210 protein-coding genes, 4 tRNA genes, 4 pseudogenes and 1 riboswitch (2 of these 219 only partly in view) are annotated in these 227,617 nt (G+C 67.7%); of the genes and pseudogenes, 120 read left to right on the forward strand and 98 right to left on the reverse strand.

The window, feature by feature from the left end; all coding sequences use genetic code 11:
• Positions 1–248, forward strand: partial view of a catalase family protein gene (locus tag M673_RS00500; RefSeq protein WP_061972773.1) — the final stretch only. 823 nt of this gene lie to the left of the window's left edge; 248 of the gene's 1,071 nt are visible here — the last part of the coding sequence; the start codon falls outside the window, past its left edge; its stop codon occupies positions 246–248.
• Positions 249–320: 72 nt separating this feature from the next.
• Here M673_RS00500 and M673_RS00505 read toward each other — a convergent pair whose 3' ends face one another.
• On the reverse strand, positions 321–836 hold the full coding sequence (locus tag M673_RS00505) for a GNAT family N-acetyltransferase (protein WP_061972776.1): 516 nt from the start codon (positions 834–836) through the stop codon (positions 321–323).
• A gap of 336 nt (positions 837–1,172) precedes the next feature.
• Between M673_RS00505 and M673_RS00510 the strand changes: the two genes are divergently transcribed.
• The 14 genes from M673_RS00510 to M673_RS00575 all read left to right on the forward strand — a co-directional run bounded on the left by M673_RS00510 (position 1,173) and on the right by M673_RS00575 (position 17,527).
• The gene (locus M673_RS00510; protein WP_061972778.1) at positions 1,173–2,432 is read left to right on the forward strand and encodes an Hsp70 family protein; all 1,260 of its coding nucleotides are present in this window, start codon (positions 1,173–1,175) and stop codon (positions 2,430–2,432) included.
• A gap of 296 nt (positions 2,433–2,728) precedes the next feature.
• The gene (locus M673_RS00515) at positions 2,729–2,983 is read left to right on the forward strand and encodes a DUF2798 domain-containing protein (protein ID WP_061972780.1); all 255 of its coding nucleotides are present in this window, start codon (positions 2,729–2,731) and stop codon (positions 2,981–2,983) included.
• A 114-nt stretch (positions 2,984–3,097) separates the two neighbouring features.
• Complete coding sequence (locus tag M673_RS00520) at positions 3,098–3,526, forward strand: GlcG/HbpS family heme-binding protein (RefSeq protein WP_061972782.1); 429 nt, start codon at positions 3,098–3,100, stop codon at positions 3,524–3,526.
• 235 nt (positions 3,527–3,761) lie between these two features.
• A complete protein-coding gene (locus M673_RS00525; protein ID WP_061972783.1) occupies positions 3,762–4,364 on the forward strand; it encodes an ANTAR domain-containing response regulator in 603 nt (200 codons plus the stop codon).
• Positions 4,361–5,578: a CmpA/NrtA family ABC transporter substrate-binding protein gene (locus M673_RS00530; protein ID WP_061972785.1), complete on the forward strand. Its 1,218-nt coding sequence runs from the start codon at positions 4,361–4,363 to the stop codon at positions 5,576–5,578. The genes M673_RS00525 and M673_RS00530 overlap by 4 nt, the downstream gene beginning before the upstream one ends.
• 492 nt (positions 5,579–6,070) lie before the next feature.
• Positions 6,071–7,381, forward strand: coding sequence for a CmpA/NrtA family ABC transporter substrate-binding protein (locus tag M673_RS00535; protein ID WP_061972786.1), 1,311 nt, complete (start codon positions 6,071–6,073; stop codon positions 7,379–7,381).
• 38 nt (positions 7,382–7,419) lie between these two features.
• On the forward strand, positions 7,420–8,334 hold the full coding sequence (gene ntrB / locus M673_RS00540) for a nitrate ABC transporter permease (RefSeq protein ID WP_082639094.1): 915 nt from the start codon (positions 7,420–7,422) through the stop codon (positions 8,332–8,334).
• A gap of 33 nt (positions 8,335–8,367) precedes the next feature.
• A complete protein-coding gene (locus M673_RS00545; RefSeq protein ID WP_061972788.1) occupies positions 8,368–9,168 on the forward strand; it encodes an ABC transporter ATP-binding protein in 801 nt (266 codons plus the stop codon).
• 62 nt (positions 9,169–9,230) lie between these two features.
• Positions 9,231–11,687 carry a nitrite reductase large subunit NirB gene (gene nirB / locus M673_RS00550; RefSeq protein WP_061972790.1) on the forward strand — a complete coding sequence of 819 codons (2,457 nt, stop codon included), beginning with the start codon at positions 9,231–9,233 and terminating at the stop codon, positions 11,685–11,687.
• On the forward strand, positions 11,684–12,037 hold the full coding sequence (gene nirD, locus M673_RS00555; protein ID WP_061972791.1) for a nitrite reductase small subunit NirD: 354 nt from the start codon (positions 11,684–11,686) through the stop codon (positions 12,035–12,037). The genes nirB and nirD overlap by 4 nt, the downstream gene beginning before the upstream one ends.
• Before the next feature lie 11 nt (positions 12,038–12,048).
• Positions 12,049–12,492, forward strand: a complete 444-nt coding sequence (gene cynS, locus M673_RS00560; RefSeq protein WP_061972793.1) for a cyanase — start codon at positions 12,049–12,051, stop codon at positions 12,490–12,492.
• A 1-nt stretch (position 12,493) separates the two neighbouring features.
• Positions 12,494–15,166, forward strand: a complete 2,673-nt coding sequence (locus tag M673_RS00565; RefSeq protein WP_061972794.1) for a nitrate reductase — start codon at positions 12,494–12,496, stop codon at positions 15,164–15,166.
• Positions 15,167–15,206: 40 nt separating this feature from the next.
• On the forward strand, positions 15,207–16,673 hold the full coding sequence (cysG, locus tag M673_RS00570; RefSeq protein WP_244493203.1) for a siroheme synthase CysG: 1,467 nt from the start codon (positions 15,207–15,209) through the stop codon (positions 16,671–16,673).
• 209 nt (positions 16,674–16,882) lie between these two features.
• Positions 16,883–17,527, forward strand: coding sequence for a nucleoside triphosphate hydrolase (locus M673_RS00575; protein ID WP_061972798.1), 645 nt, complete (start codon positions 16,883–16,885; stop codon positions 17,525–17,527).
• Between the two features lie 7 nt (positions 17,528–17,534).
• Here M673_RS00575 and M673_RS00580 read toward each other — a convergent pair whose 3' ends face one another.
• The gene (locus M673_RS00580; protein ID WP_061972799.1) at positions 17,535–18,464 is read right to left on the reverse strand and encodes an AEC family transporter; all 930 of its coding nucleotides are present in this window, start codon (positions 18,462–18,464) and stop codon (positions 17,535–17,537) included.
• A 680-nt stretch (positions 18,465–19,144) separates the two neighbouring features.
• A complete protein-coding gene (locus M673_RS00585) occupies positions 19,145–20,641 on the reverse strand; it encodes a CoA-acylating methylmalonate-semialdehyde dehydrogenase (RefSeq protein ID WP_061972801.1) in 1,497 nt (498 codons plus the stop codon).
• Between the two features lie 109 nt (positions 20,642–20,750).
• Here M673_RS00585 and M673_RS00590 point away from each other — a divergent pair, with 109 nt between their 5' ends.
• Positions 20,751–21,632 carry a LysR family transcriptional regulator gene (locus tag M673_RS00590; protein ID WP_061972802.1) on the forward strand — a complete coding sequence of 294 codons (882 nt, stop codon included), beginning with the start codon at positions 20,751–20,753 and terminating at the stop codon, positions 21,630–21,632.
• Between the two features lie 200 nt (positions 21,633–21,832).
• Here M673_RS00590 and M673_RS00595 read toward each other — a convergent pair whose 3' ends face one another.
• The 8 genes from M673_RS00595 to M673_RS00630 all read right to left on the reverse strand — a co-directional run bounded on the left by M673_RS00595 (position 21,833) and on the right by M673_RS00630 (position 29,490).
• Positions 21,833–23,635 carry a hypothetical protein gene (locus tag M673_RS00595; RefSeq protein WP_061972804.1) on the reverse strand — a complete coding sequence of 601 codons (1,803 nt, stop codon included), beginning with the start codon at positions 23,633–23,635 and terminating at the stop codon, positions 21,833–21,835.
• Between the two features lie 5 nt (positions 23,636–23,640).
• On the reverse strand, positions 23,641–24,753 hold the full coding sequence (locus tag M673_RS00600; protein WP_061972805.1) for a protein-glutamate methylesterase/protein-glutamine glutaminase: 1,113 nt from the start codon (positions 24,751–24,753) through the stop codon (positions 23,641–23,643).
• A 5-nt stretch (positions 24,754–24,758) separates the two neighbouring features.
• Entirely contained in the window at positions 24,759–25,655 is an 897-nt protein-coding gene (locus M673_RS00605; RefSeq protein ID WP_061972807.1) for a CheR family methyltransferase, read from the reverse strand.
• Between the two features lie 4 nt (positions 25,656–25,659).
• Positions 25,660–26,181 (reverse strand): chemotaxis protein CheW, encoded by a 522-nt coding sequence (locus tag M673_RS00610; RefSeq protein ID WP_061972809.1) that lies wholly within the window; start codon positions 26,179–26,181, stop codon positions 25,660–25,662.
• A gap of 72 nt (positions 26,182–26,253) precedes the next feature.
• The gene (locus tag M673_RS00615) at positions 26,254–26,718 is read right to left on the reverse strand and encodes a chemotaxis protein CheW (RefSeq protein WP_061972810.1); all 465 of its coding nucleotides are present in this window, start codon (positions 26,716–26,718) and stop codon (positions 26,254–26,256) included.
• Between the two features lie 11 nt (positions 26,719–26,729).
• Positions 26,730–28,775 (reverse strand): chemotaxis protein CheA, encoded by a 2,046-nt coding sequence (locus M673_RS00620; protein ID WP_061972812.1) that lies wholly within the window; start codon positions 28,773–28,775, stop codon positions 26,730–26,732.
• A 5-nt stretch (positions 28,776–28,780) separates the two neighbouring features.
• The gene (locus M673_RS00625; RefSeq protein WP_061972814.1) at positions 28,781–29,149 is read right to left on the reverse strand and encodes a response regulator; all 369 of its coding nucleotides are present in this window, start codon (positions 29,147–29,149) and stop codon (positions 28,781–28,783) included.
• Between the two features lie 62 nt (positions 29,150–29,211).
• On the reverse strand, positions 29,212–29,490 hold the full coding sequence (locus M673_RS00630) for an STAS domain-containing protein (protein ID WP_061972815.1): 279 nt from the start codon (positions 29,488–29,490) through the stop codon (positions 29,212–29,214).
• Positions 29,491–29,959: 469 nt separating this feature from the next.
• Between M673_RS00630 and M673_RS00635 the strand changes: the two genes are divergently transcribed.
• The 12 genes from M673_RS00635 (at position 29,960) to cysQ (ending at position 41,618) form a co-directional block, all read left to right on the forward strand.
• Positions 29,960–31,939 (forward strand): methyl-accepting chemotaxis protein, encoded by a 1,980-nt coding sequence (locus M673_RS00635; protein ID WP_061972817.1) that lies wholly within the window; start codon positions 29,960–29,962, stop codon positions 31,937–31,939.
• Positions 31,939–32,784 (forward strand): STAS domain-containing protein, encoded by an 846-nt coding sequence (locus M673_RS24810; RefSeq protein WP_244493198.1) that lies wholly within the window; start codon positions 31,939–31,941, stop codon positions 32,782–32,784. Before M673_RS00635 ends, M673_RS24810 begins: the two co-directional genes overlap by 1 nt.
• Positions 32,784–33,149 (forward strand): response regulator, encoded by a 366-nt coding sequence (locus M673_RS00645; protein WP_061972819.1) that lies wholly within the window; start codon positions 32,784–32,786, stop codon positions 33,147–33,149. The genes M673_RS24810 and M673_RS00645 overlap by 1 nt, the downstream gene beginning before the upstream one ends.
• Before the next feature lie 12 nt (positions 33,150–33,161).
• Positions 33,162–35,441, forward strand: a complete 2,280-nt coding sequence (locus M673_RS00650; RefSeq protein WP_061972821.1) for a chemotaxis protein CheA — start codon at positions 33,162–33,164, stop codon at positions 35,439–35,441.
• A gap of 6 nt (positions 35,442–35,447) precedes the next feature.
• Positions 35,448–35,912: a chemotaxis protein CheW gene (locus M673_RS00655; RefSeq protein WP_061972822.1), complete on the forward strand. Its 465-nt coding sequence runs from the start codon at positions 35,448–35,450 to the stop codon at positions 35,910–35,912.
• Between the two features lie 2 nt (positions 35,913–35,914).
• Entirely contained in the window at positions 35,915–36,817 is a 903-nt protein-coding gene (locus tag M673_RS00660) for a CheR family methyltransferase (protein WP_082639096.1), read from the forward strand.
• Positions 36,814–37,878, forward strand: coding sequence for a protein-glutamate methylesterase/protein-glutamine glutaminase (locus tag M673_RS00665; RefSeq protein WP_274534665.1), 1,065 nt, complete (start codon positions 36,814–36,816; stop codon positions 37,876–37,878). The genes M673_RS00660 and M673_RS00665 overlap by 4 nt, the downstream gene beginning before the upstream one ends.
• An 18-nt stretch (positions 37,879–37,896) precedes the next feature.
• Entirely contained in the window at positions 37,897–38,289 is a 393-nt protein-coding gene (locus tag M673_RS00670) for a response regulator (RefSeq protein ID WP_061972823.1), read from the forward strand.
• 1 nt (position 38,290) lies between these two features.
• The gene (locus tag M673_RS00675; RefSeq protein ID WP_061972825.1) at positions 38,291–38,815 is read left to right on the forward strand and encodes a chemotaxis protein CheD; all 525 of its coding nucleotides are present in this window, start codon (positions 38,291–38,293) and stop codon (positions 38,813–38,815) included.
• Positions 38,816–39,002: 187 nt separating this feature from the next.
• Positions 39,003–39,335, forward strand: coding sequence for a hypothetical protein (locus tag M673_RS00680; RefSeq protein WP_061972827.1), 333 nt, complete (start codon positions 39,003–39,005; stop codon positions 39,333–39,335).
• 726 nt (positions 39,336–40,061) lie between these two features.
• A complete protein-coding gene (locus M673_RS00685; RefSeq protein WP_244493197.1) occupies positions 40,062–40,691 on the forward strand; it encodes a sugar transferase in 630 nt (209 codons plus the stop codon).
• A 126-nt stretch (positions 40,692–40,817) separates the two neighbouring features.
• A complete protein-coding gene (gene cysQ / locus M673_RS00690; protein WP_061977501.1) occupies positions 40,818–41,618 on the forward strand; it encodes a 3'(2'),5'-bisphosphate nucleotidase CysQ in 801 nt (266 codons plus the stop codon).
• Between the two features lie 7 nt (positions 41,619–41,625).
• Here the strand turns inward: cysQ and M673_RS24465 are convergent, their stop codons facing one another.
• Entirely contained in the window at positions 41,626–41,787 is a 162-nt protein-coding gene (locus M673_RS24465) for a hypothetical protein (protein ID WP_156421124.1), read from the reverse strand.
• A gap of 310 nt (positions 41,788–42,097) precedes the next feature.
• On the opposite strand from M673_RS24465, the gene M673_RS00695 reads away from it, so the two are divergent.
• From M673_RS00695 to M673_RS00730, 8 genes are all read left to right on the forward strand, one after another.
• Positions 42,098–43,468 (forward strand): UDP-glucose dehydrogenase family protein, encoded by a 1,371-nt coding sequence (locus M673_RS00695; RefSeq protein WP_274534666.1) that lies wholly within the window; start codon positions 42,098–42,100, stop codon positions 43,466–43,468.
• Between the two features lie 438 nt (positions 43,469–43,906).
• Positions 43,907–44,008, forward strand: a riboswitch (TPP riboswitch).
• 138 nt (positions 44,009–44,146) lie between these two features.
• Positions 44,147–44,932: an ABC transporter permease gene (locus tag M673_RS00700; RefSeq protein WP_061972828.1), complete on the forward strand. Its 786-nt coding sequence runs from the start codon at positions 44,147–44,149 to the stop codon at positions 44,930–44,932.
• Positions 44,932–45,873, forward strand: coding sequence for an ABC transporter substrate-binding protein (locus M673_RS00705; RefSeq protein ID WP_061972830.1), 942 nt, complete (start codon positions 44,932–44,934; stop codon positions 45,871–45,873). The genes M673_RS00700 and M673_RS00705 overlap by 1 nt, the downstream gene beginning before the upstream one ends.
• Positions 45,870–46,688, forward strand: a complete 819-nt coding sequence (thiD, locus tag M673_RS00710; protein ID WP_061972832.1) for a bifunctional hydroxymethylpyrimidine kinase/phosphomethylpyrimidine kinase — start codon at positions 45,870–45,872, stop codon at positions 46,686–46,688. Before M673_RS00705 ends, thiD begins: the two co-directional genes overlap by 4 nt.
• Positions 46,685–47,335, forward strand: coding sequence for a TenA family protein (locus M673_RS00715; protein WP_061972834.1), 651 nt, complete (start codon positions 46,685–46,687; stop codon positions 47,333–47,335). The genes thiD and M673_RS00715 overlap by 4 nt, the downstream gene beginning before the upstream one ends.
• Entirely contained in the window at positions 47,332–48,006 is a 675-nt protein-coding gene (gene tenA / locus M673_RS00720) for a thiaminase II (protein WP_061972835.1), read from the forward strand. Before M673_RS00715 ends, tenA begins: the two co-directional genes overlap by 4 nt.
• Positions 48,007–48,375: 369 nt before the next feature.
• The gene (locus tag M673_RS00725; RefSeq protein ID WP_061972837.1) at positions 48,376–48,909 is read left to right on the forward strand and encodes a MucR family transcriptional regulator; all 534 of its coding nucleotides are present in this window, start codon (positions 48,376–48,378) and stop codon (positions 48,907–48,909) included.
• 273 nt (positions 48,910–49,182) lie between these two features.
• Complete coding sequence (locus M673_RS00730; protein WP_061972839.1) at positions 49,183–50,616, forward strand: HD-GYP domain-containing protein; 1,434 nt, start codon at positions 49,183–49,185, stop codon at positions 50,614–50,616.
• Between the two features lie 133 nt (positions 50,617–50,749).
• Here M673_RS00730 and M673_RS00735 read toward each other — a convergent pair whose 3' ends face one another.
• The 4 genes from M673_RS00735 to M673_RS00750 form a co-directional block, all read right to left on the reverse strand.
• Positions 50,750–51,142 (reverse strand): septal ring lytic transglycosylase RlpA family protein, encoded by a 393-nt coding sequence (locus M673_RS00735; protein ID WP_061972840.1) that lies wholly within the window; start codon positions 51,140–51,142, stop codon positions 50,750–50,752.
• Between the two features lie 192 nt (positions 51,143–51,334).
• Positions 51,335–52,228, reverse strand: a complete 894-nt coding sequence (locus M673_RS00740; RefSeq protein ID WP_061972842.1) for an SDR family oxidoreductase — start codon at positions 52,226–52,228, stop codon at positions 51,335–51,337.
• On the reverse strand, positions 52,228–53,439 hold the full coding sequence (gene queG / locus M673_RS00745) for a tRNA epoxyqueuosine(34) reductase QueG (RefSeq protein ID WP_061972843.1): 1,212 nt from the start codon (positions 53,437–53,439) through the stop codon (positions 52,228–52,230). Before queG ends, M673_RS00740 begins: the two co-directional genes overlap by 1 nt.
• A gap of 106 nt (positions 53,440–53,545) precedes the next feature.
• Entirely contained in the window at positions 53,546–54,238 is a 693-nt protein-coding gene (locus tag M673_RS00750) for a glutathione S-transferase family protein (protein ID WP_061972845.1), read from the reverse strand.
• A 270-nt stretch (positions 54,239–54,508) separates the two neighbouring features.
• On the opposite strand from M673_RS00750, the gene M673_RS00755 reads away from it, so the two are divergent.
• Positions 54,509–55,315, forward strand: coding sequence for an undecaprenyl-diphosphate phosphatase (locus M673_RS00755; protein WP_061972846.1), 807 nt, complete (start codon positions 54,509–54,511; stop codon positions 55,313–55,315).
• A gap of 241 nt (positions 55,316–55,556) precedes the next feature.
• On the opposite strand, the gene M673_RS00760 is transcribed toward M673_RS00755, so the two are convergent.
• Positions 55,557–56,582: a complex I NDUFA9 subunit family protein gene (locus tag M673_RS00760; RefSeq protein WP_061972848.1), complete on the reverse strand. Its 1,026-nt coding sequence runs from the start codon at positions 56,580–56,582 to the stop codon at positions 55,557–55,559.
• A gap of 368 nt (positions 56,583–56,950) precedes the next feature.
• On the opposite strand from M673_RS00760, the gene M673_RS00765 reads away from it, so the two are divergent.
• From M673_RS00765 to M673_RS00775, 3 genes are all read left to right on the forward strand, one after another.
• Positions 56,951–57,035: transfer RNA gene (locus M673_RS00765), tRNA-Leu, on the forward strand.
• Positions 57,036–57,165: 130 nt separating this feature from the next.
• Positions 57,166–57,429, forward strand: coding sequence for a DUF6538 domain-containing protein (locus tag M673_RS00770; RefSeq protein ID WP_082639097.1), 264 nt, complete (start codon positions 57,166–57,168; stop codon positions 57,427–57,429).
• Positions 57,430–57,576: 147 nt separating this feature from the next.
• Positions 57,577–58,752: a tyrosine-type recombinase/integrase gene (locus M673_RS00775; RefSeq protein ID WP_061972850.1), complete on the forward strand. Its 1,176-nt coding sequence runs from the start codon at positions 57,577–57,579 to the stop codon at positions 58,750–58,752.
• Positions 58,753–58,838: 86 nt separating this feature from the next.
• On the opposite strand, the gene M673_RS00780 is transcribed toward M673_RS00775, so the two are convergent.
• Complete coding sequence (locus M673_RS00780) at positions 58,839–59,855, reverse strand: YeiH family protein (protein WP_061972851.1); 1,017 nt, start codon at positions 59,853–59,855, stop codon at positions 58,839–58,841.
• 133 nt (positions 59,856–59,988) lie between these two features.
• Between M673_RS00780 and M673_RS00785 the strand changes: the two genes are divergently transcribed.
• Complete coding sequence (locus M673_RS00785) at positions 59,989–60,867, forward strand: LysR family transcriptional regulator (RefSeq protein ID WP_061972852.1); 879 nt, start codon at positions 59,989–59,991, stop codon at positions 60,865–60,867.
• Positions 60,868–60,882: 15 nt separating this feature from the next.
• Here the strand turns inward: M673_RS00785 and M673_RS00790 are convergent, their stop codons facing one another.
• Complete coding sequence (locus M673_RS00790) at positions 60,883–61,797, reverse strand: LysR family transcriptional regulator (protein ID WP_061972854.1); 915 nt, start codon at positions 61,795–61,797, stop codon at positions 60,883–60,885.
• Positions 61,798–61,914: 117 nt separating this feature from the next.
• On the opposite strand from M673_RS00790, the gene M673_RS00795 reads away from it, so the two are divergent.
• The 11 genes from M673_RS00795 (at position 61,915) to M673_RS00845 (ending at position 74,308) form a co-directional block, all read left to right on the forward strand.
• The gene (locus M673_RS00795; protein WP_061972855.1) at positions 61,915–62,937 is read left to right on the forward strand and encodes a D-cysteine desulfhydrase; all 1,023 of its coding nucleotides are present in this window, start codon (positions 61,915–61,917) and stop codon (positions 62,935–62,937) included.
• A 9-nt stretch (positions 62,938–62,946) separates the two neighbouring features.
• On the forward strand, positions 62,947–63,684 hold the full coding sequence (locus M673_RS00800; RefSeq protein WP_061972857.1) for an aspartate/glutamate racemase family protein: 738 nt from the start codon (positions 62,947–62,949) through the stop codon (positions 63,682–63,684).
• Positions 63,681–64,598 (forward strand): polysaccharide deacetylase family protein, encoded by a 918-nt coding sequence (locus M673_RS00805; protein WP_061972859.1) that lies wholly within the window; start codon positions 63,681–63,683, stop codon positions 64,596–64,598. Before M673_RS00800 ends, M673_RS00805 begins: the two co-directional genes overlap by 4 nt.
• A gap of 89 nt (positions 64,599–64,687) precedes the next feature.
• Positions 64,688–66,181, forward strand: a complete 1,494-nt coding sequence (locus tag M673_RS00810; protein WP_061977505.1) for an ABC transporter substrate-binding protein — start codon at positions 64,688–64,690, stop codon at positions 66,179–66,181.
• A 17-nt stretch (positions 66,182–66,198) separates the two neighbouring features.
• Positions 66,199–67,119 (forward strand): ABC transporter permease, encoded by a 921-nt coding sequence (locus M673_RS00815; protein WP_061972860.1) that lies wholly within the window; start codon positions 66,199–66,201, stop codon positions 67,117–67,119.
• 9 nt (positions 67,120–67,128) lie between these two features.
• Entirely contained in the window at positions 67,129–67,992 is an 864-nt protein-coding gene (locus M673_RS00820; RefSeq protein WP_061972862.1) for an ABC transporter permease, read from the forward strand.
• 12 nt (positions 67,993–68,004) lie between these two features.
• On the forward strand, positions 68,005–68,787 hold the full coding sequence (locus M673_RS00825) for an SDR family NAD(P)-dependent oxidoreductase (RefSeq protein ID WP_148639937.1): 783 nt from the start codon (positions 68,005–68,007) through the stop codon (positions 68,785–68,787).
• The gene (locus M673_RS00830; RefSeq protein ID WP_061972866.1) at positions 68,787–69,794 is read left to right on the forward strand and encodes an ABC transporter ATP-binding protein; all 1,008 of its coding nucleotides are present in this window, start codon (positions 68,787–68,789) and stop codon (positions 69,792–69,794) included. Before M673_RS00825 ends, M673_RS00830 begins: the two co-directional genes overlap by 1 nt.
• Positions 69,791–70,768, forward strand: a complete 978-nt coding sequence (locus M673_RS00835) for an ABC transporter ATP-binding protein (RefSeq protein ID WP_061972868.1) — start codon at positions 69,791–69,793, stop codon at positions 70,766–70,768. Before M673_RS00830 ends, M673_RS00835 begins: the two co-directional genes overlap by 4 nt.
• Before the next feature lie 10 nt (positions 70,769–70,778).
• Positions 70,779–73,139 carry a penicillin acylase family protein gene (locus M673_RS00840; protein WP_244493196.1) on the forward strand — a complete coding sequence of 787 codons (2,361 nt, stop codon included), beginning with the start codon at positions 70,779–70,781 and terminating at the stop codon, positions 73,137–73,139.
• A complete protein-coding gene (locus M673_RS00845) occupies positions 73,136–74,308 on the forward strand; it encodes a M20 family metallopeptidase (RefSeq protein WP_061972870.1) in 1,173 nt (390 codons plus the stop codon). Before M673_RS00840 ends, M673_RS00845 begins: the two co-directional genes overlap by 4 nt.
• 113 nt (positions 74,309–74,421) lie before the next feature.
• Here the strand turns inward: M673_RS00845 and M673_RS00850 are convergent, their stop codons facing one another.
• On the reverse strand, positions 74,422–75,618 hold the full coding sequence (locus M673_RS00850; RefSeq protein WP_061972873.1) for a mandelate racemase/muconate lactonizing enzyme family protein: 1,197 nt from the start codon (positions 75,616–75,618) through the stop codon (positions 74,422–74,424).
• Positions 75,615–76,418 carry an IclR family transcriptional regulator gene (locus M673_RS00855; RefSeq protein WP_061972875.1) on the reverse strand — a complete coding sequence of 268 codons (804 nt, stop codon included), beginning with the start codon at positions 76,416–76,418 and terminating at the stop codon, positions 75,615–75,617. Before M673_RS00855 ends, M673_RS00850 begins: the two co-directional genes overlap by 4 nt.
• A 124-nt stretch (positions 76,419–76,542) precedes the next feature.
• Here M673_RS00855 and M673_RS00860 point away from each other — a divergent pair, with 124 nt between their 5' ends.
• From M673_RS00860 to M673_RS00925, 16 genes and pseudogenes are all read left to right on the forward strand, one after another.
• Positions 76,543–76,974 (forward strand): VOC family protein, encoded by a 432-nt coding sequence (locus tag M673_RS00860; protein WP_061972876.1) that lies wholly within the window; start codon positions 76,543–76,545, stop codon positions 76,972–76,974.
• Between the two features lie 5 nt (positions 76,975–76,979).
• Complete coding sequence (locus M673_RS00865; RefSeq protein WP_061972878.1) at positions 76,980–78,116, forward strand: iron-containing alcohol dehydrogenase; 1,137 nt, start codon at positions 76,980–76,982, stop codon at positions 78,114–78,116.
• Positions 78,113–79,273 (forward strand): mandelate racemase/muconate lactonizing enzyme family protein, encoded by a 1,161-nt coding sequence (locus M673_RS00870; protein ID WP_061972880.1) that lies wholly within the window; start codon positions 78,113–78,115, stop codon positions 79,271–79,273. The genes M673_RS00865 and M673_RS00870 overlap by 4 nt, the downstream gene beginning before the upstream one ends.
• A gap of 25 nt (positions 79,274–79,298) precedes the next feature.
• Complete coding sequence (locus M673_RS00875; protein WP_061972881.1) at positions 79,299–79,571, forward strand: hypothetical protein; 273 nt, start codon at positions 79,299–79,301, stop codon at positions 79,569–79,571.
• 84 nt (positions 79,572–79,655) lie between these two features.
• A complete protein-coding gene (locus M673_RS00880; RefSeq protein ID WP_148639938.1) occupies positions 79,656–80,480 on the forward strand; it encodes an amidohydrolase family protein in 825 nt (274 codons plus the stop codon).
• 258 nt (positions 80,481–80,738) lie between these two features.
• Positions 80,739–81,950, forward strand: a complete 1,212-nt coding sequence (locus tag M673_RS00885; RefSeq protein WP_061972884.1) for an ABC transporter substrate-binding protein — start codon at positions 80,739–80,741, stop codon at positions 81,948–81,950.
• Positions 81,951–82,033: 83 nt separating this feature from the next.
• Positions 82,034–82,888 carry a carbohydrate ABC transporter permease gene (locus tag M673_RS00890; RefSeq protein WP_061972886.1) on the forward strand — a complete coding sequence of 285 codons (855 nt, stop codon included), beginning with the start codon at positions 82,034–82,036 and terminating at the stop codon, positions 82,886–82,888.
• On the forward strand, positions 82,885–83,733 hold the full coding sequence (locus tag M673_RS00895) for a carbohydrate ABC transporter permease (RefSeq protein ID WP_061972887.1): 849 nt from the start codon (positions 82,885–82,887) through the stop codon (positions 83,731–83,733). The genes M673_RS00890 and M673_RS00895 overlap by 4 nt, the downstream gene beginning before the upstream one ends.
• A gap of 29 nt (positions 83,734–83,762) precedes the next feature.
• Entirely contained in the window at positions 83,763–84,572 is an 810-nt protein-coding gene (locus M673_RS00900; protein ID WP_061972889.1) for an aldo/keto reductase, read from the forward strand.
• A 16-nt stretch (positions 84,573–84,588) separates the two neighbouring features.
• Complete coding sequence (locus M673_RS00905) at positions 84,589–85,656, forward strand: ABC transporter ATP-binding protein (RefSeq protein ID WP_061972891.1); 1,068 nt, start codon at positions 84,589–84,591, stop codon at positions 85,654–85,656.
• 2 nt (positions 85,657–85,658) lie between these two features.
• Entirely contained in the window at positions 85,659–86,417 is a 759-nt protein-coding gene (locus M673_RS00910; protein ID WP_061972892.1) for an SDR family NAD(P)-dependent oxidoreductase, read from the forward strand.
• Positions 86,418–86,455: 38 nt separating this feature from the next.
• Positions 86,456–87,202: a dimethylmenaquinone methyltransferase gene (locus tag M673_RS00915; protein WP_061972894.1), complete on the forward strand. Its 747-nt coding sequence runs from the start codon at positions 86,456–86,458 to the stop codon at positions 87,200–87,202.
• A 40-nt stretch (positions 87,203–87,242) separates the two neighbouring features.
• Positions 87,243–87,741: pseudogene (locus tag M673_RS00920) on the forward strand (2,4'-dihydroxyacetophenone dioxygenase family protein).
• A gap of 167 nt (positions 87,742–87,908) precedes the next feature.
• Positions 87,909–88,022 (forward strand): annotated as a pseudogene (locus M673_RS25140) (2-deoxy-D-gluconate 3-dehydrogenase); the annotation flags it as partial.
• A 68-nt stretch (positions 88,023–88,090) separates the two neighbouring features.
• Entirely contained in the window at positions 88,091–88,216 is a 126-nt protein-coding gene (locus M673_RS25145) for an SDR family oxidoreductase (RefSeq protein ID WP_338013598.1), read from the forward strand.
• A gap of 27 nt (positions 88,217–88,243) precedes the next feature.
• A complete protein-coding gene (locus M673_RS00925) occupies positions 88,244–88,732 on the forward strand; it encodes a heme-degrading domain-containing protein (protein WP_082639099.1) in 489 nt (162 codons plus the stop codon).
• An 811-nt stretch (positions 88,733–89,543) separates the two neighbouring features.
• Here the strand turns inward: M673_RS00925 and M673_RS24470 are convergent.
• Complete coding sequence (locus M673_RS24470) at positions 89,544–89,717, reverse strand: hypothetical protein (RefSeq protein ID WP_156421123.1); 174 nt, start codon at positions 89,715–89,717, stop codon at positions 89,544–89,546.
• A 344-nt stretch (positions 89,718–90,061) separates the two neighbouring features.
• On the opposite strand from M673_RS24470, the gene M673_RS00940 reads away from it, so the two are divergent.
• Positions 90,062–92,533, forward strand: coding sequence for an AMP-binding protein (locus M673_RS00940; RefSeq protein WP_082639100.1), 2,472 nt, complete (start codon positions 90,062–90,064; stop codon positions 92,531–92,533).
• A 487-nt stretch (positions 92,534–93,020) separates the two neighbouring features.
• Here M673_RS00940 and M673_RS00945 read toward each other — a convergent pair whose 3' ends face one another.
• Positions 93,021–93,413, reverse strand: coding sequence for a hypothetical protein (locus tag M673_RS00945; RefSeq protein WP_061972902.1), 393 nt, complete (start codon positions 93,411–93,413; stop codon positions 93,021–93,023).
• A 3-nt stretch (positions 93,414–93,416) separates the two neighbouring features.
• Positions 93,417–96,710 carry a GAF domain-containing protein gene (locus M673_RS00950; protein WP_244493195.1) on the reverse strand — a complete coding sequence of 1,098 codons (3,294 nt, stop codon included), beginning with the start codon at positions 96,708–96,710 and terminating at the stop codon, positions 93,417–93,419.
• 201 nt (positions 96,711–96,911) lie between these two features.
• Here M673_RS00950 and M673_RS00955 point away from each other — a divergent pair, with 201 nt between their 5' ends.
• Complete coding sequence (locus M673_RS00955) at positions 96,912–97,586, forward strand: HAD family hydrolase (protein ID WP_061972905.1); 675 nt, start codon at positions 96,912–96,914, stop codon at positions 97,584–97,586.
• A 149-nt stretch (positions 97,587–97,735) separates the two neighbouring features.
• On the opposite strand, the gene M673_RS00960 is transcribed toward M673_RS00955, so the two are convergent.
• The 20 genes and pseudogenes from M673_RS00960 to M673_RS01050 form a co-directional block, all read right to left on the reverse strand.
• Positions 97,736–98,674: an alpha/beta hydrolase gene (locus M673_RS00960; protein WP_061972907.1), complete on the reverse strand. Its 939-nt coding sequence runs from the start codon at positions 98,672–98,674 to the stop codon at positions 97,736–97,738.
• 98 nt (positions 98,675–98,772) lie between these two features.
• Positions 98,773–99,756 (reverse strand): tRNA pseudouridine(55) synthase TruB, encoded by a 984-nt coding sequence (gene truB / locus M673_RS00965; RefSeq protein WP_061972908.1) that lies wholly within the window; start codon positions 99,754–99,756, stop codon positions 98,773–98,775.
• On the reverse strand, positions 99,756–100,184 hold the full coding sequence (gene rbfA, locus M673_RS00970) for a 30S ribosome-binding factor RbfA (protein WP_061972911.1): 429 nt from the start codon (positions 100,182–100,184) through the stop codon (positions 99,756–99,758). The genes truB and rbfA overlap by 1 nt, the downstream gene beginning before the upstream one ends.
• A 330-nt stretch (positions 100,185–100,514) precedes the next feature.
• Positions 100,515–103,220: pseudogene (gene infB, locus M673_RS00975) on the reverse strand (translation initiation factor IF-2).
• A 453-nt stretch (positions 103,221–103,673) separates the two neighbouring features.
• Positions 103,674–103,820: pseudogene (locus M673_RS25180) on the reverse strand (translation initiation factor IF-2 associated domain-containing protein); the annotation flags it as partial.
• Positions 103,821–103,919: 99 nt separating this feature from the next.
• Positions 103,920–104,558, reverse strand: coding sequence for an RNA-binding protein (locus M673_RS00980; protein ID WP_061977509.1), 639 nt, complete (start codon positions 104,556–104,558; stop codon positions 103,920–103,922).
• A gap of 50 nt (positions 104,559–104,608) precedes the next feature.
• Positions 104,609–106,210 carry a transcription termination factor NusA gene (gene nusA, locus M673_RS00985; RefSeq protein WP_061972914.1) on the reverse strand — a complete coding sequence of 534 codons (1,602 nt, stop codon included), beginning with the start codon at positions 106,208–106,210 and terminating at the stop codon, positions 104,609–104,611.
• A gap of 139 nt (positions 106,211–106,349) precedes the next feature.
• Positions 106,350–106,946, reverse strand: coding sequence for a ribosome maturation factor RimP (rimP, locus tag M673_RS00990; RefSeq protein WP_082639102.1), 597 nt, complete (start codon positions 106,944–106,946; stop codon positions 106,350–106,352).
• 201 nt (positions 106,947–107,147) lie between these two features.
• Positions 107,148–107,861 carry a tRNA (guanine(46)-N(7))-methyltransferase TrmB gene (gene trmB / locus M673_RS00995; protein ID WP_061972917.1) on the reverse strand — a complete coding sequence of 238 codons (714 nt, stop codon included), beginning with the start codon at positions 107,859–107,861 and terminating at the stop codon, positions 107,148–107,150.
• On the reverse strand, positions 107,851–109,062 hold the full coding sequence (metK, locus tag M673_RS01000; RefSeq protein ID WP_061972918.1) for a methionine adenosyltransferase: 1,212 nt from the start codon (positions 109,060–109,062) through the stop codon (positions 107,851–107,853). Before metK ends, trmB begins: the two co-directional genes overlap by 11 nt.
• Positions 109,063–109,215: 153 nt before the next feature.
• Complete coding sequence (locus M673_RS01005; RefSeq protein ID WP_061972920.1) at positions 109,216–109,638, reverse strand: helix-turn-helix domain-containing protein; 423 nt, start codon at positions 109,636–109,638, stop codon at positions 109,216–109,218.
• A 132-nt stretch (positions 109,639–109,770) separates the two neighbouring features.
• On the reverse strand, positions 109,771–111,417 hold the full coding sequence (gene lnt / locus M673_RS01010) for an apolipoprotein N-acyltransferase (protein WP_061972922.1): 1,647 nt from the start codon (positions 111,415–111,417) through the stop codon (positions 109,771–109,773).
• Positions 111,418–111,521: 104 nt separating this feature from the next.
• The gene (locus M673_RS01015) at positions 111,522–112,550 is read right to left on the reverse strand and encodes a hemolysin family protein (protein ID WP_061972923.1); all 1,029 of its coding nucleotides are present in this window, start codon (positions 112,548–112,550) and stop codon (positions 111,522–111,524) included.
• On the reverse strand, positions 112,547–113,095 hold the full coding sequence (gene ybeY, locus M673_RS01020; RefSeq protein ID WP_082639103.1) for an rRNA maturation RNase YbeY: 549 nt from the start codon (positions 113,093–113,095) through the stop codon (positions 112,547–112,549). Before ybeY ends, M673_RS01015 begins: the two co-directional genes overlap by 4 nt.
• Complete coding sequence (locus M673_RS01025; RefSeq protein ID WP_061972925.1) at positions 113,092–114,132, reverse strand: PhoH family protein; 1,041 nt, start codon at positions 114,130–114,132, stop codon at positions 113,092–113,094. Before M673_RS01025 ends, ybeY begins: the two co-directional genes overlap by 4 nt.
• On the reverse strand, positions 114,129–115,559 hold the full coding sequence (gene miaB / locus M673_RS01030; protein ID WP_061972927.1) for a tRNA (N6-isopentenyl adenosine(37)-C2)-methylthiotransferase MiaB: 1,431 nt from the start codon (positions 115,557–115,559) through the stop codon (positions 114,129–114,131). The genes M673_RS01025 and miaB overlap by 4 nt, the downstream gene beginning before the upstream one ends.
• Positions 115,560–115,787: 228 nt before the next feature.
• Positions 115,788–116,543 (reverse strand): lysophospholipid acyltransferase family protein, encoded by a 756-nt coding sequence (locus M673_RS01035; protein ID WP_061977513.1) that lies wholly within the window; start codon positions 116,541–116,543, stop codon positions 115,788–115,790.
• Between the two features lie 103 nt (positions 116,544–116,646).
• The gene (gene rimI, locus M673_RS01040) at positions 116,647–117,093 is read right to left on the reverse strand and encodes a ribosomal protein S18-alanine N-acetyltransferase (protein ID WP_374755562.1); all 447 of its coding nucleotides are present in this window, start codon (positions 117,091–117,093) and stop codon (positions 116,647–116,649) included.
• A 203-nt stretch (positions 117,094–117,296) separates the two neighbouring features.
• Entirely contained in the window at positions 117,297–117,986 is a 690-nt protein-coding gene (gene tsaB / locus M673_RS01045) for a tRNA (adenosine(37)-N6)-threonylcarbamoyltransferase complex dimerization subunit type 1 TsaB (RefSeq protein ID WP_061972930.1), read from the reverse strand.
• A 14-nt stretch (positions 117,987–118,000) separates the two neighbouring features.
• Positions 118,001–118,582 (reverse strand): NifU family protein, encoded by a 582-nt coding sequence (locus tag M673_RS01050; RefSeq protein WP_061972931.1) that lies wholly within the window; start codon positions 118,580–118,582, stop codon positions 118,001–118,003.
• Between the two features lie 212 nt (positions 118,583–118,794).
• On the opposite strand from M673_RS01050, the gene M673_RS01055 reads away from it, so the two are divergent.
• Positions 118,795–119,775 (forward strand): cation diffusion facilitator family transporter, encoded by a 981-nt coding sequence (locus M673_RS01055; RefSeq protein ID WP_061972933.1) that lies wholly within the window; start codon positions 118,795–118,797, stop codon positions 119,773–119,775.
• Between the two features lie 31 nt (positions 119,776–119,806).
• Here the strand turns inward: M673_RS01055 and M673_RS01060 are convergent, their stop codons facing one another.
• Both M673_RS01060 and trpS read right to left on the reverse strand, forming a co-directional pair.
• Complete coding sequence (locus tag M673_RS01060) at positions 119,807–120,298, reverse strand: universal stress protein (protein WP_061972934.1); 492 nt, start codon at positions 120,296–120,298, stop codon at positions 119,807–119,809.
• 258 nt (positions 120,299–120,556) lie between these two features.
• Positions 120,557–121,621, reverse strand: a complete 1,065-nt coding sequence (trpS, locus tag M673_RS01065; protein ID WP_061972936.1) for a tryptophan--tRNA ligase — start codon at positions 121,619–121,621, stop codon at positions 120,557–120,559.
• Between the two features lie 410 nt (positions 121,622–122,031).
• Here trpS and M673_RS01070 point away from each other — a divergent pair, with 410 nt between their 5' ends.
• Positions 122,032–122,541, forward strand: a complete 510-nt coding sequence (locus M673_RS01070) for a DUF3597 domain-containing protein (protein ID WP_061972938.1) — start codon at positions 122,032–122,034, stop codon at positions 122,539–122,541.
• Between the two features lie 24 nt (positions 122,542–122,565).
• Here the strand turns inward: M673_RS01070 and murJ are convergent, their stop codons facing one another.
• From murJ to mutS, 4 genes are all read right to left on the reverse strand, one after another.
• Entirely contained in the window at positions 122,566–124,179 is a 1,614-nt protein-coding gene (gene murJ / locus M673_RS01075; protein ID WP_061972939.1) for a murein biosynthesis integral membrane protein MurJ, read from the reverse strand.
• Positions 124,176–127,064: a [protein-PII] uridylyltransferase gene (locus M673_RS01080; protein WP_061972941.1), complete on the reverse strand. Its 2,889-nt coding sequence runs from the start codon at positions 127,062–127,064 to the stop codon at positions 124,176–124,178. Before M673_RS01080 ends, murJ begins: the two co-directional genes overlap by 4 nt.
• A gap of 111 nt (positions 127,065–127,175) precedes the next feature.
• On the reverse strand, positions 127,176–128,021 hold the full coding sequence (locus M673_RS01085) for an SDR family oxidoreductase (protein WP_061977516.1): 846 nt from the start codon (positions 128,019–128,021) through the stop codon (positions 127,176–127,178).
• 134 nt (positions 128,022–128,155) lie between these two features.
• The gene (gene mutS, locus M673_RS01090; protein ID WP_374755561.1) at positions 128,156–130,918 is read right to left on the reverse strand and encodes a DNA mismatch repair protein MutS; all 2,763 of its coding nucleotides are present in this window, start codon (positions 130,916–130,918) and stop codon (positions 128,156–128,158) included.
• Positions 130,919–131,177: 259 nt separating this feature from the next.
• Between mutS and M673_RS01095 the strand changes: the two genes are divergently transcribed.
• A complete protein-coding gene (locus M673_RS01095; RefSeq protein WP_061972943.1) occupies positions 131,178–131,474 on the forward strand; it encodes a DUF1236 domain-containing protein in 297 nt (98 codons plus the stop codon).
• 78 nt (positions 131,475–131,552) lie between these two features.
• On the opposite strand, the gene M673_RS01100 is transcribed toward M673_RS01095, so the two are convergent.
• The 6 genes from M673_RS01100 to M673_RS01125 form a co-directional block, all read right to left on the reverse strand.
• A complete protein-coding gene (locus M673_RS01100) occupies positions 131,553–132,206 on the reverse strand; it encodes an outer membrane protein (RefSeq protein ID WP_061977519.1) in 654 nt (217 codons plus the stop codon).
• Between the two features lie 347 nt (positions 132,207–132,553).
• Complete coding sequence (locus M673_RS01105) at positions 132,554–133,453, reverse strand: GNAT family N-acetyltransferase (RefSeq protein WP_061972945.1); 900 nt, start codon at positions 133,451–133,453, stop codon at positions 132,554–132,556.
• Between the two features lie 119 nt (positions 133,454–133,572).
• Entirely contained in the window at positions 133,573–134,592 is a 1,020-nt protein-coding gene (gene acuI, locus M673_RS01110) for an acrylyl-CoA reductase (NADPH) (protein ID WP_061972947.1), read from the reverse strand.
• 22 nt (positions 134,593–134,614) lie between these two features.
• Complete coding sequence (lspA, locus tag M673_RS01115; protein WP_061972948.1) at positions 134,615–135,115, reverse strand: signal peptidase II; 501 nt, start codon at positions 135,113–135,115, stop codon at positions 134,615–134,617.
• Complete coding sequence (locus M673_RS01120; protein WP_082639577.1) at positions 135,112–135,987, reverse strand: TrmH family RNA methyltransferase; 876 nt, start codon at positions 135,985–135,987, stop codon at positions 135,112–135,114. Before M673_RS01120 ends, lspA begins: the two co-directional genes overlap by 4 nt.
• A complete protein-coding gene (locus M673_RS01125; protein WP_061972950.1) occupies positions 135,984–137,276 on the reverse strand; it encodes a class I SAM-dependent methyltransferase in 1,293 nt (430 codons plus the stop codon). The genes M673_RS01120 and M673_RS01125 overlap by 4 nt, the downstream gene beginning before the upstream one ends.
• A 147-nt stretch (positions 137,277–137,423) precedes the next feature.
• Between M673_RS01125 and M673_RS01130 the strand changes: the two genes are divergently transcribed.
• Entirely contained in the window at positions 137,424–137,900 is a 477-nt protein-coding gene (locus M673_RS01130) for a CoxG family protein (protein WP_061977524.1), read from the forward strand.
• A 66-nt stretch (positions 137,901–137,966) separates the two neighbouring features.
• Here M673_RS01130 and M673_RS01135 read toward each other — a convergent pair whose 3' ends face one another.
• From M673_RS01135 to sppA, 3 genes are all read right to left on the reverse strand, one after another.
• Complete coding sequence (locus tag M673_RS01135; RefSeq protein WP_061972951.1) at positions 137,967–138,389, reverse strand: lipopolysaccharide assembly protein LapA domain-containing protein; 423 nt, start codon at positions 138,387–138,389, stop codon at positions 137,967–137,969.
• A 199-nt stretch (positions 138,390–138,588) separates the two neighbouring features.
• Positions 138,589–138,867 (reverse strand): integration host factor subunit beta, encoded by a 279-nt coding sequence (locus M673_RS01140; protein WP_061972953.1) that lies wholly within the window; start codon positions 138,865–138,867, stop codon positions 138,589–138,591.
• Between the two features lie 105 nt (positions 138,868–138,972).
• Positions 138,973–139,935: a signal peptide peptidase SppA gene (gene sppA / locus M673_RS01145; RefSeq protein WP_061972955.1), complete on the reverse strand. Its 963-nt coding sequence runs from the start codon at positions 139,933–139,935 to the stop codon at positions 138,973–138,975.
• Between the two features lie 271 nt (positions 139,936–140,206).
• On the opposite strand from sppA, the gene lptC reads away from it, so the two are divergent.
• From lptC to ptsN, 6 genes are all read left to right on the forward strand, one after another.
• Entirely contained in the window at positions 140,207–140,947 is a 741-nt protein-coding gene (lptC, locus tag M673_RS01150; RefSeq protein ID WP_061972956.1) for an LPS export ABC transporter periplasmic protein LptC, read from the forward strand.
• Positions 140,944–141,600, forward strand: a complete 657-nt coding sequence (locus M673_RS01155; RefSeq protein ID WP_061972958.1) for an LptA/OstA family protein — start codon at positions 140,944–140,946, stop codon at positions 141,598–141,600. Before lptC ends, M673_RS01155 begins: the two co-directional genes overlap by 4 nt.
• 107 nt (positions 141,601–141,707) lie before the next feature.
• Entirely contained in the window at positions 141,708–142,481 is a 774-nt protein-coding gene (gene lptB / locus M673_RS01160; protein ID WP_061972959.1) for an LPS export ABC transporter ATP-binding protein, read from the forward strand.
• 131 nt (positions 142,482–142,612) lie between these two features.
• Positions 142,613–144,109 (forward strand): RNA polymerase factor sigma-54, encoded by a 1,497-nt coding sequence (rpoN, locus tag M673_RS01165; RefSeq protein WP_061977526.1) that lies wholly within the window; start codon positions 142,613–142,615, stop codon positions 144,107–144,109.
• Positions 144,110–144,401: 292 nt separating this feature from the next.
• Complete coding sequence (gene hpf / locus M673_RS01170; RefSeq protein WP_061972961.1) at positions 144,402–144,977, forward strand: ribosome hibernation-promoting factor, HPF/YfiA family; 576 nt, start codon at positions 144,402–144,404, stop codon at positions 144,975–144,977.
• Positions 144,978–145,115: 138 nt separating this feature from the next.
• Positions 145,116–145,574 (forward strand): PTS IIA-like nitrogen regulatory protein PtsN, encoded by a 459-nt coding sequence (ptsN, locus tag M673_RS01175; RefSeq protein WP_061972962.1) that lies wholly within the window; start codon positions 145,116–145,118, stop codon positions 145,572–145,574.
• Between the two features lie 112 nt (positions 145,575–145,686).
• Here the strand turns inward: ptsN and M673_RS01180 are convergent, their stop codons facing one another.
• The 6 genes from M673_RS01180 to M673_RS01205 form a co-directional block, all read right to left on the reverse strand.
• Positions 145,687–145,947 (reverse strand): DUF1150 family protein, encoded by a 261-nt coding sequence (locus M673_RS01180; RefSeq protein ID WP_061977528.1) that lies wholly within the window; start codon positions 145,945–145,947, stop codon positions 145,687–145,689.
• Between the two features lie 44 nt (positions 145,948–145,991).
• Positions 145,992–146,429: an Hsp20 family protein gene (locus M673_RS01185; protein ID WP_061972964.1), complete on the reverse strand. Its 438-nt coding sequence runs from the start codon at positions 146,427–146,429 to the stop codon at positions 145,992–145,994.
• A gap of 167 nt (positions 146,430–146,596) precedes the next feature.
• The gene (gene msrB / locus M673_RS01190; protein ID WP_061977530.1) at positions 146,597–147,091 is read right to left on the reverse strand and encodes a peptide-methionine (R)-S-oxide reductase MsrB; all 495 of its coding nucleotides are present in this window, start codon (positions 147,089–147,091) and stop codon (positions 146,597–146,599) included.
• Between the two features lie 123 nt (positions 147,092–147,214).
• Entirely contained in the window at positions 147,215–147,778 is a 564-nt protein-coding gene (locus tag M673_RS01195) for a fasciclin domain-containing protein (protein ID WP_148639940.1), read from the reverse strand.
• Positions 147,779–147,993: 215 nt separating this feature from the next.
• A complete protein-coding gene (gene arfB, locus M673_RS01200) occupies positions 147,994–148,440 on the reverse strand; it encodes an alternative ribosome rescue aminoacyl-tRNA hydrolase ArfB (RefSeq protein WP_061972965.1) in 447 nt (148 codons plus the stop codon).
• A 331-nt stretch (positions 148,441–148,771) separates the two neighbouring features.
• A complete protein-coding gene (locus M673_RS01205; protein WP_061977534.1) occupies positions 148,772–150,385 on the reverse strand; it encodes a phosphoenolpyruvate carboxykinase in 1,614 nt (537 codons plus the stop codon).
• Between the two features lie 306 nt (positions 150,386–150,691).
• Here M673_RS01205 and M673_RS01210 point away from each other — a divergent pair, with 306 nt between their 5' ends.
• The 4 genes from M673_RS01210 to M673_RS01225 all read left to right on the forward strand — a co-directional run bounded on the left by M673_RS01210 (position 150,692) and on the right by M673_RS01225 (position 154,515).
• The gene (locus M673_RS01210; RefSeq protein ID WP_061972967.1) at positions 150,692–151,171 is read left to right on the forward strand and encodes a pyridoxamine 5'-phosphate oxidase family protein; all 480 of its coding nucleotides are present in this window, start codon (positions 150,692–150,694) and stop codon (positions 151,169–151,171) included.
• A gap of 343 nt (positions 151,172–151,514) precedes the next feature.
• Positions 151,515–152,225 (forward strand): response regulator transcription factor, encoded by a 711-nt coding sequence (locus tag M673_RS01215; RefSeq protein WP_061972968.1) that lies wholly within the window; start codon positions 151,515–151,517, stop codon positions 152,223–152,225.
• Between the two features lie 38 nt (positions 152,226–152,263).
• Positions 152,264–154,060, forward strand: a complete 1,797-nt coding sequence (locus M673_RS01220) for a sensor histidine kinase (protein WP_148639941.1) — start codon at positions 152,264–152,266, stop codon at positions 154,058–154,060.
• Positions 154,057–154,515: an HPr kinase/phosphorylase gene (locus M673_RS01225; RefSeq protein ID WP_061972972.1), complete on the forward strand. Its 459-nt coding sequence runs from the start codon at positions 154,057–154,059 to the stop codon at positions 154,513–154,515. The genes M673_RS01220 and M673_RS01225 overlap by 4 nt, the downstream gene beginning before the upstream one ends.
• 85 nt (positions 154,516–154,600) lie before the next feature.
• On the opposite strand, the gene M673_RS01230 is transcribed toward M673_RS01225, so the two are convergent.
• Both M673_RS01230 and M673_RS01235 read right to left on the reverse strand, forming a co-directional pair.
• Positions 154,601–155,104 carry a YciE/YciF ferroxidase family protein gene (locus M673_RS01230; protein WP_061972973.1) on the reverse strand — a complete coding sequence of 168 codons (504 nt, stop codon included), beginning with the start codon at positions 155,102–155,104 and terminating at the stop codon, positions 154,601–154,603.
• A gap of 301 nt (positions 155,105–155,405) precedes the next feature.
• Positions 155,406–156,671 carry a glycerate kinase type-2 family protein gene (locus M673_RS01235; protein ID WP_061972975.1) on the reverse strand — a complete coding sequence of 422 codons (1,266 nt, stop codon included), beginning with the start codon at positions 156,669–156,671 and terminating at the stop codon, positions 155,406–155,408.
• A 106-nt stretch (positions 156,672–156,777) separates the two neighbouring features.
• Between M673_RS01235 and M673_RS01240 the strand changes: the two genes are divergently transcribed.
• The 5 genes from M673_RS01240 to lepA all read left to right on the forward strand — a co-directional run bounded on the left by M673_RS01240 (position 156,778) and on the right by lepA (position 162,583).
• The gene (locus tag M673_RS01240; protein WP_061972977.1) at positions 156,778–157,251 is read left to right on the forward strand and encodes a CYTH domain-containing protein; all 474 of its coding nucleotides are present in this window, start codon (positions 156,778–156,780) and stop codon (positions 157,249–157,251) included.
• Between the two features lie 22 nt (positions 157,252–157,273).
• On the forward strand, positions 157,274–158,236 hold the full coding sequence (locus tag M673_RS01245) for a CHAD domain-containing protein (protein ID WP_061972978.1): 963 nt from the start codon (positions 157,274–157,276) through the stop codon (positions 158,234–158,236).
• Between the two features lie 80 nt (positions 158,237–158,316).
• Entirely contained in the window at positions 158,317–159,108 is a 792-nt protein-coding gene (locus M673_RS01250; protein WP_082639109.1) for a pseudouridine synthase, read from the forward strand.
• Between the two features lie 358 nt (positions 159,109–159,466).
• Positions 159,467–160,654, forward strand: coding sequence for a YeeE/YedE family protein (locus M673_RS01255; protein ID WP_061972980.1), 1,188 nt, complete (start codon positions 159,467–159,469; stop codon positions 160,652–160,654).
• 114 nt (positions 160,655–160,768) lie between these two features.
• The gene (gene lepA / locus M673_RS01260; protein ID WP_061972982.1) at positions 160,769–162,583 is read left to right on the forward strand and encodes a translation elongation factor 4; all 1,815 of its coding nucleotides are present in this window, start codon (positions 160,769–160,771) and stop codon (positions 162,581–162,583) included.
• Positions 162,584–162,782: 199 nt separating this feature from the next.
• On the opposite strand, the gene M673_RS01265 is transcribed toward lepA, so the two are convergent.
• On the reverse strand, positions 162,783–163,940 hold the full coding sequence (locus M673_RS01265) for a calcium-binding protein (RefSeq protein WP_061972983.1): 1,158 nt from the start codon (positions 163,938–163,940) through the stop codon (positions 162,783–162,785).
• Between the two features lie 669 nt (positions 163,941–164,609).
• On the opposite strand from M673_RS01265, the gene M673_RS01270 reads away from it, so the two are divergent.
• The 17 genes from M673_RS01270 to M673_RS01350 all read left to right on the forward strand — a co-directional run bounded on the left by M673_RS01270 (position 164,610) and on the right by M673_RS01350 (position 179,762).
• Complete coding sequence (locus M673_RS01270; RefSeq protein WP_061972985.1) at positions 164,610–165,899, forward strand: O-antigen ligase family protein; 1,290 nt, start codon at positions 164,610–164,612, stop codon at positions 165,897–165,899.
• Position 165,900: 1 nt separating this feature from the next.
• Positions 165,901–166,563: a methylated-DNA--[protein]-cysteine S-methyltransferase gene (locus M673_RS01275; protein WP_061972987.1), complete on the forward strand. Its 663-nt coding sequence runs from the start codon at positions 165,901–165,903 to the stop codon at positions 166,561–166,563.
• Positions 166,564–166,696: 133 nt separating this feature from the next.
• A complete protein-coding gene (rplU, locus tag M673_RS01280) occupies positions 166,697–167,092 on the forward strand; it encodes a 50S ribosomal protein L21 (RefSeq protein WP_061972988.1) in 396 nt (131 codons plus the stop codon).
• A 131-nt stretch (positions 167,093–167,223) separates the two neighbouring features.
• Positions 167,224–167,493 carry a 50S ribosomal protein L27 gene (gene rpmA, locus M673_RS01285; RefSeq protein ID WP_061972990.1) on the forward strand — a complete coding sequence of 90 codons (270 nt, stop codon included), beginning with the start codon at positions 167,224–167,226 and terminating at the stop codon, positions 167,491–167,493.
• A 125-nt stretch (positions 167,494–167,618) separates the two neighbouring features.
• The gene (locus M673_RS01290; protein ID WP_061977538.1) at positions 167,619–168,203 is read left to right on the forward strand and encodes a GNAT family N-acetyltransferase; all 585 of its coding nucleotides are present in this window, start codon (positions 167,619–167,621) and stop codon (positions 168,201–168,203) included.
• Complete coding sequence (locus M673_RS01295) at positions 168,200–168,784, forward strand: DUF3833 family protein (RefSeq protein ID WP_187301284.1); 585 nt, start codon at positions 168,200–168,202, stop codon at positions 168,782–168,784. Before M673_RS01290 ends, M673_RS01295 begins: the two co-directional genes overlap by 4 nt.
• Positions 168,785–169,031: 247 nt before the next feature.
• Positions 169,032–170,102, forward strand: coding sequence for a GTPase ObgE (gene obgE, locus M673_RS01300; protein WP_061972993.1), 1,071 nt, complete (start codon positions 169,032–169,034; stop codon positions 170,100–170,102).
• Entirely contained in the window at positions 170,099–171,256 is a 1,158-nt protein-coding gene (gene proB / locus M673_RS01305) for a glutamate 5-kinase (RefSeq protein WP_061972994.1), read from the forward strand. The genes obgE and proB overlap by 4 nt, the downstream gene beginning before the upstream one ends.
• Positions 171,246–172,532 (forward strand): glutamate-5-semialdehyde dehydrogenase, encoded by a 1,287-nt coding sequence (locus M673_RS01310; RefSeq protein WP_061972996.1) that lies wholly within the window; start codon positions 171,246–171,248, stop codon positions 172,530–172,532. Before proB ends, M673_RS01310 begins: the two co-directional genes overlap by 11 nt.
• Positions 172,529–173,167 (forward strand): nicotinate-nucleotide adenylyltransferase, encoded by a 639-nt coding sequence (locus M673_RS01315; RefSeq protein ID WP_082639112.1) that lies wholly within the window; start codon positions 172,529–172,531, stop codon positions 173,165–173,167. The genes M673_RS01310 and M673_RS01315 overlap by 4 nt, the downstream gene beginning before the upstream one ends.
• Positions 173,168–173,363: 196 nt before the next feature.
• On the forward strand, positions 173,364–173,693 hold the full coding sequence (rsfS, locus tag M673_RS01320; RefSeq protein ID WP_061972998.1) for a ribosome silencing factor: 330 nt from the start codon (positions 173,364–173,366) through the stop codon (positions 173,691–173,693).
• Between the two features lie 49 nt (positions 173,694–173,742).
• Positions 173,743–174,225: a 23S rRNA (pseudouridine(1915)-N(3))-methyltransferase RlmH gene (gene rlmH, locus M673_RS01325; protein ID WP_061972999.1), complete on the forward strand. Its 483-nt coding sequence runs from the start codon at positions 173,743–173,745 to the stop codon at positions 174,223–174,225.
• Positions 174,226–174,454: 229 nt separating this feature from the next.
• Positions 174,455–175,975, forward strand: a complete 1,521-nt coding sequence (locus M673_RS01330) for a murein hydrolase activator EnvC family protein (protein ID WP_061973001.1) — start codon at positions 174,455–174,457, stop codon at positions 175,973–175,975.
• The gene (locus M673_RS01335) at positions 175,965–177,311 is read left to right on the forward strand and encodes a S41 family peptidase (RefSeq protein WP_061973002.1); all 1,347 of its coding nucleotides are present in this window, start codon (positions 175,965–175,967) and stop codon (positions 177,309–177,311) included. Before M673_RS01330 ends, M673_RS01335 begins: the two co-directional genes overlap by 11 nt.
• A gap of 111 nt (positions 177,312–177,422) precedes the next feature.
• Positions 177,423–178,598, forward strand: coding sequence for a divergent polysaccharide deacetylase family protein (locus M673_RS01340; RefSeq protein ID WP_061973004.1), 1,176 nt, complete (start codon positions 177,423–177,425; stop codon positions 178,596–178,598).
• Positions 178,599–178,728: 130 nt separating this feature from the next.
• Positions 178,729–179,244: an RNA pyrophosphohydrolase gene (locus M673_RS01345; RefSeq protein ID WP_148639942.1), complete on the forward strand. Its 516-nt coding sequence runs from the start codon at positions 178,729–178,731 to the stop codon at positions 179,242–179,244.
• Entirely contained in the window at positions 179,244–179,762 is a 519-nt protein-coding gene (locus tag M673_RS01350) for a GNAT family N-acetyltransferase (RefSeq protein WP_061973007.1), read from the forward strand. The genes M673_RS01345 and M673_RS01350 overlap by 1 nt, the downstream gene beginning before the upstream one ends.
• 236 nt (positions 179,763–179,998) lie before the next feature.
• On the opposite strand, the gene M673_RS01355 is transcribed toward M673_RS01350, so the two are convergent.
• The 18 genes from M673_RS01355 to M673_RS01440 all read right to left on the reverse strand — a co-directional run bounded on the left by M673_RS01355 (position 179,999) and on the right by M673_RS01440 (position 197,027).
• Positions 179,999–180,397 carry a F0F1 ATP synthase subunit epsilon gene (locus tag M673_RS01355; RefSeq protein WP_061973008.1) on the reverse strand — a complete coding sequence of 133 codons (399 nt, stop codon included), beginning with the start codon at positions 180,395–180,397 and terminating at the stop codon, positions 179,999–180,001.
• A gap of 148 nt (positions 180,398–180,545) precedes the next feature.
• Positions 180,546–181,997 carry a F0F1 ATP synthase subunit beta gene (gene atpD / locus M673_RS01360; RefSeq protein ID WP_061973010.1) on the reverse strand — a complete coding sequence of 484 codons (1,452 nt, stop codon included), beginning with the start codon at positions 181,995–181,997 and terminating at the stop codon, positions 180,546–180,548.
• Positions 181,998–182,106: 109 nt separating this feature from the next.
• Positions 182,107–183,000 (reverse strand): F0F1 ATP synthase subunit gamma, encoded by an 894-nt coding sequence (locus tag M673_RS01365; RefSeq protein ID WP_061973012.1) that lies wholly within the window; start codon positions 182,998–183,000, stop codon positions 182,107–182,109.
• A gap of 36 nt (positions 183,001–183,036) precedes the next feature.
• A complete protein-coding gene (gene atpA, locus M673_RS01370) occupies positions 183,037–184,566 on the reverse strand; it encodes a F0F1 ATP synthase subunit alpha (protein ID WP_061973013.1) in 1,530 nt (509 codons plus the stop codon).
• Positions 184,566–185,126: a F0F1 ATP synthase subunit delta gene (locus M673_RS01375; protein WP_061973015.1), complete on the reverse strand. Its 561-nt coding sequence runs from the start codon at positions 185,124–185,126 to the stop codon at positions 184,566–184,568. Before M673_RS01375 ends, atpA begins: the two co-directional genes overlap by 1 nt.
• 210 nt (positions 185,127–185,336) lie before the next feature.
• Positions 185,337–185,735: an AGROH133_08824 family phage infection protein gene (locus M673_RS01380; RefSeq protein ID WP_061973017.1), complete on the reverse strand. Its 399-nt coding sequence runs from the start codon at positions 185,733–185,735 to the stop codon at positions 185,337–185,339.
• A 101-nt stretch (positions 185,736–185,836) separates the two neighbouring features.
• A complete protein-coding gene (locus M673_RS01385) occupies positions 185,837–186,406 on the reverse strand; it encodes a hypothetical protein (protein WP_148639943.1) in 570 nt (189 codons plus the stop codon).
• Between the two features lie 32 nt (positions 186,407–186,438).
• Positions 186,439–188,628 (reverse strand): primosomal protein N', encoded by a 2,190-nt coding sequence (locus M673_RS01390; RefSeq protein WP_061973020.1) that lies wholly within the window; start codon positions 188,626–188,628, stop codon positions 186,439–186,441.
• A gap of 469 nt (positions 188,629–189,097) precedes the next feature.
• Entirely contained in the window at positions 189,098–189,562 is a 465-nt protein-coding gene (locus M673_RS01395) for a GFA family protein (RefSeq protein WP_061973022.1), read from the reverse strand.
• 134 nt (positions 189,563–189,696) lie between these two features.
• Complete coding sequence (gene dps / locus M673_RS01400) at positions 189,697–190,200, reverse strand: DNA starvation/stationary phase protection protein Dps (RefSeq protein WP_061977542.1); 504 nt, start codon at positions 190,198–190,200, stop codon at positions 189,697–189,699.
• Positions 190,201–190,344: 144 nt separating this feature from the next.
• On the reverse strand, positions 190,345–190,968 hold the full coding sequence (gene msrA, locus M673_RS01405; RefSeq protein WP_148639944.1) for a peptide-methionine (S)-S-oxide reductase MsrA: 624 nt from the start codon (positions 190,966–190,968) through the stop codon (positions 190,345–190,347).
• A 111-nt stretch (positions 190,969–191,079) separates the two neighbouring features.
• On the reverse strand, positions 191,080–191,859 hold the full coding sequence (locus tag M673_RS01410) for a succinate dehydrogenase iron-sulfur subunit (protein ID WP_061973024.1): 780 nt from the start codon (positions 191,857–191,859) through the stop codon (positions 191,080–191,082).
• Between the two features lie 157 nt (positions 191,860–192,016).
• Positions 192,017–193,183 carry an App1 family protein gene (locus tag M673_RS01415; protein WP_061973025.1) on the reverse strand — a complete coding sequence of 389 codons (1,167 nt, stop codon included), beginning with the start codon at positions 193,181–193,183 and terminating at the stop codon, positions 192,017–192,019.
• Between the two features lie 115 nt (positions 193,184–193,298).
• Positions 193,299–193,607 carry a virulence factor gene (locus tag M673_RS01420; RefSeq protein ID WP_061973027.1) on the reverse strand — a complete coding sequence of 103 codons (309 nt, stop codon included), beginning with the start codon at positions 193,605–193,607 and terminating at the stop codon, positions 193,299–193,301.
• Between the two features lie 84 nt (positions 193,608–193,691).
• Positions 193,692–195,530 carry a succinate dehydrogenase flavoprotein subunit gene (gene sdhA, locus M673_RS01425; RefSeq protein ID WP_061973029.1) on the reverse strand — a complete coding sequence of 613 codons (1,839 nt, stop codon included), beginning with the start codon at positions 195,528–195,530 and terminating at the stop codon, positions 193,692–193,694.
• Positions 195,531–195,535: 5 nt separating this feature from the next.
• A complete protein-coding gene (gene sdhD / locus M673_RS01430; RefSeq protein ID WP_061973030.1) occupies positions 195,536–195,913 on the reverse strand; it encodes a succinate dehydrogenase, hydrophobic membrane anchor protein in 378 nt (125 codons plus the stop codon).
• Positions 195,914–195,925: 12 nt separating this feature from the next.
• Positions 195,926–196,315, reverse strand: a complete 390-nt coding sequence (gene sdhC / locus M673_RS01435) for a succinate dehydrogenase, cytochrome b556 subunit (protein ID WP_061973032.1) — start codon at positions 196,313–196,315, stop codon at positions 195,926–195,928.
• Between the two features lie 241 nt (positions 196,316–196,556).
• Positions 196,557–197,027, reverse strand: coding sequence for a GNAT family N-acetyltransferase (locus M673_RS01440; RefSeq protein ID WP_061973033.1), 471 nt, complete (start codon positions 197,025–197,027; stop codon positions 196,557–196,559).
• 250 nt (positions 197,028–197,277) lie between these two features.
• On the opposite strand from M673_RS01440, the gene M673_RS01445 reads away from it, so the two are divergent.
• The gene (locus tag M673_RS01445; RefSeq protein WP_061973035.1) at positions 197,278–198,462 is read left to right on the forward strand and encodes a GGDEF domain-containing protein; all 1,185 of its coding nucleotides are present in this window, start codon (positions 197,278–197,280) and stop codon (positions 198,460–198,462) included.
• 92 nt (positions 198,463–198,554) lie between these two features.
• Here M673_RS01445 and leuC read toward each other — a convergent pair whose 3' ends face one another.
• The 5 genes from leuC to rplS form a co-directional block, all read right to left on the reverse strand.
• Positions 198,555–199,970 carry a 3-isopropylmalate dehydratase large subunit gene (gene leuC, locus M673_RS01450; RefSeq protein ID WP_061973036.1) on the reverse strand — a complete coding sequence of 472 codons (1,416 nt, stop codon included), beginning with the start codon at positions 199,968–199,970 and terminating at the stop codon, positions 198,555–198,557.
• A 446-nt stretch (positions 199,971–200,416) separates the two neighbouring features.
• Positions 200,417–201,502 (reverse strand): type I restriction endonuclease, encoded by a 1,086-nt coding sequence (locus M673_RS01455; RefSeq protein ID WP_061973038.1) that lies wholly within the window; start codon positions 201,500–201,502, stop codon positions 200,417–200,419.
• A gap of 177 nt (positions 201,503–201,679) precedes the next feature.
• The gene (locus tag M673_RS01460) at positions 201,680–202,738 is read right to left on the reverse strand and encodes a bile acid:sodium symporter family protein (protein WP_061973040.1); all 1,059 of its coding nucleotides are present in this window, start codon (positions 202,736–202,738) and stop codon (positions 201,680–201,682) included.
• 171 nt (positions 202,739–202,909) lie between these two features.
• Positions 202,910–203,728 (reverse strand): class I SAM-dependent methyltransferase, encoded by an 819-nt coding sequence (locus M673_RS01465; protein WP_061973041.1) that lies wholly within the window; start codon positions 203,726–203,728, stop codon positions 202,910–202,912.
• A gap of 83 nt (positions 203,729–203,811) precedes the next feature.
• Positions 203,812–204,270, reverse strand: a complete 459-nt coding sequence (rplS, locus tag M673_RS01470) for a 50S ribosomal protein L19 (RefSeq protein WP_061973043.1) — start codon at positions 204,268–204,270, stop codon at positions 203,812–203,814.
• A 400-nt stretch (positions 204,271–204,670) separates the two neighbouring features.
• Here rplS and M673_RS01475 point away from each other — a divergent pair, with 400 nt between their 5' ends.
• The 8 genes from M673_RS01475 to M673_RS01510 all read left to right on the forward strand — a co-directional run bounded on the left by M673_RS01475 (position 204,671) and on the right by M673_RS01510 (position 211,969).
• Entirely contained in the window at positions 204,671–205,432 is a 762-nt protein-coding gene (locus tag M673_RS01475) for a sulfite exporter TauE/SafE family protein (protein WP_061973045.1), read from the forward strand.
• Between the two features lie 94 nt (positions 205,433–205,526).
• Entirely contained in the window at positions 205,527–205,901 is a 375-nt protein-coding gene (locus tag M673_RS01480; RefSeq protein ID WP_061973046.1) for a VOC family protein, read from the forward strand.
• Between the two features lie 122 nt (positions 205,902–206,023).
• A complete protein-coding gene (gene dapF, locus M673_RS01485; RefSeq protein ID WP_061973048.1) occupies positions 206,024–206,914 on the forward strand; it encodes a diaminopimelate epimerase in 891 nt (296 codons plus the stop codon).
• Positions 206,911–208,239, forward strand: a complete 1,329-nt coding sequence (gene mtaB / locus M673_RS01490; RefSeq protein ID WP_061973049.1) for a tRNA (N(6)-L-threonylcarbamoyladenosine(37)-C(2))-methylthiotransferase MtaB — start codon at positions 206,911–206,913, stop codon at positions 208,237–208,239. Before dapF ends, mtaB begins: the two co-directional genes overlap by 4 nt.
• Before the next feature lie 22 nt (positions 208,240–208,261).
• On the forward strand, positions 208,262–208,540 hold the full coding sequence (locus M673_RS01495; RefSeq protein WP_061973051.1) for a hypothetical protein: 279 nt from the start codon (positions 208,262–208,264) through the stop codon (positions 208,538–208,540).
• An 86-nt stretch (positions 208,541–208,626) separates the two neighbouring features.
• The gene (gene ftsY, locus M673_RS24815) at positions 208,627–210,291 is read left to right on the forward strand and encodes a signal recognition particle-docking protein FtsY (protein ID WP_082639114.1); all 1,665 of its coding nucleotides are present in this window, start codon (positions 208,627–208,629) and stop codon (positions 210,289–210,291) included.
• A gap of 48 nt (positions 210,292–210,339) precedes the next feature.
• Entirely contained in the window at positions 210,340–211,023 is a 684-nt protein-coding gene (locus M673_RS01505; protein ID WP_061973052.1) for a septation protein A, read from the forward strand.
• Positions 211,024–211,105: 82 nt separating this feature from the next.
• Positions 211,106–211,969, forward strand: coding sequence for a tellurite resistance TerB family protein (locus tag M673_RS01510; RefSeq protein ID WP_061973054.1), 864 nt, complete (start codon positions 211,106–211,108; stop codon positions 211,967–211,969).
• A 358-nt stretch (positions 211,970–212,327) separates the two neighbouring features.
• Here the strand turns inward: M673_RS01510 and M673_RS01515 are convergent, their stop codons facing one another.
• From M673_RS01515 to M673_RS01525, 3 genes are all read right to left on the reverse strand, one after another.
• The gene (locus M673_RS01515) at positions 212,328–212,933 is read right to left on the reverse strand and encodes an NUDIX hydrolase (protein ID WP_244493187.1); all 606 of its coding nucleotides are present in this window, start codon (positions 212,931–212,933) and stop codon (positions 212,328–212,330) included.
• A gap of 807 nt (positions 212,934–213,740) precedes the next feature.
• On the reverse strand, positions 213,741–214,754 hold the full coding sequence (gene trxA / locus M673_RS01520) for a thioredoxin (RefSeq protein WP_187301285.1): 1,014 nt from the start codon (positions 214,752–214,754) through the stop codon (positions 213,741–213,743).
• Entirely contained in the window at positions 214,751–215,347 is a 597-nt protein-coding gene (locus M673_RS01525; RefSeq protein ID WP_082639115.1) for a prolyl-tRNA synthetase associated domain-containing protein, read from the reverse strand. Before M673_RS01525 ends, trxA begins: the two co-directional genes overlap by 4 nt.
• 338 nt (positions 215,348–215,685) lie before the next feature.
• Here M673_RS01525 and M673_RS01530 point away from each other — a divergent pair.
• Positions 215,686–215,760 (forward strand) — tRNA-Gly (locus M673_RS01530).
• 404 nt (positions 215,761–216,164) lie between these two features.
• Here the strand turns inward: M673_RS01530 and M673_RS01535 are convergent.
• The 3 genes from M673_RS01535 to M673_RS01545 form a co-directional block, all read right to left on the reverse strand.
• Positions 216,165–216,241: transfer RNA gene (locus tag M673_RS01535), tRNA-Met, on the reverse strand.
• 44 nt (positions 216,242–216,285) lie between these two features.
• Positions 216,286–216,362 (reverse strand) — tRNA-Met (locus M673_RS01540).
• 255 nt (positions 216,363–216,617) lie between these two features.
• A complete protein-coding gene (locus tag M673_RS01545; RefSeq protein WP_061973056.1) occupies positions 216,618–217,874 on the reverse strand; it encodes an MFS transporter in 1,257 nt (418 codons plus the stop codon).
• A 262-nt stretch (positions 217,875–218,136) separates the two neighbouring features.
• Here M673_RS01545 and M673_RS01550 point away from each other — a divergent pair, with 262 nt between their 5' ends.
• Complete coding sequence (locus tag M673_RS01550) at positions 218,137–219,042, forward strand: LysR family transcriptional regulator (RefSeq protein WP_061973058.1); 906 nt, start codon at positions 218,137–218,139, stop codon at positions 219,040–219,042.
• 6 nt (positions 219,043–219,048) lie between these two features.
• Here the strand turns inward: M673_RS01550 and M673_RS01555 are convergent, their stop codons facing one another.
• Positions 219,049–224,310: a DUF4011 domain-containing protein gene (locus tag M673_RS01555; protein WP_061973060.1), complete on the reverse strand. Its 5,262-nt coding sequence runs from the start codon at positions 224,308–224,310 to the stop codon at positions 219,049–219,051.
• Between the two features lie 497 nt (positions 224,311–224,807).
• On the opposite strand from M673_RS01555, the gene M673_RS01560 reads away from it, so the two are divergent.
• From M673_RS01560 to M673_RS01570, 3 genes are all read left to right on the forward strand, one after another.
• Positions 224,808–225,698, forward strand: coding sequence for a dihydrodipicolinate synthase family protein (locus tag M673_RS01560; RefSeq protein ID WP_061973062.1), 891 nt, complete (start codon positions 224,808–224,810; stop codon positions 225,696–225,698).
• Positions 225,699–225,712: 14 nt separating this feature from the next.
• Positions 225,713–226,426 (forward strand): GntR family transcriptional regulator, encoded by a 714-nt coding sequence (locus tag M673_RS01565; RefSeq protein WP_082639116.1) that lies wholly within the window; start codon positions 225,713–225,715, stop codon positions 226,424–226,426.
• Positions 226,427–226,496: 70 nt separating this feature from the next.
• Positions 226,497–227,617, forward strand: the 5' portion of a protein-coding gene (locus M673_RS01570) for an extracellular solute-binding protein (RefSeq protein WP_061973063.1). It continues 214 nt past the right edge of the window; the window shows 1,121 of its 1,335 coding nt (coding positions 1–1,121); its start codon is at positions 226,497–226,499; its stop codon lies beyond the right edge, outside the window.

The raw sequence follows: 227,617 nt of genomic DNA on the forward strand, positions 1-227,617 counted from the left end.
CGACCGTCGAGTGGAAGGAGGACGAGGCGCCCTTCCAGACCGTCGCGACCATCACCGCCGAGCCGCAGGATAGCTGGGACGCCACGCGCGTTCAGGCCGTGGACGAGGAAATGCGCTTCAGCATCTGGACCGGCCTTGCCGCCCACCAGCCGCTCGGCAACATCAACCGCGCGCGCCGCTCGGCCTACCAGCACTCCTCCGAGTTCCGCGCCCGCTTCAACCGCTGCCCGATCCACGAGCCGGCCTGAGCCAGGGCGCGTCGCTCTTTTAGAAACTTCGACACAAGGGGCGGGGACGCGAGGCTCCCCGCCCACCCGATCTCAGTGCAGGCGCGCCATCATGACCGCATCGGCATAGGCTCCCGCACGAAACGCGAAGTCCTTCAACACGCCCTCCGGTTCGAACCCGAATTTCTCGTAGAGGCGGATAGCGGGCCGGTTGTCGCTGAAGACCGTCAACTCGATGCGCCTCAGACCCAACCAATTGTCGGCCGAGTCCAGCAGCGCACCGATGAGGGCCGAGCCGATTCCCTGATTCACATGCGCATCGTGAACGCCCATGCCGAGCACGGCCGCATGACGCCGGCGCCCTGACATCGCGTTGAGACCCGCGCTTCCGACCAGAGTGCCGCCGCGCAACGCCACGATATGCAGCTTGCCCTCTCCGGGGTTCTCCAGCCAGCGCCGCGTTTCCGACACGCTCTGATAGGGCAGGCGCATCGTGCCGTGGCGGTAGCCGGGAAGATTGGAAAGGTCCGTCAGGGCTTCGGCATCCTCCGGCCGGCCGGCACGCAGGATCAAACCTTCGAGGTGGTGGGGAAGATCGGGTGGATTCATAGCCTCTGTCCTTGAGAGCCGGACGGAGGTTCGCGTGGCAGAACCCAACCGTCGCGGCCGGGTCTGCGGGTGATGATCGCGAGCTAGCTGCGCGCAGGCACCCCGTCCCCGGAAAGGGGCATGGTGGTGGTCAGAGCGGGGGCGGAGCGTACGATCATGGCGCGAGGATCGGCCGAGGCGTTTGGCAAGTCAAGCCGGGCTTGAGCCCCGCCGCCGCCGGCTTCGCTCACGCCCGCCCTTTCCTTGTGCGCCGCAATGGGATAGACGGGCCGCCCTGCTGCCCGAGCCCCGGCGCGCCGTTTTGCGGCCTCGGGGCTTCTGTTTTGCGAGCCGCCCATGTCCCGCTTCTTTCCCGGCCTCGACTTCGGCACCACCAATTCCACCCTGTCGCTCTGCGCGCCGGGCGGGGCGCCGCGGCTTCTGCCGGTGGAAGGCGAGAACCTGACGATCCCCTCCGCCCTGTTCTTCAGCCTGGAGGACGGGCACACCTATTTCGGGCGCCAGGCCGTGTTCGAATATGTCGACGGGGCCGAGGGGCGTTTCATGCGCGCGCTGAAAAGCATTCTCGGCTCTTCCTTGATGAAGGAGACGACGCAGGTCGGGCGCGAGCGCATGACCTTCGAGGACCTGATCGGGCGGTTCCTCCGGCATCTGCGCCAGAGGCTGGAGCAGGAGACCGGCGGCGAGGCCGACAGCATCGTGCTCGGCCGCCCCGTGCGCTTCGTGGACGAGAGCGACGAGGCCGACGCGACCGCGCAGGGCCAGCTCGAGGCGGCGGCGCGCGCGCAGGGCTTTCGCCATATCGAGTTCCAGTTCGAGCCGGTCGCCGCCGCGCTCTATTTCGAGAGCACGATCAATGCCGAGCAGTTGGCGCTGGTGGTGGATATCGGCGGCGGCACGTCGGACTTCTCGCTCCTGCGCCTGTCGCCCGAGCGCGCCCGCTCGACGGAGCGGGCCGACGACATTCTCGGCACGACCGGCGTCCATGTCGGCGGCACGGATTTCGACCGGCTCCTGAACACCGCCAAGATGCAGCCGCTACTGGGCCTCGGCTCCTCGACGGCGGACGGCAAGCGCCTCATGCCGGTCTGGTATTTCAACGACATGGCGACCTGGCACCGGATCAACACGCTTTATACGCCCAAGATCCTGTCCGACATCCGCGCGCTGCGCAAGGAAGCGGGCGAACCGGAGAAGCTCGCCCGCATGGAGCACATGCTGACGCATCGCTCCGGCCATCGCCTCGCCGGCGCGGTGGAGCGCGCCAAGATCGCCCTCAGCGACGCGGACTCGACACGGATCAGCTTCAAGGAGCCGGGCCTCTCGCTGGAGACCGAGGCGACGCGGGGCGAGTTCGAGGCGGCGACCGCCGAGCTCGTCGCCAAGATCGAGCGCTCCATCACGGAAGCGCTCAAACTTGGCGGCGTCGGGTCGGAAGCGGTGGACACGGTGATCCTGACAGGGGGTGGCGCGCAGGTGCCCGCCGTGCAGCGGGCGGCCACGCAGCGCTTTCCCGGCGCCCGCATCGCCCATTCCGACGCTTTCGGCTCAGTCGGCCTCGGGCTCGGCATCGACGCGGCGCGCCGCTTCGGCTGAGACGACCTGACAAACCCTTTGGCCGGCGGATGGTCGCGGGGTTTCGGTCGGGGCGAGGAGCGATGCGCGGGCGCAGGGCTAGGCCTTCGCGACGAAGTCCACGGCGAAGTGAAACGGCACTCCCTGGCCGCGAGATTTCGGTAGGCGTTCCAAGATCCAGCCGGACGCCTGAGGCTTGACGCTCTGGAACGGGCCGTGAGAAAAAGCCGGCGTGCCTCTGTCGCTCCGTAAGCGTTAACGTCAGTCAACGCGCATCTGGGCCGCCCCTTGCCGGGGTCGCCTAACGGAGTGTTGTCATGCCTGCTTTTCGCAAGCTTCCGCCGCGCTATGGCGCGTTCGTGGTCCCCTTTCTTCTGTCGCTGATGATGTGCGGGGTGGTGTCGGCCATCTCCACCGCGCGGGCGCCCGGCCTGTCCGGCGAATTGCCGGCGCAATGGTTGAAGGGCTGGGGCCTGTCCTGGCTCGTCGCCTTTCCGACGCTGCTCGTCGTGATGCCGCTGGTGCGGCGCCTCGCCGGCCTTCTGGTGGAAATGCCGGCGCCGCGCGGCTGACACGAACGGGAGCGCCCCGCGCGCTCCCGTTCGCCCTCGGGCAAGCGGGCGGTTTGCGGTCGAAGAGCCCGCGCGCTAGGACGAGGCTCCCCATCGCAAGGAGACGCCTGTTCCATGACGACGCTGACCCTCGACACCGCCCGCACCATCATCGCCGCCGCGCTTGCCAAGGGCGCCGAGCTGAAGCTGAAGCCGCTGACCGTCGCGGTGCTCGACGCCGGCGGCGCGCTGGTCGCGCTGGAGCGGCAGGACGGCGCCGCGCGCATGCGCCCCGAGATCGCCATCGGCAAGGCCAATGGCGCGGTGCAGATGGGCATGGGCTCGCGCGCCCTGTGGAAGCGCGCCGAGGAGCAGCCCTATTTCATCCAGTCGATGAACGCGCTCGCCGGCGGCTCGCTCGTGCCGGTGCCGGGCGGCGTTCTGATCCGCCGCGATGGCGCGGTGATCGGCGCGGTCGGCATCACCGGCGACACGTCCGACAATGACGAGACGGCGGCCGTCGCCGGAATCGAGGCCGCAGGCCTCACCGCCGACAAGGGCTGACGTTTCTCCACTGGGAACGTGGGACGAACCGGCCGGGGTCGGCTGGCCGATGCTTTTGTCCGCCCCGTCGTCGCGAACGCTGGAGCCATGCGCGCTCGTACCCTTCACGCTTCGCGCCTTGGGAACGGGCAGAGTTCCCTGCCCCTACCCCGACTCTAAATGGGCGCGGCGATTTCGCCGCGCCGCAGCATTTCGGCCCTTGCCTCATTCCTCGGCTTGCTGTGAAGATGGGCATATGGAGCCCAGCGCCCTTGCCGTTCTGATCGTCGACGAAAACCGGGCGCGGGCTGCCATCATCGAGGATGGGCTGCGCGAGGCTGGCCATGCCCGCGTGCATGTGGTCACCGCCATGAACGGTCTGGTGCGCGAGATCGAGCAGTTCCGGCCCGACGTGATCGTGGTGGATCTCGAAAACCCCAATCGCGACCGGCTGGAGCAGTTCTTCCAGGTCTCCCGCACGGTGCAGCGGCCGATCGCCATGTTCGTGGACCGCTCCGACGCGGAGTCCATGGAGGCGGCGATCTCGGCCGGCGTTTCGGCCTATGTCGTGGACGGGCTGAAGAAGGAGCGCGTAAAGGCCATTCTCGACATGGCCGTCCTGCGCTTCCACGCCTATTCCCGCCTGGAGCGCGAGTTGCACGACGCCCGCTCGGAGCTTGCCGACCGTAAGGTGGTGGAAAAGGCCAAGGGCATTCTCATGCAGCGGCGCGGCATGAGCGAGGACGAGAGCTACAGGCTGCTGCGCCAGACGGCGATGAACGAGAAGAAGAAACTGGTGGAGATCGCTCGCAGCATCGTGACGGCGGCCGATCTTCTGGGCGGCGAGGTGAAGCGATGAGTTCGGCCCTTCCCTCTTCTTCCGCCTCTTCGTCCTCGCTTGCGAAAGTGCGCCTCGGCTTCATTCCGCTGGTGGACGCCGCCGTGCCGATCGCCGCCGCGGCCCTTGGGCTCGACCGGGCGGAAGGCGTGGAACTGGCGCTGGTGCGCGAAGTCTCCTGGTCCAACATCCGGGACCGGCTCGCCTTTCGCCAGTTCGACGCGGCCCATATGCTGGGGCCGATGGCGGTGGCCTCGCAGCTGGGCCTTGGGTCCAATCCCTATCCCGTGATCGCGCCCTTCTCGCTCGGGCTCGGCGGCAATGCGGTGACCCTGTCGCTGCCCCTGTTCGAGGCGATGCGGGAGGCGGCGGGCGAGACCTATCGCGACGAGCCAGCCGCCCACGGGCAGGCGCTGGCCCGGCTGGTGCGCCAGCGTGCGAAGGAGGGTCTTTCGCCGCTCGTCTTCGCGATGACCTATCCCTTTTCCTCGCACAATTACGAGTTCCGCTTCTGGATGGCCGAGGCCGGTATCGACCCCGACCGCGATGTGACCATGACCGTCGTCCCGCCGCCGCTGACGGTGGACGCGCTGCGCTCGGGCGCGATCGACGGGTTCTGCGTCAACGCGCCGTGGAACGTTGCGGCGGTGGAAGCGGGCGTCGGGCGCATCGTCGCCGTGAAGGCCGACATCTCCCCCTCCTCGCCCGAAAAGGTGCTGGGCGTGCGGCCCGACTGGTGGACCGAAAACCTAGAAACGGGCGCTGCCCTCCTGCGCGCGCTGGAGCGCGCGGCGCTCTGGTGCGACGCGCCGGAGAACCGGGCGGAGCTGGCCGCGATCCTGGCGCGGCCGGAGCATTTGGGCGCAGAGGCCGGCTCGCTGGAAGCGATCCTGTCTGGCGACCTCGCGGTCAGCCCGGACGGCACGCGCCGCGCCATTCCCGACTATCTCACCTTCCACGGCCCGGCCGCCAACCGGCCGCGCCAGGGCCAAGCGCTCTGGGTCTACAGCCAGATGGTGCGCTGGGCGCAGGTACCGCTGGGCGAGCCTCTCGCCCGCCGCGCCGCCGAAGCCTTCCGGCCCGACCTGTTCGACGCCGTGTTCGGCCCCGCCGCCGACGCGCAAGCGCCCGGTGCCGAGCCGGCGCTGACGCCCGATGCGATCGGCCCCTATGTCGAAAGCTTTGCCGTGCGCCGGCCGGGCGTCACAACCGACGGCGCACCGACCAGCGAATAACCGGCGTCAGCAGCGTCGAGGCGCGAGCGAGCAGGTCCGGCTTCGCCAGCAATCCTCCCGGTCCGCCGGACATCGGCCGCCAAGGGACTGTGTCGCCTTGGCTTGCGCCACCATGTCCCACGCCCCGGCACGCCGCGCTCACACTCCTGCCTGCAATTGACGCATCTCGCCCAAACCGCACGCAACCGGCGGAGCAGTTTAAAACGCTTGTAAACTCGGGCTTTCCTCAGCATTTGCCCGTTTTTTGCACATGCTGCATTGCCGCACATTTGGCCTTTCCAAAGCGCTGATTATTCGCTTCAATACAAACCGTGCCCGCCAAGGACGACGGGCCGCCTGACACTTCCCCAGCGAAGTATCCGCGAAGACATCGACGTCGCGCGTTCTAAAGCCTCCTTCCGACTAACCTCGGAAGCGCTTTCAGGACGGCGGCGTTTTTTCGTTTTTCCGCTCCCCGTTTCCCGACGCCCGCCCGACGACAAGAGGAACCGCATGTCCGATATTTCGAAGATTGGTCTCAGCCGGCGTCGCTTCCTGCAAGGCACGATGGCCAGCGCGGGCACGGCGGCGCTCTTTTCGGCCATCGGTGCGAGCTTTCCGGCGGGCGCCTTCGCGCAGAGCGCCGGCCCCGAGACTCCCAAGGCGATCCTCGGCTTCATCGCGCTGACCGACGCCGCGCCGCTGATCGTCGCCAAGGAAAAGGGCCTGTTCGACAAGCACGGCATGACCGGCGTCGAGGTGGTGAAACAATCCTCCTGGGGCACGACGCGCGACAATCTCGTGCTCGGTTCGGCGGGCTCGGGCATCGACGGCGCCCATATCCTGACGCCCATGCCCTATCTCATGAGCGCGGGAAAGATCACGCAAGGCGCGCCGCTACCGATGCAGATCCTGGCGCGGCTCAATCTCGACGCGCAGGGCATTTCCATCGCCAACGCCTTTGCCGACCTGAAGGTCGGGCTCGACGCTGGCGTGCTGCGCGAGACCTTCGCCAAGAAGAAGGCCGCCGGCACCCCCTCCAAGGTCGCCGTCACCTTTCCCGGCGGCACGCACGACCTCTGGATGCGCTACTGGCTGGCGAGCGCCGGCATCGACCCGAACAGCGACGTCGAGACCATCGTCGTGCCGCCGCCGCAGATGGTGGCGAACCTCAAGGTCAACACGATGGACGCCTTCTGCGTTGGCGAGCCCTGGCACGAGCAGATGGTCGGCCAGAAGATCGGCTACACCGCGCTCAACACGGGCGAGCTCTGGGCCAACCATCCCGAGAAGTCGCTGGCCATGCGCGCCGACTGGATCGCCGCCAACCCGAACAGCGCCAAGGCGCTGACCATGGCCGTGCTGGAAGCCCAGCAATGGTGCGACAAGATGGAGAACAAGAAGGAGCTCGCCGAGATCGTCGCCAAGCGCGCCTGGTTCAACGTGCCGGCCAAGGACATCGTGAAGCGCCTGTCGGGCGAATACGACTATGGCAACGGTCGCCCGGTGGTCGAGAATTCGCCCCATATCATGAAGTTCTGGCGCGACCACGCCTCCTACCCGTTCAAGAGCCACGACCTCTGGTTCCTGACCGAGGACCAGCGCTGGGGCTATCTCTCCATGGGTGCCGACACCAAGGCCATGGTCGAGGCGGTGAACCGCGAGGACATCTGGCGCGCCGCCGCCCGGGAACTCGGCGTCGCCGCCGCCGACATGCCGGAAGGCACCTCGCGCGGCGTCGAGACCTTCTTCGACGGCAAGAGCTTCGATCCGGCCAACCCGTCCGCCTATCTCGACAGCCTTTCGATCAAGCGCGTCGCCTGAGCGATCCCGTCTTCTCTTCTCTCCGGCGTGAGGCTTCCATGTTCCAGACCGTTTCCAAGCTCCCGGCCGCGAAGGTCGCGCCCTCCGCCGCTGTCGCGCCAGTTGCCGCCCCGGCCCAGATCGTGGCCTTGCCGCGCCGGCGCGCGCCCTTCACCGCCGCGATCGGCGAGCGCCTGCGGGACTTTGCCGCCGCGACGCTGCCCTTTCTGGTGACGCTGGCCGTGCTGCTCGGGCTCTGGGAACTCGCCTGCTCCGGCCCCGGCGCGGCGCTGCCGCCGCCGAGCCAGGTGCTCTCCACCAGCTGGGAGCTGATCGTCCATCCGTTCTACGTCAATGGCGGAACCGATGTCGGCCTCGGCTGGCAGATCTGGGCGAGCCTGCAGCGCGTCGCCATGGGCTATGCCATCGCTGTCGTGGTCGGCATCTCGCTCGGCGTGCTGGTCGGCCAGTCGACGCTCGCCATGCGCGGCCTCGACCCGATTTTCCAGGTGCTGCGCACCGTGCCGCCGCTCGCCTGGCTGCCGCTCTCGCTCGCCGCCTTCCAGAACGGCCAGCCCGCCGCGATCTTCGTGATCTTCATCACCGCCGTCTGGCCGATCATCATCAACACGGCCGTCGGCATCCGCAACATTCCGGCCGACTATCGCAACGTCGCCGCCGTGCTTCGGCTGAACGGCTTCGAGTTCTTCGCCAAGATCATGCTGCCGGCCGCCGCCCCCTATATCTTCACCGGGCTTCGCATCGGCGTCGGCCTGTCCTGGCTCGCCATCGTGGCGGCCGAGATGCTGATCGGCGGCGTCGGCATCGGCTTCTTCATCTGGGACGCTTGGAACTCCTCGCTGATCTCCGACATCATCGTCGCGCTCGCCTATGTCGGCGTGGTCGGCTTCGTGCTCGACCGGATCGTGGCCCTTGTCGGCCGCCTCGTCACCCGCGGCACCTCCGCCGCCTGACGCCCTTCCCTAAAGATTCGGAGCGAACCCGCCATGACCACAAAACCGTTCCTGTCCATCGAAGGCGTCGACATGACCTTCAAGCGGGGCCATGCGACGACCCAAGTCCTCAAGGGTATCGATCTCAGCGTCACTAAAGGCGAATACATCTCGATCATCGGCCATTCCGGCTGCGGCAAGTCCACGCTTCTGAACATCGTGGCGGGCCTCACCCAGGCAACCACCGGCGTCGTCCTTCTGGAGGACAAGGTGGTGGACCAGCCGGGGCCGGACCGGGGCGTCGTCTTCCAGAACCACTCGCTCTTGCCCTGGCTCACCGTCTACGAGAACGTGGCGCTCGCCGTGGACAAGGTCTTCTCGCGCACGAAGTCGGCGGCCGAGCGCCGCGAATGGGTCATGCGCAATCTGGAGCTGGTCCATATGGGCCACGCCAAGGACAAGCGTCCGTCCGAAATCTCGGGCGGCATGAAGCAGCGGGTCGGCATTGCCCGCGCGCTCGCCATGGAGCCCAAGATCCTGCTTCTGGACGAGCCCTTCGGCGCGCTCGACGCCCTCACCCGCGCCCACCTGCAGGACCAGGTCATGCAGATCCAGACCGACCTCGCCACCACGGTGATGATGATCACCCATGACGTGGACGAGGCCGTGCTTCTCTCGGACCGGATCGTGATGCTGACCAACGGACCCTCGGCGCGGATCGGCGAGATCCTCGACGTGCCGCTTGCCCGGCCGCGCGACCGCATCAAGCTCGCCACCGACCCGGTCTATCTCAAGTGCCGCCAGGCGGTTCTGAAATTCCTCTACGAGCGCAACCGCTTCGTCGAAGCCGCCTGACGCTTCGTGGAAGCTGCCTGACGCCTCTCGACGCGCTTAGCCCACTCCCAAGGACCCACCCGATGCCCCAGAAACTCGTCGTCGTCGGCAATGGCATGGCGCCCGGCCGGATGCTGGAACACCTGTTCGAGGCCGCTCCCGGCGCCTACGAGGTGACGATCTTCAACGCCGAGCCGCGCGTCAATTACGACCGCATCATGCTCTCGCCGGTTCTTTCGGGCGAGAAGCAGTTCGAGGACATCGTGATCCATGGCGACGGCTGGTACATCCAGCACGGCGTCACGCTCTACAAGGGCCACCGCATCGTCGCCATCGACCGCGCGGCGAAGACCGTCACCTCCGACCACGGCGTGACCGAGACTTACGACCATCTCGTCATCGCCACCGGCTCGACGCCCTTCATCCCGCCGGTGCCGGGCCACGATCTGCCGGGGGTGCTGGCCTATCGCGATCTCGACGATGTGGAAGCGATGATCCTCGCGGCGCAATCGCGCGCCAAGGCCGTGGTGATCGGCGGCGGCCTGCTCGGCCTGGAAGCTGCGGCGGGCCTGCGGGCGCAGGGGCTGGAGGTCACGGTTCTCCATCTCATGCCGACGCTGATGGAGCGACAGCTCGACCCGGCCGCCGGCTTCCTCCTCCAGCGCGCGCTGGAAAAGCGCGGCATCGAGGTCATCACCTCGGCCAACACCGATTCCATTCTGGGTGACGGCAAAGTGGAGGGCGTGAAGCTCAAGGACGGCCGCGTCATTCCCGCGACGCTGGTGGTCATGGCGGTCGGCATCCGCCCCTCCGCTCAGCTGGCCAAGGACGCGGGCCTCGCGGTCGGACGCGGCATCCATGTGGACGACCAGCTGCTCACCTCCGACGAGAGCATCTCGGCGCTCGGCGAATGCGTCGAGCTGGACGGGCGCGTCTACGGCCTCGTCGCTCCGCTCTACCAGATGGCCGAGATCGCCGCGCGCCGGCTCTCCGGCCAGCCCGCCCAGGGCTTCCGACATTCCGACACGCCGACCAAGCTAAAGGTCACCGGCATCAATCTCTATTCGGTCGGCGACTTCGCGGATGCGCCGGACCGCGAGGAGATTGTGCTGCGCGACGCCTCGGCCGGCGTCTACAAGCGCCTCGTCCTGCAGGACAACAAGATCCTCGGCGCCGTGCTCTATGGCGAGACGGCGGACGGCGGCTGGTTCGCGGACCTCATGAAGAAGGGCTCCGACATCACGCAGATGCGCGACACGCTCATCTTCGGCCAGAGCTATGGCGGAGGGTCCCCGCTGGACCCTATGGCGGCCGTTGCAGCCTTGGGCGATGACGCAGAGATCTGCGGCTGCAACGGCGTCTGCAAGGGCAAGATCACGTCAGCCATCACCGCCAAGGGCCTGACCAGCCTCGACGACGTGCGCGCCCACACCAAGGCCTCGGCCTCCTGCGGCAGTTGCACCGGCCTCGTCGAGCAGCTGATGAGCCTGACGCTCGGGAGCGCGTTCAACGCCAAGGCGGTCAAGCCCATGTGCGGCTGCACCGATCTCGGCCATGGCGAGGTTCGCCGGCTTATCAAAGCCAAGAGCCTTAAGAGCATCCCGGCCGTGATGCAGGAGCTGGAGTGGAAGACCTCCTGCGGCTGCGCCAAGTGCCGCCCCGCCCTGAACTACTATCTCCTAGCCGACTGGCCGGGCGAGTATCAGGACGACAAGCAAAGCCGCTTCATCAACGAGCGCGTCCACGCCAACATCCAGAAGGACGGCACCTATTCCGTCGTGCCGCGCATGTGGGGCGGCATGACCTCGGCGGCCGAGCTGCGCGCTATCGCCGAAGTCGTGGACAAGTTCGCCATTCCGGCCGTGAAATGCACCGGCGGGCAGCGCATCGACATGCTGGGCGTCAAGAAGGAGGACCTGCCCGCCGTCTGGGCCGACCTCAACGCCGCCGGCATGGTCTCCGGCGCGGCCTATGCCAAGGGCCTGCGCACTGTGAAGACCTGCGTCGGCTCCGACTGGTGTCGCTTCGGCACGCAGGATTCCACCGGGCTCGGCATCCGGTTGGAGAAGTTCATGTGGGGCTCCTGGACCCCGGCCAAGCTGAAGCTCGCCGTTTCCGGCTGCCCGCGCAACTGCGCGGAGGCGACCTGCAAGGACATCGGCGTCATCTGCGTGGATTCGGGGTTCGACATCCATTTCGCCGGCGCCGCCGGGCTCGATATCCACGGCACGCAGGTTCTCTGCCATGTCGATACCGAGGACGAGGCGGTGGTGGTGATCGCCGCCCTTACCCAGCTCTATCGCGAGCAGGGCCACTATCTCGAGCGCATCTACAAGTGGCTGAAGCGCGTCGGCATGGAGTCGATCAAGGCTGCGATCGTGGACGATCTCGACAAGCGCCAGGCCTATTTCGAGCGCTTCGTTTTCTCGCAGCAGTTTTCGCAGGTCGACCCCTGGGCCGACCGTGCGAGCAAGGGCGTCGCCGCTCACGAGTTCAAGCCCATGGCCGACATCACTCCCTTCCGCGAGGCCGCAGAATGAGCCCTGTTTCGCAATGGGTGGCGATCGGCCGCCTGGACGACATTCCTCGGCGCGGCGCGCGCTGCGTCACCTCTCCGCTGGGGCGCATCGCCGTGTTCCGCACGATGGACGACCGCGTCTTCGCCACCGAGGACCGCTGCCCGCACAAAGGCGGGCCGCTCAGCCAGGGCATCGTTCATGGCGGCGCCGTGACCTGCCCGCTGCACAACCAGGTGATCGCGCTCGACACCGGGCTCGTGCAAGGGCCGGACGAAGGGCGCGTGCGCACCTTTCCGGTGCGGGTGGACGGCGCGACGGGCGCGCTGGAGCTTCTGATCGAGACGGCAATCTTCGCGCAGGCGGCGGAATAGGAGGCGGGCTCATGCTCTCGAAAAGCGACGTCACGGAGATGATCTACGAGAAGAAGCGCGGCGCCGGCCTCACCTGGGCCGAGATCGCCGAGGGCATCGGCATGAGCGAGGTCTTCGTCACCTCGGCCTGCCTCGGCATGAACGCCCTGCCGCGCGACAAGGCCGATCTCCTGACCCGCCATCTCGGCCTGCCGCAGGAAGCGGCGGTGGTGCTGGCGGAATATCCGACCAAGGTCTGGGACCGCAGCGTCCCGACCGACCCCTGCATCTACCGCCTCTACGAGATCGTCGGCGTCTATGGCGACACGCTGAAGGAGCTGATCCAGGAGAAGTGCGGCAACGGCATTATGAGCGCCATCGACTTCTCCATGGAGGTCGAGAAGGTGCCCAACCCCAAGGGCGACCGGATCGAGATCCGCATGAGCGGGAAGTATCTCGGCTACAACGCGTGGTGAGATGAACACGCTGCCCGAGACGGGTTCGACCCGCACCACCTGCCCCTATTGCGGCGTCGGCTGCGGCGTCCTCGCCACTCCCCGGCCGGACGGCACGGTGGGCATCGCGGGCGATCCGGAGCATCCTGCCAATTACGGTCGCCTCTGCTCCAAAGGTTCGGCGCTGGCCGAGACGCTCCTGCCCGACCATCGGCTTCTCCATCCCGAGATCGCAGGCGAGCGGGCGAGCTGGGACACGGCGCTCAGTCATGTCGCGGCGCGCTTCACTGAGGCCATCGCGCGCAAGGGGCCGGACTCGGTCGCCTTCTACGTCTCCGGCCAGATCCTGACGGAGGATTATTACGTCGCCAACAAGCTGATGAAGGGCTTTATCGGCTCGGCCAATATCGACACCAATTCTCGTCTCTGCATGGCCTCGTCGGTGGCCGGCCATGCCCGGGCCTTCGGCTCCGACACGGTGCCGAACACCTATGAGGACCTGGAGAAGGCGGATCTTCTCGTTCTCGTCGGCTCCAACCTCGCCTGGTGCCATCCCGTCCTGTTCCAGCGCATCATGGCGGCCCGCGCCGCGCGCCCCTCGCTGCGCCTCGTGGTGATCGACCCGCGCCGCACGGTGACGGCGGCGGAAAGCGATCTGCATCTGCCGATCCGGGCCGATGGCGACACGGCGCTGTTTCTCGGCCTGCTCGCACATCTGGAAGAGGCCGGCGCTGTGGATCGCGCCTTTGTCGAGGCGCACACGGAAGGGTTTGCGGCCGCGCTGGACGCCGCCCGCCCCTATCTCGACCTCGCCCGCCTCGCGGCCGAGACTGGCTGCGACGCCGAAACCCTCCGGCGCTTCTTCACGCTGTTCGCGGAGACGGAGCGCACCGTCACCGTGTACAGCCAGGGCGTCAACCAATCGGCCGGCGGCACCGACAAGGTGAACGCCATCCTGAACTGCCACTTGGCGACGGGCCGGATCGGGCGCGAGGGCGCCGGTCCCTTTTCCGTCACCGGCCAGCCCAACGCCATGGGCGGGCGCGAGGTCGGCGGGCTCGCCAACCAGCTCGCCGCCCATATGCAGATCGGCCAGAGCGCGCATGAAGACATCGTGCGCCGCTTCTGGAACGCGCCCGCTTTGCCGGCAAAGTCCGGCCTCAAGGCGGTCGATCTCTTCCGGGCCGTGCACGAAGGCCGCGTCGAAGCGCTCTGGATCATGGGCACCAATCCGGTGGATTCGCTGCCCGAGGCGGACATGGTGCGCGAGGCGCTGGCCCGCTGCCCCTTCGTGGTGGTCTCCGACGTGGTGCGCGACACCGACACCGTGCCCTATGCCCATGTCCTCCTGCCGGCCAGCGCCTGGGGCGAGAAGTCGGGCACGGTGACCAATTCCGAGCGCCGCATCTCGCGCCAGCGCGCCTTTCTCCCGTCGCCCGGCGAAGCGCGGCCGGACTGGTGGCAACTGGCCGAAGTCGGCCGTCGCATGGGCCATAGCGAGGCCTTCCGCTATGACGGTCCGGCCGCGATCTTTCGCGAACACGCCGCGCTCTCCGCCTTTGAAAACGAGGGGACCCGGGACTTCGACCTCGCCGGCCTGCAAGGGCTGGACGAAGCCGGCTACGAGGCGCTCGCCCCTGTGCAATGGCCGGTCGCCACTGATGGCACCTCCCGCCCGCGCTTCTTCGCCGATGGGGGCTTCTTCACGGCCAATGGTAAGGCGCGCTTCCTCACTGTTGCCCCCGCCGCAGCGCCGGAAACCTGCGAGCGCCGCCCCTTCGTGCTCAACACCGGCCGCATCCGCGACCAGTGGCACACGATGACGCGCACCGGGCGCTCGGCGCGGCTTTCGGCGCATCTGGCCGAGCCCTTCTGCGAGATCCACCCCGAAGACGCCCGGCATCTCGGCGTGGCGGAAGCCGAACTCGTCCGGGTCGAGACCGACCATGGTGCGGCGATCCTGCGAGCGCTCGTCACAGACCGGGTGCCAAGCGGCACATTGTTCGCGCCCATGCACTGGACCGGGCAGTTCTCCGGCGCCGCGCGCATCAACACGCTGATCCCCGGCCGCACCGACCCCGTTTCCGGCCAACCTGCCTCCAAGGCCGCCCCCGCCGCGCTCTCGAAATTCGGCGCCGCCTGGTATGGATTCGCCGTGTCCACGGCCGAGCCTGACCCCGCCTCCAGCGCCTATTGGGCCTTGGCGCGCGCCCATGGCGGCTGGCGGTTGGAACTCGCCGGCACCGAAGCGGTCAACGACCCCGAAGCTTTCGCGCGGCAGGTTCTCGCCCTTTCTCCCGAGGCCGAGCTGCTTCACTATGCCGACCGGGCGGGGCATCATCGCTTCGCTTGCTTTCAGGGCACCCGCTTTCTCGGCGCGCTCTGGCTCTCGCCCGAGCCCGTCGCCGTGTCGCGCGCCTATGCCGTGTCCTGCCTCGACGGCGCGCCGATGGAATCGGCGACGCGCTTCCGGCTTCTCGCCGGCCGGCCGGGCTCCGACCGGCCCGACCCCGGCGCCCTGGTCTGCTCTTGTTTCGGCGTCGGCGTGAACGACATCAAAAGAGCCATCCTCGAAAAGGGCTGCACCAGCGTCGCCGCCATCGGCCGGGACTTGAAGGCCGGGACGAATTGTGGCTCCTGCCGAACGGAACTTCAGGGATTGATCGATGCCGAGCGCGTTCTCGAACTCCGCTGACGAAGCCAGCTCCCAGGCCGCCCGCACGCGCCCGCAGCGCATGGGCGAGCTTGCGACGCTGCCGGTCTTCTTCGACCTGAAGGAGAAGCGCGTCGCCATGGCCGGCGGCTCGGAGGGTGCGGCCTGGAAGGCCGAGCTTCTGGCCGCGGCCGGCGCCCATGTCGATCTCTACTGCGAGGCGGACGACATCTCCGACGAGATGCGCACCGTTCTCGCCCTCCGCTTCGCGGACGGCGCGATCCGGCATCACGACCGGCCCTGGGCGCTGGATGTCTTCGAGGGCGCGGCGCTTGCGGTGGCCGATTGCGAGACGGAGGCTCAGGCGCAAAGCTTCTATTGCGCGGCGAGGCAGGCCGGCGTTCCCGTCAACGTCATCGACAAGCCTGATTTTTGCCAGTTCCGCTTCGGCACGATCGTCAACCGCTCGCCGGTCGTGGTCGGCATCTCGACCGACGGCGCGGCGCCCATTCTCGGCCAGGCCATCCGCCGCCGCATCGAGACGCTGCTGCCGGCGACGCTCACCGGCTGGGCAAGGCTCGCCGCCAAGGTGCGCGCCGAGGTGATGGACCGGCTCCAGCCCGGCCCGGCGCGCCGCGCCTTCTGGGAGCGCTTTTCTGACGAGGCCTTCACCCGCCGCGCGCCGGACGAGGTGGCCGAGGCAGACGCGCGCCGCTTCGTGCGCGACCTCGCCAACCGCCCGCAGGCGGGCGGGCGCGTCACGCTGGTCGGCGCCGGCCCCGGCGAGGCGGAACTCTTGACGCTGAAAGCCGTGCGCGCCCTGCAGGCGGCCGACGTCATCCTGTTCGACGATCTCGTGTCCGACGACATTCTGGAGCTGGCCCGCCGCGAGGCCAAGCGCATGCTGGTCGGTAAGCGGGCGAGCCGCGATTCCTGCCGCCAAGAAGACATCAACCGGATGATGGTGCAGTTCGCCAAGGCCGGAAAGCATGTCGTGCGCCTGAAGTCGGGCGACGTCTCGGTCTTCGGTCGCTCGGGCGAGGAGATCGCGGAACTCAAACGCGAAGGCATCCCCGTCGCCATCGTGCCGGGCATCACGGCGGCCTCGGCGCTCGCCGCCGGCTTCGGCGTCTCGCTGACGCACCGGGACCGCGCCCAGCAGGTGCGCTTCGTCACCGGCCATTCGCAGAAAGGTGGGCTGCCGGACGATCTCGACTGGCAGGCCCTGGCCGACGACCATGCCACGACGATCTTCTACATGGGCGGGCGCATGGCGCCGCGCATCGCGGAGCAGCTGATCGCCCATGGGCTTCCGGCCGAGACGCCCGTCGCCGTCGCCGCCTCGATCTCGCGGCCGGAGGAAACGCGCCTCGTCGGCACGCTGGCGACGCTCGCCGACATCGTCGGGCGCATCGGCGTCGAACGGCCGATCCTGATCGGCGTCGGCCGCGTCTTCGCCGATTGCGAGCCGGAAAGCCTGACCGGCTTCGAGCCGGAGCGCGACCGGGGGGCTGGCGAAACCTCCCGCCTTCAGGCAAAGGCGTTCTGAGAGACTGTTTGATAACACGGTCGGGTCGGCCCGCCGGTGCTTTTCCGCCGTCGCTTCGTTGCCAATCCTCGCCGATGCCGCAGGCATCGACTGCGTTTGGCGCCTCGCGAACGGCGAAAAATCCCTCGGCGGCCCTCCGCCGGCGAGTTGTCAAACAGTCTCGGACGCGGGAAGCGGAGTGCCTTCCCGAACCGGGGAGACAGGATGCCATGACCGAACGCTCGACGCTCGCAGCCCTGACCGACGCGCTTCTCAGCGAAGAGGGCGAGCGCCGGCGCATCGTCGCCATCGCCGGCTCGCCCGGCTCGGGCAAGTCCACCACGGCGGAATCACTGAAGGAGCGGCTGAACGCGCGCCGCGCGGGCGTCGCCGACATTCTACCGATGGACGGCTACCATTTCGACGACATGGTTCTGAACGCGCGCGGCGACCGGCCGCGCAAGGGCGCGCCGCACACGTTCGACCTCGACGGGTTCCGCGCCATGCTGGAGCGCCTGAAGCGCGACGAGGGCCGCGAAGTCGCCGTGCCGGTCTTCGACCGCTCCATCGAGATCGCCCGCGCGGGTGCGCGCATCATCGCGCCCGACGTGCGCATCATCCTGGCGGAGGGCAACTATCTCCTCCTGGACGAGCCGGGCTGGCGCGATCTCGGCGCCTTGTTCGACCTCACGGTGATGATCGAGGCCCGCGAGGAGGTGCTGATCGAGCGCCTGACCGAGCGCTGGCTCGGCTTCAACTACGGGCCGGAAGCCCTGATCGAGAAGCTGGAAGGCAACGACCTGCCCAACATGCGCCGCGTCCTGTCGAACAGCCTGCCGGCGGACATCGCCATCCGCAGCGACGGCGGCGCCTGAACTTCGATCAGGCGCCTCCCCCCAGCCAGAGCGCCAGCACGATCCAGAACGGCAGCGTGACGACCGAGAGCGCGGAGGAGGCGACGAGGACGCCGCCGGCCTCCGCCCCGCCCTCGCGATAGACCGAGGTGAGGATCGTTCCGACGAAGCCGGAGGGGATCGCCATGGCGACGATGGCGCGCGTTTCCAGCGTGCCGGGCAGATGGATGAGCGTGCAGGCGAGCAGCGCGACGGCGGGCTGCACGATATTGGTGGCAAGGACGCCCCACATCACCGCGCGGGTCGGGCGAAGCTGCTGCGTCGACAGGATGACGCCGGTCAGGAACAGGCCGGCGCCGGCGGTGGACTGCGCGAGCGGACGCAGCGCCGAGACGAAAAGATCGGGAAAGGGCAGATCCAGAAAGGCCACGACGAAGCCGAGCGTCGGGATGATCGTCATGGGCTTCAGAAGCGCGGCCGAGACGGCGCGCAGCGGATGGCCGCCGCGCTGCATCTCCAGCCGGACGAAACAGGCCAGGATCACGGTGAGCGTGCCGACGAGATTGGCGACCGCCAGCGACACGGCGGCGTCCGGCCCCTCCAGCGATTGGAACAGGGCGAGCCCGATGCCGCCGAGATTGGGCATGCCGACGGTCAGCGAATAAAGCGCGGCGGTGACGGGCGTGAAACCGGCGCGCTTGGCGTACCAGAGGCCGATCGCGAAGCCCGACAGGAGCGAGGCGCCGTAGACGACCGTCGGCACCAGCTCGGGCGCGAGCAGCTGGCGCGGCGCGGTGACGATGGCCAGAGCCAGCGAAACCGGCAGCGCGAACTTGGCGATATAGGCGCCGAGCATCTCGGTCGCATGCGGGTTCACCCAATGCCTTCGCCCGGCCACGAAGCCGAGCCCCAGCATGAAGAAGACCGGCGTCAGCACGAAAACGAGCGTCTGGATCATGGGGCGGCGGTTCGCTTGGAATGAGGATTCGAGACTAAGAGCACCTAACAGAACGTCATGGGGTTGGCTGGCCTTAGTCTTTCCGCCATGGACTTCGTCACGAATGCTTGGCCCTGCGCCCTCGCATCGACTGCGCGTCGCTCCGTGCCCCCGACGAAAATCCCTCGACCATCCTCCGCCCAGAGGTTTTGTTAGGCGCTCCAAAAGGCTGTTTGACAACTCGGCGGTAGAAAGCCGCCGAGTGATTTTGCAACGTTCGCGAGGCGCCCAACTTGAATGACGCGAGGCGGGCATCGGCGAGGATTGGCAACCAAGCGGCGGCGGACCGACCCGACCGAATTGTCAAACAGCCTCTACGACCTTCGGGCTCGGCCGGCCGGTTCCCTTTTCCGCTGATGTCGCCACGAACGGCGACGCTCCGCCGCCGGCATCGCGTCCGCCTCGCATCTCGCCAACGGACAAGTTTCCTCGCCCCGCCTCCCCGCCCGCCTTTGTCGTTCCGCGGTTTGGAACAGCAAAGGCCGGCGGGGTTGCCGCCGGCCTTTGGCAGGTTTGGGGAGGGATGGGAAGCCGGAAGCCCGCAGCAGGGAACGGGCCGGCGCGATGGTCCACCCGCTTTACCCTCGCGGAGGTTCGGCCGCACGAGCGCGCCGGGCGCGCCTCCCCTCGCCGGACGAGCTCTATCGCATGACCGGCATGGAGAATTCCGCGCCCGACTTGATGCCCGACGGCCAGCGGCTGGTGACGGTCTTGGTGCGGGTCCAGAACTTGATGGAATCGGGCCCGTGCTGGTTGAGATCTCCGAAAGAGGAGCGCTTCCAGCCGCCGAAGGAATGGTAGGCAAGCGGGGTCGGGATCGGCACGTTGATGCCGATCATGCCGATCGGCACGCGCGAAGCGAAGTCGCGGGCGGCATCGCCGTCGCGGGTGAAGATGGCGACGCCGTTGCCGTATTCGTGCTGGGTCGGCAGCGCGAGCGCTTCCTCATAGTCCTTGGCGCGGACCACGGTGAGAACCGGGCCGAAGATTTCCTGGGTGTAGATGTCCATCTCCGGGCGGACATGGTCGAACAGGCAGGCGCCGACGAAGAACCCGTCCTCGTAGCCCTGCATCTTGAAGCCGCGCCCGTCCACCGCGAGCGTGGCGCCTTCCGCGACGCCCTTCTCGACCAGGGAGAGGATCTTCTCCTTGGCGGCCTTGGTGACGACCGGACCGAAATCGGCGGTGCTGTCGGTGGCCGGGCCGATTTTCAGCGCCTCGACCTTGGGCACCAGCTTCTCGATCAGCGCGTTGGCGGTCGCCTCGCCCACCGGCACGGCGACGGAGATCGCCATGCAGCGCTCGCCGGCCGAGCCGTAGCCAGCGCCGATCAGCGCGTCCGCCGCCTGATCGAGATCGGCGTCGGGCATGATGATCATGTGGTTCTTGGCGCCGCCGAAGCACTGGGCGCGTTTGCCGCGCTTGGTGGCCTCGGCATAGACGTAAGAGGCGATCGGCGTCGAGCCGACGAAGGACACGGCCCCGATTTCGGGATGGGTGAGAATGCCGTCCACCGCCGCCTTGTCGCCGTTCACGACCTGCAGCACGCCCTTGGGCAGGCCGGCCTCGATCATGAGTTCGGCAAGGCGCATCGGCACGGAGGGATCGCGCTCGGAGGGCTTGAGGATAAAGGCGTTGCCGCAGGCGATCGCGGGCGCGAACATCCACATCGGGATCATGGCCGGGAAGTTGAAGGGCGTGATGCCCGCGCCGATGCCGACCGGCTGGCGGATCGAATACATGTCGATCCCCGGGCCGGCGCCTTCCGTGAACTCGCCCTTGATGAGGTGCGGAATGCCGATCACGAACTCGCAGACTTCCAGCCCGCGCACGATGTCGCCCTTGGAATCCTCGACCGTCTTGCCGTGCTCGGCCGACAGAAGCTCGGCCAGTTCCTGCATATGGGTGTTGAGGAGTTCGACGAACTTGATGAAGACGCGGGCGCGGCGCTGCGGGTTGACGGCCGACCACTTGAGCTGGGCGGCTCGGGCGGCGTCCACCGCGCTTTGAAGCTCGGCCTCGCTGGCCAGCGCGACGCGGGCGCTCACCTGCCCCGTGGCGGGGTTGAACACATCCGCCGTGCGGCCCGACGTGCCCGCGACATGCGCGCCGTCGATGAAGTGCCCGATCTCTTTCATGGCCGTTCTCCCATTTTCGTTAGGCGCCAGAGAGCCGCAGCGCGGACTTGAAATCAAGCAAAACTCCTGCGCATCCGTTGTGCGTGGATTGAAGCGCTGGAGATGAGCGGTGAATTGGGACGATGTGCGCGTGTTCCTGGCCGTGGCGCGGGCCGGGCAGATTCTGGCAGCCTCCCGCCGGCTGGGGCTGAACCATGCGACCGTCGGCCGGCGGCTCGACGCGCTGGAGGCGGCGCTCGGCGCCAAGCTCTTCGACCGGCGGCCGAACGGCTGCGAGACGACGCGCGAGGGCGCCGACTTCCTCGCCGCCGCCGAGCGGATGGAGGCGGAGATGCTGACGGCGCGCGCAAGCTTGGGTCGCAGCGAGGCGCAGCTTTCCGGCACCGTGCGGATCGGCGCGCCGGACGGGTTCGGCACCGCCTTTCTGGCGCCGCGCCTTGGGACCCTGACGGAGCGCCATCCCGGCCTGACGATCCAGCTCGTGCCGGTGCCGCGCGCCTTTTCCATCTCGCGGCGCGAGGCCGACATCGCGATCACGGTGGAGCGGCCGGCGCAGGGGCGGCTGGTGGCGCGCCGGCTCGTTACCTACGCGCTCGGCCTCTACGCCGCGAGCCTCTATCTCGACCGGTTCGGCCGGCCCGAAACGGCGGCGGACCTCCGGCAGCACCGGCTGGTCGGCCATGTCGAGGATCTCGTCTACAGCCCGTCGCTGCACTATGCCGGCGAGATCCTGGCCGACTGGCAGAGCCGCTTCGAGATTTCCTCCGCACTGGGGCAGACCGAGGCCGTGGCGGCGGGCGCGGGAATCGGCATTCTCCACGCCTTCATGGCGGCGGGGCGGCCGGGACTGGAGCGGGTTCTGCCCGAGCGGGAGATCCGGCGCGAATACTGGCTGACCACGCACGAGACGGCGCGAGACCTCGCCCGCATCCGCACCGTGGCCGACTTCATCGCCGAGCTGGTTCAGGCCGAGCGGGCGTTGTTCGGCTGAGACAGGCAGGACATCAGGGGAGACGAGGCCGCATCGGCAGGCCGCAAGTGGCTGAGCAAAATCTTGGGTCGCGTGAACGAAGACCGCAGGAGACCGGCCCGACATCGATCTCGGACAGGCTCCAAGACCCTCTCAAGACAAAGGCCGGGCGGGCATTCCTGCCCGTCCGGCCTCTCAAGTCGTTCGATCGAACCCGTCTGTTAGAACAGGAGATCGTCGATATCGTCGCTCGCCGGCGCGGCGGCTGCGGCCTGGACGGCGGGGGGCAGGCCGACGCCGCGGAACGAGGCTTCGAAGATCGCCCGCTCCTCGGCCATCGTGTACTGGCCGGCCAGAAGACTGTGCAGGCGCAGCGCGTCTTCCGGCGTGATCGCTTCGTCCGGCAGTCCGTCGCGGATCACCCGCAGCTGGTCGATCGTCTGGCGCATCAGGGCGCAGCCTTCGACATGCGGCGTCATCAGGCTGGCGATGGTGCGGATGCGCTCGTCGAGGCCGCGCGCGTTGGTGGCGGCGTCGCGCAGCTTGTCGAGGCAGGCCGCCTCGATGCGCGACAGGATGTCGGTCGCGGTGTTGAAGCGCTCGGCGATCCAGGTCTCGGACGTGGCGATCTGCGGCAGGATCGTGCCTTCCAGCTCGCGCGTCGCCGACACGGCCATCTCGATGCCTTCGCGCACGAGGTCGGCCTGTGACTTCGCGACGGTGGCCTGCTCGCGGATCTCGCGGGCGATGTAGCCGATCGTCTCGTCACCCGAGTCGACATGGGCGGCGCGCACGGCGGCGTTGAAGCCGGCAAGGCGCAGCGTGTGCTCGAGCGAGGCCAACTCGTCCGTCATGGCGATCAGCGGGCCGGCGGCCTCGACGCACTCGTGAAGCGAGGCAGCGATCTGGCGGCGGTCGTCCTCGCCGCGCTCGAAGCGATGGCGCACCTTGGTGGCCTCCGCTTCCAGAACCGCGATGGCGCTCTTGCCGCCATTGCCGGCGTCGTCGGAGAAGAGCGAGGACAGAAGACGGCTGCTTTCCACGATCTCGACGGCCAGGACATCGAGATTGGCGTGAACCTCGCCCATCTTGGTCTCGTAGAGCTCGGTCAGGCTGGTCAGCTGCGCGATCTCGAGTTCAACGATCCGGCGGATCGTCAGGAGCCGCGACTTGCCCTCGAAGGGGGCGCCGTCATGCGTGAGACGGCCGGTCTCGGCCAGAAGGAACAGGCGCTCCAGATTGGTCAGCGTGTGTTCCAGGCGCTGGCGGGCGATGTCGTGGAACTGAAGGCCCATGACGACGCCGCCGACGGCGTCGCGGATCACCGAGAAGGAGCGATGGGCCGCCTCGCGCGTGGTCGACGCCGCGTCGCGCTCCTGCGCCAGGCGCCGGTTGAGCGAGCGGAACTGGAAGGCGAGACTCGCCTCCCCCACCAGCGCCCGGCCGCCGACGCGCGCGTCGATGGCGCGGCTTTCGGCGATGTGGCCCTGAACGGTGCGCACGCGCGCGTCGAGCGCCCGGGCGACGGTCTGGCCGGAGCCGACGAGTTCGTGGACATGCTCGGTGAAGGGCACGAGCACGTCGCGCGCCTGCGTCATGCCCTCGACATGGGTGCGCGCGACGAGCACGACATAGTCGAGAAGGCGAAACACGAGCGCCACGGCCGAGGCGCCTTCGGACGCGGTCACGACGCCTTCCGACAGGACGCGCAGGATGCGCGAGCGCTCGCCGGCCAGCGTTTCGAGCTGCGTGGCGGTGGACGCCGCCTCGGACAGGAGCGTCTCCACCTGATCGCCCTCGGTGGAGGCGACGGCCTCCGTCGACTGGCGGATGGAGTCGCGCACCGTGCCGATGCGCCGGTGCAGCGTCTGGAGATCGTTGCCGGCGCCGAGATACACGGCCTCGGACGAAACGTTCCACTGGTGGACGAGCGTCAGAACCTCGCGCAGCGGCGCTGTGTGCGCGTCGCTGAGAGCGGAGTCGATGATCTCGATGGTCTGGGCGGGAGCGGTTGAACTGGCCATCGGGATTACCGTGCGGTGGCGGCGCGGGCCGCGGAACGAAGGGGCTGGTCGTGGCCGAAGCGGACGATTTCGGCCGGGATGCGCTCGAGGGGCAGTTCCTGCTCCACCGCGCCCGCCTTCATGGCTTCCTTGGGCATGCCGTAGACGATGCAGGTGGCCTCGTCCTGGCCGATCGTGTGGGCGCCGGTCTGGCGCAGCTCCAAAAGGCCCTTGGCGCCGTCGTCGCCCATGCCGGTCATGATGATGCCGAGCGCGTTGGCGCCGGCCGAGCGCGCCGCCGAGCGGAACAGGACGTCCACGGACGGGCGGTGACGCGTCACCAGCGGCCCGTCGCGCACCTCGACATGGTACTGCGCGCCCGAGCGCTGGAGAAGGAGATGCTGGTTGCCAGGCGCGATCAGCGCCAGGCCCGGCATCAGCCGATCACCCGTCACCGCCTCGCGCACCTCGATCTGGCACAGGCCGTCGAGACGCTTGGCGAAGGCCGAGGTGAAGCCGGCGGGCATGTGCTGGACGATGGCGATGCCCGGCGCGTCGGCGGGCAGCGTTTCCAGAAGGCGCCGCAGCGCCTCGGTTCCGCCCGTGGAGGCGCCGATCACCACGACCTTGTCGGTGGTGCGGTCGATCGGGCGGCCGGTGGAGGGCGGCAGCACGGCGTCGGCCGTCAGCTTGGCCTGCGGCGCGATCGGCGCGGCCGGAGCTCTGCGGGCGCGCACGGTGGCGTGCGAGGCGGCGCGCACGGCGTCGGCGATGCGGGTGCGCGATTCCAGCAGGAACTGCGGCGTGCCCATCTTGGGCTTGGCGATGATTTCCACCGCGCCCGCTTCCAGCGCCTGCAGCGCCATCTTGGAGCCGGTCTCGGCCAGCGAGGAGCAGATCACGACCGGGATCGGACGCTGGCTCATCAGCTTCTGGACGAAGGTGATACCGTCCATGCGCGGCATCTCGATGTCGCAGATGATGACGTCGGGCACTTCGTCCCGCATCCGCTCGGCGGCGAAATACGGGTTGGAGGCCGTTCCCATGACCACCATGTCGGCTTCCGCCGACACGATCTCCGACAGGACCTGACGGACGCTGGCGCTGTCGTCGACGATGAGGACGCGAATAGGCTTCATGGCGATCAGTCCTCCAGACGCTGATAGATGTTGCCGCGAACGAGCCGCAGCGGCAGCGAGCCGGAGCGCGTCGTGTCGGAATGGCCGAGAAACAGGAGACCGCCGGGGCGAAGATGGCGGCACAGCTTGGCCACTACCGCTTCCTGGGTCTTGGGCTCGAAGTAGATGAGCACGTTGCGAAGGAAGATGATGTCCATCTTCGACTTCACATGATACTCGCTGTGCATCAGGTTCAGCTGGCCGAACTGGACGCGCTGGCGCAGTTCGGGCGCCATGCGCACCGCCTCGCTCTTGGGGTCCTTGGCGCGCAGCACGTAGCGGTCGCGCATCGGCTGGGGCACGTTGGCCACGTCCTCGGCGCGGTAGATCGCCTCGCGCGCGGCCGTCAGCACCTTCACCGAGATGTCGGTCGCCAGGATGTTCCAGTCCCAGCGCGCGGCGCCCTCGGACGCGGCGTCCAGCACCATGGCGAGCGTGTAGACCTCCTGCCCGGACGAGCAGGCCGCGCTCCAGGCGCGCAGCTGGCGCGAGCCGGAATTGGCGAGCAGCCGGTCGAGTTCGGCCGCGTCGAGATAGTCGAAATGCGTGCGCTCGCGGAAGAACGAGGTCTCGTTGGTGACGACGGTGTCGACGAAGTTCTGCAACTCCTGCGCCCGCTCCGTGGGGGAGCGCAGAAGCGCGACGTAGTCGTCGAAATTGTCCAGACCATTGGCGTGGAGGCGGCGGCGAAGCCGCGTCTCCAGCATGGTCTTCTTAACGGACGAAAGCGTGATGCCGCAATGTTCGTGGACGAGGCGGACAAGGCTTTCGAAGGCCTTGTCGCCGAGTTCCACGCGGGTCCATTGAGGGATCGCCTCGGGCGCCGGATCGATGAAAGTCTGGGAACGAGCGGCGCCTGGCATGATCTCAGGCCGCCTTTGCTGCGAGAAGCGCGCGATCGGTGGCGCCGAACAGCTTCTCCACCTTGAGGAGCGTCAGGAAGGATTCGCCGCGCCGGCCGAGGCCCTGCACGAAGTCGTTGCTCCAGGCCTCGCCGACATGGGGCGGGGCTTCCAGCGTCTGGTCGGACAGATCGGCCACCTCGTGCACGGCGTCCGCGATCACGGCCAGCGTGTGGAGATGTTCGTCCAACTCGAACTCGAGGACGACGATGCGCGTCTCGGGCCCGATCTCGCGATGCTCGCTGACCGGCATGGCGAGGCGACGCTTGAGATCCACCACCGGGACGCCGACGCCGCGCACGTCGATCATGCCGAGCAGGCTTTCGGGCGCGTTGGCCATACGCTGGATCGGCTTGTGATCGAGAACCTCGCGCACCTGGCGCACGTTCACCGCGAAGGCGGCCGAGCCCAGCTGAAAGGTCAGCATCTCGTTGTTGCTGTCGTCGTCCTCGTCGTCGGCGCGGGAGGATTGGAAGGGCGTGTTCATGCTCTCATCCTGTGAAATCGGCTCGGCGGCAGCGCATAGGAATGAAGGGTGAGGGTGGACGGCGGGGCCGGCTCAAGCGTCTTCCAGGAGCCGCTCGACATCGAGCAGCACCACGAAGCGTCCGTCCTGGCGCACCACGCCGTCGAGATAGCGGCTCGGCCAGCGCGTGCCGTATTCCGGCATGGCCTCGACCTCGGCGGCGCGAACGTGGATGACCTCGAACACGGCATCGGTCTTGATGCCGACATGGAAGGTCTCGCCGGCGGCGGCGACCTCGGACACGATGAGCCGGGTCGACTCGGTGTCCGTGGTCGGCTCCATGCCGAAGCGGTTGCGAAGGTCGATGAGCGGCAGGACATTGCCGCGCACGTTGACGAGACCGGGGGCGAAGGCCGGCGCGTTGGGAACGCGGGTCATCGCGGGCGGGTCGAGAACCTCGTGGACCAGGGCGACCTTGATCCCGAAGAGGTCGTCCCCGAGGGCGACGGTCAGATAGTCCTGCAGCGAGGGATCGTTGGTCTCGGTGATCTGCGACATGGGGCGCTCCGTCAGGCTGCGATGCGTTCGGCGCGGGGCTGGCCCACGAACCGCGCGAGGGGGTTCACGTCGAGAATGAGCGCCACGGCGCCGTCGCCCAGGATCGTCGCGCCGACAAGGCCGGGCGTCTTGGCATGGAGCGGCGACAGCGGCTTGATGACCGTCTGGTGCTGGCCCACGACCTGGTCCACCACGACGCCGAGCTTGCCGGCCTCGCTTTCGGTGACCACCACGATCGCGCCGCGATCATTGGTGCCGAAGACCTCGTTCATCCACAGGAGCGGCACGAGCGTGCCGCGAATGTCGACGAAGTTGCGACCGCCCGAAGCCCGCGATTCCACCGCGGCCAGCTCGACGCATTCCTCGACGCTGGTGAGCGGCAGGATGCACTGCGCATCGCCGATCGCCACCTGAAGGCCGTCGATGATGGCGAGCGTCAGCGGCAGGCGCAGCATGAAGCGCGTGCCCTCGCCGGGGCGCGTTTCGATCTCGATCGTGCCGTGCAGCTCGTTGATCGTGCGCTTCACCACGTCCATGCCGACGCCGCGGCCCGACAGGTTGGACACCGAGGCCGCAGTCGACAGGCCGGGATGGAAGATCAGCTCGTCGATCTCGCGGTCAGGCGGCGTCACGCCCTCCGGCACGATGCCGGCGGCCTGGGCCTTTTCCAAGATACGGGCGCGGTTGAGGCCGGCGCCGTCGTCCTCGATCGTGATGACCACTTCCGTGCCGGCCTGGCGGGCCGACAGGCGCAGGAGGCCGCGCTTCGACTTGCCGGCGGCCTCGCGGCGCTCGGCCGATTCGATGCCGTGGTCGCACGAGTTGCGGATGATGTGGACCATGGGATCGCCGAGGCGATCGAGCACGGTCTTGTCGAGCTCGGTCTCCTCGCCGGAGAACTGGAGGTCGATATCCTTGCCGAGATCCGAGGAAATGTCGCGCACGACGCGGCGATAGCGGCCGAACAGCGTCTCGATCGGCACCATGCGCATGCCCATGGCGGAGTCGCGCAGGTCCGACGACAGACGCTCGATCTCCTCGGCCACGGTGGTGAGCACCGGGTCGTGCCGGTTGCGGGCGAGCGCGGACAGGCGGGCCTGGGCGATCACCAGCTCGCCGACCTGGTCGAGCAGCATGTCGAGGCGCGAGGCGGACACGCGCACATTGGCTTCCTGCGCCGCGGCCTTGCCCTCGCTCGGGCCATCGGCCTTGGCGGGCTTGGGGGCGGGAGCGGGCGTCGGCGCGGCGGCCTTGGCCACAGGCGCGGCGGGCGCGGCGGAAACGGGCGCGGCGACAACCGGAGCCGGAGCAGCCGGCGCGGCAGCGGCGGGGGCCCGAGCTTCCTCGTCGGCGAGCTCGTCGATGCGGACCGCGTCGGGGCCGTCCACGAAAATGAACACGTCCTCGATCGCCGAGCGGCCCTTGGAGGTGGAAAGCTCCATGTCCCAGCCGAGATAGAGCTCGGTCGGAACCAGCTCTTCCAAGCCCGGCAGAGCGGAAAGATCGGCGGCGACGTTCAAGGGCCCGAGCTCGCGCAGCTCGTCCAGCAACGCCAGAGGATTGGTGCCGAAGGAAAGCGCGTTACGCTCGAGCCGCAGACGGATGCGGAAGCGCTGCAGCCCTTCGCCGGCGGAAGCCGCGACCGGCGCTGCCGCTGCGGCAGCGGCCGCCGGAGCGGAAATGCCGGCCCCGTCGACCTCGGCCAGAAGCGCGTCGGCCAGCCGGCGGCTTTCGGCGGAATGGTCGCCGTCGCTTTCGAACAGGAGCTTGCGGATCTGGTCGGCCGCCTGGAGAAGAAGGCTGACAAGCGCGGGCGTGACCGCGGCCTTGTCCTGACGCACCTTCTCGAAGGCGTTTTCCAGTTCGTGAGCGAAGGCCGCCATGGCCGGAGGACCGAACATGCCGCCCGAACCCTTCAGCGTATGAAGGGCGCGGAAGGTGGTGTTGATCAACTCGCGGTCGGTCGGCCTCTTTTCCAAGTCGAGCAGCGCTGCTTCGAGTTGTTCCAGAAGATCACGCGCTTCGTTGAGGAAGACTTCGAGCATATCGCCGCCCATGGAAATCAGGCTCCGATCAGCTTGTTGACGACGGCGACCAGCTTGGTCTGGTCGAAAGGCTTGACGATCCAGCCCGTGGCGCCGGCGGCCTTGCCTTCCTGCTTCTTGCCCTCGTCCGACTCGGTCGTCAGCATGACGATCGGGATGCCCGCGTGCTGGGGCATTTCGCGGACCTTCTTGATCATGCCGATCCCGTCGAGATTGGGCATGTTCAGATCGGTGATGATGAGCTGGTACTTGTTCTGGTCCAGCTTGGTCAGGGCATCGGCGCCGTCCACGGCCGTGTCGGGCGCGTAGCCGGCGCTTTCGAGCGTGAACGACACCATCTGACGAATGCTGGCGGAGTCATCGACGCAAAGTACGGACTTTGTCACGGACTGCACCTTTCTGGGTACGGGATTGAACGTTCGGGAGGAGGAAGGAAGGAAGGCCGCGATCAGCGACCGGGCACGGGAACGCCGGCACGTTGGAACAGGGTCTCGACGGCGCCGGACAGGGCGAGCGTCAGCTCGCGTCCCTTGGCCGAGAGCGAGGCGCCAAAACTCGCCAGAAGCTGGACGAGGCCGACATCGGCGCGATCCACGGCTTCGAGGTCGAGATGAACCGGCCCTTCGGGATTTTGTCCCGAAAACTCGAGCAGTTCCGTGCGCAACTCGGCGAGACGGGACAGCTCGTAGGAGCCGGACAGGGCGATTGTGTTGGTTGAAGAAGACATCGCGACTTGGCCTCGCTTTCGGACCTCGTCAAAATGTCTGAAACAGATTGCGTAGCCGTTAAATCCGAGAGCCGCCCGATACTTCGTCCGCTCAGAGTCAACGGAAGCTTTTCTTCGCCTCCGGCCTCACTTAATGAATCCTTCCCGAAGGAAAGTTCGCATGCAAAGATCGCGCGAGGCGTGCCAAGCAGTATGCAGGCCGACGTGCCTATTTGGAAAGCAGCAAACTTAACGAATGCTTCCCTGAATCCAGCGAGTGCCACTCAACACAATTTTATAGGTTGGTTGTTACAACGAGACTCGAAGACGATCGAATCCAAATCGGATGCGGTCGGCGAACAGGCCGGCCCTGGACGCTCGGCTCCGTCGCCCCTCAAGGCGACGTGCCGCCGATCCCGTTCCGCGTCGGACGCTCGTTCAACCCGTTTCGCCAATCGCGGTCGCCGCACGCGCCTGCTCCGGAGACGCCATGCTCGCGTTCAAGAACATCCCCACATCGCGCAAGCTCCTTCTCGCCTTCGCTGTGACGGCGGCAGGCTTCGGCATGGGCGGCGCCGCGATCCACCAGAGCGTCGCCGCGTCCAACGCGGCCACCGCCTCCTATCAGGATCTTCTGGAACGGGCCCGGGCGACGGATGCCTTGGAGCGGGCCGTCGCGGCGCGCGGCAACGCGGCGCTCGCCCTGATCCATCAGCCCAACGATTCGGCCGAGGCCCGCTTCAAGAGTGCCGGCCAGGACATGGCCTCCGCCGCCGCCTCGCTTCAGAACCGCTTCGAGAACGGCACGGACGCCGCCCGTCTGGAGCGCTTGAAGAGCCTCGATGCCGACTTCCGCCTCGACGTCGAGCGCCTCGTGGCCAGCGCGCCGCAGGCGCCCCTCTCCGCCAAGACCCGCGCGGACGCGACCATTTCCGCAGCCGACAGCGCCGATGCCGGCCCGATGCTGGCGCTGGTGCGCTCGCTTCGCGAAAGCGACGATCTGGCGCTCGCCGGCGCCGCCGCGCGCCAGGCCGAGCTTCGCTCCGCCTACGGTACCACGCTGCCGCTGGCCCTCGGTTTCCCGATGGTTCTGGCCGGCCTGTCCTGCGCGCTCCTCGTTCGCGGCGTCGCCTCGCCGCTCCGCCGCACCAGCCAGGAACTGGCGAATCTGGCCGAAGGCAAGTCGGACGGCGAGATCGCGGCGGCCGGGCGCGGCGACGAGATCGGCGCCGTGGCGCGGACCGGCGCGGCCCTGCGCCAGGCTCGCCAGAAGCTCGCCACCCTCGAAGCCGAGCTGGACAGCGTGCGCGGCGACAGCGAATCCAAGCAGCGCGAGGCCGAGAGCGAGCGCCTGCGCGCCGTGGGCGAGCAGGCCGGCGTCGTGGACGCGCTGCAGGAAGCGCTGACGCGCCTCTCCGCGGGCGACCTCACCTGCCGCATCGAGGCCGAGTTCCCGCCGCGCTACACCAAGCTGCGCAACGAGTTCAACGCCGCCGCCACGCATCTGCACGACATGGTCGGGCGCGTCGCGCAGTCGGTGTCCTCGATCGCCAACGGTACGAGCGAGATCGGCCATGCCGCCGACGACCTGTCGCGCCGCACCGAGCAGCAGGCCGCCAGCCTCGACAAGACGGCCTCGGCGCTGGACGAGATCACCGCGACGGTGAAGCACTCGGCCGAGAACGCCGCTTCCGTCGCCTCCTCCGTCGCCGTGGCGCGCCAGGACACGGAGCGCTCCAGCGAGGTGATGCGCGAGGCGGTGGACGCGATGAACGCGATCCAGAAGTCCTCGCAGCAGATCGCCCGCATCATCGGCGTGATCGACGAGATCGCCTTCCAGACCAACCTCCTGGCGCTGAACGCCGGTGTCGAGGCGGCTCGTGCGGGCGATGCCGGCCGCGGCTTCGCGGTGGTGGCGCTGGAAGTGCGCGCCCTGGCGCAGCGCTCCTCGGAAGCGGCCAAGGAAATCAAGACGTTGATCGGCGCGTCCTCCACGCATGTGGGCAACGGCGTGGACCTCGTGAACCGCTCGGGCGAGGTGCTGACGCGCATCGCCTCGCAGGTCACGCAGATCGATGCCCTGGTTCAGGAAATCGCCGGCTCCGCCCGCGAGCAGTCGATCGGCATCGCCGACGTCAACGACGCCGTGAACAAGATGGACCGCGTGACGCAGCAGAACGCGGCCATGGTGGAGGAAACCACCGCCGCCACGCTGTCGCTGCGCTCCGAGACCGAACAGCTGGGCCGCCTCGTGTCCTCGTTCCAGGTCGACACCACGAACGGCGTCGTGGCGCAGCTGCGCACCATGTCCGCCGCCATGAAGACGGCGACAAAGCCCCAGGCGGCCCCGGCGCCCGCACCCCGCGCGGTTGAGCAGGCAGCACCCCGGCCCGTCGCGGTCGCCGTTGCCGCCGCTCCGGCCGCCGCCGCGAGCGCTGCCGCCGAAGAACTGGGCTGGGAGGAATTCTGATGGGCTCGAACAAACCTGCCACCGACGCGGCCAAGAGGCCGGACGACCTGATCGTGGCCCTGCCGCCCGAAATCCTCGCCATGATGGCGGCGAGCGAGGCGGAAATGGCCGCCACTGAGAGCGAGAGCGCGGACGAGGCGACCGACGAAGACGCCGCTCCCGAGAGCGAGGCCCTCCCGGTCGACGCATCCGAAGTCGAAGCCGCCTCCGAGATCGAGGCTTCCGAGATCGACGTCGCGGAAGAGACGGACGCGGCGGAACTCGACGCTTCCGAGATCGAGGCCCCCAGCCTCGACGCGGTGGATGCCGAGACGGCCGAACTCGATGAACCCTCGTTCGAAGCGGCTGAGTTCGCGGCGCCCGACATGCAGATGTCCGACGCCGGGATGGACGATGCGGCGCCGGCAGTCCTGCAGGAGGCATCCCTCGCGGACGGGCCTGCGGACGGAGCGGAAGGCTCGGCGAACGTCGATGCCGAGATGGCCGCTCTTCTGGCCAGCCTCGGCGCGTTTCCCGGCGAGTCTGCGGCCGAGCCCGCCCCTGCGGCGGCGTCCGAGCCCGTCGAGGGCGAGGCCGTGCTGGCGCTCCCGTCGGTGCTCGACATCACCGCCTCGGCCGGGCTGCACACGACGCTTCTCGCCCATCGCGGCACGCCGCTTGCGCTCGACGCCAGCGCGGTGAAGCGACTCGGCGGCCAGTGCCTCCAGCTTCTGATCTCTGCGAACCGCACTTGGGTCGCGGACGGCGTTCCGCTTCGCCTGAGCGGCGTGTCCGAGGCCTTCGAGCGCGACCTCGGCCTCATGGGCCTCACCTGCGACGAGCTGCTCCAGAGGGAGGCCGCCTGATGTCCAAGACCATCCTCACCGTCGACGATTCGCGCACCATGCGCGAGCTTCTGCGCTCGGCGCTGGAGCCGGCCGGCTTCACGGTCCTGCAGGCCGAGGACGGACTGCACGGGCTGGAAGTGCTGGGCGCCAGCGAGCCCGACGCGATCATCACCGACATCAACATGCCGCGCATGAACGGGCTGGAATTCATCGAGGCGGTGCGCCTCGACGCCGCCAAGCGCGCCATTCCGATCATCGTCCTGACCACGGAAAGCGACACCGCCAAGAAGGACCGCGCGCGCCGCGCCGGGGCCACGGGCTGGATCGTGAAGCCGTTCGACCCCGCCCGGCTGATCGCCGCCATCAACCGCGTCGTCGCCTGAGGAACCCCGCCCATGAGCGCACTTGACGAAATCAGGGTCGTCTTCTTCCAAGAATGCGACGACCAGCTTCAGGAGCTGGAGGACGGCCTCACCGCCATGGAAGGCGGCGAGACCGACGACGACACGGTGAACCGCGTCTTCCGCGCGGTGCACTCCATCAAGGGCGGCGCGGGCGCCTTCGACCTGCACAAGCTCGTCAAGTTCGCCCACACGTTCGAGACCGTTCTCGACGAGGTTCGCTCCCATCGGCTGGCCGCCGACGGAACGGTGATGCCCGTCATGCTGCGCTCGGCCGACCATCTGCGCGATCTCGTGGCCGCCGGCCGCGACGGCGGCGATGGCGACCAGGAGCGCTCCAAGGAGCTGATCGTCGAACTGGAAGCGCTGATCGGCGGCCCCAAGGGCGGCCATTCGGCGGCGGATGACGACGACGAGGGCGACGGCGGCCTGAGCCTGGCCGATTTCGAGTTTACGCCGATCGCTATGGACTGGGGCGCGATGGGCCTCGGCACAGGCTTGGGCGGGGGCCTCGGCGAAGACGCGGCCGCGAGCGAGGGCGAGGAAGACGGCCCGGCGATCCGCATCAGCTTCCGGCCGCGCAAGGACCTCTACGCCAAGGCCAACGAGGCGGCGGTTCTCCTGCGCGAGGTCGCAGCGCTCGGCAAGGCCACGGTTCGCTGCGACATTTCGGACGTGCCGCTGCTCGACGCGATCGATCCGGAAGGCGCCTATCTCGCCTTCGAGGTAGAGCTCGACGGCGAGAACGCCACCGAGGCCAAGGTCCGCGAGATCTTCGAATTCGCCGAATGGGACTGCGACTTGGAGATCAAGGCGCGCGGCGGCTCCGTGCCCGATTTCGGCGCGATCGGCGGCGACGATGCGGGCGGCCTGTCGGTCGCCGATCTGCTTGCCCGCCTGCAGGGCGAGATCGCGACGGAAGCGCCTTCCGAATCCACCGACAGCGCGGAGGGCTCCCCCCTCCCCTCGCTGAAGCCGGCCCCCGAAACGTCTGAGCCCGCGAAAGCCGAGGGCAAGGACGACAAGGACGACAAGGGCAAAGCCGGCAGCAAGGGCGAGGCCGAAGCGCCCGCCGTCGTCATTCGCGTCGAACTGCACCGCGTCGACAAGCTGATCGATCTGGTCGGCGAACTCGTCACCACGCAGACCATGCTGGCCCAGAAGGTCGAGGAAGCCGGGCTTCCCACCGGCTCCGAGGTCGTCAGCTCCATCGAGGAACTGGACCGCCTGACCCGCACGCTGCAGGACAGCGTCATGGCCGTGCGCGCCCAGCCCGTGAAGTCGGTGTTCCAGCGCATGCCGCGCCTCGTGCGCGAAACCGCCTCGGCCACCGGCAAGAAGGTCAACTTCGTCACCCATGGCGAGAACACCGAGGTCGACAAGACCGTGGTGGAACGCCTGTCCGACCCGCTCACCCACATGATCCGCAACGCGATCGACCACGGCTTGGAAAAGCCGGACGACCGCGTCGCCAAGGGCAAGCCGGCGGAGGGCACGGTGACGCTCTCGGCCGCCCATCGCTCGGGTCGCATCATCATCGAGATCTCGGACGACGGCGGCGGCATCAACCGGCCCAAGGTCAAGCAGATCGCCATCGACAAGGGCCTGATCCCGGCCGACGCGGTTCTCTCCGACGAGGAAACCGATCAGCTGGTGATGCTGCCGGGCTTCTCCACCGCCACCACCGTCTCGGCCATTTCCGGGCGCGGCGTCGGCATGGACGTGGTGAAGTCCTCGATCGAGGCGCTTGGCGGACGCCTGTCCATCTCCTCGCGCCCCGGCCTCGGCTCGGCCTTCACCATGAGCCTGCCGCTGACGCTGGCCGTGCTCGAAGGCATGATCGTGCGCGTCGAGGAGGAGACGCTGGTGATACCGCTCAGCACCATCGTCTTCACCTTCCGCCCCCAGCCCGGCGACGTGCAATATGTCGGCCAGGGCCGCACGGTGCATGTGCGCGACCAGATCGTGCCGCTCATCGATGTCGGCGTGGCGCTGGGCTACCGCAAGGACCCGGTCGATCCGCTCACCTCCGTCGCCGTGCTGGTGGATTGCGACAACAACCGCCGCGTAGCGCTTCTGGTGGACGACATCCGCGGCCAGCGGCAGGTCGTCATCAAGAGTCTCGAGAAGAACTACCGTCCGGTTCACGGAATCTCGGCGGCGACGATCTCGGGCGAGGGGCGCGTGGCGCTGATCGTCGATGTCGAGGCCATCGCGGGCGACCGGACGCTCGACAACTTCATCTTCGGTATCGACAACGTCGCGGCGGAGTAAACCATCATGTCGAACACGGCCCGCAAATCCATCGGCTACGGCGTCGAGATGGTCGCCTTCCGCGTCGGTCCCCAGGAATTCTGCGTCGATATCAAGGCGGTGCGGGAAATCCGGGGCTGGACGCCGGCCACCACCCTGCCCCATGCGCCGCACTACATCCTCGGCGTCATCAACCTTCGCGGCACGGTTCTGCCGGTGGTGAATCTCGCCGCCCGGCTCGGCCTGCCGCTGGAGGACCCGACCCCGCGCCACGTCATCATCGTCGTCCAAGCCGAGGACCAGACCTTCGGCCTTCTGGTGGACGCGGTGTCCGACATCCTGTCCATCTCGCCCGAGCTGATGCAGGGCGCGCCGGACCTGGCGCAGGATTCGGCCAAGGCCTTCGTTTCCTCCGTGATCGCCATGGAAGAGCGGATGATCGCCCGGATCATGCCCGAGCGCATGCTGCCCGAGCGCCTGCGGCTGAACTAGCCATGGCGCCCGCCCTGTCCCCATCGGGCCCCACGCCGTCTCTGGGGCCCGCCTCTTCGCCCCTGGGAAAGGCGAGCGACGATCCGGACCTGTCGCCGAAGGAGTTCGGCCGCATCGCCCGGATCATTCGCGACGAGGCCGGCATCCATCTGGGAGACGCCAAGACCTCGCTGGTCTATTCGCGTCTGGTGAAGCGGCTTCGGGCGGTCGGCCTGCCGTCCTTCGCGAGCTATTGCGATCTCGTCAGCTCCGCGGCGGGCGCGGCGGAACTGCAGAAGATGGTGGAGGCGCTGACCACCAACTACACGTTCTTCCTGCGCGAGCCGCACCATTTCGAGCATCTGCGCCGCGAGGTTCTGCCCGGTCTTCTGGCCGAGGCGGCGCGCGGGCGTCGGGTGCGGATCTGGAGCGCGGGCTGCTCCATGGGACACGAGACCTATTCGATCGCCCTGTCGATCCTCGCCGTGGCGCCCGATTGCGGCCGCCACGACGTCAAGATCCTGGCGACCGACATCGACCGCAACGTTCTGGCCACCGCGCGCGCCGGGCTCTACGACGAGGCGACGCTGGCGGTCCTCTCGCCGGCCGACCGCCAGCTCGGCTTTCTGCCCCCGAACGAGGACGGCCTCTTCCAGGTGCGCCCCGAGCTGCGCTCGCTCGTCACCTTCCGCGAGCTGAACCTTCTGGACGAATGGCCGATGAACGGGCAGTTCGACATCGTCTTCTTTCGCAACGTCGCGATCTATTTCGACCAGCCGCTGCGCGAATCGCTCTGGTCGCGCATGGGCCAGCACATCCGGCCCGGCGGCTGGCTCTATGCCGGCCATTCCGAGCGCCTCACCGGCCCGGCGGCCAAGCTTTTCACCCACGAGGCCACCACGACCTATCGGAGACTTCCGGCATGATGCGGGCGGTTGGAACCGCGCCGGTCCGCGTGCTGGTGATCGACGATTCGCCCACCATGCGCATGCTGATCCGAACCGCCCTGCGCGAGGAGGACGACATAGAGGTCGTCGGCGAGGCAGGCACGGCGGCGGAGGCACGCGAGGCGATCAAGGCGCTCGACCCCGACGTGGTGACGCTCGACGTCGAGATGCCGGGCATGCAGGGCATCGAGTTCCTGGAAAAGATCATGCGGCTGCGCCCCATGCCGGTGGTCATGGTGTCGAACCAGACCGGCCCCGGTACCGCGACGGCGATCGAGGCCCTGTCGATCGGCGCGTTCGACTGCCTGGCCAAGCCGCGCCGGGCAAAGGACGAGGCCTTCGCCCGGCTCGGCCACACGCTTCGCATGGCGGCGGCCTCCCGCCAGGGGCTGCAGGGCATCTCGGCGCGGCTCGCGCGCGCCCCGGCGGCGGCGCGCACCGCCCTGCCCCGAACCACGGCAAGCCTTGCCCCGGGCAAGAGCACGCCCGAAATCATCGCCATCGGCGCTTCCACCGGCGGCATCGAGGCCTTGACCGAGCTGTTTTCGGACTGGCCCGCCACCGCGCCGCCGACGCTCGTGGTGCAGCATCTTCCCGCCGGTTTCACGCGCGGCTTCGCTCAGCGGCTGGAGCGGCTTTCGCCCGCCACCGTGCGCGAGGCCGAGGACGGCATGACGCTGGAGCGCGGCCATATCTACATCGCGCCCGGCGGCAAGCGGCACCTGATGGCGCTGGGTGCCGTGCCGACCTGCTCCCTGGTGGAGGCGGCTCCCGTCAGCGGACATTGCCCGTCGGTTGACGTTCTCTTTCACTCCGTCGCCCGTCGTTTCGGAAATAGAAGCCTTGCCGTCGTTTTAACCGGCATGGGCAGCGACGGAGCCCAGGGTGCATTGGAGATTCGTAAAGCCGGAGGGAGGACAATCGGTCAGAATGAGGAATCCTGCCTCGTCTACGGAATGCCGCGTGCGGCCTTCTCGCTCGGAGCCATCGACGAGGAGCATCCGCTCGAAACCATACACCGCGCCGTCTTCGGCGCCTGACACGAAAGCCTGACGCCCATGTCGCTCACCAAGCAGACGATCAAGATCCTGATCGTGGACGACCAGACCACCAGCCGTCTCTTGATGCGCGACGCGCTGCAACAGATCGGCTTCGCCAACATCCCCTTCGCCAAGGATGGCGAGGAGGCGTTGAAGATGATGATGTCGAGCCCGGCCCATATCGTCGTGTCCGACTACAACATGCCCAAGCTCAACGGGCTTCAGCTCCTGCAGGCGATCCGCACCTATCCCGCGACCCGCATCACGCCCTTCATCCTCCTGACGGGCTCGGGCGACCGCGAAGTGCTGCAGCGCGCGATCAAGCTCGGCGTCAACAACTACCTGCCCAAGCCCGTGCAGCCGGCGGCGCTGCAGAAGGCCATCCAGGCGGTTACCGGCAACCTGCCCTGACATGCCGAACAGCGAGAGCCGAATTCACGTTCCTCAGGGTGAGATCCGCGTCGCGACCAGCGCGAAGACCTGCCTGACCACCGTGCTCGGCTCGTGCGTCACGGCCTGCATCTTCGATCCCCTCGCGCCGGCCGGTGGAATGAACCACTTCCTTCTGGCCGGCGACGGTGGGACCTGCAGCGGCGCGTCGGAGCGCTACGGCGTCTATCTCATGGAGCTTCTGGTGAACGGGCTCCTGGAGCGCGGTGCCCGGCGCGAGCGCCTGCTCGGCAAGCTCTTCGGTGGCGCCAGCACCGGCATGAGCCGGGGCGAGATTGGCGCCGACAACTGCGCCTTCGCCAAGCGCTTCTTGGCGATGGAAAACATCCCGCTCGTCAGCGCGAGCCTGGGCGGGACGAAAGTCCGACGCGTCGAGTTCTGGCCCGTCGGCGGGCGGGCCCGCCAGCGCTTTATCGACGTTCCCGATCCCGCTCCCCCGCCTGTCCCGGCCGAATCCTCGGTGCAGGGTGAGGTCGAGTTCTTCTGATTTCATGATCCATGGCGGTGTCGAACGGGCGCCGCCTCTCAGCCCTCGCATCCCAGCCTCAGGCCTTGCTGCACCGCACTTTGGCGTGCGACATGCCCGCTCCGATCCGCCGAGGGATTTCCGGCCGCGGCCGCTCCCCTTGCGCCTATCCTGAAAGACCGCCGAACGAGGCGGCAAGGAGAGTTTCATGTCCCAGCCTTCCGCTGTTTCGCTGTCGCTCGTGCTCGAGCGGATCGGGCAGGAATTGTCGCGCCAAGCCGAAGCCGTGCGCTCGCTTCACACCCTTGTGGAGGCGGGCTCCGGGCCCTCGACCGAGGCGCTCGTCACCGCCCAGGCGATCGATACGTCCTCCCAGCATCTGGGCGAGCTTTCCGGCCTGCTCCAATGCCTCTCCGGCTCGGCGGGTGATGCTTTCGCGCCGGCGTCCTGTTTCGAGCCCATGACCCTCTCCGGTCTTCGCGCCCGCCTTTTGGGCGACGCCGAAGAGAATGCCGAATCAGGTGAGGTCGATTTCTTCTGAGGGCGCGTGCCGCCCAAGCCACATCGGACGTGTTTTCGAGGATAGATCGGGGATAAAAATCGATTCATTTGGGTGAACGCGCTTTCAAACCCCGATTTTTCGATCACGTTTTATGTCTAAGATCACGTTTTGCTGCAGAGCACAACGCGCGTGAGAACTTGATGGGAGCAACTGCAAAAATCGGGCTCCGTTACGACCCTATGCTTTCGTAAGGTACCCTTGAGATACCCCGATCGGGTGAAGTTCTCATTTTCGCCATCCTCCTTAGAGACTTGTACACTTCGATTCATATCAGGCAGCCCGAGACGATCTATACTTATTATCGCTTAAGGATACTCCCTTCGTCGGCCAACCGTTCAGCTCTCATCGTATTGCACTGCAAACCCATTTAAAGTTAATCATTGGTTACATTGCGGTCGAAAAATCATCCTCCAAAGCAAGCAGATCGACATTCGCTGATCGGATTGGGCGTCAGCAGTCACCATGATCTTCTTCCACGAATTCTTTCATCACAACTCGAACGAGTAAGAACAGAGCGGATGATCCTTCGGTAGGTTACCTATAACGAAGGTTAACCAATTATTGCCAACGTAGGCCCAGGTTGCGTAGAGTTGCTTGCCGATAGTGGTCTCCACGCCATAAAGCTCTCCACACACGAACCAACCGTTTCGAGGCATGGGCATGGCAAAGTTCTCATCCCTGACTGATGTCAGCAAGGACGTACCCGTGGCAGCCTACGTGCCGCTGGGCGGCCACGCGAAGCGCGGCCTGGACATCCTGGTCGCGGCCAGCGCGCTGGTCATTCTCAGCCCGCTGATGCTCTTCATCATGATGCTGATGAAGATCACCGATCCCGGTCCGATCTTCTTCGGCCACAAGCGCGTCGGTTTCGACGGCAAGCACTTCCATTGCTTCAAGTTCCGGTCGATGGCGACCAACTCGGCCGAACTCCTGCAAAAATTGCTGCAGAGCGATCCGGTCGCGAAGGCCGAATGGGAAGCCTCGCAGAAGCTGCGCAACGATCCGCGCGTCACCCGCCTTGGCCGCATTCTCCGCGAGACCAGCCTCGACGAGCTTCCCCAGCTCATCAACGTGCTGCGCGGCGACATGAGCCTCGTCGGTCCGCGCCCGATCGTCGACGACGAGATCCCGCGCTATTCGCACCGCATCTCCGCCTACAAGCGCGTTCGCCCCGGCGTCACCGGCATGTGGCAGGTCAATGGTCGCTCGGACACGAGCTACGGCTCCCGCGTGAAGTTCGACAGCTACTATGTCCGCAACTGGTCGATCCTTCTCGACCTGCGCATTCTCTTCAAGACGATCGGCGTCGTTCTCAAGCGCGACGGCAGCTGCTAAAGTCTGACCTCACGCCGCGCTCCGGCGCGGTTTCGAGACCCTGCGATACCGCCCATTGCCCTTGGCGCCTTGGGCAGCACACGTTAAGAGCCGGGCCGTCCGATCAAAGGAATGTCCGGCATCGTCATGTCTGAACGCCTCGATCTTATCGTTTCCGCGGCTTTGCGGGCCGGAGCCGCCATCATGGCGGTCTACGAGCGCGGGGCCTCTGTGGAAACCAAGCCGGACGGAAGCCCCGTCACCGAGGCGGATCGCATGGCCGAGGCGATTCTTCTGGACGCGCTCGGCCGCCATTTCCCCGACATACCTGTGGTCGCCGAAGAGGAAGCCGCCGAGGGCCGCGTTCCCGCCATCGGCTCCCGCTTCTTCCTGGTCGATCCGCTGGACGGAACGCGCGAGTTCATCGGCCGCAACGGCGAGTTCACCGTTAATATCGGGCTGGTGGAGGACGGAACGCCGACGCTCGGCGTCATCTACGCCCCCTGCCTCGGCCGCGTCTTTGCCGGGGAGGGCGAGAGCGCGTGGCAGGGAGAGGTCGAAGAGGGAGAGGTCGTCTCGCGCCGCGCCATGAGCGTGCGCCCGGCGCCGCATCCGCCGGTGGCCGTCGCCAGCCGCTCGCATTGCTCGACCGAGACCACGGATTGGCTGGATCGCCATGCGATCTGCGATGTCGCCTCGCGCGGGTCGTCCCTGAAATTCTGCCTCTTGGCGTCGGGCGAAGCCGATCTTTATCCCCGCTTCGGCCGCACCATGGAGTGGGACACGGCAGCGGGGCAGGCGATTCTGCAAAGCGCCGGCGGACGCGTCATCACGCCCGACGGGCTGCCCCTGCGCTATGGCAAGCGAGGCATTTGCCGGGACACCGACTTCGAGAACGGTGCCTTTCTGGCGATCGGCGACCCCGGCTTACACAGAACCCTCGGGTAAGGCGCGATCAACGCAGAACCAGAACGGCGAGCCCGACCCAGAAGCCGGACGAGATCGCCAGACCGAGGAGGATGCCCTTCGCCGGCTTCAGCCGCTCGTGCGCGTCGCTTGCCCGACTGTTCGAAGCGCCAACCAGACCGGGCGCGAAACCTGCCGTCAAATGGGACATCTCGAAACCTCGCCTTGCTGCGCTCGCCGACGACGGCACCCCTTAAGGAGCCGAGCCGACACGTGCCTGTTTTGAGAGACTAAGCCCCAGGGCTGAACGGATACTTGCGTCGATCCGTCAAATTGCGTCCATCTTCCGGCGAGCAAGCCGCGCGCATCGGCTTCGACGGAACACAGTAAATAAAGAATAAAGTTTCGCCTTCGCGTTGATTGCGGGTGAGAAGCGCAGCGCGTAAAAGAGCACGAGTTCCATGCTGCATCTGCGAAGAAGCAGTTCGGCGATCATGACTTAGCCAAGGATGGATTGTGCCATGCACGACATGCCGCTCCCCGAACGCTCCGCCCTGAAACTCGCCGTGATCGGCACGGGTTATGTCGGTCTCGTTTCCGGCGCCTGCCTGGCCGAGGCCGGCCACTATGTCATCTGCGTCGATCAGGTTCCGGCCAAGATCGAGAAGCTGCGCGCCGGCCTCATTCCCATCTACGAGCCGGGGCTGGACGAGGTCGTCCACCGCAACGCGGCGGCCGGTCGCCTCGGATTCACCACCGACATCGCGGAAGCCGTATCGGGCGCCGACATCGTCATGATCGCGGTCGGCACGCCGACCCGCAAGCTCGACGGCAATGCCGACCTTCAATATGTCTTCGCCGCCAGCCGCGACATCGCCCGCGCGCTGACCCACCCGGCCGTGATCGTGACGAAGTCCACCGTGCCGGCCGGCACGGGCATGGAGATCAAGCGGATCATCGCGCGCGAAAATCCGACGCTGGATTTCGACATCGCCTCGAACCCGGAATTCCTGCGCGAGGGCAACGCGCTGTCCGACTTCATGAAGCCCGACCGCATCGTGGTCGGCACGGAAACGGAGCGCGCCCGCGCCGTGATGGAGGCGCTCTACCGGCCCTTCACCGCCCAGGGCTTCGAGCTGATCTCGACCGACATCGTCTCGGCCGAGCTTATCAAATATGCCGCCAACACGTTTCTGGCGACGAAGGTCTCCTTCATCAACGAGATGGCCGACATCTGCGAGAAGGTCGGTGGCAATATTTCCGACATCTCGCGCGGCATGGGCTCGGACAAGCGCATCGGTCGCGCCTTCCTGCAGCCCGGCCCCGGCTATGGCGGCTCCTGCTTCCCGAAGGATACGCTCGCCATGGTCCATATCGGCGAGAAGGCGCTGAGCCCGGCGACCATCGTGGAGGCCGTGATCGCGGTGAACCGCGCCCGCCCGCATCGCATGGTGGCCAAGGTCGTGGCGGCCGCCGGCGGCGACGTGCGCGGCAAGACGGTCGCCCTGCTTGGTCTCACCTTCAAGCCCGAGACCGACGACGTGCGCGACAGCGTGGCCGTTCTGGTGGCCGAACAGCTCGCCGGCCAGGGCGCGCTGGTGCGCGCCTACGATCCGCAGGGCATGGACCATGCGCGCGAGCTTCTGGGCGAGGCGGTGGACTATGCGCCGAGCATGGACGCCGCGTTGGACCGGGCCGATCTCTGCGTGCTCGCCACCGAATGGCGCGAGTTCGCCGAGCGCCCGCTGGCCGACTACAAGCGCCTCCTGCGCACACCCATGATCGTCGATTTCCGAAATGTCTTCGTGCCGGCCGAAGTGGCGAAGGCGGGGCTCGGCTATCTCTCGATCGGCCGGGCCGGCGTGCCCGCGCCCGAGCTTCTGCCGGCCTGAGACCTCGGGACGAGACGGGCGGCGGATAGGCGAGGGATTTTGGCCTGTTCGCGGAGAGCAAGGCTTGAGGGATGCCGGTGGCTTCGCTCAAGCAGGGGCGACGACGGGGCGGGACAAAGGGCTCAAGGCGTCCAATCCCGACAGGTTTCGTTCCAAGTCCCAAGAGACTGCTTACGACCCGGTCGGGTCCGGCAGTTTGGCGACGTTCCGCCGCCGTCCAAAGGCGAGCCGTTTCACACGGGCAGAGGTTCGTCTGTCCCTATGGGCACTGGGACTGTTGCTCGTCTTCGCCGATACGTTCTCGCATCCCGAGCGTTTGGCGGCTCGCGAACGACGAGGCATCACGCGGCACCGCTCCGCCGTCGAACGGCACGCCTAGGGCCGCCCCCCCCCTTGGGCGCTTCGGTTGACAAAGCACAACGAGGCCGGCATCACTTGGCTCATTCCGAGGGGTGTGCCGCGAGGCGCTGAGATGGCGAGAGCCGAACCCTTGAACCTGATCCGGGTCATACCGGCGTAGGAACGGGAATGGGCGGCGCTCTGCCGCCCGCGCACCTTCTTCGCTTCACTCCGGATCTCTTGCGGACCCTGCTTCGGGGCTGAGGAGATCGCATGCGCCACCATCCGCCCTGCCGCCCCGACTGGCCCCGCCTCGCCCGCTGCGGGGTCTAGGTCGATATGCGCGCCCTTCGCGCCACCCTGTTCGGGCTTCTCGCGGTGCTTCTGGCCTGGGGGCTCTTCGTCGCGCTGGCGCAGCCGCCGCCTTACATGCTGCCCGGGCCGCTGCGGGTCGCCGAGGTGCTGTGGACGCGCTCCGGCTTTCTTCTGGCCAATGGCTGGCTGACGCTGATCGAGACGGTGCTCGGCCTCCTGTTCGGCTCGCTGGCCGGCGCGCTGGCGGGGCTTGGCGTGGTGCTCTGGCCGCGCTTCGGGCGCGTGGCCTGGCCGCTGCTTCTCGTGCTCCAGGCCATGCCGGTCTTCGCGCTGGCGCCCCTGCTCGTGCTTTGGCTCGGATTCGGTCTCGCCTCGAAGGTCGTGATGGCCTCGCTGGTTCTGTTCTTCCCCGTCGCCTCGGCCTTCGCGGACGGGCTGCGGCGCACCGAGCCCGAACTGCTCGACGCCACCGCGCTCACCGTGGCGAGCCACTGGCAGACGCTGCGCTTCGTTCGCATTCCGCTCGCCATGCCGGCGCTGGTCACCGGCCTTCGCGTCGCCGCCCCCCTCGCCCCGCTCGGCGCGGTGATCGGCGAATGGGTCGGCGCCTCGGGCGGGCTCGGCTTCGTGATGATCCAGGCCAATGCCCGGATGCAAACCGACCTGATGTTCGCGGCGCTGGCCATCCTCGCCGCGATGACCCTGGCGCTGCGCGCACTGGTGGACGAGTTCGCCCCCCGCCTCGCCCCTTGGGCCGCCGAGAGCGGCCCCTCCCCCTTTCCCTCTCTCCTTCGAAGAAAGTCCTCCTGATGCGTCCTTTCCTCGCGGCCGCCGCGCTGGCCGTCTCGCTCCTGGCGACGCCGGTTCTCGCAGCCGACAAGCTGACCGTCCTGCTGGAATGGTTCGTGAACCCGGACCATGCGCCGCTGGTCGTCGCCAAGGAGAAGGGCATCTTCGCCAGCCACGGGCTGGATGTGGAACTGGTGCCGCCGGCCGACCCGTCCGCCCCGCCGCGCCTTCTGGCGGCGGGCCAGGCCGATGTCGCACTCCATTACCAGCCGAGCCTGATGCTCGACCATGCGGCCGGGCTGCCGCTCGTGCGCTTCGGAACGCTGATTGAAACGCCACTCAACACGGTCGCGGTGCTGGCGAACGGGCCGATCAAGACGCTGGCCGATCTGAAGGGCAAGCGCATCGGCTATTCCGTCGCGGGCGTGGAGGAGGCGGTTCTCTCCGCCATGCTCGGCTCGGCCGGCCTCGCTTTGTCCGACGTGGAGCTGGTGAACGTCAACTTCGCGCTCACCGCCTCGCTCAGCGCCGGCAATGTGGACGCCACGATCGGCTCCTATCGCAATTTCGAGGCGACGCAGATGCGGCTCGAAAAGCACGAGGGTCGCTTCTTCTTTCCCGAGGAGAATGGCGTGCCGCCCTATGACGAGCTGATCTACGTCACGCGCCGCGATCTGGCCACCGACCCGCGCCTCCCGCGCTTCCTCGACGCGGTGGAAGAGGCGACGCTCTTCCTCACCAACCATCCCGACGAGGCGCTTCAGCTCTTCCTCAAGGCCTATCCCGATCTCGACGACACGCTGAACCGCACCGCCTTCGCCGACACGCTGCCGCGCTTCGCCAAGCGCCCCGGCGCGCTGGACACGGCCGGCATGAACCGCTTCGCCGGCTTCCTCAAGGACAAGGGGCTGATCCCCGCCGTGCCGCCGATCGCGGACTATGCGGTGGAGCTGAAGCGGTGATTCCGGTCGCGCTGACCATCGCGGGCTCGGATTCGGGGGGCGGCGCGGGCATCCAGGCCGATCTCAAGACCTTCTCCGCGCTCGGCGTCTTCGGCACCAGCGTTCTCACCGCCGTCACCGCGCAGAACACGCGCGGCGTCACCGCCGTCGAGACGCTCCCCCCCGCCATCGTCGCCGCCCAGATCGACGCCGTGCTCGGCGACTTCACGGTGGGCGGCATCAAGATCGGCATGGTGTCGAGCGAGCCGGTGATCCGCACGATCGCCGAGCGCTTGCGCGCCCATGGGCGGCGCGCCGTCGTGGACCCGGTCATGATTGCCACCTCGGGCGACAGGCTGATCGACGCGGACGCGCTGGAGGCGCTGCGCGAGGAGCTTCTGCCGCTCGCCGACGTGCTGACCCCCAACCTGCCGGAAGCCGCCCTTCTCCTCGGCACTGAGCCTGCCGCGAGCGAGGAGGCCATGCTCGAGCAGGGCGAGCGGCTTCTCGCCCTCGGCCCGCGCGCCGTTCTCATGAAGGGTGGGCATCGCGAGGGACCGGACAGCGTCGATCTTCTCGTGTCCAATTCTAGCCTGCTGCGCCTTGCCTTTCCGCGCGTCGAGACGACCAATGACCATGGCACGGGCTGCACCTTGGCGGCGGCCATCGCGGCGGGCCTTGCCAAGGGGTTGGACCTCGAAAGCGCGGTGCGCGAGGCGCGTCTTTATCTCCAGGCCGCGCTCGCGGCCGGCGCCGCCTGGCGCCTCGGCTCGGGCCGTGGTCCCGTGCATCACTTCCACGCGCTTTGGCCCAAGGCCGGACAGGACGTCTCATGAGCCCTCGCTTCACCGACCAGTTGCGCGCCGGCACCGAGCCGCATTGGAGCGAGGCGGCGGGGCACCGCTTCACCCGCGAGCTCATAGAGGGCACCGTCGCGCCAGACATCATGGCAGACTACCTCATCCAGGATCACCGCTTTCTCGACGCCTTTCTGACGTTGATCGGCGCGGCCATGGCGGCGAGCGATCGGTTCGAGGCGCGGCTGCGCCTTGCCCGCTTCGCCGGCTTAGTGGCGGGCGAAGAGAACACCTATTTCGAGCGCGCCTTCACCGCGCTCGGCGTCTCCGCCGAGCGGCGCGCCGGCGAGCCGGACACGGCAGCCACCGCCGGCTTCAAGGCGCTGATGCGCGAGGCGGCGGAGCGGCGCTCCTATGCCGCCGCACTCAGCGTTCTGACGGTGGCCGAATGGCTTTATCTCGACTGGGCCTCGCGCGCCGTCGCGCCCCTGCCCGAGAGCTTCGTCCACCGGGAATGGATCACGCTGCACGACAATCCCGGCTTTCGCGACTTCGTCGCCTTCCTGCGCGCCGAACTCGACCGGGTGGGTCCGGCCGAGGCCGCGCTGTGTCAGGATCTGTTCGGCCGCGCGGTGGCGTTGGAGCGCCGCTTCTTCGACGCCGCCTACCGGGAGACCGGTCGATGACCGGCACCGTCTTCGAACGATTGAAGGCGGCGGCGCAGGAAGACTGGGACGGCTATGTCAACCATCCCTTCGTCTGGCACATGGGCGTCGGCGCGCTGCCGGAGAGCGCCTTTCGCCGCTATCTCGTGCAGGACTACCTGTTCCTGATCCAGTTCGCTCGGGCCAACGCGCTGGCCGCCTACAAGAGCCGATCGCTGGCCGACATGCGCCGGGCGCAGACGGGCCTCTCGGCCATTCTGGATGTCGAGCTGAACCTTCATCTGCGCCTGTCGGAGCGCTGGGGCCTGTCGGCGCGGGATCTGGAACAGGCGCGCGAGGAACCCGCCACCACGGCCTACACGCGCTTCGTGCTCGACTGCGGCGCTTCGGGCGACCTGCTCGACCTTCAGACCGCGCTCGCCCCTTGCGTCATCGGCTATGGCGAGATCGGTGCGCGGCTGGCAGCTTCGCTCGGGCCGGAGCATTTGGAGAATCATCCCTATCGCGAATGGATCGGGGAATATGCGGGCGAGGCCTATCAGGGCGTCGCCGAGGCGGCGCGCCTCCATCTCGAAGACCTCGCCGCCCGCTCGATGACGGAGCGCCGCTTCGAGGAGCTGGTGGGTCTGTTCGCGACGGCCTGTCGGCTGGAGCGCGATTTCTGGCAGATGGGCCTCGGGTCCGACGCCTGACAAGGCTTATGGGTTGCAAGAGTTCTTGCAATCATAACCCTGAATGATCCGGCGTTCTGGCCGCGATCTTTGCTAGGGGAGCAAAAGGATTTGCTCCGCCTACTTCACCCGATCCGTCTTTTTCCAAGAATTTGAGTGATTCGATTTGGGGTTGATCTTTCGCCTTATGCGCGTATCGACAGGCGCGATACGCGTTTTTCGATGGGCGCGGCAGCCGATCTCGCCTCCGATGCCCTCTCCTGCGGCAAAAGGTCTAAGAAATTCTCGATGCCGGCTTGAAATACAAGAGTGATAAAGGCAAATACACGATCAGTTATTTTTCTGCCCAGCCGGCCGTGGCTATCCATCTTGTAAGGGGTCTGTCAGGACATGGAAGACAATTCGGATCAGGTGTCGTCCCAGCGTTATCTCGCGGCGCAGATCGTCAAAGCCTATGTTAGCAACAATCACGTTCCGCGCGATGATCTGCCCAGCCTGATCAGCATCGTCTTTGACGCGCTGAAATTCGACACACCCACAGAGGCAGCGCAAGCCGAGGCGGCGCCGCTAGTGCCCGCCGTGTCGATCAAGAAGTCGGTGACGCCGGATTATATTGTCTGCCTCGAAGATGGTAAGCAATTCAAATCTTTGAAGCGCCATCTCATGACACATTATGATCTGACGCCCGAGGCCTATCGCCAGAAGTGGGGCCTGCCGGCCGACTATCCGATGGTGGCCGCCAACTATGCGGCCAAGCGCTCGGAGCTGGCCAAGAGCATCGGCCTTGGCCGCAAGATCGCGGCCCCCGAAGCGGTGGTCGAGCCGACGCCCGCGCCGGAGCCCGAAGCAGCGCCCGCTGAGGAAAAGTCCGCCAAGCGCCGCGCGCCGCGCAAGAGTAAGGCCGCGGCCGACACCGACGCCTGAGCGCTTCGCTCGCCTGAGCGCTTCGCTCTCCCGATCCGACCGCATCGTCCCCCGGCAGGCTCCTGCAGGGGGACGATTTTCGTTGGGGGACAGGCGATGTGAGACGGCGCGCGCGGGGCGCCATGAGGCTGTACCCCGAGGCTCGCGCAAGCCGGAATTCCAGCGCGGCTCGCCTCGCCGTCGCCAACCCCGCGCTTTTTCGCCATTCCCCTAAACGCGCCTTAAGTGTCCGTGGCTTAAGACTGTCGGCAGCTCTGTCAGCCGCCGGTTTCCATGCGTCCAGCCTTCCCGCGCCTTGCGTCTTCCATCCGCCTGTCGGAGCTGATCGGCGCGCTCAGCCACGCGCTGGATCTCACCGAAGGCCAGCCGGCCGGCCATTGCGTGCGAGCCTCCTTCATCGGCACGCGCATCGGTGCCGCCATCGGGCTGGACGAGGCGACGCTTCAGGAGCTTCGCTACACCGTCACCCTCAAGGATCTCGGCTGCTCCTCCAACGCGGCGCGGCTCTGCCAGCTTTATCTCGCGGACGATCTCGCCTTCAAACGCGAGTTCAAGCGGCTGGACGATGGCCTGCCGCAGGTGCTGCGCTTCGTCATCGAGCAGACCGGCCTGACCGCAGGCCTTGCCGAGCGCTTCCGCGCCATCGCCCATATCTTTCGCCATGGCGGCGACATCTCGAACGAGTTGATCGAAACCCGCTGCGACCGGGGCGCGGGCATCGCCCGGCGCCTGCGCTTTTCGGAAAGCGTCGCCGGCGGCATTCATGCGCTGGACGAGCATTGGGACGGCAAGGGCCGGCCGGCGGGAAAGACCGGCGAGGCCATTCCGCTCTTCGCGCGCATCGCTCTCCTGTCCCAGGTGGCGGACGTATTTCATCGCGGCGCCGGCCGCGAGGCGGCTCTCGCCGAGATGGAGGCGCGCAGCGGTCGGTGGTTCGACCCCGCTCTCGTCGCCGCTTTTCGCGCCTGCGCCGCTCAGCCCGACTTCTGGTCGCGTCTGGAAGGCGCGGAGGCCGATCTCTTTCCCCCACATGAGGATCGCTCGGCCTTCGTGGACGAGGACTATCTCGACGACATCGCCGAGGCCTTCGCGGAGGTCGTGGATTCCAAGAGCCCCTTCACCTCGGGGCATTGCAAGCGCGTCGCCCTGTTCACGGACCTGATCTGCGAGACGCTGGGCTTTTCGGCCGACCGGCGGCGCTGGATGAAGCGCGCGGCCTTGCTGCACGATATCGGCAAGCTCGGCGTGTCCAACACGATTCTCGACAAGCCGGGACCGCTGACCGACGCGGAGTTCGCGGTGATGCGCCAGCATTCTAGCCACAGCCGCACCATCCTCTCGCAGATCTCCGCCTTCGCGGAACTGGCCGAAGTCGGCGGCGGCCATCACGAGCGGCTCGACGGCAAGGGCTATCCGCTGGGGCTAAAGGGCGAGGAGATCGGCCTGGAAACCCGCATCGTGACGGTGGCCGATATTTTCGACGCGCTGACGGCCGATCGGCCCTATCGCGCGGCCATGCCGGTCAGCCGGGCGCTGGCGATCCTGGATACCGACAGCGGAACGGCGGTGGACCCGGTCTGTGTCGAGGCGCTGAAGCTCGGCCTGGCCCGTATCGACGCCTCGCTGATCGGCGCCGGCTCGGCAGAAGAGCTGCGGCAGGACGGATCGATCGCGGCAAGCGCGCCGCCGCTGCGCATCGTCGCCTGAGGCGAAAGCCCGGCACAAGGAATCAAGAGCATCGAGTGAGGAGAACGGGCGGCAGCGGCCGCCCGATTCGGGCGCGTGCGCAAAGGCCGGAGGGTCGGCCGGGACACGCGGATAGATTAAGAATGGGAGAGTGTCAGCCGCAGGTGGCTGGGCTGGAGCCGTCGGCGGGCTCGATCTGGACCTGCGTATGGCCGGCAGAAACGAAGCCGAGCTTGGCGGCGGCGCCCTTCGACAGGTCGATGAGACGGCCCTTGATGAAGGGACCGCGATCGTTGATGCGCACCACGACCGAGCGGTTGTTGCGCAGGTTCGTGACCTTCACCTTGGAGCCGAGCGGCAGCGTCTTGTGGGCCGCCGTCATGGCCGATGGGTTCATTCTCTCGCCCGATGCGGTGCGCGAGGTCAGCGCGTACCAGGAGGCGCCCCCGCAGCTGGATTTGCCGGCGGCCATGGCCGCCTGCGGGGTGGCGAGAAGAGACAACGTGGCCAAGGTGGAAGCTGCCACGACGAGCGTTCTTGCGTTCAAATGTCCGGACCCGATCCGTTTCCTACGCGCGCGGGCCGAGCCTTTTGAATTCCTTACGAAATCCCCTCGTGGCCCCCGCCGTTCGACCGGACCCGAGTGCGGGTCGGAAAAGGCGAAAAAGGGACCGTTCCATCACGAAAAATAAATTACTGACATATTAATGAAATAATCGGTGAACGAATCCCTTTTGACTCAAGGCTTCAGCACCGCCAAGCCTTCACGAAACGTCGGGAAAAAAAATTCGTACCCGAGCGATTTCAGGCGCGCATTTCCCACTCTTTTGTTCTCTCCATAGAAAGATCGTGCCATCGGCGTCAGATCCGCCGAATCGAAATCCACCTCCGGCGGCAGGTCGAAGCCGCCGATCGCGGCTGCATGGGTCACCACATCCTGCGGCGGGGCGGGCTCGTCATCGGTGACGTTGACGATGGCGTTCTCGCGGCGCGCCGCCAGCAGCCGCAGCGCGCCCGCGATGTCCTCGACATGGATGCGGTTGAAGACCTGACCGGGCTTCACCAGGCGGCGCGCCTTGCCGGCCTTTAGGTTCTCGAACGTGTTGCGCCCCGGCCCGTAGATGCCGGACAGACGCAGGATGGACAGCGGCACGCGGCGCCGCCGCGCCAAAAGAAGCCAGTCCGCCTCCGCCTCGACCCGCTCGCGCGAGCGCTTGGAGATGGGGCGCAGCGGCGTGGTCTCGTCCACCCAGGCGCCGCCATGGTCGCCGTAGACGCCAACCGTGGAGAGATAGCCGATCCACTGGAGGTCGGGCATGCCGGAGCCGATCAGCTCGCCATATTGGCGCAGCACCGGATCGCCCTCTTCGCCGGGCGCGATCGAGACGAGAAGATGCGTGGTCTCGGCCAGCGCCGCCTCGATCCCCTCGCCCGGCCCCGTCCCGTCAAACAGGAAGGGTTGCAGCCCCCGCGCCGCGAACCCCTTGGCCTTGTCCAGCGAGCGCGTGGTGACGCCCATCACCTCCTCCACCGGCAGGCCCGACACGAAATGGCCCGCGCTGTAGCCGCAGCCGAAGGTGAAGAGCCGCGTGTCGGGTGGGCCGAGCGGGCGGGGCGAGGCGGCAGGGTTCATCAGGCATGGCTCCGTTGCGGGAAGGTCGGACCGGGCGCGGAAGGCGGAATTTCCAGCGCATCGAGGGCGGCGTCCCATTCCTCACGCACCATCTGGTCCTCCTCCCCCGCCAGCGCGCTTGGTCGAAGGTCCAGACAACGAAGGGGATCGAGCTTCGCCAGCGCCCAGACCGCCATGGCGCGCACGATCGGGGCGGGGTCGGCGAGGTGGCGCTCGACGCTCGGTAGAAGCGCGGGCAAGCCGCTATTGCCGGCGGCGATCAGGCAATTCGACACGAACTTGTCGCGCCCGACGCGCTTCACCGGCGAGCCCGAGAACAGCGCGCGAAAGCTGGCATCGTCGAGTTCGAGCAGATCGGCGAGCGCCGGCGCTTTGAGGTCTTCGCGCGCGCGCAGCTTGGCCTCCGCCGCGCTTTGAGCGAACTTGTTCCAAGGGCAGACGGCGAGGCAGTCGTCGCAGCCATAGATGCGATTGCCCATGGGCGCGCGAAACGCGCGCGGAATGGGATGGCGCGTCTCGATGGTGAGATAGGAGATGCAGCGCCGCGCATCGAGCCGGTAGGGCTCGGGGAAAGCCTGTGTCGGGCAGGCGTCCTGGCAGGCGCGGCAGGAGCCGCAGAGATCGCGTCCCGGTCGGTCGGGCAGGAGCGGGATCGTGGTGGCGATCGAGCCGAGGAAGAGCCACGAGCCGAAGGCGCGCGAGACGAGATTGGTGTGCTTGCCCTGCCAGCCGAGCCCCGCCGCTTCGCCCAGCGGCTTTTCCATCAGCGGCGCGGTGTCCACGAAGACCTTGGCGTCATGCAGACGCCCATCGGGGCGCGAGCCGGCCCGCGCCACGAGCCGCCCGGCCAGTTCCTTCAGCTTGCCCTTGATGACGTCGTGATAGTCGCGGTGCCGGGCATAGACCGAGATCGCGCCCCGGTCGGGTCGATCGAGGAGGGCCAGCGGGTCCTCGTCCGGCCCGTAGTTCAGGCCGAGCACGATCACCGCCCGCGCCTCGGGCCAGAGCGCCTCGACGGAGCGGCGGCGCTCGGCGGTTTCGGGCAGCCAGCCCATCGTGCCGTGGAACCCGTCCGCGATGAAGGCGTCGAGCCGCGCGCCGCTCAGACCCTGCTCCGCCGCCGGCGCCACGCCCAGCGCGGAAAAGCCCAGGCGACAGGCGTCGTCGTCCAGGAATTGCCTCAGGGCGGAAGGGGAAAGCGGATCGGCCATGAGGCGGGATATAGGCCATCGCGCGCCGGATGGGCAGCGGGGCGGCGTTCGTCCCCTTCGCGAAGGATCGCCGAGCGCTCTAGCTAAAGCCCGGTTTCGAGCTCGCCTAAAAATCGAGTTCGGGATAATGCGCCGCCGGCGGCAGGCCGCGCACGCGCTCGGCTAGGAAGGGCCGGAAGGCGGGGCGCGATTTCATGCGCATGTACCAGTCCTTGGCGGCCGGCTCCTCCTCCCAGGCGACCTCGCCGAGATAGTCGAGGATCGAGACGGCCGAGGCCGCCGCGAGATCGGCATAGGAGAGCTTGGGGCCGGACAGCCAGTTCCGGCTTTCGGCGAGCCAGCCGATATAGCGCATGTGGTTCTTGAGATTGGCGCGCGCGGCGCGGATCGCCGAGGCGTCAGGCGAGCCGCCGCCCTCGTTGGCGCGCATCTCCAGCTTGAAGACGCGCTCGCGCACGAGATAGCGCGTGACTTCCGAATCCATCTTGCCGAGGAACCACTCGGTCAGGCGGCGAATCTCGGCGCGCTCGGCCGGTTTTTCGGCCAAAAGCCGGCGCTCGCGCTGGAAGGCACCGCGCGTCTCGTCGAGATATTCGGCCGCCACCATGCCGCCGACGATGGGCGTCACGCCGTCCTCGACCAGCACGGGCACGGTCGCGGCGGGGTTCAGCGCGAGGAATTCGGGCCGGCGCTCCCAGGGGCGCTCGTCCATCAGCTCCGCGCGTTCGCCGTACTCGCCGAGAATCAGCCGCACGAAACGGGAGGCGGCGGACATGGGATGATGATGGAGGGTCAACATGAACGGCGACGAACTCGATGCTTCCGGGCGGATCGGACCAGACGGACGAACGGCACAGCCGCAGAGCGGCAACCCTACGACCGAAAACCTTGGCGGATCGTGAAGACGATTGCGATCCGCAGCTTGGCGAGCACATAATCGAATCGTTCGAATGCGCAAGACGGGCAAGCGGCGTCATACCGCGGAAAGCTTCGTCGCCCATAAGATGACCCGCCCCGCCCGACCCGCTCGGGCAGCCGCCACCCGGGCCTGCGCCCAACAGGACGATGCATGGACAGTATCCATATTTTCGAAGCCTTGATCCTCGGCTTGATCGAAGGCTTGACCGAATTCATCCCCGTGTCCTCGACCGGCCATCTCATTCTCGCCAGCGAACTGATGGGCTTCAAGTCCACCGCCAACACGTTCGAGGTTCTGATCCAGCTCGGCGCGGTGCTCGCCGTCCTGTCCGTTTATTTCGGCAAGCTCTGGCATCTGGCGGTGACGCTGCCCTCCTCGCCCCGCTCCCGCCATTTCGTGCTCGGCATCCTCGTCGCCTTCCTGCCGGCGGCGGTGATCGGCGCCTTCGCCCACGGCTTCATCAAGGGCGTCCTGTTCGAAACGCCGATGGTGATCTGCGTGGCGCTGCTGGTCGGCGGCGTCCTGCTCCTCGTCATTGACCGCATCCCGCGCCAGCCGCGCTACACCGACATCGAATCCTATCCGCTCTCGCTCTGCCTGAAGATCGGCTTCTTCCAGTGCCTCGCCATGATCCCCGGCACCTCGCGCTCGGGCTCCACCATCGCGGGCGCGCTGCTGCTCGGCACGGACAAGCGCTCGGCGGCCGAGTTCTCCTTCTTCCTCGCCATGCCCACCATGGCCGGCGCCTTCGCCTTCGACCTCCTGAAGAACTATCAGTATCTCAATGCCGACGACGCGGTGACGATCACGATCGGCTTCGTCATGGCCTTTCTCTCCGGCCTTGTCGTCGTACGCTCGCTCCTGTCCTTCGTCTCGCGCTACGGCTTCGCCCCCTTCGCTTGGTGGCGCATCGTGGTCGGCGCCATCGGCATCGGCGTCCTCCTGGCCCTGCGCTGAGCCGGCGCCGCCCGGCCGGAGGCAGCCAACTCGTTCTGCGACCAACAAAAAAGGACGGCTCACGCCGTCCTTTTTTCATGAGGTGGCGCATCGTGGTCGGCGCCATCGGCATCGGCGTCCTCCTGGCCCTGCGCTGAGCGGGCCCAGCGAAAAGGGTGGCCAAGCAGCCCTCTGCACCCAACAAAAAGGACGGCTCACGCCGTCCTTTTTTCATGCCTGCGACTTCGACCTGAGCGTCGGCTCAGGGCTTGGCGATGCCCCGGTCGCCGGGGAGCGAGGTGTCCTCGGCCGGGCGGTCGTCATGCGGCTGCGGCTTGGAGAACTGTCCCTGCGGACGAAAGCGCACGAGATAGGTCGGCAGCACGGCGTCGAGCGTGCGGGGGCTGATGCCGAAGGCCTCGAAGGTGCGCCCCTCGCGCTTCGCCGCGTCCGACACGACATTGTCGTGCTGGAGTTGCTCCACCTGATCGGGCGTCAGCGGCGCGCCGGGCAGCTTGCCCACGAGTTTGGCGAGCGAAGCCGCACGGCTGAACGAGATGTCGACGAAGCGGCGACGGCGCTCCACGATGCGCAGCATCTCTTCCATCATCTCGCGGAAGGTCAGAACGTTCGGGCCGCCGAGCTCATAGACGCGCCCGCCCGCGACCTTGCCTTCCACCGCATCGGCCACGGCCGTCGCCACGTCGTTGACGAAGACGGGCTGGAAGCGAGTCTTGCCGCCGCCGATCAGCGGCAGAACCGGCGACAGGCGCGCCATGTTGGCGAAGCGGTTGAAGAACTGGTCCTCCATGCCGAAGACGATGGAGGGGCGCAGCACCACCGCATCCGGCCGCGCGGCGAAGACCCGCGCCTCGCCTTCCGCCTTGGTGCGGGCATATTCGGACGGGGACTGAGCGTCGGCGCCGATAGCCGATAGCTGCACCATGCCGATGCCGCGCTTGGCGGCGCCTTCCGCGATCAGCCCGGCGCCTTCGGCCTGGAGATGGGTGAAGGTCTGCTTGCCGGCCTCGGCCAGGATGCCGACGAGGTTCACCACATGGTCGGCGTCCTCCATCGCCCGGTCGATCGACCAGGGATAGCGCAGATTGGCCTGCACGGCCTGGATCTGGCCGAGCGTGCCGGCGATCTGGAGGTGGTAGGCGAGGTCGGGCCGGCGGCAGGCGACTCGGATGCGATGGCCGCGCTTGGCGAGCGCATGGACGACGTATCGGCCGAGGAAGCCCGATCCCCCGAACACCGTGATCTGCTTCTTCGTATCGACTGCCATGACCTCATCGCCTCGTTTCAGGAGAGCCGGCGCTTCACGTCCGGCACCCCGCCATGTGTTGCGCTCTGCTTTAGCGGCAATGCGTGAATCGGAAAAGAAGCCGCATCGCAAAAGCCCTTTTGTCGCCCGCACGCACCGCGATTCGAGGGACTTTCCCTCCCGTGAATCGACTCCCATCCATCTCCGAACGACCAAGCCGCCGCTCTTACTCTTCTCTTAGAGAGGCCATTAAGTCATCAATCTCAATGACTTAATGGAATCCGAGGAGATGATTGGCCAAGCCCCTCTCCACTTTCTCACCCCCATTTCACAAACCTGTCGCGAACGCGATTGACACGGCCGCCGCCGCCTTCTATTGAACCGCTCGTGCCCAGGTGGCGGAATTGGTAGACGCGCACGGTTCAGGTCCGTGTGCCGCGAGGCGTGAAGGTTCGAGTCCTTTCCTGGGCACCAATTCCCCTGATTATTCAGGGAAGCCAAATAGTTAAGCCGAAACATCGACTTAGGGTCGCCCGAGTGATACGATCGGGTGATACATATGGCCCTTCGAATGGCTCAACCGTGGTCACATCCTAAGACAGGTATGTTCTGGTTTCGGCGGGCTGTCCCTGTCGATCTTCGCGACGCCATCGGCAAGCGCGAAGAGTTGGTTTCGCTCGGCACCAAGGACCCGAAGATCGCGCGCGTGAAGTACGCGCCGGTGCTGGCAGAGGTCGAGGCGCGTTGGGCGAACCTGCGTAGCGGGCAGCGCACGCTGACGGAGCGAGAAGCTCACGAGATCGCACGCACCGCGCACGACACACGGCTCGAATGGCATCAGGACGAGCCCAGCGAGCAATTCGCCTAGACGCCCCGTTTGTACCGGCACCTTTGGCTTCAGTCGCCTCCGGTGAAGACATGGCCCGAAGGCTCCGTGCCGGCCGATAACCTGCTCGTGACCGCGATGCGCAAGTTCTGCTTCGTTTAAGCCGACAACGCCCTTTCGCACCACGGCATGGTCGTCGACGAGCTAAGCCGCCTGAAGCTCGCCAAGGCGATGGGAGCCGCATTTCAGCGCGCGAGCCTGACGATCGACGATCTGGCGGCCGGCCGGCTCTTCGCCGAGGACATTCCAGCGCTTGCATGTTCCCATGAGCCTGAGGGCCCTGCCAGAACCGTCACGCCCCACGTGGCTAAGCCTTCGCAAAGCGACCGTCCTTCTGCGAAGGGCAAAAAGCCTGCTGTGACGATGACCGGCCTTTTCGAGGCATGGTGGCGGGAGGCGCAAGCCGCTGGACGTAAGCCGAGCACGCACGAGAGCTATTTCAACACCGTCAAAAGTCTCGTGGCGTTCCTGAAGCACGATGACGCCGAACGGATCACGGCCGATGACATCGTCGCTTACAAGGACCACCGCCTTTCCACGCCTTCACCGCGCACTGGTAAGGTCCCGAGTGCGAAGACGGTGAAGGATAATGACCTATCCGCGCTGAAGACTCTGTTCGGCTGGGCCGTCATGAACCGAAAGCTGCCAGCGAACCCGGCTGCTGGCCTGACGATCAAAGTTGGTTGGAAGGCGCAGATGCGCCCAAAAGGCTTCATCGAAGCGGAGGCGCATGCGATCCTCTCTGCGGCGCTTGCTTACGTAGCTGGGCCAAGGGAGCACCCCAAGACGGCCGCTGCCAAACGATGGATCCCATGGCTTTGCGCTTTTAGTGGCGCCCGGGTTGGCGAAATCGCGCAGCTACGGCGACAGGACGTACGCCGCGAGGGCGATTGGTGGGTTATTCGGATCACCCCCGAGGCGGGCACCGTTAAAACCAATGAGGCGCGAGACGTCGTTTTGCACCCACAGTTGGTCGAGTTAGGTTTCCCGAAGTTCGCCACTGCGAGCAAAGAAGGCCACCTCTTTCTCGTACCCGCTGAGGACGGCGACGTTCTAAAGCCTCAGGCCGGCTTGCTGAATCGTATGCGAGAATTTGTACGGCCGATCGTGCCCGACCCACGGGTGCAACCGAACCATGGTTGGCGGCATCTTTTCACCACGCTATGCATTGATGCCGAGATCGAAGGGCGCGTGTATAATGCAATCCAAGGTCACGCTGCTCGTAACGTTGCCGAACACTGCGGCGACGATCCACCGTTCATCTGGTTGTTGCCGATCAATCATCCCGAGGCGGCAGGCCGTTAAGGGTTCAGCGCGGCCGTTCGATTCTGCTGACAATATGCAGGGTGGCGTGGACGGGAATGAACTGTGGTGTCAGCCCCTCCGTCGTCTTAGACGAGCAGCACGCCGCCAAGTGCGACGAGCGTGATGAACACCCATCCAACGGCGCCTAGGGCGAGTGGGCGCAGTCCCTTGGCGCGCAGCTTGCCGATGTCGGTGGTGAGGCCCATGGCGGCGAGCGCCATGGCGAGCAGGAAGGACGTTCCTGGCACGAGGATGTCGCGCGCGCCTTCCGGCAAGGCAACGACGCTGTTCAGCATCACCATCGCGATGAAGCCGAACACGAACCAGGGCATGGGCGCACGCGCACCGACCCCGCCCCGGCCGCGCGTAGCCATCGCCCCGATCAGAAGGATCATCGGCGCCAGAAGCAGGACGCGGCTGAGCTTGGCGACAGTGCCGAACTGGCCGGCCTCCGGACCACCCTGGAAGGCAGCGCCCACGACCTGCGCCACCTCGTGCACCGAGGCACCGACCCAGAGCCCGTAATGCGCGGCATCCAAGCCGAGCGCCGAGCCCGCAACGGGCACAAGCAGCATGGACAGCGTTCCGAACACGGTGACGCAGGCGATCGCATAGGCGACGTCCTCGTCGCGCGCCTGCGTCACCGTGTTGGTGGCGATCACCGCCGACGCTCCGCAGATCGCCGTGCCGGCGGCGATCAGCTCGGCGAGCCCCCGGTCGACGCCGAGCAGGCGCCCGGCAAACCGGACCGCGAAGAAGGTGGAGACCAGCGAGGCGACGATCAGGGCGAGCGCACCAAATCCAAGGTCGCCGATCTGCGCAACGGTGAGCTGCAGGCCGAGAAGGACGATCGCAAATCGCAGGATGCGGCGCATCGAGAAGGCGACCCCATCCGCGCTGCCCGCGATCGGGCCGACGAGGTTGCGAAGTCCGATCCCGATTATCATCGCCACCACGAGCGGGCTCAAGGCCGGCATCTGGAGAAGGCGGGGAACGAGGATCGCGACCGCGGCGATCGCACCGGTCAGCGCGATGCCCGGAATGACACGCGAGGCCAATGCGAGGGGGTCACCGGCCTGTCCGGTATGGATCTGGATCGACATGGGGCCTGCCACCGAGGGGGAGCGCCACAGGTGCCAGGAGCCCGCGGCTGATACCCCACTATCGGCTTGTCCAGCACGTTTGATCCAATTAGTTCTCTTTGTTGGAACGTTTCGTTCCCGCGATCGGTAATTCATGACATTCGAGCAGCTCCGCATCTTTCTCGCCGTGGCGGAACGCCTCCACGTCACGCAGGCGGCGAACCATCTTCATCTCACGCAGTCAGCCGTCAGCGCCTCGATCGCCCAGCTGGAAGCCCAGCACGGTGTGCGTCTCTTCGATCGGATCGGACGGCGCATCGAGCTGACGCAAGCCGGCCGCCTGTTCGTCGGCGAGGCGCGCGACCTCTTGGAGCGGGTCGCGCAGACGCGCCACGTCCTAGACGAGTTGGCCGACGAGGTGCGCGGGCAGATCCGCATCCATGCCAGTCAGACGGTCGCGAGCTACTGGCTGCCGCCGCATCTCCTATCCTTGCGCACCGCGCATCCTTTGCTCGACATCGCCCTCACGCTCGCCAACACCGCGACCGTCGCCACGGCGGTTTCGGACGGGTCGGCCGATATCGGCTTCGTGGAGGGTGCCGTCGCCCAGGACGACCTCATCCAGCGCGTCGTGGCACGCGACGAACTCATGCTCGTAGTTGGACGTGCGCACCCCTGGTCGAGCCAGCCCGACGTCGAGCCGTCGCGCTATGCCTCGCAAGCTTGGATCCTGCGCGAGCCGGGCTCGGGAACGCGCGCCGAGTTCGAGGCGCATGTCGGGAACGCTGGCGTCGCGCGACAGGACTTGCGCATCCTGCTGGAACTCCCCTCCAACGAGGCTGTCCTCAGCGCGGTCGCAACGGGGCTCGGCGTCAGCATCCTGTCGCGGCGCGCGGTGCAAAGCGCGTTGGCCGCAGGCGAGGTCGCCGCCTTTCCCGTCGATCATCCGCCTCGCCCCTTTATGGTACTGACCCACCCCGAGCGTCACCGTACCCGCGCCGTTGCAGCGCTTCTGGCGCTGACTGCGAGCTGAAGCGTCAGGCCTGCCTCAGCTCCCGTCGAGACGACCGGATCGATCGGCCAGCTCAAGCCAGATCTGTTCCTCAAGCTCGCTGCGCGGACCGAGAAGTCGCGCCACGATCACCTCCAGGTCGCAGCTCGGCAGATGGTCCGACAGGTCCGCAAGACGTCCCTCCTCGATCGGGCGACGCGCGAGCGAGGTCGGCACCCAAGCTGGCGCCACACCGGCCAGCGCCATCTCGCAGGAGGCGAAAGTCAGCGCCGTCTCCACCCTTGCCTCGAGACGCAGGTCGCGGCGCAACCGTGCAAGAACCGTCCGCTCCATGGCTTGCCCAAGGAAGACGTCCGCGGGATAGGCAACGAAGGGGAGCTCGCCCGCCGACAGGCACCCGAGAAACCAGTCGACCCGGCCTCTGGCCAGCACCGGAACGAGCTGCTCCCTCCCGATCACCACCGACTCCACGAAGTCCGTGCGGACGGGGTGGCTCGAGCCCGGCAGCCGGTAGACGACCGCGATGTCGGCCTGATGCGAGAAGAGTTGCGTCAGGCATTCGTCAAGATTGGCGGAGCGCAGACGGAAGAAGGCGTCGGGTGCCGTGCGCTGCGCCCGCTCGATGATCATCGCGGACATGGTCGCCGTCAGCGCATGCTGACTCACGATGACGATCCGGTTGGCCGAAAGCTTGGCACCCTGCTTCAGGTCACCGACGAGCTGGCGCAGCGCCTCGGCGAGCTCTTCGATCCGCGAACGCTGCGTCTCCGTCGTCGGACGCAACTGCACCGGCTTGCGCGTGCGGTCGAACAGCTCGACGCCGATATGCTGCTCAATCTGCTGGATGCGACGCGAGAAGGCCGACTGCGTCACGAAGCGACGCTCCGCCGCCTCGATAAAGGAACCGGTCTGCGCAACCGCGAGAATGTCTTCGAGCCACTCCAAGCGCACAACAGCACAATCCCTATGCAAAATGCATTTCGCGCATCTTTTATCCCAAATTTCTCATTTGTCGACGAGCTTTCCATCTGAAACAGTCCCCCTGCTCAAGTTCCGAAAGCTAGTCGCATGAACCTTGCCCGTTTTCCTCGCATCTTTCTCGCACACCTGCCGACGCCGTTGGAGCGTCTGGACCGGTTGACCAAGGCGCTGGGCGGGCCGGAAATCTGGGTCAAGCGGGACGACTGCACCGGCCTGTCGACCGGCGGCAACAAGACGCGCAAGCTAGAATTCCTGATGGCCGAGGCGATGAACGAGGGCGCGGACCTCGTGATCACGCAAGGCGCCACGCAATCCAACCACGCCCGCCAGACCGCGGCCTTCGCCGCCAAGCTCGGGATGGGTTGCCACCTCCTCCTCGAGGACCGCACCGGCTCGAAGGACTTGAACTACAACGGCAACGGCAACGTGCTGCTCGACCATCTGCACGGCGCGACGACCGAGACGCGCCCCGGCGGCGCGGACATGGCGGCCGAGATGGAGGCGGTGGCCGAGCGGCTGCGCGGCGAGGGCCGGCACGTCTACGTCATTCCGGGCGGAGGGTCGAACCCGACCGGTGCGCTCGGCTACGTGAACTGCGCCTTCGAGCTGGTCGGTCAGATCAACGACCGCGCGCTGCCGATCGACCGTCTCGTGACGGCCACGGGCAGCGCGGGCACCCATGCGGGCCTGATCGTCGGTCTCAAGGCGATGAACGCGCAGCTTCCGCTGCTCGGCTTCGGCGTACGCGCTCCAAAGGAACGACAGGAAGCGAACGTCTTCGACCTCGCCTGCCGCACCGCGGAGAAACTCGGCTGTCCCGGCGTCGTCCAGCGCGAGGACGTGGTCGCCGACTGCGACTATGTGGGCGCAGGATACGGCGTGCCGCGCGAGGACACGATCGAGGCGATCGCGATGTTTGCGCAGCTCGAGGGCATCCTTCTTGACCCCGTTTACTCGGCCAAGGCCGCCGCGGGGCTCATCGACTACTGCCGCGAGGGCCGCTTTGCCAAGGGCGAGCGGGTGGTCTTCCTCCATACGGGCGGCTCAGCCGCTTTGTTCGGCTACGATGCGGCGCTCGCCGCCGTTCGACCCGCCGACCTGGCGAGCTGAGCGCCGCCGATGCCCGTTCCCGTCCGTCGACCCATCGGCATCCTGGGAGGCATGGGCCCGGAGGCGACCGTGCTTCTCATGCAGAAGCTGATTCAGGCCGTCCCGGCGCAGGACGACGCGGACCACGTTCCCCTCCTCGTGGATCAGAACCCGCAGGTTCCCTCGCGGATCCTGCACCTGATCGAGGGCACAGGCGAGGATCCGGGACCGACGCTGGCCGCGATGGCCGCTCGGCTGGAGCGTGCGGGGGCGCAGGCCATCGCCATGCCCTGCAACACGGCGCATCACTATGCGCTGGCGATCCGGAGCGCGGTCGCCGTCCCGTTCATCGACATGGTGGCGGAAGCGGTCGCCCGGGCGCGGACCCTTGCCGACGGGAGTGGACGCGTCGGCCTATTGGCGTCGCCGGCCGTGCGCCGCATCGCGCTCTTCGAACCTGCTTTCGAGGCGGCCGGACTGGTGCCCGTCTATTTGGAAGCGGACGAGGCGCTTCTTTCGGTGATACGCCGCGTCAAGGCGGAGGGTCCGACCGCAGCGGCCCGGGCCGGTCTCGCCGAAGCCTCTGCCAGCCTCGCCGAGCGCGGTGCGAGCGTCCAGATGATCGCCTGCACCGAATTCTCGCTGCTGAGCGACGCGATGGCGCCCGGTGTGCGGTCCTTCGACGCGATGGACTGCTTGGTGGAGGCGATCGTCGCGTTCGCCTTGCTGAAGGAGCCGGCGCGCGACATGAGGGAGGCGCGGGCATGACGACGGCCGATCGCAACGAAGTCCAGCCTTGGCTCTGGGACGAGCCAACCTGGCGAGCGAAGGTGGACAAGGTCCGGGCCGGACGCTCGCTTCGGCCCGAGCGCTGGCCGAATGGCGCGCGCATGGCGTTCGCCGTCTCGTTCGATTCCGACCACGAGACTTTCGAGCTGAAGAACGGCGGCCGCTCGATCGGGCGGATGAGCCAGGGGCAGTACGGCGCGCGTCGAGGCGTTTGGCGGATCCTTCGACTCTTGGAGCAGCACGAGGTACCGGCCTCCTTCTTCGTTCCCGCCGTTTCGGCCCTGATCAACCCAGACGAGATCCGCGCGGCGCGCGACGCGGGCCACGAGATCGGGATCCACAGCTGGATCCACGAGATGAACTCGGGGCTGGACCACGCCACGGAGCGCGATCTAGCCCTTCGCGCCGCCGACGTCCTGGAACGGCTGTCGGGCGTGCGGCCGGTCGGCATGCGCACCGCGTCCTGGGACTTCAGCCCCCATACGCTTGCCATCGTGCGCGAGATGGGTCTTCTCTACGACTCCTCACTCATGGCCGACGACGAGCCCTATGAGCTTCTGGCGGATGGTGAGCCGACCGGCGTGGTCGAGATCCCGGTGGAATGGATCCGCGACGACGCCCCCTACATGGCGATGGACCGCGCTGGTGGCGCCCGACCCTACGGCGGTCCCGCGATGGTGGCCGACATCCTGCGTCGCGAGCTGGACCTGGCCTATGCCGAGGGCGGACTGTTCCAGATGACCCTGCATCCCCACCATGTCGGTCATCGCTCCCGAATCTTCATCCTGGAGGATACGATTCTCCATGCGCGCTCGAAAAGCGATGTCTGGTTCTGCACCCACGCGGAGCTAGCGCGCTACTGTGCGCGGGAATGCGGGCTTGCCGCTCCCTGAGTCGAGCCCGTTCGGCACGGCGCGCCGGATTGGCGGCGCGGCACCACCCAAAGCCCAGCACACGAGAAAGGTCGCACGGTATGAATCGCATGAAACGAGGACTGGCATCCGCCGCCGTTGCCGTCATGGCGTTGATCGCGACCGGTGCTCTGGCCCAGACCAAGGAAACGCTGACGATCGATCTGCCCGGCGAGGCCGCGACGCTCGATCCCCATCTCCAGTGGAACACTGAGAGCTATACGATCTACCGCAACATCTTCGACAACCTTTTGACCCGGAACGCGGCGGGCGAGATCGTGCCTCAGATCGCAACGAAGTGGGCCTACGACAACGACACGACGCTCACCTTCACGATCCGCGACGACGTCACCTTTCAAGACGGCACGAAGCTGACCGCTGAGGACGTCGCCTTCTCGGTGAACCGCATCATCGACCCGGCGCTGAAGAGCCCGCAACTTTCGCAGTTCGACCAGATCCAGTCGGCCGAGGTGGTGGACCCGGTGACGGTCCGCCTCAAAACCAAGTCGGCCTATCCTGCGCTTCTGGCGCAGCTCGTGAAGCTCTCGATCGTGCCCAAGGCCTATGTAGAGAAGGTGGGTGATGCCGAATTCAACTTGAAGCCGGTCGGCAGCGGTCCCTACAAGCTTGTGGAATGGAAGAAGGGCGTCGAAACCGACCTTGCGGCCTACGACGCGTACTGGCGCGGCAAGCCGCCCTTCCCGCGCGTCGTGTTCCGCGCCGTGCCCGACGTCTCGACCCGCATCGCCGACCTCCAGACCGGCAAGGCTGATCTCGCGCGCGAGGTACCCCCCGACCAAGCCTTCAGCTTGAAGGACGGCGCCGATACCCAGCTCCTGTCGGCTCCGACCGAACGGGTGGGCTATCTCTACCTGAACGCCCAGGCCGGCCCGACCAAGGACGTTCGCGTCCGACAGGCCATCGCCTACGCGATTGACCGGCAGGGCCTCGTGGACGCGCTGCTCGAGGGCTACGGCAAGCCGGTCAACATCGTCGGGGCTGAGCCGATCTTCGGCTACACAGCCGAGGTCGAGGGCTATGCCTACGATCCCGACAAGGCGATCGAGCTAATCAAGCAGGCCGGCGCCGAAGGCGCGACGGTCGAGTTCCTGACCTCCCCCTCCTACAGCCGGGCGCTCGTGGAGGCGATCCAGCAGATGCTGAACGAGGTCGGCCTCAACGTCGAGATCGCCTCCAGCGATCAGGCGACCTTCCTGAAGCGCCGGCAGGGCGAGGCGGCGAATGCCGGCGGAATGGCGCTCGGCCTCTGGTCTTGCGCCTGCCAGGACGCGGACGGCATCATCTTCCCCCTGTTCCGCAGCGGCGGCATCTGGGCGAAGTACGAGAACACGAACTACAACGCGCTGGTCGACGAGGCGCGCACGATCCTCGACGGCGACAAGCGCCTCGGACTTTACAAGCAGGCCTACGAGATCCTGCGCGAGGACGTTCCGGGTATTGGCCTCTACCAGGTCTACGCGCTCTACGGCGCCTCCAAGAAGCTCCAGTGGCAGCCCACCGCCAACGAGGCCATGTTCGTAATGGACATGAGCTGGCAGCCGTAAGGGGCCGGACGCCGATCATGTTGAGCTACGCCGTCCAGCGCTTCCTGCAAGCGATCGTCGCGATCTTCGGCGTGCTTACGATCGTGTTTGTCGTGATGCATCTGTCGGGGGACCCGACGCTGCTCCTGGTGCCCCAGGATGCCTCGGCCGAAATGATCGCCGAGTTGAGGCGCCAGCTCGGCTTCGACCGGCCCATCTCGGTCCAGTATCTCGACTATCTTGCCGGACTCTTCCGGCTGGACTTCGGTCTTTCCGTCGTCCAGCGCGTGCCCGCCCTCGACATCGTCCTGTCGCGCCTGCCCTACACGATCCAGCTGGCGGCAGGCGCGCTTCTCATCGCGGTCGGCGTCGGCATCCCGGCGGGCATCGTCATGGCGACGCGACGCGGGACCGCCGTTGAGCGTCTCCTGACCGCGATCGTGGTGACCGGTCAGAGCGTGCCGACCTTCCTGTCGGGCATCCTCCTGATCTTCGTGTTCGGCGTCACGCTGCGCTGGCTACCGACGTCCGGCTCGGGTGAATGGTCCGCCATGATCATGCCCTCCATCGCGCTGGGGGCTCTCTCCATGTCAACGTTTGCGCGTATGACCCGCATCTCGATCGTGGACGAGCTGTCCAAGGACTATGTGCGGGCGGGTCGCGCGCGCGGCCTGTCGCTGGCCCAGGTCGTCGCGCGGCACGTCCTTCGCAACGCCTCGATCCCCGTGATCACGATCGCCGCGCTGGAGATCGGCAACCTCCTCGCCGGCGCGGTGATCGTCGAGACGGTGTTCGCCTGGCCCGGCATCGGGCAGCTCGCGATCCAGTCCATCCAGTCGCGCGACTTCCTGGTGGTTCAGGTGATCGTGCTCCTGATCTCCTTCGTCTACGTCATGACCAGCGTGCTCGCGGACTTCGTCTACGTCCTCGTCGATCCGCGCATCCGGCTGGCGCGATAGGGAGCCGCCATGACCGTGCCCGCCCTCGCCCTTCGCCGGCGCGCACGCCGCGTCCCCCCTTCGGTGGTCGTGGTGCTCCTTATCTTGGCGGCGATCGTCCTTCTAACGGTGCTCGCCCCCTACGTCGCGCCCTTCGACCCCAACCGGCAGACGCTCCTCGCCCGTCTGAAGCCTCCCGGCTTCACCTATCGCGGCGCGACCTACTGGCTCGGCACGGATGATCTCGGCCGCGACCTTCTGTCGAGGACGCTCTATGGGGCCGGCGTGTCGCTCGGCGTCGCGAGCCTTTCGGTGGTGGTCTCGACGATGGTCGGCGTCACGCTCGGCATGCTGGCCGGGTGGTTCCGGGGCTGGACCGAGACGGTGATCATGCGCCTCGTCGACATCATGATGTCGATTCCTGCGATCCTGCTGGCCGTCCTGACGGTGGCGGTGCTGGGACCGGGCTTTCAGAAGCTCGTGCTGGTTCTCGCCCTCACCCGCTGGCCCCGCTACACACGCGTTGCCTACGCCCAGACGCTGCAGGTGGCGAACCTGCCTTTCATCAAGGCCTCGGAGCTGGCGGGCGCGGGGGCGATGCGCATCCTCTTCCACCATGTCCTGCCCAACATCGCGGGACCGATCCTGATCGTCATGACCGCCGAGTTCGGCCTGATGATCCTGTTCGAGTCGGGTCTCTCCTTCCTCGGTCTCGGCATCCAGCCGCCGTCCGCCAGCTGGGGTTCGATCATGAGCGTCGGGCGCCAGTACATCGAGCGCGCGCCCTGGATCGTTGCGGTTCCAGGCGCCTGCCTCTTCCTGCTCGTCTTTTCCGTCAACGTCGTAGGCGACTGGTTGCGAGACCAGCTCGACCCGCGCTCGCGAACCCGCTGAAGGATGCCTCCTATGGAGTTCCAGAACAGGACGATGGTCGTGACCGGCGCAGCCGGTATCTTCGGCGGCTGGATCGCAAGCTACTTCGCCAAGCGCGGCGCGAAGCTCTGTCTTAGCGACAACCGCATGGACGGGCTCGAGAAGCGGGCCGCCGACCTCGGGCTCGATCCGGGCATCACGCTCCTCCACGCCACCGAGTTGACCGACGACGAGTCCATGCTCTCGCTGGTCGACCTCGTGCGGGAGAGCTGGGGCGCGCCCGACATCCTGGTCAACAACGCGGGCATCTACACGCGCTACGACCTCCTGGACATGGAGTTCGCGGACTTCGATCGAGTCTTCAGCATCAACCTTCGCGCGCCCTTCGTCCTGTCGCGCGAGATGTCCAAACTCATGATCGCTCAACGGCGGCAGGGCTCGATTGTCAACATCTCGTCGGGCGCGGCGCGCAAGATGAACCAGGGCTCGGTCACCTACTGCACATCCAAGACAGCGCTGGAGCGCCTGTCCAAAGGCTTCGCCCTGGAGCTCGCCCATCACGGCATCCGCGTGAACGTCGTGGAGCCGGGATTCGCGCCGGGCAGCGAGGTCTCAGCCTTGAGCGACGCCTATGTCGCCAACATGCTCGCCAACATCCCGCTCGGCCGCGCCAGCGGCCCAGAGGACGCCGCCTCCGCCATCGCCTACCTCTGCTCGGAGCAGGCCGGCTTCGTGACGGGTGCCGTCATCAGCGTCGACGGCGGCAACTCGATCGGCACCTATCGCCGGCCCGAGCCGGCCGCGGCGGCGGGCTGATGAGCGCGAGCGCAGCAGTGCCGACCGGCGCGCTTCTTCGGGTCGAGGACCTGACCATCGAGATCGACGGCGCCCATGTCGTGGACGGTGTGTCCTTCGCCGTGGATGCGGGCCGCGTGCTGGCGCTGGTGGGCGAGTCCGGCTGCGGCAAGTCGCTGACCTCCTATGCCATGCTCGGCCTCCTGCCGCCCGCCGCACGCCGAACGGCAGGTCGCATCCAGCTTGCCGACACCGACCTCTCGGCCTTGAGCGAGCGCCAGTTCCGTCGGGTCCGCGGTCGCGACATCTCGATCATCTTCCAGGAGCCCAGCGCCTCGCTGGATCCGCTCAGCACGGTGGGCGCCCAGATCGCCGAGGCCTACCGCGCCCATCACAAGGTTTCGATGAGGGAGGCGCTCACGGCAGCACGCGCCATGCTCGCCGACGTCGGCATTCCCGATCCGGACCGCCGGCTCCACCAGTATCCGTTCGAGCTGTCGGGCGGCATGTGCCAGCGCATCATGATCTCGATTGCGCTGATCTGCGCCCCGCGCGTGCTGGTCGCCGACGAGCCCACCACCGCGCTCGACGTGACGATCCAGGCCCAGATCCTAGACCTGATGAAGCGGCTCGTCGCCGAGCGCGGTACGGCGGTCGTCATCATCACGCACGACATGGGCGTCGTGGCCGACATCGCCGACGACGTCGCGGTCATGTATGCGGGGCGCGTGGCCGAGATCGCGCCCGTCGAAGAGCTCTTCGCCCGGCCCCAGCACCCTTATACGGCGCTGCTTCTCGCCAGCGTTCCCAAGCCCGGACACCCGCCCAAGGTTGACCTCGCCACGATCGAGGGCATGGTCCCCGCCCCGCAGGAGTTCGGCCCCGGCTGCCGCTTCGTCGACCGCTGCCCGCTCGCGAGCGAGCAATGCCGAAGGGAGCAGCCGCCGCTCTTCGAGCGCGGCGGCCGCCATCGCTCCGCCTGCTGGCACGCCGACCGCGTTTCCGAGCTTGGAAGGATCGCCGCATGAGCGCTGTCGCCAACGTTCTGGAGATGCGGGACGTCGCCGTTTATTTCGGCGGGCGCGGATCGCTTCTCGGCGCCTCGACGCCGGTGGTGCGGGCGGTGAACGGGGTGGATCTTACGATCCGCAAACGCGAAACCGTAGCACTGGTCGGCGAGTCCGGCTGCGGGAAGTCGACGCTTTCCAACGCCATCGTCGGTCTCCAGCCCGCGCAGTCGGGCACGATCCGCGTCGGCGGCGAGGAGGTGATCGGCGCGAGCCCGCGGAAGCTTCACGCCATCCGCCGCCATGTCCAGATGATCTTCCAGGACCCGGCGCTCTCGCTCGATCCGCGCTCCACGATCGGCGCGACGGTCGGCGAGCCGCTGCGCGTGCGCGGGATCGCCAAGGGCCGAACGCTCAAGGAGCGCGTCGGCGCGCTCCTCTCCCAGGTCGGCCTGCGGCCCGACCATGCCGACCGCTATCCCCATCAGTTCTCGGGCGGCCAGCGCCAGCGCGTGGTGATCGCTCGGGCACTGGCCCTCGAACCCGATCTCGTGATCTGCGACGAGCCGGTCTCGGCGCTCGACGTCTCGGTGCGTGCCCAGATCCTCAACCTCCTGACCGCGCTTCAAGAGCGGACCGGCGTTTCCTACCTCTTCGTGTCGCACGACCTCGGCGTCGTCCGGCATATTTGCGACCGCGTGGTGGTCATGTATCTCGGGCGCTTCGTCGAGATAGCGGAGCGCGACACGTTCTTCGCCTCGCCCAAGCACCCCTATACGCGTGCGCTCATGTCGGCCGTACCGGAGGCCGACCCGGTGGTGCAGCGCGCCAAGCAACGCTTCGTGCTGACGGGCGAGCTGCCGAGCCCCGCCAACATCCCATCCGGCTGCGCCTTCCGCACCCGATGCCCGCTGGCGACCGAAATCTGCGTCAACGTGCGTCCAGAGCTGACGCCCCGTCCCGATGGCGCGCTGGTCGCCTGCCACCATGCCTAGGACCCGCTCCGTGACCGACGTCTCGACGCAGACCATCCCTCTTCCCGGTCTCTCGGCGGAGGGCGAGATCCGCGTCGATCGCTGGGGCATTCCCCATATCCGCGCCAGCAACGAAGCCGATCTCTTTTTCCTGCAGGGCTTCAACGCGGCACGCGATCGGCTTTGGCAGATCGACCTGTGGCGCAAGCGGGGCCTTGGGTTACTGGCCGCCGACTTCGGTCCGGGCTACCTAGCGCAGGACCACGCGGCCCGCCACTTTCTTTATCGGGGCGACATGGACGCCGAATGGCGGGCCTATGCCGACGATACGCGGGAAATCTGCACGGCGTTCGCAGCCGGCGTGAACGCCTTTATCGCCCGGTGCGAGCGCGAGCCCGAGCGCTTGGCCGCGGAATTTGCACTGTTCGACACGAAACCCCTCCCCTGGGAGCCGGCCGATGTCGTGCGCATCCGCTCCCATGCGCTGACCCGCAACGGCGTGTCGGAGATCCTGCGCGCCAACGTCTTAGCGATGGCGGACGCCGAGGCCGACCTCATGCGCTTCGAGATCGACCCGCCGGTGGAGCCCCGCTTTGCGGACGGCATCACGAGCGCCGACGTACCGCTCGAATGCATCCGCCTGTTCAAGCTGGCGACCGCGCCGGTCACCTTCGAGCGAGAGCGCTTGGCTGCCACGCTTGACGACGTTTGGCGCTGGACCGAGGTGACTGACCTCGGCGAAGTCGTACGGCGTGCCGCCGAGGAAGGCTCCAACAATTGGGCCGTTCACCCCTCCCGCACGCGGAGCGGCCGGCCGATCCTCGCGAGCGACCCGCACCGCGCTCATGCCGTGCCCTCGCTGCGCTACCTCGTCCATCTCGAGGCGCCCGGCCTCGACGTGATCGGCGCGGGCGAACCGAGCGCGCCGGGCATCTCGATCGGCCATAACGCCTCGCTCGCCTTCGGCCTCACGATCTTCGGGGCCGACCAGGAGGACGTCTGCGTCTACGAGACGAAGGAGAATGACCCCGACCTCTACTGCTACGGCGACGGGTGGGAGGCGATCCGGCGCACGCAGGAGCGCTTCGCGGTGCGCGGCCACGAGGACCAGCACCTAACCCTTTCCTTTACCCGCCACGGCCCCGTGCTGCACGAGGACACAGGCCGGCGGCGCGCGGTGGCGCTGCGCACCGTTTGGCTCCTGCCGGGCTCGGCGGCTTATCTCGGCAGCCTATCCTACATGCGCGAGGCCACGACAGTGGCCTTCGCAGCCTCACTCGACCATTGGGGCACCCCGTCGGTCAACCACGTCGCGGCTGACACGAACGGCGACATCGGCTGGTTCACCGCCGGCTTCACGCCACGTCGGCTCAACTGGCACGGCCTCTTGCCGGTGCCGGGCGACGGCACGCACGAATGGGACGGGTTCCTCGCTCCCGAGGAGCTTCCCCACGCATTCAACCCCGAGCGTGGCTTCGTCAGCTCCGCCAACGAGATGAACCTGCCCGCCGATCGACCGACGGACGCGCCGACGATCGGCCACGAATGGGCCGACGCGAGCCGAGCGCGCCGCATCGAGAGCGTGTTGGAGCGCGACGCGAGCCACACGCTCGAAGCCTCCATGGCTCTCCAGACCGACACGCACTCGCGGCCCGCCGCGGTCCTCACCAGCCTTCTGAAGGGAGCCGGAACCTCGGACGGCGAGCCGAGCCGGGCGATCGCGCTCCTTTCCAGCTGGAACCACCATCTCGACGCGGACAGCGCCGCCGCCGCCCTGTTCGAGGTCTGGTGGATGAAGCACCTGCGGCCCGCCGTCCTCGCGCGCGCCGCCCCCGACCCCGCCTTGCGAAAGCTTCTCTTGCCGGGCGACTTCGACCGAATGCTGTCGATGCTCGAAGATGCTGCGCCGTTCTGGACGCCCCTTGAGCGCGACGCTCTTCTCCTTGCGACCCTCGCCGATGCCTGGTCGGAATGCGAGAAGCGTCTCGGCTCCGAACCGTCCGCTTGGTGTTGGGGGACGCTTCACCGTGCCGTCTTCGAGCACGAGGCAAGCGGTGTGAAGCCCCGCGCCGATACCACCTGGGACGTCGGTCCCCTGCCGCTCGGCGGCAGCCGCTCGACGCCCATGCACGCCGCCTACCGGCTCGACGACTTTGTGGTGAACGCGGGCGCCTCGGTGCGGCTCGTCATGGATGTCGGCGAATGGGATGCCTCGGTCTGTATCAACGCGCCGGGCCAGTCCGGCGACTCGCAATCGCTCCACTACGCCGATCTCGCCCCGCTCTGGTCGCAAGGGGCGTTCGTGCCGCTCCTCTACAGTCGCGCCCGCGTGGACGAGGCGACGCAGCAACTCATTCGCCTCGTGCCATCCAGCGGCGGAACTGCACCATGATCTTGCCCGTTGCAGTGGGAGCGGTCGACGAGGCGGCGCTCCTGCACGAGTTGTGCACCCTTGTGGAGATCGAGACGCCCAGCCGGGACGCCGAGGCGGTGAACCGCCTAGCCGACCGCATTGAGGCCTATGCGGAACGCCTCGGCCTTGACGTCGAGCGCCGCGCGGGCACGATGGGCTTCGGCGACATCCTCATCCTACGAACGCCCCGCCCGGCCGGCGACGACGCACCACGCGTCCTGATTCTCGCGCATATCGACACCGTCCACGCAGTGGGAACGCTGGCCGAACGGCTGTCGCTGCGCCGGGAAGGCGACCGGCTTTACGGTCCCGGCGTCTACGACATGAAGAGCGGTGTCGCGATGGCGATTGAGGCGCTACGCTTGTGCCTGGTCAGCGGCCTCTCCCATCCGGTCGATCTCCTGATCGTGCCCGACGAGGAGGTGGGCTCGCCGAGCTCGCGTCCCGCTATCGAGGAACTGGCGCAGGGCGCCATCGCCGCGCTCGTGGTGGAGCCAGCGCGCGACGGCGGCAAGATCGTGACGGCACGCAAGGGCGTCGGCGTGTGCGACATCACAGTCCGGGGCCGCGCCGCCCATGCTGGCGTGCGGCCGGGCGACGGACGCTCGGCGATCCACGCCGCCGCCCGCCTTGTCTTGGAGCTCGAGGCCCTCAACGATCCCGAGCGGGGTGTCACGGTCACGGTCGGTACGATCCAGGGTGGCACGGGTCGCAACACAGTGCCCGACGAATGCAGGCTTCAGGTCGACCTACGCCTGCCCGACACGACTTCGGCGGACGAAATCCTGGGCAGGATCCGCGCCTTGCAACCGAGCAACCCGGACATCCACTTCGAAGTTTCCGCCAACCTGAACCGTCCGCCGTTCTCGACCAGCTCGGCCAGCTTGCGCCTGTTCGATCACGCAGCCCGCATAGCGGAGGAGCTGGGTTTCCATCTCGAAGGCATGGCGACGGGGGGCGGGTCAGACGGCAACTTCACTGCAGCTCTCGGCATACCCACCTTGGATGGCCTAGGTGCCGACGGGGCGGGAGCGCATACGCACGATGAGCACATTCTCATCAGCAGTCTTGCTCCCCGAACCACCCTTCTCGCCAATCTAATATCGACCATACGACGGGTTGCAGAACTGGATATGCTCAAGGCGTAACACTGATCCATAGGGGTGGTACACACACCCTCGCAAAGCAGCGCGTAAGCTATTGTTTTTGTTGTTCCAGCATCAGAAAAGGGGCAATCCTTGACTCGTGACTTGGACACCTATCAGTCGAAGAACCCCTCGTCTTCCTCCCCGAGGTAGCGCCGTGCTCGCTCTGGTACGAGTTCGACGCCCATGCCAGGGCGGTCCCCGACCGCTATCATACCGTCCACGACGATCGGGTTGGGTAGGCCCTCGACGATCTCGCTCCACCAAGGCGGGTCGCCGGTCGTGTACTCGAAAGCGATGAAGTTGTTCGGCAGCGTCGCCGAGACCTGAATCAGAGCACCGAGGCCGAGCAATCCGTTGGCGGTACCATGCGGAGCCATGGTGATGCCGTGGAGATCGGCATATTCGCAAATCCACTTCAGCTCGGCGATGCCGCCGACATCAGCGGGGTCGGGCCCGACGACGTGGACGGCATTCGTCTCGATCAGTTCCTTGAAGTTGTGCCGGAGATAGATCTGCTCGCCCGTATGGATCGGGGTCGTGGATGTGCGCGTCAGTTCGCGATAGGTGCTCGCATCCACCCAAGGGGTGTAGTCGCCAGACAGGAGGTCCTCGACCCAGAGGAGATTGTAGGGCTCCAGCATCCGTACAAGGCGGATCGCATCGCCCAGCATCCAGCCGGGCCCGCAGTCAAGGGAGAGGCCCACTTGATCGCCCGCAACCTCCTTCATGGCAGCCACGCAGTCGACGAGATGGCGTAGCCCCCGCTCGGTCACCGGCCCCCGGTCGAGGGCGCCGTGGAAGGGGCCCGCCCCCAATTCGCCATAGGTGAAGTTCGGCACCTCGCGCTTCATGGGCGAGTGGAACCCGATCGGCTGCTTGATGATGGTGAAGCCCTCCGGGGAGGCCATCATGCGCTGGAGGTCGTCGGCATAGTCCTCGGGCCGGTGGCCGTTCAGCGGGAAGCGGACCGAGCCGTTGTAGACGCGCACGCGGTCGCGCACCTTGCCGCCGAGCATGCGATGCACCGGCAGGCCGGCGGCCTTTCCCGCCAGGTCCCAGAGCGCCATCTCGACGACGCTGACGGCGCTGCCCCAAGGCTTGAAGCCGCCGCGCTGGCGGACCTTCAGCATCGTGCGCTCGACCAGCGTCGCATCCTCGCCGACCAGCGCCTCGCGCAGCGCGAGGATATGCGGCTTCAGGTAGGGCTTCCACGTCTCGGCCTGGGCATAGCCCGACAGGCCCTCGTCGGTCACGATGCGCACCACGGGACTGCGGCCGATCACGGCGCATTTGAGGTCGGTGATCTTCATGCGGCGCGACTCGCTCGCGGGTCCTGAAGGTTGCGGGAAACGGCGGCAGCAGTCTCGATCGCGGCCAGGCGGATCGCCTCCATGCGCGCGGGCTCGGTGCCTGCCAGGAAGGGGATGCTGAGGGCGGCGACCACCGCGCCGCCCGGACCCTGGACCGGTGCGGCGAAGGCGTGGATGCTGGGCGCGTTCTCGCCCTTGTCCTGGGCCCAGCCGAGGCGGCGAATGCGCGTGAGCTCGGCCTTCAAGCGGCGCGGATCGGTGACGGTGCGGCCGGTGAAGGCGACGAGCGGCCGCGCGAGCCAGCGCTCCAAATCGTCAGGATCGAGATGGGCAAGCAGCATCTTGCTCGCCGCGCCCGCATGGATCGGCATGCGCTGGCCGGGCGCGACCGTGAGGGCGTATTCACGCCTTCCTTGAGCGGTGGCGAGCACCAGCACGCCCTCGCCGTCGAGGACGCTCAGCTTCACGCCCTCTCCGAGATCGGCGGCGAGGCGGTCGAGATGGGGCTGGCCGGCGGCCTGCAGGTCGATCTCGCTTGCCTGCGAGGCGACATGGGCGGCAAGCGTCAGGAGACGGCGGCCGAGAAGGTAGGCGCCCGCCTCGTTGCGCCGGACCATGTCGTGGCGCTGCAGAGTGTTGAGGATGCGGTAGACGCCGGTGCGCGGCAGACCGAGGCGCTCCGTGAGGTCGGTGATCGAGAGCCCCTCGGCGCGCTGCTCCAGGGCGGCGAGGAGATCCATCATGCGGTCGATGGCGGGGATGGTGTGGCGGCTTGCGCCGCCCTCCTCGGGCATATCCATGCGCCGAACCTCTTGGCGGTTGACAGGAAGACGGGAAAGCGTAGCATCAAATAATGAACTATAAAAGTTCATATTTGAATATGACGACGAAACAGGCGCCCAGCGTCTCCGGGAGGACCGCCTCATGCTGACCGTTTCGGCCATCGCCCATGTCGCCGTCCGCATCAAGGATATCGACCGAACCCTCGACTTCTACGTGCGCGGCCTCGGCTTCCGGGAGATGCTCCGCCTCGACCGCGACGGGCGCCTGTGGCTCGTCTACCTGCGCGTCACCGACGAGCAATTCCTCGAAATCTTCCCGGAAGGCGTCGGCGAGCGCGCGGCCGAGCGCGAGGCGATCGGCTACAACCACCTCTGCCTCCAGGTACCCTCGATCGACGGGGCGCTGCGCGAGCTGGAGGCGGCTGGCATCGAGCCGATCCGCCCGAAGGTGCTGGGCGCCGACGGCAACTGGCAGGCCTGGATCGAGGACCCCGACGGCCACCGGATCGAGCTGATGGAGATGGCGGAGAAGTCGATGCAGGCACAGGCCATCGCACGCCTGCGGCAGGGCTGAGCGCCGTGGCTCGTATCAGCTACCTGACGGATGTCGACTTCGGCGCAGGCAAGGTCGCCACGCTGCCCGCAGCGCTTCGCGAAGTCGGCATCATTGCCCCTCTCCTCGTGTCGGACCGGGGCCTCGAGGCGAGCGGCCTTCTCGGCCGCATCCAGACACTGATGCCGGACCGCACGATCCTCTTTCTCGATACGCCAGCCAACCCGACGGAGGGTGCGGTCGATGCCGCGCTCGCCGTCTACCGGCAGGCGGGCTGCGACGGGATCGTGGCGCTCGGCGGCGGCTCGCCGATCGATCTCGCCAAGGGCGTGGCGCTTCTTGCGACGCACGAGGGGCGGCTCGCGGACTTCGCGGCAATCTACGGCGGCGGCGCGCGCATCACCGGGACGGTCGCCCCCGTCGTCGCCATTCCGACCACGGCCGGAACGGGTGCTGAGGTCGGCCGCGCCGCCCTCCTGACGCTCGGGGACCATCGCAAGCTCGGTATCGTCAGCCCTCGCCTCATCCCGCGCCGGGCGATCTGCGACCCGGAGCTGACGCTCGGCCTGCCTCCGAATCTCACCGCCGCCACGGGGCTCGACGCCCTGTCGCACTGTATCGAGACCTTTCTGTCGCCACGCCTGAACACGGTCGCCGACGCGATCGCGCTGGACGGCGCCGGGCGCCTTTGGCAGCACCTGCCGCGCGCGGTGGCTGAGGGCGGGGACATCGTGGCCCGCAGCGAGGTGATGCTGGGCGCGCTGCACGGCGGCCTGTCGTTCCAGAAGGGTCTCGGCGCGGTGCATGCACTCAGCCACGCGCTCGGCGGACTGCCGGAGCCGCGCCTCCATCACGGTACGCTGAACGCCCTCCTTCTGCCTCCCGTGCTGCGCTTCAACGCGCCCGCCGTGCCGGAGCGCATGGTGCGCTTGCGGCAGGCCATGGGCCTGACGGCGGACGCCGATCTCGCTGCGGCGGTCGAGGCGCTGAACCGTTCGCTCGGACTTCCCCACAGCCTGTCGGCGCTGGGCGTTAGGCGCGACATGTTCGGCTGGGTGGTGGAGCGGGCGCTGGCCGACCACAGCCATCCCACCAACCCGCGTGCGGCGACCGCCTCGGACTACCGCCAGATGCTGGACGAGGCGATGGGAGACCGGCCATGAAGATCACGGGGCTGAAGACCTTCGTCGCCAACGTGTCGCGAACCAACTTCGTGTTCGTGAAGATCTACACCGACGACGGGATCGAAGGCGTCGGCGAGGCGACGCTGGAATGGAAGACGCGCACGGTCGTGGCCGCGATCGAGGAGCTGGAGCGCGTCCTCGTCGGGCGCGACCCCTTCGCCGTGGATGCGATCGTGGAGCAGCTTCACCGCGACAGCTACTGGCGCACCGGCGCCGTGTTTCGTACCGCGCTCGGCGGCATCGAGGCAGCCCTTCTCGACATCAAGGGCAAGGCGCTCGGCGTGCCCGTCTTCGAGCTCATCGGCGGCAAGTATCGCGAGCGCGTCAGCTGCTACGCCAACCACTGGTTCTTCGGCTCGGTAACGCCCGAGGACCATGCCCAAAAGGCGAAGGCGGCGGTCGCGATGGGCTACCGCGCCCTGAAATGGGACCCGTTCGATACGGCCGACCTCCAGATGGACCGGCGCCAGCGCCACGCCACGATCGCGATCGTGGAAGCGGTGCGCGCGGCGGTCGGAGCCGACATCGACCTGATGCTCGACGTCCACGGACGGCTCGACGTGCCGACCGCGATCGCGATGTGCCGGGCGCTCGCCCCCTTCGACCTCACCTGGATCGAGGAGCCGACGCCCCCTGAGAGCATCGACGCGCTGGCCGAGGTGCGCGCGCACAGCCCCGTGCCGATCGCAGCGGGCGAACGCTTCTTCGAGCCCGCGCGCTTTCAGGAGGCGCTCGCCAAGCGTGCGGTCGACATCCTCCAGCCCGACGTCTCGCATGTCGGCGGGCTCGGCGAGACCAAGCGCATCGCCCACAACGCCCACACCCACCTCATCCCGGTCGCGCCGCACAATCCGGTCGGCCCGGTGATGAACGCGATGACGCTCCACGTCGCGGTGGCGATCCCCAACATGCTGGTCTTCGAGACCGTGTCGGTGGACGTGCCGTGGCGGCGCGAGCTGGTGCGCGAAACGCTGCGCTTCGAGGACGGGCACCTTCTGGCGCCGACTGCGCCGGGGCTCGGCGTCGAGCTGATCGAGGAGGCCTGCGCGCGCTTCCCATACGAGGCGACCAACGTGCCGCTCTTCGACGGCTCGATGAACACGACCGGCGTGGCGACCGGCGACAAGACCTTCTAGGCGATGGGGTTCGGGAGGCGGCGGCATGACACCATCCCTTCTCGTTCGCGGTGGGCGCGTGATCGACCCGGCATCGGGCTTCGACGCGGCGACGGATATCCTGGTGCGGGACGGCAGGATCGCCGCCATCGCGCCCGACCTCGCAGCGGAGGAACGGGCCGACGTCCGCGTGGTCGAGGCTGCCGGCGCGCTGGTCGTGCCGGGCCTCGTCGACCTCCACACCCACGCCTACTGGGGCGGCACGCAGCTCGGCGTCAACGCCGACAAGATCGGGCCGCGCACCGGCGTCACCACCTAGGTGGACTGCGGCAGCAGCGGTGCGGCGACGCTGGAGGGCTTCCTCTGGCACGTCGTTCGGCCCAGCCGAGTCCGCATCCTTCCCATGATCAACCTGTCCTATATCGGCCTCACCGCGGCCGGCCACCTGTCGATGGATGTGGGCGAGCTGCACGACTGGCGCTTTGCGGACCTGCGCGAGATCGATCGCGTGCATGAGGCGTTCGGACCCGAGATCCACGGCGTGAAGCTGCGCGCCAGCAACAACGCCTGCGGCGCGAACGGTCCGGTCGTTCTGCCGCTGGCGCGCGAGGCGGCCGACCGCCTCGGCGTGCCCCTCATGATCCATGTCGGCACCGCGCCGCCGACCATCGACGAGGTGCTGCCCTTCCTGCGCGAGGGCGACATCCTCGCCCACATCTACAATGCCAGCGCGGGCGGCTCGGTGCTCGACGGCTCGGGCCGCTTGCGCCCAGCGGTGCGCGAGGCCATGGCGCGCGGCGTGCGCATGGATGTGGGTCATGGCGGCTCGAGCTTCTCGTTCCGCATCGCCGAGCGCACCATGGACCAGGGTCTCCTACCCGACGCCATCAGCTCCGACCTCCATGCCCACAACATCGATGGCCCGGCCGGCAGCCTGCCGGAGGTGATGGCGAAGTTCCTCGCGCTCGGGCTCCCGCTGATCGAGGTCCTGCGCCTTGCCACCGTCTCGCCGGCAGCCGTCATCCGCCGCCCCGACCTCGGGCGGCTCCAGGTCGGTGGCGAGGCCGATCTGGCGGTGTTCCGCCTGGAAGAGCGCGGCGTCGATCTGGTGGACTGCGAGGGCGCCGTGCGGCGCGGCTCCTCGAGCCTTCACAACGTCCTGACCGTCTGCCGCGGCCGGGTGCTGGAAAGCGTCGAGGACGGCCGCACTGAGGGACGCCGCCACTGAGACTTGAAGAACCGGCTCGGGACTTGACCGTTGACAAGCCGATACTCTCCACGTCACAGTGCATTATAGAACTATTTAAGTTCATATTTGAACTTAACAGCAGGACCTCAAGGTCGCCGGAAGAAGCGACGGGGTTTACGTCTCCGCCGGACGCGAGGCGCCGGGCTCGGTCCCGGCAGCGCATCGCCGGCGCCGGGTATCGACGGACGATCGGCTCATCGCCGCAACAGCGACGAAACCGTCGCAAAGGGAGGAAGCATGTGGAAATCCCTGATACGTGCCGGGCTGGCGGGCATCCTCTCCACCCTGACGCTCGGCGGCGCGGCCTTTGCAGGCGAGGTCGTCTGGTGGACCCCCAACTTCAACGAGGCGCGCGCCCGCGAGCTGGTCGGGAAGTTCCAAGAGAGCCACCCCGGCATCACCGTCAATCTCCAGATCACCACTACCGACGGTCTGCCGCAGCGCGTTCTGACCGCGCTCCAGTCGGGCGCGGCGCCCGACATCATCGACGTGCAGCACGGCTGGGTCACCGGCTACGCGCAGAACGACCTCGTGCTGCCGCTCGACGACGTGCTCAAGGACCGCTCGGACTACGTGCCGGCCAGCCTCGACTACGTGACCTACGACAACAAGCTCTGGGGTATGCCCTACCGCATCGAGTCGCTGGCGGTGCTCTACAACCGGAAGCATTTCACCGAGGCCGGTCTCGACCCGGCCAAGCCCCCGCAGACCTGGGAGGAGTTGCAGGCCGCCGCCAAGGCGCTCACGCGCGACGGGCGCTCGGGCTTCGCGATCACGGGCGGCGGCGAGGTCGGCAACACGATCTTCCGCTCCATGCCCTTCATGTGGATGAACGGCGGCGGCATCCTCTCGCAGGACGGCAGTAAGGTTCTCGTGAACAGCCTGGAGACGGTGGCTGCGGTCCAGTTCTATACGGACTTCTACAAGAACAAGCTCTCGCCCGCCTCGACGCTGGAGAATGACGGCACGGCCAACCGCCGCCTGTTCATCGCCGAGAAGGTCTCGATGTACCAGGCCGGCCAGTTCGACGTGAAGTCGATTCAGACCGAGAACCCGAACATCGACATCGGCGTCATGACCGTTCCCCACCCGGCCGGCAAAGACACCGCGGCGGTGCTCGGCGGCTGGAGCTTCGTGGTTCCGAAGGACGCCAGGAACCCCGACGAGGCCAAGGTGCTGGTCGGCTTCCTGTCGGAGTCCGCCAACCAGGGCTTCCTGACCGACACCTTCCCCGCCCGCGTCAGCGCGATGGATCTGCCGCGCTTCAGCGATCCGATCCTCCAGGTCTACAAGCAGATGCTGCCCTTCGGCCGCCCGGTTCCCAACCAGCGCAACTGGGTGCAGATCAGCCAGGCCTATTTCGACGGCATCCAGCGCATCCTGCTCGGCGACGAGGACGCCCAGACCGCGATGGACGAGGCGGCCGAGGAGATCGAGGGCCTGCTGTAGGCCCCTGCCCTTCGCCTCTCACGCGGCGGCCGCTTGAGCGCCGCCGTGCCCCTTCCGTGATGCGACCGACGATCGGTGCCGCCATGCAATCCCAGTCCACGGGCTATCTCTTCATCCTGCCGGCGCTTCTCGTGTTGGCGATGCTGATCGCCTATCCCGTCGCCTATACGGGCCTTCTCAGCGTCACCGACAGCCGGGGCGCCTTCGTCGGGCTCGACAACTTCCGCCGCATCCTCGGCGCGCGCGCCACGGGCACCGCGCTTCTCAACACGCTCTGGTGGGTGGCGGGCTCGATCGTCTTCCAGGTCGTGCTTGGCGTCCTGACCGCGATCCTCCTCAACCAGAGCTTCCGGGGCCGGGCGGTGGTGCGCTCGATCACGCTGATCCCCTGGGTCGTGCCCGGCATCGTCGCGGCCACGACCTGGGCCTGGATGCTGCATACCGAGTTCGGCATCGTGAACTACATGCTGACCGAGCCGGGCCTCATCGCTCAGCCCGTCGGCTGGCTCACCAACGGCGACACCGTTCTGCCGGTGATGATCGCGATCAACGTCTGGAAGATGTTTCCCTTCGTCGCGATCATGGTTCTGGCCGGGCTCCAGTCCATCCCGAACGACCTCTACGAGGCCGCGCGCATCGACGGCGCGCGCTACTGGGAGGAGGTCTGGTACGTGATGCTGCCCCAGGTGCGCCCGGTGATCGTGGCCGTCACCCTGCTTCTCGTGATCTGGGCGCTCAACCACATCACCATCATCTACGCCATCACGCGCGGCGGTCCCGCCAACCGCACGCTGATCACCCCGATCCAAATCTTCCGCACCGCCTTCGAGAGCACGCAGTTCAACGCCGCCGCCGCCCTGTCGGTGATGTTCTTCGCGGTCGCGATCCTGGTGGTCTTCGCCTATATCCGCCTGCTCGCGGCGGGAGCGGCCCGATGAGCACGAGCGCCGCCCCCAAGCGCCCCGGTCTGCCGCTGCCCCTGATCTGGCTCGGCTCGCTCGTGCTCGTCCTTGTCTGCCTGTTCCCGTTTTGGTGGATGGGCCTGTCGTCGATCAAGACGCTGCGCGAGCTCTACACCGTGCCGCCCATCTGGTGGCCGGAGGTGCCGAGCCTTGAGAACTACCGCAAGGTTCTCTTCGAATCGAACATCCCGCGCTACTTCCTGAACAGTCTCGTCGTCTCGATCGGCTCGACGGGTCTGGCCCTGATCCTCGCGATCTTCGCCTCCTACGGCTTCGCGCGCTTCGACTTTCGCGGCAAGCCTCTCCTCCAGTCCTTCGTTCTGATCGGGCAGTTGCTGCCGACCGCCGCGATCATCGTGCCGCTCTTCATCACGCTGCGCGTGCTCGGCCTCGTGAACACCTACTGGGGCCTGATCCTCGTCTACATGATCCTGACCCTGCCGCTCTCGGTCTGGATGCTGACGAGCTACTTCCGCGCCATTCCCATGGAGCTGGAAGAGGCCGCGATCATCGACGGCGCCAGCCGGCTCGGCTGCCTGTTCCGCATCGTCCTGCCGCTCTCGGTGCCGGGCATCGTGTCGGTCTTGGTCTACGCCTTCGTGACCACCTGGAACGAGTTCATCTTCGCGCTGTGCTTCGCCACCGACGCCTCGGTGAAGACGCTGCCCATCGGCCTCGCCGAATTCTCCACCGAGTTCAACACGGACTGGGGCGCCGTGATGGCGGCCTCGGTCATCATGACGCTCCCGATCGCCCTTCTCTTCCTGTCCATGCAGCGCCTGTTCGTGGGCGGCATGACGGCGGGGGCGACCAAGGGATGACGAGCCGCAGCCTGCCGAAAGGATCCCGCATGACCCCTTCCATCCCCGCGCTCGGCCTCGGCACCTTCGGGCGAACCGGCAAGGAGGGCTTGGCCGCGCTTCTCGCGGCGCTGGAGCTCGGCTACCGCCATCTCGACACGGCGCAGAGCTACGGCACCGAGGAGAATGTCGGCGAGGCCGTTCGCCGCTCGGGCCTGTCGCGCGACGAGGTCTTCGTCACCACCAAGGTCGCCGACACGAACCTGGCCCGCGCCGACTTCGCTCCCAGCGTCCGCCGCAGCCTCGACACGCTCGGGCTCGACCGGGTCGACCTCCTCCTGATCCACTGGCCCTCGGAACGCGACCAGGTGCCCTTCGAGGACTACATGACCGCGCTCGCCGAGGCGAAGGCGGCGGGCCAGACACGGCTGATCGGCGTCTCGAACTTTCCGATCGAGCATCTGAAGCGCGTGCGTGACCTCCTCGGCGGCGATGCGCTGGCGACCAATCAGGTCGAGATCCACCCGTTCCTGCAGTCGCCCCAATTGCGCGACTTCGCGCGCTCGATCGAGCTGCCGCTGACCGCCTACCAGCCCCTCGCCAAGGGCAGCGTCGGCGAGAACGAGACCATCCGCGAGATCGCGGATCGACACGGCGTGACCGCGGCGGCGGTCGCGCTCGCCTTCCTGATGGCGGAAGGGCACATCGTGATCCCCGCCTCCGGCAGCCGCACCAACCTCGAGGCGAACCTCAGGGCGCGCGACCTCAAGCTCCAACCCGAAGAGATCGATGCCATCCGGCGCCTAGACCGAGGCCAGCGCCGCATCGATCCGGAGAAGTCCCCCCGCTGGGACGACTGAAAGGGAGGAACGCATCATGGGTTCGGTATCGATCCGCGACGCCCGCAAGAGCTACGGGGCGCTGGAGGTGCTGCATGGGGTCTCGGTGGAGATCGCCGACGGCGAGTTCGTCGTGCTCGTCGGCCCCTCGGGCTGCGGAAAGTCGACGCTCCTGCGCATGCTCGCCGGGCTGGAGTCCATCTCGGGCGGCGAGATCGCGATCGACGGGCGCGTCGTCAACGCGCTGGCGCCCAAGGAGCGCGACATCGCCATGGTGTTCCAGTCTTACGCGCTCTACCCGCACATGACGGTCGCCGAGAACATGGGTTTCTCGCTCAAGCTCGGCCGCCGGCCGCGCGAGGAGATCCAGGATCGCGTCGGCACGGCGGCGCGCACGCTCAGCCTCGACGCTCTCCTCGACCGCCAGCCGCGCCAGTTGTCGGGCGGCCAGCGCCAGCGCGTCGCCATGGGGCGGGCCATGGTGCGGGCGCCCGCCGTGTTCCTGTTCGACGAGCCGCTCTCCAACCTCGACGCCAAGCTGCGCGTCCAGATGCGGGCCGAGATCAAGCAGAACCACCAGCGCCTACGCACCACCACGGTCTACGTCACGCACGACCAGATCGAGGCCATGACCATGGCCGACCGCATCGTGGTCATGAACGGCGGCCGCGTCGAGCAGATCGGAACGCCGCTCGAACTCTACGAGCGCCCGGCCAACCTCTTCGTCGCCGGCTTCATCGGCTCACCCGCCATGAACCTCCTGCCTGGGCGGCTCGGTGAGGGCGCGCTGACAGCCGAGGACGGCACGCGCATTCCGATCGCGGGCACTTCTCCTGCCCATAGAGGGGCGGCGATCCTGGGCGCCCGGCCCGAGCATATCGTACTCGATCCCGGCGGGGTGCCGGCCGAGGTGCTGGTGGTCGAGCCGACGGGCGCCGACACGCATGTCACGCTGCGCCTGGCCGGTCAGCCGGTCGTCGGCACGTTCCGCGAGCGCATCACAGCCCGGCCCGGCGACCAGATGCCCGTGCGGCTCGATCCCGAGCGCCTCCATCTTTTCGACGCCGAGACGGGCCGGCGCCTCGAACAGGGAGGCCGCGCCTAGTCATGCCCGCCACCTATCCCGACCTTCGCGACCGCACCGTCCTCGTCACCGGCGGGGCATCGGGCATCGGCGAGGCCATCGTGCGGGCCTTTGCGGCTCAACGCGCGCGTGTCGGCTTCGTCGACCTCGATGCAGTTGCCGGCGAGCGGCTGGCGTCCGCGCTTTCGGCAGACGGTGGACGGCTCCATTTCGTGCCCGCCGACCTTCGGGACATCGCGGCGCTGCAGCGAGCGGTCGGCGAGATCCGCGACACGCTCGGCCCCGTCACGGTGCTTGTCAACAACGCTGCCAACGATGAGCGCCACCCGACCCCGACCGTCACGCCGGACTATTTTGACGACCGCATCGCGGTGAATCTGCGCCACCAGTTCTTTGCCGCGCAGGCCGTCCTGCCCGACATGGAGCGGGCAGGCGGCGGCTCGATCGTCTGCATGAGCTCGATCTCCTGGATGGCGGGCTTCGGCGGCATGGCGCTCTACACAGCGTCGAAATCCGCCGTGCTCGGCCTCGTGCGCTCGCTCGCCCGCGACTACGGACCGGCGGGCGTGCGCGTTAACGCCGTCTCGCCCGGCTGGATCATGACCGAGCGCCAGCTCGCGCGCTGGCTGACGCCCGAGGCCGACGCCATGCGCGAGGAACGCCAGGCACTGAAGCGCCGGCTCGTGCCCGACGACATCGCTCGCCTCGTCCTGTTTCCCGCCTCCGAGGAGGCCAGCGCCATCACCGCGCAGAACCACGTCGCCGACGGCGGCTGGGTCTGACGCTCGTTTTCTTTCGGCCTGCCTTCGAGGTGCATTCCATGCAGTCACCATCCGACATCCAGCCGATCATCCGTCCACCGCGCGCTTGGTGCGACGCGCTCGCCGCGATCGGTACGGCGACCTGCAGCAGCGAGCTCAGCCTCATGGGCATCCGCGATGCGCAAATTCACGGGCCGCGCCCGTTGAAGCTCGGTCGCTCGGTGGCGGGCCCCGCGCTCACGCTCCAGATGATGCCGAAGCGCGAGGATCTCTACGGCTCGAACGAGTACGAGAACCCGGAGGTCCAGCTCCATCGCCACGTTCTGTATCCTGCGGAGGCCGGCGACATGGTGGTGGTTGACGCCCGCGGCGACATGGCGAGCGGCATCTTCGGCGAGATGATGCTGACCTTCCTCGCGGGCCGCGGCGGGTCGGGCGTGGTGGTGGACGGCTGCATCCGCGATTCAGCCAAGGCGCGCGCGCTCGACCTCGGCATCTGGGTGAAGGGCGTGACGCCGAACTACCATGCGCAGACGAACCTCATCCCCTTCGCCGTCAACGTGCCGGTCGCCTGCGGCGGGGCGCTCGTCATGCCGGGCGACATCATCGTGGCCGACGACGACGGCGTAGTGGTGGTGCCAGTCGCCATGGCCGAGCAGCTGATTAAGGGCGCGAGCCAGCACGTCGAGTGGGAGGAGTTCGCACGCCTGCGCCTGTCGCAGGGCGGGGACCTGCGCAAGTACTATCCCCTAACCGAGGCCGTGCAGGACGAGTATCTTGCTTGGCGTGCCGCCAACCAGGGTTGAACAGCCCCCTCCTTTGCCGACCGATTGGGAGACCGAGCTTATGTACAAGACGCTGAATGGAACGGTCCACCCGAACGCGGCGGCCGAGGTCGCCGTGCCGGCCGTGCCCGACGACGAGCGGGTCTGGGTGCCGCAGGCCGAGGGGGTCTGGTTCCGGCCCCTGATGCTCAACACGTTGGCAGGCCAGTGGTGCAATCTTCTTAGGGTGGCGCCGGGCCGGCATCCTGTCGCGCCACCTCCATCCGAACCCCGTGCACGGCTACGTCATCAAGGGTCGCTGGCGCTACCTCGAGCACGACTGGGTGGCCGAGACCGGCTCCTACGTCTTCGAGCCGCCGGGCGGGATCCACACGCTCACCGTGCCGGATGATGTCGAGGAGATGATCACGTTCTTCAACATCACCGGCTCGATGATCTATCTTGACGAGGCGAACCGACCCGTCGGCTACGAGGACGTCTTCACCAAGATCGACATGTGCCGCGCCCATTACGACGCGGTCGGACTCGGCCATGACGTCCTCGACCGCTTCATCCGCTAGCGCGGATCTTTTCGCGGGCGCGTTCGAGGGGCGGCACGTCCTCGTGACGGGTGGAACGTCCGGTATTGGCGCGGGCGTCGCGCGTGCATTCCTGCGGGCTGGCGCTCACGTCATGGCGACGGGGGTTGGCGCGACCGCGGGCGACGACCCAGCGCTCTCCCGCGCGGGTGCTCGATGTTCGCGACGTGTCTGCCGTGACCCGACTCATCGCTGAGTTCAAGCGCCTCGACATCCTCGTCAACTGCGCAGGCATGATCCGCCCCGGCGAGGAGTTTGACCCGGCCATCTTCGATGCGGTCGTGGACGTCAAACTCGGTGGGACGATGCGCCTTTGCGCGGCCACGCCCGCATGCCGCTCGGGCGATGGGGCACGCCAGAGGACGTTGCGGGCGCGGTCCTTTTCCTTTGCTCACCCGAGGCGGCCTTCGTCACGGGTGCGACGCGGACCGTGGACGGGGGGTACTCCGTCGCCTGACCAAACCTTAAACCGATGAGGATTTCCATGACGCCGACCCTCGACGAACTGCGCCAGGAAGAGGATAGCCTCCACCTGTCTCACTTCGACTACGCGACGGCTTGGGAGCTGGGTTCGTCGCTACGCGCTAAGGCGGTGGAGGCCGGCCTGCCGGTCGGCATCGAGGTGTTTCACGGCAGCGCTCCGGTCTTCCTGTCGCTTCTGCCGGGCTCCACACCCGACAATGTCGACTGGCTCCGGCGCAAGCGCGCCGTCGCCCTGCGCTTCCACCACAGTTCGTTGTACATGCGCCGCCTCTGCGAAGCTAAGGGCGTCGAGTTCGCCATGCGCTACCATCTGCCGGCAAGCGACTTCGTCGCAAGCGGCGGAGCGGTCCCGATCACGGTTCGGGGAAGCGGCGTGGTCGGCGTGGTCACGGTCAGCGGCCTTCCCGACACGGAAGACCACGCGATGGTCGTAGCGGCCCTGCGCGCCTTGAACGAGGGTCATTCGAGGATCCGTCCTCTCGTTTCATGACAATCGTCCAACGGAAGGGCGACGCAGGCTTTCCCTCAGAATTTACCGGCCGTTCGCCCGGACTGGGTGGATCAGACCACCGCTTTCGTTCCAACTAGAGAACGAAGGGCCTCTCGCGCATCAAGATCGGCGCATATGCGTACTGCACCTTCCTCGGCAGCCTCGCGAGGTACTTGATGCTTCCACAGAGCGACCCTGCCAGACGGCAAGTGGCATCCGTCCACAGGAGTGGTACACACGACCTTGGAAAGCAACATTCAAGCTGTTGTTTTTGTTAGGGTGGCATCAGAAAAGGGGCAATCCTTTCCTGAGCAACAATTCCTCTGATTGCTCAGGGAAGCGAAAGACTTAAGCGATTACAAGGGATTGCGTGGAGCGACCTGTACAACAGGACTGCACAACATGCCCCTTGCGATGGCCCGTCCGATGAAGCTTCCCGGTACTAAAAACCAGCAGTTCGTCCAGCGCATCCCGGCCGACGTAAAGGCGAAGGTGCGGGGGGATGAAGCTAGCAATCCCGCTCCGGGCCCAGACCGTTGCTATGACGGACTCGCAAACCCTCCCCGACGTTAGCCTTTCGTTTCGGACGACCGATCCCGCAGACCCTAGGAAGGCTCGCGGGCGCAACCGTGCGCGTCACGAGATGCGCTCCAACATCAAGGGTGCGGCAGGGGTGGTGCGCTACGACGTCAGCCAGAGCCTACCGCAAGGGAGCCTGACCCAATTATGAATGTCGAGAGGTAGGGTCGTATCAGAAGGATACCCATAGAGTGCGTTCGTGGTAAGCGCACGAGGCGCGTCATAGCGCTGCTCAGACACAAATCCGAAGATCGTCACGCGGGCGGGCGCCAATTACTCCGCCAAGCGCCGGCACGATGCGGTGCTCGCAAATGCGGGCGATCGAGAAGTCGCCCCTGTCCACTTCGCGGAAGATGATACGCGAAATCGGAAAACCGGCGATGACAAAGAAGATGTCGACACCCACGAGCCCGCCTGGCAAACGGGCAGCGTGGAACAAAACTGCGGCCAAGACGGCAATGCAGCGCAACCCGTGGATGTTGGGCCTGTAAGCACGCGGGTCGGCTATGCCCTGTGCCTTCGTAGCTACGATCATTGGCGGAGCGAGTTCGTAAGCGCGGTCAACTGCACGGCCCGGGGGTTTCTCGCATTATATGGACGCACCCGTTCGGCGTGTCGCCTCTCTCGCAATTGCCGCAAGAGAGGTATGCAATGCAATATGTGCTATAGATGATTCAGTAAGCTATCCAGATCCGCGCCATCCTCCACAAAGCCCGGTCTAGCTACATACCAACGCATCGGAGTGTCCCGTTGGACCGTCTAGCAGGAAACATCCCGCCTCGTTCGATCGCCGTGACGGCAGTAATTGCAAAGTCTTCTGTAGACTTCGTGGAGGCGGCGTTCGAACTCTATGAAAAGCGCCGACCTTTCTTGATCGTTTCGGCAAGCGGAGTAAGCGAAAAGCGGCCTGGTCTTGAGCTTGTCGATGTGATCGAGCCGGACGACCGGACGGGTTGGGTATCCGGCTTGCGAAGATTCCCTGGCGGCTCCGATATAGCGCAGGTGACCTTCACCTCGGGTACGACGGGCATGCCGAAGGGCATCTGTTTAACCTACGAGGCCCTCAACGACACGGTAGAGCGCCTCAATACAGTGATGTCCCTCGACGGTTCCGTGCGCGAGTATGTCGGGGTTCCGCCGAACTACTCCTTCGGGTTGGGACGGTTCCGAGCTTGTGCGGCCGTTGGCGGTCAGGCCTTCATCCCCCCACGCGGCTTCGATGTCGGTGAAATCGCCGCCATGCTTCGGCGTGAAGAAATCAACGCGCTTTCGGCCGTACCGACGCTGCTGCGAATTCTCCTCAAGAATGCCGACGCGATCGGATCGTCCGGGCGCAACATGCGGTGGATCGAAATTGGCAGTCAGTACATGTCGCGCTCGGAAAAAGAGGCGTTGAAGGCGCTCTTTCCCAATGCGCGCATCGTGCAACATTACGGTTTGACCGAAGCGTCCCGCACGACTTTCCTCGATTTGACCGCCACGGATGGTGAGGGGCTGGAATCGGTCGGCCGGCCCGTCGGACAGACCCGCGTCGAGATCGCCGAGGACGGACGTATCCGCATCTGCGGGCCGCATGTGGCAAAATTCGCTATGGCCGACGGAGCCTTTTCGCCCCTCACGGATGCGGACGGCTGGCTGACCACCAACGATCTCGGCGAGATGCGGGACGGCAATCTTTTCTACCAAGGCCGAGCCGACGATCTCATCAATTGCGGCGGCATCAAGATCTCGCCCGAACTGATCGAAGCCGAGCTGCGCGAGGCGCTTACCCCCTCGCCCGCCGTCTCGCTCGCGCGCATTCCCGATCCGTTGCGCGGGGATGGAATGCTTCTGGCCCATCTGCCGGGTCCTCATGACGAGGCTGCGTTGCGCGCGGCCACCGAAGCGGTGCTGCGCAAGCGAGGGCTCGTGGTCGGCAATGCGCTGAAGCTAACGCAGGTCGAACGCTTTCCCGTCACGGCGACAGGCAAGGTGCAGCGGCGCATTCTCGGCGAGAACTTCGTTCGGGAGGAAACCGATCGTTCGCTGCATGACCAGATCGATCGGGCTATCGCGCCGCAGGACGCCGACACGATACGGGCCCTGTTCGAGGCGGAGTTCAATCGCCCATGTATCCGCGACGAAGACAGCTTCGTTTCGCTCGGGGGGGATTCTCTGACTTTCGTGGTGATCAGCGCGGCGATCGAGGACCGGTTCGGTAGCTTGCCCAAAGGCTGGGAAGTCCTGCCGCTTGCGAACCTTGAGGCGCTGTTTCCCAAACCCAGGGAACAGAGTGGCGGGGTCCTCGCCATGCGCTCGATCAGCATGGAAACCGCGATGCGCGCGATCGCGACCCTTATGGTGGTGGCACACCATACCTTCAAGGCGGAGGTCGGTGCTGGCGTAGACATTCTGATCATGTTGGCTGGGCTCAGCATGGCGCGCGTCCAACGCGCGCGGCTCGTATCGTCGAAGCGATGGACGATCCTGCGCGATGTCTTCCTCAAGATCGTGCTGCCCTACTACCTCGTTCTCGTCGCCTTCAGCCTGCGCCGGATGGATGGGAGCGTCGCGGAGTTCCTGCTGGTCAGCAATTTTGTCGGGCGTGTCGGTAGCTTGCTGACGCCCTTTTGGTTCATTGAGGCTTACATCCAGAGCATTCTGGTTCTGATTTTATTTGCCTGCATACCAGCGGTCAGAACATTTATTCGCGACCAGCCTGCAAAATTCGGTTTCGCCTTTCTCGCGGCGGCCATTGGCATCAAGATCATTGCAATTCTTACGTTCGATCACGACGAACTTCTGAACCGGACGCCCGACCAATTCATCTATCTCTTCGCAATTGGCTGGTGCATATACTTCGCCAACACATGGACGCGCACTGCGCTGGTTGTGGGTATCGCCGCCTTTGCGGCATTTCTCAACTATGCTTCGGTGCCTTGGTGGGGCGGTTTTGGGGGTGAAATGCGTGGTGCTTATAAGTTGGCGGCCGTGATGCTCCTCGTTGCCGTTCCAGTTCTGGTGATGCCGGACTTGGTAAGACGGTTATTCTTGGAAATCAGCTTTGCAAGTTTTGCTATATATATCTCGCATTCTCTGACCATTCCGCGTCTGCGCGAGGTTATGCCACCAACCATCCTAACAATCGTGTTGGTCGCCATCGGGATTGCCATCTCCCACACCATCAAGCTGGCGCTACCCATAGCGAAGACTTATGCAAATCGTCGCGTGCAACAGCGTTGAGGATGTGCCTGTCTCAAACAAGGTTCCAGCTTTGAGCCTTACCAAGCTCACTGGTTCTTCTGATGCTTAAGGTCTGAACGGGTAACCGGGCGGCCCTAAGCGAGGGCTTTTCCCTTTGCACAATTCCGCAAACTCGGTGGCTGTAAATTTAGCCGCCGATGACAAGCTTGCCCACGCGCTACGCGTTACCAAAGCAGATCGTATAGGTCGCGCCGAAAAACCAGTCGGCTTTAACTGGCAGTTTGCTGCGATCGCTCGTTTCATTTGGATGATGTCTTGAAAATTTAAGCGCCATTGTTCGCGGAACCATCTTTTCTACAGTTCGGTGCGCTCTGCCAGTAGGGCGGTGCACCTCATAGACATCTTCGGAAACGTCCAAACGAAGTCTTTTCCGGCCGCTGCGACCAACAGATCGCAGCGGGGAACGTAGCATCAGCGCCCTACGAAGACGCGCCATCGCGCCCAGATGCCGACCCTAAGCCCGGCGTCAGCGCTCCGATAGCGTCGGCGTTTCAGCGCCGGCCAAGTCTTCGCGGTCGTGCAGATAGTCCGAAAGCGCCGTGCGCCGGCCTTCCCAGGCATCCGACATCACAGCCTGAATCTGGCGCGCACGCTCGGCCCAGGCGGGGGAGCGGAAGTGGGGGGGCTCGCGCACGGTCACGTCGTCCACCCGATTGCGCACCAACCGGCAGCCCAAAACTTCCAGGCCGAGCACGAAGTCTTCCACCGACAGGTCGGACGAGACGGGATAGTCGGCAATATTGACCTCGCGCACCGGAAACAGCCGGCCGCGCAGGATCACGGGCACGAAGCCCGGCGAGGTCTGGCAGATGCGAAGGACGACGGCGGTTTCAGGATCGGACAGGAAGGAATGGCTCATGGGTCACGTCTCCTCGTCCATCTCGAGTTCGCTCAAGGGTGCGGTGATGCGGCATCGAAGGCCGCCCGGATCGTATGCGAGATCGACCGCGCCGCCCGCCGCGCCCGACAGGCCCATGCCGACCAGCCGCGTGCCGAAGCCCTTGCGGCTGGGCGGCACGACAGGCGGACCGCCCGTCTCGCACCAATCGAACTCCAGCATGGGCGAAAGGCCGCTGGCGGACGGAGTCACCGACCAGCGGATCGTCACCCGTCCCTCGGGAACCGAGAGAGCGCCGTATTTGACCGCATTGGTGGACAGCTCGTGGGCGATCAGCGCCAGCGCCATCGCGGCCTTGGGGCCGATCAGCACGCTCGGCCCCTCTAAGTCGATCCGCCCGCCGGGATCGTGGGCGGACACCGCGCCGCGCACGATGGCCTCGACCGATCCTGAATCGTGCTGGCCAATCAGGAGGATCTCGTGCGCGTGCGACAGCGCCTGGATGCGCTGGGAGAGCGTGACGCGCGCGGTCTCGATGTCGGTGGCCGAGCGCAACGTCTGCGTCGCGATCGACTGCACAACGGCCAGCGTGTTCTTCAATCGGTGAGAGAGTTCGCGCGCCAGAATGCGCTGCTGCGCTTCGGCGCGCTTGCGATCCTCGATCTCGCTGGCGCAGACCACCGCGCCGCGCAGCCGCCCGGTGGCGTCGCGGATGGCTTCGCCCACGACCTCGATCCAGACCCGGCTGCCGTCCGGGCGCTCCAGCTGCATTTCCAACGTGGCGCGCTCGGCCTCCCCTTTGAGGATGCGCGGCAGCGGGCAGGCGGACGGGTCGATGGTCCGCCCCTCGCCGTCATAGGCGAGGAAGAGATGGTCGCCGCCCGGCGCCAGGACGCTGGCGGCCGTGCGGCCGAGGATGGTTTCCATGCGCCGATTGCTGGCGATGACGCGGCTCGTCTTCGCCTCTGCCAGAAGAACGCCCAGCGGTAGGGCCTGGACCAGCGTAAGAAGGCGCCGCTCGTTGTCGCGCAGCAGCGTTTCGACGCGCCCGCGCTCGATGGCGGCGCGAATGCGCGCGGCGGCTTCGCTGACGAAGGCGAGTTCCTCCTCCGTCCAACGTCGCGGCCGCGTGTCGCCGACCTCCAGCACGGCCACGAGCCGGCCGCCTTCGGTCACGGGATGCCGGATGGAGGCGCGCAGGTCCCCCTCCCCTGCCCCGGATTCGCTGGCGTCTTCCACGGCGATCGTCTGGCCCTGACCGAGCCTCGCCTCGAGAGTGAGGCCCGACGCCTCTCCGCCGGATTGCGAGCTGGCCGGCGCTTCGCCCCGGCGCCATTCGTGGCGCAGGGAGGGCGTGCCGTCTGGAGTTACGCCGCAATAGGCGGCCTGCGCCACCTGCAGCGCGCCGCCGACCAGTTCGGCCGCGCCGCGAAGCAAGATGGCCTCGTCGTCATGGCGTAGGAGAAGGTCGCCGAGCCGGGCCAGCGCGTCACGTCGCGCTTCGGACTTGGCGCGGTCGGTCACCTCGACAAACAGGGCCGTGAACCCGTCCTGCCCCGCGGGCTGCACGACGCCCTCAAAAGAGCGGCCCATGGCCTCCACCGTTCGCAGGAAGCGCAGCGGCTTCTTTTCCTCGACGGCGGCGGCGGCGCCCTTCACCCATTCCGGGCCGAGATCTGGAAACAGCTCCCGCACCGTGCGGCCGATCACGGCCTCAGCGGACAGGCCGGTCAACTCGCACCAGGCGCGGTTCACCGCCTCGTAGCGCCAGTCCACCACCGCGCCCGCCTCGTCGCGCAGGAGCCGGCCGAGCACGAAGCCTTCCTGCAGTTCCTCGAACAGCTCGCGCCACTTGCGCTCGCTGGCGCGCAGGCTCTCGTCGGCATCCATCCGCTCGCGCATGATCGACAGGAAGCGCGCCACGGTGGCGAAGAAGGCGACCGTCTCCTCGTCGAACGGCTTCGCCTCGTGCCGGCTGAAGGACAGGACGCCCTTGGCGACGCCCTGGCTGAGGATCGGGAAGCCGGCATAGCTGTCGAAGCGCATTTCGCGCGCGATGGCGTGGCGCGGCTCGTCGCCATCGAGAAGGCTGGAGAGAATCAGCGGTTCTCCGGTTTGCGCCACGATGCCGCAGAGCGGCCATTCCACCGAGGTCTCGGTCAGGCGCCGGCGCGTGTCCTCGTCCAGGCCGATCTCATGGGTGAGAAAGAGGTGGCAGCCATCGGGCGCGATGTCGAACAAGCAGCATTCGTCGAAGCCGATGATCTCGGCCCCCGCCTGCAGAATGGGCCGCAGCCCGTCGCCCGTGGTCGGGGCCGAAAGCAGCGCCGCCGAGACTTCCGCCAGAAGCGCCAGTCGGTGCTCGCGCTGGCGCTCGGCCGTGCGGTCGCGCAGGATCAGCAGCGAGCCGATGGGCTCGCCGGTTTCGGACACGAGCGGGCGCGTTTCGCTGGAGGCAAGGAAGCGCGAGCCGTCCCGGCGCGGGCGCCAGCCCTCGCGCAGCGCGTGCCCCTCGCTGCGGGCGCGGGCAAGATCCTGCGCCGGCACGCCGTTCGCCCGGTCCTCGCGGGTGAACAACCGATCCGCCGAGGCGCCGAGCATCTCGTCCTCGCCCCAGCCGAGAATCGCCTCCGCGCCCCGGCTCCAGGCGGTGATGCGCCCGTCCCGGTCGAGCGAGAGGATCGCATGGTCCAGCGCGCTGTCGAGAATCATCCGATGATGCCGGTCGACCTCGCGCTTCTGCAGAAGCGCGCGGTCGCGGTCGGCCACCGCCCGGCGCAGTTCGAGCTGGCTCATGACCTGCCGCGACAAGGCGACGAGCCCTTCGAGCTCGCCCGTGCTCAGGGCGGCGGGCCGGGCCACGTGGTCCAGCACGCAGAGCAAGCCGAGCACCTGGCCGGCGGGCGTCACCAGCGGCGCGCCGGCATAGAATCGCAGATGCGGCTCGCCGGTGACCAGCGTGTTTTGGCGCGTGCGGGGGTCGAGGGTGAGGTCGGGGATGATCAGCGGCTCGGTCTGCGACAGGACATGCCGGCAGACGGACTGCTCGATCGGCGTCTGGCAGGGGTCGAAGCCGGAGCGCGCCTTGAACCATTGCCGGTCCTTGTCCACAAGGCTGACCAGCGCGACAGGAGCGCGGCAGAGCGTGCGCGCCAGGAGCACGATGTCCTCGAAGCCCTGCTCGGGCTGTGTGTCGAGAATGCCGTATTCGGCAAGCGCCGCCAGCCGCGCGGCCTCCGCTGCGCGCCCGTCTTCCCCAGCGCCCCGGTCTTTCCCGGCGCCCAGGTCTTCCCCAGCCCCTGCCGGCTCGTCTCTCACGGCGCACGCCCCCTGCTGCCCGAAGGCCTCTGCGCGTTCGTAACTTCCTTTTCGCGCGATGGAAAGTCGCTTCGCGGCCACAGGGGCCGGCTTCGGTATCTCCGGTTGTACTGGGGAGACACTGGCGAGACAAGCTCTGTCGGGTCGGTCAGGCGACCCTACAAAAGATGGACGAGCCAACCCATCAAAGAGGCCTCGACCATGCGCATCGAACCCGCCTTCCTCTTCGATCTCGACGGCACGCTGGTGGACAGCGTCTATCATCACGTTCTCGCCTGGCAGGAAGCGCTGGACGCGGAGGGCATCGACCTTTCGGTCTGGCGCATCCATCGCAAGATCGGCATGAGCGGCGGCTTGTTCACCAACCAGTTGCTGCGTGAGACCGAGACCGACATCAGCCCCGAACTCCTGGAGCGCCTGCGCCAGCGGCACGCGGCGGCCTATGGCCGGCAGGCCGATCGCATCCGGCCGCTGCCCGGCGCGCGCGCCCTCCTGCAGACGCTGACCGACGCCGGCATCAAATGGGCGATCGCCACCAGCGGACGCATGGAAACGGCCTCGCACAATCTCGCAGCCCTCGGCGTCGATCCGGCCAAGGTCCCCGTCATCACGCGCGATCTGGTGAAATACGCCAAACCCGACCCGGACCTTTTCCTTGCCGCAGCCGAGCGTCTCGACACGCCGATCGAGACGGCCATGGTGATCGGCGATTCCATTTGGGACATGCTCGCCGCGCAGCGCTGCCGGGCGCTCGGCGTCGGCCTCCTGTGCGGGGGTTATGGGGCGGGCGAGTTGGAGCGCGCGGGCGCTTACCGCGTCTACGAGGACCCCGCCGACATGCTCGCCCATCTCGACGAGGTCGGCGGTCGTCTCTAGCGGCGCGTTCGGGGCGGCTGGGGCTTCCTCGCTTTTCCCGCGCGCCGACGCTGCGGGCATTGAATCTGCCGAGGGCTTTAGAGCCGAGGCTGGGACTGGCAGTTCCGTTGCGGCAACGCCGCCTTTTCGCCTCTGCGCCGCGCCGGGCATCAGCCGCGCTCGCCGCGCAGGAAGGCGGCGATGTCGTCCATCAGCCTGTCGGCGCGTTTAATTCGCCCGTTCATCTGGAGAAAGGCGTGGATCATGCCGTCGTATCGCCGGTGCGTCAGCGGCACGCCGCAGGCGTCTAAGCGTCGGCCGAAGGCCTCTCCCTCGTCGCGGAGCGGGTCGGCTTCGCATGTCGCGAGGAAGCAGCAAGGGAGGCCGGCGAGATCATCGGCAAGCAGCGGCGAGGCGGTGGGAGTGAGCCGGTCGGCATGGCGCGGCACGGACTGGTCGGCCTCGTAGCGCAGCGAATCGCGCGTCATGATCCGCCCTTCGTTCTCACGCAGCGAGGGCCATGCGCGCGTGTCGCGAAGATCGGTGTTGGGATAAAGGAGAACCTGCGCCTCCGGCAGCGGGCTCGCGCCCTCGCGGCGTAGAGCCCGCGCGGTGGAAGCGGCATAGAGGCCGCCGATGGAATCTCCGCCGATCGCCCAGCCAGCCGCTGGCAGGCCGAGCCCGCCGCCGACGAGAAACCGCGCGGCATCGAGGCAATCCTCTTGCTGGCCGGGATAGCGCGTTTCGGGTGCCAGACGGTAGCCGACCGAGGCGACCACGCGTCCCGTGCGCTCGGCCAGCGCCAAGAGCGGCGCTTCGTGCGTGTCCAGCGACCCGGCGATCGCGCCCCCGCCGTGGAACCAAAGGAGGAGCTTCTCCCCATTGGCCGGGCGGTAGAGCCGGAGGGGAATGGCGTGCCCGCCGCGCCCGGGCGCCTCCGTCTCTTCAATGCGGACCGAGGCCGGCGGCGGGGCGGAGAAGCGGGCCAGCGAGGCCGTGTCGGATCGCGCCTGGGCCAGTTTCTCGGCGGCGTTGCGCGGGTCGGGGCGCCCCTTCGCAGCCCGCTCGATCTCGCGCAGCACCGCCTCGGCCTCGGGGTCGATCCTCATGCGTCGTCCTCATCCGGTTGGCCCGGACAAGCAAAGGCCCGGCCGCTTCTAAAGCAGCCGGGCCGAAGAAGGTTTCGCGCTTCAGCGAAATCGTCGCTTTAGCCGCGCCCGCCGAAGACGCGCTTGGGATGGAAGGCGCCCTGGTCGATCGAGCCCAGCGCGACGAGGCGGCCGTGGCCGGTCGCATAGGCTTCCTCGCAGAAGGCCGGCGCGTCGCGCCCGCGCAGGAGAACCGGGTTGCCCGAAAGGACCCGGCCCGCCTGGTCGTCGCTCAGCGCCACCTCGTAGAGGTCCGACAAAGCGGTGGCTGCGTCGAGCACGAACTCGTCCAGTGCCTCGAAGCGCACGACGCGCGGGCGGGCGCCGGAATCGATCGCCTCCTGCGTCAGCTCTTCCAGCCCTTCTTCCGCCGCGTCCATCAGGTCGTCCAGCGTGATCAGGTCGTCCTCGTCGAAGGCGCCGACGCGAACGCGGCGCAGTTCGGTGACATGGCCGAAGCAGCCCAGCTCGCGGCCGAGATCGCGCGCGATGGAGCGGACATAGGTGCCCTTGCCGCAATCGGCCTCGAACACGGTCGTGCCCTCGTCCATGGAGACGATCTCGAGCCGGTGCACCGTCACGGTGCGGGCGGCGATCTCCACCGTCTCGCCGGCGCGCGCGAGGTCATAGGCGCGCTCGCCGTCGATCTTGATGGCGGAGAAGGCCGGGGGCACCTGCTGGATCTCGCCGATGAAGGCGGGAAGCCGCGCCTCGACATCGGCCCGGCTCGGGCGCATGTCGGAGGAGTTCGTCACCGGGCCTTCCGTGTCGTCGGTCGTGGTCTCGGCGCCCCAGCTCACCGCGAAGCGGTAGGTCTTGCGCCCATCCATGACGAAGGGAACCGTCTTGGTGGCATCGCCGAGCGCGATCGGCAGCATGCCGGACGCCAGCGGATCGAGCGTGCCGGCATGGCCCGCCTTCTGCGCGAAATACAGCCACTTGATCTTGGCGACCGCCTCGGTGGAGCCCATGCCCACCGGCTTATCGAAGATCACCCAGCCCGAGATCGGGCGCCCCTTCGGCTTCTTGCCGCGCCGTGCCATCAGCGTTCTTCCTTGTTGTCGTCTTCGCCTTCAGTAGCTTCCAGGTCTCGCATCACGTCGGGCGAGCGCAGAAGCGCGTCGATCCGGGCGTAATTGTCGAAACTGTCGTCCTCGCGGAAGCGAACCTCGGGCATGTACTTCATCTGCCGAAGAGCCGGCGAAAGCCGTCCCCTCAGATATTTCGCGTGCCCGTTGAGGGCCTCCACGAAAGGCTTCATCTCGCTCTGGCCGAGCACCGTCACATAGGCCGTGGCGAGCTTCAGGTCGTTCGACATGCGAACTTCCGACACGGTGATGACGGCGCGTTCCAGGAGCGGGTCGCGCAGGTCCCCCCGCTGCAACGTCTCGGTCAGCGCGTGGCGGACCTTCTCGCCCACCGACAGCTGGCGCTGCGACGGCCCCTTGGGAGTCTTGGCGTGTTTTGCCATGTTTGCCTCTTGCAACGCTGCGCCGCCGGCCGCCCCCTCGGGGAGCGACCGCACCGGTTCGAACGGAGATGTTTCCAGCTCAGCGACGTCCTGCCGCCTTCATCTGAAGGCAAGCGACTTCCATCCACGCACGAAGAGAAGAGCCCGGCGTCGCCGCCGGGCTTCCAAGTCCACTCTCGGACGGGAGGCCCGGCCCGAGCCGGTCGCCCCATCGTGCGTGCCGACATGGCCTTTTCGAGGCCAGTGTTCGGCATTCGACGCTTCCGCCCCCAGGAGTATCTGAACCAGACCTCGTGGGGCGCGGGCCGGTCAGCCGGCCCGCCTTGGGTGTTACAGCGTGCGGGCGATGTGCTCGACGCGGAAGTTCTCGATGATATCGCCCTGGCGAATATCGTCGTAGTTCTGGAAGGCCATGCCGCACTCCTGGCCGCCCGGCACTTCGGACACTTCGTCCTTGAAGCGCTTGAGCGTCTTGAGCGTGCCCTCGTGGATGACCACGCCGTCGCGGATGAGGCGGACGCCCGCACCACGTTCGACCTTGCCTTCGGTGACGCGGCAGCCCGCGACCTTGCCGACCTTGGTGATGTGGAACACCTCCAGGATCTCGGCATTGCCGAGGAACGTCTCGCGACGTTCGGGCGAGAGAAGACCCGACATCGCCTGCTTCACGTCATCCACCAGATCGTAGATGATGTTGTAGTAGCGGATCTCGATGCCTTCGCGCTCGGCCGCCTGACGGGCCTGGGCGTTGGCGCGGACGTTGAAGCCGATGATCGCGGCCTTGGAGGTCGCGGCCAGCTGCACGTCGGACTCGGTGATGGCACCGGCGCCCGAATGCACGATGCGGGCCTGTACCTCGTCCGTGCCGAGCTTTTCGAGGGCCACGTTGATGGCCTCGACCGAACCCTGCACGTCGCCCTTGATGAGCAGCGGGAAGGTCTTCAGCCCCGTGTCCTGCAGCGTCATCATCATCTGCTCGAGCGAGCCGCGCTGGCCGGCGGACTTAGCCACCGCCTTCTCGCGGGTCAGACGCTGGCGATACTCGGTGATCTCGCGGGCCTGAGCCTCGTCCTTCACCACGGCGAAGCGATCGCCGGCGCCGGGCGTGCCCTGCATGCCGAGGATTTCCACCGGGGTGGAGGGACCGGCCGACTTCAGCTGACGGCCCTTGTCGTCCACCAGGGCGCGCACGCGGCCCCACTGGTCGCCGGCCACCACGATGTCGCCCTGGCGCAGCGTTCCGGCTTGCACGAGGGCGGTCGCGACCGGGCCGCGGCCGCGGTCGAGCTGCGCCTCGATGACGACGCCTTCGGCGGTGCGCTCGGGATCGGCCTTGAGGTCGAGAATTTCGGCCTGAAGGATGATGGCCTCGAGCAGCTTGTCGAGATTGGTGCCGGCCTTGGCCGAGACCTCGACGTCGAGCACTTCACCGCCCATGGATTCCACGAACACCTCATGCTGGAGGAGGTTCGTGCGCACCTTCTGCGGGTCGGCGCCCGGCTTGTCGATCTTGTTGATCGCCACGATGATCGGGACGCCGGCCGCCTTGGCATGGCTGATCGACTCGATCGTCTGCGGCATGACGCTGTCGTCCGCCGCCACCACGAGGATGGCGATGTCGGTCGCCTGGGCGCCGCGAGCACGCATGGCCGTGAAGGCCTCGTGGCCCGGCGTGTCGATGAAGGAGATCAGGTGACCGTCCTGCTCGACCTGATAGGCGCCGATATGCTGCGTGATGCCGCCGGCCTCGCCGGACACGACGCTGGTCTTGCGGATCGCGTCGAGCAGCGAGGTCTTGCCGTGATCGACATGGCCCATGATCGTGACGACCGGGGGACGCGACACCAGCTTCTCGGGGTCGCTGGCGACGTTGAAGATGCCGGTTTCGACGTCCGACTCCGCCACGCGGCGGGGCGTGTGGCCGAATTCGGTCGCGATGATCTCGGCGAGATCCGCGTCGATCACGTCGCCGGGCTTCATCATCTGCCCCTGCGCCATCAGATACTTGATGACGTCCACCGCCCGCTCGGACATGCGGTTGGCGAGTTCCTGGATGGTGATGGTCTCGGGGATGATCACTTCGCGGGAAATCTTCTCACGGGCCTGGTTCTGCTGCGAACGCTTGAACTTCTCCTGACGGCGACGCATCGAGGAGAGCGAGCGACCACGCGCGTCGTCGTCCGACAGGGCGCGCTCGACATTGACGCGGCCTGCGCCGCGACGGTCGTCGGTGCGCGAGCGGGTCGGCTTGGGCGTCTCGACGACCACGGCGCGGCCCGGAGGGCCACGACGGGCGCCGGCGGGGCCGCGACGATCGTCCTCGTCGTCCGCACGGGTCTTCTTGGTCAGGTCGGTGCGGCCGGCCGGGCGCAGGCCCAGACCGTCGTCCACCGGCGGCGGGCCGGGAATGACCTCGGCCGGCTTGGCGCGACCCGTGGTCTGCGGACGGGCGGCTGCGCGGCGCGCGGCGTCCTCCTCGGCCTTCTTGCGGGCGGCGGCCTCCATCTCGAGACGCGCGGCTTCCTCGGCCTGACGGCGCTCGGATTCCTCGCGCTCGGCGCGGCGACGGTCATCTTCCGCGATGCGGCGCGCTTCTTCGAGCTGGAACAGGCGGCGGTCTTCGACCTCGCGCTGCTTGGCCAGCTCAAGCGCGCGGCGACGCGCGTCCATTTCCTTGGACGACAGGTCCGACAGGACCGCGCCGCGCGGCTGGCGCGCGCCCGGCGCAGCGTTCTGCGCCGGGCCTCGGGCGCCCGTCTGGGGCTGGCCCGGACGGTTCGGCTGGCCGGGGCGACCATTGTTGGCCCCGGCGGGGCCGCCGGAGCGAACGCCGTTGTTGTAGGTACCGCCGGCCGAGCCGGGGCGAGCGCCCGCTGGGGCGCCGGGGCGGGCCGCGCCGGGCGCGCCGCCCGGACGATGGCCGTCGGTGCGGCCGGCCGGGGCGCCGGGGCGCTGCGGAGCGCCCGTGGCGGGACGCGCGGCGGCAGCGGCGGTCGGTGCGGCCGTCGTGGCGGCGGGAGCCTGGACGGGCTTGATGGATTCGGGGGCGGCGGGCTTCAGGGTGTCGGCTCTCGGGGGTTCGGTCACGGAAACGGGGGTCGGCGCGGCAGGCGCGTCGACAGGTGCCGGAACGGCGGCAGCGGCCACCGGTTCGGAAACGGGGGCGGGAGCCGGCGTCTCGGCCACGGCCGGCGCGCTCACGGGCGCGGCCGGAGCGCTGACGGTCTCGGCGGCGGGCGCCTGCGCGGGAGCTTCGGCGGCAACGGTGGGAGCGGCAACAGGCGCGGCCTCAGCAGCCGGAGCAGCGGGCGCGGCGACCGGGCGATCGGGCGGCACCGGCGCCTGCGGGTTCTCGGCGGCGCGAGCGAGCGCTGCCTGCTGGGCGGGCGTCAGAGCCGGGCGCGGCGCGGCCGGGGCGCTGGGGGCTGCGGCCTGCGCTGCGGGCGCGGCGGCCTTCGCGTCCTCGGGCTTGGAGAACTTCCGCTTCTTGGTCTCGACGACGACATTGTTCGTCCGCCCGTGAGAGAAGCTCTGCCGGACGGTCGAAGGCGCGGCTGCGCCCCCCGTCTTCAGGGTCAGGGTCTTCTTCGGGGTGACGCTCAGCGTCTTGTCGTCGCCAGATTTCGTGTCGCTCATATATGCTTCCGCTTCCTGCGCGGGATCTGATCCTCGCGCCCATTATCCGTGCCTAGAGCATTTCGCAACCAAGCTTTGTTGTTGAACATCGATACGGTCTCATGAGTCGGGCGGGCTTTCGCCGTCCCGACCGGCCTTCTCGCCCCGATAAGCGCTGAGCGCTTCGAGACGTTTGACGAGGGCCATCCCGGCGCTGCCGGGCAAGATGGCTGCGTGTACCACGTTTTCCCCGCCAAGGGCCAAACTCATTTCGTCGGCTCCGAGCAGACGAAACATCGGCGTCGGCCGCGCTCGCCCCGAAACCTCGCCGGCATGGCGGGCGCCGTCGAGCTTGCGCACGCCGTCGGGCGCCGCGTCGCTGGCATGGAGGCTCGCCGCCGCCTTGCCGGTGCGCAGCGCCGCGTCGACCTTGGCCGAGCCGGTGACGACCTGCCCCGCCTTGCGGGCGAGCCCGAGCGAGCCGAGCGCCGAGCGCACCAAAAGCGCGTCGAGATCGTCGGCCAGCGTTTCCAGGCCCGACACGTCCTGCTTCAGCGCGCGCGAGAAGATGCGACGCTTGACGGCAAGCTCCACCACCTCGCGGCGGGCCTCGACATGGGCGCCCCGCCCCGGCAGGCGGCGCTTGAGGTCAGGCACGAGGCGGCCGTCCGGCGCGGCGACGAAGCGCACGAGGAGATCGGCCTCGAGCGAGCGGCGCGACACGATGCACATGCGCCCGTTCATCACCGCCTCCTCCAGTCCGTCATCCAACATCTCGCTCGTCGTCACGCCTTGCCTAACCTCTTGCCTCAGACCGTGGTTTCATCCTCGGCGCCTTCGAGGTCCTCTTCGACCTCGTCGGGCGCTTCCTCGACCCAGCCCGCCTTGACGCGGGCCTGCATGATCATGGCCTCGGCGTCCGTGCGGCTCAACTCGAAGGCGGACAGCGCGCCGGTGAAGCGCTTGGTCTCGCCGTCCTTGCGCTCGCTCCAGCCGACCAGATCGTCCGCCGCACAGCCCGCGAAGTCCTCGACCGTCTTCACGCCGTCCTCGCCGAGCGCGACCAGCATCTGGGTCGTCAGACCCTCGATCTCGCGAAGCTCGTCTGCGACGCCCAGCGCCTTGCGCTTCTCGTCCAGTTCCGCCTCGCGGCGGTCGAGATAGTCCTTGGCGCGGTTCTGGATCTCGGCGGCCGTGTCCTCGTCGAAGCCCTCGATCGAGGCGACGTCGCCGAGATCGACATAGGCCACTTCCTCGACCGTCGCGAAGCCTTCGGAGGCGAGGAGCTGGCCGACCATCTCGTCGACGTCCAGTGCTTCCATGAACAGGGCCGAACGCTCGGCGAATTCCTTCTGGCGACGCTCGGATTCTTCCTGCTCGGTGAGGATGTCGATATCCCAGCCCGTCAGCTGCGAGGCGAGGCGGACGTTCTGTCCGCGGCGGCCGATCGCAAGAGACAATTGGTCATCGGGAACCACGACTTCAATACGCTCGGCGTCCTCGTCCAGCACCACTTTCGCGACCTTGGCCGGCTGAAGGGCGTTGACCAGGAAGGATGCGGCTTCCGGCGACCAGGGAATGATGTCGATCTTCTCGCCCTGCAGCTCGGCCACCACGGCCTGCACGCGCGAGCCGCGCATGCCGACGCAGGCGCCGACCGGGTCCACCGAAGAATCGCGCGAGATGACGGCGATTTTGGCGCGCGAGCCGGGGTCGCGGGCGACCGCCTTGATCTCGATCACGCCGTCGTAGATCTCCGGCACTTCCATGGTGAAGAGCTTGGCCATGAACTGCGGATGGGTGCGCGACAGGAAGATCTGCGGCCCGCGCGGCTCGCGGCGTACGTCGTAGACGAAAGCGCGCACGCGGTCGCCATAGCGGAACAGCTCGCGCGGGATCTGCTCGTCGCGGCGGATGATGCCCTCGCCCTTGCCGAGATCGACGATGACGTTGCCGTATTCGACGCGCTTCACCGTGCCGTTGATGATCTCGCCGACGCGGCCGATGAACTCCTCGTACTGCTTGTCGCGCTCGGCCTCGCGCACCTTCTGCACGATGACCTGCTTGGCCGACTGGGCGGCGATGCGGCCGAACTCCATCGGCGGCAGCTGCTCGGCGATGAAGTCGCCCGGCTCGGCGTCGGGATTCTTGTCGCGGGCGAGCTCGAGATAAATCTGCGTGTTGGGGTCCTCGACATCCTCGACCACTTCGAGGAGCCGCTGCAGCTTCATCTCGCCGGTCTTGGTGTTGATGTCGACGCGGATATTGGTTTCCTGGCCGTAACGCGAACGCGCCGCCTTCTGGATGGCGTCGGCCATGGCGGCGATGACGATCTCGCGATCGATCGACTTTTCCCGCGCGACGGCATCCGCGATCTGCAGAAGCTCGAGCCTGTTCGCACTGACTGCCATGTGTCTCTCCTCGTCGAAAGCCCGAAGAAGCGCTCAGAAGGCTCGTTCGGCTTCGCGGTTCATGCCCGCGCGGGGCGCGGGCGCTTGTGCCAGTCCGGGCTGCTCCCGAAGGATCACCCGGCGCGATCGTCGTGCCGGCTCAGCCGGCGGAGGCGTCTTCGCCCTCGTCCTCGTCGTCCACGGACTGGCCGCGCGCCTTGCGCGCGTCCTTATCGGCCTTGAGCGAGGCAGCCAGAAGCTCGTCGGTCAGGATCAGCCGCGCTTCGGCGATGGCGTCGAAGGGAATCTCGACCACGGCCTCGCCATCGTCGGCGGCCACGCCGTCGCGCTCCAGCCGGATGCCGTCGGCGTCCACATTCGTCACGCGGCCGCGAAACCGCTTGCGGTTCGCGACGAGGCGGCCCGTCTCCAGCTTCAAAAGCTGGCCGGACCAGGTCTCGAAATCGGTCTTGCGCACCAGCGGCCGGTCGATGCCGGGCGAGGAGACTTCCAGGTGATAGGCGCGGTCCATCGGATCGTCGACGTCGAGAACGGGCGAGACGGCCCGACTCACGGCCTCGCAATCCTCGACCGTCATCGTGCCGTCGGGGCGCTCGGCCATGATCTGCAGCGTCGCGCCGTTCATCGCCGAAACGCGCACGCGCACGAGCCGGTAGCCGACCTGTTCCATGGCGGGTTCCACGATCGCGGCAATGCGCGCTTCGAGGCCTTGTTCGATGATGATGCGATCCGTCACGAAGTCTCCGATGGTTCATTCCTGCCGAGCGGCGCCGGTTTCGTCCGGCCTCCACCCGCCATGCCCCACGATCGCGATCTTCCTAACAAAAAAGAGCGGGACCGGGTGGACCCACTCTCAACGACCGTATCGCAGAGGATTTGCCTGTCATATACCCCTCGAGCCCCCCTCTGGCAAGCCTTGCGGCTTGCCCGCGCGCCGTCAGAGGCGGCGGAAGGTGAGATAGGCGCCCTTGCGCCCCTCGCGATGCGCCTTGGCCTCGTAGCGCGTGCCCGGCCAGCCGGCATAGGGCGTGTGCCAGTCGGCCGGCCCTTCGGCCAGCCATTCGAAGCTTTCGTGGCCCCGCACGTGCTGCAGCGTCCAGTCCACATAGGTCTCGATGTCGGACGCGAAGCGGAAGCGCGCGCCGGGCTTCAGGACACGGGCAAAGCGCTTCAGCGTGCGCTCGTTGACGAAGCGGCGTTTCCAATGTTTCCGCTTCGGCCAGGGGTCGGGATAGAAGAGGTCGATCCCGTCCAGCGAGGCGTCCGGCAGCCAGTCGAGCAGCATCGTCGCGTCGTCGTCGAACAGGCGCAGGTTCGCGCGCGGCTCGGCTTCCAGCGCCACAAGCATCTTGGCCATGGAATTGCGGAACGGCTCGACGCCGATGAAGCCGGTGCCGGGATGGCGGCCCGATTCCAGATGCAGATGCTCGCCGCCGCCGAAGCCGATTTCGAGACGCACGGCCGGGACCTCCGCCTCGAACAGCCCGGTCACGTCCGCCGGCGCGGGCTGGGCAAGGTCGAGGCCGAGCGTCGGCATCCGCTCGGCCAGGAGATCGGCCTGGAGCGGACGCAGGGTCTTGCCGCGAGAACGGCCGAAGAAGTTCTCGCGGGTTCTCGCCTTCGGGGCGTTGACGCGGCGTTCAGCGGCCAAGGGCGGCCTTCAGCTTCGACGTGAGGTCCGTGCGCTCCCAGGAGAAGGAGCCGTCGCGGCCGGGCTTGCGGCCGAAATGGCCGTAGGCGGAGGTCTTGGCGTAGATCGGCTTGGTGAGCTGGAGATGCTCGCGGATGCCGCGCGGCGTCAGGTCCATGACCTCGCGCAGCACCTTCTCCACGTCCGCTTCGTCCACCGTGCCGGTGCCGTGCAGGTCGACATAGACCGACAGCGGCTCGGCGACGCCGATCGCGTAGGAGAGCTGGATGGTGCAGCGGTCGGCGAGCTTGGCGGCGACCACGTTCTTGGCGAGATAGCGCGCGGCATAGGCGGCCGAGCGGTCCACCTTGGTCGGGTCCTTGCCCGAGAAGGCGCCGCCGCCGTGCGGCGCCGCGCCGCCATAGGTGTCCACGATGATCTTGCGGCCGGTGAGGCCGGCGTCGCCGTCCGGGCCGCCGATCACGAACTTGCCGGTCGGGTTCACGTGCCAGACGCAATCCTTGGCGATCGCCAGATCGGCCACGGCCTCGCGCACGAAGGGCTCGACGATGGCGCGCACGTCCTTCGAGTTTAGGGATTCGTCGAGATGCTGGGTCGACAGGACAATCGAGACGATCTCGGCCGGCTTGCCGTCCTTGTAGCGCACGGTGACCTGCGTCTTGGCGTCCGGGCCGAGCTTGCCGGCGTCGCCTTCGCCATTCTTGCGGGCGGTGGCGAGGCGCTCCAGAATCTTCTGGGCATAGAAGATCGGCGCCGGCATGAGGTCGGCCGTCTCGCGGCAGGCATAGCCGAACATGATGCCCTGGTCGCCCGCGCCCTCGGTGTTCTTCTCAGCGCCCACGTCCACGCCTTGGGCGATGTCGGCGGACTGCTCGTGCAGGAGGACGTCGATCTTGGCGGTCTTCCAATGGAAGCCGTCCTGCTCGTATCCAATGGCCTTCACGGCCTTGCGGGCCGCCGAGCGGACCTTGGACTTCAGGCGGCCGGGCTCCACCGAGCAGCGCACTTCGCCGGCGATGACGATGCGGTTGGTGGTGGCGAGCGTTTCGCAGGCGACGCGCAAGAGAGACGGGTCCATACCGGTCTTGCGCGCTTCCTTGTAGAGAAGATCCACGATCTCGTCGGAGATGCGGTCGCAAACCTTGTCGGGGTGTCCTTCGGAGACGCTTTCCGAGGTGAAGAGGTAATCGCTGCGCGCCATCTGCGTGGAGATCTCCCGTGCGGTCGGCGCAAAGCCCGACCTGCCGCCTCACCCGCGCGAGGTCGCGGGCTCGCCGGGGTTAGAAAATGAGGGCTCTTCGCGCAAGCGAAATCTGCCCTCACACCCCCGCGAAACGAGGTAAAACGTGCCGTTTCAGCTGTTTTCGGGTTCGTCCTCGAGCGAGCCGAGCGAGCGCACGAGATCGAGAACGCGGCGGCGAACCTTGGGGTCGGCGATGCGCGCGAAGGCGCGCGTCAGCTGCAGCGTCTCGCTCGAATTGTAGCCGTCATGGACGAACTCCTTCGGCGGTTCCTGCATCCCGTTGACGGTGGCGGGCGGATTGTCGAGCCCGTCGAAGAAGAACGCGACGGGGACGCTGAGAACCTCGCTGATGTTCTGCAGCCGGCTGGCGCCGATCCGGTTCGTGCCCTTCTCGTATTTCTGGATCTGCTGGAACGTGATGCCCAGATGTTCGCCGAGCTTCTCCTGGCTCATGCCCACGCTCGTGCGCCGCAATCGCAGCCGCGCGCCCACGTGGACGTCGACCGGATTGGGTATCTTCTTCACATCTGCCATTGCCGCCTTCTGCCCGTTACCCCACCGGAGCCTTCGGCTCGGCCCGCGCCGTCGCAAGTCCACCGAACGATGCGGAACCAATGATAGAGGTATTCCTGCAGATGAATTGGTTAGGGGCCGTCCGGCTTGGCGTCAATCAACCGTATGGCGAAATCGGACCACACCCATGATTGCCAAAAAGGCAGCAATGGCCCAAAGCGCGAAAAAGAGGCTCTCCCCCATTTTCGCGTAGAGCGTCGGGGCGCCCGGCAGAGGCAAAACGGCGTCCACCGCGCCGCCCTGGCCGAGCGCCAGACCCGCCACGGGGCGCCCCGCCGAATCAGTCACGATCGAGATTCCGGTGTTGGCCGCGCGCACCAGCGGCAGGCCGAGGGCGACGGCGGTGAGCTGCGCCTGCCGCAGATGCTGATAAGGGCCGGGGGTCTGCCCGTACCACGCGTCGTTGGTCACGTTGAGAATGAAGTCGGGCCGCTCGCCGCCCCGTTCGATCTCGCCGGGAAAGATGATCTCGTAGCAGACGAGCGGCAGGAAGCGCGGCCCCCCTGCCCCGGCCGGCAGCAAGCGGCGAGAAGCGCCGGCCGAGAAGCCGCCTGGCAGATGCGTCAGCTGGTTGACGCCCCAGCGCTCCAGCACCGCCTGGAACGGCAGGTACTCGCCGAAGGGCACGAGATGCAGCTTGTCCTGCGCGTCGAGGATCGTGCCGTCCTCGGCGATCACGTAGATCGAGTTGAAGAAGCGCGCGCGGGCGCCCTCGCCTTCCATGCGCGTCGCCCCGGCGATCAGCGTATCGCCGGGCGCAAGCGTCTCGGCCAGGCTTCCCACCGCGTCGGGGCGCTGGGTGAGGATAAAGGGAAAGGCGGATTCGGGCCAGATCACGAGGCGACGGCCCGGCGCGTCGGACGGCGCCTGGGCGGTCTCGTCCGCGCCTTGCAGGATCGGCTCCGGCGGGCGCGGGCCGGCGGTCAGCTCCAGCTGGCGCGCGAAGATGCGCTCGGCCTCGGCCGGGTCCCATTTCTGTCCCTGCAGGATGTTGGGCTGTACGAGGCGCAGCGCGACCCCCGGCACGTGACCCGTCGGCGCCTGGGATAGGTGCCAAGCGCCGAAGCCGACATGCAGGGCGACGAGCACCGCCCCGAGAGCGGCCGCAAGACCCCGACCGCGCGTGGGATAGGCCAGGAGCGCCGGCAGCGAGAAGACGAAGAGCGAGACGAGGGTCAGCCCGTTGAGGCCGATCAAAGAGACCGAACCCATGAGCATCGGCACCGGGGCGGCGATGGCGCCGACCGTGTTCCACGTGAATCCCGTGAAGAGCACGCCGCGCAAAAATTCGAACAGGGCGAGACTGGCCGCCAGCGCGGCCAGCCGGGCCGGTCCGTCGCTCCAGACGAGGCGCGCCAGCGCCGTCGCCAGACCCCAGTAGACGGCGAGCGCGGCCGGCAGGGCGAGGATCGCGAGCGGCAGCGCCCACCAGAACTCGGCCGCATCCACCAGCATGGCCGCGCCCAGCCACCAGAGGCCGGCGACGAAGTAGCCGAAGCCGAAGAGCCAGCCGACGCGGAAAGCCGGCCAGGAGCGGCGCAGCAGCCCCGCGCCCGGCGCGCCGCTGGCGCCGTCCACCAGCCAGACCAGGATGGGAAAGGACACGAAGCCGACGGCCGGCACGTTGAAGGGCGCGAGCCCCAGGACCAGAAACGCCCCCGCGAGACAGGCGATGGCCGCCCGCGTCCAGCCATCGCTCAAGATGATGCGCCCCGCCAGACGCTGAAGTCCCGTTTGCAAATCGCTTCCCCTCCCTGGGCCGGCAAGGCCGGTCGCAGCGCCGATAAAGGCGCGCGATCCATTCGTCTAGAAGGACAAGCTTTCGCAGAGCCGGGGCGGCGCGCCTATTGCGCGAGTTCGGGCGCCGCGCCTTCGGGGAACCGCACGATGCGCAGGCGCTTGACGCGGCGCGGATCGGCTTCCAGCACCTCGATCTCGAAGCCGGGCACGGCCTCGATCACGGCGCCGACCTCCGGCAGGCCGCCATGCGCATGGACCACCAGACCGCCGATCGTCTCGGCCTCTTCCTCGAAGCGGCTGACGTCGAAATCGGCGCCGACGATCTTGCTGATATCCTCCAGATCGGCGCGCGCGTCGGCGTAGTAGACCCCGTCGCCCGCATGGGTGACGAGCACCTCCTCGTCGTCGTGCTCGTCCTCGATGTCGCCGACGACGATTTCGAGAATGTCCTCCAGCGAGACGAGACCGTCGGTCCCGCCATATTCGTCGATCACCAGCGCCATCTGGATGTGGCTCGCCTGCATGCGCGACATCAGCTCGGCCGCGTGCATGGAGGGCGGCACGAAGAGCACCTGTCGAAGCAGGCCGAGTTCGGAGATCGTTTGGTCGAGATCGACGCGAGCGAGGTCGAGCGTCGAGCGCACCGGCGCGCCTTCGATGGCCTTGTCGTGGCCGAAGCACAGGGCGGCGCGCGTGATGTGGCCCATCATGTCGCGGATGTGGACCATGCCGAGCGGATCGTCGAGCCCTTCGCCGTAAACGGGCATGCGCGAGCGGCCGGTTTCCTCGAAGCGGGCCATCAGTTCGGCCAGCGTCGCCGTGATCGTCACGGCGTCGATTTCGGTGCGGGACACCATGACGTCCTCCACGCGCAGGCCGTGGAGCTTGAGAATGTTGGTGAGCATCAGGCGCTCGCCGGGCGAGAAGCCCGTGGCCTCCCCGCCGCCGCCCACCAGGGCTTCCACCAGTTCCTCGCGCAGCGAGGGCGGAACGCGGGGCCTCAGGAAGGTGACGAGCTGCTCGAAGAAACCGGGCTCGTCCTCCCGCGGCCGCCGCCGACTTCGTCCGTCCGGCGCCTCTGGCGTCAGGCGCTCGCCCGAGGGCGTCTCGTCCTGATGTTGGGTCATGCTCATGAGGGCAGTCTTTCGTTGGTGCGTTGATCGGCGACGAACTCGGCGTCGCCGTAGGGATCGGGGATGCCGAGGCCGGCCAGGATGCGGATCTCGGCGGACTCCATGTCCTCGGCATCCTCGTCCGTCTCGTGGTCGAAGCCGAGAAGATGCAACATTCCATGCACAAGCAGATGACGGACATGGTCCGCCGCGCTCTTGCCTTCCTCGGCCGCCTCGCGCTCGCAGGTTTCGGCCGCGAGCACGAGATCGCCGAGCAGCGGCCCCGGCGCGTCGCCGGGCGCAAGGTCGCTCATGGGAAAGGACAGGACGTTGGTCGGCTTGTCCTTGCCGCGCCACTCGCGATTGACCTCGCGAACCTCGGCGTCATCGGTCAGCGTGACGGAGACTTCGGTGTCGAGATCGGCCGCAAAACCCTGGTCGCGCGCCACTGCATTCACGGCCTCGCGCACCAGGGGCTCGGGATCGCCCTTCAGAATGGCGCGCCAGAGATCGCACTCCTCTGATAGGAGAATGCGCGGCGCGCCGGGTTGTCGCCCGTCCGTCATGACCGGCCGTTCGCCTGGCTGCGCTTCTGCGTGGCGTCGCCCTCGTAGGCCTCGACGATCGACTGGACGAGGCGGTGACGCACGACGTCCTTGGATTCGAAGCGCACGGAGACGATGTTGGACACGCCGTCGAGAATGCGCAACGCCTCGACCAGGCCTGAGGTCTGGCCCGGCGGCAGGTCGATCTGCGACGGATCGCCCGTCACCACCATGCGGGCGTTTTCGCCAAGGCGCGTCAGGAACATCTTCATCTGCATCGAGGTCGTATTCTGCGCCTCGTCGAGGATCACCGCCGCGTTGGTCAGCGTGCGGCCGCGCATGAAGGCGAGCGGCGCGATCTCGATGGCGCCGGCGGCAAGCGCCCGCTCCACCTTCTCGGCCGGGATCATGTCGTAGAGCGCGTCGTAGAGTGGGCGCAGATAGGGATCGACCTTGTCCTTCATGTCGCCCGGCAGGAAGCCGAGCCGCTCGCCCGCTTCAACAGCGGGGCGCGACAGGATGATGCGCTCGACCTGCCCGCGCTCCAAAAGCTGGGCGGCGTGGGCGACGGCGAGATAGGTCTTGCCCGTGCCGGCCGGGCCGACACCGAACACGAGCTCGGCCCGGTCCATGGCGCGCATATAGGCGTCCTGGGTCGGGGTGCGGGCGTGAATGGTCTTCTTGCGGGTCGAAATCTGGGCGAGCGAGATGCGGCCCTTCTTCTCCAGCGTCGGCAGCACGAGCTGGTCGTCCTGCGCCACCGCCATGCGGATGGCGCCCTCGACGTCGGAGGGGCCGATCTCGGCGCCGCCCTGCAGCCGGCCGTAGAGGAAGTCCAACGCGCGCCGGGCCTGCTCGCTGGCGGTCGGGTCGCCCTTCAGCTCCACCTTGTTGCCGCGCGCCCGCGCGTCGACATGCAGCTTCTGCTCGATCAGGGCCAGATGCTCGTCGAACTGCCCGAACAGGGCGCCGGCGAGCCGGTTGTCGTCGAAGGTCAGTACGAGATGGGCCATGTCCGACGCGCCGGAGACCGGTGACATGCCGCGCGCTGCCTTCATGCGATCTTCCTTAAAGGTGGCTCCGCCGCCACGGGGGCGGGGTCGGGAGCGTCAACCGGCTCGGCGCCGGCGGCCATGAGGGAATTGGTCATGCTCGCGGACACGCGAACCGAAACGATGTCGCCGACCTCGCCTGCCGACGTGGGCACCACGACCGGCAGAAGGAAGGGCGAGCGGCCGATCATCTGGCCGGGATGGCGCCCCGACTTCTCGATCAGCACCTCGGTGTCGCGCCCCACGAAGCTTTCCTGGAAGGCCACCTGCTGCTCGCGGATCAGCGCCTGGAGCCGGTCGAGCCGCTCGGTCTTGACGCTTTCGGGCACGTGACCGTCCATCGTCGCGCCCGGCGTGCCGGGGCGCGGCGAATATTTGAACGTGTAGGCGGCGGCGTAGCGAACCTCGCGCACCAGCTCCAGCGTCGCCTCGAAATCGGCGTCGCTCTCGCCGGGGAAGCCGACGATGAAATCGCCCGACAGGGCGATGTCGGGCCGCGCGGCGCGAATGCGGTCGAGGAGGCTGAGATAGTCGGCCGCCTTGTGGCGCCGGTTCATCGCCTTGAGAATGCGGTCCGAGCCGGACTGCACGGGCAGATGCAGATAGGGCATGAGCGCGCGAAGGTCGCGATGCGCCTCGATCAGGGCCTCGTCCATGTCGCGGGGATGCGAGGTCGTATAGCGCAGCCGAGCGATGCCGGGAATTTCGGCCAGCTCGCGCAGCAGCGAGGCGAGACCGCCATCCTCCGGGCCCCAGGCGTTGACGTTCTGCCCGAGCAGGGTCAGCTCGCGCACGCCCGCCTCGGCCAGCCGCCGCGCTTCGGCCAGGATCGCCGCGCGCGGGCGCGAAACCTCCGCGCCGCGCGTATAGGGCACGACGCAGAAGGTGCAGAACTTGTCGCAGCCTTCCTGGACGGTGACGAAGGCGGCGACGCCCCGCTGGCGGATTTCCTTGGCCGAGGGGTTCGGCAGATGCTCGAACTTGTCCTCCACCGCATAGTCGGTCTCGATCACGCGCTCGCCCTTGGCGACGCGGGCCAGAACCTCCGGTAGCCGGTGGTAGGTCTGCGGGCCGACCACGAGATCGACCACGGGCGCGCGGGCGATGATCTCCGGCCCTTCAGCCTGGGCCACGCAGCCGGTGACGCCGATGCGCATCTCCTGGCCGAGCGCGGCGCGCTCCGCCTTCAGGACGCGCAGCCGGCCCAGTTCGGAATAGATCTTCTCGGCCGCGCGCTCGCGGATATGGCAGGTGTTGAGGAGCACGAGGTCGGCGTCCTCGACGCTGTCGGTCGGCCGGTATCCGTCCTTGGCCAGTGCGTCGCCCATGCGCTGGCTGTCGTAGACGTTCATCTGGCAGCCATAGGTCTTGATGAAGACCTTGCGCCTGTTGTCGGCCGGCTCGATGCCTCGTTCGTCGATCGTCTCGCTCATGCGTCCTTCGTGATGCAAGCTGAGGCGAAACCGCCCCGGCCAGCTTCTATCGCGGCCCCGCCGATCCTGATGTCCGAAAGGATCCTGTCCCGACGGGGTCCGACACGGCACCTTGCGAGCCGCGCCGCCCCAACCGGAACGCGCAGCCAACCTTCTTGCCTTCCCTTCTATATCAGCCGGCGGGGGGGAGCGCGCAAGCCGGGTTTCTCGGCAAACGACGCTTTGCCTCTAACGGATGCTTTCGTCGCAGCCGCGCAGACTGCGCAGAAGCAGCGCCGAGACCACGGTTTCGCAGCGCCGGGCGACGGCCTTGCGGTCGCTTTTGGCATCGAAGAGGATCGGCTCGCCGAAGCGGATTTCGGCATCCACCGCCCCTTCGCGTAGGAAGGCGAGGAGATGCGGCCCGAGTTCCACGTCGCCCGGCCAGGCCGCGAGCGGGCGGCCATAACGGCCCATCGCCATGCCGTTGGCCTTGGTATAGGCGATCGATACCGGCTGAACCGAGACCGCCTCCTTGCCCGAGCGGCGGAGCGAGGCCTGCGCGGCGCCGAACAGGGCGGTCTTGAAGGGCAGGACGCGGTTGCCGTCCGAGGTCGTGCCTTCCGCAAACAGAACCATGGCGTCGCCGGCGTTCAGCCGCTCGCCGATCGCGTCGGCCTGCTCGCCGGTGCGCCCGCGCGCTTCCCGCTCGACGAAGGTGGTGCGCTGCAGCTTGGCGAGAAGCCCGAAGACCGGCCAGGTGCCAACCTCGCTCTTGGCGATGAAGGACAGGGGCATGACGGCGCCGAGCGCCACGATGTCGGCCCAGGACTGGTGGTTGGCGACGATCAGCAGCGGGCGCCCCTCGGCGGGCGCGCCGGAAATGTGGAGGCGCAGGCCGATCAGCCGCGCGGCGACGCGGTGCCAGACGAAGGGAAGCCGGCGCGCGAGCGGCCAGCCGCGACGGATCGCCAGGATCTGCAAGGGTCCCAGCACGACGGTCATCACTGCAAGAACGAAGGCGATGAAGACGAGGCGCAGCGTGCCGAGCGGATCGCGCCGTCGCGCGGGTTCGCTCACCGGTAGGACCGGCTCGCCGAGGCGCGCTTCAGTCACGCAGGGCTCGTTTCAGGATCAGGGCGCTGGTGCGCGTGCCGTCCGGTCCGGCGTAGTAGGCGGGGCGACGGCCCACTTCCTCGAAGCGCAGGCGGCGATACAGCGCCAGAGCGGCCGCGTTGGTCTCCTCCACTTCGAGGAACAGCGAGGCGGCGCGCTCGGCGTGGAGATATTGCAGGGCGTTGTCCATGAGAAGGCGGCCGATGCCCTTGCCGCGCGCCGCCTTGTCCACGGCGATGGTGAGGATTTCGGCCTCGTCCACCGTGAGGCGCGCCAGGACGACGCCCACCGCCGTGTGGTTGTTTTCGGCGCGCACGATGAAGCCGAACGTGCCCCCCTGCCCCAAGAGCGAGGCGAACTCGTCGCCCGACCAGGACTGGGTGAAGGCTTCCGAATGGATTTCGGCGGCCTCGTCGAGATCGTCCAGCCCGAGCGGCATGGCCACGTAGCCGGAGGGGCCGAGAAGGCCGTCCCAGAAGGACAGGGTCCAGGCGAGGGGGAGATACCAGTACATGCTTCTCTCCGAGAAGAGGTCGGGCGTCCATTCTGCGCCTCGCCCCTTTCCGCATCATTATGCTGCCGATGAAGGCAGATCCGCTAGTGCGTCTTTGCGTCAGGCTCGGGCCAGCCTCAGGCCCAAGCTCAGGCTTGAGCCGCCGCGCGCAGGCCGAGCGGCGTCTGCGCCTTGGCGTCGGCGCCGCGCAGATAGAGCGGCAGCGGCGGGGCGCCGGGCTCGCGCCGAGCGGCGAGCCGCGCCAGAGCGGCGAGCGAGGCGAAGCGCCGGTCCGGCAGGAAGGACGCCGCGCCCGCGCCCAGCGCCTCGCGCGCGATCTCCGCGCCCGTGCCGACGACGCGCAGGCCCGCACCAACCGCGCCGATGAAAGCGCCGAGCGCCTCCGGCGTCACCGCTTCCGGGGTCAGCAAGGGGTCTCCGCCTTGCGCGAAGAGCGCGGCATAAAGCTCGCCGCGCCTGGCATCATGGACAGCCAGAACCGGCCCTTCGCCCCATTCGGGCTCGGCCAGCGCCTCCAGCGTCGAGATGCCGACGGCGCGAAGGCCGAGGCTGAGTTCCAGCCCGCGCACGGCGGCGACGCCGACGCGAATGCCGGTGAACGAGCCCGGCCCGATGCAGACGGCGAGCTTGCCGATCTCGCTCCAGTCCGCACCCGCCTCAGTGAGGACCTCTTCGATCACGCCCATCAGCCGCTCGGCATGGCCGCGCCCGATCTCCTCCTCGCGGATGGCCGCGAACGTGCCGTCCGACAGGCGAAGCAGCGCGGCGGAGCAGCGCTCGTTGGCGGTGTCGATCGCCAGAAGCAGGTCCTTGCCCATGCGATGGCCTCGGATCAGGCCGCTTCCATCGCTTCCACGGCTTCGACTTCCGGCACGAAATGGCGCAGCAGGTTCTCGATCCCGTGCTTCAGCGTGGCGGTGGAGGACGGGCAGCCCGCGCAGGAGCCGCGCATGTTCAGGAAGACCACGCCGTCGCGGAAGCCGCGGAAGGTGATGTCGCCGCCGTCCTGCGCCACGGCCGGGCGCACCCGCGTGTCGAGCAGTTCCTTGATCGTGGAGACGACGGCCTCGTCACCCTCCTCGAAGAACTCCTCGCCCGAGTCCGACGCCAGCGCGCCGCCGGCCGCCGTCGGCGCCATGACCGGCTCGCCCGACAGGAAGTGCTCCATGATCGCGGCGAGGATGGCGGGCTTGAGATGAGCCCAGTCCGTCGCGTCCTTGGTCACGGTGATGAAGTCGTAGCCGAAGAAGACGGCGGTGACGCCGCTGACCGCCATGAGCTTGCCGGCGAGCCGCGAGCGCGCGCCCGCCTCGGCCGGCTCCAGGAACTCGGCCGTGCCGTTTTCCAGAACCACCCGGCCGGGCAGGAACTTCAAGGTCTGCGGATTGGGCGTGGATTCGGTCTGGATGAACATGGCGGGCGTCCGATCTGGGAGAAACGGGGCAAAGAGCAAGCGTTGTCCTGGAGATAAGCCCCCGCGCCCCGCGCCGCAAGCGCACAGACCCCGTGCGGGCCTGTCCGCACCGTCCACCGGATCGGCCTCTTTTGCGGATGCCACGCAACGAAGCCGCCCCGCCGCGCCTTTCCCCGACACAGGCGGGGGTCGAACAGGGGGACTGGGCCGACATGGCTTCACATTCGGGACCATCGCCATCCGGCGCGTCGTCGGGGTCGAAGGTGGTCATCTATGCCGCGCTCGCCGGCAATTTTCTGATCGCCGTCACCAAGTTCGTCGCAGCCGGCTTCACCGGCTCCTCGGCCATGGTCAGCGAGGGCGTCCACTCGCTGGTGGACACGGGCAACGAGCTGCTGCTCCTCTATGGTCTCAGCCGCGCCGCCCGGCCCGCCGACCGCACGCATCCGCTCGGCCACGGGCGCGAGCTCTATTTCTGGACCTTCATCGTCGCGCTTCTGGTGTTCGCGCTCGGCGCGGGCGTCTCGATCTACGAGGGCGTCCAGCACATGCTGGCGCCCGAGCCGATCGAAAACCCGATGGTCAACTATATCGTGCTCGGCCTGTCCTTCCTGTTCGAAGGCTTCTCCTGGTTCGTGGCGCTCAAGGAGTTCCGCGTCACCAAAGGCCGACTCGGCTATATCGAGGCGGTGAAACGCTCCAAGGACCCCACCACCTTCACGGTCCTGTTCGAGGACAGCGCGGCGCTGATCGGCCTCGCCATCGCCTTCACGGGCATTCTTCTCTCGCAGCTTCTGGACATGCCCTGGCTCGACGGCGCCGCCTCGGTAGGCATCGGCCTCGTCCTCGCCGCCACCGCCCTGTTCCTGGCGCGCGAAAGCAAGGGGCTTCTGATCGGCGAGGCCGCCGCGCCGGCCACGCAGGCCGCCATCCTCGCGATCGCCGAGCGCGACCCCGGCATCCACAGCGCCAACGGCGTCGTCACCGTGCATCTCGGCCCGACCCAGATCGTCGCCGCCCTCAGCGCCGAGTTCGAGGACGCGCTCACCGCACCCGAAATCGAAGCCTGCGTGCGCCGCATCGAAACGGCCATCCAGGCCGAACACCCCGAGATCACCACGCTCTTCGTCAAGCCGCAGACGCACGGCACCTTCGCCGCGAGGGCCGAGATCATCGAGGCGCAAAGCAACTAGGCGGGGAGCGACTGAGCCCACCTCTCGCTTCTCAGCAGAGGCTTTCGATTTCCTCGTCGGTCAGCGTCGCCGGCACGATCGTCACCGGGATCGGAAAGGCCGAGGCCGAGCCCGCCACGGCCGAGACCAGCGGCCCCGGCCCGTCCGCCGCCTCGCCCGCCGCCAGAACCAGGATCGCGATTTCGCGGTCCGCCTCGATCAGGGCGCGGATCTCGTCCGCCGTCTGCCCCTCGCGCAGGATCGTCTCGGGCTCGATGCCCACCTCGGTGCGGACCTCCTCCGCCACCCGCGACAGGCGCGTTTCCGCCTCTTCCTGCGCTTCGGCGCGCATGATGTCGCCGACGCCCAGCCATTGCGTGAAATCCGCCGCGTCGATCACATAGAGAAACACCGCCGCGCCGCCGCTGGCCTTGGCGCGCCGCGCCGCATAGGCCGCCGCCCGCCCGCATTCGGGCGTCTCGTCGATGATCGCCAGAAATTTGCGCCGCCCGCCCGCGTCACGCCCGAGTCGCTTGGATACCATGGCGCGACCATGCCAGCCCCGCCGCCGGCCGGCAAGCCGGGCGGATGCGGGAGATGGGCGGGGCTACCGCCCCGAGCCCCGTCCGGGAATGACTTCCCGGACCCTTCCTTTCTTTTGGGACCTTTTCCCTGATCCGGAAGGGCCGGCGGCCCTTCCGGATCAGGGACACAAGCCAAGAGAAAGAGGGGTCCAGGGGAAATCATTTCCCCTGGCAGGGGTGCGGGGGCAGCGCCCCCGCCGATCCCGCTTCCGCCCCACTCAGCCCAGCAGGCCGAGGATGGACTTGACGTCGGCGAGCGTCCGGTCGGCGATGGCGCGGGCGCGGTCGGCACCGTCCTTGAGGACGCGGTCGATCTCGGCGGGGTCGGCGAGGATGCGCCGCATTTCGCCGGCGATGGGGGCGAGCTTATCAACGGCGAGATCGGCGAGCGCGGGCTTGAACTCGGAGAAGGGCCGGCCGCCGAACTCGGTGAGGATATCGGCCTTGGAGCGATCCGTGAGGGCGGCATAGATGCCGACGAGATTGTCGGCCTCCGGGCGGCCGGCGAGACCGGGGACTTCGGAGGGCAGCGCGTCCGGGTCGGTCTTGGCCTTGCGGATCTTGCGGGCGATGGTCTCGCCGTCGTCGGTGAGGTTGATGCGCGAAAGGTCGGACGGGTCCGACTTCGACATTTTCTTGGAGCCGTCCTTGAGGCTCATGACGCGCGTCGCCGGCCCTTCGATCAGGGGTTCGGCGAGCGGGAAGTAGCCGTTCACGGTCTGCTCACCCATGGCCATGGGCACACCCAGGCCCTGCGCCTCGATGCGGGCGGAGAAGTCGTGGTTGAACTTGGTGGCGATGTCGCGGGTGAGCTCGAGATGCTGCTTCTGGTCGTCGCCCACGGGCACGTGGGTGGCGCGGTAAAGGAGGATGTCCGCGGCCATGAGGCTGGGATAGGCGAGCAGGCCGAGCGAGGCGTTCTCGCGGTCCTTGCCGGCCTTGTCCTTGAACTGGGTCATGCGCGTCATCCAGCCGATGCGGGCGACGCAGTTGAACACCCAGGCGAGCTCGGCATGGCCGGCGACGGCGCTCTGGTTGAAGACGATGTGGCGCTTGGGGTCGATGCCGGCGGCGAGATAGGCGGCGGCGATCTCGCGCGTTTGCTGGGCGAGATCGTCCTGCACCAGCTGCGCGGTCAGGGCATGAAGATCCACGACGCAGAAGAGGCAGTCCTGCGTTTCCTGCAGGGCGACGAATTTCTGGATGGCGCCGAGATAGTTGCCGAGATGGAGATTGCCGGTCGGCTGGATGCCGGAAAAGACGAGAGGCTTGAAATCGGCCATGGGCAAAGCTCCGCAGACAAAGGGGCCAAGCGCCGGCCCGTTGGCCGCGCTTATGGCGAAGCGAAGCTCCGCCCGCAAGCGCCGCGCGCCGCGCGAGCCCGGCCGAGAGGGCGCTGGGGTTGGGCGCAGAAGCCGGGACGGAACCGGTTGGGGTCAATTGCCCTCAGTCTCTGGCCCGGTCACCTCGCCGCGAATGGGCAAGCCAAGGCATCAGCCTCGACTGCACTTGGCGTCTCACGATCGTCGCAAGATCACTCAGCGGCCCTCCCCCGCCGAGGTGTCAAACAATCTCCAAGGCTCGGCCGAGACGGGGTTTCGGCGGAACCAAGGGCTGCGGCATCGCGTCTTCCCTTGCATGCCCGGCGCGGGGAGACCCGCCCGAGGCCCCCATTTTCACGAGGAGAGACGACATGGGCTTTTTCGATCGCATCCGGGACAAGATCTTCGGCAGCGCCGAGGCCGCCGAGCCAGCGCCCGCCCCTGCCGCACCGAGCCCGGCGCCGGCCGGCGGCGCTTCGGCCTCCACGGGCGGCGCGCCGGCTGCCCCGCAGCCTGCCCCCTCTTCGGCCCCCGCCGCTCCGGCTTCGGCGCCCGCCACGTCGGCCGCTCCCGCCACCGCGCCGGCCGGCGCTGGCGCTGGCGCCTCGCAGGCGCCGAGCGCTTCGGTGGATGTCGCGGCGATCCTGGAGGGCAAGGCCAAGGCGGCCGGCCAGCCGCTCGACTGGCGCCATTCGATCGTCGATCTTCTGAAGCTGCTCGACATCGACTCCAGCCTGAGCGCCCGCAAGGAACTGGCGGAGGAGCTGCACTATACCGGCGACACCGGCGACTCGGCGGCGATGAACACCTGGCTGCACAAGGCGGTGATGAAGAAGCTCGCCGAGAACGGCGGACAGGTGCCCGCCGAGCTTCGCGACTAAGAACCTGAGCGAGAGGCCGGTGCTTCAGGCACGCTTGGAGCGCCGGCCCTTCAGAAGATTGCGCACCATGCCGCGGTCCGCCGCCCCGGTGGCGAGCGCCAAACCGAAATAGACCACCATCGAGACGGCGACGATGGCGAGGATCGCCGGCCCCTGGATGTGGGCCCCGGCGCCCGTGGCGAGATAGGGCGAGAGCTGGCGCATCATCACCAGCACCACGCCGCCCATGGCCGCCGCCGACAGGACCACGAGCAACGAGCGCTTCACCAGCGCCGTGTCGACATGCCAGAGACCCTGGCGGCGCAGGCCCTCGAAGAGAAGCCAGGCGTTGAGCCAGCCGGCGAGCGTGGTGGCGAGGGCAATGCCCTGCTCGGCATAGAACCAGAACAGCACGAAGGAGAGGATCGTGTTGGCGAGCGCCGAAAGGCCCGTCACGATCATCGGCACGCGCGTGTTCTCGCGCGCGAAATAGCCCGGCGTGAAGACCTTGATGAGCACGAAGGCGGGCAGGCCGAGCGCGTAGAGGCCGAGCACGGCGGCGACCTCGTGCGTCGTCTCGGGCAGGAAGGCGCCGCGCTCGTAGATCAGGCGGATGATCGGCTCGGGCATGACGTAGAGCGCGATTGCCGCCGGCACGGTGAGGAAGAGGGCGAATTCCAGCGAGCGGTTCTGCGTGTGCTGCGCTTCCTCGGCGCGGCCGGCCTTCAGCGCGCGGGCGAGCTCGGGCAGGAGCACGACGCCGATCGCGACGCCCACCATGCCGAGCGGCAGCTGATAGGGTCGGTCGGCATATTGCAGGATCGACACGGCGCCCGGCTTGTAGGAGGCGATGGCCTGCCCGACGAAAAGGTTGATCTGCGTGATGCCGCCGATCAGCGCGGCGGGGCCGGCCAGAATCAGGAGGCGCTTGAGCGCCGGCGTCCAGCGCGGTCGGTGCAGCGCGACGGAAAAGCCGGCCATGCGCATGGCGACCGTCACCATGAGAAGCTGCGCGACGCCCGCGAACAGGACGCCCCAGCTCATCAGGAAGCCGATCGTCTGCTGGCTCGAGCCCTGCCACCAGCACCAGGCCAGAACGCCGATCAGCGCGAAGTTGAGGATGGTCGGCGCGGCGGCGGCGGCGAAGAAGCGGCGGAAGGCGTTGAGAATGCCCGACACCATCGCCATCATCGACATGCAGGCGAGATAGGGGAACATGATGCGCGAGAAGGCGACCGTGATCGCGTAGCGCTCCTCGCAGCTGATCTGCTGGCCGAGCGTCTGCGGATCGTCGATGCAGGCGGCAAGACCCGGCGCGATGATCGTCTTCACCAGGGCCGGCATGAAGACCATGGCCGCGATCGTGACGATGAGAAGGACGGTGAAGAGGGTCGAGAAGATCTCGGTGGCGAAGCGCCGCGCGCCGTCCTCCCCCTCCTCCTCCAGCGAGCGGGCGAAGAGCGGAATGAAGGCGGCGTTGAAGGCCCCTTCCGCGAAGAGCCGGCGGAACAGGTTGGGAAAGCGGAAGGCGAGGTTGAACGCGTCCGCCACCGGGCCGACGCCCAGGGCCGAGGCCATCATCATCTCGCGGGTAAAACCGAAGACGCGGGAAATCAGCGTCGCGCCACCGACCGTGGCGAACTTCTTCAACAGGCTCAAGGAACGATTCCGAAGGCGACCGGCGAGGGCTTGGCGGTGGCGGAGGACAATTCGCCCTCCGGGCTGTCGAACACGGCGAGGAGCCGCCGGCGGATGCGATCCGCCCGGCCCTCGCCGATGATCTTCAGGCCCAGGAGGTCGGTGACGTAGAACACGTCCACCACCTTTTCCCCGAAGGTGGTGATGTGGGCGGAGCGGATGTCGAGCGACAGGTCCGAGATCGCGCCCGTGAGATCGGCCAGGAGGCCCGGCCGGTCGAGACCCTCGACCTCGATCACGGTGAGGCGGTTCGACAGGTCGTTGCGCACGTCGATGCGCGGCTCCACGGCGAAGCTCTTGGTGGAGCGGGCCGGGCGGCGGCGGGCGAGCAGCGCGGGAATGGCCTCGCGCCCGTTCAACAGCGACTCCACCGTCTTGGCGATGCGCTCGGCGCGGCGCAGCTCGTCGGCATCCTCGGCGAAGTCCCGGTTGATGGTGACGATGTCGAGCGCGCGCCCGTCGGTCATCGTGAAGATCTGCGCGTCCGCGATGTTGGCGCCGGCCGCCGCGCAGGAACCCGCGATCAGCGAGAGAAGGCGGGGATGGTCGGGAGCGAGCACCGTGATCTCGGTGACGCCGCGGAACTTGTCGGTGCGCGCCACGGTGGAAAGGCTTCGCCCGTCCCGATCGGCCGCCTCGATGAACTCGGCGTGGCGGACCTGATCGTCCAGCGGGACGGTGAGGACGTAATTGTCGTAGTGCTGGTCGACGCGGGCCGCGCGCCGCTCCTCCGGCCAGTCCTTCAGCCGCTCGGCCAGTTCGCGCCGTCCGTAATCGGCGCGCTGGCGGCGCGAGGTCTCGGAATAGCCGCCGGTCAGCATCAGCTCGGTTTCCGCGTAGAGCGTGCGGATGAGCTGGCCCTTCCAGTTGTTCCAGACGCCGGGGCCGACGGCGCGGATGTCGCAGACGGTGAGAAGGGTGAGGAGCTTCAGCCGGTCCAGCGTCTGCGCCCGCTCGGCGAAGTCGCGGATCGTCTTGCGGTCCGTCAGATCGCGCTGCTGCGCCGTCATGGAAAGGGTCAGATGCTCGCGCACCAGCCAAGCGACGAGCTCGGTCTCGCGCCCGTCGAGGCCGAGGCGCGGGCAAAGCTCCTCGGCGATCTCGGCGCCGGCCACGGAATGATCCTCCGGCCGACCCTTGGCGATGTCGTGCAGGAGAAGCGCGACATAGAGCGGAACGCGGTCGCGGATCGTCTCCACGAAGCTGCTGGTCATCGGCAGCTCGCTCGCCAGTTCGCCATGCTCCAGCCGCGAGAAGCAGGCGACGGTGCGCAAGAGATGCTCGTCCACCGTGTAGGAATGATACATGTTGAACTGCATCATCGACACGATCTTGCCGAACTCGGGGATGAAGCGGCCGAGCACGCCGGCCTCGTTCATGCGTCGTAGGTGCAACTCGGGATTGTGCCGGTCAGTCAGCACGTCCAGAAACAGGCTGTTGGCTTCGGGGTTGATCCGCACCGCGCCGTCCAGAAGCCGGAGCGAGCGGCGCACGAGCTTCAGCGCGTCCGGGTGATATTCCAGCTGGTGAACGGCGGCGAGCTTGAACAGGCGCAGGAGGTTCACCGGATCGTCGGTGAAGACGTTGCGGTTCGCCACCGTGATGCGGCCATTGTCGGTGAGGAAGGCCAGCGTTCCCGGAATCTGCCGCGCCCGGCGGCGGAAGGAGCGCACGAGGCCGCGCAGGCCCGGCGCGTCCTTGGCGTTCTCCTCCTCCAGCGCGGCGCAGAAGATGCCGGTGAGATCGCCCACGTCCTTGGCGATCAGGAAGTAGTGCTTCATGAAGCGCTCGACATCCGTCAGGCCGGGATGGGACGTGTAGCCGAGCCGGGAGGCGATCTCGGGCTGAAGGTCGAAGGACAGGCGCTCCTCCGGCTTGCCCGTCAGAAAATGCATGTGGCAGCGCACGGCCCAGAGGAAATCCTCGGCCTTCTCGAACAGACGCGCTTCGCGCCGGGAGAAGACACCGGCCGCCACCAGTTCCTCGCGCGTGTCGACGCGGTAATGATCCTTGGCGATCCAGAAGAGCGTGTGCAGGTCGCGCAGGCCCCCCTTGCCCTCCTTCACGTTGGGCTCGACGAGATAGCGCGTGTCGCCGGACTTGCGATGGCGCACGTCGCGCTCGGCGAGCTTGGCGGCGATGAAGGCGCGACCCGTTCCCGCCGTTACCTCGGCGTCGAAGCGCCGGCCGAGATCCTCGAACAGGGCCTTGTCGCCGCAGATCAGCCGGCGCTCCAGAAGCGCGGTGCGGATGGTGAAATCCTCGGCCGAAAGGCGCACGCACTCCTCCACCGAGCGCGTGGCATGGCCGACCTTCAGCCCGAGGTCCCAGAGGAGATAAAGCAGATATTCGGCGACCTGCTCGCCCAGCGCGGTCTGCTTGTAGGGCAGGAGAAACAGGAGATCGATGTCGGAGCCCGGCGCCAGCGTGCCGCGCCCATAGCCGCCGACAGCGCAGATCGCCATGCGCTCGCCCGCCGAAAGGTTGGGCGAGCCGAAGACATGGTGCAGGGCGAAGTCGTGGACGGCGCGGATCAGCTCGTCCTGCAGATGCGAGATGCGCGCCGCGCAGAGAAGACCGCCGCCATCCTCGAACAGGAGGCGTTCGGCGGCCTTGCGCCCTTCGGCGTTGACGCGCTTGAGAATGGCGAGGACCTCGGCCCGCGCCTCCGCCCGGTTGGCGCCCGTGCCCGTCTCGTCCGTGTCCAGAACCTTCAGCGCCGCGCGCAACGCCTCGCCGTCGACGATCTCGCCCGCGCGCAGATCGGTCTGGGACGAGGCGACCTGCCGGGCTTGCGCCGACCGGGTCGGCCGTTCGCGGCTGGACAGGATCGGTTGCGCAGTCATGGCGTCGCCTTCTCGTCGGGTGGTTCGCGCTATAGTGCATTTCCCGACATGTCAAAAGCTTAACGGCTTCGCCCTGCCATCCGACCCCGCCGGCGCGCGCGAACAGGCCGGTCAGGCGCCGACGATCGTACCGCCGTTCGGATGCATCACCTGGCCCGTGAAATAGGACCCGTCCTCGGAGGCGAGGAACAGGAGCGCCGAGGCGACCTCGTTGGGCTGGCCGGCGCGCTTCATCGGCACCTGGGAGCCGAAGCTCGCCACCTTCTCGGCATCCATCGACATGGGAATGAAGGGCGTCCAGATCGGGCCGGGCGCGACGCCGTTCACGCGAATGCCCTTTTCTACGAGATTGGCGGCCATGGAGCGGGTGAACGCCGTGATCGCCCCCTTGGTGGAGGAATAGTCGATCAGCGTGTCGTTGCCCTTGTAGGAGTTCACCGAGGTCACGTTCACGATGGCGGCGCCGGGCTTCAGATGGTCGAGCGCGGCCTGCGTCATGTAGAAATAGCCGTAGATGTTGGTCTCGAAGGTCTTGGCGAGCTGTTCCTCACTGATGTCGCGAAGGTCTTCGGCCTCCTCCTGATGGGCGGCGTTGTTGACCAGGATGTCGAGCTTGCCGAACTCGGCCGCGGCCTTGTCCACCGCCTGCTTGCAGAAGCTCTTGGAGCGCACGTTGCCCGGGATGAGCAGGGCCTTGCGCCCCTCGGCCTCGATCAGGCGCTTCGTCTCCTCGGCGTCCCGATCCTCGTCGAGATAGACGATGGCGACATCGGCCCCCTCGCGCGCGAAGAGGACGGCCGTGGCGCGGCCGATGCCGGAATCGCCGCCGGTGATGACCGCCGCCTTGCCCGCCAGCCGGCCGGAGCTAGGAAAGCGGGGTGCGTAGTCCGGGCGCGGGTTCATCTCGTGCTCGAGGCCGGGCTCGTTGTCCTGATGCTGGGCGGGGAAGTTCGACATGCGGTGCCATCCTTTTCCGTTCGCCGGCCGGGCCGGCTTGTCGAAAAGGGAATCGGCGGGGCCGCGCCCGCGTTCCCGCATGGCTGCCTCCCAAGCCCTGCGAACGGTCAGCCGGCTACGAGCCCCTTCGTGCGTCAGCCCTTGGCGGGCTTCGCCGCCAAGGCTTTCAGGCGATAAAGCGCCTCCAGCGCCTCGCGCGGGCTCATCGCGTCCGGGTCCACCTCCGCCAATGCCTTCAGCGCGGCGGGCGTCTCGGCCTCGGCCGGCCGGCGGTTGAGCGCGGCGAAGAGCGGCAGATCGTCGATGAAAGCGGTGCGCTTTTCGCCCTGCTCGCTCTTTTCCAGCTGGGTCAGCACCTGCCGGGCGCGCTCCAGAACGGCCGGCGGCAGGCCGGCGAGCCGCGCCACCTGAATGCCGTAGGATCGGTCGGCGACGCCGGCCGTCACCTCGTGGAGGAAGATCACCTCTCCCTCCCATTCCTTCACCCGCACGGTGACGTTGGCGAGCCGCTTCAGCCGCGCGGCGAGCGCTGTCATCTCGTGGAAATGCGTCGCGAAGAGCGCGCGGCAGCGGTTCACCTCGTGCAGGTGCTCCACCGCCGCAAACGCGATGGAGAGCCCATCATAGGTCGCCGTGCCCCGGCCGATCTCGTCCAGCACCACGAGCGTCCTTTCGCTCGCCTGATTCAGAATCGCCGCCGTCTCGACCATCTCGACCATGAAGGTGGAGCGGCCCTCCGCCAGATCGTCCGAGGCGCCGACGCGGCTGAACAGGCGGTCCACCACCCCGATATGGGCCTTGGTGGCCGGCACGTAGGAGCCGATCTGCGCCAGCACGGCGATCAGCGCGTTCTGGCGCAGGAAGGTGGACTTGCCGCCCATGTTCGGGCCGGTGATGAGCCAGATGGCGCCGGCCTCGCGCTTGGCGCCCGTGCCGGCGGGGGGCGAGAGATCGCAATCGTTGGCAACGAACTGGCCGCCGCCGGACGCCTTCAGCGCCGCCTCCACCACGGGATGGCGCCCGCACTCCACTTGGAAGGCAAGGCTTGCGTCCACCACAGGGCGCACCCAATCGCCCGCCACGGCGAGGTCCGCCAGCGCGGCGGTCACGTCCACCAGCGCCAGAGCCGCGCTCGCCGCGCGCAGGGCCTCGGTCGCCCCCAGCACCTCGCCGCGCAGCGCATCGAACAAGGCGAGCTCGATGCGCAGCGCCTCCGCCGCGCTCTGGGCGATGCGGGTTTCGAGATCGCATAGCTCCACCGTGGTGAAGCGCATGGCGGAGGCGAGCGTCTGGCGATGCGAGAAGCCGCTGTCGGGCGCGAGCAGCGAGGCGCCGTGAGCTTCCGGCACCTCGACGAAATAGCCCAGCACGTTGTTGTGCCGGATCTTTAGGGAGCGGATGCCGCTTTCCGCGCAGTAGCGGCCCTGGAGATCGGCCACGACCTGCCGGGAATGGTCGCGCAGCGCCAGCGCCTCGTCCAGCGCCGCATCGGCGCCGGCCCGGATGAAGCCGCCGTCGCGCCGCTGCAGCGGCAGCTCGTCCCGCAAGCTGGCGCGCAGGCGGAAGCGAAGCGCTTGCGGCAGGGCGGCGAGCGAGCGGCCGGCCTCCATAAGCTCCCAGCTCAGCTCCCCCTCGCTCAGAAGCTCGGCCATGACGCTCGCCCGCTCCAGCCCTTCCGCCACGGCGCCAAGATCGCGCGGGCCGCCCCGGTCGAGCGCCAGACGCGACAGCGCGCGCTCGGTGTCGGGCAGGCCCTTCAAGGCGGCGCGCAGCTCGGCGGCGAGCGCGGGGTCGGCCAGGAGGCCGGCGACGCTGTCCTGCCGCCGGGCGATGGCGGCGGGGTCGGTCAGAGGCCAGGCGAGGCGGCTGGCGAGAAGGCGCGAGCCAGCGCCCGTCACGCAGCGGTCGATCGTCGCCAGAAGCGAGCCCTGGCGCCGGCCGGACACGGTGCGCGAAAGCTCGAGGCTCGCCCGCGTCGCCGGGTCGATCACCATGAAGGAGCCGGCCTCGACCCGCTCGGGCCGCTCCAGCGGCGGGCGGGCCTTCAGCTGCGTGCGTTCGAGATAGGACAGAAGCGCCGCACCGACCGAAAGCTCGGCGCGGCCGAAGGCGCCGAACCCGTCCAGCGTCGAGACGCCGAAGAAGCGTTGCAGCCGCTCGGCGCTGGTGGCGGCGTCGAACAGGCTCGCCGGCTCGAAGCGCACGCGCCGCCCCAGCCGGCGCAGGAGCGGCTGCAGCGTCTCGTCCTCGCGCAGGCCGTCGGGCACCACCAGTTCGGCCGGCTCCAGGGCCACCACGTCGGCGAATATCCGGTCCGGCGCGGACGGGGCGATGCGGAACTGGCCGGTGGAAAGGTCGGTCCAGCCGAGCGCGACCTGCCCGCTCTCGCCGCCGACCCGCGAGAGCGCGGCCAGGAAGTTCGGCCGGCCGGGCTCCAGAAGCGTTTCCTCGGTGATCGTGCCGGGGGTGACGAGGCGCACGACCTCGCGCTTCACCACCGACTTGCCGCCGCGCTTCTTGGCCTCGGCGGGGTCCTCGACCTGCTCGCAGACGGCGACGCGGTAGCCTTGGGCGATCAGCTTGTCGAGATAGTCGTCGGAGGAGACGACCGGCACGCCGGCCATCGGAATATCGGCGCCCTCGTGCTTGCCGCGCCGGGTCAGCGTGATGCCGAGCGCGCGCGAGGCCTCCACCGCGTCGTCGAAGAACAGTTCGTAGAAATCGCCCATGCGGTAGAACAGGAGGCAGTCGGCATGGCGCGACTTGATCTCCAGGAACTGCGCCATCATCGGCGTCGGCGCGCCGCCCTCGCCCCTCGTCTCCGGCAATGCCTCGGGCAAGGCCGCGCCGCCCGTGGCGGGATCTTTGGGGCGGGCGGCGGGGTCGGGTCGGATCATGTCCAGCATTCCGGCAAACTAGCGGTTTTCCGGCGCCCAGGGAAAGCCGCGCTGGCCGGGCGCCGGGGCTTGCGCCCGAAATCCACAAGCCAGCCCCCGCGTTCAGGCGCCATTCAGTGCGCGCGCCCTAGAAAAGGGGCAACGAGACCGGCAAGCGCTCTCCCCGCCCGCCCCGCGTTGGCATCACAGGTCATGCCCCCTATGATGCACCGCACGGACCCAAGCGCTCGGGCAGCGCCGCGTGAAAGGCAGTACGAGAATGATGAAGACAGGGAACGGAGCGCGTCTGGCGGGCATGGTGTTGGCCATCGGCCTCGCATTCGCCGCCCAGGGCGCCTCGGCGCAGACCGCGCCGCCGGTGAACGCCCATCAGTTCGCCGTGGACCATCCCGTGCCGGACGTGTCGCTGCGCCTCGCGCCGACGCTCGGCGCCTCGGTTCCCGCCCAGGTGCAGCTCGCCGCCATCGAGGGCACCAAGGACTACGGCTACTTCTACTATGAGGGCCGGCCGGTGATCGTCGACATGGCGACCCGCTCCATCGTGCGCGTCGACTGACCGCAGACATTCGACACAAAGGGACGGGCGGGGCTCGGCTCCGCCCTTCCCCAAGACTGGCGTGAACAGACCCGCCGATCAGCCGCCGAAGCGGAAGCTCGCCCCCAGCACGATCTGGTTGGTAAGGATGTCGGTTTCGAGCGAGCCGCCGCCTTTGAGGTCTGCCTCGTTGTGGCTGTAGCTCAGCTTGTACTCGCCGAAGACGGAGAGAAAGTCGGTCACGCTCACGTCCGCGCCGGCCAGCGCCTGAACGGCCGGGCCGGTCACCTGATATTCGAAGGTCCGTGGGCCTCCCGCTTCCTGATACTCGACATGCGGAATGGCGACGCCCGCGCCGAGCCCGGCATAGGGCGTGAGGCGGCCCATCGGATCGGCGCGATACAGCGCGTTGATCGTCAGGAGATTGAGCCCGTCGGTAAATTCGAGCGTCTGCACGCCCATCGGCAGCGGATCGGCGGCGACTTTGGCATGGGCATAGTCCAGCGCCACGCCCCAATGCGGGTGGCCGAGATCGTTTGCCCAGGCCGTGGCGCGCACGCCGTAGAAGGGCGCGCCGCTTTCGAAGGTGCGCCCGTCCCACTCGACGTCGAGACGGCGCGTCGAGGGCGCGTTGGCCACGTCCACCGTGCTGTCGAAGGAGAAATTGTATCCGCCATAGGCGGAGATGACGTACTCCGCCCGGGCCGAGCCGAGAGTGGCGAGCAGGGCGAGGCAGGCTAGCGGAAGACGCATCGGATCGATCACCTCCTATCGGCCGGCGATGGAGTCTTCGCCGCGCTTGAGGGGATGGGCTAGCGCGCGCCGATGACAGGGGCGTTACAGTGCGTTGCAGGAAAGTGACGGTGGACCGCAGACGTGTCACACGGGTCTCGCCCGTGCCAGCAACCTCTCGCGCCTCTGGGGCCGCACCCACGCCCAGGCGGGAACATGATCCTTTGCCGGCAAAGAAACGGTGCGAAGGAGAAGGGCGCGGAGCGAAGCCGAGCGACCCCGCCGCCAGACCGGCGAGGCCAGACCCTTTGCCGAAGCGCCGCATGCCGCCAGCGATACGAGATGCCGGCATGCGACGCGACGCGTCCTCAGGCGGCGAAGCGCGTGCCTTCGGCGCCGAAATGCTGGATGTAGCGCGGGTTGATGTTCTTCACCGGCACCACGACGCAGACATCCGTCGTGCCGAACTGGTGATCCACCACCGCGTCCTCCCCGACATAGCCGCCGAGGCGCAGATACCCTTTGAGAAGCGGCGGCAGGCCGCCCAGCGCGCGCTTGGCGTCGAGGCAGGCGACGGTGGAGCCGACGCGGGCGCGCCGACCCGAAACCGCCGCGACGCGCCATTCCTCCGGCGCCGGGGCGTGGTCGCGCAGGAAGGCGAGCGGCGCTTCCAGCGCGGCGAGATCGGTGCCGCTCAGCGAAGCGCAGCCGAACAGAACGTCGATCCGGTGCTGCTTCACATAGGCCCAGATGCCCTGCCAGAGCAGTTCCACCGTGCGCTTGCCGCGATAGCTCTTGAGCACGCAGGAGCGGCCGAGCTCCAGGAAGCGCGCGCCGGGATGGCGGCCGACCAGGGCGTCGATCTCGAATTCGCCGGCCGTGTAGAAGCCGCCGGCCAGCGCCGCCTTTTCCTGGCGCAGGAGGCGATAGGTGCCGACGATGCGCGAGCCGGCGGGCCGGGTCGTGTCGATGACGAGAAGATGGTCGCAGAACTTGTCGAAGCCGTCGCGGTCGCGCCGCGTCATCCGCTGGAAGGCGGTGGGCTTGGCGCTCATCTCCTCGTAGAAGACGTTGTAGCGCAGCTGCTGCGCCTCGCGCAGCTCGGCGCGCGAGCGCGCCAGGCGCACCTCCAGCTCGCAGAGGCGACCGAGCACGGGAGCCAGCGGATCGAAGGGGGCGGGGCGGCCGAGCTTGATGCGGACGCCGAACGGCTGCCGCAGCCGAACGGGTTGTGCCTGCGTCACGTCGATATGCTTGAAAGCACCCATTCGATCGTCCTCCGGCCCTTGTTCCTGACAGCAACTGCCATATGCCGTGCTCGCGACTCTTTCATGACGTAAACCATAGTGGGACGCAAACGGTCACGCGGTTGTTGCCTCTGCGACATTCATCCGCCCGCCACACGCGTCGCCTCCGCGACATCGGCGACCACGACACGGCCGCGTACCCCGCCGTCCAGAAGCCGGCGCGCGGTGGGCACGATGTCGGCAAAGCCGATCTCGGTGACGAGATCCGCCAGGAGGCTCGGGTCGAGATCTTCGGCCAGCCTATCCCAGGCCCGGCGGCGCTCGGCCTGCGGAGCGTAGACGGAATCGATGCCGAGAAGCGCGACGCCGCGCAGGATGAAGGGCGCGACACTTGCCGGCAGGTCCATGCCGCCGGCAAGGCCGCAGGCGGCCACCGCCCCGTCCCGCTTCGTCATGGACAGGAGATTGGCGAGCGTGTGCGAGCCGACGCTGTCGATAGCCGCCGCCCAACGCTCGCGCGCCAGCGGCTTGCCCGGCCCCGACAACTCGCCGCGCTCGATGATTTCGACGGCGCCCAGCCCGCGCAGCCACTCGCCCTCCTCCGGGCGGCCGGTGGAGGCGACGATATGCCAGCCGCGCCGGGCCAGAAGCGCGACGGCGACCGAGCCGACGCCCCCGGAAGCGCCGGTCACCAAAGCCGGGCCGCGCTCGGGCGTCAGCCCGAAACGCTCCAACGCCAGGACGGACAGCGCCGCCGTGTAGCCGGCTGTACCGAGGCCCATCGCATCCCGCGCCGAGAAGCGCGCCGGCAAAGCCACGAGCCAGTCCGCCTTCACGCGGGCAAGGCCGGTATAGGCGCCCCAATGCGTTTCGCCGAGGCCGAAGCCGTTCAGCACCACCTTGTCGCCCTCGCGCCAGAGGGGCGAGCGGGAGGCGGCGACCGTGCCGGCGAGATCGACGCCCGGCACCATGGGCCAGTGCCGCACCACGGGGGAGCGACCGGTCAGCGCGAGCGCGTCCTTGTAGTTGATCGTAGTGGCTTCGACCGCCACGTCGACGTCGCCGTCCATCAGGTCGGCCGGGGTGAGGACGGCCTCCTCGACCAGCGTTTCGCCGCCCTCGCCCTTTTGCAGCCGGATCGCCCGAAACTCGCCCGCCATGCCAGCTCTCCCGAATGGATCGTCAGGTCTTGTCGTTCGCCGCCGTCCCGTCCGATGTCTTGGGCCGGCGCGCCACGAGGAATTCGTCGATCAGGATCAGCGCCGCGCCGATCGTGATGAAACTGTCCGCCAGATTGAACACGGCGAAGCTCCAGACCGGCGTGTGGAACAGGATATAGTCCACGACATAGCCGAGATTCACCCGGTCGATCAGATTTCCGATCGCCCCGCCCGCGATCAGCGCGAAGCCGATATGGGTGAGCTTGCGCTCGGGCGCCGTGTTCCACCAGAGCCAGACCACGAAGAGGAGCACCAGGACCGAGATGGCGGCAAGGCCGACATCGTGGAACCCGTCCAACATGGAAAAGGCGATGCCCTCGTTGCGGGCGTGGTAGAGCGCGAGGAACGGGAGAAGCTCAATCGACTCGCCCAGCGCCATCGTGCGCACCACGGCGAGCTTCACCATCTGGTCGATCGCGGCGAAGAAGGCGACGAGCGCCAGATTGGGAACGAGGCGGTTCACAGCTTGAGGCTCCCGCGCCGCGCCTCGAAGATCATCAGCCCGGTGGCCACCGCCAGATTGAGACTGTCGGCCCGGCCGACCTGGGGAATGCGCACCAGCGTTTCGCAGGCGCCGGCCAGTGCCTCCGTCAGGCCGCTCTGCTCGTTGCCCATCACGATCGCGGTCGGCCGCTTGCCATAGGCGGGCTCGCGGAAATCCACCGCGCCCTTCATATGGGTGCCGACCACCAGACCCTTGAAGGTGGAGCGCCAGCGCAGGAACTCCTCCTCGCGCATGCGCACGATCGGCACGGCGAAGATCGAGCCCATCGTGGCGCGCACGGCCTCCAGCGAGAAGGGATCAACGCTTTCGCCGATCAGCACCACGCCCTTGGCGCCGGCCGCGTCCGCCGTGCGCAGGATCGTGCCGAGATTGCCGGGATCGCGCACCCGGTCGAGCGCGACGAGCAGCCCGTCGCGGCCGAGATCGATCTGGTCGGTGCGGTGAAGACGCTGGCGGAATACGCCGATGGCGCTTTGCGGATTGTCGCGCCGGGCGACGGCGGCCAGCACCTTGTCGCTGGCCTCCAGCACGTCGGCGCCCAGCGCCACGGTGCGCGCGGCGGCCTTCTGCAAAAGCTCGGTGTGGAGCTGCGTCTTGGCCGCGATCAGCGTCTCGATGCGCCAACCGGCGTCGAGCGCGTCCAGCACCAGCTTCAAGCCCTCGGCCAGGAACAGCCCGGTCTCTTCGCGATGCTTCTTCAGCGCGAGGTTGCGGATGTCCTTGACGATCGGGTTGGAAACGCTCGTCACCTCCTTCACCCGGCCAGGCGCCACCGTATCGGGCCGGCGCACGGGCGGGGCGGAAGGCGCATCGTCGCGGTCTCGGCTCAAGCGGACACCCATCTGGAAAAGAGCGAAGTGGACAGAAGCCGGGCGTCCTCGCCCGCTTCGCGAATGACGAGCTCGCCCGATTCGATCGCGCCGCCGAGGCCCCGGCATTGCTCGCCCATCAGGGCGGCCAGCGAATAGAAGGACGAGCGGATGGAATAGGCGGTGAGCACCAGCGCCAGCGGATCCGCCGACAGGAGCTGGCGCATCAGCATCAGGAGATAGGGCAGATCCTCGAAAATCTGCCAGACCTCGCCCTTCGGCCCCCGGCCGAACTTGGGCGGGTCGAGAAGCACGATGTCGTAGCGCGTGCCGCGCTTCACCTCGCGCTCGGCATAGCGCACCGCGTCCTCGCAGATCCAGCGGATCGGCTTGTCGGCCAGACCCGCCAGCTCGGCGTTCTCGCGCGCCCAGCCGATGGCGCGTTTGGACGCGTCGACATGCGTCACCTCAGCCCCGGCGCGCGCGGCGAGCAGCGAAGCAAGGCCGGTGTAGCCGAAGAGGTTGAGGACGCGCACCGGGCGTCCCGCCTTCTCGACGAGATCGGTCATGAAGCGCCAGTGGACGGCCTGCTCGGGAAACACGCCGACATGGCGGAACGAGGTGAAGCGGCCGAGATAGGGCATGCCGTCCTGGCGCATCGGCCAGGTTTCGCCGAGCGTGTCCTTGGGAAAGCGCCAGCGCCCGGTGCCCTCCTCGTCCGTGTCGCCGGTGAAGACAGCGTCGGCCCCTTCCCAGTCCGCGCCCGCGCGGCGCGGCCAGATCGCCTGGTTCTCCGGCCGGCGGATGATGAGCGAGCCGTAGCGCTCCAGCTTTTCGCCGTCGCCCGAATCCAGAAGCGCATAGTCCGCCCCCGGCTCGACGGTGAGGATCACCGGCGCACGAAAGCTCGGGCGCTCGCCGATGGGCCATTCCACCGCAGCGCGGTCGCGCCGACCTTCGCGGCCGAGCTCCTCGGTGGACAGGCGCGGCGCGGGCGCGGCGTCGGCGGCATGCCGGGCCGCATCGGTGCGGGAGCCGGACCGCTCGAACGATTCGGATCGGTGGGGCGCTTCGGAGCGATCGGACGCTTGGGAACGCTGCGAGGGTTCGGGGCGCTTGGACGCGAAGCGGCGCTCGCGGCCGGCCTCGGACTTGGCCGGGTCTCGCGCCGCGTCTCGCCCGTCCTGGCGCTCGGGCCGGCGCTTGGCGTCTGGTGCGCCGGCACCCTTGGCGCCGGCGGGCCGGCCGGGGCGCTTGGGCGCGCCGGACCGGGGGGTCCTGTTCTTCGTCATCGCCGGCTCATAGCGCATGGGAGCGTTTTTCCGCAAACGCTCGCGAAAGGGTGGAGCGCGCGCCGGCGCTTGGCAAGCGGCGGATCGGGCGTATTCTTCGCTTGGCCGCACCCACCCGCTTCAAACGGGGCGTTCGAAGATGGGGCGGCGCCAGGGAGGATGATCATGGACCTGAAGGGCGAATATCGGCTGGCCGCGCCGCGCGAGACCGTGTGGGCGATGCTGAACGATCCGGCCGTTCTGAAGAGCTGCATCCCGGGCTGCCAGAGCCTGGAGATGACGGGCGAGAACGAGATGTCGGCCACCGTGGTCGCCAAGGTCGGTCCGGTGAAGGCGACCTTCACGGGCGTCGTGCGCATCGAGGATGTCGAAGCGCCCAGGCGCTATTCCATCGTCGGCGAGGGCAAGGGCGGCATCGCCGGCTTCGCCTCGGGCGGGGCGCATGTCGAACTGGAAGAAGACGGCGCGGAGACCGTGCTGCGCTACGACGTGGACGCCAAGGTCGGCGGCAAGATCGCCCAGCTCGGCGGACGGCTGGTGGATTCCACCGCCAAGAAATTCGCCAACCAGTTCTTCGATTGCTTCGCCGCTCAAGTGACGGGCGACACCTCGGCCGCCGTCACGGAGCCGGCGGAGGCTTGAGAGACCTTACCCTCATGCGAACGGGGAGGCGGATCGCTCCGCCTCCCCGCTGAGAAATACGAAGGATCAGGCCGCGACGGACGGGCTGGCGAGAGCCCGCGTGGAATGGCCGGGCGCGGGCGCGGCGAGGGCCGGGGCGCTCGGCTGCGCCTGCGCGGCCAGATCGCGCTCGCGCTCTTCGCGCAGGCGGCGCAAGCGCTCGTTCGACAGGTCCACCTCGTGGCGCAGGTTCTCGATCTCGCGGCGGCGGTTGGCCGCCTTGGCGCGGTAGTGAGACTGCGTCATCCAGGTGCCTAGGCCGCCGAGCAAGAGGCCGAGGATCAGCGCCGAAAGAAGCAGCACGAAGAGCGGCGCCTGGAAGGCGAACTGCGGCAGCGTGCCGATCGGATCGAACGACACGTTGATCGCCTCGCGATTGGCGACGCAGAACACCACGAGCAGCACCGCCAGCGGCGCGAGGATGAGGAAGGAAAGAATCTTCAGGATCATCAGGTGGCCACTTCGAACCTTGGAATACGCCCTGGGAAAGCATGGGGCGCCGCCCCGAACAAGCAAGCGGCTGGCCCGCAAATGATGCATCGCGAGGGAGAGGTCAATCCGCCCGGCGCGTGCGGTCAGCCAGCCCTGGGGCGTACGCTCGATCAGAGCCCGGGCCGGCCAAGCGATCCCGCCCTCGGCTTCACACCGATCAGCCGTTCAGCCGCTCACGCAGTTCTTTGCCCGTCTTGAAGAAGGGAACCCACTTCTCCTCGACCTCCACCGATTCGCCGGTGCGCGGGTTGCGGCCGGCGCGCGGCGGACGGTTCTTGACGGAAAAGGCGCCGAAGCCGCGCAGTTCCACGCGGTTGCCGTCGCAGAGCGCCTGCGTGATCTCGTCGAAGATCGCGTTCACGATGGTCTCGACATCCCGCTGGTAGAGATGCGGATTGCGACTGGCGATGATCTGCACGAGTTCGGATTTGATCAACGCGGGCTCCTCGGGAGGCTGGGCTGCTGGGTCTGGGCAGGCGGCGCCTCGGCCGCGCAAACCTTTGTTTCCAATCGCAAAGCGGAGCCTCCCGCCACTTCGCCTTCAGTGGCGCGGAGGTTGCCAAAGCGACACCATGCCGTCAAGGTGCCCTCCCGATCCGGTGAGCGCGTCGACGAGATCGGTGGCCGTGGGATCGAGGCCGAACAGCCCGAACAGGGCCGAGCGGGCGGAGCCGAAGAGGCCCCAGCCGTCCTTTTCGGGCTCGCGCTCTTCGATCTCGAGGCCGGCCGGCACGCCGCGCTCGCTTTCCAGCCAGCGCCGGATCTCGCGCTCGCCGCCCAGCGCGTCCACCAGCTTGTTGTTCAGCCCCTGCGAGCCGGTGAAGACGGAGCCGTCGGCCAAGCGCCGCGCCTCCTCCTCCGGCAGGCCGCGCCGCTCCATCACGAGACGCACGAACCAGTCGTAGGAATCGTTCACCAGGCGGCCGATCATTTCGCGAGCGCCGGGGGCTGCGGGGGCGAAGGGCGAAGGCTCGGCCTTCAGCGGCGAGGACTTCACCGCGTTGACCTCCACGCCGATTCGCCCGAGCAGGACGGAAGCGTCGACATATTGGAAGATCACGCCGATGGAGCCGACGATCGAGGACTGGTGCGCCACCACCCGGTCCGTCGCCATGGCGACCATGTAGCCCGCGGAGGCCGCCAGCGTGCCGACCTCGGCCGCTACGGGCTTGGCGGCGGCCAGATCGCGAATCGCCTCGAACAGCGTTTCGCCCCCGACCGTGGTGCCGCCGGGCGAGTTGACGCGGATGATGACGGCGCGAACGCGCGGATCGGTCTTCAACTTTTCGAGAAGTTCCAACCGGTCGCGGTCCTCGGTGATGAGGCCGGTGACCTCGACGCGGGCGATCTGGTCTGGACCTGGACCAGCCAAACGCCCGGGGCGCCAGCCGCTGGCATAGGTGAGGGCCAGCACCGCGCCGGCGGCCACGAGCAGCGCGACGATCCGCCAGAAGCCGAGCTTGCGGCGCAGGCGCCGCCGATCGATCATGCCGTCCGCATCCATGGGTCCGCTCCGCTCGCAATCCGGGCGAGCGCGAAAAGCCCGCCGCCTGTGCCCAAGGCGATGCCATGCGGGCGGCACGCTGCCAAGCCGCCACCGCTCGCGGCGGCATTCTTGTTCGCGAGCGCGATGCCGTGCGATAGCCGCCGCTTAACCATGCAAAAACCCCATATCACTTATAGATACGACGCGATACGTTGATTGACCGCAGGACGCCCCGGCCGATCCCCAATGGCCGGGCGCGTTTTCGCGCCATGCGAGGAATCGAACTCCATTGCAGGTTAGCCCGGACCAGCCCCCTTTCGCCGACGACCCGCGCCTCCACGCCTTCGCCGCCGCGCCCGATGCCACGCGCGGCGCGCGGCGGGAGCGCGAGTTCCGCCGCGCGAATCGGCATTCGCGGCTTGTGCGCTGGCTGAAGATCGGTCTTCCCACGGTTGCGACGCTGATCGTGGCCGCCGGCCTCGTGGTCACCTGGGCAGCGCGCAGCGTTCCCGGCGACCTCGCCTTCGCCTCCACCTCGATCCAGGACGGGCGCCTCGTCATGTCCGACCCGCGCCTGTCGGGCGTGGACGGACGCGACCGTCCCTATTCCATGCTGGCGGACCGGGCGATCCAGACGCTGGGTGGAACGGGGGTCGATCTCGAGCAGGTCCGGGCCAACCTGACGGTGGACGATAGCACCAAGGCACAGCTCGACGCCGCCAAGGGGCGCTACGACACGCGCACCGAAGTGCTGCGGCTTTACGACGACATCACCGTGGAAACCACGAGCGGCATCCGCATCAAGCTGGCGAGCGCCGACGTTTCGCTCCAGGATGGACAATTGACCGGGTCCGGCCCGGTCGAGATCGCGACGCCGAATCAGCGCCTGGAAGCGGGCAACGTGGTGATCTCCGATCGTGGAAAGCAGATTTCGTTTCGGGACCGCGTCAAGCTGACCCTTCTTCCTACCGCCTCCAACGGGGCCGAAGCCCCCGCCGCCGCGTCCAACACCAGCGAGCCCAGCCCATGACCCCGACCCTTCGCTCCCGCGCCGTGCTCCTGGCCCTGGCCGGCTCGCTCACCCTTTCCGGGGCCGCCCTCTCCGGCGCGGCGCTGGCTCAGACCCAGTCGCAGGGCTTCGGCAACTCCTTCGGCGGCTTGCAGGTGCAGGGCGACCAGCCGATCGCCATCGAGTCCAACCAGCTCGACGTCGACGACGGCAAGTCGCTCGCCACCTTCTCGGGCGATGTCAGCGTCCAGCAGGGCCAGACCTCGATGAACGCCGAGAAGCTTCTCGTCCACTACGTCCGCAAGCAGGACGGTGCCGCGGGGGCCAAGGCGCAGCCGGCGGCGACGCGCTCCAACATGCCGGGCGGCTCGGGCGACATTTCCAAGCTGGAAGCCACTGGCAAGGTCACGATCAAGTCCGTCGATCAGGTGGCGACCGCCGACCGGGCCGATTTCGACATGGCGACGCAGGTCGCAGTGCTCAGCGGCAATGTCGTGCTCAGTCAGGGCAAGAACGTCGCGACGGGCTGCATCCTGCGCATCCAGATGGAAACCGGCGTGGCGCGCCTCCAGAGCCGCGACTGCGGCGGCGCGCCGGGCGGCGGCCAGGGCGGCGGGCGGGTGCGCATGCTGCTGTCGCCGGGGGCCGGCCAGCAGCCGGCCGCCGGGCGCTAGTCCCTCGCCGCAAAATCGCCCTTCCGGGGCGCGACAGGCCGCTCGCAAGGGCGGCCTCCCCTTATGGCCCCTGCCCTCCGGCATCCCCTTTCGCGGACGGACAACGCTTGCTCGACCCCTTGGATCTTTCCGCCGCCGCCGCGCTTCGCCACCCTTCCGAGGGCACGCTGGTGGCGCGCGGCATCACCAAGACCTATCGCGGCCGGCGTGTCGTGGATTCGGTCGATGTCGCCGTGCGGCGGGGCGAGGCCGTCGGCCTGCTGGGTCCGAACGGCGCGGGCAAGACCACCTGCTTCTACATGATCACCGGCCTCGTGCCGGTGGATGGCGGGCGCATCGAGCTCGACGGGCACGACATCACGCAGGTGCCGATGTATCGCCGCGCGCGGCTCGGCATCGGCTACCTCCCGCAGGAAGCCTCGATCTTTCGCGGTCTTTCCGTGGAAGACAACGTTCGCGCCGTGCTCGAGATGGTGGAGCCCGACAAGGCCGAGCGCGAGCGCCAGCTCACCGCGCTTCTGGAGGAGTTCCGCATCGCGCATCTGCGCAAGCAGCCCTCCACGGCGCTTTCGGGCGGCGAGCGGCGGCGCTGCGAAATCGCCCGCGCGCTGGCCTCCCGCCCGACCTTCATGCTGCTCGACGAGCCCTTCGCGGGCGTCGATCCGATCGCGGTCGCCGACATCCAGGAACTGGTGCGGCACCTGACGCGGCGTGGCATCGGCGTGCTCGTCACCGACCACAATGTGCGCGAGACGCTGGGCCTGATCGACCGCGCCTACATCATGCATGCCGGCGCGGTGCTCACCCACGGCTCACCGCAGGAAATCGTCGAGGACGCCGACGTGCGCCGCATCTATCTCGGCGAACAGTTCACCTATTGAGCCCCGGAACGGCCCGCCCCTCCCCTTGACAAGCAAGTTGCGGACCAGTCTCCTGCTGGGCATGGAAAGAGGCTTGCGCGAGGCTTAAAGGGCCGATGACGCGCGGCCCGGCGGCATGGGAGGGGAGCATCGTGAATCTGTCCGTGAACCTCCAGATGCGTCAGAGCCAGTCGCTGGTGATGACGCCGCAGCTTCTCCAATCCATCCGGCTTCTTCAGTTTCAACACGCCGAGCTCCAGGCCTTTCTGGAGCGCGAGGCCGAGGCCAATCCGCTGATCGAGCTGGAGCCCGGCTCGGGCGCCGCGCCGCTTGGCGAGGGTGCGGACGCGCCCGACGCCGGCCCAGCCGAGCCCGGCGACATCACGCCCCTCACCGGCGCGAGCGACAATGCCGAGGTCTTCGCGGATGCGGCCGAGCGCACGGGCGACGGCGAGGACAAAGCGGCTCCCGATCTCGCCTTTACCGGCGAAGGGCTCGTTCTTTCCGGCTTTGTGGCCGAGGACGACGGCACCGATCGCCTGGGCGAAGGGCCGCGCTCGCTGCGCGACCATGCGCTCGGCGAAATCCGTGACACGTTCCGCGACGCGCGCGAGCGAGCGCTTGCGCAAGCCCTGTTCTGCGACCTTACCGATGCCGGCTATCTCGCCGAGGGTCTGCCCGAGCGCACGGGCGAACTCGGGCTGGAGGCGAGCGAGGCGGAGGCGCTTCTCGAACGGCTTCAGGCCTCGGCCGAGCCGGCCGGCCTTTTCGCACGGGACCTCGCCGAATGTCTGGCGATCCAACTGCGCCGGCGCGGCCGCTTCGATCCGGTGATCGCCTGCGTGCTCGCGCATCTGCCGCTTCTGGCGCGGCGCGACTTCGCCGCCCTTGCCCGGCTGACCGGCGAAACCGAGACGGACGTGGCGGACATGCTGACTGAGATCCGCACGCTCGACCCTCGGCCGGGCGCCGGCCTCGGCGAGCCCGACGCCGCGCCGGTGACGCCCGATATCATCGTGCGCGAGGATGCCTCGGGCGGCGGCTGGCAGGCCGAGCTGAACCCCGCCGCCTTTCCGCGCCTGTCGGTGCGCGCGCCGGCCAGCCTCGCCCCGGCAGCGGCCCTCAGGGGTGACGAGCGTGGCTTCCTCACCAATTGCCAGCAATCGGCGAACTGGCTGCAGCGCTCGCTGGAGCAGCGCGCCCGCACGATCCAGAAGGTCGCGGGCGAGATCGTCCGGCGGCAGGACGGGTTCCTGGCCCAGGGCATCGCCGGCCTGCGCCCGATGACGCTGATGGACATCGCCGAAACGCTCGGCCTGCACGAATCGACGGTCAGCCGCGTCACGGCGGGCAAGTTCATGGCGACGCCGCGCGGCACGTTCGAGATGAAATTCTTCTTCACCGTGGCGATCGCGGCCTCGGGGGGCGGCGACGCGCATTCGGCCGAAAGCGTGAAGCTGCGCATCGGGCGGATGATCGCGGCCGAGACGGTGGACGCCGTCCTGTCCGACGACGACATCGCCGCGCGGCTGAAGACGGAGGGCGTGGAACTCGCCCGGCGCACGGTGGCGAAATATCGCGAGGCGCTCGGCCTGCCCTCCTCCGTTCAGCGCCGCCGCGAGCTGAACGCCCGCCGCCTCGCCGGCTGACCGCGCCCGCACCTCTTAGTGATCGGGTTCGCTCGCGACCGCGTCGAACGCTAAGCGCGGTGAAAATTAAGCCGTCCTGACTGCCTGCACAGTCTACGATTGCCGCGCCTTCGGCGCGAAGTCTCGCGCCACTCGCGGCAGAGATCAAGTCTTTCCCTGGCCCTCGTTTTGCGCTGGAATGTGACGGTTCCGAGCGGCCGGAACCAAAGGCTTCCCAACGTCTTGGAAGAGACGGCGGGCCGGAGGTTCATCAATGGAGACCGGCCGCCGGACGTTAGGAAGGGAGAAACGAATGGCAATTCGTGTATCGGGCCGGCATATGGATGTCGGAGAAGCCTTTCGCACTCGGATCGAGGAGAGGCTGAACGATCAGGTCGCCAAATATTTCGACGGCAATTTCACCGGGGCCGTCGTCATCTCCAAAGATTCCGCCCGCTTCTGCGCGGACGTCACGCTTCATCTCGACAGCGGCGTCTATTTCCAGGCCACCGCCGAGTCGCATGATCCCGAATCCTCGTTCATCGAAGCGATGGAGAAGGTCGAGAAGCGTCTGCGCCGCTACAAGCGCCGGCTGAAGGACCACAAAGGCAACGCCAACAATTCGCGCGATGTCGCCTACACCGTCATGAGCGCCGTGCCGGACGAGGAAGAGGAGATCGCCGAGGACTTCGCCCCGGCCGTGATCGCCGAGACCTCGCTGCGCGTCGGAACGATGAGCGTGGCCAACGCGGTGATGGAGCTCGACCGCCGCGACGGGCCGCTGGTGATCTTCCGCAACGGCGCCAACGACACGGTCAATATCGTTTATCGACGCCCGGATGGAAACGTCGGTTGGATCGACCCCTCGACAGTGCGGGTCGAAGCCTGATATTCCCCCACAACTTCAGCAGGCGGAAGCGCGCGCACTAGCGCCGCTTCTGCCTCGACCTGTCAAAACCCGGCCGGGCAATCGCGCGGCCGGGCTTTTCGGCCTCCCGGGGCCGGGCGATGTGGAAGGCCATTCATCGTGGATCTCGCCGATCTGATCACCGAGGACGCCGTTCTGCCCGCCCTTCGCTCCCATTCCAAGAAGCAGGTTCTTCAGGACCTGTCGGAGCGGGCGGCCGAGCTGACGGGCCTGCCGGCCCGCACCATCTTCGAGACCGTTCTCCAGCGCGAGCGGCTGGGCTCCACCGGCATCGGCAACGGCATCGCCATTCCGCATGGCAAGCTCGCCGGCCTGTCGCGCATTCGCGGCGTCTTCGCCCGGCTGGTGAAGCCCGTGGAGTTCGAAGCGATGGACGACCAGCCGGTGGACCTCGTGTTCCTTCTGGTTGCACCCGAGACGGCGGGCGCCGATCATCTGAAGGCCCTGTCCAAGATCGCCCGCATGCTGCGCAACCCGCGCACGGTGACGGACCTGCGGGCGGGCCGAGACGCCTCGGCGCTGCATCACCTCATGACGCAGGTCGAATCCAACGCCTGAAAAGGCCAAGGGCTGGGAAGCTCTACCCGGCGCCCAGACATGAAAAAGCCGGCCACGAGGGCCGGCTTCAAGCATGGCGCTGTCCCGGCGCCATGCCCAGGAAGCGGAGCCTTCAGTGGAGGCTCACCGTCAGGAGTTCGTTTTCCGTCGCGCTGGCCAGGATCGAGCCCCGGTCGTCGGAGACGGCCAACGGCGTGCCGTCGGCGGAGAACAGCGCCCAGAGCTTCAGGCCCGGGCGGATCGACTGTGCGGACGGGAAGCGGGCTCGGATATCGTCAGACGACATGCGGCGGAGATAGGCCAGGTGGCCTTCGCCGAGCGCGGCGAGATCGGACTGGGACAGTGCGTTCGAATCGTGGTTCGTGATGGTCATGAACATCTCCTTCGAAAACAAACGGATGATCGGCTCGGCGGGTTTCATTCTTCCACGGCGATCGCGATCTTCCTCACCACTCGCTCTGGTTCAGGCTTGACCAGGTCCACCATCAACAGTCCGTTCTTCAACTGCGCGCCCAGGATGCGCATGCCGTCCGCGAAGAGAAAGCTCTTCTGAAACTGGCGCGACGCAATGCCTCGGTGCAGAAATTCGCGGTCCGCCCGGTCGCTCTGCGAGCCCCGGATGGTCAACTGGTTTTCTTCGGTCGTGATTTCCAGGTCCTCGGGCCGGAAGCCGGCCACGGCCAGGGTGATGCGGATGCCATGTCCGCCGGGCGCCCCGTCCTTGGCTTCGATCCCGATCCGCTCGATGTTGAAGGGCGGGTAGCCATCGCTGCCCTTCCCCAAACGCTCGAGTGTCCGCTCCACCCCGTCGAAGCCGAGCAGCAACGGGCTGGAAAATGGCGTGAACCTGTTCATGTCTCGGCAAGCCCTTGTTTCAAGCGACTTATCGACTGCGGCCCCATATTGGCGGCCACGATCGATCCGTACCGAATATGGTTGCACCAGGGGCCCGCTTCAATGTGCGACCCTTCGCGCCTCTCCATGAAGAACCCGAAAGCTTGACGGAGGGATAACGCCTGAGGTCAGGACTGGGTGTCGCTCGGCTGGAAGTGCAGGGCGACGCCGTTCAGGCAATGGCGCTTGCCCGTGGGCGGCGGGCCATCGTCGAAGATGTGGCCGAAATGGCCGCCGCATTGGGCGCAGTGAACCTCGGTGCGGGGATAGACCAGGACATAGTCGGTCTTGGTGCCGATGCTGCCGTCGATCGCATCCCAGAAGCTCGGCCAGCCCGTGCCCGAGTCGTATTTGGCCTCGGTGGAATAGACCGCGTTGTCGCAGCCCGCGCAGTGGAAGAGGCCGGTCTCGTGAACGTTGAGAAGCGGGCTGGTGAAGGGGCGCTCGGTCGCTTCCTGGCGCAGGACGGCGAAGGCGTCTTGGCTGAGGCGCGCGCGCCATTCGCGCTCTGTGAAGGTGACGGAAAAGGTCTCGGCCTCCGCCTCGTCGCGCCAGAGAGCTCCGACGGAGCCCAGGGCGACAGCGGCCAGCGAACCCGACAGAAGAAAGCGGCGGCGATTCATGACGGCCTCCAAATCAAGCATCTGCGAAAACGGGATCGGCGCCCGCATCTCCATATGAGACCCGAGGCGCCTGTTTGTCAGGGGGCCGAACCAAGGTCCGACCCCAAGAGGCTTAAGACCCGATCAGGGCATCAGCACCGTGTCGATCACATGGACGACGCCGTTCTTCTGCATCACGTCGGCCTGCGTCACGGTCGCGACATTGCCCTTGGCGTCGGTCACAGTCAGCTTGTCGCCCTTCATGGCGAGCGTCAGGCTCTCGCCCTCGACCGTCTTCACGACATGCTTGCCGCCGTCGTCCTTGATCATCTTCATCGCGGCTTCCGACGTCGCCTTGGCCGGGACCACGTGATAGGTCAGGATCTTGGTCAGCATGGCCTTGTTCTCGGGCTTCACCAGCGTGTCCACCGTGCCGGCGGGCAGCTTTTCGAAGGCCGCGTTGGTCGGCGCGAAGACCGTGAAGGGGCCTGCCCCGTTCAGCGTCTCGACAAGGCCGGCGGCCTTCACGGCGGCGACCAGCGTCGTCAGGTTCGAGGCGTTCGGCGCGTTCTCGGCGATCGTCTTGTTGGCATACATCGGCGCACCGCCGACTTCGACCGACGCGCCGGACTGCGCATGGCTGGCGCCTACGACGCCGCCGGCGATCACGAGACCGAGCGCGGCGGAGCGAATGAAGGACTGAAGCATGTCGCGATTCCTTGGGTGAACCTTCCAACGCGGAAGTCGTGGAAGATACGGAGCCAGGACGCGGTCGGCTTCACGCCATCGCGATCACGAAACGGTGAATCTTGATTTAATCCGTGAGTGACGGTTTTGGAGGAAGCGGCTCGCGACAAGAGGCGGGGTCCCTCACCTTAAGAGGCTTCTGGCCAGCCTGCGCCCGAAACGTTTCTCAAACTCGTTCAGTCCGAAACGCGGCCGCGCATCCGCTTGGTGTCGGAGCGGCCCTTCTTGGCTTCGAGGCGGCGCTCCACCGAGCCTCGGGTCGGCCGCGTCTTCTTGCGCGGCGGGGGCGGGGGCACCAGCGCCTCGCGTACGAGATCGGCCAGGCGCTCGCGCGCGTCCTCGCGGTTGCGCTCCTGCGTGCGGTGGCGCGAGGCCTCGATCAGCACCTCGCCCGCCTTGGTGGCGCGCTGGCCGGCCAGCCGCATGAGACGCAGCTTGGCCTCCTCGCCGAGCACGCCGGAGCTCATGGCGAAGAAGCGCAGCTGCACCGCCGAGGACACTTTGTTGACGTTCTGCCCGCCCGGGCCGGCAGCGCGCACGAAGACTTCCTCCAGCTCCTCGTCGGGAATGACGACGCGGCTGTTGACCCGAAGGCCTTTGCGCTCCCGCCCCTCACGCTCCATGATCGGCCCCCGCGCTGAAGCGCCAAGCCGCCTCGCCCGCGTCCGGCGCGGGGGGAGTGAAAGCTTGGCGTCGATCCGGCATCCTCGTGTCTTTCCAACCTTTTGCCCGGAGCCCTGGCCCGACTTGGAGTCCATGGAGCCCATGGCCGGGAGAGCCCGCCGAGCGGAAAGCGCCGCCCCGGCACCGCTTCCGTTCACCCGAGGGGCTCCGTCCTGTCAAGAAGCGTGGCGCCCGGCCGCAAAGGGGCAACAAGAGAAAGGGCCCGCGTCCCTGTCGGACACGAGCCCTTCCGGCTTCTCCTCCCAGAGAAGACGCTAACGGATCAAAGCCTCACTCCGCCGCGAGCGGCAGGGTGGCAGGGGCGGCGCCGAGCACGGACTCGTCCACATGCCGCTCGAACTTCTCGAAGTTGCGGCGGAACATGTCGGCGAGCTTGCGGGCCTGCGCGTCGTAGGCGGCGGGGTCGGCCCAGGTCGAGCGAGGGTCGAGGATCGCCGTGTCGACGCCCGGCACCGCGACGGGCACCTGGAAGCCGAAATGCGCGTCCGCGCGGAACTCGGCTTCCTTCAGCGAACCGTCCAGTGCTGCGGCGAGAAGGGCGCGCGTCGCCTTGATCGGCATGCGCTTGCCCGTGCCGTAGGCGCCGCCCGTCCAGCCGGTCGAGACCAACCAGCAATCCACCTCGTGCCGCGCGATGAGATCGCGCAGGAGATTGCCGTATTCGGCTGGGTGGCGCGGCATGAAGGGGGCGCCGAAGCAGGTCGAGAACGTGGCTTCCGGCTCGGTCACGCCCTTTTCCGTGCCGGCTACCTTGGCGGTGTAGCCGGAGAGGAAGTGGTACATGGCCTCGGCCGGGGTCAGCTTGGCGATCGGCGGCATCACGCCGAAGGCATCGGCCGTCAGCATGATGATGTTCTTGGGATGGCCACCCTTTCCCGTCGCGCTGGCGTTCGGAATGAAGTGCAGGGGATAGGCGGCGCGGGTGTTTTCAGTCAGCGAGCCGTCGTCGAAATCGGGCACGCGCTTCTCGTCGAGCACGACGTTTTCCAGTACCGTGCCGAACATGCGGGTGGTCGCGAAGATTTCCGGCTCGGCCTCGGCCGAAAGGCGGATCGTCTTGGCGTAGCAGCCGCCCTCGAAATTGAAGACGCCGTTCTCGCCCCAGCCGTGCTCGTCGTCGCCGATCAGCGTGCGGTGCGGATCGGCCGAAAGCGTGGTCTTCCCCGTGCCCGACAGGCCGAAGAAGACGGCCGTGTCGCCACCCGCGCCTATATTGGCCGAGCAGTGCATGGGCATGACACCGGTCTCGGGCAGGCGGTAGTTCAGAACCGTGAAGACCGACTTCTTCATCTCGCCGGCATAGGTCGTGCCGCCGATCAGGATGATGTTGCGGGTGAAGTCGCAGGCGATCACCGTCTCGGTGCGGCAGCCATGGCGCTCCGGGTCGGCCTTGAAGGACGGCAGGTCGATGATCGTAAGGTCCGGCACGAAGCTTTCGAGCTCGGTGGCCGAGGGACGGATCAGAAGATTGCGGATGAACAGCGAGTGCCAGGCATATTCGGTGACGATCCGGGCGCGGATGGCGTTGCTCTCGTCGGCGCCGCCCACCAGATCCTGCACGAAGACGTCGCGCCCCACGGCATGGGCCTTGAAGTCCTCGTAGAGGCGTTCGAAGGCCGCCGGCTCCATCGGCTTGTTGTTGTCCCACCAGACGCGTGGATCGGTGTTCTCGTCACGCAGGACGAACTTGTCCTTCGGGCTGCGGCCGGTGTGCTGGCCGGTCGTGACCACGAGGGCGCCATGGGCCGTCAGCCGCCCCTCGCCGCGCTGGATCGCGGTCTCGACGAGTTCGGCCTCGCCGACATTCCAGCGCACGGAAGCAAGGCCGGAAAGACCCGTCGACTCGAGCCCGATGCGGGGATTGCGGATGCCGGTTTCTTCCATCGTGTCCGTCTCCTGGTCACGAAACGGCAAGCAACGCCGCTTCACGACGATGAGATAACGGAGAAACAAGACGCCATCAACAGGAACAAAACTTAAAAAGAAAGCAATATCAGTAGTTTAATCGGTTTAGAATTGACAAGAACCAGTCTAAATCGGTTCAACCCCGGTTTTTACCCTCTCTGCCGTGTCAAATTTTTTTCGCACCTGCCGCATCGGGAGGGCGCGGCACCTTTTCGCGCGTGCGGCGTTGATGCCCATCATGGGCGTTACCCGAGCCCGATCAAACGGCTAAAAAGGAAAGACCGCATGGCTGAGCAAGCGATCGACAAGTTCTGGGACATGGCCGAAGACTTCTCGACCTGCATGGTGACGACGCGCGACGGCAACCGGCTGCGCTCGCGCCCGATGGCCCCCTACATCTCGCGTCAGCGCGGCGAGATCCTCTTCCTCACCGACGTCACGTCCCATAAGGTGGACGAGGTCGAGGCCGAGTCGCAGGTCGCGCTCAGCTTCGTGCAGACGGACGAATATGTCGCCGTGTCCGGCGCGGCACGCGTCAGCCAGGACCGCGCGCTGATCGACGAGATCTGGGACGACGAGGCCGAGGCCTGGATGCCGGAGGGCAAGGACGGGCCGAATGTCGGCGTGCTCGTGGTCTCCCCCTCGCAGGCCGAGATCTGGGACGTGACCTCCAACAAGCTGACCCAGGCCTGGGAGTTCGCCAAGGCCTATGTCGGCCAGAAGCCGCAGCCCGACACGACGGAGAACGTCAAGGTCTCGCTCTGAGGTAAGGCCGGTTCCGATCGACACACGGCCGGCTTCGCGCCGGCCGTTTTCGTTCCCGCAGACTCCATTGGGCCTGTCATCGCTCCACTAAAGCCGTTGCGCGCGTCTGTTCTATGAGGTTCCGCTTCACGCGAAAGCGCTCGCTTTCGCCGGCCACATTTGAAAAAGTGTCACGAACGCCACATTTGACTGTCAAAGCACTTGGCTAGGCCGAATCGTTTTCGGCCTTGCGACCGGGCCGGAGGGATCGATTCCGAAGGCCTTGGGGGCGACGGACACAGGACGGCACCGTCCGAGCGGGAGACCCCTTCCGCCTCGCGGACGAACATGGAGTTGGAAGTTCATGCCGACGATTGCGCTGGTGGACGACGACAGGAACATTCTGACGTCGGTCTCGATCGCGCTCGAGAACGAGGGCTATCGCGTCGAGACCTACACCGACGGCGCTTCGGCGCTGGAGGGCTTGTCCGCTCATCCTCCGCATCTGGCGATCTTCGACATCAAGATGCCGCGCATGGACGGCATGGAGCTTCTGCGCCGCCTGCGCCAGAAGTCGGACCTGCCGGTGATCTTCCTCACGTCCAAGGACGAAGAGATCGACGAACTGTTCGGCCTCAAGATGGGCGCCGACGACTATATCCGAAAGCCCTTCTCGCAGCGCCTCCTGGTGGAACGGGTGCGGGCCATCCTGCGGCGCGGCCAGCCGCGCGACGCTTCCGCCCCTGGCGCCAAGACCGGCCCGCTGCCGGAATCCTCGTTGGAACGCGGGCAACTGGTGATGGACCAGGAGCGCCACACCTGCACCTGGATGGGCCAGCCGGTGACGCTGACCGTCACGGAATTCCTGATCCTGCATTCGCTGGCGCAGCGGCCGGGCGTGGTGAAGAGCCGCGACGCGCTGATGGACGCGGCCTATGACGAGCAGGTCTATGTCGACGACCGCACGATCGACAGCCACATCAAGCGCCTGCGCAAGAAGTTCAAGGCGATCGACGACGATTTCGACATGATCGAAACGCTCTACGGCGTGGGCTACCGCTTCCGCGAAGTGTGAGCGAAGCGCCCCACGGCGGAACCGGAACGGAAGCCGTCTTGTCCGCAAGCACGACCGACAGCGAGACCGAGCGCCCGCCCCAGCGGCGGGTCGCCTCGTCGCGCCCGCGCTGGCGGCGCGTGCCCTTCGTGCGCCGCAGCCTGATCCGGCTGCGCTGGCTGCTCGGCCATTCCATCTTCTCCTCGCTGACGCGGCGCATCGTCTTTCTCAACCTCGTCGCGTTGATCGTCCTCGTTTCCGGCATTCTCTATCTCAACCAGTTTCGCGCCGGGCTGATCGACGCGCGCGTCGAAAGCCTGCTGACGCAGGGTGAGATCATCGCCGGGGCCATCGCCTCCTCCGCCACGGTGGAGACCAATTCGATCACGCTCGACCCCGAGCGGCTTCTGGAAATGCAAGCCGGCTCCACGCTCCAGCCCAATCCCGACCTGTCGGAATCGCTCGACTTTCCGATCAATCCCGAGCGTGTCGCGCCGCTGCTTCGCCGGCTTATCTCACCGACGCGCACGCGGGCGCGGCTCTACGACCGCGACGCCAATCTCATTCTCGACTCGCGCCATCTCTACTCGCGCGGCCAAATCCTTCGCTACGCCCTGCCCCCGGTGGAGAAGGAAGACGAGAGCACGATGGAATGGCTGGGCACTCAGGCGGCGCGCCTGTTCGGCCATGGCGACCTGCCGGTCTACCGCGAAACGCCGGGCGGCTCGGGCGCGACCTACCCGGAGGTCATGAGTGCGCTGACGGGTGGCCCCTCCACCGTCGTGCGCTCCACCGAGAACGGCGAGCTGATCGTCTCCGTCGCCGTGCCGATCCAGCGCTTCCGCGCCGTGTTGGGCGTCCTGCTCCTGTCCACGCAGGGCGGCGACATCGACAAGATCGTCCAGGCCGAGCGCATGGCGATCGTGCGCACCTTCGCGGTGGCCGCCCTCGTCACCGTGGTCCTGTCGATCCTCCTCGCCTCGACCATCGCGACGCCGCTGCGGCGCCTGTCGGCGGCGGCGATCCGCGTTCGCAGGGGCGTCAACGCCCGCGAGGAAATCCCCGATTTCGGGGACCGGGCCGACGAGGTCGGCCATCTCGCCTCCGCCATTCGCGACATGACCAACGCGCTCTATGCCCGCATGGACGCAATCGAAAGCTTCGCCGCCGATGTCAGCCACGAGCTGAAGAACCCGCTCACCTCTCTTCGTTCGGCCGTCGAGACCCTGCCGCTGGCGCGCAACGAGAACTCGCGCGAGCGTCTGCTTGCGGTGATCCAGCACGACGTGAAGCGGCTGGACCGGCTGATCACCGACATTGCCGACGCCTCGCGGCTCGACGCGGAGCTGGCGCGCGAGGTCATGGGCCGCGTCGATCTCGCCGCCCTCATCGGCTCGGTGGTGGACGGCGCGCGGGCGCATCTGAAGGAAGGGCGCGACACCCGGATCGAGCTTCAGCTCAGCCCCCTGCCGGCCGGCAAGACCTACAAGGTCGCCGGGCACGATCTGCGCCTCAGCCAGGTCTTCACCAACCTGATCGACAATGCCCGCTCCTTCGTTCCCGAGACGGGAGGGACGATCACGATCCGCCTTCGCCGGCACAACAGGCGCGTGATCGCGACCGTCGAGGACAACGGACCCGGCATCCAGGCCGAGAAGATCGACCGCATCTTCGAGCGCTTCTACACCGACCGGCCGGGCGCCGAGTCCTTCGGCCAGAATTCCGGCCTCGGCCTTTCCATCTCGCGCCAGATCGTGGAGGCCCATGGCGGCACGATCGAGGCCGAGAACATCTCCAGCCCCGACGGCGCGCTGGCGGGGGCGCGCTTCACCGTCTCGCTGCCGGCCGAGGAATGAGCCCGCCCAATCTCCACGCGACGCTGGTGCTGGTGGACGGGCGGGGCGTGCTGATCCGGGGTGCGTCGGGCGCGGGCAAATCCTCGCTGGCCGTCTCGCTTCTGCGCCGGGCGGAGGCGGCGGGCCATCACGCCCGGCTGGTGGCGGATGATCAGGTGCTTCTCGACGTGCGGGGCGAAGCCGTGTTCGGGCGCGCGCCGCCCGCCATCGCCGGTCTCATCGAGATTCGCGGCGTCGGCCTTCTCCGGCAACCCTTCGCCGGCGAAGCGCGGGTGGATCTCGTGGTGGACCTCTTCGCCCGCGAAGCCTTAGAGCGCCTGCCCGAGCCCTCGTCGGTCCCGATCGCAGGCGTTTCCGTTCGCCGCATCCATCTGCCAGAGCGCGATCCCGCCTTCGGCGCCGACGTGCTTCTGACTGTCCTGGCACAGCAGTTGGACGAGGCCGAGACGGACTGACCTCTCGCCCCGGTCTCTAACAATAGACCCCGCCCGTCCTTAGGGACGCGCGGGGCCGATCGATCAGACTTGAAGAGCTCGCGCGTCAGGCGACGGCCGCCTCGGGACGGGCATAATCGAGCCCGCCGGCAATCTCGCTCAAGAGTTCGTCGGTCTTCTTCTCTTCCTGCAGCGTCTGGTCGAGCAGGGCGGCCGCGTCGTCATAGCCGAGCTTGGTCGCCCAGGTCTTGAGCAGGCCGTAGCGGGCGATCTCGTAATGCTCCATCGCCTGCGCGCAGCCGATGAGAACCTGGTCGGCGGCGTCGGTCCCGCCGAAATCCTCCAGATCCTCCTCCATCTCGGCGGTCAGGCCCTGCATGGCTTCGCAGGTCTTGGCCCGCGCGCTGCGGCCGATGATCTCGAAGACCTGCTCCAGGCGCTCGACCTGGGTCTGGCTTTCGTCGGCATGGGTCTGGAAGGCCTGCTTCAACTCGTTCGATTGCGCCGCCTTGGCGGATTTCTTCAAGGCGCGAACCGACTGCTTCTCGGCATAGAACACATCCTTCAACGTCTCGTGGAAGGCGTCTTCGAGGGTCTTGATCTTGGCCATGGTTCACTTCCTTTTCGGGCGACGGGCGCGCGGCACAAAAGCGCCGATCCCTCGCTTCGATCGCTTCTGAAAGTGCGGCGGGACGCCATCGTTCCCTCCCATGATCGTGGCCAACGAAAAACCGCGACGGGCCGGGTCTTAGAGCACCTAACAATACCTCGTGGGGTCGGCTGGTCGGGTCTTTCCGCCGTGGACTTCGTCGCGAATGCTTGGCCCTGCCGCCTGCATCACTTAAGCTTTGCTCCTCGTCCCCGACGGAAACCCCTCGACCAACCTCCGCCCAGAGGTTTCTTAGGCGCTCTTAGGCGACGAGAATGGCACGCAGGTCGTTGACATTGGTAAGGGTCGGCCCGGTGCGCAGGAGATCGCCCAGCTTGTCGAACAGCGTGTAGCTATCGTGCCGCGCCAGCACATCCACCGGGTCGAGCCCTGCGCTCAGCGCCCGGGCGAGCGTGTCCGGCGCGACGAAGGCGCCGGCCGCATCCTCCGTCCCGTCGATCCCGTCCGTGTCGCCCGCAAGCGCATGAATGCCGGCTTCCCCGCGCAGCGCCACGGCGAGCGCCAGAAGAAACTCCGTGTTGCGCCCGCCCCGCCCCGGCCTTTCCTGCCCGATCGTCACCGTGGTCTCGCCGCCCGACAGAAGCAGCAGCGGCATGGGCGCGGGATGGCCGTGCCGGCGCACGGAGCGCGCGATGCCGGCCATGAGGATGCCGGCCTCCCGCGCCTCGCCCTCCAGCGCGTCGCCCAGGATGAGCGCGGCGATGCCCTCCTGCCGCGCCCGCGCGGCGGCGGCCTCCAGCGCCATCTGCGGGGTGGCGATCAGGCGATAGTCGGCAGCAAAGGGCGCGCCCGGCTCGGCCGGGGCCGAAAGGCGCCGGCGCGCCGCCTCTGGCAGGCCGGGGCCGAGCCGCGCCGCTAGGGCGCTCAGATCCTCGCCAGCCTCGGGATCGAACACGGTCGGCCCCGAGGCGATCGTGCGCGGATCGTCGCCCGGCACGTCGGAGATCGCCAGCGTCACGACGCGGGCCGGCGCGGCCGCGCGCGCCAGCAGCCCACCCTTGATGCCGGACAAGCGCCGGCGCACCCGGTTCATGTCGGAAATCCCCGCGCCCGATTGGAGAAGCAGGCGGTTCACCGCCTTCTTGTCCTCCAGCGTCAGCCCTTCGGCCGGCAGGGCCATGAGCGCGGAGCCGCCGCCCGAGATGAGAACCAGCACGAGATCGTCCGGCCCGAGCCCCTGCACCTCGGCCAGGATGCGCCGCGCCGCCGCCTCGCTCGCCGCATCGGGAACGGGATGGGCGGCCTCCAGCACCTCGATGCGCCGCGTCGGGGCGCGGTGTCCGTAGCGCGTGACGACGACGCCGCCGATCTCGACATCGGGCCACGCCTCCTCCACCGCCGCCGCCATGAGTGCCGCCGCCTTGCCGGCGCCGACCACGACGCAGCGCCCTTTCGGCTTGTCCGGCAGGAAGCCGGCGAGCACCGCCTTCGGGTCGGCGCTGCGCACCGCCGCTCCGAACACGCCTTCCAGAAATGTCTTCGCCCGCTCGCGCGTCCAATCCGTCATCGTCCTGTCCTACCGCTTGCGTAGTCTGGCGGAGATGGGCCGCCAAAGGCCGCGAATCCGCCCATGCCCCTCTTTCCTTCCCGCCGGGATACGCCATTCTCCGACCATGGGCACCGAAATCGAACGCAAATTCCTGTCACGCGGCGAGGCTTGGCGCGAGGCGGCCGACGAGGGAACGGAGATCCGGCAGTTCTATCTCGCCGTGCGCGAAGGGCTCAGCCTGCGCGTGCGGATCAAGAACGAGACCCAGGCGCTTCTGACCGTCAAGAGCGGCATCGGGATGCGCCGGGGCGAGTTCGAATACGAGATCCCGCTGGCCGACGCTCACGATCTGGAAGCGGCGCATCTCGGCGCCGTGCTGCGCAAGCGGCGCTACCGCGTGCCGCTCGGCGCGCTGACGGCGGAGGTCGACGTGTTTTCCGGCGATCTCGCGCCCCTCGTCCTGATCGAGATCGAACTGCCCGACGAGGATCATCCCTTCGCCCGGCCGGACTGGCTGGGGGACGAGGTGAGCGAGGACGGGCGCTACACCAACGCCGCGCTGGCGCTGGCCGAACGCCCGCCCTTAGCCGCAACTTGAACCGCAACAGCACGGGACAGCTATGGCCTATCGCTTCAACCCCCGCTCGCCCCTCGACGCCAATCTGCGCCGCATCGCGGGCGAGCAGATCGAGAAGGCCATTCGCGACCTGACGGACGAGGACGGCGACCGGCACGAGAGCGTCCACGAGGCGCGCAAGCGCATGAAGAAGTTGCGCGGCCTCCTTCGCCTCGTGCGCACCGGCGCCCCGACCTATGCGGCGAAAGAGAATGTCCGCTTCCGCGACGCCGCCCGGCTCCTGTCGGGTGTGCGGGACCGCACGGCGCTGATCGAGGCGCTGGACGGGCTGGAGCAGCGCTTTGCCGGCGATGTCGAAACGCAATCCTTCGCCGTGGTGCGCACCGCGCTGGAGCTGAAGCGCGACAGCGCCCAGACCGCGCTCGGCGACGACGGCTCGCATGTGGCGGAGACGGTGGCGGCGCTGGAGGAAGGGCGCGAAACGGCGGAGAGCTTCCGCCTGCCGCCCAAGCGCCAGGAGGCCGTTCTGCGCCGAGGTCTGCGCGCCAATTACGCCCGCGCCCAGGCCGATCTGGGCATCGCCCTGGCCAAGGGCGAGGCGGAGGCCTTCCACGACCTGCGCAAGCGCATCAAATATCTCTCCATGCATTTCAAGCTGCTGGAACCGGCCTGGCCCGAGGCCCTCGCCCCCTTGCGCGTCGAGGCCGAGACGGCGGCCGAGGAACTCGGGCGCGACCACGACTATGCCGTGCTGCGCACGGAAATGGCGGCCGATCCCGAAAGCTTCGGGGCGCGGGCCGATCTCGACGTGGTCCTGGCGCTTCTCGACCGGCATCAGAGCGAGCTTCGCGCCAGCGCCATCCACCGCTGCGAGCGCCTGCTCCAGGAAAAGCCCAAGGCCTTCGCCAAGCGCATCCAGTCTCTCCTGGCGCTGAGCGGAGAGGAGCCGAACGGCGCCGCCCCGCCCGAGCCGCCCGAGGCCGAGCGCCGCCACGCGGCGGGCTGAGCGAAGATCGCTCGACCCAACTGGCGCATGGAGCCTCTTCGCGATACGAAGCCGCCCATGCCGCTTCGCCAGAGCCTCCCGTGACACGCCGGCCCACGCCGCGCCCCGGCGCCGCCCGGCCCCAGCCGCGCCTTCCAAATTCTGGCGCGCGCACCGGCCATGGGCTGGCGCGCGTCCTGTCCAAGCTCGGCTATTGTTCGCGCACGCAGGGCGAGGCGCTGGTGCGCGAGGGGCGCGTCAGCGTGGACGGGCGGGTCGTGCGCGACCCCGAGCACCGAACCGACCCTGCCACGATGCGCGTCAGCGTCGACGGACAGCCGGTGGAGGCGGAGCGGCGCGTCGTCCTGATGCTGAACAAGCCGCGCGGGCTGGTGACGACGCGCGACGATCCGCAGGGGCGCGACACCGTGTTTCGCTGCCTGGATGGGCTGGACCTGCCGCATGTCTCGTCGGTCGGCCGGCTCGACAAGGCGAGCGAGGGGCTGCTGCTCTTCACCAACGACACCGCGTTCGCGCAAGCCCTGCTCGACCCCGAAAGCCACTGCCCCAAGACCTACCACGTGCAGGTGGACGGGCTGCCGGACGAGGCCGTGATGAGCCGGATTCGTGCCGGCGTCGAGGATCGCGGCGAATGGCTCGGCGTCGTTTCCGCCGAGATGCTGCGGCGGGGCGACAAGTCCGCCTGGCTGGAGATCGTGCTCGGCGAAGGGCGCAACCGCCATATCCGCCGCTTGCTCGCCGCCATTGGCTTGGAAACGCTGCGCCTCGTGCGCGTGCGGATCGGCGCCCTCTCGCTCGGCGACCTGCCCAAGGGCGCGGTGCGCGAACTCACGGCGGAGGAAATCGTGGCGCTCGGCACTCGGCCGGGCTGAAAGGCGATCCGCCGCGAGGCTGGTGTGTGTGTCCGCGCCTTCAGAACGCCGATAAAACTCACTGAGCCGGTTGATCCAGCCTTTCCCGCTTGCGTCGCTAGGAAGGCTTACGCCTGCGCCACCGCATCGGCTGCGCTTCGCTCTCTTATGAGTCTGCGCCACTCTCGACAGTCTTCCAAAGAGATGTGTCAGTCCCTCCCAGTGGAATGCATTTTCTCCCGGCCATCTTCTCGCGCAATTTCGTTGCAGCCGCGCGAGCCATCTTGGAATGCCATCCTTGGCGCTTACGAGAAGACAAGGCCACCTTACGGTCAGCCATCGACTCGCCCTTAGTCCGCTCCCCGAAAGGAGTCCCGGCATGAGCCGCGCCCTGCCCGCTTCCGCCCTCTCCGCGCCGCCGATCCGCCCGCCGGCGCTCGCGGCCGCCATCGCGCTTGCCCTCGGCACGCTGGCGCTGGGGACGGTCTACGGCCCGCGCCAGGGCGCGCTGCTCCTGCTCGGCGGGGCGCTGGGCCTCGTGCTCTACCATGCCGCCTTCGGCTTCACCTCGGCCTGGCGCATCTTCATTCTCGACGGGCGCGGCAAGGGCCTGCGGGCGCAGATGGTGATGCTCGCCCTTGCCGTTCTCCTGTTCTTTCCCGTGCTCGCATCGGGCACGCTCTTCGGCCTGCCGGTGAAGGGCTCGCTCGCGCCGCTCTCCACCGGCGTCGTGTTCGGCGCCTTCATCTTCGGCATCGGCATGCAGATGGGCGGCGGCTGCGCCTCGGGCACGCTCTTCACCGCCGGCGGCGGCAATGCGCGCATGCTGGTGACGCTCCTCTTCTTCATCATCGGCTCGGTGCTCGGCACCTTGCATTTCGACTGGTGGCTGCGCTTGCCCGCCCTGGAGCCTGTGTCGCTGGTGCAGAGCTTCGGCGCGGGGGGTGGCATCGCCCTCTCGCTCGCGCTTTTTGCCGCCATCGCCGGGCTCACCGTTCTCGTGGAGCGCCAGCGCCACGGCGCGCTGGAACAGGAGGCCCCTTCGCCCCGCCAGGGTCTATCGCGCTTTGCCCGTGGGCCTTGGCCCGTGGTGGCGGGTGCCGTGGCGCTGGCGCTTCTCAACTTCGTGACGCTGGCGCTGGCAGGCCGGCCCTGGGGCATCACCTCGGCCTTCGCGCTTTGGGGCGCCAAGGGTGCGGCGGTGATCGGCTTCGACCCCGCCTCCTGGGCCTATTGGCAGACGCCGGCCAATGCCAAGGCTCTGTCGGAAAGCGTCTTCGCCGACGTCACCTCGGTAATGGATTTCGGCATCATCGCGGGCGCTATGCTGGCGGCGGGCCTCGCCGGACGTTTCGCGCCCAGCCTTCGCATTCCGCTGCGCTCGCTGGTGGCGGCGGTTGTCGGCGGTCTGTTGCTCGGCTATGGCGCGCGCATCGCCTATGGCTGCAATATCGGGGCCTATTTCTCCGGCATCGCCTCGGGCAGCCTACACGGCTGGCTCTGGATGGTGGCGGCCTTCGCGGGCAACGTCGTGGGCGTGCGGCTGCGCCCCTTCTTCTTCCGCTGATGGCACGCGGGTGAGCTTGCCGCAGGTTCGCCCGCCGCTTTTTGACCTCGTGCCGAGCGGCTAGAGCGCGATTTCATTTCCGATTTTGGATCAAATTCAATATAGGCGGGCGTCATGAGCCAGACGCCTCTTTCCCGCATCCGCAACTTCTCCATCGTCGCCCATATCGACCATGGCAAATCCACACTCGCCGACCGGCTGATCCAAACGACCGGCGGTCTCGACGCGCGCGAGATGGCGGGCAAGGAACAGGTCCTCGACTCGATGGATATCGAGCGCGAGCGGGGCATCACCATCAAGGCGCAGACCGTTCGCCTCCACTACAAGGCGCGGGACGGGGAAATCTACGTCCTGAACCTCATCGACACGCCGGGCCATGTCGACTTCGCCTACGAGGTCTCGCGCTCGCTTTCGGCCTGCGAGGGCGCGCTGTTGGTGGTGGACGCCGCGCAGGGCGTCGAGGCGCAGACGCTCGCCAATGTCTATCTCGCGCTCGACAACGATCTCGACATCGTGCCCGTCCTCAACAAGATCGACCTTCCCGCCGCCGAGCCGGACAAGGTGAAGGAGCAGATCGAGGAGGTGATCGGCATCGACGCCTCCGACGCGGTGATGATCTCGGCGAAATCCGGCATCGGCATCGACGAGGTTCTGGAGGCCATCGTCACGCGCCTGCCCGCGCCCAAGGCCGGCGATCGCTCGGCGCCGCTGAAAGCCATGCTGGTGGACTCGTGGTACGACGCCTATCTCGGCGTCGTCGTGCTTGTGCGCGTCATCGACGGCGAGTTGAAGAAAGGCCAGACCATCCGCATGATGGGCACGGACGCCAAGTATCCGGTGGACCGGGTCGGGGTCTTCACGCCCAAGATGATCAACATGGAGGCCTTAGGCCCCGGCGAGATCGGCTTCATCACCGCCTCGATCAAGGAAGTGGCCGACACGCGCGTCGGCGACACGATCACCGAGGACAAGCGCCAGACCGCCGAGATGCTGCCCGGCTTCAAGCCGGCCCAGCCCGTAGTGTTCTGCGGCCTGTTCCCGACCGACGCCGCCGCCTTCGACGATCTGCGCGCCGCCATGGGCCGGCTGCGCCTCAACGACGCCAGCTTCTCCTTCGAGATGGAAAGCTCGGCCGCGCTCGGCTTCGGCTTCCGCTGCGGCTTCCTCGGGCTTCTCCATCTGGAAATCATCCAGGAGCGCCTCAGCCGCGAGTTCGATCTCGACCTGATCGCGACCGCCCCCTCCGTCGTCTACGACATCAAGCTGATCGACGGCACCACGGTCCCGCTGCACAACCCGGCCGACATGCCGGACACGATGAAGATCGAGGCGATCTACGAGCCCTGGATCAAGGCGACCATCCTGACGCCGGACGACTATCTCGGCAACATCCTGACGCTCTGCCAGGAGCGGCGCGGCGTGCAGACCGACCTGTCCTATGTCGGCAAGCGCGCCATGGTCAGCTACGAGCTGCCGCTCAACGAGGTCGTGTTCGACTTCTACGACCGGCTGAAGTCGATCTCCAAGGGCTATGCCTCGTTCGACTACCAGCTCGCCGACTATCGCGAGGGCGATCTCGTCAAGCTCACGGTGCTGGTGAACGCCGAGCCGGTGGACGCCCTGTCCATGCTGGTTCACCGGACCCAGGCCGAGAAGCGCGGGCGCGCCATGTGCGAGAAGCTCAAGGAGCTGATCCCCAACCACCTGTTCAAGATCCCGATCCAGGCGGCGATCGGCGGCAAGGTGATCGCGCGCGAGACGATCTCGGCCCTGCGCAAGGACGTGACCGCCAAGTGCTATGGCGGCGACGCCTCGCGCAAGCGCAAGCTCCTCGACAAGCAGAAGGAGGGCAAGAAGCGCATGCGCCAGTTCGGCAAGGTCGACATTCCGCAGGAAGCCTTCATCGCCGCCCTGAAGATGGACAGCTAAGCCTCTCAGGCTTTTCGCCCGCCCGACCTTCACGGGCAGGCTTGGACCGATACGAAACGCGTCGCTTCCCATAAGGAGCGGCGCGTTTTGCGTTGGAGCGCCCTGCCCTCATGTCAGCCTCGGCGCACGAAAAGGGCCGGACGCTCGCGCGCCCGACCCCTGAGTCGTCAGGTTCGGCCCGAAGGCCGCTTCGCTTCGATCAGGCGAAGAAGAAGAAGTCCGACGTGGTCATGTCGGCGAGCTTGGCGCCGGCCAGAACCAGCGTGTCGTTGGTGTCGGTGGTGATGACCACCGAATTGCCGACCTGCGCGGCATGGGCCAGAACGTCGGCCGCGTCCGCGAAGACGCCGTTGCGGAAGCCGATCGTGTCCTCGCCTTCCTTGTAGTCGAGAACGCGGTCGTTGCCGAAATTAGCCTCGAACCAGAACTGGTCCTTGCCTTCGCCGCCGGTCAGCGTGTCGTTGCCGCGGCCGGCCATGAGGATGTCGTCGCCGAAGCCGCCGAACAGCTTGTCGTCGCCGTCGCCCGCGTTGATGATGTCGTTGCCTGCATCGCCATAGAGCACGTCGTTGCCGGTGCCGCCGTCGATCAGGTCGTTGCCCGTGCCGCCGCTGATCGTGTCGTTGCCGGCCGCGCCGTAGAGATTGTCGTTGCCGTCGCCGCCGTTCAGCAGGTCTTCGCCCGTGCCGCCGTTGATCGTGTCGTTGCCGAGGCCGCCGGTCATCGTGTCGTTGCCGTCGCCGCCGTAGATCGAGTCGTCGCCGTCGTCGCCATGGATCAGGTCGTTGCCGCCGTCGCCCTGGAGATTGTCGTTGCCGACGCCGCCCACCAGCGTGTCGTTGCCGTCCCCGCCGAAGAGCGTGTCGTTGCCGGCCTCGCCATAGAGCTTGTCGTCGCCCGTTCCGCCGAAGAGCTTGTCGCTGCCGATGCCGCCGAACAGGCTGTCATTGCCCGCGTCGCCATAGAGAACGTCGTTGTTCTCGCCGCCGAAGAGCTGGTCGTTGCCGCTGCCGCCGAGCAGAAGGTCGTTGCCGGTGCCGCCATAGAGGTGGTCGTCGCCAGCCGCGCCGTTCAGCGTGTCGTTGCCCGCGCTGCCGTACAGCGTGTCGTTGCCCGCGCCGCCGAACAGGAGGTCGTTGCCGCTGTTGCCGTTGATGAGGTCGTTGCCGTCGCCGCCGTAGAGGGCGTCGTTGCCGAGGCCGCCGATCAGCGTGTTGTTGCCACCGAAGCCGTAGATCGTGTCGTTGCCGTCGAGGCCCTCGATGTGGTCCGAGGCGCTGGTGCCGAGGAGACGGTCGTCGCCGGCGGTGCCCAGAATCAGGTTCAGCGTCGCCTGAAGGGTCGGGTCGGTGGCCATGAGATATCCTTATGGATTTATAATACAGATGAATTCAGGCGCAAAGAACCGAAGGCCCGGTGGGGCCTTTCGAAACGCTGCAAGGCAAGATGACGAACGAAGACCGCACCCGGCGCCGCCGGCTGGCTCTAGCTCGTTTCGATGGCTTTCGGGTCTGCCGCCGCCCTTCCGGCGCGGTGCCGGAACGAGCGATGCAGAGGCGAAACCTCGAAGACGAAAGCAACCTCCGGTTCAGCCTAGCAAGACCCTGCAGACCCGAACCCGGCAAATCGCTCCCAAATCGTCAAGCCTTCGTTAAGGGTGATGTTTTGTATTCCCCAAGGGGAATGTCAAGCGACCGCAGCGCGATAGAATGGTCGCGGCGGCGCAAAGCGACGTTTGGGCCACCGGTGGTGTCGAACGGCGTCACTGCCCCTCGCCGGGCGCCCATCAAGACTCCCGGTCCTGACCCTGAGGGAAGCCAACGTCTAGGATCGAGAAAGCACCTGCTTGGAACGACTGAGGCGGCCGAAGGCTTGCCTTCGCGCCCCCGCCGCGTCATTGCCGCAGTGCGAAACGGCTCGATGGCCTCGCCGGCCGTGCGAAGGCCGGAGCCGGCCGGCTTTCACCCGTGGCCCCATCCGTGACATGATCGGGGCGCTCTTGCGGGCAGGCCCAAGGAGATTTCCAATGACGACGTGGAGCGCCTCACCCGAGTTCAGGAGCCGGTTCTCGCTCGGCAGCCTTGCCTCGCGCTTCGGTGCCTACCACGCCCTGTTCCTGATCTGCCTCATCCAGTTCAGCACCGCCTGGTACTGGGCGAGCCTGGACCTGTCGGAAAAGAACCTTGAGGGCGGCGCGCCCTTTTCCGTGCCCTTCCGCTACCTGACCTGGGCCGCGATCGCCGCCTGCACGGCGGTCTACCTCTACACCCGCTCGGGCCGGACCCTGGCCCAGGTCCTGGCCCCGTTCGGCGCGTTTTTGCTGATCGGCGTTCTGGCGACCCCACTCGGCGATTCCCTCGTCACTTCCGTGCGCACGCTCCTGTTCTGGTTCCTGATGGCCTTCGGGGCGGCGACCTGCGGGCTGATGCTGCCGCCGCGCCAGTCGCTCAAGATCCTGTTCTGGACGCTGTTCGCGATGCTGGCGGGATCGCTCGTCGTCAGCGTCGTGTTTCCCGACTGGGGCACGCATCTCTACGGGTTCGACATGGTCTGGCGCGGGCTGTTCCAGCGCAAGAACAGCCTCGGCATTGCCGCCATGTGGGCGCTGGTGATCGCTTATTTCGCGCTGCCGACGATGGGGCCGCTCAAGGCCGGCACCCTGTTCGCCCTCTCGGCCATCTGCCTCGTCATGTCGGGCTCGGCCGGCTCGCTGGCGGTGAGCCTCGGGGCGCTCGGCTTCTTCGCGCTTCTGGCGACGCTGATCCGCGCCCGCCTGTCCACCGCGCTCGGCTCCGGCCTCCTGATCGGCACGGTGCTCGCGCTCGTCGTCGCCACGCTCTACCTCTGGGAGCCCGTCACCACCGCGCTCGGCCGCGACCCGACCCTGACCGGGCGCACGGTGATCTGGTCGATGTATCTGGACGAGGTTCAGGGCCATTGGCTGATCGGGCGCGGACCCGGCGCCTTTTCGCCGGGATCGGCCATTTCGGACCGTCTGTTCGACCTGCTCCTGCCCTTCGGCGCCATCCGACAGCCGCACAGTTCCTATATCATGGCGATCGGCGAAGGCGGCTATCTCGGCCTCGCCGCCTATGTCGGCGCCCTGTTCTATGTCGCCTTCGTCGCCCCGTTCCGCATGCGCACGCCCGAATCCCTCGCCGCCGCGCTCGCCGCCTTCCTGGTGCTAATGGGCGGGCTGATCGAGGGGCGCGGCGTCTACAACACGAGCTTCGAGGCCTTTCTCCTGATCTATTTCCGGGCGCTCGCCGTGCGCTCGGTCCTGCCCGACTACCCCTATGGACGGCGCACGCTCTGACATGGCCAAGGCCATCCTACGCAAGGGAGCCGAGGTGACGGACGCCCCGCCAGACGCTGGCCCCGGCTCGGGACGCGAGTTCCGCGAGGCGATCACGCGGCTGGTCACCGACGCGCCGGAGCGCGCCACCCTCCTGCCGACGCTCGCCGCAACCTGGCTCGACACGCCGATCGGCCCCATGCTCGCCATTGCCGGTGAAAACGATTTGCATCTCCTGGAGTTCGCCGAGCGGATCGCCCTTCCGCGCGAGATCGAGCGCCTGCGGGCCAAGGCGGGGCCGATCGCCTTTCGCGCGAGCCCCATGCTCGCTCGCGTCGAGGCGGCGCTGGCGGCCTATTTCGGCGGCATGCCCTTTCCCGCCGACCTGCCGCTCAAGGGTCTCGGCAGCGCCTTCGAGCGCGAGGTGTGGGGCGAACTCGGGCGCATTCCGGCCGGGCAGACGCGCTCCTATGGCGAGGTCGCCCAGCGCCTGGGCCAGCCGGCTGCGGTGCGTGCCGTGGCGCGCGCCAACGGCGCGAACCCGATCGCGCTGCTCGTTCCGTGCCACCGCGTGATCGGGGCGGACGGCGCCCTGACGGGCTATGGCGGCAAGCTCTGGCGCAAGACGTGGCTGCTCAAGCACGAGCGCGAGATGGCGGCGCGGGAAACCGTCGCAAAACCTTGACGAAAGGTGGCTCGGCGGTTATGGCAGGCGCGTCCCGTGGTGCGTCGCGATGCGCCGGGGGCCTTCCAAGAACCAAAAGAAGACGGCCCGGGTGCCTTTGGCGCCGAGAGCCGGACCCAAAAAGGTTGAACTCATGTTCGCAGTGATCAAGACCGGCGGCAAGCAGTACCGCGTCGCCGCCAACGACGAATTCGAGATCGAGCGCCTCGTCGGCGAAGCTGGCGATCGCGTCACCTTCAACGAGGTGCTGATGGTCGGCACCACGATCGGCGCGCCCTTCGTGGCCGGCGCTACCGTGACCGCCGAGATCGTCGAGCAGACGCGCGGCCCGAAGGTCATCTCGTTCAAGAAGCGTCGCCGCCAGAACTCCAAGCGCACGCGCGGCCACCGCCAGGACCTGACCCTCGTGCGCATTGCCGAGATCCTGACCGACGGCAAGGCCGCTTCCGCCGCCGCCTCGACCGAGGAAGGCGAAGCCGCCAAGAAGCCCCGTGCGGCCAAGAAGGCCACGGCCGAAGCCGAGGCTTGATCGGGGCGCCGCCGAAGCCCTTCGGGCTTGCATCGGCGGCTCCCGTCCACATGTTTTGAACCCAACGCGGCGCGCTGCGTGATCGCCCTTGGCGGTCCCCCGTCGCGAGATCAGACTTCAGGAGAGTTCCCATGGCACATAAAAAGGCAGGCGGTTCATCCCGCAACGGTCGCGATTCCGAGTCCAAGCGCCTTGGCGTGAAGAAGTTCGGCGGCGAGAACGTCGTGGCCGGCAACATTCTCGTGCGTCAGCGCGGCACGCGCTGGCACCCCGGCACCAATGTCGGCATCGGCCGCGACCACACGCTGTTCGCCACCTCGCAGGGCACCGTCGTCTTCCAGGCGAAGGCGCAAGGCCGAACCTACGTCTCCGTCATGCCGAAAGCCGAAGCCGCCGAGTGACCGGTAGCTCACGAGCGCCGGCGTCCCACCGACCCGGCCTCTGACCCGCTCCGACGGGACAGGAACGAAACGGGGAGATGGGCCGCCATCTCCCCGTTTTCCGTTTCATCCAGAGGACCGGTTCCATGCTCTCAGCGGAGTTTCCCCCCGGCGAGGAAGACGACGAAAGTCGGCTCGCCACCGCCCGGCTCGTCCTGCGCCCCGTGCGCATGAGCGACGCGCCCGACATCGCGCGCCATGCCAACGACCGGCAGATCGCGGAGATGACCTCGCGCATTCCCCACCCCTACAGCCTCGGCCATGCCGAAAGCTTCCTGGCGGCGGTGGACGGCGAGTTGATCTTCGCGATCACCACGCGGGAGACCGGCGGGTTTCTTGGCCTTTGCAGCCTGCAGGCGACGGAGCGCCAGAACACGGCCGAACTCGGCTACTGGATCGGCCGGCCCTTCTGGGGCAAGGGCTTCGCCACGGAAGCGGCGCAGGCGATGATCGACCATGCGTTCGGCGCGTTGGAACTCGGCACGGTGGAAGTGCGCTGCCGCGTCGTCAACGGCGCCTCGCGCCGGGTGATCCAGAAATGCGGCTTCGGCTATCGCGGCACTGGGCTCTCCACCTCGCTGGTGGCTGGGCGCGTCGCCAGCGAGACCTATGGGATGGACCGGCGCACCTGGGAATCCCTGAAGTCCTGGGGCGGGCGGGGATGGCGGTGAGCGCAGCGCTTCTCCGACGCGCGGCGCTCGGCCTAGCGCTCGGGCTCACGGCTTCGCTCGCTGAGGCTCGTGCGGCGCGGGCGGACGGCGCGCTGTTCGATCTCGCCGGTTTCTTCGCCGGGCGAAGCGTCAGCGCCGGCGAGGTGCGGACCTTGTTCTTCTCGCTGGAGCCCTTCACCGCCGGCTTCCAGGGCCGGGTCGAGGGCGACACGCTTCAGCTGGACGAGCGCTTTCGCTTTCCCGAGGGCGAGCGGCTGCAGCGCTGGCATCTCCGCTTTGCCGGGCCGCTCGTTCGCGGCACGGTGGAAACGGAAGGGCGGGACGGCCAGTTGCGCCCCGCCGTTCCCGTGGAGGGCGAGCGCACGGCGACGGGCGTCGAGCTGCGCTACACCGGCTTCGCACCGGGCGGCCGGGCGCTGCGCCTGGCGTTCCGGCACGTGATGACGGCAAATGGCGACGGGACGCTGGAGAACCATGTGACGGTTCGCCTTCTCGGCGTGCCCCTGGCGCGCTCCGAGGTCACGTTCAGCAAGAGCGAGGCGGATTTGCAGCGCCACCTTGCCAAGGCGCCGCATCCGTAGGATCACTGCCGGCAAGGCGGCGGGTCCGATCCCATGCCCCTTCGAGCCCTCCGGCCGGGGCCGGGAGCATGTCCAGGCAAGGCGGAGACGCCTCGCCGTCGGGCGATGCGAAAGACATGAGAGGCCGAGAGCCTTTCGCGCGGATTCGAATTCGCGCGATAGGCTCTCAATCAAAACGAGGCGGACGAACCCGCCCCTTATGCCGATCCGGCCTCGATGCCGGCAGCAGGATTCGAAAGACGCAACGATGAAATTTCTGGACCGGGTCAAAGTCTATGTGCGCTCGGGCGACGGCGGAGCCGGCGCCGTGTCCTTTCGGCGCGAGAAGTTCATCGAGTTCGGCGGCCCGGACGGCGGCGACGGCGGGCGCGGCGGCGACGTGTTCATCGAGGCCGTCTCGGGGCTCAATACGCTGATCGACTATCGCTACCAGCAGCATTTCCGGGCCAAGATCGGCATGCACGGCATGGGCCGCAACCGCACCGGCGCCAAGGGCGACGACGTGACATTGAAGGTCCCCGTCGGCACGCAGATCTATGCCGAGGACGAAGAGACGCTGCTCGCCGATCTCACCGAGATCGGGCAGAAGGTGCGCATCGCCGCCGGCGGCAATGGCGGCTTCGGCAACTGGCAGTTCAAGTCCTCGGTCAACCAGGCGCCGCACCGCGCCAATCCGGGCCTGGAGGGCGAGGAGCTGACGCTCTGGTTCCAGCTCAAGCTCATTGCCGATGCCGGCCTCGTGGGCCTGCCCAATGCCGGCAAGTCGACCTTCCTCGCCAGCTGCACCGCCGCGCGGCCGAAGATCGCCAACTATCCCTTCACCACGCTCTATCCCAATCTGGGCGTCGCGACGGTGGACGGGCACGAGTTCGTCATCGCCGACATTCCCGGCCTGATCGAGGGCGCGCACGAAGGCGTGGGCATCGGCGATCGGTTCCTCGGCCATGTCGAGCGCACGCGCGTCCTTCTCCATCTCGTCTCCGCCGTGGAAGAGGACGTCGCCAAGGCCTACGAGACCGTGCGCCGGGAACTCGAACTCTACGACCCCGAGCTGATCGAGAAGCCCGAGATCGTGGCGCTGAGCCAGGTCGACACGGTGGACGACGAGACGCGGCGCGACAAGCTGGAGCAGCTGGAAGCGGTGGTGGGCGTCAAGCCCATCGTGCTCTCCGCCATCACCCGCCACGGCATGCCCGAGGCGCTGCGTCGCCTGCGCCGCGAGATCGCCGATTTCGACGGCGAGGCGGCCGACGAGCAGGCCAGCGAGGACCGCCGCCGCTTCGGCGCCAACCTGTCGGACGAGGACTGGCGGGGATGAGCGACGCGCTGGACGGCTTCGGTCGCATCGTCGTCAAGATCGGCTCGGCGCTCCTGGTGGACCGGGAGCGCGGGCTGAAGCTCGACTGGCTGCGCTCGCTGACCGACGACGTGGCCGCGCTCGCCCGCGAAGGGCGCGAGGTCCTGCTCGTCTCGTCCGGCGCCATCGCGCTCGGCCGCGCCATCATGAAGCTGCCGGCTGGCGCCCTGAAGCTGGAGGAGGCCCAGGCGGCCGCCGCCGTCGGGCAGATCGCGCTGGCGCGCGCCTATTCCGAAGCCCTCGGCCGTCACAAGCTGGAAGCCGGGCAGATCCTTCTGACGCTGCGCGACACCGAGGAGCGCCGGCCCTATCTCAACGCCCGCGCGACGATCGGCACGCTTTTGCAGTTCGGCGCAGTTCCCGTCATCAACGAGAACGACACGGTGGCGACCGCCGAGATCCGCTACGGCGACAACGACCGGCTGGCCGCGCGCGTCGCCACCATGATGTCGGCCGATCTCCTGATCCTTCTCTCCGACATCGACGGGCTCTACACCGCCCCCCCGGCCGACAACCCGAACGCCCGCCACATTCCGGTGGTGGAGGCGATCACGCCGCAGATCGAGGCCATGGCGGGCGGCGCCGCCTCGATCTTCTCGCGCGGCGGTATGAAGACCAAGATCGACGCCGGCAAGATCGCCACCGCCGCAGGCGCGGCGATGATCATCACGCTCGGCAATCGCGACAACCCGATCGACGCCATCCGGCGCGGCGAGCGGCAGACCCTGTTTCGCGCGGGCGCCGACCCCGTGCGCTCGCGCAAGCGCTGGATCGCCGGCCATCTCAACGCCACCGGCCGCCTGACCGTAGACGACGGCGCCGTGCGCGCCCTTCATGCCGGCAAGAGCCTGCTGCCCGCCGGCGTAAAACGGGTGGACGGCGAGTTCCGGCGCGGCGATACGATCCTGGTGCTGGACGAGGCCGGCTCGGAGGTCGCGCGCGGCCTCGTCGCCTACGACGCGGCGGAAGCGCGGCTCGTGGCCGGCCTGCGCTCGGCCGCGATCGAGGAGCGGCTCGGCGGCGGCGCCCGCGCGACGATGATCCACCGCGACGATCTCGTGGTGGGCCGCGTCGGGCAGGAGGAAGTGTCGGAAGGAACGGATCATGCTCGATAAGGCAGGACAGGGCGCGTTGAGCGTCGAACCGCTGATGCAGGACATGGGCCAGCGTGCCCGTCTGGCCGCGCGCGAGCTCGCCCTGGCTCCGGCCGAGCAGAAGAGCGCCGCGCTTCTCGCCATGGCCGAGGCCGTGGAGCGGGCGATGCCCGACATCATCCTTGCCAACGCCGCCGACCTCGGGCGCGCCGAAGGCGCCGGCATGGCGGCCTCGTTCCGCGACCGGCTGCGGCTGGACGAGACCCGCATCCGCGCCATCGCCGCGAGCCTTCGCGAGATCGCCGCCCTGCCCGATCCGGTCGGCTCGACCGTGTCGGAATGGACCCGGCCCAACGGGCTCCTGATCCGCCGGGTGCGCACGCCCATCGGCACGATCGGCGTCATCTACGAGAGCCGGCCCAACGTCACCGCCGATGCGGGCGCGCTCTGCCTCAAGGCCGGCAATGCCGTGATCCTGCGCGGCGGCTCGGACTCGTCGGCCTCCTCCGCCGCGATCCACCGCGCGCTGCAGGCGGGGCTGGCTGAGGCCGGCCTGCCCGTGGACGCGATCCAGCTCGTGCCGACCACGGACCGCGCGGCGGTGGGCGAGATGCTGAAGGGCCTGAACGGTGCGATCGACGTGATCGTGCCGCGCGGCGGGCGCTCGCTGGTGGCGCGCGTTCAGTCCGAGGCGCGCGTGCCGGTCTTCGCCCATCTTGAGGGGCTCTGCCATCTCTATGTCGACCGCGCTGCCGATCTCGATATGGCGAGGGGTATCGCGGTCAACGCCAAGATGCGGCGCACCGGCATCTGCGGCGCGGCGGAGACGCTGCTGGTGGACGAGGCGGTGGCCGGGACGCATCTCGTGCCGATCCTCGACGCGCTGCGCGAGGCGGGCTGCGAAGTGCGCGGCAGCGAGGCCGTCCGCCGTCTCGACCCGAAGGCTTTGCCGGCGAGCGAGGAGGACTTCCGCACCGAGTATCTCGACGCCATCATCTCGGTGGCGCTGGTAGATGGGGTGGACGGTGCAATCGACCATATCGCCCGCTATTCCTCGCATCACACCGAGGCGATCGTCACCGAGAATGCTGCGGCGGTGGAGCGCTTCTTCCGCTCGGTGGATTCGGCCATTCTCCTGCACAATGCCTCGACCCAGTTCGCCGATGGCGGCGAGTTCGGATTCGGCGGCGAGATCGGCATCGCGACGGGCAAGATGCATGCGCGCGGGCCTGTCGGCGTCGAGCAGCTCACGACCTTCAATTACCGCGTGTCGGGCACTGGTCAGCTTCGTTCGTGACCGCATCCAGCGCCGAAGCGGCGACCCTTTCTTCCTCCGATCTGGCGATCCCGCATGTCGAGCCCGGCCTTCGCGTCGGGCTCTTTGGCGGCTCCTTCAACCCCGCGCACGAGGGCCATCTCCTCGTCGCCGAGACGGCGCTCCGGCGCCTGTCGCTCGACCGCATCTGGTGGATGGTCTCACCCGGCAATCCGCTGAAGGACCATCGCAACCTGCGCCCGCTGGCCGAGCGGCTGGCGGCCTCCCGCGCGCTGGTGGAGGACCCGCGCATTCTCGTCACCGCCTTCGAGGCGGCGCACCAGATCCGCTACAGCGCCGACACGGTGCGTCTGGTGAAGCGCCGCTGCCCGCTGGCGCGCTTCGTCTGGGTGATGGGGGCCGACAGTCTCGCCGGCTTCCATCGCTGGCAGGACTGGCGCGCCATCGCCAGTGCCTTGCCGATCGCCGTGGTGGACCGGCCGGGTTCGACCCTGGCGCTTCTGTCCTCCAGCGCGGCGCGCAGCCTGTCGCGGTTTCGCATCCCGGAGGCGGAGTGCGCCCGCCTCGCCTTCCATGCCCCGCCGGCCTGGGTGTTCCTGCACGGGCCCCGGTCCCGGCTGTCATCCACGATGTTGCGGGCGAGCGTCTCGTCTTGAAAGCAACAGAGATCCTTGCCATTTTTCTTTTGGAGACGGGGGCGAACGCGCCCGCCTCCCCTGAGACGGAGGATTTTGGCCTCCCGATCGCGACCCTTGAAGGAGAACTTCGCTGACTTCTGCCGCTGAACTGAAGGGCGACCTTGCCGTTCCTTCCGACGTCACCGCCGCCGACACGTCCACGGCCCGGTCCGTCATCGACGTCGTAACCGCGAGCCTTGACGACTCCAAGGCCGAAGACGTGGTCGCGATCAATCTGGCTGGCCGCTCCGCGCTGGCCGACCACATGGTCATCGCGTCCGGTCGCTCGCACCGCCACGTTTCGGCCGTCGCCGACCATCTCCTGCGCGACCTCAAGGATGGCGGCTACGGCCAGGCCAAGGTCGAAGGCCTGGAGAATGGCGACTGGGTCCTGATCGACACCGGCGACATCATCATCCACATCTTCCGGCCAGAAGTGCGCTCCTTCTACAACATCGAAAAGATGTGGAGCGTCAGCGAAGGCAGCGACACGAAGCTGCATTGAGCTCAGCGCTTCGAAACCGAGCCGGGCGGCAGCGCCCGGCCGCTTCGCCATGCGCCTGACGCTGGCCGCCATCGGGCGGATGAAGGCCGGGCCGGAGCAGGAGCTCTGCGCCCGCTATCTCGACCGTCTGCGCAAGGCCGGCCCACCGCTGGGGCTCGACTTCGCGGGCGTCGTGGAACTGCCGGAATCCCGCTTCTCGACCGTCCCGGAGCGCAAGCGCGACGAGGCGGCGCGGCTGCTCGCCGTCCTGCCCGAAAATTGCCGGCTGATCGTCCTCGACGAGACCGGCAAGACGCCCTCCTCGGAGGAGTTCGCGGCCGATCTCGGCAATTTGCGCGACGAGGGCCTGCGCGATCTCGCGCTCGTCATCGGTGGGCCGGATGGCTTGTCGGACGACTTGCGAAAGAGCGCGCTGCGCGTCGTCGCCTTCGGGCGGCTGACCTTCCCGCATCAGGTCGTGCGCATTCTCCTGGCCGAACAGCTTTACCGCGCGGCCACCATTCTCTCGGGCCATCCCTACCATCGGGTCTGACCCGCCTATCCCTGGCCTGCCGTGTGTGGGATGAAAAGGGAGAACGGGCGGGCGCGGGCGCGCCTGTCCATCCTATCCCCTTGCTTTCGCTGGGCTTGCGCGCGGCACGAGGCGATCGGCGGATGGGTCATGGTTGATGGAATCTTAAGCATCCTCTCCTAGCCTCGCGGGTCTGGGAATGGGAAGCCGGGACGGACAGCGTTTGCAGGGCGAGAGGCAAAGACCAGCGATGAAACGGACGCGGCGCGACGCGGCGCCCGCGCTTCGCGTTTTCCTGTCCGCTATGCTCTGCGCTTCCACGGGTCTGGCCGCGTTTCAGCCGGCCTTCGCGCGCGAGGGGGGCGATCTCGACCCAGCTCCGGTCGGCTCCATTCTCCTGTCGCGCGGCCCGGACGGCGAAATCTCCGCCTCGCAGGATATCGGCCCGCATCGCTCCCGCGCCGAGGCGCTGGCGGCCGAGCGCGCCCGCACGGAGGCGGACCTGCGCCGGCTCGGCGACCAGATCACCCTTTCCAAGGAAACCGCGGCGCGGATCGACCGCGAGGTCGCCGCCCTGCAGGCCGACCGTCAGCGCATCCGCACCGCGATGATCGAGGCCGCCGCCGAGCAGAAGCGCCTGTCGGGCGAGGTGTCGAAGAGCGAGGACAGGATCGGCCAGCTCGGGGAAGAGGAAGGCCGGCTCAAGGTCTCGCTGCGCGAGCGGCGCGGCGTCCTGGCCGAGGTGCTGGGCGCCCTGCAGCGCATGGGACGCAAGCCGCCGCCCGCGCTCTTGGTGCGACCCGATGACGCACTCGGTTCGGTTCGCAGCGCCATTCTGCTCGGCGCCGTGGTGCCGGAAATTCGCGCCGAGACCGACAAGCTTCGCGGCGATCTCGAACGACTGGTCGCGGTGCGCCAGCAGCTTTCGGACGAGAAGACGCGCTTTGCCGACGCGCTCGCCCGGACGCAGGAAGAGGAAGCGCGCCTGTCGCGCCTGTTCGAGGAAAAGCAGAAGCTGGAAGCCGAGGGGCGCGGGCGCATCGGCGAGGAAACCCGCCGCGCCGCCGAACTCGGCGCCAAGGCCACGACGCTGCAGGATCTCATCGCCTCGCTGGAAGGCGAAGCGGCGCGCGCCCGCGAGATCGAGGAGCGCGAGCGCCTCGCGGCGGAGCTCGCCCGGCGCGCCGCGGAAGCGGCCGCGAGCCAAGCCTCCAAGGAGGCACCGGCGGGCGGCGAAACCGCAACGCCGCCAGCGGCTTCCGGCAAAAGCTACGACATCGCCGCGCTCAAGCGCGAAATGACGCGGCTTGGGCCCTCCGCCGCATTTTCGACATTGAAAGGGAGCCTCGTTCGGCCCGTCGCGGGCCGGGAAACGGGTCGGTTCGGGCAGGACAACGGAACCGGCCGTCAGGCCTCCGGCGAGACGTTCGCATCGCGGGTCGGCGATGTCGTGACCTCGCCATCGGATGCCACGGTTCTGTATTCGGCCCCCTTCCGCTCCTACGGGCAGCTCTTGATCCTCGACGCCGGCGACGGCTATCATATCGTATTGGCCGGCATGGGCCGTATCGACGTCAGCGTCGGGCAGACCGTGCTTGCGGGCGAGCCGCTGGCTACCATGGGCGCGATGCGGGTGGCGAGCGCCGCGAAGACGGACATGTCGAGTGCCGAACCCTCGCTCTACGTGGAATTTCGCAAGGACGGGAAACCGGTCGATCCGACCCCCTGGTGGGCGGATGGATCATCTGGAAGGACGAGGAATGATACGTAAGCTCTCCATTCTCTTCGCGGGAGCGCTTCTGGGTGCCACCGCCATGACCGCCTTCGTCGGCCCGCACAGCGGCGTCGCCAATGCGGCGGGTTCGGACACCTATCGCCAGCTGGCCATTTTCGGCGACGTGTTCGAGCGCGTGCGCGCGCAATATGTCGACGTGCCCGACGATCAAAAGCTGATCGAGACGGCTATCAACGGCATGCTCACGTCGCTCGACCCGCATTCCAGCTACATGAACGCCAAGGAAGCGGCGGACATGCGCACGGAAACGCGCGGCGAGTTCGGCGGCCTCGGCATCGAGGTCACGATGGAGAACGAGCTGGTCAAGGTGATCTCGCCCTTCGAGGGCACCCCGGCCGACAAGGCGGGCGTGCTGGCGGGCGATCTGATCGCCGAGATCAACGGCGAGCAGGTGCGCGGCCTCAACCTCGCCCAGGCCGTCGAGAAGATGAAGGGCGAGATCGGCACCAAGGTCGAGCTGACCATCGTGCGCGAAGGCGCGGCGCAGCCCGTCCGCCTGTCGGTGGAGCGCGCCGAGATCAAGGTTCCCTCCGTGCGCCACACGGTCGAGAACGATGTCGGCTACATCAAGCTCCTGCGCTTCAACGAGCAGACCACGACCGGGCTCGAGGACGCGATCAAGGACATCAAGGCCAAGATCCCGGGCGACAAGCTGAAGGGCTACGTGCTCGACCTGCGTCGCAATCCGGGCGGTCTGCTGGACGAAGCCGTCAGCGTCTCCGACGCTTTCCTCCAGAGCGGCGAGATCGTCTCGACGCGCGGCCGCAACGCCGAAGAAACCCGCCGCTACAACGCGCGGCCGGGCGACGACATCGACGGCAAGCCGCTGGTGGTTCTGGTCAACGGCGGTTCGGCCTCGGCCTCGGAAATCGTCGCCGGCGCGCTGCAGGACCAGCGCCGCGCCACGGTCGTCGGCACGCGCTCCTTCGGCAAAGGTTCGGTGCAGACCATTATCCCGCTGGGGGCCAACGGCGCGCTGCGCCTCACCACGGCGCTCTACTACACGCCGTCGGGCTCCTCCATCCAGGGACGCGGCATCCGCCCCGACATCGTCGTGGACCAGCCGCTGCCCGAGGAAATCAAGGCGCAGATGGGCCTTGGCGCCGACGAGGATCTGAAGCTCGGCGAATCCTCGCTGCGCGGTCACATCCAGGGCGCCGAGGAAGGCGAGGAGGGCTCCGGCTCGCTCGACTACGTTCCGCCCGAGGCCAAGGACGACCTTCAGATGCAGTACGCGCTGGAACTCCTGCGCGGCGAGAAGACCAACGCGGCCTTCCCGCCCAAGCAGGACTCCGCCGCCGTCGCCAACTGAACGACCGCTGCACTCCAAGACAAGGCCCCGGCACCCGCCGGGGCCTTTTTTCGTGCCGCACTCCCGGCTCGCTGAAAGCTCCGATCCAGCCTCCCGCTCTACAGGTGGTGCATGCGGGAAGAGCTGTATCGGCCATTGGGTCTGGAACTGACGGCGGGCAATCGGGCGGCGGCGAATGGCCGGCTTTGGCCGCGTCTGCGTATGGCGGCCCTCGGCGCCACCGTTCTGGCCGGTTCTGCGGCGACCTTCCTGTTTCAGCCCGACTTCCAGCCGCCTCCCGCCGCGCCCGTCGCCGTGGCCGCGCTGCCCGAGGCCAAGGAAGCGCCCAAACCTGCCGGGCCGTCCATCGTGCGCCCCAGCGCGGGTGGCGGCGTGACCATCGCCAATGGCGACGGAATCATCCGCCAGACCAACGATCTCGACGGGCTGGAAACCGGTTCTGTGCGCGTGCTGGAGCCCGGCTCGCTGCGCCAGCCCGCCTCCTTCGCCCATCTGCCCGAAGAGGCACTTCTCGAAAACAGCGCGTTCGGCCCCCTGCCCGTGCGCGCGGGAGACGGACGGCGCCCGCTCGACGTCTATTCCGGCACCCCGGCGCAGACCGGCGGAACGCGCGTCGCCATCGTCGTGGGCGGCCTCGGAATCAGCCAGACGGGAACGCAGAAGGCCGTGCAGATCCTGCCGCCCGGCGTGACGCTTGCCTTCGCGGCGGCGGGCAATAGCCTGGATCGCTGGATGCAGGCCGCGCGCCGCAACGGCCACGAGCTTCTCCTGCAAGCGCCGATGGAGCCCTTCGGCTATCCGCAGGTCTCGCCGGGCGAGCACACACAGACCGTGGCCGACGCGGCGAACGGCCAGTTCGACCAGCTTCATTGGGCCATGGGCCGGCTGACCAACTATGTCGGCGTTATGAACTTCATGGGTGCACGGTTCAACGCGGACCCGGCGGCGCTCGAACCCTTCCTCGCCGAACTCTCCCGGCGCGGCCTCCTCTATCTCGACGACGGCACCTCGCCGCGATCGGCCAGCCGCGACGTGGCGGTGGCCGGCGGCACGCCCTTCGCCGCGTCCGATCTCGTGCTGGACGACGATCGCAGCCCGGAAGCGATCCGGCGCCAGCTCGACACGCTGGAGCGCATCGCCCGCGCCAAGGGCACCGCGATCGGCGTCGCCAGCGCCTTCGAAGGCTCGGTCCTCTCGATCGCCCAATGGGCGGCGGAAGCCTCGGCGCGCGGCGTCGAGATCGTGCCCGTGTCCGCACTGGCCTCCGATCCCGAAGCCAAGAGCTGAGCCGCGCCGTCGCAGGAAAACCCTGCGGCAGTTTGCTGGCGGCTCTCATCGCTTCCTTTTGACGAAAATCTCCCGCTTGTTACTGCGGTGCGATAAGTTGCGTCACGCTCGTGATTCGAGAGGAGCTGTCTTGACCAACGATCCCGCAAGCCTTCCCTACCGTCCCTGTGTCGGGGTCATGGTCCTGAACCGCGACAACAAGATCTTTCTGGGTCGCCGCATCCCCGAGCCCCAAGGCGAAATGGACGGCGCCGCCAAGCTTTGGCAGATGCCGCAGGGAGGCATCGACCAGGACGAAAACCCGCGTCTGGCCGCCGAGCGCGAGCTTTATGAGGAAACCGGCATCCGCTCGGTGGAGCTTCTGGCGCAGACGCCGGACTGGCTGACCTACGAATTGCCGCCCGAGCTCGTCGGCATCGCCCTCAAGGGCAAGTTCCGGGGTCAGAAGCAGATGTGGTTCGCCTTCCGCTTCCTGGGGGAAGACAGCGAGATCGCGATCGACCCGCCGCCGGGCGGCCACAGCGCCGAGTTCGACGAATGGGCCTGGAAGACGATGGACGAGGCGCTCGATCTCGTCGTGCCGTTCAAGCGCGAGGTCTATGAGCGCGTCGTTGCGGCGTTCCGTCATCTGGAGGCCCGGGGCTGATGGCATTCTCCACCGAAGGGCCGATCGTCTACCGCGACATGCGCGAAGGAGAGCTGGCGGCGATCGAGACGATCCACGCCAGCGCCTTCGGCGGCGACGAGGAAGCGCGCCTACCCCAGGCGATCATCCAGGACGGGCACGAGATCATCTCCGTCGTGGCGGCCAAGGGCGACTATCTTGTCGCCCATGCCCTCTTCTCTGCCCTTCGCGGCGCAGACCGGGCGCTGGCGCTGGCGCCCGTCGCCACCGTGCCCGACCATCAGGGCGAGGGCATCGGCAGCCATCTCATCCGCTATGGGCTGCAGCGCGCCACGAATGAGGGTTGGCGCTCGGTCTTCGTGCTGGGGGATCCCGCCTTCTACGGCCGGCTCGGCTTCGACGCGCGTCTCGCACGCGGCGCCACCGTGCCCTGGGCCGGGCCGAATTTTCAGGCGCTGGAACTCGTGCCCGGGGCATTGGAAGGTTGGAGCGGCATTTTGCGCTATCCCAGCGCCTTCGGCGGCGAGGATGTCATCTGATACGTCAACGAGGTCGGAGGCGCTGGGCACCCCTTCCTTGGCCACTTGGCGGCCGTCTGTTGGAGATGGCGAAGGCGATCCGCCTTCGCACCACAGTCTGCGTATCCGCTCCGGCAATCAGAAGCTTGGTTCATCGACATCGCGGCGCCTATTGACGGGCGACCTGCTGGCTATTGCCCCAAACGAAAAAGCCCGACCTCGCGGCCGGGCTTTATAAACTCGGATTCGAGATTGGCTTAGAGCGAGACGCGCGCGTTGCGCAGGTCGGCCAGACGCTGCTCCGTGCGCGCCCGCACTTCGTCGTCTGATGCGCTGGCGAGCGTGGTTTCCAGCTCGCCGATCTGCCGGTCGATCTCCTCGACCTTCAGCTCTTCCGCCGGAGTCGCATGCTCGGCGAGGAGCGTGAAGCTTTCCGCGTTGATGTCGGCGAAGCCGCCCTGCACATAGATGCGCTTGGTGCCGCCGGAGACGAGCGCGGCCTCGACCATGCCCGGCTTCAGCGTCGCCATGAGCGGCGCGTGGCCGGCCATGACGGTGAAGTAACCTTCGGTGCCGGGCGCCAGCACGGACGTGACCTGCTCCGAGAGGAGCAGACGCTCGGGAGACACCAGTTCGAACTTGAAGCCGCTAGCCACGATGGTCCTGCCTTCCGCGCTCCCGTCGGGGGAGCGGCCGGGCGGCGCAGCCAGATGCCGTGCCGCCTGATGTCTGAGGGACGATGGCGAGCTGAACCCGCCATCTCATGCCGCATGGGTGCGCCGACCGAAGCCGGCACGCCAGCCCTTACGCCTGCGCGGCGAGCTTCTGGGCCTTCTCGATGGCCTGGTCGATCGAGCCGACCATGTAGAAGGCCGCTTCCGGCAGATGGTCGTACTCGCCCTCGACGAGGCCCTTGAACGAGCGGATCGTGTCCTCGAGCGGCACGAGCTGGCCCGGCGAGCCGGTGAAGACTTCGGCGACGAAGAAGGGCTGCGAGAGGAAGCGCTCGATCTTGCGGGCGCGCGCCACCGTCAGCTTGTCCTCTTCGGACAGCTCGTCCATGCCGAGAATGGCGATGATGTCCTGCAGCGACTTGTACTTCTGCAGGATCTGCTGGACCTTGCGGGCGGTGCCGTAGTGCTCTTCGCCGATGATCATGGGCGAGAGCATGCGCGACGTGGAGTCGAGCGGGTCCACCGCGGGGTAGATGCCCTTTTCCGAGATCGCGCGGTTGAGAACCGTCGTCGCGTCCAAGTGCGCGAAAGAGGTCGCCGGCGCCGGGTCGGTCAAGTCGTCCGCGGGCACGTAGATGGCCTGCACGGACGTGATCGAGCCCTTGGTGGTCGTGGTGATGCGCTCCTGCATGGCGCCCATGTCGGTCGCCAGCGTCGGCTGATAGCCCACGGCCGAAGGAATACGGCCGAGAAGCGCCGACACTTCCGAACCCGCCTGCGTGAAGCGGAAGATGTTGTCGACGAAGAAGAGCACGTCCTGACCCTGGTCGCGGAAGTTTTCCGCGATCGTGAGGCCGGTCAGCGCGACGCGAGCGCGGGCGCCGGGGGGCTCGTTCATCTGGCCGTAGACCAGGGCCGCCTTGGAGCCGGCGGTGGAGCCGCCGTTCTCGTGCGGGTCCTTGTTCACGCCGGACTCGATCATCTCGTGATAGAGATCGTTGCCCTCGCGGGTGCGCTCGCCGACACCGGCGAACACGGAATAGCCGCCGTGCGCCTTCGCGACGTTGTTGATTAGCTCCTGGATCAGAACCGTCTTGCCGACGCCGGCGCCGCCGAACAGGCCGATCTTGCCGCCGCGCGCATAGGGCGCGAGCAGGTCGATGACCTTGATGCCGGTGACGAGGATCTGCGACTCGGGGTTCTGCTCGACATAGGGGGGCGCCGGCTGGTGGATGCCGCGCTTCTGCGTGTACTCGATCGGGCCGACCTCGTCGATCGGCTCGCCGATGACGTTCATGATACGGCCGAGCGTGCCGTCGCCGACGGGCACTTCGATCGGGCCGCCGGTGTCGCGCACCGGCTGGCCGCGCACCAGACCCTCGGTCAGGTCCATGGCGATGGTGCGGACGGTGTTCTCGCCCAGATGCTGCGCCACTTCCAGAACGAGGCGGTTGCCGTTGTTCTGGGTTTCCAGCGCGTTCAGGATTTCCGGCAGCTTGCCGTCGAATTCGACGTCGACGACGGCGCCGATGACCTGCGCGACGCGGCCCGTCATGACGGTCCGATCCAATGTGTCAGCCATCACGGCCTCCTCTCGAATGTGGGTGTCGGCGCGTCCCGGCGTTTCCGCCTCCCGCGTCCGTCGTCTGGTAAAACCGGCCGGCGCCCTTCACGGCACCGACCGCAATCCATCAGAGCGCTTCGGCGCCCGCGATGATCTCGATCAGTTCCGTCGTGATCTGCGCCTGGCGCTGGCGGTTGTAGGAGATCGACAGCTTGTTGATCATGTCGCCGGCGTTGCGCGTGGCGTTGTCCATGGCGCTCATGCGCGCGCCCTGTTCGGACGCGGCGTTTTCGAGCAGCGCCCGGAACACCTGAACCTTGATGTTGCGCGGGATGAGGTCGGCCAGGATCGCCTCGGGCTCCGGCTCGTACTCGTAGAGCGCGCCGCCCTGGGTCGCCTGGGCCGGAGCCTCGCCTTCCGCCACGCCGACATCGGCGGGGATGATGCGCTGGGCGGTCGGGCGCTGTGTGATCACGTTCTCGAAGGCCGAGAAGAAGATGGTCGCGACGTCGAACTCGCCCTTCGAGAACATGTCCATCACCATGTCGGCGACGGTCTCGGCGGCGGCGAAGTTGGCCGTGCGGTGGCCGCTATGGTCGAGACGCGCAACGATCTTCGACCCGAAGTCGCGGCGCATGATGTCCGTGCCCTTCTTGCCGACGGAGATGATCTTCACCGTCTTGCCGGCGCCTTCCAGGCGGCGGACATGGTCACGCACCAGACGCACGATCTGCGCGTTGAAGCCGCCGCAAAGGCCGCGATCGCTTGTGAAGACGACGAGCAGATGCGTGTCGTCCTTGCCCGTCCCGGCCATGAGCGGCGACGTGGCTTCGCCGCCCTCCATCGCCCCGGCGATGTTGCGCATCACCGACGCGATGCGCTCGGAATAGGGACGCGCCGCCTCGGCCGCATCCTGGGCGCGACGAAGCTTGGCCGCCGCGACCATCTGCATGGCCTTGGTGATCTTCTGCGTCGCCTTCACCGAAGCGATGCGGTTTCTCAGATCCTTGAGCGAAGCCATGGGTCTGGTGCGTCTCCTATCCGGCGCTGGCCGATCTTAGGCGAAGGACTTCGCGAACTGGTCGAGCGCGCCCTTGAGCTTGGTGCGCGTGTCGTCCGACAGCTGCTTCTCGGTGGCGATCGCGTCGAGGATCGCCTTGTGCTCCGTGCGCAGAAGCGACAGGAGGCCTTCCTCGAAGCGGCTGACGTCGGTCACCTTGAGCTTGTCGAGGTAGCCCTGCGTGCCGGCGAAGATCACCGCGACCTGCTCTTCCGTCTTCAGCGGCGAGAACTGCGGCTGCTTCAGGAGTTCAGTAAGGCGAGCGCCGCGGTTCAGGAGCCGCTGTGTCGCCGCATCGAGATCCGAGCCGAACTGCGCGAAAGCGGCCATCTCGCGATACTGGGCGAGCTCGCCCTTGATCGAGCCGGCGACCTGCTTCATCGCCTTGATCTGCGCGGCGGAGCCGACGCGCGAGACCGAAAGGCCGACGTTCACCGCCGGGCGGATGCCCTGGTAGAACAGGTTGGTCTCGAGGAAGATCTGGCCGTCGGTGATCGAGATCACATTGGTCGGGATATAGGCCGACACGTCGTTGGCCTGCGTCTCGATGACCGGAAGGGCGGTCAGCGAGCCGGCGCCCATGTCGTCGTTGAGCTTGGCCGCGCGCTCCAGAAGGCGCGAGTGCAGGTAGAACACGTCGCCGGGATAGGCTTCGCGGCCCGGCGGGCGGCGCAGCAAGAGCGACATCTGACGGTAGGAGACGGCCTGCTTCGACAGATCGTCATAGGCGATCACGGCATGCATGCCGTTGTCGCGGAAATATTCGCCCATGGCGCAACCGGCGAAGGGCGCGATGTACTGCAGCGGGGCAGGGTCGGACGCCGTCGCGGCGACGACGATCGAATACTGCATGGCGCCGCGCTCTTCGAGCGTGCGGACGAACTGCGCCACGGTCGAGCGCTTCTGGCCGATCGCGACGTAGATGCAGTAGAGACGCTCCTTCTCGTTGCCCGCGTCGTGCGCCGGCTTCTGATTGAGGAACGTGTCGAGCAGAATGGCGGTCTTGCCGGTCTGACGATCGCCGATCACCAGCTCGCGCTGGCCGCGACCGATCGGGATCAGCGCGTCGATGGCCTTGAGGCCGGTCGACATCGGCTCGTGCACCGACTTGCGCGGAATGATGCCCGGCGCCTTGACGTCGACGCGGCGGCGCTCTGCGCCCTCGATCGGGCCCTTGCCGTCGATCGGATTGCCCAGACCATCGACCACGCGGCCGAGCAGGCCCTTGCCGACCGGAACGTCCACGATGGCGCCGGTGCGGCGGACCGTGTCGCCTTCCTTGATGTCGCGGTCGGAGCCGAAGATCACGACGCCGACATTGTCGGTTTCGAGATTGAGCGCCATGCCGCGCACGCCGCCGGGGAACTCGACCATCTCGCCGGCCTGGCACTGGTCGAGACCGTAGACACGGGCGATACCGTCACCGACGGACAGAACCGTACCGACCTCGGAGACTTCCGCCTCGCTGCCGAAGTTCTTGATCTGGTTCTTGAGGATTGCGGAAATTTCCGCGGCCCGGATGTCCATCAGCCGACCTCTTTCAGCGCAAGCTTAAGGGATGAGAGTTTGGTGCGAAGCGAGGTGTCGACCTGTCGCGAACCGATGCGGACCACGAGGCCGCCGAGAAGCGAGGGATCGACGCTCTCGCGCATCGTCACCGACTTGTGGGTGTAGTTGCCGAGCGCGTCCGCCAGCTCGCGGCGCTGCTCGTCGGTCAGGGGATGGGCGCTCACGACCTCCGCCTCGACCTCGCCGCGATGGGCGGCGGCCATCTCCCGGAAACCCCGGACGATGGCGGGCAGGGCGAAGAGGCGGCGATTGCCGGCCACGACCTTGAGGAAGTTGCCGACGAGCGGCGTCGGCCCCGTGGCGGCGACGATCGCGTCGATCGCCTGAAGCTGGACGTCGGAGCTGAAAGCGGGGCTTTCGACCAGACGGCGGAAGTCGGCATTCTCTTCGATCAGGGACTGGAACTGCACCAGTTCCCGTTCCACCGTCTCGAGCGAACCCTCGTCACGCGCGAGTTCGAAGAGGGACTGGGCGTAGCGTTCTGCGACTCCGGAAACCGGAGAGGATGATGTTGCCACGGACGAGCGTCTCTTCACGTCTGGTTCGAGGCGCCTCGCGGGGGGAGCCGAGCGCGACACCTGAAACGGGTCAAAAAAATGGCGACGGATGGGAACAAACAACCCGCCGCGCCGGAATGAAGCCCGTCTAACACAGCGATCCGGGGACGACAATGGAGCTTCGACGCCCATTTTATCGAAGGCGCAAACGGCTTTACGCCGCGCGCGGGCTCACGCCGAGACGAGGCCGAAGGCCGGGGCGAGACACAGAGCGGCGAGCGCGAGGTTGAACAGAAACAGGGTCCAGTTGAGAATCGAGGCGCCCTGGTCAGACAGGATGGAGACGAGCCGCCCGAAGGCGACGAAGAGCCAGGCCGCGCCGATCGAGAGCTGAATCAGCGTCTGATAGGAGCCGAGCGTCAGAAGCGCGACCCCGAGCCCCAGGGGAAAGCCCGCGATCGTGCCCCGGATTTCGGCCAGCCCCGTGCGCCGCGCCTCCATCGTGTCGAGCCCGTGGGCGCGTAGGAACAGGCGCGGGGCGAACATGGCGAAGAGGCCGTAGACCACCGAGATGCAGGCGGCCAGAAAGGGCAGGAGGTCGGGCAGGTTGTCGGGCAGGACGAGGGACATGGGCGGGCGCTCGCGAAAAGGTGAACGGATCGACGGTCAACCCGCCGGGAAGAAACAACTCGGGGTGATGGACGCGAGGACGGCGCGAAGGTCAAGCCGGCTCATGGCGCGCAGGTGCCGGTGATCTCGCTCACCTCTCGGCCGTCGCCCCGGATCGTGGCCAGCGTGCCGCGCTGGCGCGGCGCCCCGTGCTCCTCGCCGTCGACCTTGAGGGTCGTGGTGATGTTGAGGCGCGGCTCGCCGACGGAGCGCCAGACCGTGACGCTCGCCCCGTCCGCGTCGGGGCCGCTGCGCACCGTCTCCAGCTCGCGCAGGAGCCCGTCCTTCATGACGTATCCGCGCGCGGCTTGGGCTGTCGATTCGCCGGGCTTGGGCGTTGCGGCCAGAATCAGGAAGCGGAAGCGCCAGGTCTCGGGCCGGTCCGGCTGGAAGCGCGCGGCGTCCTCCGGCGTGAAATAGGCGCAGCGCGAGGGCGCGGGATACCAGGCGATGATGTCCCCGCCCGTTGGTGGCGTCGTCTCGGGCGGTGCGGCAGGATCGGCGGTGGGGACAGGGGGCGCGGACTCCTGCGCATGAGCCACCAATGCACTCGCGAGTCCCGCCAGAAGCGCGATCGCCAAGGCGGGGCCGGCTCGCAGCCGGCGCGCCATGCGGCATCCCGTCTTCGTCATGCCTGTCCGCTCCCCTCTTTATATTCGGCCCCTCATAGGAAGCTTTGCGGGTCGATGTCGATCTGAACCTGCACCGAGCCGCGCGGGCGCGGGGCGTTCGCCATCATGGCCCGCACGAAGCTTTGCAGCGGCGCCCGCCGCCCGCCCTGGATCAGGAGCCGGAAGCGGTGGCGCCCTCGCACGAGGCCGAGCGGCGCCTCGGCGGGGCCGAGCACTTCGAGATCGCCGTCCTGCGGTGCGGCGAGCCTGAGGAGGCGGCCGTATTCCTCCGCCTCGCGCCGCGAATCGGCCGAGACGATCAGCGCCGCCAAACGGCCAAACGGGGGCAGGCCCGCCCGCTCGCGCTCGGCCGTTTCGCGCTCGTAGAAGCGCTCGGGGTCGCCGGCGGCGATCGCCTGCATCACGGCATGCTCGGGCGCGAAGGTCTGGATCAGCCCCCGGCTCGGCAGACCCGAGCGCCCGGCACGGCCGGTCACCTGATGCAGAAGCTGGAAGGTGCGCTCGGCGGCGCGCGGATCGCCATTGGCAAGGCCGAGATCGGCATCCACGGCGCCGACCAGCGTCATCAGAGGGAAATGGTGCCCCTTTGCGACGAGTTGCGTGCCGATGACGATGTCGGCCTCGCCCTCGGCCACCGCGTCGAGCTCGCGCCGCAGCCGCCGCGCGCCGCCCGGCAGGTCCGAGGACAGGAGAATCGTGCGCGCTTCGGGAAAGCTCTGGAGCATTTCCTCGGCGACACGCTCCACCCCGGGGCCGCAGGCGACGAGATGATCCAGCGTGCCGCAAGCGGGGCAGGCCTCGGGCCGGTGCTCGGAATGGCCGCAATGGTGGCATTGGAGCACGCCGCGCAGCCGATGGTCCACCAGCCAGGAGGAGCACTGCCGGCACTGGAAGCGATGGCCGCAGGCGCGGCAGAGCGTCAGCGGCGCATAGCCGCGCCGGTTGAGAAACAGGAGCGCCTGCTCGCCGCGCGCGATCGTCTCCTCGATCGCGGTGAGAAGCACTGGCGAGACGAAGCGACCGCGCGCCGGAGGGTGGCGGCGCAGGTCCACGAGCTGGAGGCTCGGCAGGGCGGCGGCCTGGAAACGGCCGGTCAGCGGCACATGGCGGTAGCGCCCCGAGCGCGCGTTGACCCGCGTTTCCAGCGAGGGCGTGGCGGAGGCCAGAATCACCGGGCAAGCCCCGATCTGCCCGCGCACCACGGCCATGTCCCGCGCGTGGTAGAAGGTGCGGTCCTCCTGCTTGTAGGCGGGGTCGTGCTCCTCGTCGACGACCACGAGCCCGAGGTCCTGGAACGGCAGGAACAGCGCCGAGCGGGCGCCGGCCACGACCCGCACCCGCCCTTCCGCCACCTGGCGCCAGACGCGCTCGCGATTACGCGGCGCCACGTCCGAATGCCATTGCGCCGGCTCGGTGCCGAAGCGCTGGTGGAACCGGTCGATGAAGCTCTGCGTCAGCGCGATCTCGGGCAGGAGGATCAGCACCTGCCGGCCCGCCTCCAGCGCCTTGGCCACCGCCTCGAAATAGACCTCCGTCTTGCCCGAGCCGGTGACGCCTTCCAGGAGCGAGACGGAAAAGCTTCCCTCCTCCACCGCCTCGCACAGCCGGTCCGCCGCCTCGCGCTGGTCGGGGCTGAGTTCGGCGCGGCCAAAGGCCGTGTCGGGCGGGAAGACGATGGGATGGGGCGGCAGCTTGACGGTCTCGAAACTGCCTGCCTTCACCAGCCCGTCCAGCACCGAGGCCGAGACGCCGCTGGCGTGAAGAAGCCCCGGCCGGGTCCATTCGCCGCCCGCGCCCGCTGTCTCGAGCAGGCGTTGGCGGGCCGGCGTCAGGCGCTCGGGCCGCGCCTCGGTCAGCCGCAGACCGTCCACCAGCGGCTCGGGATCGAAGGCCACCGGCACCCGCAGGACCATGCGCGCGACGAGGCCGGGCGGCGAGAGCGTGTAGTCCGCCACCCAGTCCACGAAGCGGCGCATCGCCTCCGACAAGGGGGGGCAGTCGAAGGCATGGGTGATCGCCTTCAGCTTCTTGGGGTCCACCGCGTCCGTCTGCCCGTCCCACACGACGCCCGCCACCTGGCGGGGCCCGAGCGGCACCTGCACGATCGAGCCCGGCTCGACCTCCATTCCCTCCGGCACCACGTAGCTATAGGGCCGCTCGGCCGGCATGGGCACGAGCACCGGCACGGTGCGGGGCGGAAACAGGTCTCCGAGAAGGGACAAGGCGGATCGCTCGGCTGCGGGGACGCGGGAGGTTAGAGGCTGTTATGGACCATGGACAGGCCTTGTGCCGTCCGACCCAAGTCGCCGGGTAGGAGCCGGGTGCAGCCCATAGCGGGGCTATGGGCAAGGCCGGCGACGCCCCCCGGCGGCTTGGGGCGGTCGGCCCGAAGGGTCGGATCGGCGAACCCATCCGCAGCGTCAGAAAGATCGGTCAAGACGGCCAGTCTTGACCGATCTCTCCTCCTCGCGGCCTGATCTTCGCTGATCCGACACAAGGCCTGTCCATGGTCCATAACAGCCTCAAACGCGGCATGGCAGGGGCGTTGGCGCGATGCAAGCGCTCCGCCAGCGGCAGACCTTCAGGTGGCGATTCCGGCCGGGCGGGGCAAGCCCGGCCCGAGGGACGCGGCTCGCCACCTCTATCGCTTTCGCGTCGAATGCTCCGCCGTTTCACGGCCCTAAGGGCCGATCAGGCGCTGGCCATGGCCGCCGCATAGGCCTGGAGAATATGGGGAAACTCGCTCTCGTCGGGAAACGTGTCGAAGCTCATTCTGGCCCCGGTCTCGGCGAAAACGAGCTTCTCGCTGGTATAGGTTTCCATGAAGGGCGCGTACCAGGTCGTGTCGTCCATAAGGGTCGGGCGCAGGTTGACGAGGTCGTCCATGCCGTCCAAGCGGGTGAACAGCCAGGTTCCGCAGTCCGGGCAGAGGAAATGGTGGATGCCGCCCTGCTTGAGCCCGCCTCGGACGGGCTCGCCCTGCACCACCTCGAACCCCTCGGCCGGCACCATGGCGCTCAGCGAATAGGCGCTGGAGGTCATGCGCTGGCAGCCCTTGCAGTGGCAGGCCATGGTGGCGATGGGCGCGGCGTTGATGCGAAGCCGCACGGCGCCGCAGCGGCAGCCGCCCTCGCTGGGAAGTTGGGGATGTCGCATGGGCCGAGCCTCCTGTCCGCGCGCAATGTGCACGCCGCACCTTAAACCCACAACGCAAAAAGGCCGACAGCGTTCGTCCCGCTGTCGGCCCTTGCCAAGATCGTGAGGGCTCCTTGCGGGAGCCCCCAGCGATCTCAGGCGCGCTGGAAGTGGCTTTCCAGGAAGTAGAGCGACTTATCGATCGCGCGGCCGACTTCGGTGAAGAGATCGGCGGTCAGGTCGTCGCCCGCGTCGTCGGCTTCCTTGACCGCCTCGCGCAGGGCGCCGCCCCACTTGGCGTAATTGTCGGCGAGCCGCTTCAGGTGGTCCATCGAATCCACGAGATCGAGCGGATAGGGATCGAGCAGCGTCGATTCGGAGGAGGCCTGCACCGTGCCGCGCGCTTGGCCGCCCAGTGCCGTCAGGCGCTCGGCGATCGTGTCGACATAGCCTTCGGCCTCTTCGTGCAGCCGGTCGAACAGAAGATGGACGCCGATGAAGTTGGAACCCTTGACGTTCCAATGCGCCTGCTTGGCCGAGTAGGACAAGTCGATCGACGAGGCGAGATGCTTCTGCAAAAGCTCGATCATCGAGGCCCGAAGGTTCTCGTTCATCGAGTTCTTGGTGGGATGGATCGGGGTGGTGCCCGCCTTGGCCATCGAATGCTCCTGCGAAAGTCCGTGCAAGGGCCGGCGCGCGATACGCCGCGCCGGCGTCGTTGCGGGAAGAAGCGCGAAGGCCCGCTTTGGTTCCCGGCCTTGCACGGAGATTTTCGCGGTGCGACAGCGCGCCCCGCCCCGCCGTCAGCTATGGGCGGGCTTCAGCCCCATCTGCGCCTTGTCGCCCCAGACCGCGCGCACCGCCCGGTCCCGCCCGCAGCCCATCCGATAGGCGTTGTAGTGGGCGGGATTCTTCTTGGCGAAGTCCTGGTGATAGTCCTCGGCGGGATAGAAGGTCGCGGTCGGCAGGACCTGCGTCGCGACCGTCTGCTTCAGATCGGCGGAGACCTGTTTGGCGGATGCCTCCGCCGCCTGCCGCTGCGCATCGTTCAGCGGGAAGATCGCCGTGCGATAGGAGGGGCCGCGATCGCAGAACTGTCCCCCGGCGTCGGTCGGGTCGATCGAATGCCAATAGGCCGAAAGAAGCTTGTCGTAGGAGATCTTGGCGGGATCGAACGTCACCTTCACCGCCTCGTAATGGCCCGTGCGCTCGGTGACGACATCCTGATAGGTCGGGTTCTTCAGCGTGCCGCCGATATAGCCGGACGTGGTCGAGGTGACGCCGTCGACGCGGTCGAGATCGGTCTCCATGGACCAGAAGCAGCCGCCGGCGAAGATCGCCTCCTCGGCCTGCGCCGCCGCCGGGGCGAGCGACGCCAGAAGGCCGAGCGCGACGACGCCCGGCCGAAGGAATTTGGAACGCATCATGGCAAAAAGCTCCGCCGTCTCGTGTGCCGGAGATACGGCACGGGCAAGACGGCGGATGCAGGGCGGCGGCGAAAGAATGATCCTGCGCGACAAAGAATCGCGCAGCAGGGATCAGACGCGGCGCTCGACCATCATCTTCTTGATCTCGGCGATCGCCTTGGCCGGGTTCAGGCCCTTGGGGCAGGCCTGCGTGCAGTTCATGATCGTGTGGCAGCGATAAAGGCGGAAGGGGTCTTCCAGCTGGTCCAGGCGGTCGCCGGTCGCCTCGTCGCGCGAATCGATCAGCCAGCGATAGGCCTGGAGCAGCACGGCGGGGCCGAGATAGCGGTCGCCATTCCACCAGTAGCTGGGGCAGGAGGTCTGGCAGCAGAAGCAGAGGATGCACTCGTAGAGGCCGTCGAGCTTCTCGCGGTCGTCATGGCTCTGGCGCCATTCCTTCTCGGGCTCGGGCGTCTCGGTCTTCAGCCAGGGCTCGATGGAGCGCAGCTGCGCGTAGGGCACGGTGAGATCGGGCACGAGGTCCTTGACCACCGGCATGTGCGGCAGCGGATAGACCTTCACCGCGCCCGACACTTCGTCCATGCCCTTGGTGCAGGCCAGCGTGTTGGAGCCGTCGATGTTCATGGCGCAGGAGCCGCAGATGCCCTCGCGGCAGGAGCGGCGCAGCGTCAGGGTCGAATCGACGTTGTTCTTGATCCAGAGCAGCGCGTCGAGCACCATCGGCCCGCAATCGTCGGTATCGACATAGAACGTGTCGACGCGCGGGTTCTGCCCGTCGTCCGGAGACCAGCGATAGATGCCGAACTCGCGCACGGTCTTGGCGCCAGCCGGCTTCGGCCAGGTCTTGCCCTTGCCGACGACCGAGTTCTTGGGAAGGCTGAGTTCCACCATGGGACGATGTTCCGATGCGACGTCAGTTCTTTAGAATGGGGCTAAACACGAATAGCGCGGCGGTGCAACACGGCCAAAGCGCGCGGGCGCCGCTTTAAACGATTGTAGGAGACCGGAGCTTTCGAATTCTTTTCCAGCCTTCCGCCCGCGCCACGGCTCAGGGCTGGACGATGGCGGGAAAGCGTCCGAAGCGGCTCGGCTTGCCCTCCTCGGCCGCGATCTCGGCCAGCACGGCCTGCTCGGTTCCGCCGGCCACCAGCCCGGCACCCTCCGCCTGGCGCGCGGCGTCGGCCAGCGTGCGGCCCATCGTGGTCGGCACGCCCGCCGCCTCGATGCGCGCCAGCGCCTCCTTCACCGCCTCCATCGGCGAGCCCTCGGGCAGGACGTCGTGGATATGCACGGCCAGAACCCGGCCAGGATGGCGCTCCACGGCCTTGGCGTAGACGGCCGCGTCCTTCTGCCCGCTATCGCCGATCAGCACGAAGGGAAGTTCGGGATAGGCCGCCAACACCGCGTCGATCATCCCGTCCTTGTGCCCGTGGTGGCGGCGCAGGAGCCAGCCGAGCGCGTCGGAGGAAAGCGAGCGCAGGAGCATGGGGCCAACCGGAATGCTCCGCAGCACCATGAAGCGTTCGAAGATGTCGGCAAGATTCCAGGGGCTGGAAGAAACGTAGAAGACGGGATTCGTGTCCGGCCCCGCCGCGCCCTCCGTCAGCGCGCGGTAGAAGCGCGACACGCCGGGAAAGGGCAGCCGCGCCTCGGGCGAATTGGCCGTGACGATGCGCCAATGGCGCAGCATCTTAAAGGCGCCGGTGTGGATGATCGTGTCGTCGATGTCCGAGATGATGCCGAAGCGCGCATGGCCCGAGACGACGCGCGCCCGCGCCTCCACCGACAGCGGCTCGAAATCGTAGCCCCGCGCCTTTTGCAGCGTGACGCGCAGGGTCGCCCAGGGCTTGTCGCCCTCCGGCATGGTCAGCCCCTCGGCCTGGATGCGGAAATAGCCGTCGCGATTGCTGACCACTTCGCCCGCGCCGCCCAGCCCCTCCCAGTGGAGGCGCGCGCCGCCGATCTCGTCGGTCTCGTAGCGCTTGAAGGTGAGATAGAGGTTCCAGAGCGTGGAGTTGGAATGGGGCGCGCCGAACACGCCTTCGTCCTCCAGAACGCGGCCCAGGAGCGAAAGCCGCCCGTCGGCGAGGCGCCCGGGATAGACCACCAGCGTCGGCCGGTCGGTCAGCCGGAGCCGCTGCTTCACCGCGAAGCGAAAGGTCCGGCCGCGCCGCAGAATGCTCTCACCGATCGCGCGCAGCGCAGGGGTTCTCATAAGGACGAGATAGCAAAGGCACGAGGGGCGGGAAAGACCGCCCCGCCACGCGCCATAAGATGCGATCCGGAAGGCTCCACCCCATCGTGACCAAGCCGGAGACCCGGCCTCGGCATCAGGCGCCCTTCCGCCCCCGGACCCGCTCGACTGCCGGCATAAGATCGTTGTTCGACTCGATCCGAAGCATCCGAACGTCACGCACGGACGGCGCGAACCAGTCGAAGGTTTCGGCAAGGTCCTGAATCGTCAGAACGCAGGAGACTTCGTTCACCGTCTCGTCGCCGAAGTAGGTGCTGCCCTGCTGCCAGCCGAAGCCGCGCTTCTTTAAGAAAGCGCGCACATCGTTATAGGCATTGTTCCAGGAAGGACCGCCATAGACGTCCTTCAAGCTGTTGGTATCCAGATCGAAAACGATCGCGAACATCGAACCCTGCCGTCCGCTATTGTGCCCTATCGACGCCATCGGTTCTCTCCTGCAATCGAACCGATGGCATTTGCCGTGGCTCGATCAGTAAACGCGCTTCTTGGGCGCGATGTACTCGATCTGGTTCGACATGGTGTAGGTGTGCACCGGGCGGTCGTCCAGGCGGATGGTCTTGTTGTCCGTGTCGCAGAACGAGAGCGTGTGCTTCATCCACGTCTTGTCGTCGCGATCGGGGAAGTCCTCGCGCGCATGGGCGCCGCGCGATTCCTGGCGGGCCAGCGCGGAGTCCATGGTGACGACGGCTTGGGAGATCAGGTTGTCGTATTCCAGGGTCTCGATCAGGTCCGTGTTCCAGATCAGCGAGCGGTCGGTGACGCGCACGTCGTCCGACGAGCGCCAAACGTCGTGGATCTTCTGGTGCCCTTCTTCCAGCACTTCGCCGGTGCGGAACACGGCGCAGTTCGACTGCATCGTGCGCTGCATGGCGCCGCGCAGGTCCGCCGTCGAGGTCGAGCCGTTCGCGTAGCGGAAGCGGTCGAGGCGGGCGAGCGAGTTCTCGCCGGCGCCCTTGGGCAGCGGCGCCTGGCTCTCGCCCGGCGTCACCGTGTCGACGCAGCGCAGCGCGGCGGCGCGGCCGAACACGACGAGATCGATCAGCGAGTTGGAGCCAAGACGATTGGCGCCGTGAACCGACACGCAGGCCGCCTCGCCCACCGCCATCAGGCCCGGCACCACGGCGTCGGGATCGCCGTCCTTCTTGGTCAGCACCTCGCCGTGATAATTCGTCGGGATGCCGCCCATGTTGTAGTGGACCGTCGGAAGGACCGGGATCGGCTCCTTGGTCACGTCGACGCCCGCGAAGATGCGCGCCGATTCCGAGATGCCCGGCAGGCGCTCGTGCAGGATCTTCGGGTCGAGATGGTCGAGATGAAGGAAGATGTGGTCCTTGTTCTTGCCCACGCCCCGCCCCTCCCGGATCTCCATGGTCATGGAGCGGGACACGACGTCGCGCGAGGCGAGATCCTTGGCCGACGGGGCGTAGCGCTCCATGAAGCGCTCCCCTTCCGAGTTCGTGAGATAGCCGCCCTCGCCGCGCGCGCCCTCGGTGATGAGGCAGCCCGCGCCGTAGATGCCGGTCGGGTGGAACTGCACGAACTCCATGTCCTGCAGCGGCAGGCCGGCGCGCAGCACCATGGCGTTGCCGTCGCCCGTGCAGGTATGGGCGGAGGTAGCGGAGAAATAGGCGCGGCCGTAGCCGCCGGTCGCGAGAATCGTCTTCTTGGCGGTGAAGCGGTGGATCGAGCCGTCGTCCATGTTGAGGGCGACGACGCCGCGGCAGGCGCCTTCCTCGTCCATGATCAGGTCGATCGCGAAATACTCGATGAAGAATTCCGAGGAATAGCGCAGCGACTGGCCATAGAGCGTGTGCAGGATGGCGTGGCCAGTGCGGTCGGCGGCGGCGCAGGTGCGCTGCGCCGGCGGGCCGTTGCCGAAATCGGTGGTCATGCCGCCGAAGGGCCGCTGGTAGATCTTGCCGTCCTGCGTGCGCGAGAAGGGCACGCCGAAATGCTCGAGCTCGTAGACGGCGGCGGGCGCGTTGCGCACGAGATATTCGATCGCGTCCTGGTCGCCCAGCCAGTCCGACCCCTTGACGGTGTCGTACATATGCCAGCGCCAGTTGTCCTCGCCCATATTGCCGAGCGAGGCGGCGACGCCGCCCTGGGCTGCCACCGTGTGCGAGCGGGTCGGGAAGACCTTGGTGATGCAGGCGGTTTTGAGGCCCGCCTGCGCGGCGCCGAGCGTGGCGCGAAGGCCGGCGCCGCCGGCGCCCACCACCACGACGTCGAACACGTGGTCGATGAACTCGTAGGCCTTGCCGTTCTGGCCCGGGGCGGCGGTGCGGTGCGGCTGTGCGGTCGCCATGGCGATTAAGCTCCCAGGCTCATCTTGAGGATCGCGAACACGGCGGCCGCGCCGACGAGAAACGCGAAGAACGTGTTGAGGATCACCAGCGGCAGCTTCAGCGCGCCGTGGAAATAGTCCTCGATGATCGTTTGCATGCCCAGGCGCATATGGATGCAGGGCACGACGACGCAGAGCGCCATGACGAGGCCGACGATCGGGTTGGCCAGCGCCGCGCGCACCGTCTCGTAGCTCTCGTCATGCAGCGAGATCAGAAGCACGATGAAGAAGGCGATCAGGAAGAGGTTGGCGATCGCGGTGACGCGCTGCAGCCAGAAATGGCCCGTGCCTTCGCCGGCCGCGCCGGAACCGCGCACGCGCTTGAGGGGCGTTCTCATATCCATGGCGCTTCTCCTTCAGAAGATGGCGACGACGAGCCACAACAGAACCGTCCCAACCAGGGAGGCGATGAGCGTGGCGATGGCGAAGCGGGTGGATTCCTCGCGGCCGAGGCCGGTTCCGGTGTCCCAGATCAGGTGGCGGATGCCGCCGGCGGCGTGGTGCAGGAGGGCCCAGCTGTAGCCGAACAGGATCAGCCGGCCGAAGATCGAGCCGAAGAAGGCCGAGGCATGGCCGAAGGCCGCCTCGCCGCTCGCCGCCGCCAGGAGCCACCAGACCACGAGCGCCGTGCCGAAATACAGGGCGCCGCCGGTGATGCGATGGAGGATCGACATCGCCATGGTCGGACGGAAGCGATACACCGAAAGGTGCGGCGACAAGGGTCGGTTGGATTGGATCTTGGACAAGAACGACTCCTGAAGCAGTCGCGAAGGGTTGCGGTCGCGAATCGGTTCGGCCGCGGGCGGCGGCTCGCCGTCCCCAGCGTCTGGAGAATTTCTAAAAGCCCCTTCGCCGTGCGAAATCAAGCCGCAAGGCCAAGGTTTCGGCACCGGGCGCGATCCAAACCGATTATATGACGCCGCCTCGGCCGGCCTGCGACGCGGGGGCGCAGAGCGTGGGGGCGCGGGGCGCTTGCGGCCGGATGCCCTATCGGTCGAGGAAGCGGATGACGTAGCTCGACCAGTCGGCCGGCTCGGCGACCTTCTCGTAGAGATGGCGGCCCGAGCCGCCATGGCGCGGCGCATGGAGGACGAGGCGCGACCAGCCGCGCCCGTCGGCCTCCTCGGCCAGAACGTCCACCATCGCCTTGGCGATGCCCTTGCGGCGGTGGCGCTGGTCCACGAACACATGATCGGCCATGCCGGCGCGCATCCCGGTCCAGGGATCGGGCAGGTCGTAGAACACGAGAAAGCCGACCAGCGCCCCGTCCACCCGTGCGCCCAGAATCTCGCCCGTGCGATCCTGCAGGAGCTGCTCGGCATAGAACGTGTCGGGCGCGCCGGGCGCGCCGCGAAACATGGCCTGGTTGTAGGCCGAGAGCAGGGGCGCGAGATCGCGCGCGTCCTTCAGCCTGAGAAGGCCGATCTCGACATCGGGAAGGGGCTCGCTGGCGCTCATGTCCCTGGTGTGCGGCGGATCGCCAGGCGGGTCAAGGCGCTTATCCCGCGCCCCAGCCGCAAACCATCGGTAGCCCAGGCCCACCCATGAAACCGCCTCTTGAAGAATCGCCTCCGGCGCCCAGCGGACTCCAATTCGTTAACGCGTCGACAACCATCCGTGCCGCAGATTGCCGGGACGACGCCCGATTCTCTGCCGGCGATAGGCCGTGCGCTGCGACTCTGGCTCCCGATCCGAGGGGTGAGGTTTCATGCAGGCGGATATTCTGGCCTGGGCGGTTCCCGCCACCTTTCTGCTGTTCGGAATCGCGTTCGCAGCCCTCGGGCGGTTCGGACCGGGCCTCTATGCCTGGAGCGGTTGCTTCTCGCTCGCGGCGCTCGCCTACGGAATGACCGTCATCCCCGCCGGGGAAGGCGCGATCGTCAAGCCACTCTTCGAGGACTCCTTGTTTCTCTTCGCCCTGACGGGAGCCAATCTCGCGCTGGCCTCGCGCGCCGGTCGCCGGCCGCGCTACGCCCTTCTGGCGGGCACGATCGCGGCGAGCCTTTTCTGCGCCTTCCTGGCGCTGTTCCTGTCGGGCAGCGCGCAGTTCGAGATTTTCTCCATCCAGGCCGGCTGCGCGGTCCTGATGCTGCTGGCGGCGGGCACCATGGCGGGCCTCTCGAAGCGCTGGATCGACCGGGCGCTGTTCTGGCTCTGCGTTCTCGTCGCCGCGAGCCTCAGCCTGCAGAACCTCGCCTTCCTGTCCTCGCCGCTCGACCAGCCGATGACGGTGACGAACTGGCGCGACTCGCCTTGGGCCTTCGTGTTCCAGCTGAGCGGTGCGGTGACCGGCGTCCTCATGGCTTTCACCGTTCTGGTGGCGATCGGCATGGACCTGATCGAGCATCACCGCCTTTCCTCCGACGTGGACGCGCTGACGCTCGTGCTCAACCGGCGCGGCTTCGAGCGGCGGGTCGCCGAGCTGCGCCGCGCCGCCCATGGCTCGGCCCCCGACGCCCTGGTCCTGGCCGATCTCGACTTCTTCAAGCAGATCAACGACCGGCACGGGCACGAGGCGGGAGACGCCGTGATCTGTGGCTTCGCCGCCCTTCTGGAGCGCATGGTGGGGAATCGAGGCTGCGTCTGCCGCTTCGGCGGCGAGGAGTTCGCGGTGTTCCTGCGCGCCTGCGATCTCTCCGAAGCGCAGACCCTCGCTCTCCGGCTGCAGACCGCCCTGCGCGCCGTCCGCTGGCCCTTCGATCTCGCGCAGCTTTCCGTCACCGCCAGCTTCGGCGTCGTGGCCGTTGCCGCCGGCGAGCGCCTGTGGGACGCGGCGGGCCGCGCCGACACGCTGCTCTATGTCGCCAAATCCCACGGGCGCGACCGCGTGGTGGGCGATGCGATCGCCAGCGCCCCGGCGATCCGCCCCGCCGCGCGGCTGCTGATGGGCTGACGCGAAAACGGGGCGCCCGCCTCTCGGCTGCGCCCCGCTCCCATCTGTTCCTGTAAGCGTCGCGACGAGAGCCTCGCCCCGCCGCGCTCGCCTTACTTCCACTCGCGAATATCGACGAAGCGTCCGGTGACGGCGGCGGCTGCCGCCATGGCCGGCGAGACGAGATGGGTGCGGCCCTTGAAGCCCTGGCGCCCCTCGAAATTGCGGTTCGAGGTCGAGGCGCAGCGCTCGTGCGGCTTCAGCCGGTCCTCGTTCATGCCGAGGCACATGGAGCAGCCCGGCTCGCGCCAGTCGAAGCCGGCCTCCAGGAACACCTTATCCAGCCCCTCTTCCTCGGCCTGGATCTTCACGAGCCCCGAGCCCGGCACGATCATGGCCGAGACGCCGTCCGCCACCTTGCGCCCTTCCACGACCTTGGCCACGGCCCGCAAGTCTTCGATGCGGCCATTGGTGCAGGAGCCGATGAAGACGCGGTCGATCGTGATGTCGGTCATCCGCGTGCCGGGCTGGAGGCCCATATAGTCGAGCGCGCGGCGCTTGGTGTCGCGCTTGGCCTCGTCCTCGATCTCGTCGGGGTTCGGCACCACGCCGTCCACCGCCACGACATCCTCCGGCGAGGAGCCCCAGGAGACGATCGGCGGCAGGTTGGCCGCGTCGAGCCGCACGATCTTGTCGAAATGCGCGCCCTCGTCCGTGTGCAGCGTCTTCCAGTAGGCCACGGCCTGCTCGAGGGCTTCACCCTGCGGCGCGCGCGGGCGGCCCTCGATATAGCGGAAGGTCGTCTCGTCGGCCGCGATCAGGCCCGCCCGAGCCCCGCCTTCGATCGACATGTTGCAGATCGTCATCCGGCCTTCCATCGACAGGGCGCGGATCGCCTCGCCGGCATATTCGATGACGTAGCCCGTGCCGCCCGCCGTGCCGATCTGGCCGATGATGGCGAGGATGATGTCCTTGGCGGTCACGCCCGCGGGCAGGGTCCCGTCCACTTTGACGAGCATGTTCTTGGCCTTCTGTTGGATCAGCGTCTGCGTGGCAAGCACGTGCTCGACCTCCGAGGTGCCGATGCCGTGTGCCAGGGCCCCGAACGCGCCGTGGGTCGAGGTGTGCGAGTCGCCGCAGACGATCGTCATGCCCGGCAGGGTGAAGCCCTGCTCCGGCCCGATGATGTGGACGATGCCCTGCCGCTTGTCGATCTCGTTGAAATACTCGACCCCGAACTCGGCCGCGTTCTTGGCCAGCGTCTCGACCTGAATGCGGCTTTCCTCGTTGTGGATGCCGCCGCGCCGGTCGTAGGTCGGCACGTTGTGGTCCACCACCGCCAGCGTGCGCGAGGGATGGCGCACCTTGCGCCCGGCCACGCGCAGGCCCTCGAAGGCCTGCGGGCTCGTCACCTCGTGCACGAGATGGCGGTCGATATAGAGAAGGCTGCCGCCGTTCTCGTCGGTCGAGATCAGGTGGTCGTCCCAGATCTTGTCGTAGAGCGTGCGGGGTTTTGCGGTCTGGCTCATGGGCTTTCGCGTCTTCAAAAGGCGGTTCGGCCTCACAGGGCCGCCGCGCCGGATAGAATCGAACAAGCGGAAAAACAGAGGGCGCCGCCGACGGCGCGCGGGCTTCAGCGCGTAAGCAGAACGGCCGAAATCTGCCGGTAAAAAAAGCGCCCGGGCATGCGCGCGCGATCCTCCACCGGGGAGAACCCCAGCGTGGTCGGCAGACGGCCCATGGATATCGCGCTCTTTCGCATCGTTCCAAAATACGCCCCCACGCCCGCGTGCGCAATGCCTGATGCGGCGGTGAGCGCAGAGCGGGGCTGCCGCCCCGAGCCCCGCTCAACGGGCGAGCCACAGGTCTCGCCCGTCCTTCGGACGGAATGACGTCCCGAACCCTTCCTTTCTTTCGAGGCTCCTCCGCTTCGCCGCAGGGACAGGACGCTAATTCGAACCGCGTATCGGAGCGATCATTCCAGGGTCTCGGCAGGCATGTCTTTAACGGCGCCGGTTGCATACGCCTTGGCCGTCGCCCTGATCTGGTCGCTGTAGTCGTAGATATGGTCGAGGGTTTCGATCCGATATTTCTTTTCTTCCTTGCCCTCGAAGATACCGACATACTTGATGGATCGGTTGAACCAGAGCCGCACGAGTGGCCTTCGGTTGTTGTTGTCGACCAGCACGGCGCAGTAGCTCTTCTGGTCCCGCATGGCGATCCGGGATGCCGGTATGACTTCTCGTGCGATGGCCCGCACGATCATGAAGCCTTCCTTCTCCTCCTCGGTCGTGACGATTTCGTCCTCGTCTACGGGCTTCGCGACCTCGACCGGCTCCATCTCCACGACGTTGGTCGTCGCAAGGGCAGACGTGATGCGAGATTGGACCATATCCCGCATCATCTCGCGCCAAGCATTCTTGACCATAGGAGCGAACTGCTCTCGGATTGCTGCCGTAAAGCGCCCCTCGTAGACATCGGCGATGGCCATGCGAACGAACTCTTCCGTCGGATCGTCCATCAGTTCGACTATCTTTTTCTTGATGCCAGACGTGTATTTCAGTCGATGCGCGGACTGCAGAACCCCATCGACGTCGAACCCGTCCTTCGCGAACTTGGTTAGTTCGGGCAGGAGCGCGACGTTCAATTCGGCAAGGTCGAACGTCAGGAATGGCTTGTCGTCAAGCTTGTTCGGCGCTTCCAAATCCGTGTGGAAGTGAAAGGTCCGTCCGTTCGTGAGGATCGCGAATTTCGCATCGGTCACCGAGAAGTACCGGTAGAGCTGGGCGAGATGGACCTTGTCGAGATTGGTGGTTAGCGGCTTGCACTCGATCAGGATTCGAATGTTACCATCGATCTTGATCGCGTAGTCGACCTTCTCCCCCTTCTTTCCGACCGCATCGGCAGTGAATTCCGGGATGACCTCGGAGGGATCGAATACATCGTAGCCGAGAGCATTCAGGAATGGCAGAACGATCGAAGTCTTGACGGCTTCTTCTGTCAGCATCGAACTCGAATGGTTCTTGATGCGATCGCTCAACGCCTTCAATTTGTCATCCATGTCCTTCTCTCCTCCCGATTCGTGACCCAACTCTAGGTCTCAATCGTAGGTCGTGAAAGAGCCTCCTCGATTGCAGTGTCGTGAAAAGAATCCGGGAGGAACATCATCCCTCCCGGGGGGCTTTTCCTTTGGGGTCGTGCCCAAATGCACGGGAGCTGGAGGCCGTGCCATGCCCGATCAGGGGTTGGTCGTGGCGGCCGCGCGGTCCACGCTGTCGCGCTCCTCGGCCGCCGCTTCCGCCACGCTCGGGGGCGGGACGGCGCGGGTCTGGCGAGCATAGCGCTGGGCGAGCGCAGCGCAGGCGAAGAGCTGGATCTGGTGGAACAGCATGAGCGGCAGCACCACCAGCGCCATGGCGTGCCCCGCGAAGAGAATGCCGGCCATGGGAATGCCGGTCGCCATGCTCTTCTTGGAGCCGCAGAAGACGATGGCGATCTCGTCCTGCTTGTTGAAGCCGAGCTTGCGGGCCAGAAGCGTCGTGATCGACAGGGCGACGGCGAGGATCGCGACGTCGAACAGGACGACGATCAGAAGCTGCTGCCAGCCGAGGCTCAACCAGACGCCGGCCACCACGCCCTCCGAGAAGGCGGCATAGACCACGAGCAGGATGGAGCCGCGATCCACCACCACCGTCACCGGCTTGTGGCGGGCGAGCCAGCCGCCGATCAGCGGCCGGGCGATCTGCCCGGCGACGAAGGGCGCCAGGATCTGCAGCGCGATCTTCTCGATCGAATCGAAGGAAAACGCGCCCGCCCCGCCGCCGCTGGCCAGCAGGAGAACCAGCGCGGGCGTGACGACGACGCCCAGCATGTTGGACACGGAGGCGCTGGTCAGCGCGGCCGGCACATTGCCGCCGGCGATCGAGGTGAAGGCGATCGAGGACTGCACCGTGGACGGGAGCAGCGTGAGATAGAACAGGCCGAGCGCCAGCTCCGCCGGCAGGACGCGGCCGGCCAGCGGCGCAACGAGTAGGCCGATCAGCGGAAACAGCGCGAAGGTCGAGAGGAAGACGAAGCCCTGCAACCGCCAATGGAGAAGGCCGGCCCAGACGGCCTGGGGGGACAGGCGCGCGCCGTAGAGAAAGAACAGGAGCGCGATGGCGCCGTAGGTGATCCAGTCGAAGGCCTCCGCCACCTCCCCGCGCGCGGGCAGCACGGCGGCGATCGCCACGGTGGCGATCAGCATGAGGAGGAAACGGTCGACGGGAATGCGCCGAAGGCGGGAACGGAGACTCATGATACGCGCATCCTTGTGGTCGCGGCGTGTGGCGGCCCCTTGTTGGAGGCCGCCTCGATGGGGTCAAGGCAACTGGAGCGCCCGACGGATTTCAGGGGGTCGGCTGGCCTCGTTCGATGTGAACCTCGCCGCGACGAGACTTTCCCGCCGCCCTGTTGGCCGGATGTCTTGTCAGGCGCTCCTGGTCGCGCCGATCGAGAAGCTGAGCGGCATGCGGGGCAGGCCGGGCGGCAGGACGAAGAGATCGACGCCCACCTCGATCATCTCGGGAAACGCGCGCCAGGCGATCCGCTCGTGCTCGTTGAGGAAGTCGATCCGCAAGCCCGCCTGGATCAGCGCGGTGACGATGTCGCCGATCGGGTGGATCCACTCGTAGTTTCGCGTCTGCGTCAGCGGCCGGGCGTCGCCGGTGTAGGTCTGCGTCTCGTCGAAGGCGAGCGGCTGCGCCTTGGGGGTCCGGTGGTCGTAGGTGATCGCCGGGCGCCCGTCGCGCCATTCGCACTGGTTGAGAAGCGGATGGCCTTCCAGGAGATAGAGCCGCCCGCCGGGGCGCAGCACGGCGGCCACGACCTCGGCCCAGCCCCGGATGTCGGGCAGCCAGTTGATGGCGCCCCAGGTGACGAAGGCGAGGTCGTATTGCGCGCCAAGCGCGTTCGGCGCGTCGTAAAGCGAGCTTTCCACGAAGCGCGCCTCCGTCCCCGCCTTGGTGGCGAAGGTGCGGGCGGCCTTCAGCGCGTCGGGCGAGAAGTCGAGCCCGGTGACGGAGCGCGCGCCCAGATGCTTCAGCGACAGCGTGTCCAGCCCGATATGGCACTGGAGATGCACGACATCGAGCCCGCCGAGCGCCCCGATCTCCTCGGCCTCGATCGCATGGAGGGAGGAGCCGCCGGCGAGGACCTGGGCGATGCGGTAGGAGCCGGTCGTGTCGCTGGCGTGCAGGCGCGCCCGCTCGTTCCAGTTGGCGAGATTGGCGTCGAAATAGGCGTCCATGACGCGTCTCCTTCGGATCGGCCAAAACGCGAAAGGGCGGCTCGAAGGCCGCCCTTTGCAAAGACTTCGAAAGCGAGGATGCCTTACTCGGCAGAGGCCTTCTTCGCAACCTTGGCGGCTTCCTTGGCGGCGCGCTCGTCGGCGGCGACCGCGCGGGCGTCGTCGTTCAGCTTGCGGGCGCGCACGTTGGTGGCCTCGACGATACGGGCCGACTTACCGCGACGATCGCGCAGGTAGTAGAGCTTGGCGCGACGCACGCGGCCACGGCGCACGACCTCGACCGACTCCAGCTGCGGCGAGTAGACCGGGAAAACGCGCTCGACGCCTTCGCCGTAGGAGATCTTGCGGACGGTGAAGCTCTCCTGGAAGCCGGCGCCCGAACGCGCGATGCACACGCCTTCATAGGCCTGCACGCGGGTGCGGGTGCCTTCCGTGACGCGCACGTTGACGCGCAGCGTGTCACCCGGCGAGAAGGCCGGAAGCGTACGGATGGCGGCGATGCGGGCGGCTTCTTGGGCGTCGAGTTCAGCGATGATATTCATGGCATTGGCCTCATCTTCGTTACATGCCGGTTGCCCGGTCATGGCCGTTTGAAACGGTCAAGTTTTTCTGAGGAAAACGAGGCGCCTATAGCCGCTAAACGGCTTATTGTCTAGGTGGACCGAACCATTTTGTCGCCCCCACTTGGTTCGGCGCGCGCCTCCGTGCCCCCTCTTTCCCGCGATCGGGCTCTCGCTTAGAGACTGTTTGACAACTCGGCGGAGGGCCGTGGGGTGATTTTTCGACGTTCGCGAGGCGCCAAACTTGAGTGATGCCGGCGGCATCGGCGAGGATTGGCAACGAAGCGACGGCGGAAAAGCGCCGACGGACCGACCCGACCGAGTTGTCAAACAGTCTCTAGAAACCGCTTGTCCCGCCTCCTCTCCCCTTTCCGCGTGCGCCATGTCCCTTCTCGAAGCCGTTCTCCTTTTCCTGTCCGGCTTCTTCGCGGGCGCGATCAACGCCGTGGCGGGCGGTGGCACGTTTCTGACCTTCGGTGCCATGACGCTGGGCGGCGTTTCGCCGATCTCGGCCAATGCCACGTCCTCGATCGTGCAGTTCCCCGGCTATGTCACCTCGACGCTGGCCTATTGGAGCGACATCAAGCGGATGTGGCGCGGCGCGCTCGTGCTCGCCCTCGTCTCGGTGCTCGGCTCGCTCGGCGGGGCGCTGATTCTCCTCTCGCTCGACAATCCGCAGTTCCAAAGCCTCGTGCCCTGGCTGCTGGTGGCGGCCACCGCGCTGTTTGCCGCCGGCCCCTGGCTGACGCCACGGAGGCCGCATCAGGAGGACGCGCGGCAGGGCCGCAGCCTCGCCAGCCCCTTCCTCCAGTTCTTCACCGCGATCTATGGCGGCTTCTTCGGCGCGGGCATGGGCATCATGATGCTGGCGACGCTCGGGCTGACCGAAAGCGGCGACTATCACCGGCTGAACGCTCTGAAGAACATGCTGGCGACGGTGATCGCGCTGGTCGCCATCGCGGTGTTCGTTTCGGGCGGCGTGGTGGCCTGGCTGCATGCCGCTCTCATGGCGCCGGGCGTCGCGCTCGGCGGCTGGTGCGGCGTCTGGGCGGCGCGGCGCCTGCCGCAAGGCGTGGTGCGCGGCGTGGTGATCGCCGTCGGCCTCGCGCTCGCGGCCTACTACTTTCACCGCAACGCGTCGTGAGCGCCTCAGCGCCATGTGGCAAACCCGCTGCTGACAGAAACTGACAGCAGCCGGGCGTAGACCCTGCCTCGTCAAACCGACGAGGAATTTTCCCATGCTGACCGCCTCCAACATCCTTCTCTATGTCGCCGATCCGGCCGCGAGCGCCGCCTTCTACGAGCGCCTGCTCGGCCGGGCGCCGGTGGAACTCAGCCCAACCTTCGCGCTCCTGCCGCTCACCTCCGGTCTCATGCTGGGTCTGTGGAAGCGGGGCGGCGTCGAGCCCGCGCCCGAAAGCGCGCCGGGCGGGGCGGAGATCGGCTTCAAGCTCGCGGACAACGCGGCGGTGGACGCCGCCTTCGCCGAGTGGCGGGACAAGGGCGCCGAGATCGCCCTGCCGCCCACCGATCTCGACTTCGGCCGATCCTTCGTGGCGCTCGACCCCGACGGGCATCGCCTGCGCCTCTACGCGCTCGGCGAGGAGATGTAAGGCGCGCGGGAGTTCGTGGGGGAACTGGCCGCCCGCCCCGGCGAGGCCGGGGCGGGTAGCATTGGCCCGGCGTTCTTGCCATATAGGCGAAAAACGCCGCTCCGCTCCGGTTCCAAGACGCCATGGCCTATTCGATTCCCTTCGCCCGCATGAACGGGCTCGGCAACGAGATCCTCGTCGCGGACCTGCGCGGGCAATCGGCGCGCATCACGCCCGAAGCCGCGCGCGCGCTGGCCGCGCGGGCGGAAACGCATTTCGACCAGATCATGGCGATCCACGATCCCATATCCGCCGGCACCTTCGCCTATGTCCGTATCCTCAACTCTGATGGCACGGAAGCGGGCGCCTGCGGCAACGGCACGCGCTGCGTGGTGCAGGCGCTCAGCGCGGAGACCGGGCAGCGCGACTTCCTGTTCGAGACCAAGGCGGGGCTGATCGAAGCCTTCGAGCGCGAGGACGGGCTGCTCACCGTCGACATGGGCAAGCCGCGCTTCGACTGGCAGTCGATCCCGCTTTCGGAGGAGTTCGCCGACACGCGGGCCATCGAATTGCAGATCGGGCCGATCGACGCGCCGATCCTTCATTCGCCCTCCGTCGCCTCCATGGGCAATCCGCACGCGATCTTCTGGGTGAAGGACGATGTCTGGTCCTACGCGCTCGACCGGTTCGGGCCGATTCTGGAGCACCATCCGCTGTTTCCAGACCGCGCCAACATCTCCCTCGCGGAGGTGACCGGCCCGGAATCCCTGCGCATCCGCACCTGGGAGCGCGGCGCGGGGCTGACGCGCGCCTGCGGCTCGGCGGCCTGCGCGGCCGCCGTCTCGGCCGCGCGCACCGGCCGCACCGGGCGCGGCGTCACCGTCACCGTGCCCGGCGGCGATCTCCGGATCGAGTGGCGGAGCGACGACCACGTTCTGATGACCGGCCCGGCGGAATGGGAATGGAGCGGCACGCTCGACCCCGCGACGGGCGCCTTCGCCCGCGACGAGGCGCCCGCCGAGGTGATGCCATGAGCGGCGGCGAAAAGCCGAGCCTCGATATGACGGGCGGCGGGATCGAGGTCATTTCCTTCGGCTGCCGGCTCAACACGTTCGAGGCGGAGGTAATGAAGCGCGAGGCGGGCGCGGCAGGGCTCGGCGCGGACGGCCAGCCGGCCATCATCATCAACACCTGCGCCGTCACCGCCGAGGCCGTGCGCCAGGCGCGCCAGAGCGTGCGCCGCGCCCGGCGCGACAATCCGAACGCGCGCATCGTCGTCACCGGCTGCGCCGCGCAGACGCAAGGGGCAAGCTTCGCCGCCATGGCGGAAGTCGATGCCGTGATCGGCAACGAGGAAAAGCTTCGCGCCGAGAGCTACCGCGCCCTGCCTGATTTCGGCGTCGCGGCGGCGGAGAAGATCCGCGTCAACGACATCATGAGCGTGCGCGAGACGGCGGGCCACATGGTGGACGCGATCGAGGGCCGGGCCCGCGCCATCGTCCAGGTCCAGAACGGCTGCGACCATCGCTGCACCTTCTGCATCATCCCCTTCGGCCGGGGCAATTCGCGCTCCGTGCCCATGGGCGCGGCGGTGGAACAGGTGAAGCGCCTCGTCGGCAACGGCTATGGCGAGGTGGTTCTGTCGGGCGTCGACATGACGAGCTGGGGCGCCGACCTGCCGGGGAACCCACGCCTCGGCACGCTGGTCCAGAGCCTGCTTCGCCATGTGCCGGACCTTCAGCGCCTGCGCCTGTCCTCGATCGATTCAGTGGAGGCCGACGAGGCGCTGGTGGAGGCGATCGCCTGCGAGCCGCGCGTCATGCCGCATCTGCACCTGTCGCTGCAGGCCGGCGACAACATGATCCTGAAGCGCATGAAGCGCCGCCATTCGCGGGAAGACTCCATCCGCTTCTGCCACGAGCTGCGCCAAGCGCGGCCCGACATGGTCTTCGGCGCCGATCTCATCGCCGGTTTTCCGACCGAGACGGACGCGATGTTCGAGAACACGCTGGCTCTCGTGGAGGAATGCGGCCTCACCCATCTCCACGTCTTCCCCTTCTCGCCGCGCGAGGGAACGCCCGCCGCGCGGATGCCGCAGCTGCCCAAAGCCGTCGGCAAGGCGCGCGCCGCCCGGCTGCGCGCGGCGGGGGACGCGGCCTATCGCCGGCACCTCCAGCGCTCGGTCGGACGCCCGGCGCGGGTGCTGATCGAGCGCGAGGGATTGGGCCGCACGGAAGACTTCACCGTGACCGAACTGCACAGCGGCCTCCCCGGCGAGGTCGTGGACGCTACCATTACAGGCGAGACGGGCGAGCGCCTGCTCGCCGTCCCCTCCTCGGCCGCCCGCGCGGCGGCCTGACATCGATCGGACTCCAAGCATCATGGCCGAGAACAAGGGTTTTTTCCGTCGTCTCTTCTCCTTCGGAGCGAAGGAGGAGGATCGCACCCAGCATGAGGGCGGCCTTGCCCGCACGCAGGACACGACCGCCGCACGGCCGGACGCGACGGCGCCCGAGATTCATCAGCCCGCCGCCGCTTCCACCGACACGGACGCCGAAGCCGGCGCCTCCGCCGCCGAGCCGGCGGGCGGCGGCATCACGCCGCTGGTCAGCCGCGATGACGACGCCTCCGGCGTCGCGGCTGAAAAAAAAACTCCGTAACTGACCGGGAAGAGGGTCCGGCCCCCATCGAGGCCGGCCTCGTCTCGCCCGCCGATCACGCTGAGGCGCCTGCTCGCCTGATCGAGATGCCGACATCCGAAGCTCGGGCCGAAACCGAAGCGCGCGCCTTCGAGCCGCCGCAGGCCCCGGTCGAGCCGGTCGCCCCCGCTGCTTCCGTCGCCTTCGAACCTCCGACCATCCGCACGGTCGAGCCCGAGCCGGCTCCCGCGCCTGCCGCCATCGAGTCGCCCGCCCCCGTCTCTTCCCACGCCGTCGACGCCCCGGACGCGCCGAGCGAGTCGCTCGCCTTCCTCGACGAAGCCCGCCCGCCGGCCGCCGAGCCGGAGGCCGACTTCTCCTGGCTCGAAGGCGACCGCGACCCATCTGACGATGCCGACGCCGAGATCGAGCCCGCCGCGCTGGACCCGGCCGAGGCGGCGATCCTGGCCGGAGACGGCGGCACGGTGGCCGAGGCGCAGCCGCCCGTCGATCCGCTGGCGCCGATCGAGGCCCTGCCGCCCGCCGAAACTCTGCCCCTTTCCGAGACCGCGCCCCTTTCCGAGATCGACAGCGAGGAAACGCACGACGAGTTCGCCTGGCTCGACGCCCCGCTGCCGCCCGAGGAGCCGGAAGACACGGCCACTCCGTCCGCCGGCGGTTCCGACGCGCCGGATCGCGCCGATGTCGCCCTGGCGCCGGGCGTCGGCGCGCTGGGCGGCATCGCCGCTTCGCCGCTCTCGCCCGCGCGCCAGGCGACCGATGGCGAAGGCTGGGCGCTGCGCGAACGCGAGCGCGGCCCCGATCTCGGAGCCCCGCCCGAATCCCGCAAGCCCTTCTTCCAGCGGCTGCGCGAAGGTCTCGCCCGCTCCTCCTCGCAGCTTTCCGGGCAGATCACCGCGCTTTTCACCAAGCGCCGGCTGGACGAGCAGACGCTGCAGGAGTTCGAGGACGTCCTGATCCAGGCCGATCTCGGCGTCGAGACCGCGATGCGCATCACCGACCGCCTGTCGGACGGGCGCTTTGGCAAGGAAATCTCCGGCGAGGCCGTGCGCCAGATCCTGGCCGACGAGGTGGAGCGCGTGCTCGCCCCCGTCGCCAAGCCGCTGGAACTCGACCTCGAGGTGAAGCCGCATGTCATTCTCGTGGTCGGCGTCAACGGCACGGGCAAGACCACGACGATCGGCAAGCTCGCGGCGAAACTCACGCGCGGCGGGCTGACCGTGACGCTCGGCGCGGGCGACACGTTCCGCGCGGCGGCGGTGGAACAGCTCAAGATCTGGGGCGAGCGCACCGGCTCCACCGTCGTCTCCAAGCCGATCGGCGCGGACGCGGCGGGCCTTGCCTTCGAGGCCTATGACGAGGCGGTCGCCAACGGTTCGGACGTGCTCATCATCGACACGGCGGGCCGGCTGCAGAACCGGACCGAGCTGATGGACGAGCTCGCCAAGATCGTGCGCGTCCTCCAGAAGCGCGACCCCGACGCGCCGCACACCGTGCTCCAGACGCTGGACGCCACGACCGGGCAGAACGCGCTGAACCAGGTCGAGATCTTCCGCAACGTGGCGGGCGTCAACGGCCTCGTCATGACCAAGCTCGACGGCACGGCGCGCGGCGGCATCCTCGTCGCCATCGCGGCCAAGCACAAGCTGCCGGTCTTCTTCGTCGGCGTCGGCGAGGGGGTGGACGATCTCGAGCCCTTCAAGGCGCGCGACTTCGCCGACGCCATTGCCGGGCGCGCCGGCACCGCCTGAATTTCGCCGCCTCGCCGCCCGACACCATCCCCGAAAGGGAACCGCTCGATGTCCTCCGATCCCATCCTCGAAAAAGCCCCGAACACGCCGGGGCGGCGCGAGATGAACCCGCTCGTCAAGTTCGCGCTCGAACTCGGGCCGCTCGTCGTCTTCTTCTTCGCCAACAATCGGGGCGAGGCGATCGTGCGCGCTTTTCCCGCGCTTGGCGAACTCGGCGGCCCGCTCTTCGTCGCCACCGCACTGTTCATGGCGGCGACGCTGATCGCGCTTCTCGTCTCCTGGATCATGGTGCGCACCCTGCCGATCATGCCCATCGTATCGGGCGCGGTGGTGCTGGTCTTCGGCTCGCTGACGCTCTGGCTGCAGGACGAGGTCTTCATCAAGATGAAGCCGACCATCGTCAACGCGCTGTTCGCCGCCGTGCTGCTCGGCGGCCTGTTCTTCGGCAAGTCGCTGCTTGGCTATGTCTTCGATCAGGCCTTCAAGCTCGACGACGAGGGCTGGCGCAAGCTGACGCTGCGCTGGGGCCTGTTCTTCGTCTTCCTCGCCATTCTCAACGAGGTGGTCTGGCGTGGCGCAGAAAGGTATTATGGAAAAGGCCCAAGCGCAGATGATTTCTGGGTCGCTTTCAAGGTCTGGGGGACGATGCCCATCACCATGATCTTTATGGTTTTCCAATTTCCGCTTTTGAAACGCCACGCGACCGAACCGCTCTTCGACAAGAAACCGTGATCGCGCGCCGGGCCACCAGTGGTTGGCCCGGCCCCCGCCCCGTCCCAAATGGAGGCTCCAGGCCCATTTGGAGACACGCGGCATGATCGACGCACAGAAGCTTCTCGACCAGTTTCTCGGCACCGGGCGCGGCGCGCAGGGCGGCGGAGCTTTTCCCACCGGCGGTACGGGCCGCGCCTCCACGGGCGAAACCTTGCAGGACGGCCTCGGCAAGCTCCTGTCCGGCGCGCTGGGCGGCACGGGCGCGCGCTCGGGCGGCGGCATCGGCGATCTCGCCGCCAGCGTGCTTTCGGGCGGCCGGGGCAGCGGCGGCTTCGCCGGCAAGGCGATCGGCGGCGCGTTGGCCGGCGGCCTCGTCTCGCAGTTGCTGCGACGCGGCGGCGGCAAGGGCATGAAGAGCTTCGGCGGCTCGGCCGTGAAGCTCGGCGGCCTCGCCCTGATCGCGGGCCTCGGTTACAAGGCCTATACGAACTGGCAGGCGCAGAACCAGGCGAGCCTCGCCGCCGGCCAGGCCGGGCCGATCCGCCCCATCGCGCCCAGCGAAATCCCCGAGACCAGCAATCCCAGCTTCCATCCGACCGGTTCGGAAGCGCAGGACCGCGCCCAGCTTCTGCTCTCCGCCATGATCGCGGCGGCCAAGGCCGACGGCACGATCGACGCGGAGGAAGAGCGCCGCATCTTCGGCCGGCTGGAAGATCTCGATCTCGACGCCGAGGAGAAGCGCCTGCTCATGCAGGAAATTCACCAGCCGCTCTCGGTGGACGAGTTGGTGCGCCGTGCCCCGTCGCAGGAAGCGGCGGTCGAGGTCTACACGGCCTCGCTGCTCGCGATCGACCCAGACCTGCCGGCCGAGCGCGCCTATCTCGACCTTCTCGCCGCCCGGCTCAATCTCCCCGCCGAACTCGTCGCCGAAATCCGGCGCACGGCCGAAGACGCCAGCGCCTGAGCACTAGCAGGCAGCACGACATTCGACATCAAGCCCTGAGCGGCCAGCCGCTTGGGGCATTTCGCCCCAGGATTTGCGACGCTGCATTTTTAGCGTCGGATGCGAGGGGATACCCTACCCGTTTGGGCCGATGCATCTCGCCAAGCAGCCTCTGCCGGCGCCCAACCTCTTAACAAAAGTTTCACGTGAAACAGGGCGGCTCAGGGCGCCTGACGTATCCTCCGAGGGGATGACCAAAGGGATTCTGTTCGGTGGCGAAGCGGGGCTGTCATAATGCTCCGTGCCTGAGCCCAACATCCGCGACAAAGTTCCCAGCGAGAAGACCGGCCGACTGATCCCGCGAGGTCCTGCGGCGGCTCTAAAGCGACTCGTCGCCCATCATCCGCCCGTCCGGCATTTGTTCGCCTGTCTCGCCGTCCGGATTGCCGAATGGCACGGGCGACGCGCCGGCTTCCGCCTCGGCATCGTGGCGCAGAGCCCAGTGGACGGAGGGAAAGGCCAACTCGTCCCAGGGAATGTCTTCGGGGCGAACGAGCTTGAGTTCCAGGCTTTCCGGCCCCGCCGCCAAGGCGGGATCGACGAGCCGCGCGCGGTAGATCAGCTGCACCTGGCTGATGCGCGGTACGGAATAGACCGCGAGCAGGCGCGAAATGGCGATGCGCGCGCCGGCCTCTTCGAACGCCTCGCGCCGGGCGCCGGCATCGGGCGTCTCGTTCAGTTCGAGATAGCCGGCCGGAATGGTCCACCGCCCGCGTCCCGGCTCGATCGCGCGTCGGCACAGGAGAATGCGGTCCTCGAACCGCACCACCGACCCCACCACGATCTTCGGATTTTCATAGGCGACGAAGCCGCAATGGTCGCAGACGCGGCGCGGCAGCGAATCGTCTTCGGGCGTGCGGAGCGAGAAGGAAGGCGCGAGATCGGTCATCCGGAAGGAGATGGAGGCCGCGAGCCGTTCGGCCATGGGCGGGCGAGGCGGCGCGCATGATGTAAGCGTTCCATCTCTCACAGGCTTCCAGCCGAAAGCCAGAAGCGGAATGAGGCGAACGTGGTTTCCAGTAGAGAGAAGGGAGTCCTCCCACCTTGTTCGAGATCCACACGACACATGCTTGAGGGAACCGGGCTGAAGATTTCCTTGCCCACCAGAAGCGACACGCAATCGATGCCAAGGCGCCGAACCAAGCCTTCGCGAGACATGAGGTTGGAAGAAGCTCCGGCCAGTCGATTCCGAGGAGTTCGTCCCGCGTTCCGAGAGATCACGCATTCCGCGATCGATCGGTCAGACCTTGCTTGTCCTCTGCGCGGCGAGCTTTGTCCCACGATAGCGGTTGCGAGTCAGCAGCCGACAGTCAGAGAGCAGAAACGGAACGGAACCGAAACGACCTGTGAGTTATCCAGCAGCGGCGCTCTCGGCGGGGCTGTACGGTTCCCGGCCGATCTGGTGCAGGGAGCCCAGCGACGAGCCACTTGGCCGACCCTTACGCCGTCCATGTCCGCCGCGCCCAGAGTCCCAAAGACCTAAGCAACGGAGCTCGCTGGAAAGCGTAGCTGAGCCGATCCCACGCGCTCACGCGCCCGTCACAAAGGGAAAACCCAGTCGCGTTCCTCCGTGGCTTCATCGCGCGAGTGTACTGGTAAGGCTCCGCCCATCGGCATCGATGGTTACCGACCTGCACCGATATCCACCAATCACGCTCGGACTCCGAACGGCGAAGACGCCCTTTCGGGCTCCCCGCCGCCGAATGCTCCAACCGTCCGGCCTACTGCGCTCTCAGCGGAACAGAAGCGAGGACAGGCCTCGGCGGCCTTCCTTGGTCGCGGGGTCGGTCGGCCCCCAGGCGTCGAAGAATTCCAGAAGCTTGCGCCGGGCGCCGTCGTCCGCAAAGGTCCGGTCCCGCTTGACGATCTCCAGGAGATGGCCGGCGGCCACGTCCCGCTGGCCCTTGGCCTGCGCGATCAGCGCGAGGTCGAAGCGCGCCTGGTGGTCGTCCGGGTTGCCCTCCAGCCGGGCCTGGAGTTCGGCGGCGTCGCCCAGCCCCGCCAGTTCCTCGGCGAGCTTCAGCTTGGTCTTCACGGTGGCGAAGGCCGGGTCGTTCAGCGCCTCGGGCGGCATCTGGTCGATTACCGCCTGCGCCCGGTCGCTTTGGCCGGCGGCGAGGAAACACTCGGCAAGGCCCGCGCCCGCCTTGGCGTTTTCAGGATCGTGCTGGAGCACGGCGGAGAAGAGCTGCGCCGCCCCGGCCGCCTCGCCCGCCGACAGAAGCTCGGTGGCCTGCGCGATCGCCTCCTCCAGCGGATCGCCGCCCGCCGCGCCGCCGCCGCCCATCTTCACCAAGCGATCGATGAAGGCCTTCACCTCGCTCTCGGGCAGCGCGCCCATGAAGCCGTCCACCGGCTGGCCGTCGACGAAGGCGAAGACGGCGGGAATCGACTGGACGCCGAGCTGGCCGGCGATCGAGGGATGCTCGTCGATGTTCATCTTCACGAGCTTCACACGGCCGTTCGCGGCGCGCACCACGCGCTCGATAACAGGGGTCAGCTGCTTGCACGGGCCGCACCAGGGCGCCCAGAAATCCACCAGAACGGGCTGGTTGCGCGATTCGCGAATGACGTCGGCGGAGAAGTTGGCCGTGGTCGTGTCCTTGACGAGCTCGCCGCCCGCCACGCCGCCGGGCGCAGGCGCGCCGGCCTGCGGGCTTGCCTGGGCGCCCCGCTGGCCGCCGCCGGGGGCCACGGTCTGCCGGCCGAAGCCCGAAAGGCTCGAAGCGTAGGGATTGTCGCTCATGAGGTCTGTCCGCTCGCAAGTTCGGCCGTGTCGGCCTCGAGCCGCACGACGAGAGGGTCGTGCCGCACCGAAGCGAACAGGGCCAGGAGATGATCCCGCGCGATCGAGGTCGTCCCGCGGTTCGTCAGGGGGTGGCAGTTGAGAATATCGTGCTGGAGCAGGCGCTCATCAAGAACGAGCGTCACCGCGCCTTCCCCGTCGTTGACGATGCCGAAGGCGGTGACCGAGCCAGGCTCGACTCCAAGCCTCTCGCGCATCTGCTCGGGCGAGCCGAAGGACAGGCGCCCCTGCGCGCCGATGCGCGTGTGCAGGCCCTTGAGATCGACCGCTGTGCTGTGCTCGGCGACCACGAGGAAGAGCCGGCTCTTCTTGTCCTTCAGGAACAGGTTCTTGGTGTGGGCGCCGAGAATGGCGCGGTGCAGGTCCTGCGACTCGTCCACGGTGAAGACCGGCTCGTGCTGGAGGGTCCGGGTCGGGATGCCGAGCGACGCGAGGCGCTCGGCCAGCGCGGGCGCCAGCGCGCGAAGCGCTTCGTCGTCCAGAGAGAGCGCAGCGCCCGAAGCGCCGGTTTCGCCGTCAGCCTGCCCGACCATGGAGTCTCTCCCTGCCGCTCGTCCCACGCATCGCTCGTGCCATCGGCACTCCCGCCGCGTCAAGCGGCGCGAGGCCGGATGCGACCCGGCGGCGCGCGCGCCGCTCGGGAAGAGGGTCCAAAGCCGGCGTCGGAGAAGACGGCTCGCCCCGGATAGAATCGCTTCTCCCACGCCCGTCACCGAGCGCCCGCAACACCCCTACGAGGCAAGTCTTTGTTCCGCCGATTCCTTTCGCCCTTTGCGACGCTTGTGCGTTTTTTCTGTTGCCAAATCGCCCCCCTTGGTCCATAAGCCGCCCATCCGCAGCGGCCACGGCGCCGAGGCGGACAGAAGAGCGGGCGGGCGTAGCTCAGTGGTAGAGCACAACCTTGCCAAGGTTGGGGTCGTGGGTTCGAATCCCATCGCCCGCTCCAATATCTCCCAAACCCATCAAGTTGAATTCCCGCGTACGAGCGCGGATCGCGTTTGTCTAGCTCGAAGCCGCAGCGGACGCTTCACCGCGCACCCAATCCCGAACGTTCGCGGCGACAGCTCTTCCCAAGCGTCGTGACTTCGCAAAGACGCGACGAAACGCCAGCAAACCGCCATGTCGAGCGGACGCTCAGACGCTCATGTTGACATCGATTTCCTCGGGTGCCGCGCTTAAGCAAAAATTACCGCAAAACTCGTCACGCGCCGGTTCGCGCACAGTCCTTCAGGCAGGCGACTGCGACATAAATATCGTTTCGAGCAAGCCAGCGCCGAAGCCTTCGGGTCACCCAGCGTCACAAAAAAGTTCGTCTCGGGAAAGGTGTCCGGCGGAAGCGACCGGATCGAATGGTTGCGGGGGCAAGATTTGAACTTGCGACCTTCAGGTTATGAGCCTGACGAGCTACCGGGCTGCTCCACCCCGCGCCATGTCCGCCAGCCGAAGCTGCCGGTTATTCGTCGTCCGTCTATGGTTGCGGGGGCAAGATTTGAACTTGCGACCTTCAGGTTATGAGCCTGACGAGCTACCGGGCTGCTCCACCCCGCGCCATGTCCCGTCGGCGTGTCGCCGTCGGTGATTGGCGATATAGCCGTCTTTCTCGGCTTTGGAAAGAGCCGCATGTCGCTTTTGTGAAAAAACCGACCCCGCCTCGCTAAACAGGTGTTTTGCGAGCCTGGCACGTCCTGATTGGGCGCGAGCATATCGCGAAACTGGGAAAAGGCCAGCGGGCGGTGCTTCCGCTGGCCTTGGGAAGGGCGGGCCTAGGCACGCTCGCCCTTCTCCGTTGTCGATAATCAAGCGTCAGCCTTGCGGCTTCGGCTGGGCGGGAAGCGTCTGCGAGAGTAGGAGCCCGGCCAGAGCGAAACCGGCGGTCATCGCCCCGATGGCCGGCCAGCCGCCCTCCTGCCAGACCCAGCCGCCCAGCGCGCCTGTGACGCTGGCGCCGAGATAGTAGATCAGGAGATAGAGCGAGGTCGCGTGCCCCTTGGCCCCGTGCGCCAGCGCCCCGACCGAACCGCTGGCGACGGAATGGCCGATGAAGAAGCCGGTCGTGACGAGAGCGATGCCGAGACCGATGGCGATGAGCGAGCTCAGCAGCGTCAGAAGGATGCCGGCCAGCATCAGGAGAAAACCGGCGAGAAGCAGCGGCCGGCGGCCGAACCGGTCGGACAGGCGGCCGGCCAGCGAGGAGGAAACGATGCCGAAGCCATAGGCGAGGAAGATGAGGCTGACCTCCGTCTGCCCCAGCCCGTAGGGCGCGCCGGTGAGGCGGAAGGTGGAGTAGTTGAACAGCGTGACGAAGATGCTGGTGAGGAGGAAGCCCACGGCATAAAGGCTAAGAAGCGCGGGATTGCGGAGATGCCGGCCCCAGGTGCGCAGGTGAAAGCGGGCATCGAAGCCGCGCCGCGCCTCGAAATGGCGCGAGGGCGGCAGGAGCACGAGAAAGCCGAGCGCGGCGGCAAGGCACAGCGCGCCGAGCAGCCCCATGCCGAGACGCCAGGACACGAACTCCGTGGCGACGCCGAGCCCGACCCGCCCGACCATGGCGCCGAAGGCGGTGCCGCCGACATAAAGGCCCATCGTGCGGCCGAGATGGGCGGGCTCGATCTCCTCCGCCAGCCAGGCCATCGCGACCGCCGGCACGCCGCCCAACACGAAGCCCTCCAGAGCCCGCGCCGCCAGAAGCCCGTGCCAGCCGGGGCTCAGCGCCGCCGCGAGATTGAGGACGGAGGCCCCGGCCATGGAGGCGAACATCAGCCCGCGCCGGCCGAGCGCCTGCGAAAACGCGCCCGCCAGGAGAATGGAGACGGCAAGGCAACCCGTGGTCAGCGACAGGGCGAGCGAGCTTTCCGCCGGGCTGACATGGAAGCTCGCCGCGAAGGCCGGCAGAAGCGGCTGGACGCAGTAGATCAGCGAGAAGCTGGCAAAGCCGAGCAGGAACAGCGCGACGCCCGCCCGCTGGTGCTCGCGCGTGCCGTGTCGGATGAAGCCGGCGGCGGCTGGCGGCAGAGGCGGAAGAAGGGCGGACGCGCTGCTGGCGGCAAGGGAACGGCTCATGACGGAAACCTCGGCTGGGAGCGCCGGACGCGATCTCGCGAGCTTGGCTGGCCGCGTGGTCTCGTCGCCGCGTCGGCTGCGAAGTTTAAAGCGATGCGCTCTCGCATCCCCCTAGCTTCGTGCCCCGTTCGCGGGTGGTGATCACGCAGCCCTCACTCCGTGCAAGGTCCGTCAGGCGCTCCTGATGCCGGGGATATAGTCTCGCCCCTCCCAATGCGTCCAATATATGGAAGTGGCAATCGTGATAGCCTATGCATATGGCATGGAGCTTCGTCACATCCGCTATTTCCTCGCGGTCGCCGAGGAAGGAAATTTCACTCGCGCCGCCGCGCGGCTCGGCATCGGCCAGCCGCCGCTCAGTCTACAAATCAAGGATCTGGAGCGGGAGGTCGGCGCGCGCCTGTTCCATCGCGTGCCGCATGGGGCGGAACTGACGGAAGCCGGCCGCGCCTTTCTGGACAAGGTGCGCCCCCTGCCGGAGCGCGCGCTGGAGGCGGCCGAGGCGGCGCGCCGGGCCGAGCGGGGCGAAACGGGCATGCTGCGGCTCGGCTTCACCGGCAGCTCGGTTCTCCATCCCGTGCTGAGCGCCAGCATCCGCGCTTTCCGCAGGCGGTTTCCCGATGCCGACCTGCGGCTGGAGGAGGCCAATTCCGCCGTGCTGCTGGACGGGCTGGAGGACGGGCGGCTGGACGCGGCGATCCTTCGCCCGGCCTTGTCGCCGGACTCGCCCATCCAGGCCTTCGCGCTGGTGCGCGAGCGGCTGGTCGCCGCCCTTCCCGCCGCGCACCCGGCGGCGGACGGGACCGGGCCGCTCGATCTTCTGGCGCTACGGAACGAGCCCCTGCTCCTGACGCCACGGCGCGTCGGCACCAGCCTGCACGACGCGGCGGTCGAGGCCTGCCGTGCGGCGGGTTTCGAGCCGGCCCTCGGCCAGTCCGGCCCGCAGATCGCCTCCGTGCTCAGCCTCGTTTCGGCCGAACTCGGCTTCTCGCTTGTGCCCGATGCGTTGCGCCAACTGGGCATCGCGGGCGTGCGCTACCGCGACCTTCGCGCGCCCGCGCCCCAGGTGGAACTCGCCGTCGCCTATCGCCGGCTGCGCCCGGCTAGTCTCGCCGTCAACTTCGCCGACACGGCCCGCGCGATGACGCGGGACGCCGCCGAGAGCTGACGGCGGTCAGGAGGAGGCGGCGGATGCCCCCTCCCCGGCCAAGACCTTCGCACGTTCCGCCTCCGCCTCGGCGCGCGCCCGGCTTTCGGCCACCAGGCCTTTCAGCGCCTGGTCGAGCCGCACGGTGGCGCCCAGCGGGTCGAACCACCAGTCGGTGGACCAGACACGCAGGATGCGCCAGCCGAGACCCAGAAGCACCTGCTCGCGCACCTTGTCGCGGTCGCGCGCCGTGGCCGATCGGTGATAGGTCGCCCCGTCACATTCGACGCCGGCCAGAAACGCGCCGGCATGGTCGGGATGCCGGATGGCAAGATCGACGCGGAAGCCGGACACGCCAACCTGCGGCACGACGATCCAGCCGCGTCTCGTGAGCGCCTCGGCCACCGCCGCCTCGAAGGGCGATTCCACGCCGCCGAGCGAGCCTTCCTCCACCGCCGGCAGCGCCACGGCGCCCCGGTCGGCATAGTCGAGAAAGGTCTTGAGATGGCGCACGCCGAGCGCCTTGCTGCGCGACAGGTCGATCGACGCGGCCTTGATCGAGGAGAAGATGCGCAGCTCGGCGCGGGCGCGCGTCACCGCGACGTTCAGCCGTCGCTCGCCGCCCTCGCGGTTCAGCGCGCCGAAATCCATGGCGAGCTTGCCGGCGGCGTCCTTGCCGAAGGTCATGGAGAAGAGGATGACGTCGCGCTCGTCGCCCTGCACGTTTTCGAGGTTCTTGACGAAGACCGGCTCCAGCCGCTCGTCCTCGAAGAACCATTCGAGCGACGGATCGTCCCGCCGCGCCTCGTCCAAGAGGTCCTGGATCAGCCCTTGCTGTTGGCTGTTGAAGGTGATGACGCCGAGCGTCGGGCGCTTGTCCTCCGGCAGCGCTAGCGCGGCGCGCAGGCGGCCTGCGACCTCGGCCGCGATGGCGCGCGACTCGTCCCGGTTGGTGCGGCTCTTGCCCCGGTCGTAGACGGCCTCGGGCAGGTGGCGCAACGAAACGGCGTGGTCCTCCGTCACCGGCGAGGGGAAGGTAATGAGCCGGTTGTCGTAGTAATGATGGTTCGAAAAGGCGATCAGCGATTCGTGGCGCGAGCGGTAGTGCCAGCGCAGGTCGTGCACCGGCAGGCCGGACGCCTTGGCCTCGTCGAGGATGCTTTCCAGGTCCCGCTCGAAGTCCGGCGCGTCCTCCTCCGTTTCGGCGCGGCCGAAGAAGTTGGTCGGCGGCAGCTGCTTGGGATCGCCCACGATAATGGTCTGGCGCCCACGCGCCACGGCGCCGACCGCGTCCCAGGTGGTGATCTGCGAGGCCTCGTCGAAGATCACGACGTCGAACAGCGCCTGGTCGGGCGGCAGATATTGCGCGATCGACAGCGGCGACATGAGAACGCAAGGCGCCAGCCGCGCGAAGCTTTCGGGCATGGCGCCGATCATCTCGCGGATCGACCGGCTCGGCCGCTTCAGCTCCATCTGATGGCGCAGGAGGCCGAGCTCGGACTTGCGCGGCACCGACTGAGGCTCCGGCAGGCCATGAGTCAGCGCTTCGCGAATGCGCGCCGAGGCGGCCTTGCGCACGAGATCGTCCAGTGTACGGAAATCGTCGATCGCGTGCTCGTGCTGGAAGCGCCTGAAGTCGCGAAGGCGGGGATCGGCGTCGATCGCCAGCGGCAGCCACCAGCGGGCATAGGCGAGCGCGAAGGCGGCGGCCGCCGCTTCGGGCGCGACTGCGCCGCTTTCGAGATCGGCCACCAGCGGCGCCAGCCCCTCGGCCAACGCGCGGCGGCGAATGGCGCACCAGGAGGTCCAGTCGCGCAGGAGGCCCCGGCTTGCCTCCAGCTCACCGAGCAGCGCGGCGAGATCGCCGAGCGTCGTGCCGTCCGGGGGCACGAGCGGCACGCCGCCGCTCGCCTCGCGCCACGCCTGCTCGGCTTCCCGCCACCGGGCCTCCGCCGCCTCCAGCGCGCGGGCGGCCTCGATCAAGGGGCTCGCCTCGGTGAGCGTGCCCAGCACCGGCAGAAGCGCGGCGAGGATCACCTCCGTTTCGCCCTTCGGCTCGCCGAGGCGAAGCACGGCGGCGCGCAGACGGTCGGCCGCGACGAAGCGGGCGGAAAGCTGCGCGAGATCGCTCTCGATGCCGGCAAAGCCGGGAAGACGCCCGGCGAGCGGGCTCGCCTCCGCCTGCGCGGCGAGGGCCTGGAGCCGGCGCAGAACGGGCAGATCGGCTTCCGGGGTCGGGGCGCCCGCGCGGGCATAGGTTCCGAGAAGCCGGGCGACGCCGCGCCGCTTCAACCAGGAGAAAGGCCAGAAGCTCGCGCCCGCTTCGCGCAGCCGCCGGTCGAGATCCTCGACCGGCACGCGCCGCAACTCGTCCCGCTCGTAGCTGGCGGACAGGCGCCCTTCCTCCGTGCGGAAGGCCGAGACCGTCGCCTCCAGCGCGCCGAAGCTCTCGCGCAAGCCGGCAAAGCCGGGGTCGAAGGCGAGCGAGCCCTCCCCGGGCTGGAGCGCGGCGGCCAGCGCCGCCAAGCGCCGGACCTCCTCGGCCTGCTCCGGCGCGCTGGGCGTCAGACCAATGCGGGCGCGCAAGGCACTCGCGGCTGAAAGCAGCGCATCCAGCGCCTGACGCGACAGGCGCGCCTCGGCCAGGAGCCGTTCGGCCCAGGCGGAGGTCCATTCGTCGACATCCACCAGCGCAAGACAGGGGCGTCGCTCGACGGCGGCGACCGTGCGGCCGAGGCCGCCGGCCAGCTCTTCCAGCGCGGCGTAGTGGGCGGCATCGTGCACGTCCTTGTGCGGCCAGCCGAGCGTGGGCGCATGGGTTTCCGCGCCGCGCAGCGTCAGGCCCATGGCGCGATAGGGCGTCAGGCCGCAGCGCCCCGCGCCATGCAGGGCCTCGGCATAGCTGTTCAGCATGTCGCGGCGTAGCTGGAGCCGGCCGTTCAGGTCCACCCAGTCCGGGCTGCGGGCCGCACCGCTTTCCCAGGCATTGCGAAGCTGGGCGAGGAAATGGCGCCGGTCGGCCTTGGAGGAATGCAGTTCCAGACAGTGCTCGCCCAAGCCATGCTCGCGCAGGCGGCGATAGACGACGTCGAGCGCGGCGGTCTTCTCGGCCACGAACAGAACCGTGCGCCGATGCGCCAGACATTGGGCGATCATGTTGGCGATGGTCTGGCTCTTGCCGGTACCGGGCGGGCCGACCACCACGAAATCCTTGCCCTCGGCGGCGGCGAGCGTCGCCACGATCTGCGAGGAGTCGGCCGGCAGGGGCGTCACGATCTCGGCCTGGGCATAAGTCCGGTCGATCTCCCGCGCCTCGCGAAAGGGCACCGTGTCGGCAAAGGCCTGTTCCGGCGTGTCGATGAGATGGCGCACCAGCCGGTTCTGGCGCAGCGCGTCGATGCGCTCGGTCAGGTCCTTCCACATCAGATATTTGGCGAAGGAGAAGGTGGCGAGCGCCGCCTCGTCCACCACCTCGAAGCCCGGCACGTCGCGCACCGCCTGGCGCATCCGGCGCAGAACCTCGGCAACGTCGATCCCCGTCTCGTCGCCCGGCAGTTCGCCGGCAAGCGAAGGCACGCTCAAGCCGAAGTCCCGCTCCAGGAATTGCAGCAGCGTGGCGTTGAAGCGGATCTCGTCCTCGTGGTGAGCCAGACGGAAGGGCGAGGAGGCGCTGCGCCGCTCCAGCTTTGCCGGCAAAAGGAGAAGCGGCGCGCGGTAGACGCGCTCGTCATCGGCCTTCTTTTTCCAGCGCAGGAAGCCGACCGCCATATAGAGCGTGTTGGTGCCGCCCTCGGCGAGATCGCTGCGGGACTGGCGGTAGAGCGCCGTCAGCCTCGACTCCAGCGACTTGGGATCGAAGGGCGAGGCGAGTTCGCCGCGCTCCAGCGCGTCGGCGGCAAAGCGCGCCTGCAAGTCCTCCCCGCGCGTTTCGCGAAACAGCGCCGCGTCGCGCTCGCCCAGAGGATTCTGCTCGGGGATGGAAACGAGGCGCATGGCCTGCCCGCCGGCCAGCCGATCCTCCAGCGCCGCCACGTTGGGGCAGAGAAAGGCGACCGTGGAGGCGGTCTGGCTGAAGTTGAGGAGCTTGTTGCGCAGGGAGAGGTCGAGCAGCTTGCGCTGCCAACGGTCGATCCGCCCACCCGGCGTGTTCGGCTTCTCCTCCGCCACCTCAGTGGGAACGGCGCCGAAATCCGGCAGGGCCGGCAGGGCGGGCGCGGCCACCTCGCTGTCCGAGGCGGCGTCCACCGACGCGGCGGGCTCGTGCGAGGCCAGGGGCTGGATGCCGCCGCTGCGGGCGCGGGCCATGTCCACCGCGCAGACGAAGGGGCGCCGCGCCTCGTCGGCCAGCAGCGCCGCGCCCTCGCGGCAGGCCTGCTCGAAGCCCATGGCCGGGCGGAAGGTGACGCCGGTCGTCTCGAACACGAGAAGCTCGCGCGCGGCGAGCGCCTTGCGCAGGTCCACGACGTCGGTTTCCACCGCGCGCGGCAGGGTGCGTGGTGTCAGCCAGACGCCCGTCGCCGCATGGCCCTGAAGCAGCAGCGCCACGGCGTTCAGCCCCGCCGCCTCCAGCGCGGCCGCAAGAAGCAGGCTCGTGTCGAGGCAGGTGGCTAGCCCGTCGCGCCCGATGCTGGCGGGCCGGCGGATCTTCTGCCCCTGCCGTTCGAAGCTGGCCGGCGGTTCGGCATAGTGAAGGCCAAAGCCGGCGACGCTGGTATAGAGCGCGGCGGCCAGCATATAGGCCCGGCGCGGGTCACCGCTCTGATACCCGTCCATCGCGCTGGAATGGCCGTGCGCTACGAGCGTTTCGGCCGCCGCGCGCAGAATGGGGGCGATCGCCGGGTCGTTCGGCATGACGAAGGCCGGCAGAAGCTGCGCCATGTCGCCGGCCCCGCCCCATTCGTCGCGCGCCAGAAGCCGCACGGGATGGACCGCCTCGGCCAGGACCGCCTCGCCGCAGAGGAGGCGGAACCGCGCCTCGCCGCGCTCGGCCTCGTTCAGCCCCGCGAGATAGGCGGCGTCGAGCTCGACGCGCCGATCGCTCAGCGCCAGCGTCTCGCCCGGCCCCAGCCGATCCACCACCCAGCGCTTCGGCCGCAGAAAGGGCGGCGCGGAATCGAGCTCGAGCCGCAGGCCGGCGAGCGGCTCCGGGCCTGGGTTGGAGAGGGCGAGGCTCGTCAGCACCGGCACCGCGTTCTGGAACGAGGCGTAGGTCAGGCTGGCGCGCAGGTCCGCGACGATTTCAGGCGCCTTCGTGTCCTCCGCCTCGAAACCATCCGCGCGATCCGTCATGCGTCACTCTCCCGATTCACCAGCAAGCCATCCTAAAGGCTGGCGGCAGGCAGGGACAGTCTCGTGCGGCTAAGCCAGGACGCGGGTCGAGCGAGCGTCACATCTATCCGCTTGAGGGAGAGCATGCGGAGAATGGGATAAGCCGGCAAAGTCCAACTCGCGGGTTTTGAAGGCTGTTGTTTCTGCGCTTGGACAATCGGGATGCATGACCAGCGAATCCTGTCGCTGTCGGCAACTTGGGAAGACGGTCTTCGCCAAAAGAGCCTTGCTTGACCAACGTGGGTCACGGGAAATCCGATCAATTCAAATCAAGGCAAGCCCCTCATTTATAAGAGTCTTTCGATTCGGGATCTGAGCTCAACGAGCTTCGTCTCAGTCCTCCAGTTGAACAGTTCCGCCCTGTCTCACGTGAAACAAGCGTTAACATCCTCGCTGCCGACGCATTGACATATCGCTGACATGTCAGCAAACTGTCGGCACAACGGGAGGATGATGTTGTGGGTGAGCAGGTTTTCGGGCTGTCGGCCGCGCTGGTGACGGCGTTCGACGAGGCAGGGGCGATCGACGCGGGGCGGATGGTTCGTCATGCCCGCTGGTGCCTCGACCAGGGCTGTGGCAGCGTGACGCTGTTCGGCACGACCGGCGAAGGCGCCTCGATCTCGCGCACCGAGCGCTCGGCCCTGCTGCGCGCCTTCCGCGACAGCGGCATCGCGCCGGGTGAGACGATCGGCTGCGTGATGGCCAACGCGGCGGGAGACGCGATCGAACAGGCCGCCGAGCTTCTGGACGGCGGCGCGCACGGCGTGCTGCTCGCCCCGCCCTCCTATTTCAAGAATCTCAGCGAGGACGGGCTCTTCGGCTGGTTCACGCAAGTGATCGGCGCGCTGGGCGACAAGGCGCGCGGCATCATCCTCTACAACATTCCCTCCGTCACCGCCGTCGAGCTGTCGGTGCCGCTGATCGGGCGCATTCGCGCCGCCTTCCCGGCCGCGATCATGGGCGTCAAGGATTCCTCGGGCAACTGGCCCTACACCGAGCGGCTGCTCGCCGAGCACAAGGATATCGCCATCCTGATCGGCGACGAGCGGAGCCTGGCCGCCGGCGTGCGGCTGGGCGCGCAGGGCGCGATCTCCGGCATGGCCAACATCATTCCCGACCGGCTCCTGCCGATGATCCGCGAGGGGCGCGACGACCGAGAAGTGCACCAGCTGGTGGAGGCCGTGCTCGGCTTTCCCGTCACCCCGGCGGTCAAGGCGCTGGTCGCCCATCGCACGGGCGAGCCGGGATTTGCCCGCACCCGCGCGCCGCTCCTGCCGACCCCGAGCGAAGGCGCGAGCCGGCTCGGCGCGGCGCTCGACGGCCTCGGCGCGGCCGCGGCGGCCGCCTGAAGGCGCCGCGGGCCATGGACGCGGAGGCGGGGCCGGACGGCTTGCCCGAGGGCGGGCCGGAAACCGGCAAGGCCAAGGGCGGCGACGCGCTCAAGCTGCGCGAGCGCGCCTATGAGAGCATCATCGAGAAGCTGATCGCGCGTGACTTCACGCCCGGCGAGTTCGTCTCACAGCGCCAGCTCGTCGCCCGCACCGGCCTGCCGCTCGGCGCCATCCGCGAGATCATCCCGCGTCTGGAGTCGGAGGGACTGCTCACCACCGTGCCCCAGCGCGGCATCCAGATCGCCCATGTGGACCTGAACCTCATCCGCGAGGCCTTTCAGTTCCGCCTGTTTCTGGAAAAGGAAGCGGTCGCGGTCTTCACCACCTCGGCCAGCGACGAGACGCTGGCCGCGATCCGGGCCGAACACGAAGCCATGCTGGGCCGAGCGCTGGCGCGCCGGCTCACGGTGGAGGAAGAGGCCGAGGCGCAGGCGATCGACTGGCGGCTGCACGACACGTTCATCGACGCGCTCGGCAATTCCATCATCGCCATGGCCTACCGCGTGAACTCGGTGAAGCTCCGGCTGATCCATCACGAGCGCTACCGCATCGACGGGCGCGTCGTGCCCGTCATGCGCGAGCATCTCGACGTGCTCGCCGCCATCGAAAGCCGAAATCCGGCGCGCGCGGCCGAGGCCATCGCCGCCCATGTCAACAATGCCAGACGATTGGCGCTCACCGTTTAGACGAGAACGAGCGCGCCGGGACGGACGTTGGAGGACGCCGCCCGGATCAACGAAAAAGGGAGGAAGAACCATGACCCATCGCACCATCGCTCTGTCGCGCCGCCAGTTCCTGGCCGGAACCGCCGCCACAGGTGCCTTCGCGCTGGCCGGCCTGCGGCCGAGCTTCGCTGCCGGCGTCGACTGGAAGAAACATGCCGGCACGGTGCTGGAGGTCAATCTCACCAAGAACCCGCGCGGCGAGCTCCTGCGCAAGCATCAGGCCGAGTTCGAGGCGCTGACGGGGATCAAGGTGAACGCCGAGGCGACGCCCGAGCAGCAGCAGCGCCAGAAGGCGGTGATCGAGCTGACCTCGGGCAAGCCCAGCTTCGACGTCATCCATATCAGCTTCCACGCCCAGAAGCGGCAATACGAGAAGGCCGGCTGGCTCGCCGATCTCTCGCCCTTCCTGGCGGACGCCTCGCTCACCGACGCTTCACTCACCGAATCGGATTTCGCGCCCGCAGGCCTGTCCTACGCCAAGGACACGAACGGCAAGATCCGCGCCCTGCCCTTCTCCGTGGACTATTGGATCGTCTACTGGAACAAGGAACTCTTCGCCGCCAAGAACATCGCCTTCCCCGAGACGTTCGACGCGCTGCTGGCGGCGGCCAAGGCGCTCACCGACAAGTCGGCTGGCACGTCCGGCTTCGTGGCGCGCGGCATGAAGAACGCCAACACGCCGGTCTGGACCTCGCTGATGCTGGGCTTCGGCCAGCAGGCCATCGGCCCGAACGGCGAGATTCTGGCCGACGACGAAAAGGGCGTTGAGGCCGCCAAGCTCTACCAGGCCCTGATGACCGAATGCGCCCCGCGCGGCGTCACCGGCTTCAACTGGGCCGAATGCCAGTCCGCCTTCCTGCAGGGCAAGGTCGGCATGTGGTTCGACGGCTGCGGCTTCGCCGCGCCGCTGGAGAACCCCGAGCTTTCGCGCGTCGTCGGCAAGGTCGGCTACAGCGTCGTGCCCGCCGGCCCGGCCGGCCGCGCCGCCCCGACGCTGGGCGACGGCATCGCCGTGACGGAAGCCTCCGCCAAGAAGGAAGCGGCCTATCTCTACTGCCAGTGGGCCGTGTCGAAGGAGATGGGCGCGCGGCTGTTCCAGGCCGGCGCCGGCGTGCCTTTCCGCACCTCGGTGGTCGAGGATGCGGAGGTGCG

The sequence above is a fragment of the Aureimonas sp. AU20 genome (genome assembly GCF_001442755.1).
GTDB lineage: Bacteria > Pseudomonadota > Alphaproteobacteria > Rhizobiales > Rhizobiaceae > Aureimonas.

Excerpts from the sequence above, each read along its gene's own strand:
- M673_RS00505 (WP_061972776.1), bottom strand. The coding sequence starts at position 836 with ATGAATCCACCCGATCTTCCCCACCACCTCGAAGGTTTGATCCTGCGT.
- M673_RS00510 (WP_061972778.1), top strand. The coding sequence starts at position 1,173 with ATGTCCCGCTTCTTTCCCGGCCTCGACTTCGGCACCACCAATTCCACC.
- M673_RS00515 (WP_061972780.1), top strand. The coding sequence starts at position 2,729 with ATGCCTGCTTTTCGCAAGCTTCCGCCGCGCTATGGCGCGTTCGTGGTC.
- M673_RS00520 (WP_061972782.1), top strand. The coding sequence starts at position 3,098 with ATGACGACGCTGACCCTCGACACCGCCCGCACCATCATCGCCGCCGCG.
- M673_RS00525 (WP_061972783.1), top strand. The coding sequence starts at position 3,762 with ATGGAGCCCAGCGCCCTTGCCGTTCTGATCGTCGACGAAAACCGGGCG.
- M673_RS00530 (WP_061972785.1), top strand. The coding sequence starts at position 4,361 with ATGAGTTCGGCCCTTCCCTCTTCTTCCGCCTCTTCGTCCTCGCTTGCG.
- M673_RS00535 (WP_061972786.1), top strand. The coding sequence starts at position 6,071 with ATGTCCGATATTTCGAAGATTGGTCTCAGCCGGCGTCGCTTCCTGCAA.
- ntrB (WP_082639094.1), top strand. The coding sequence starts at position 7,420 with ATGTTCCAGACCGTTTCCAAGCTCCCGGCCGCGAAGGTCGCGCCCTCC.
- M673_RS00545 (WP_061972788.1), top strand. The coding sequence starts at position 8,368 with ATGACCACAAAACCGTTCCTGTCCATCGAAGGCGTCGACATGACCTTC.
- nirB (WP_061972790.1), top strand. The coding sequence starts at position 9,231 with ATGCCCCAGAAACTCGTCGTCGTCGGCAATGGCATGGCGCCCGGCCGG.
- nirD (WP_061972791.1), top strand. The coding sequence starts at position 11,684 with ATGAGCCCTGTTTCGCAATGGGTGGCGATCGGCCGCCTGGACGACATT.
- cynS (WP_061972793.1), top strand. The coding sequence starts at position 12,049 with ATGCTCTCGAAAAGCGACGTCACGGAGATGATCTACGAGAAGAAGCGC.
- M673_RS00565 (WP_061972794.1), top strand. The coding sequence starts at position 12,494 with ATGAACACGCTGCCCGAGACGGGTTCGACCCGCACCACCTGCCCCTAT.
- cysG (WP_244493203.1), top strand. The coding sequence starts at position 15,207 with ATGGGCGAGCTTGCGACGCTGCCGGTCTTCTTCGACCTGAAGGAGAAG.
- M673_RS00575 (WP_061972798.1), top strand. The coding sequence starts at position 16,883 with ATGACCGAACGCTCGACGCTCGCAGCCCTGACCGACGCGCTTCTCAGC.
- M673_RS00580 (WP_061972799.1), bottom strand. The coding sequence starts at position 18,464 with ATGATCCAGACGCTCGTTTTCGTGCTGACGCCGGTCTTCTTCATGCTG.
- M673_RS00585 (WP_061972801.1), bottom strand. The coding sequence starts at position 20,641 with ATGAAAGAGATCGGGCACTTCATCGACGGCGCGCATGTCGCGGGCACG.
- M673_RS00595 (WP_061972804.1), bottom strand. The coding sequence starts at position 23,635 with ATGGCCAGTTCAACCGCTCCCGCCCAGACCATCGAGATCATCGACTCC.
- M673_RS00600 (WP_061972805.1), bottom strand. The coding sequence starts at position 24,753 with ATGAAGCCTATTCGCGTCCTCATCGTCGACGACAGCGCCAGCGTCCGT.
- M673_RS00605 (WP_061972807.1), bottom strand. The coding sequence starts at position 25,655 with ATGCCAGGCGCCGCTCGTTCCCAGACTTTCATCGATCCGGCGCCCGAG.
- M673_RS00610 (WP_061972809.1), bottom strand. The coding sequence starts at position 26,181 with ATGAACACGCCCTTCCAATCCTCCCGCGCCGACGACGAGGACGACGAC.
- M673_RS00615 (WP_061972810.1), bottom strand. The coding sequence starts at position 26,718 with ATGTCGCAGATCACCGAGACCAACGATCCCTCGCTGCAGGACTATCTG.
- M673_RS00620 (WP_061972812.1), bottom strand. The coding sequence starts at position 28,775 with ATGGGCGGCGATATGCTCGAAGTCTTCCTCAACGAAGCGCGTGATCTT.
- M673_RS00630 (WP_061972815.1), bottom strand. The coding sequence starts at position 29,490 with ATGTCTTCTTCAACCAACACAATCGCCCTGTCCGGCTCCTACGAGCTG.
- M673_RS00635 (WP_061972817.1), top strand. The coding sequence starts at position 29,960 with ATGCTCGCGTTCAAGAACATCCCCACATCGCGCAAGCTCCTTCTCGCC.
- M673_RS24810 (WP_244493198.1), top strand. The coding sequence starts at position 31,939 with ATGGGCTCGAACAAACCTGCCACCGACGCGGCCAAGAGGCCGGACGAC.
- M673_RS00645 (WP_061972819.1), top strand. The coding sequence starts at position 32,784 with ATGTCCAAGACCATCCTCACCGTCGACGATTCGCGCACCATGCGCGAG.
- M673_RS00650 (WP_061972821.1), top strand. The coding sequence starts at position 33,162 with ATGAGCGCACTTGACGAAATCAGGGTCGTCTTCTTCCAAGAATGCGAC.
- M673_RS00655 (WP_061972822.1), top strand. The coding sequence starts at position 35,448 with ATGTCGAACACGGCCCGCAAATCCATCGGCTACGGCGTCGAGATGGTC.
- M673_RS00660 (WP_082639096.1), top strand. The coding sequence starts at position 35,915 with ATGGCGCCCGCCCTGTCCCCATCGGGCCCCACGCCGTCTCTGGGGCCC.
- M673_RS00665 (WP_274534665.1), top strand. The coding sequence starts at position 36,814 with ATGATGCGGGCGGTTGGAACCGCGCCGGTCCGCGTGCTGGTGATCGAC.
- M673_RS00670 (WP_061972823.1), top strand. The coding sequence starts at position 37,897 with ATGTCGCTCACCAAGCAGACGATCAAGATCCTGATCGTGGACGACCAG.
- M673_RS00675 (WP_061972825.1), top strand. The coding sequence starts at position 38,291 with ATGCCGAACAGCGAGAGCCGAATTCACGTTCCTCAGGGTGAGATCCGC.
- M673_RS00680 (WP_061972827.1), top strand. The coding sequence starts at position 39,003 with ATGTCCCAGCCTTCCGCTGTTTCGCTGTCGCTCGTGCTCGAGCGGATC.
- cysQ (WP_061977501.1), top strand. The coding sequence starts at position 40,818 with ATGTCTGAACGCCTCGATCTTATCGTTTCCGCGGCTTTGCGGGCCGGA.
- M673_RS24465 (WP_156421124.1), bottom strand. The coding sequence starts at position 41,787 with ATGTCCCATTTGACGGCAGGTTTCGCGCCCGGTCTGGTTGGCGCTTCG.
- M673_RS00695 (WP_274534666.1), top strand. The coding sequence starts at position 42,098 with ATGCACGACATGCCGCTCCCCGAACGCTCCGCCCTGAAACTCGCCGTG.
- M673_RS00700 (WP_061972828.1), top strand. The coding sequence starts at position 44,147 with ATGCGCGCCCTTCGCGCCACCCTGTTCGGGCTTCTCGCGGTGCTTCTG.
- M673_RS00705 (WP_061972830.1), top strand. The coding sequence starts at position 44,932 with ATGCGTCCTTTCCTCGCGGCCGCCGCGCTGGCCGTCTCGCTCCTGGCG.
- M673_RS00715 (WP_061972834.1), top strand. The coding sequence starts at position 46,685 with ATGAGCCCTCGCTTCACCGACCAGTTGCGCGCCGGCACCGAGCCGCAT.
- tenA (WP_061972835.1), top strand. The coding sequence starts at position 47,332 with ATGACCGGCACCGTCTTCGAACGATTGAAGGCGGCGGCGCAGGAAGAC.
- M673_RS00725 (WP_061972837.1), top strand. The coding sequence starts at position 48,376 with ATGGAAGACAATTCGGATCAGGTGTCGTCCCAGCGTTATCTCGCGGCG.
- M673_RS00730 (WP_061972839.1), top strand. The coding sequence starts at position 49,183 with ATGCGTCCAGCCTTCCCGCGCCTTGCGTCTTCCATCCGCCTGTCGGAG.
- M673_RS00740 (WP_061972842.1), bottom strand. The coding sequence starts at position 52,228 with ATGAACCCTGCCGCCTCGCCCCGCCCGCTCGGCCCACCCGACACGCGG.
- queG (WP_061972843.1), bottom strand. The coding sequence starts at position 53,439 with ATGGCCGATCCGCTTTCCCCTTCCGCCCTGAGGCAATTCCTGGACGAC.
- M673_RS00750 (WP_061972845.1), bottom strand. The coding sequence starts at position 54,238 with ATGTTGACCCTCCATCATCATCCCATGTCCGCCGCCTCCCGTTTCGTG.
- M673_RS00755 (WP_061972846.1), top strand. The coding sequence starts at position 54,509 with ATGGACAGTATCCATATTTTCGAAGCCTTGATCCTCGGCTTGATCGAA.
- M673_RS00760 (WP_061972848.1), bottom strand. The coding sequence starts at position 56,582 with ATGGCAGTCGATACGAAGAAGCAGATCACGGTGTTCGGGGGATCGGGC.
- M673_RS00770 (WP_082639097.1), top strand. The coding sequence starts at position 57,166 with ATGTTCTGGTTTCGGCGGGCTGTCCCTGTCGATCTTCGCGACGCCATC.
- M673_RS00775 (WP_061972850.1), top strand. The coding sequence starts at position 57,577 with ATGGTCGTCGACGAGCTAAGCCGCCTGAAGCTCGCCAAGGCGATGGGA.
- M673_RS00780 (WP_061972851.1), bottom strand. The coding sequence starts at position 59,855 with ATGTCGATCCAGATCCATACCGGACAGGCCGGTGACCCCCTCGCATTG.
- M673_RS00785 (WP_061972852.1), top strand. The coding sequence starts at position 59,989 with ATGACATTCGAGCAGCTCCGCATCTTTCTCGCCGTGGCGGAACGCCTC.
- M673_RS00795 (WP_061972855.1), top strand. The coding sequence starts at position 61,915 with ATGAACCTTGCCCGTTTTCCTCGCATCTTTCTCGCACACCTGCCGACG.
- M673_RS00800 (WP_061972857.1), top strand. The coding sequence starts at position 62,947 with ATGCCCGTTCCCGTCCGTCGACCCATCGGCATCCTGGGAGGCATGGGC.
- M673_RS00805 (WP_061972859.1), top strand. The coding sequence starts at position 63,681 with ATGACGACGGCCGATCGCAACGAAGTCCAGCCTTGGCTCTGGGACGAG.
- M673_RS00810 (WP_061977505.1), top strand. The coding sequence starts at position 64,688 with ATGAAACGAGGACTGGCATCCGCCGCCGTTGCCGTCATGGCGTTGATC.
- M673_RS00815 (WP_061972860.1), top strand. The coding sequence starts at position 66,199 with ATGTTGAGCTACGCCGTCCAGCGCTTCCTGCAAGCGATCGTCGCGATC.
- M673_RS00820 (WP_061972862.1), top strand. The coding sequence starts at position 67,129 with ATGACCGTGCCCGCCCTCGCCCTTCGCCGGCGCGCACGCCGCGTCCCC.
- M673_RS00825 (WP_148639937.1), top strand. The coding sequence starts at position 68,005 with ATGGAGTTCCAGAACAGGACGATGGTCGTGACCGGCGCAGCCGGTATC.
- M673_RS00830 (WP_061972866.1), top strand. The coding sequence starts at position 68,787 with ATGAGCGCGAGCGCAGCAGTGCCGACCGGCGCGCTTCTTCGGGTCGAG.
- M673_RS00835 (WP_061972868.1), top strand. The coding sequence starts at position 69,791 with ATGAGCGCTGTCGCCAACGTTCTGGAGATGCGGGACGTCGCCGTTTAT.
- M673_RS00845 (WP_061972870.1), top strand. The coding sequence starts at position 73,136 with ATGATCTTGCCCGTTGCAGTGGGAGCGGTCGACGAGGCGGCGCTCCTG.
- M673_RS00850 (WP_061972873.1), bottom strand. The coding sequence starts at position 75,618 with ATGAAGATCACCGACCTCAAATGCGCCGTGATCGGCCGCAGTCCCGTG.
- M673_RS00855 (WP_061972875.1), bottom strand. The coding sequence starts at position 76,418 with ATGGATATGCCCGAGGAGGGCGGCGCAAGCCGCCACACCATCCCCGCC.
- M673_RS00860 (WP_061972876.1), top strand. The coding sequence starts at position 76,543 with ATGCTGACCGTTTCGGCCATCGCCCATGTCGCCGTCCGCATCAAGGAT.
- M673_RS00870 (WP_061972880.1), top strand. The coding sequence starts at position 78,113 with ATGAAGATCACGGGGCTGAAGACCTTCGTCGCCAACGTGTCGCGAACC.
- M673_RS00875 (WP_061972881.1), top strand. The coding sequence starts at position 79,299 with ATGACACCATCCCTTCTCGTTCGCGGTGGGCGCGTGATCGACCCGGCA.
- M673_RS00880 (WP_148639938.1), top strand. The coding sequence starts at position 79,656 with ATGATCAACCTGTCCTATATCGGCCTCACCGCGGCCGGCCACCTGTCG.
- M673_RS00885 (WP_061972884.1), top strand. The coding sequence starts at position 80,739 with ATGTGGAAATCCCTGATACGTGCCGGGCTGGCGGGCATCCTCTCCACC.
- M673_RS00890 (WP_061972886.1), top strand. The coding sequence starts at position 82,034 with ATGCAATCCCAGTCCACGGGCTATCTCTTCATCCTGCCGGCGCTTCTC.
- M673_RS00895 (WP_061972887.1), top strand. The coding sequence starts at position 82,885 with ATGAGCACGAGCGCCGCCCCCAAGCGCCCCGGTCTGCCGCTGCCCCTG.
- M673_RS00900 (WP_061972889.1), top strand. The coding sequence starts at position 83,763 with ATGACCCCTTCCATCCCCGCGCTCGGCCTCGGCACCTTCGGGCGAACC.
- M673_RS00905 (WP_061972891.1), top strand. The coding sequence starts at position 84,589 with ATGGGTTCGGTATCGATCCGCGACGCCCGCAAGAGCTACGGGGCGCTG.
- M673_RS00910 (WP_061972892.1), top strand. The coding sequence starts at position 85,659 with ATGCCCGCCACCTATCCCGACCTTCGCGACCGCACCGTCCTCGTCACC.
- M673_RS00915 (WP_061972894.1), top strand. The coding sequence starts at position 86,456 with ATGCAGTCACCATCCGACATCCAGCCGATCATCCGTCCACCGCGCGCT.
- M673_RS25145 (WP_338013598.1), top strand. The coding sequence starts at position 88,091 with ATGCCGCTCGGGCGATGGGGCACGCCAGAGGACGTTGCGGGCGCGGTC.
- M673_RS00925 (WP_082639099.1), top strand. The coding sequence starts at position 88,244 with ATGACGCCGACCCTCGACGAACTGCGCCAGGAAGAGGATAGCCTCCAC.
- M673_RS00945 (WP_061972902.1), bottom strand. The coding sequence starts at position 93,413 with ATGAGCCATTCCTTCCTGTCCGATCCTGAAACCGCCGTCGTCCTTCGC.
- M673_RS00955 (WP_061972905.1), top strand. The coding sequence starts at position 96,912 with ATGCGCATCGAACCCGCCTTCCTCTTCGATCTCGACGGCACGCTGGTG.
- M673_RS00960 (WP_061972907.1), bottom strand. The coding sequence starts at position 98,674 with ATGAGGATCGACCCCGAGGCCGAGGCGGTGCTGCGCGAGATCGAGCGG.
- truB (WP_061972908.1), bottom strand. The coding sequence starts at position 99,756 with ATGGCACGGCGCGGCAAGAAGCCGAAGGGGCGCCCGATCTCGGGCTGG.
- rbfA (WP_061972911.1), bottom strand. The coding sequence starts at position 100,184 with ATGGCAAAACACGCCAAGACTCCCAAGGGGCCGTCGCAGCGCCAGCTG.
- nusA (WP_061972914.1), bottom strand. The coding sequence starts at position 106,210 with ATGGCAGTCAGTGCGAACAGGCTCGAGCTTCTGCAGATCGCGGATGCC.
- metK (WP_061972918.1), bottom strand. The coding sequence starts at position 109,062 with ATGGCGCGCAGCGATTACCTCTTCACCTCGGAAAGCGTCTCCGAAGGA.
- M673_RS01005 (WP_061972920.1), bottom strand. The coding sequence starts at position 109,638 with ATGGCAGATGTGAAGAAGATACCCAATCCGGTCGACGTCCACGTGGGC.
- M673_RS01015 (WP_061972923.1), bottom strand. The coding sequence starts at position 112,550 with ATGAGCATGACCCAACATCAGGACGAGACGCCCTCGGGCGAGCGCCTG.
- ybeY (WP_082639103.1), bottom strand. The coding sequence starts at position 113,095 with ATGACGGACGGGCGACAACCCGGCGCGCCGCGCATTCTCCTATCAGAG.
- M673_RS01025 (WP_061972925.1), bottom strand. The coding sequence starts at position 114,132 with ATGAAGGCAGCGCGCGGCATGTCACCGGTCTCCGGCGCGTCGGACATG.
- miaB (WP_061972927.1), bottom strand. The coding sequence starts at position 115,559 with ATGAGCGAGACGATCGACGAACGAGGCATCGAGCCGGCCGACAACAGG.
- M673_RS01035 (WP_061977513.1), bottom strand. The coding sequence starts at position 116,543 with ATGACCGTCGTGCTGGGACCCTTGCAGATCCTGGCGATCCGTCGCGGC.
- rimI (WP_374755562.1), bottom strand. The coding sequence starts at position 117,093 with ATGCCGCTCGGGCTGGACGATCTCGACGAGGCCGCCGAAATCCATTCG.
- tsaB (WP_061972930.1), bottom strand. The coding sequence starts at position 117,986 with ATGGGCAAGGACCTGCTTCTGGCGATCGACACCGCCAACGAGCGCTGC.
- M673_RS01050 (WP_061972931.1), bottom strand. The coding sequence starts at position 118,582 with ATGTTCATCCAGACCGAATCCACGCCCAATCCGCAGACCTTGAAGTTC.
- M673_RS01055 (WP_061972933.1), top strand. The coding sequence starts at position 118,795 with ATGGCTTCACATTCGGGACCATCGCCATCCGGCGCGTCGTCGGGGTCG.
- M673_RS01060 (WP_061972934.1), bottom strand. The coding sequence starts at position 120,298 with ATGGTATCCAAGCGACTCGGGCGTGACGCGGGCGGGCGGCGCAAATTT.
- trpS (WP_061972936.1), bottom strand. The coding sequence starts at position 121,621 with ATGGCCGATTTCAAGCCTCTCGTCTTTTCCGGCATCCAGCCGACCGGC.
- M673_RS01070 (WP_061972938.1), top strand. The coding sequence starts at position 122,032 with ATGGGCTTTTTCGATCGCATCCGGGACAAGATCTTCGGCAGCGCCGAG.
- M673_RS01080 (WP_061972941.1), bottom strand. The coding sequence starts at position 127,064 with ATGACTGCGCAACCGATCCTGTCCAGCCGCGAACGGCCGACCCGGTCG.
- M673_RS01085 (WP_061977516.1), bottom strand. The coding sequence starts at position 128,021 with ATGTCGAACTTCCCCGCCCAGCATCAGGACAACGAGCCCGGCCTCGAG.
- mutS (WP_374755561.1), bottom strand. The coding sequence starts at position 130,918 with ATGATCCGACCCGACCCCGCCGCCCGCCCCAAAGATCCCGCCACGGGC.
- M673_RS01095 (WP_061972943.1), top strand. The coding sequence starts at position 131,178 with ATGATGAAGACAGGGAACGGAGCGCGTCTGGCGGGCATGGTGTTGGCC.
- M673_RS01100 (WP_061977519.1), bottom strand. The coding sequence starts at position 132,206 with ATGCGTCTTCCGCTAGCCTGCCTCGCCCTGCTCGCCACTCTCGGCTCG.
- M673_RS01105 (WP_061972945.1), bottom strand. The coding sequence starts at position 133,453 with ATGGGTGCTTTCAAGCATATCGACGTGACGCAGGCACAACCCGTTCGG.
- acuI (WP_061972947.1), bottom strand. The coding sequence starts at position 134,592 with ATGGCGGGCGAGTTTCGGGCGATCCGGCTGCAAAAGGGCGAGGGCGGC.
- M673_RS01125 (WP_061972950.1), bottom strand. The coding sequence starts at position 137,276 with ATGCGCTATGAGCCGGCGATGACGAAGAACAGGACCCCCCGGTCCGGC.
- M673_RS01130 (WP_061977524.1), top strand. The coding sequence starts at position 137,424 with ATGGACCTGAAGGGCGAATATCGGCTGGCCGCGCCGCGCGAGACCGTG.
- M673_RS01135 (WP_061972951.1), bottom strand. The coding sequence starts at position 138,389 with ATGATCCTGAAGATTCTTTCCTTCCTCATCCTCGCGCCGCTGGCGGTG.
- sppA (WP_061972955.1), bottom strand. The coding sequence starts at position 139,935 with ATGGATGCGGACGGCATGATCGATCGGCGGCGCCTGCGCCGCAAGCTC.
- M673_RS01155 (WP_061972958.1), top strand. The coding sequence starts at position 140,944 with ATGACCCCGACCCTTCGCTCCCGCGCCGTGCTCCTGGCCCTGGCCGGC.
- hpf (WP_061972961.1), top strand. The coding sequence starts at position 144,402 with ATGGCAATTCGTGTATCGGGCCGGCATATGGATGTCGGAGAAGCCTTT.
- M673_RS01180 (WP_061977528.1), bottom strand. The coding sequence starts at position 145,947 with ATGACCATCACGAACCACGATTCGAACGCACTGTCCCAGTCCGATCTC.
- M673_RS01185 (WP_061972964.1), bottom strand. The coding sequence starts at position 146,429 with ATGAACAGGTTCACGCCATTTTCCAGCCCGTTGCTGCTCGGCTTCGAC.
- msrB (WP_061977530.1), bottom strand. The coding sequence starts at position 147,091 with ATGAATCGCCGCCGCTTTCTTCTGTCGGGTTCGCTGGCCGCTGTCGCC.
- M673_RS01195 (WP_148639940.1), bottom strand. The coding sequence starts at position 147,778 with ATGCTTCAGTCCTTCATTCGCTCCGCCGCGCTCGGTCTCGTGATCGCC.
- arfB (WP_061972965.1), bottom strand. The coding sequence starts at position 148,440 with ATGGAGCGTGAGGGGCGGGAGCGCAAAGGCCTTCGGGTCAACAGCCGC.
- M673_RS01205 (WP_061977534.1), bottom strand. The coding sequence starts at position 150,385 with ATGGAAGAAACCGGCATCCGCAATCCCCGCATCGGGCTCGAGTCGACG.
- M673_RS01210 (WP_061972967.1), top strand. The coding sequence starts at position 150,692 with ATGGCTGAGCAAGCGATCGACAAGTTCTGGGACATGGCCGAAGACTTC.
- M673_RS01215 (WP_061972968.1), top strand. The coding sequence starts at position 151,515 with ATGCCGACGATTGCGCTGGTGGACGACGACAGGAACATTCTGACGTCG.
- M673_RS01225 (WP_061972972.1), top strand. The coding sequence starts at position 154,057 with ATGAGCCCGCCCAATCTCCACGCGACGCTGGTGCTGGTGGACGGGCGG.
- M673_RS01230 (WP_061972973.1), bottom strand. The coding sequence starts at position 155,104 with ATGGCCAAGATCAAGACCCTCGAAGACGCCTTCCACGAGACGTTGAAG.
- M673_RS01235 (WP_061972975.1), bottom strand. The coding sequence starts at position 156,671 with ATGACGGATTGGACGCGCGAGCGGGCGAAGACATTTCTGGAAGGCGTG.
- M673_RS01240 (WP_061972977.1), top strand. The coding sequence starts at position 156,778 with ATGGGCACCGAAATCGAACGCAAATTCCTGTCACGCGGCGAGGCTTGG.
- M673_RS01245 (WP_061972978.1), top strand. The coding sequence starts at position 157,274 with ATGGCCTATCGCTTCAACCCCCGCTCGCCCCTCGACGCCAATCTGCGC.
- M673_RS01255 (WP_061972980.1), top strand. The coding sequence starts at position 159,467 with ATGAGCCGCGCCCTGCCCGCTTCCGCCCTCTCCGCGCCGCCGATCCGC.
- lepA (WP_061972982.1), top strand. The coding sequence starts at position 160,769 with ATGAGCCAGACGCCTCTTTCCCGCATCCGCAACTTCTCCATCGTCGCC.
- M673_RS01265 (WP_061972983.1), bottom strand. The coding sequence starts at position 163,940 with ATGGCCACCGACCCGACCCTTCAGGCGACGCTGAACCTGATTCTGGGC.
- M673_RS01270 (WP_061972985.1), top strand. The coding sequence starts at position 164,610 with ATGACGACGTGGAGCGCCTCACCCGAGTTCAGGAGCCGGTTCTCGCTC.
- M673_RS01275 (WP_061972987.1), top strand. The coding sequence starts at position 165,901 with ATGGCCAAGGCCATCCTACGCAAGGGAGCCGAGGTGACGGACGCCCCG.
- rplU (WP_061972988.1), top strand. The coding sequence starts at position 166,697 with ATGTTCGCAGTGATCAAGACCGGCGGCAAGCAGTACCGCGTCGCCGCC.
- rpmA (WP_061972990.1), top strand. The coding sequence starts at position 167,224 with ATGGCACATAAAAAGGCAGGCGGTTCATCCCGCAACGGTCGCGATTCC.
- M673_RS01290 (WP_061977538.1), top strand. The coding sequence starts at position 167,619 with ATGCTCTCAGCGGAGTTTCCCCCCGGCGAGGAAGACGACGAAAGTCGG.
- obgE (WP_061972993.1), top strand. The coding sequence starts at position 169,032 with ATGAAATTTCTGGACCGGGTCAAAGTCTATGTGCGCTCGGGCGACGGC.
- proB (WP_061972994.1), top strand. The coding sequence starts at position 170,099 with ATGAGCGACGCGCTGGACGGCTTCGGTCGCATCGTCGTCAAGATCGGC.
- M673_RS01310 (WP_061972996.1), top strand. The coding sequence starts at position 171,246 with ATGCTCGATAAGGCAGGACAGGGCGCGTTGAGCGTCGAACCGCTGATG.
- rlmH (WP_061972999.1), top strand. The coding sequence starts at position 173,743 with ATGCGCCTGACGCTGGCCGCCATCGGGCGGATGAAGGCCGGGCCGGAG.
- M673_RS01330 (WP_061973001.1), top strand. The coding sequence starts at position 174,455 with ATGAAACGGACGCGGCGCGACGCGGCGCCCGCGCTTCGCGTTTTCCTG.
- M673_RS01335 (WP_061973002.1), top strand. The coding sequence starts at position 175,965 with ATGATACGTAAGCTCTCCATTCTCTTCGCGGGAGCGCTTCTGGGTGCC.
- M673_RS01340 (WP_061973004.1), top strand. The coding sequence starts at position 177,423 with ATGCGGGAAGAGCTGTATCGGCCATTGGGTCTGGAACTGACGGCGGGC.
- M673_RS01350 (WP_061973007.1), top strand. The coding sequence starts at position 179,244 with ATGGCATTCTCCACCGAAGGGCCGATCGTCTACCGCGACATGCGCGAA.
- atpD (WP_061973010.1), bottom strand. The coding sequence starts at position 181,997 with ATGGCTGACACATTGGATCGGACCGTCATGACGGGCCGCGTCGCGCAG.
- M673_RS01365 (WP_061973012.1), bottom strand. The coding sequence starts at position 183,000 with ATGGCTTCGCTCAAGGATCTGAGAAACCGCATCGCTTCGGTGAAGGCG.
- atpA (WP_061973013.1), bottom strand. The coding sequence starts at position 184,566 with ATGGACATCCGGGCCGCGGAAATTTCCGCAATCCTCAAGAACCAGATC.
- M673_RS01380 (WP_061973017.1), bottom strand. The coding sequence starts at position 185,735 with ATGTCCCTCGTCCTGCCCGACAACCTGCCCGACCTCCTGCCCTTTCTG.
- M673_RS01385 (WP_148639943.1), bottom strand. The coding sequence starts at position 186,406 with ATGACGAAGACGGGATGCCGCATGGCGCGCCGGCTGCGAGCCGGCCCC.
- M673_RS01395 (WP_061973022.1), bottom strand. The coding sequence starts at position 189,562 with ATGCGACATCCCCAACTTCCCAGCGAGGGCGGCTGCCGCTGCGGCGCC.
- dps (WP_061977542.1), bottom strand. The coding sequence starts at position 190,200 with ATGGCCAAGGCGGGCACCACCCCGATCCATCCCACCAAGAACTCGATG.
- msrA (WP_148639944.1), bottom strand. The coding sequence starts at position 190,968 with ATGATGCGTTCCAAATTCCTTCGGCCGGGCGTCGTCGCGCTCGGCCTT.
- M673_RS01410 (WP_061973024.1), bottom strand. The coding sequence starts at position 191,859 with ATGGTGGAACTCAGCCTTCCCAAGAACTCGGTCGTCGGCAAGGGCAAG.
- M673_RS01415 (WP_061973025.1), bottom strand. The coding sequence starts at position 193,183 with ATGAGAACCCCTGCGCTGCGCGCGATCGGTGAGAGCATTCTGCGGCGC.
- M673_RS01420 (WP_061973027.1), bottom strand. The coding sequence starts at position 193,607 with ATGTTCGCGATCGTTTTCGATCTGGATACCAACAGCTTGAAGGACGTC.
- sdhA (WP_061973029.1), bottom strand. The coding sequence starts at position 195,530 with ATGGCGACCGCACAGCCGCACCGCACCGCCGCCCCGGGCCAGAACGGC.
- sdhD (WP_061973030.1), bottom strand. The coding sequence starts at position 195,913 with ATGGATATGAGAACGCCCCTCAAGCGCGTGCGCGGTTCCGGCGCGGCC.
- M673_RS01440 (WP_061973033.1), bottom strand. The coding sequence starts at position 197,027 with ATGAGCGCCAGCGAGCCCCTTCCCGATGTCGAGATCGGCCTTCTCAGG.
- M673_RS01445 (WP_061973035.1), top strand. The coding sequence starts at position 197,278 with ATGCAGGCGGATATTCTGGCCTGGGCGGTTCCCGCCACCTTTCTGCTG.
- leuC (WP_061973036.1), bottom strand. The coding sequence starts at position 199,970 with ATGAGCCAGACCGCAAAACCCCGCACGCTCTACGACAAGATCTGGGAC.
- M673_RS01455 (WP_061973038.1), bottom strand. The coding sequence starts at position 201,502 with ATGGATGACAAATTGAAGGCGTTGAGCGATCGCATCAAGAACCATTCG.
- M673_RS01460 (WP_061973040.1), bottom strand. The coding sequence starts at position 202,738 with ATGAGTCTCCGTTCCCGCCTTCGGCGCATTCCCGTCGACCGTTTCCTC.
- M673_RS01465 (WP_061973041.1), bottom strand. The coding sequence starts at position 203,728 with ATGGACGCCTATTTCGACGCCAATCTCGCCAACTGGAACGAGCGGGCG.
- rplS (WP_061973043.1), bottom strand. The coding sequence starts at position 204,270 with ATGAATATCATCGCTGAACTCGACGCCCAAGAAGCCGCCCGCATCGCC.
- M673_RS01475 (WP_061973045.1), top strand. The coding sequence starts at position 204,671 with ATGTCCCTTCTCGAAGCCGTTCTCCTTTTCCTGTCCGGCTTCTTCGCG.
- M673_RS01480 (WP_061973046.1), top strand. The coding sequence starts at position 205,527 with ATGCTGACCGCCTCCAACATCCTTCTCTATGTCGCCGATCCGGCCGCG.
- dapF (WP_061973048.1), top strand. The coding sequence starts at position 206,024 with ATGGCCTATTCGATTCCCTTCGCCCGCATGAACGGGCTCGGCAACGAG.
- mtaB (WP_061973049.1), top strand. The coding sequence starts at position 206,911 with ATGAGCGGCGGCGAAAAGCCGAGCCTCGATATGACGGGCGGCGGGATC.
- M673_RS01495 (WP_061973051.1), top strand. The coding sequence starts at position 208,262 with ATGGCCGAGAACAAGGGTTTTTTCCGTCGTCTCTTCTCCTTCGGAGCG.
- ftsY (WP_082639114.1), top strand. The coding sequence starts at position 208,627 with ATGCCGACATCCGAAGCTCGGGCCGAAACCGAAGCGCGCGCCTTCGAG.
- M673_RS01505 (WP_061973052.1), top strand. The coding sequence starts at position 210,340 with ATGTCCTCCGATCCCATCCTCGAAAAAGCCCCGAACACGCCGGGGCGG.
- M673_RS01510 (WP_061973054.1), top strand. The coding sequence starts at position 211,106 with ATGATCGACGCACAGAAGCTTCTCGACCAGTTTCTCGGCACCGGGCGC.
- M673_RS01515 (WP_244493187.1), bottom strand. The coding sequence starts at position 212,933 with ATGGCCGAACGGCTCGCGGCCTCCATCTCCTTCCGGATGACCGATCTC.
- trxA (WP_187301285.1), bottom strand. The coding sequence starts at position 214,754 with ATGAGCGACAATCCCTACGCTTCGAGCCTTTCGGGCTTCGGCCGGCAG.
- M673_RS01525 (WP_082639115.1), bottom strand. The coding sequence starts at position 215,347 with ATGGTCGGGCAGGCTGACGGCGAAACCGGCGCTTCGGGCGCTGCGCTC.
- M673_RS01545 (WP_061973056.1), bottom strand. The coding sequence starts at position 217,874 with ATGAGCCGTTCCCTTGCCGCCAGCAGCGCGTCCGCCCTTCTTCCGCCT.
- M673_RS01550 (WP_061973058.1), top strand. The coding sequence starts at position 218,137 with ATGGAGCTTCGTCACATCCGCTATTTCCTCGCGGTCGCCGAGGAAGGA.
- M673_RS01555 (WP_061973060.1), bottom strand. The coding sequence starts at position 224,310 with ATGACGGATCGCGCGGATGGTTTCGAGGCGGAGGACACGAAGGCGCCT.
- M673_RS01565 (WP_082639116.1), top strand. The coding sequence starts at position 225,713 with ATGGACGCGGAGGCGGGGCCGGACGGCTTGCCCGAGGGCGGGCCGGAA.